At 68.5% G+C, this 224,626-nt stretch carries 214 protein-coding genes, 5 tRNA genes and 1 pseudogene (2 of these 220 only partly in view); 78 read left to right on the top strand and 142 right to left on the bottom strand.

Features of this window, described 5'->3' with window-relative positions:
* From murJ to METY_RS02985, 5 genes are all read right to left on the bottom strand, one after another.
* On the bottom strand, nt 1-1,055 hold the 5' portion of the coding sequence (gene murJ, locus METY_RS02965; protein WP_103119909.1) for a murein biosynthesis integral membrane protein MurJ. It extends 484 nt beyond the left edge of the window; the window shows 1,055 of its 1,539 coding nt (coding positions 1-1,055); its start codon is at nt 1,053-1,055; the stop codon falls past the left edge of the window.
* A 78-nt stretch (nt 1,056-1,133) separates the two neighbouring features.
* Nucleotides 1,134-2,201: a sulfate/molybdate ABC transporter ATP-binding protein gene (locus METY_RS02970; protein ID WP_103119910.1), complete on the bottom strand. Its 1,068-nt coding sequence runs from the start codon at nt 2,199-2,201 to the stop codon at nt 1,134-1,136.
* Between the two features lie 19 nt (nt 2,202-2,220).
* On the bottom strand, nt 2,221-3,108 hold the full coding sequence (gene cysW, locus METY_RS02975) for a sulfate ABC transporter permease subunit CysW (protein ID WP_103119911.1): 888 nt from the start codon (nt 3,106-3,108) through the stop codon (nt 2,221-2,223).
* A complete protein-coding gene (gene cysT / locus METY_RS02980; RefSeq protein ID WP_103119912.1) occupies nt 3,098-3,931 on the bottom strand; it encodes a sulfate ABC transporter permease subunit CysT in 834 nt (277 codons plus the stop codon). Before cysT ends, cysW begins: the two co-directional genes overlap by 11 nt.
* A 177-nt stretch (nt 3,932-4,108) precedes the next feature.
* Nucleotides 4,109-5,131 carry a sulfate ABC transporter substrate-binding protein gene (locus METY_RS02985; RefSeq protein WP_103119913.1) on the bottom strand — a complete coding sequence of 341 codons (1,023 nt, stop codon included), beginning with the start codon at nt 5,129-5,131 and terminating at the stop codon, nt 4,109-4,111.
* 151 nt (nt 5,132-5,282) lie between these two features.
* Here METY_RS02985 and METY_RS02990 point away from each other — a divergent pair, with 151 nt between their 5' ends.
* Both METY_RS02990 and METY_RS02995 read left to right on the top strand, forming a co-directional pair.
* Nucleotides 5,283-6,008: an adenosylcobinamide amidohydrolase gene (locus METY_RS02990; RefSeq protein WP_103120128.1), complete on the top strand. Its 726-nt coding sequence runs from the start codon at nt 5,283-5,285 to the stop codon at nt 6,006-6,008.
* A gap of 178 nt (nt 6,009-6,186) precedes the next feature.
* Nucleotides 6,187-8,682: a TonB-dependent receptor gene (locus tag METY_RS02995; protein ID WP_244593499.1), complete on the top strand. Its 2,496-nt coding sequence runs from the start codon at nt 6,187-6,189 to the stop codon at nt 8,680-8,682.
* A 123-nt stretch (nt 8,683-8,805) separates the two neighbouring features.
* Here the strand turns inward: METY_RS02995 and eutC are convergent, their stop codons facing one another.
* Both eutC and METY_RS03005 read right to left on the bottom strand, forming a co-directional pair.
* Nucleotides 8,806-9,582 (bottom strand): ethanolamine ammonia-lyase subunit EutC, encoded by a 777-nt coding sequence (gene eutC, locus METY_RS03000; RefSeq protein WP_103119915.1) that lies wholly within the window; start codon nt 9,580-9,582, stop codon nt 8,806-8,808.
* A gap of 26 nt (nt 9,583-9,608) precedes the next feature.
* Nucleotides 9,609-11,006, bottom strand: a complete 1,398-nt coding sequence (locus tag METY_RS03005) for an ethanolamine ammonia-lyase subunit EutB (RefSeq protein ID WP_103119916.1) — start codon at nt 11,004-11,006, stop codon at nt 9,609-9,611.
* 402 nt (nt 11,007-11,408) lie between these two features.
* Here METY_RS03005 and METY_RS03010 point away from each other — a divergent pair, with 402 nt between their 5' ends.
* From METY_RS03010 to METY_RS03020, 3 genes are all read left to right on the top strand, one after another.
* Nucleotides 11,409-12,908, top strand: coding sequence for a phosphomannomutase/phosphoglucomutase (locus tag METY_RS03010; protein WP_103120129.1), 1,500 nt, complete (start codon nt 11,409-11,411; stop codon nt 12,906-12,908).
* Nucleotides 12,909-13,143: 235 nt separating this feature from the next.
* Complete coding sequence (locus METY_RS03015) at nt 13,144-14,607, top strand: mannose-1-phosphate guanylyltransferase/mannose-6-phosphate isomerase (RefSeq protein ID WP_244593500.1); 1,464 nt, start codon at nt 13,144-13,146, stop codon at nt 14,605-14,607.
* A 230-nt stretch (nt 14,608-14,837) separates the two neighbouring features.
* Entirely contained in the window at nt 14,838-16,256 is a 1,419-nt protein-coding gene (locus tag METY_RS03020; protein ID WP_103119917.1) for a glycosyltransferase family 4 protein, read from the top strand.
* A gap of 81 nt (nt 16,257-16,337) precedes the next feature.
* Here the strand turns inward: METY_RS03020 and METY_RS03025 are convergent, their stop codons facing one another.
* On the bottom strand, nt 16,338-17,672 hold the full coding sequence (locus tag METY_RS03025) for a glycosyltransferase family 4 protein (RefSeq protein ID WP_244593501.1): 1,335 nt from the start codon (nt 17,670-17,672) through the stop codon (nt 16,338-16,340).
* A 355-nt stretch (nt 17,673-18,027) separates the two neighbouring features.
* Here METY_RS03025 and METY_RS03030 point away from each other — a divergent pair, with 355 nt between their 5' ends.
* The 8 genes from METY_RS03030 to METY_RS03065 all read left to right on the top strand — a co-directional run bounded on the left by METY_RS03030 (nt 18,028) and on the right by METY_RS03065 (nt 27,792).
* On the top strand, nt 18,028-19,008 hold the full coding sequence (locus tag METY_RS03030; RefSeq protein WP_103119918.1) for a polysaccharide pyruvyl transferase family protein: 981 nt from the start codon (nt 18,028-18,030) through the stop codon (nt 19,006-19,008).
* 176 nt (nt 19,009-19,184) lie between these two features.
* Complete coding sequence (locus METY_RS03035) at nt 19,185-20,291, top strand: polysaccharide pyruvyl transferase family protein (RefSeq protein ID WP_103119919.1); 1,107 nt, start codon at nt 19,185-19,187, stop codon at nt 20,289-20,291.
* Nucleotides 20,288-21,145 carry an ABC transporter permease gene (locus METY_RS03040; protein WP_103119920.1) on the top strand — a complete coding sequence of 286 codons (858 nt, stop codon included), beginning with the start codon at nt 20,288-20,290 and terminating at the stop codon, nt 21,143-21,145. Before METY_RS03035 ends, METY_RS03040 begins: the two co-directional genes overlap by 4 nt.
* Nucleotides 21,142-21,921, top strand: a complete 780-nt coding sequence (locus tag METY_RS03045) for an ATP-binding cassette domain-containing protein (protein WP_103119921.1) — start codon at nt 21,142-21,144, stop codon at nt 21,919-21,921. The genes METY_RS03040 and METY_RS03045 overlap by 4 nt, the downstream gene beginning before the upstream one ends.
* Before the next feature lie 13 nt (nt 21,922-21,934).
* Nucleotides 21,935-23,272, top strand: coding sequence for a hypothetical protein (locus METY_RS03050; protein WP_103119922.1), 1,338 nt, complete (start codon nt 21,935-21,937; stop codon nt 23,270-23,272).
* The gene (locus METY_RS03055) at nt 23,202-24,935 is read left to right on the top strand and encodes a glycosyltransferase family 61 protein (RefSeq protein WP_146035648.1); all 1,734 of its coding nucleotides are present in this window, start codon (nt 23,202-23,204) and stop codon (nt 24,933-24,935) included. Before METY_RS03050 ends, METY_RS03055 begins: the two co-directional genes overlap by 71 nt.
* Nucleotides 24,936-25,053: 118 nt before the next feature.
* Nucleotides 25,054-26,568, top strand: a complete 1,515-nt coding sequence (locus METY_RS03060) for a DUF1800 domain-containing protein (protein WP_103119924.1) — start codon at nt 25,054-25,056, stop codon at nt 26,566-26,568.
* A 3-nt stretch (nt 26,569-26,571) separates the two neighbouring features.
* Nucleotides 26,572-27,792, top strand: coding sequence for a DUF1501 domain-containing protein (locus tag METY_RS03065; RefSeq protein ID WP_103119925.1), 1,221 nt, complete (start codon nt 26,572-26,574; stop codon nt 27,790-27,792).
* Nucleotides 27,793-27,907: 115 nt separating this feature from the next.
* Here the strand turns inward: METY_RS03065 and METY_RS03070 are convergent, their stop codons facing one another.
* Nucleotides 27,908-28,939: a polysaccharide biosynthesis/export family protein gene (locus METY_RS03070; protein WP_160147295.1), complete on the bottom strand. Its 1,032-nt coding sequence runs from the start codon at nt 28,937-28,939 to the stop codon at nt 27,908-27,910.
* 736 nt (nt 28,940-29,675) lie between these two features.
* Here METY_RS03070 and METY_RS03075 point away from each other — a divergent pair.
* The gene (locus METY_RS03075; protein ID WP_103119927.1) at nt 29,676-30,761 is read left to right on the top strand and encodes a polysaccharide pyruvyl transferase family protein; all 1,086 of its coding nucleotides are present in this window, start codon (nt 29,676-29,678) and stop codon (nt 30,759-30,761) included.
* A 73-nt stretch (nt 30,762-30,834) separates the two neighbouring features.
* Here the strand turns inward: METY_RS03075 and htpG are convergent, their stop codons facing one another.
* The 3 genes from htpG to METY_RS03090 all read right to left on the bottom strand — a co-directional run bounded on the left by htpG (nt 30,835) and on the right by METY_RS03090 (nt 34,741).
* The gene (gene htpG, locus METY_RS03080) at nt 30,835-32,736 is read right to left on the bottom strand and encodes a molecular chaperone HtpG (protein WP_103119928.1); all 1,902 of its coding nucleotides are present in this window, start codon (nt 32,734-32,736) and stop codon (nt 30,835-30,837) included.
* A 94-nt stretch (nt 32,737-32,830) separates the two neighbouring features.
* Nucleotides 32,831-34,042 (bottom strand): DegT/DnrJ/EryC1/StrS family aminotransferase, encoded by a 1,212-nt coding sequence (locus METY_RS03085; RefSeq protein WP_103119929.1) that lies wholly within the window; start codon nt 34,040-34,042, stop codon nt 32,831-32,833.
* A 165-nt stretch (nt 34,043-34,207) separates the two neighbouring features.
* A complete protein-coding gene (locus tag METY_RS03090; RefSeq protein WP_160147296.1) occupies nt 34,208-34,741 on the bottom strand; it encodes an ureidoglycolate lyase in 534 nt (177 codons plus the stop codon).
* Between the two features lie 122 nt (nt 34,742-34,863).
* Between METY_RS03090 and METY_RS03095 the strand changes: the two genes are divergently transcribed.
* From METY_RS03095 to METY_RS03115, 5 genes are all read left to right on the top strand, one after another.
* The gene (locus METY_RS03095; RefSeq protein ID WP_103120132.1) at nt 34,864-36,477 is read left to right on the top strand and encodes an ABC transporter substrate-binding protein; all 1,614 of its coding nucleotides are present in this window, start codon (nt 34,864-34,866) and stop codon (nt 36,475-36,477) included.
* Nucleotides 36,478-36,561: 84 nt separating this feature from the next.
* A complete protein-coding gene (locus METY_RS03100; RefSeq protein ID WP_103119931.1) occupies nt 36,562-37,515 on the top strand; it encodes an ABC transporter permease in 954 nt (317 codons plus the stop codon).
* Between the two features lie 4 nt (nt 37,516-37,519).
* Nucleotides 37,520-38,410 carry an ABC transporter permease gene (locus METY_RS03105; RefSeq protein ID WP_103119932.1) on the top strand — a complete coding sequence of 297 codons (891 nt, stop codon included), beginning with the start codon at nt 37,520-37,522 and terminating at the stop codon, nt 38,408-38,410.
* Nucleotides 38,407-39,462 (top strand): ABC transporter ATP-binding protein, encoded by a 1,056-nt coding sequence (locus tag METY_RS03110; RefSeq protein WP_200819582.1) that lies wholly within the window; start codon nt 38,407-38,409, stop codon nt 39,460-39,462. Before METY_RS03105 ends, METY_RS03110 begins: the two co-directional genes overlap by 4 nt.
* Nucleotides 39,459-40,460: an ABC transporter ATP-binding protein gene (locus tag METY_RS03115; RefSeq protein WP_103119933.1), complete on the top strand. Its 1,002-nt coding sequence runs from the start codon at nt 39,459-39,461 to the stop codon at nt 40,458-40,460. Before METY_RS03110 ends, METY_RS03115 begins: the two co-directional genes overlap by 4 nt.
* Nucleotides 40,461-40,477: 17 nt before the next feature.
* On the opposite strand, the gene METY_RS03120 is transcribed toward METY_RS03115, so the two are convergent.
* Nucleotides 40,478-41,137, bottom strand: a complete 660-nt coding sequence (locus METY_RS03120) for an aspartate/glutamate racemase family protein (RefSeq protein WP_103119934.1) — start codon at nt 41,135-41,137, stop codon at nt 40,478-40,480.
* Nucleotides 41,138-41,159: 22 nt separating this feature from the next.
* Here METY_RS03120 and METY_RS03125 point away from each other — a divergent pair, with 22 nt between their 5' ends.
* The 7 genes from METY_RS03125 (at nt 41,160) to METY_RS03155 (ending at nt 49,983) form a co-directional block, all read left to right on the top strand.
* Nucleotides 41,160-42,434 (top strand): allantoate amidohydrolase, encoded by a 1,275-nt coding sequence (locus METY_RS03125; protein WP_244593503.1) that lies wholly within the window; start codon nt 41,160-41,162, stop codon nt 42,432-42,434.
* A 221-nt stretch (nt 42,435-42,655) separates the two neighbouring features.
* Nucleotides 42,656-44,251 carry an ABC transporter substrate-binding protein gene (locus tag METY_RS03130; protein ID WP_103119936.1) on the top strand — a complete coding sequence of 532 codons (1,596 nt, stop codon included), beginning with the start codon at nt 42,656-42,658 and terminating at the stop codon, nt 44,249-44,251.
* A gap of 133 nt (nt 44,252-44,384) precedes the next feature.
* On the top strand, nt 44,385-45,332 hold the full coding sequence (locus METY_RS03135; RefSeq protein ID WP_103119937.1) for an ABC transporter permease: 948 nt from the start codon (nt 44,385-44,387) through the stop codon (nt 45,330-45,332).
* Nucleotides 45,332-46,216: an ABC transporter permease gene (locus METY_RS03140; protein ID WP_103119938.1), complete on the top strand. Its 885-nt coding sequence runs from the start codon at nt 45,332-45,334 to the stop codon at nt 46,214-46,216. The genes METY_RS03135 and METY_RS03140 overlap by 1 nt, the downstream gene beginning before the upstream one ends.
* A gap of 2 nt (nt 46,217-46,218) precedes the next feature.
* A complete protein-coding gene (locus METY_RS03145) occupies nt 46,219-47,229 on the top strand; it encodes an ABC transporter ATP-binding protein (protein WP_103119939.1) in 1,011 nt (336 codons plus the stop codon).
* Complete coding sequence (locus METY_RS03150; protein ID WP_103119940.1) at nt 47,226-48,221, top strand: oligopeptide/dipeptide ABC transporter ATP-binding protein; 996 nt, start codon at nt 47,226-47,228, stop codon at nt 48,219-48,221. The genes METY_RS03145 and METY_RS03150 overlap by 4 nt, the downstream gene beginning before the upstream one ends.
* Nucleotides 48,222-48,393: 172 nt before the next feature.
* Nucleotides 48,394-49,983: a gamma-glutamyltransferase family protein gene (locus METY_RS03155; protein ID WP_103119941.1), complete on the top strand. Its 1,590-nt coding sequence runs from the start codon at nt 48,394-48,396 to the stop codon at nt 49,981-49,983.
* A gap of 69 nt (nt 49,984-50,052) precedes the next feature.
* Here the strand turns inward: METY_RS03155 and METY_RS03160 are convergent, their stop codons facing one another.
* From METY_RS03160 to METY_RS03180, 5 genes are all read right to left on the bottom strand, one after another.
* Nucleotides 50,053-50,838 (bottom strand): GGDEF domain-containing protein, encoded by a 786-nt coding sequence (locus tag METY_RS03160; protein WP_103119942.1) that lies wholly within the window; start codon nt 50,836-50,838, stop codon nt 50,053-50,055.
* Between the two features lie 111 nt (nt 50,839-50,949).
* Complete coding sequence (cynS, locus tag METY_RS03165) at nt 50,950-51,399, bottom strand: cyanase (RefSeq protein WP_020185678.1); 450 nt, start codon at nt 51,397-51,399, stop codon at nt 50,950-50,952.
* Nucleotides 51,400-51,445: 46 nt separating this feature from the next.
* Complete coding sequence (locus tag METY_RS03170; protein WP_103120134.1) at nt 51,446-52,336, bottom strand: ABC transporter ATP-binding protein; 891 nt, start codon at nt 52,334-52,336, stop codon at nt 51,446-51,448.
* 5 nt (nt 52,337-52,341) lie between these two features.
* Complete coding sequence (gene ntrB, locus METY_RS03175; RefSeq protein ID WP_103119943.1) at nt 52,342-53,190, bottom strand: nitrate ABC transporter permease; 849 nt, start codon at nt 53,188-53,190, stop codon at nt 52,342-52,344.
* A gap of 4 nt (nt 53,191-53,194) precedes the next feature.
* A complete protein-coding gene (locus METY_RS03180) occupies nt 53,195-54,553 on the bottom strand; it encodes a CmpA/NrtA family ABC transporter substrate-binding protein (protein ID WP_103119944.1) in 1,359 nt (452 codons plus the stop codon).
* Nucleotides 54,554-54,715: 162 nt separating this feature from the next.
* Here METY_RS03180 and METY_RS03185 point away from each other — a divergent pair, with 162 nt between their 5' ends.
* Nucleotides 54,716-56,578: a sigma 54-interacting transcriptional regulator gene (locus METY_RS03185; protein WP_103119945.1), complete on the top strand. Its 1,863-nt coding sequence runs from the start codon at nt 54,716-54,718 to the stop codon at nt 56,576-56,578.
* Between the two features lie 235 nt (nt 56,579-56,813).
* Here METY_RS03185 and METY_RS03190 read toward each other — a convergent pair whose 3' ends face one another.
* Nucleotides 56,814-57,617, bottom strand: coding sequence for a DUF4394 domain-containing protein (locus tag METY_RS03190; RefSeq protein WP_103119946.1), 804 nt, complete (start codon nt 57,615-57,617; stop codon nt 56,814-56,816).
* Nucleotides 57,618-57,821: 204 nt separating this feature from the next.
* On the opposite strand from METY_RS03190, the gene METY_RS03195 reads away from it, so the two are divergent.
* The 7 genes from METY_RS03195 (at nt 57,822) to METY_RS03225 (ending at nt 61,988) form a co-directional block, all read left to right on the top strand.
* Complete coding sequence (locus tag METY_RS03195) at nt 57,822-58,382, top strand: sigma-70 family RNA polymerase sigma factor (RefSeq protein ID WP_103119947.1); 561 nt, start codon at nt 57,822-57,824, stop codon at nt 58,380-58,382.
* Entirely contained in the window at nt 58,379-59,119 is a 741-nt protein-coding gene (locus tag METY_RS03200) for an anti-sigma factor (protein WP_103119948.1), read from the top strand. Before METY_RS03195 ends, METY_RS03200 begins: the two co-directional genes overlap by 4 nt.
* Before the next feature lie 54 nt (nt 59,120-59,173).
* Entirely contained in the window at nt 59,174-60,013 is an 840-nt protein-coding gene (locus METY_RS03205; RefSeq protein ID WP_103119949.1) for an aldo/keto reductase, read from the top strand.
* 133 nt (nt 60,014-60,146) lie between these two features.
* The gene (locus METY_RS03210; RefSeq protein ID WP_103119950.1) at nt 60,147-60,860 is read left to right on the top strand and encodes a glutathione S-transferase N-terminal domain-containing protein; all 714 of its coding nucleotides are present in this window, start codon (nt 60,147-60,149) and stop codon (nt 60,858-60,860) included.
* A 141-nt stretch (nt 60,861-61,001) separates the two neighbouring features.
* Nucleotides 61,002-61,280 carry a hypothetical protein gene (locus METY_RS03215; protein WP_103119951.1) on the top strand — a complete coding sequence of 93 codons (279 nt, stop codon included), beginning with the start codon at nt 61,002-61,004 and terminating at the stop codon, nt 61,278-61,280.
* Complete coding sequence (locus tag METY_RS03220; protein ID WP_103119952.1) at nt 61,280-61,714, top strand: phage holin family protein; 435 nt, start codon at nt 61,280-61,282, stop codon at nt 61,712-61,714. The genes METY_RS03215 and METY_RS03220 overlap by 1 nt, the downstream gene beginning before the upstream one ends.
* A gap of 82 nt (nt 61,715-61,796) precedes the next feature.
* The gene (locus METY_RS03225) at nt 61,797-61,988 is read left to right on the top strand and encodes a hypothetical protein (protein WP_200819583.1); all 192 of its coding nucleotides are present in this window, start codon (nt 61,797-61,799) and stop codon (nt 61,986-61,988) included.
* Between the two features lie 3 nt (nt 61,989-61,991).
* On the opposite strand, the gene METY_RS03230 is transcribed toward METY_RS03225, so the two are convergent.
* The gene (locus METY_RS03230) at nt 61,992-62,426 is read right to left on the bottom strand and encodes a DUF2147 domain-containing protein (protein WP_103120135.1); all 435 of its coding nucleotides are present in this window, start codon (nt 62,424-62,426) and stop codon (nt 61,992-61,994) included.
* A gap of 412 nt (nt 62,427-62,838) precedes the next feature.
* Between METY_RS03230 and METY_RS03235 the strand changes: the two genes are divergently transcribed.
* Nucleotides 62,839-63,105 carry a sel1 repeat family protein gene (locus METY_RS03235; protein ID WP_103119954.1) on the top strand — a complete coding sequence of 89 codons (267 nt, stop codon included), beginning with the start codon at nt 62,839-62,841 and terminating at the stop codon, nt 63,103-63,105.
* 121 nt (nt 63,106-63,226) lie between these two features.
* A tRNA-Ser gene (locus METY_RS03240) sits at nt 63,227-63,318 on the top strand.
* A 48-nt stretch (nt 63,319-63,366) separates the two neighbouring features.
* Here the strand turns inward: METY_RS03240 and METY_RS03245 are convergent.
* Nucleotides 63,367-63,663 (bottom strand): hypothetical protein, encoded by a 297-nt coding sequence (locus tag METY_RS03245; protein ID WP_146035649.1) that lies wholly within the window; start codon nt 63,661-63,663, stop codon nt 63,367-63,369.
* A gap of 180 nt (nt 63,664-63,843) precedes the next feature.
* Here METY_RS03245 and METY_RS03250 point away from each other — a divergent pair, with 180 nt between their 5' ends.
* Nucleotides 63,844-65,904, top strand: coding sequence for an NAD(+) synthase (locus tag METY_RS03250; RefSeq protein WP_103119956.1), 2,061 nt, complete (start codon nt 63,844-63,846; stop codon nt 65,902-65,904).
* 77 nt (nt 65,905-65,981) lie between these two features.
* Nucleotides 65,982-68,600 (top strand): hybrid sensor histidine kinase/response regulator, encoded by a 2,619-nt coding sequence (locus METY_RS03255; RefSeq protein WP_103119957.1) that lies wholly within the window; start codon nt 65,982-65,984, stop codon nt 68,598-68,600.
* 4 nt (nt 68,601-68,604) lie between these two features.
* Here METY_RS03255 and METY_RS03260 read toward each other — a convergent pair whose 3' ends face one another.
* A complete protein-coding gene (locus METY_RS03260) occupies nt 68,605-69,438 on the bottom strand; it encodes a L,D-transpeptidase family protein (protein ID WP_103119958.1) in 834 nt (277 codons plus the stop codon).
* Between the two features lie 263 nt (nt 69,439-69,701).
* Here METY_RS03260 and METY_RS03265 point away from each other — a divergent pair, with 263 nt between their 5' ends.
* Nucleotides 69,702-71,360: a sensor domain-containing diguanylate cyclase gene (locus tag METY_RS03265; RefSeq protein WP_103119959.1), complete on the top strand. Its 1,659-nt coding sequence runs from the start codon at nt 69,702-69,704 to the stop codon at nt 71,358-71,360.
* Between the two features lie 6 nt (nt 71,361-71,366).
* Here METY_RS03265 and METY_RS03270 read toward each other — a convergent pair whose 3' ends face one another.
* Nucleotides 71,367-73,061, bottom strand: coding sequence for a hypothetical protein (locus tag METY_RS03270; RefSeq protein ID WP_103119960.1), 1,695 nt, complete (start codon nt 73,059-73,061; stop codon nt 71,367-71,369).
* 177 nt (nt 73,062-73,238) lie between these two features.
* Between METY_RS03270 and METY_RS03275 the strand changes: the two genes are divergently transcribed.
* Together METY_RS03275 and METY_RS03280 are read left to right on the top strand one after the other, a co-directional pair.
* On the top strand, nt 73,239-74,390 hold the full coding sequence (locus METY_RS03275) for a YihY/virulence factor BrkB family protein (protein WP_103119961.1): 1,152 nt from the start codon (nt 73,239-73,241) through the stop codon (nt 74,388-74,390).
* Between the two features lie 82 nt (nt 74,391-74,472).
* Nucleotides 74,473-74,985 carry a DUF3280 domain-containing protein gene (locus METY_RS03280; protein ID WP_103119962.1) on the top strand — a complete coding sequence of 171 codons (513 nt, stop codon included), beginning with the start codon at nt 74,473-74,475 and terminating at the stop codon, nt 74,983-74,985.
* A gap of 55 nt (nt 74,986-75,040) precedes the next feature.
* Here METY_RS03280 and METY_RS03285 read toward each other — a convergent pair whose 3' ends face one another.
* On the bottom strand, nt 75,041-76,537 hold the full coding sequence (locus tag METY_RS03285; protein WP_103119963.1) for a CoA-acylating methylmalonate-semialdehyde dehydrogenase: 1,497 nt from the start codon (nt 76,535-76,537) through the stop codon (nt 75,041-75,043).
* A 238-nt stretch (nt 76,538-76,775) separates the two neighbouring features.
* Between METY_RS03285 and METY_RS03290 the strand changes: the two genes are divergently transcribed.
* From METY_RS03290 to METY_RS03335, 10 genes are all read left to right on the top strand, one after another.
* Nucleotides 76,776-77,144, top strand: a complete 369-nt coding sequence (locus tag METY_RS03290; RefSeq protein WP_103119964.1) for a DUF971 domain-containing protein — start codon at nt 76,776-76,778, stop codon at nt 77,142-77,144.
* A gap of 36 nt (nt 77,145-77,180) precedes the next feature.
* Complete coding sequence (locus METY_RS03295; protein WP_103119965.1) at nt 77,181-78,920, top strand: fumarate reductase/succinate dehydrogenase flavoprotein subunit; 1,740 nt, start codon at nt 77,181-77,183, stop codon at nt 78,918-78,920.
* A gap of 11 nt (nt 78,921-78,931) precedes the next feature.
* Nucleotides 78,932-79,165: a 4Fe-4S dicluster domain-containing protein gene (locus METY_RS03300; protein ID WP_103119966.1), complete on the top strand. Its 234-nt coding sequence runs from the start codon at nt 78,932-78,934 to the stop codon at nt 79,163-79,165.
* Between the two features lie 136 nt (nt 79,166-79,301).
* Nucleotides 79,302-80,261, top strand: a complete 960-nt coding sequence (locus METY_RS03305; protein WP_103120136.1) for a HEAT repeat domain-containing protein — start codon at nt 79,302-79,304, stop codon at nt 80,259-80,261.
* Between the two features lie 167 nt (nt 80,262-80,428).
* Nucleotides 80,429-81,214, top strand: coding sequence for a Crp/Fnr family transcriptional regulator (locus METY_RS03310; RefSeq protein WP_103119967.1), 786 nt, complete (start codon nt 80,429-80,431; stop codon nt 81,212-81,214).
* A gap of 316 nt (nt 81,215-81,530) precedes the next feature.
* Complete coding sequence (locus METY_RS03315) at nt 81,531-82,955, top strand: ABC transporter substrate-binding protein (protein WP_200819584.1); 1,425 nt, start codon at nt 81,531-81,533, stop codon at nt 82,953-82,955.
* Between the two features lie 5 nt (nt 82,956-82,960).
* A complete protein-coding gene (locus METY_RS03320; protein ID WP_103119968.1) occupies nt 82,961-83,851 on the top strand; it encodes an ABC transporter permease in 891 nt (296 codons plus the stop codon).
* The gene (locus METY_RS03325; RefSeq protein WP_103120138.1) at nt 83,848-84,759 is read left to right on the top strand and encodes an ABC transporter ATP-binding protein; all 912 of its coding nucleotides are present in this window, start codon (nt 83,848-83,850) and stop codon (nt 84,757-84,759) included. The genes METY_RS03320 and METY_RS03325 overlap by 4 nt, the downstream gene beginning before the upstream one ends.
* 43 nt (nt 84,760-84,802) lie before the next feature.
* Entirely contained in the window at nt 84,803-85,141 is a 339-nt protein-coding gene (gene fdxA, locus METY_RS03330; RefSeq protein ID WP_024816382.1) for a ferredoxin FdxA, read from the top strand.
* Between the two features lie 29 nt (nt 85,142-85,170).
* On the top strand, nt 85,171-85,944 hold the full coding sequence (locus METY_RS03335; RefSeq protein ID WP_103119969.1) for a ferredoxin--NADP reductase: 774 nt from the start codon (nt 85,171-85,173) through the stop codon (nt 85,942-85,944).
* A 140-nt stretch (nt 85,945-86,084) separates the two neighbouring features.
* Here the strand turns inward: METY_RS03335 and METY_RS03340 are convergent, their stop codons facing one another.
* On the bottom strand, nt 86,085-87,572 hold the full coding sequence (locus tag METY_RS03340; protein WP_103119970.1) for a methyl-accepting chemotaxis protein: 1,488 nt from the start codon (nt 87,570-87,572) through the stop codon (nt 86,085-86,087).
* Between the two features lie 321 nt (nt 87,573-87,893).
* Here METY_RS03340 and METY_RS03350 point away from each other — a divergent pair, with 321 nt between their 5' ends.
* Entirely contained in the window at nt 87,894-89,369 is a 1,476-nt protein-coding gene (locus METY_RS03350; RefSeq protein WP_103120139.1) for a cobyric acid synthase, read from the top strand.
* Here METY_RS03350 and cbiB read toward each other — a convergent pair.
* On the bottom strand, nt 89,362-90,333 hold the full coding sequence (gene cbiB / locus METY_RS03355; protein ID WP_103119972.1) for an adenosylcobinamide-phosphate synthase CbiB: 972 nt from the start codon (nt 90,331-90,333) through the stop codon (nt 89,362-89,364). The genes METY_RS03350 and cbiB overlap by 8 nt on opposite strands.
* A gap of 103 nt (nt 90,334-90,436) precedes the next feature.
* Between cbiB and METY_RS03360 the strand changes: the two genes are divergently transcribed.
* Complete coding sequence (locus METY_RS03360) at nt 90,437-90,868, top strand: DUF1636 family protein (protein ID WP_103119973.1); 432 nt, start codon at nt 90,437-90,439, stop codon at nt 90,866-90,868.
* On the opposite strand, the gene METY_RS03365 is transcribed toward METY_RS03360, so the two are convergent.
* Together METY_RS03365 and cobA are read right to left on the bottom strand one after the other, a co-directional pair.
* On the bottom strand, nt 90,833-92,131 hold the full coding sequence (locus METY_RS03365; RefSeq protein ID WP_103119974.1) for a cobyrinate a,c-diamide synthase: 1,299 nt from the start codon (nt 92,129-92,131) through the stop codon (nt 90,833-90,835). The genes METY_RS03360 and METY_RS03365 overlap by 36 nt on opposite strands.
* Nucleotides 92,128-92,985: a uroporphyrinogen-III C-methyltransferase gene (gene cobA / locus METY_RS03370; RefSeq protein WP_244593504.1), complete on the bottom strand. Its 858-nt coding sequence runs from the start codon at nt 92,983-92,985 to the stop codon at nt 92,128-92,130. Before cobA ends, METY_RS03365 begins: the two co-directional genes overlap by 4 nt.
* Nucleotides 92,986-93,062: 77 nt before the next feature.
* Here cobA and METY_RS03375 point away from each other — a divergent pair, with 77 nt between their 5' ends.
* The 3 genes from METY_RS03375 (at nt 93,063) to cobM (ending at nt 96,121) form a co-directional block, all read left to right on the top strand.
* On the top strand, nt 93,063-93,824 hold the full coding sequence (locus tag METY_RS03375; protein ID WP_103119976.1) for a cobalt-precorrin-6A reductase: 762 nt from the start codon (nt 93,063-93,065) through the stop codon (nt 93,822-93,824).
* 292 nt (nt 93,825-94,116) lie between these two features.
* On the top strand, nt 94,117-95,349 hold the full coding sequence (gene cbiE / locus METY_RS03380) for a precorrin-6y C5,15-methyltransferase (decarboxylating) subunit CbiE (protein ID WP_103119977.1): 1,233 nt from the start codon (nt 94,117-94,119) through the stop codon (nt 95,347-95,349).
* 10 nt (nt 95,350-95,359) lie between these two features.
* Entirely contained in the window at nt 95,360-96,121 is a 762-nt protein-coding gene (gene cobM / locus METY_RS03385) for a precorrin-4 C(11)-methyltransferase (RefSeq protein ID WP_103119978.1), read from the top strand.
* Between the two features lie 37 nt (nt 96,122-96,158).
* Here the strand turns inward: cobM and cobJ are convergent, their stop codons facing one another.
* The 4 genes from cobJ to cobG all read right to left on the bottom strand — a co-directional run bounded on the left by cobJ (nt 96,159) and on the right by cobG (nt 100,640).
* Nucleotides 96,159-97,832, bottom strand: a complete 1,674-nt coding sequence (gene cobJ / locus METY_RS03390; RefSeq protein ID WP_103119979.1) for a precorrin-3B C(17)-methyltransferase — start codon at nt 97,830-97,832, stop codon at nt 96,159-96,161.
* Nucleotides 97,829-98,557: a precorrin-2 C(20)-methyltransferase gene (locus METY_RS03395; RefSeq protein WP_103119980.1), complete on the bottom strand. Its 729-nt coding sequence runs from the start codon at nt 98,555-98,557 to the stop codon at nt 97,829-97,831. Before METY_RS03395 ends, cobJ begins: the two co-directional genes overlap by 4 nt.
* The gene (locus tag METY_RS03400) at nt 98,554-99,180 is read right to left on the bottom strand and encodes a precorrin-8X methylmutase (protein WP_200819592.1); all 627 of its coding nucleotides are present in this window, start codon (nt 99,178-99,180) and stop codon (nt 98,554-98,556) included. The genes METY_RS03395 and METY_RS03400 overlap by 4 nt, the downstream gene beginning before the upstream one ends.
* A 200-nt stretch (nt 99,181-99,380) precedes the next feature.
* Complete coding sequence (gene cobG, locus METY_RS03405; RefSeq protein WP_160147297.1) at nt 99,381-100,640, bottom strand: precorrin-3B synthase; 1,260 nt, start codon at nt 100,638-100,640, stop codon at nt 99,381-99,383.
* Nucleotides 100,641-100,733: 93 nt separating this feature from the next.
* On the opposite strand from cobG, the gene METY_RS21000 reads away from it, so the two are divergent.
* From METY_RS21000 to METY_RS03415, 3 genes are all read left to right on the top strand, one after another.
* Nucleotides 100,734-100,964: a hypothetical protein gene (locus METY_RS21000; RefSeq protein WP_160147298.1), complete on the top strand. Its 231-nt coding sequence runs from the start codon at nt 100,734-100,736 to the stop codon at nt 100,962-100,964.
* Complete coding sequence (locus METY_RS03410) at nt 100,957-102,375, top strand: amidase (RefSeq protein WP_103119983.1); 1,419 nt, start codon at nt 100,957-100,959, stop codon at nt 102,373-102,375. The genes METY_RS21000 and METY_RS03410 overlap by 8 nt, the downstream gene beginning before the upstream one ends.
* Nucleotides 102,376-102,466: 91 nt before the next feature.
* Nucleotides 102,467-102,856, top strand: coding sequence for a hypothetical protein (locus METY_RS03415; RefSeq protein WP_103119984.1), 390 nt, complete (start codon nt 102,467-102,469; stop codon nt 102,854-102,856).
* Between the two features lie 101 nt (nt 102,857-102,957).
* Here METY_RS03415 and METY_RS03420 read toward each other — a convergent pair whose 3' ends face one another.
* The 6 genes from METY_RS03420 to METY_RS03445 all read right to left on the bottom strand — a co-directional run bounded on the left by METY_RS03420 (nt 102,958) and on the right by METY_RS03445 (nt 108,726).
* Nucleotides 102,958-103,962, bottom strand: coding sequence for a Bug family tripartite tricarboxylate transporter substrate binding protein (locus METY_RS03420; RefSeq protein WP_200819585.1), 1,005 nt, complete (start codon nt 103,960-103,962; stop codon nt 102,958-102,960).
* A 163-nt stretch (nt 103,963-104,125) separates the two neighbouring features.
* A complete protein-coding gene (locus METY_RS03425; protein WP_103119985.1) occupies nt 104,126-105,337 on the bottom strand; it encodes a lytic murein transglycosylase in 1,212 nt (403 codons plus the stop codon).
* Nucleotides 105,338-105,501: 164 nt separating this feature from the next.
* Entirely contained in the window at nt 105,502-107,214 is a 1,713-nt protein-coding gene (gene ureC, locus METY_RS03430; RefSeq protein WP_103119986.1) for an urease subunit alpha, read from the bottom strand.
* A gap of 49 nt (nt 107,215-107,263) precedes the next feature.
* Nucleotides 107,264-107,569, bottom strand: a complete 306-nt coding sequence (locus tag METY_RS03435) for an urease subunit beta (RefSeq protein ID WP_103119987.1) — start codon at nt 107,567-107,569, stop codon at nt 107,264-107,266.
* A 10-nt stretch (nt 107,570-107,579) separates the two neighbouring features.
* On the bottom strand, nt 107,580-107,882 hold the full coding sequence (locus METY_RS03440; RefSeq protein WP_020185735.1) for an urease subunit gamma: 303 nt from the start codon (nt 107,880-107,882) through the stop codon (nt 107,580-107,582).
* A 10-nt stretch (nt 107,883-107,892) separates the two neighbouring features.
* Entirely contained in the window at nt 107,893-108,726 is an 834-nt protein-coding gene (locus tag METY_RS03445; RefSeq protein WP_146035650.1) for an urease accessory protein UreD, read from the bottom strand.
* 148 nt (nt 108,727-108,874) lie between these two features.
* Between METY_RS03445 and METY_RS03450 the strand changes: the two genes are divergently transcribed.
* The gene (locus tag METY_RS03450; RefSeq protein ID WP_103119989.1) at nt 108,875-109,069 is read left to right on the top strand and encodes a transferase; all 195 of its coding nucleotides are present in this window, start codon (nt 108,875-108,877) and stop codon (nt 109,067-109,069) included.
* A gap of 9 nt (nt 109,070-109,078) precedes the next feature.
* Here the strand turns inward: METY_RS03450 and METY_RS03455 are convergent, their stop codons facing one another.
* Entirely contained in the window at nt 109,079-109,906 is an 828-nt protein-coding gene (locus METY_RS03455) for a CDP-alcohol phosphatidyltransferase family protein (RefSeq protein ID WP_103119990.1), read from the bottom strand.
* 31 nt (nt 109,907-109,937) lie between these two features.
* On the bottom strand, nt 109,938-110,642 hold the full coding sequence (locus tag METY_RS03460; RefSeq protein ID WP_103119991.1) for a phosphatidylserine decarboxylase: 705 nt from the start codon (nt 110,640-110,642) through the stop codon (nt 109,938-109,940).
* Nucleotides 110,643-110,811: 169 nt separating this feature from the next.
* On the opposite strand from METY_RS03460, the gene METY_RS03465 reads away from it, so the two are divergent.
* From METY_RS03465 to mdoH, 3 genes are all read left to right on the top strand, one after another.
* On the top strand, nt 110,812-111,420 hold the full coding sequence (locus METY_RS03465) for an SPOR domain-containing protein (protein ID WP_103119992.1): 609 nt from the start codon (nt 110,812-110,814) through the stop codon (nt 111,418-111,420).
* A 141-nt stretch (nt 111,421-111,561) separates the two neighbouring features.
* The gene (locus tag METY_RS03470; protein ID WP_103119993.1) at nt 111,562-113,109 is read left to right on the top strand and encodes a glucan biosynthesis protein; all 1,548 of its coding nucleotides are present in this window, start codon (nt 111,562-111,564) and stop codon (nt 113,107-113,109) included.
* Complete coding sequence (gene mdoH / locus METY_RS03475) at nt 113,097-115,277, top strand: glucans biosynthesis glucosyltransferase MdoH (RefSeq protein WP_103119994.1); 2,181 nt, start codon at nt 113,097-113,099, stop codon at nt 115,275-115,277. Before METY_RS03470 ends, mdoH begins: the two co-directional genes overlap by 13 nt.
* A 28-nt stretch (nt 115,278-115,305) precedes the next feature.
* Here mdoH and METY_RS03480 read toward each other — a convergent pair whose 3' ends face one another.
* Nucleotides 115,306-116,223 (bottom strand): NAD(P)-dependent oxidoreductase, encoded by a 918-nt coding sequence (locus tag METY_RS03480; protein ID WP_103119995.1) that lies wholly within the window; start codon nt 116,221-116,223, stop codon nt 115,306-115,308.
* 170 nt (nt 116,224-116,393) lie between these two features.
* On the opposite strand from METY_RS03480, the gene bglX reads away from it, so the two are divergent.
* Nucleotides 116,394-118,625: a beta-glucosidase BglX gene (gene bglX, locus METY_RS03485; RefSeq protein WP_103119996.1), complete on the top strand. Its 2,232-nt coding sequence runs from the start codon at nt 116,394-116,396 to the stop codon at nt 118,623-118,625.
* A 156-nt stretch (nt 118,626-118,781) separates the two neighbouring features.
* Here bglX and METY_RS03490 read toward each other — a convergent pair whose 3' ends face one another.
* Nucleotides 118,782-119,111 carry an usg protein gene (locus tag METY_RS03490; RefSeq protein WP_244593505.1) on the bottom strand — a complete coding sequence of 110 codons (330 nt, stop codon included), beginning with the start codon at nt 119,109-119,111 and terminating at the stop codon, nt 118,782-118,784.
* Nucleotides 119,112-119,421: 310 nt separating this feature from the next.
* Here METY_RS03490 and METY_RS03495 point away from each other — a divergent pair, with 310 nt between their 5' ends.
* Together METY_RS03495 and METY_RS03500 are read left to right on the top strand one after the other, a co-directional pair.
* Nucleotides 119,422-119,934 carry a hypothetical protein gene (locus METY_RS03495; RefSeq protein ID WP_103119997.1) on the top strand — a complete coding sequence of 171 codons (513 nt, stop codon included), beginning with the start codon at nt 119,422-119,424 and terminating at the stop codon, nt 119,932-119,934.
* 35 nt (nt 119,935-119,969) lie between these two features.
* Nucleotides 119,970-120,440: a DUF488 domain-containing protein gene (locus tag METY_RS03500; protein WP_103119998.1), complete on the top strand. Its 471-nt coding sequence runs from the start codon at nt 119,970-119,972 to the stop codon at nt 120,438-120,440.
* Between the two features lie 10 nt (nt 120,441-120,450).
* On the opposite strand, the gene METY_RS03505 is transcribed toward METY_RS03500, so the two are convergent.
* From METY_RS03505 to METY_RS03530, 6 genes are all read right to left on the bottom strand, one after another.
* Nucleotides 120,451-120,732 carry a helix-turn-helix domain-containing protein gene (locus METY_RS03505; RefSeq protein ID WP_103119999.1) on the bottom strand — a complete coding sequence of 94 codons (282 nt, stop codon included), beginning with the start codon at nt 120,730-120,732 and terminating at the stop codon, nt 120,451-120,453.
* Nucleotides 120,722-121,069, bottom strand: coding sequence for a type II toxin-antitoxin system RelE/ParE family toxin (locus METY_RS03510; protein WP_103120000.1), 348 nt, complete (start codon nt 121,067-121,069; stop codon nt 120,722-120,724). The genes METY_RS03505 and METY_RS03510 overlap by 11 nt, the downstream gene beginning before the upstream one ends.
* Nucleotides 121,070-121,114: 45 nt before the next feature.
* A complete protein-coding gene (locus tag METY_RS03515; protein ID WP_103120001.1) occupies nt 121,115-122,665 on the bottom strand; it encodes a cryptochrome/photolyase family protein in 1,551 nt (516 codons plus the stop codon).
* 232 nt (nt 122,666-122,897) lie between these two features.
* On the bottom strand, nt 122,898-123,404 hold the full coding sequence (locus tag METY_RS03520; protein ID WP_103120002.1) for a DUF2059 domain-containing protein: 507 nt from the start codon (nt 123,402-123,404) through the stop codon (nt 122,898-122,900).
* Nucleotides 123,401-124,135: a ribose-5-phosphate isomerase RpiA gene (rpiA, locus tag METY_RS03525; protein ID WP_103120003.1), complete on the bottom strand. Its 735-nt coding sequence runs from the start codon at nt 124,133-124,135 to the stop codon at nt 123,401-123,403. Before rpiA ends, METY_RS03520 begins: the two co-directional genes overlap by 4 nt.
* Before the next feature lie 335 nt (nt 124,136-124,470).
* Nucleotides 124,471-124,851: a hypothetical protein gene (locus tag METY_RS03530; RefSeq protein ID WP_103120004.1), complete on the bottom strand. Its 381-nt coding sequence runs from the start codon at nt 124,849-124,851 to the stop codon at nt 124,471-124,473.
* Between the two features lie 133 nt (nt 124,852-124,984).
* Here METY_RS03530 and gph point away from each other — a divergent pair, with 133 nt between their 5' ends.
* Nucleotides 124,985-125,662, top strand: a complete 678-nt coding sequence (gene gph / locus METY_RS03535; protein ID WP_103120005.1) for a phosphoglycolate phosphatase — start codon at nt 124,985-124,987, stop codon at nt 125,660-125,662.
* A 2-nt stretch (nt 125,663-125,664) separates the two neighbouring features.
* Here the strand turns inward: gph and METY_RS03540 are convergent, their stop codons facing one another.
* From METY_RS03540 to METY_RS03555, 4 genes are all read right to left on the bottom strand, one after another.
* The gene (locus tag METY_RS03540; protein WP_103120006.1) at nt 125,665-126,609 is read right to left on the bottom strand and encodes a DMT family transporter; all 945 of its coding nucleotides are present in this window, start codon (nt 126,607-126,609) and stop codon (nt 125,665-125,667) included.
* 161 nt (nt 126,610-126,770) lie between these two features.
* Nucleotides 126,771-127,505: a phosphatase PAP2 family protein gene (locus METY_RS03545; RefSeq protein ID WP_244593506.1), complete on the bottom strand. Its 735-nt coding sequence runs from the start codon at nt 127,503-127,505 to the stop codon at nt 126,771-126,773.
* A 100-nt stretch (nt 127,506-127,605) separates the two neighbouring features.
* Entirely contained in the window at nt 127,606-128,337 is a 732-nt protein-coding gene (locus tag METY_RS03550) for an ATP12 family chaperone protein (protein ID WP_103120007.1), read from the bottom strand.
* Nucleotides 128,334-129,020 carry an HAD-IA family hydrolase gene (locus METY_RS03555; protein WP_103120008.1) on the bottom strand — a complete coding sequence of 229 codons (687 nt, stop codon included), beginning with the start codon at nt 129,018-129,020 and terminating at the stop codon, nt 128,334-128,336. The genes METY_RS03550 and METY_RS03555 overlap by 4 nt, the downstream gene beginning before the upstream one ends.
* 114 nt (nt 129,021-129,134) lie before the next feature.
* Between METY_RS03555 and METY_RS03560 the strand changes: the two genes are divergently transcribed.
* Together METY_RS03560 and METY_RS03565 are read left to right on the top strand one after the other, a co-directional pair.
* On the top strand, nt 129,135-130,301 hold the full coding sequence (locus METY_RS03560) for a DUF3616 domain-containing protein (protein WP_103120009.1): 1,167 nt from the start codon (nt 129,135-129,137) through the stop codon (nt 130,299-130,301).
* A 367-nt stretch (nt 130,302-130,668) separates the two neighbouring features.
* Entirely contained in the window at nt 130,669-131,052 is a 384-nt protein-coding gene (locus METY_RS03565) for a hypothetical protein (RefSeq protein ID WP_103120010.1), read from the top strand.
* A gap of 57 nt (nt 131,053-131,109) precedes the next feature.
* Here the strand turns inward: METY_RS03565 and METY_RS03570 are convergent, their stop codons facing one another.
* The 37 genes from METY_RS03570 to rpsL all read right to left on the bottom strand — a co-directional run bounded on the left by METY_RS03570 (nt 131,110) and on the right by rpsL (nt 154,923).
* Nucleotides 131,110-132,393 (bottom strand): RluA family pseudouridine synthase, encoded by a 1,284-nt coding sequence (locus tag METY_RS03570; protein WP_200819586.1) that lies wholly within the window; start codon nt 132,391-132,393, stop codon nt 131,110-131,112.
* A 67-nt stretch (nt 132,394-132,460) separates the two neighbouring features.
* Entirely contained in the window at nt 132,461-132,835 is a 375-nt protein-coding gene (gene crcB / locus METY_RS03575; protein WP_103120011.1) for a fluoride efflux transporter CrcB, read from the bottom strand.
* Nucleotides 132,832-133,122, bottom strand: a complete 291-nt coding sequence (locus tag METY_RS21005) for a type II toxin-antitoxin system RelE/ParE family toxin (protein WP_160147299.1) — start codon at nt 133,120-133,122, stop codon at nt 132,832-132,834. Before METY_RS21005 ends, crcB begins: the two co-directional genes overlap by 4 nt.
* Nucleotides 133,119-133,343, bottom strand: coding sequence for a hypothetical protein (locus tag METY_RS21010; protein WP_160147300.1), 225 nt, complete (start codon nt 133,341-133,343; stop codon nt 133,119-133,121). Before METY_RS21010 ends, METY_RS21005 begins: the two co-directional genes overlap by 4 nt.
* 103 nt (nt 133,344-133,446) lie before the next feature.
* The gene (locus METY_RS03585; protein WP_103120013.1) at nt 133,447-134,751 is read right to left on the bottom strand and encodes a replication-associated recombination protein A; all 1,305 of its coding nucleotides are present in this window, start codon (nt 134,749-134,751) and stop codon (nt 133,447-133,449) included.
* Between the two features lie 4 nt (nt 134,752-134,755).
* Nucleotides 134,756-136,156 (bottom strand): DegQ family serine endoprotease, encoded by a 1,401-nt coding sequence (locus METY_RS03590; RefSeq protein ID WP_103120014.1) that lies wholly within the window; start codon nt 136,154-136,156, stop codon nt 134,756-134,758.
* Nucleotides 136,157-136,310: 154 nt separating this feature from the next.
* The gene (gene rplQ / locus METY_RS03595) at nt 136,311-136,730 is read right to left on the bottom strand and encodes a 50S ribosomal protein L17 (protein WP_020185767.1); all 420 of its coding nucleotides are present in this window, start codon (nt 136,728-136,730) and stop codon (nt 136,311-136,313) included.
* Nucleotides 136,731-136,781: 51 nt separating this feature from the next.
* On the bottom strand, nt 136,782-137,816 hold the full coding sequence (locus METY_RS03600) for a DNA-directed RNA polymerase subunit alpha (protein WP_200819593.1): 1,035 nt from the start codon (nt 137,814-137,816) through the stop codon (nt 136,782-136,784).
* A 105-nt stretch (nt 137,817-137,921) separates the two neighbouring features.
* Nucleotides 137,922-138,311 (bottom strand): 30S ribosomal protein S11, encoded by a 390-nt coding sequence (gene rpsK, locus METY_RS03605; protein ID WP_020185769.1) that lies wholly within the window; start codon nt 138,309-138,311, stop codon nt 137,922-137,924.
* A 157-nt stretch (nt 138,312-138,468) separates the two neighbouring features.
* Nucleotides 138,469-138,837, bottom strand: coding sequence for a 30S ribosomal protein S13 (gene rpsM / locus METY_RS03610; RefSeq protein ID WP_103120016.1), 369 nt, complete (start codon nt 138,835-138,837; stop codon nt 138,469-138,471).
* A 194-nt stretch (nt 138,838-139,031) separates the two neighbouring features.
* Nucleotides 139,032-139,631 carry an adenylate kinase gene (locus METY_RS03615; RefSeq protein ID WP_103120017.1) on the bottom strand — a complete coding sequence of 200 codons (600 nt, stop codon included), beginning with the start codon at nt 139,629-139,631 and terminating at the stop codon, nt 139,032-139,034.
* Nucleotides 139,628-140,965, bottom strand: a complete 1,338-nt coding sequence (secY, locus tag METY_RS03620) for a preprotein translocase subunit SecY (RefSeq protein ID WP_103120018.1) — start codon at nt 140,963-140,965, stop codon at nt 139,628-139,630. The genes METY_RS03615 and secY overlap by 4 nt, the downstream gene beginning before the upstream one ends.
* Nucleotides 140,966-141,074: 109 nt before the next feature.
* Nucleotides 141,075-141,557 (bottom strand): 50S ribosomal protein L15, encoded by a 483-nt coding sequence (gene rplO / locus METY_RS03625; protein ID WP_103120019.1) that lies wholly within the window; start codon nt 141,555-141,557, stop codon nt 141,075-141,077.
* Nucleotides 141,558-141,573: 16 nt separating this feature from the next.
* The gene (rpmD, locus tag METY_RS03630) at nt 141,574-141,807 is read right to left on the bottom strand and encodes a 50S ribosomal protein L30 (RefSeq protein ID WP_020185774.1); all 234 of its coding nucleotides are present in this window, start codon (nt 141,805-141,807) and stop codon (nt 141,574-141,576) included.
* A gap of 27 nt (nt 141,808-141,834) precedes the next feature.
* On the bottom strand, nt 141,835-142,404 hold the full coding sequence (rpsE, locus tag METY_RS03635; protein ID WP_020185775.1) for a 30S ribosomal protein S5: 570 nt from the start codon (nt 142,402-142,404) through the stop codon (nt 141,835-141,837).
* A gap of 27 nt (nt 142,405-142,431) precedes the next feature.
* On the bottom strand, nt 142,432-142,791 hold the full coding sequence (rplR, locus tag METY_RS03640) for a 50S ribosomal protein L18 (RefSeq protein WP_103120020.1): 360 nt from the start codon (nt 142,789-142,791) through the stop codon (nt 142,432-142,434).
* A 12-nt stretch (nt 142,792-142,803) separates the two neighbouring features.
* A complete protein-coding gene (gene rplF, locus METY_RS03645; RefSeq protein WP_103120021.1) occupies nt 142,804-143,337 on the bottom strand; it encodes a 50S ribosomal protein L6 in 534 nt (177 codons plus the stop codon).
* 38 nt (nt 143,338-143,375) lie between these two features.
* Nucleotides 143,376-143,774, bottom strand: a complete 399-nt coding sequence (gene rpsH, locus METY_RS03650) for a 30S ribosomal protein S8 (protein ID WP_024816392.1) — start codon at nt 143,772-143,774, stop codon at nt 143,376-143,378.
* 10 nt (nt 143,775-143,784) lie between these two features.
* On the bottom strand, nt 143,785-144,090 hold the full coding sequence (gene rpsN / locus METY_RS03655) for a 30S ribosomal protein S14 (protein ID WP_020185779.1): 306 nt from the start codon (nt 144,088-144,090) through the stop codon (nt 143,785-143,787).
* 12 nt (nt 144,091-144,102) lie between these two features.
* Entirely contained in the window at nt 144,103-144,660 is a 558-nt protein-coding gene (rplE, locus tag METY_RS03660; protein WP_103120022.1) for a 50S ribosomal protein L5, read from the bottom strand.
* The gene (gene rplX / locus METY_RS03665; RefSeq protein WP_103120023.1) at nt 144,653-144,970 is read right to left on the bottom strand and encodes a 50S ribosomal protein L24; all 318 of its coding nucleotides are present in this window, start codon (nt 144,968-144,970) and stop codon (nt 144,653-144,655) included. Before rplX ends, rplE begins: the two co-directional genes overlap by 8 nt.
* Nucleotides 144,970-145,338: a 50S ribosomal protein L14 gene (gene rplN / locus METY_RS03670; protein WP_103120024.1), complete on the bottom strand. Its 369-nt coding sequence runs from the start codon at nt 145,336-145,338 to the stop codon at nt 144,970-144,972. Before rplN ends, rplX begins: the two co-directional genes overlap by 1 nt.
* Nucleotides 145,339-145,426: 88 nt before the next feature.
* Nucleotides 145,427-145,699, bottom strand: coding sequence for a 30S ribosomal protein S17 (rpsQ, locus tag METY_RS03675; protein ID WP_020185783.1), 273 nt, complete (start codon nt 145,697-145,699; stop codon nt 145,427-145,429).
* A 10-nt stretch (nt 145,700-145,709) separates the two neighbouring features.
* Nucleotides 145,710-145,919 carry a 50S ribosomal protein L29 gene (gene rpmC, locus METY_RS03680; RefSeq protein WP_103120025.1) on the bottom strand — a complete coding sequence of 70 codons (210 nt, stop codon included), beginning with the start codon at nt 145,917-145,919 and terminating at the stop codon, nt 145,710-145,712.
* Between the two features lie 11 nt (nt 145,920-145,930).
* Nucleotides 145,931-146,344 (bottom strand): 50S ribosomal protein L16, encoded by a 414-nt coding sequence (gene rplP / locus METY_RS03685; protein WP_103120026.1) that lies wholly within the window; start codon nt 146,342-146,344, stop codon nt 145,931-145,933.
* A gap of 23 nt (nt 146,345-146,367) precedes the next feature.
* Nucleotides 146,368-147,084, bottom strand: coding sequence for a 30S ribosomal protein S3 (gene rpsC, locus METY_RS03690; RefSeq protein WP_103120027.1), 717 nt, complete (start codon nt 147,082-147,084; stop codon nt 146,368-146,370).
* Nucleotides 147,085-147,094: 10 nt separating this feature from the next.
* Nucleotides 147,095-147,484 (bottom strand): 50S ribosomal protein L22, encoded by a 390-nt coding sequence (gene rplV, locus METY_RS03695; protein ID WP_020185787.1) that lies wholly within the window; start codon nt 147,482-147,484, stop codon nt 147,095-147,097.
* Between the two features lie 4 nt (nt 147,485-147,488).
* A complete protein-coding gene (gene rpsS / locus METY_RS03700; RefSeq protein ID WP_020185788.1) occupies nt 147,489-147,767 on the bottom strand; it encodes a 30S ribosomal protein S19 in 279 nt (92 codons plus the stop codon).
* Nucleotides 147,768-147,782: 15 nt separating this feature from the next.
* Nucleotides 147,783-148,619 carry a 50S ribosomal protein L2 gene (gene rplB / locus METY_RS03705; protein WP_020185789.1) on the bottom strand — a complete coding sequence of 279 codons (837 nt, stop codon included), beginning with the start codon at nt 148,617-148,619 and terminating at the stop codon, nt 147,783-147,785.
* Between the two features lie 24 nt (nt 148,620-148,643).
* A complete protein-coding gene (locus METY_RS03710; RefSeq protein ID WP_020185790.1) occupies nt 148,644-148,937 on the bottom strand; it encodes a 50S ribosomal protein L23 in 294 nt (97 codons plus the stop codon).
* The gene (rplD, locus tag METY_RS03715; protein WP_103120028.1) at nt 148,934-149,557 is read right to left on the bottom strand and encodes a 50S ribosomal protein L4; all 624 of its coding nucleotides are present in this window, start codon (nt 149,555-149,557) and stop codon (nt 148,934-148,936) included. The genes METY_RS03710 and rplD overlap by 4 nt, the downstream gene beginning before the upstream one ends.
* Nucleotides 149,557-150,291 (bottom strand): 50S ribosomal protein L3, encoded by a 735-nt coding sequence (rplC, locus tag METY_RS03720; RefSeq protein WP_103120029.1) that lies wholly within the window; start codon nt 150,289-150,291, stop codon nt 149,557-149,559. Before rplC ends, rplD begins: the two co-directional genes overlap by 1 nt.
* A 25-nt stretch (nt 150,292-150,316) precedes the next feature.
* Nucleotides 150,317-150,625, bottom strand: coding sequence for a 30S ribosomal protein S10 (gene rpsJ, locus METY_RS03725; RefSeq protein WP_020185793.1), 309 nt, complete (start codon nt 150,623-150,625; stop codon nt 150,317-150,319).
* 82 nt (nt 150,626-150,707) lie between these two features.
* The gene (gene tuf / locus METY_RS03730; RefSeq protein ID WP_103120030.1) at nt 150,708-151,898 is read right to left on the bottom strand and encodes an elongation factor Tu; all 1,191 of its coding nucleotides are present in this window, start codon (nt 151,896-151,898) and stop codon (nt 150,708-150,710) included.
* Nucleotides 151,899-151,966: 68 nt separating this feature from the next.
* Nucleotides 151,967-154,042, bottom strand: a complete 2,076-nt coding sequence (gene fusA / locus METY_RS03735) for an elongation factor G (protein ID WP_103120031.1) — start codon at nt 154,040-154,042, stop codon at nt 151,967-151,969.
* 27 nt (nt 154,043-154,069) lie between these two features.
* A complete protein-coding gene (gene rpsG, locus METY_RS03740; RefSeq protein WP_103120032.1) occupies nt 154,070-154,540 on the bottom strand; it encodes a 30S ribosomal protein S7 in 471 nt (156 codons plus the stop codon).
* Between the two features lie 11 nt (nt 154,541-154,551).
* Nucleotides 154,552-154,923 carry a 30S ribosomal protein S12 gene (rpsL, locus tag METY_RS03745; protein ID WP_020185797.1) on the bottom strand — a complete coding sequence of 124 codons (372 nt, stop codon included), beginning with the start codon at nt 154,921-154,923 and terminating at the stop codon, nt 154,552-154,554.
* Nucleotides 154,924-155,372: 449 nt separating this feature from the next.
* Here rpsL and METY_RS03750 point away from each other — a divergent pair, with 449 nt between their 5' ends.
* Nucleotides 155,373-155,726: a DUF1428 domain-containing protein gene (locus METY_RS03750; RefSeq protein WP_103120033.1), complete on the top strand. Its 354-nt coding sequence runs from the start codon at nt 155,373-155,375 to the stop codon at nt 155,724-155,726.
* Between the two features lie 50 nt (nt 155,727-155,776).
* Nucleotides 155,777-156,970, top strand: a complete 1,194-nt coding sequence (locus METY_RS03755) for an MFS transporter (protein WP_103120034.1) — start codon at nt 155,777-155,779, stop codon at nt 156,968-156,970.
* Between the two features lie 104 nt (nt 156,971-157,074).
* Here the strand turns inward: METY_RS03755 and rpoC are convergent, their stop codons facing one another.
* The 39 genes and pseudogenes from rpoC to METY_RS21740 form a co-directional block, all read right to left on the bottom strand.
* Nucleotides 157,075-161,274 (bottom strand): DNA-directed RNA polymerase subunit beta', encoded by a 4,200-nt coding sequence (rpoC, locus tag METY_RS03760; protein ID WP_103120035.1) that lies wholly within the window; start codon nt 161,272-161,274, stop codon nt 157,075-157,077.
* Nucleotides 161,275-161,410: 136 nt separating this feature from the next.
* Nucleotides 161,411-165,526 carry a DNA-directed RNA polymerase subunit beta gene (gene rpoB, locus METY_RS03765; RefSeq protein ID WP_103120036.1) on the bottom strand — a complete coding sequence of 1,372 codons (4,116 nt, stop codon included), beginning with the start codon at nt 165,524-165,526 and terminating at the stop codon, nt 161,411-161,413.
* 268 nt (nt 165,527-165,794) lie between these two features.
* The gene (gene rplL, locus METY_RS03770) at nt 165,795-166,172 is read right to left on the bottom strand and encodes a 50S ribosomal protein L7/L12 (RefSeq protein ID WP_103120037.1); all 378 of its coding nucleotides are present in this window, start codon (nt 166,170-166,172) and stop codon (nt 165,795-165,797) included.
* A gap of 48 nt (nt 166,173-166,220) precedes the next feature.
* Nucleotides 166,221-166,739 carry a 50S ribosomal protein L10 gene (gene rplJ, locus METY_RS03775; RefSeq protein ID WP_103120038.1) on the bottom strand — a complete coding sequence of 173 codons (519 nt, stop codon included), beginning with the start codon at nt 166,737-166,739 and terminating at the stop codon, nt 166,221-166,223.
* A 332-nt stretch (nt 166,740-167,071) separates the two neighbouring features.
* A complete protein-coding gene (rplA, locus tag METY_RS03780; RefSeq protein WP_103120039.1) occupies nt 167,072-167,773 on the bottom strand; it encodes a 50S ribosomal protein L1 in 702 nt (233 codons plus the stop codon).
* 2 nt (nt 167,774-167,775) lie between these two features.
* The gene (gene rplK / locus METY_RS03785; protein ID WP_020185805.1) at nt 167,776-168,207 is read right to left on the bottom strand and encodes a 50S ribosomal protein L11; all 432 of its coding nucleotides are present in this window, start codon (nt 168,205-168,207) and stop codon (nt 167,776-167,778) included.
* A 109-nt stretch (nt 168,208-168,316) separates the two neighbouring features.
* Nucleotides 168,317-168,877, bottom strand: coding sequence for a transcription termination/antitermination protein NusG (gene nusG / locus METY_RS03790; RefSeq protein ID WP_103120040.1), 561 nt, complete (start codon nt 168,875-168,877; stop codon nt 168,317-168,319).
* On the bottom strand, nt 168,874-169,071 hold the full coding sequence (gene secE / locus METY_RS03795) for a preprotein translocase subunit SecE (protein ID WP_103120041.1): 198 nt from the start codon (nt 169,069-169,071) through the stop codon (nt 168,874-168,876). Before secE ends, nusG begins: the two co-directional genes overlap by 4 nt.
* A 133-nt stretch (nt 169,072-169,204) precedes the next feature.
* Nucleotides 169,205-169,281 (bottom strand) — tRNA-Trp (locus METY_RS03800).
* Between the two features lie 252 nt (nt 169,282-169,533).
* Complete coding sequence (gene tuf, locus METY_RS03805) at nt 169,534-170,724, bottom strand: elongation factor Tu (protein WP_103120042.1); 1,191 nt, start codon at nt 170,722-170,724, stop codon at nt 169,534-169,536.
* A gap of 244 nt (nt 170,725-170,968) precedes the next feature.
* Nucleotides 170,969-171,042 (bottom strand) — tRNA-Gly (locus METY_RS03810).
* A gap of 19 nt (nt 171,043-171,061) precedes the next feature.
* Nucleotides 171,062-171,146: transfer RNA gene (locus METY_RS03815), tRNA-Tyr, on the bottom strand.
* Between the two features lie 172 nt (nt 171,147-171,318).
* On the bottom strand, nt 171,319-174,759 hold the full coding sequence (dnaE, locus tag METY_RS03820; protein WP_103120043.1) for a DNA polymerase III subunit alpha: 3,441 nt from the start codon (nt 174,757-174,759) through the stop codon (nt 171,319-171,321).
* Nucleotides 174,760-174,858: 99 nt separating this feature from the next.
* Nucleotides 174,859-174,981: a hypothetical protein gene (locus METY_RS21565; protein WP_255400812.1), complete on the bottom strand. Its 123-nt coding sequence runs from the start codon at nt 174,979-174,981 to the stop codon at nt 174,859-174,861.
* A gap of 486 nt (nt 174,982-175,467) precedes the next feature.
* Nucleotides 175,468-176,211, bottom strand: a complete 744-nt coding sequence (locus tag METY_RS03825) for an ABC transporter ATP-binding protein (protein WP_244593507.1) — start codon at nt 176,209-176,211, stop codon at nt 175,468-175,470.
* Nucleotides 176,208-177,503 (bottom strand): lipoprotein-releasing ABC transporter permease subunit, encoded by a 1,296-nt coding sequence (locus METY_RS03830; protein WP_103120044.1) that lies wholly within the window; start codon nt 177,501-177,503, stop codon nt 176,208-176,210. Before METY_RS03830 ends, METY_RS03825 begins: the two co-directional genes overlap by 4 nt.
* A gap of 8 nt (nt 177,504-177,511) precedes the next feature.
* A complete protein-coding gene (gene proS / locus METY_RS03835) occupies nt 177,512-178,837 on the bottom strand; it encodes a proline--tRNA ligase (RefSeq protein WP_103120045.1) in 1,326 nt (441 codons plus the stop codon).
* Between the two features lie 561 nt (nt 178,838-179,398).
* Entirely contained in the window at nt 179,399-179,677 is a 279-nt protein-coding gene (locus METY_RS03840) for a DUF1467 family protein (protein WP_103120046.1), read from the bottom strand.
* Complete coding sequence (gene mce, locus METY_RS03845; RefSeq protein WP_103120047.1) at nt 179,674-180,078, bottom strand: methylmalonyl-CoA epimerase; 405 nt, start codon at nt 180,076-180,078, stop codon at nt 179,674-179,676. Before mce ends, METY_RS03840 begins: the two co-directional genes overlap by 4 nt.
* 151 nt (nt 180,079-180,229) lie before the next feature.
* On the bottom strand, nt 180,230-181,894 hold the full coding sequence (locus METY_RS03850) for a ribonuclease J (RefSeq protein WP_103120048.1): 1,665 nt from the start codon (nt 181,892-181,894) through the stop codon (nt 180,230-180,232).
* 8 nt (nt 181,895-181,902) lie between these two features.
* Nucleotides 181,903-182,694: a biotin--[acetyl-CoA-carboxylase] ligase gene (locus tag METY_RS03855; RefSeq protein ID WP_103120049.1), complete on the bottom strand. Its 792-nt coding sequence runs from the start codon at nt 182,692-182,694 to the stop codon at nt 181,903-181,905.
* Nucleotides 182,695-183,148: 454 nt separating this feature from the next.
* The gene (nuoN, locus tag METY_RS03865; RefSeq protein ID WP_103120051.1) at nt 183,149-184,585 is read right to left on the bottom strand and encodes an NADH-quinone oxidoreductase subunit NuoN; all 1,437 of its coding nucleotides are present in this window, start codon (nt 184,583-184,585) and stop codon (nt 183,149-183,151) included.
* Nucleotides 184,586-184,763: 178 nt separating this feature from the next.
* Nucleotides 184,764-186,278 (bottom strand): NADH-quinone oxidoreductase subunit M, encoded by a 1,515-nt coding sequence (locus METY_RS03870; protein WP_103120052.1) that lies wholly within the window; start codon nt 186,276-186,278, stop codon nt 184,764-184,766.
* Between the two features lie 154 nt (nt 186,279-186,432).
* Complete coding sequence (gene nuoL / locus METY_RS03875) at nt 186,433-188,526, bottom strand: NADH-quinone oxidoreductase subunit L (protein ID WP_103120053.1); 2,094 nt, start codon at nt 188,524-188,526, stop codon at nt 186,433-186,435.
* 28 nt (nt 188,527-188,554) lie between these two features.
* Complete coding sequence (nuoK, locus tag METY_RS03880) at nt 188,555-188,863, bottom strand: NADH-quinone oxidoreductase subunit NuoK (RefSeq protein ID WP_103120054.1); 309 nt, start codon at nt 188,861-188,863, stop codon at nt 188,555-188,557.
* 1 nt (nt 188,864) lies between these two features.
* Nucleotides 188,865-189,494 (bottom strand): NADH-quinone oxidoreductase subunit J, encoded by a 630-nt coding sequence (locus METY_RS03885; protein WP_103120055.1) that lies wholly within the window; start codon nt 189,492-189,494, stop codon nt 188,865-188,867.
* Between the two features lie 52 nt (nt 189,495-189,546).
* Nucleotides 189,547-190,035, bottom strand: coding sequence for an NADH-quinone oxidoreductase subunit NuoI (gene nuoI, locus METY_RS03890; protein WP_020185822.1), 489 nt, complete (start codon nt 190,033-190,035; stop codon nt 189,547-189,549).
* Nucleotides 190,036-190,065: 30 nt separating this feature from the next.
* Nucleotides 190,066-190,299 carry a hypothetical protein gene (locus METY_RS03895; RefSeq protein ID WP_103120056.1) on the bottom strand — a complete coding sequence of 78 codons (234 nt, stop codon included), beginning with the start codon at nt 190,297-190,299 and terminating at the stop codon, nt 190,066-190,068.
* Entirely contained in the window at nt 190,296-190,529 is a 234-nt protein-coding gene (locus tag METY_RS03900) for a hypothetical protein (RefSeq protein ID WP_146035651.1), read from the bottom strand. Before METY_RS03900 ends, METY_RS03895 begins: the two co-directional genes overlap by 4 nt.
* Nucleotides 190,526-191,533 (bottom strand): NADH-quinone oxidoreductase subunit NuoH, encoded by a 1,008-nt coding sequence (gene nuoH, locus METY_RS03905; RefSeq protein WP_020185825.1) that lies wholly within the window; start codon nt 191,531-191,533, stop codon nt 190,526-190,528. Before nuoH ends, METY_RS03900 begins: the two co-directional genes overlap by 4 nt.
* Before the next feature lie 3 nt (nt 191,534-191,536).
* Nucleotides 191,537-193,609 (bottom strand): NADH-quinone oxidoreductase subunit NuoG, encoded by a 2,073-nt coding sequence (nuoG, locus tag METY_RS03910; protein ID WP_103120058.1) that lies wholly within the window; start codon nt 193,607-193,609, stop codon nt 191,537-191,539.
* 344 nt (nt 193,610-193,953) lie between these two features.
* Nucleotides 193,954-195,255: an NADH-quinone oxidoreductase subunit NuoF gene (gene nuoF / locus METY_RS03915; protein WP_103120059.1), complete on the bottom strand. Its 1,302-nt coding sequence runs from the start codon at nt 195,253-195,255 to the stop codon at nt 193,954-193,956.
* Nucleotides 195,256-195,259: 4 nt separating this feature from the next.
* Nucleotides 195,260-196,138 carry an NADH-quinone oxidoreductase subunit NuoE gene (gene nuoE / locus METY_RS03920; RefSeq protein WP_103120060.1) on the bottom strand — a complete coding sequence of 293 codons (879 nt, stop codon included), beginning with the start codon at nt 196,136-196,138 and terminating at the stop codon, nt 195,260-195,262.
* A 124-nt stretch (nt 196,139-196,262) separates the two neighbouring features.
* Entirely contained in the window at nt 196,263-197,447 is a 1,185-nt protein-coding gene (locus METY_RS03925; protein ID WP_103120061.1) for an NADH-quinone oxidoreductase subunit D, read from the bottom strand.
* A complete protein-coding gene (locus tag METY_RS03930) occupies nt 197,440-197,874 on the bottom strand; it encodes a GFA family protein (protein WP_103120062.1) in 435 nt (144 codons plus the stop codon). The genes METY_RS03925 and METY_RS03930 overlap by 8 nt, the downstream gene beginning before the upstream one ends.
* Before the next feature lie 10 nt (nt 197,875-197,884).
* Nucleotides 197,885-198,505 (bottom strand): NADH-quinone oxidoreductase subunit C, encoded by a 621-nt coding sequence (locus METY_RS03935; RefSeq protein ID WP_103120063.1) that lies wholly within the window; start codon nt 198,503-198,505, stop codon nt 197,885-197,887.
* Nucleotides 198,506-198,515: 10 nt separating this feature from the next.
* A complete protein-coding gene (locus tag METY_RS03940) occupies nt 198,516-199,085 on the bottom strand; it encodes a NuoB/complex I 20 kDa subunit family protein (RefSeq protein ID WP_103120064.1) in 570 nt (189 codons plus the stop codon).
* A gap of 4 nt (nt 199,086-199,089) precedes the next feature.
* The gene (locus METY_RS03945) at nt 199,090-199,455 is read right to left on the bottom strand and encodes an NADH-quinone oxidoreductase subunit A (protein ID WP_103120065.1); all 366 of its coding nucleotides are present in this window, start codon (nt 199,453-199,455) and stop codon (nt 199,090-199,092) included.
* A 728-nt stretch (nt 199,456-200,183) separates the two neighbouring features.
* Nucleotides 200,184-200,729: pseudogene (locus tag METY_RS21740) on the bottom strand (cell wall hydrolase); the annotation flags it as partial.
* A gap of 272 nt (nt 200,730-201,001) precedes the next feature.
* Here METY_RS21740 and METY_RS03955 point away from each other — a divergent pair.
* The gene (locus tag METY_RS03955; protein ID WP_103120067.1) at nt 201,002-201,982 is read left to right on the top strand and encodes an aldo/keto reductase; all 981 of its coding nucleotides are present in this window, start codon (nt 201,002-201,004) and stop codon (nt 201,980-201,982) included.
* 174 nt (nt 201,983-202,156) lie between these two features.
* Here the strand turns inward: METY_RS03955 and METY_RS03960 are convergent, their stop codons facing one another.
* The 7 genes from METY_RS03960 to urtA form a co-directional block, all read right to left on the bottom strand.
* Entirely contained in the window at nt 202,157-202,492 is a 336-nt protein-coding gene (locus METY_RS03960) for an FmdB family zinc ribbon protein (protein ID WP_103120068.1), read from the bottom strand.
* A gap of 165 nt (nt 202,493-202,657) precedes the next feature.
* A complete protein-coding gene (gene fmdA, locus METY_RS03965; protein ID WP_103120069.1) occupies nt 202,658-203,887 on the bottom strand; it encodes a formamidase in 1,230 nt (409 codons plus the stop codon).
* 58 nt (nt 203,888-203,945) lie between these two features.
* The gene (gene urtE / locus METY_RS03970) at nt 203,946-204,635 is read right to left on the bottom strand and encodes an urea ABC transporter ATP-binding subunit UrtE (protein ID WP_103120070.1); all 690 of its coding nucleotides are present in this window, start codon (nt 204,633-204,635) and stop codon (nt 203,946-203,948) included.
* Nucleotides 204,636-204,646: 11 nt separating this feature from the next.
* Nucleotides 204,647-205,405, bottom strand: a complete 759-nt coding sequence (urtD, locus tag METY_RS03975; protein WP_200819587.1) for an urea ABC transporter ATP-binding protein UrtD — start codon at nt 205,403-205,405, stop codon at nt 204,647-204,649.
* 10 nt (nt 205,406-205,415) lie between these two features.
* Nucleotides 205,416-206,567: an urea ABC transporter permease subunit UrtC gene (gene urtC / locus METY_RS03980; RefSeq protein WP_103120071.1), complete on the bottom strand. Its 1,152-nt coding sequence runs from the start codon at nt 206,565-206,567 to the stop codon at nt 205,416-205,418.
* A gap of 14 nt (nt 206,568-206,581) precedes the next feature.
* Nucleotides 206,582-207,508 (bottom strand): urea ABC transporter permease subunit UrtB, encoded by a 927-nt coding sequence (gene urtB, locus METY_RS03985; RefSeq protein ID WP_103120072.1) that lies wholly within the window; start codon nt 207,506-207,508, stop codon nt 206,582-206,584.
* A 172-nt stretch (nt 207,509-207,680) separates the two neighbouring features.
* Entirely contained in the window at nt 207,681-208,943 is a 1,263-nt protein-coding gene (gene urtA / locus METY_RS03990) for an urea ABC transporter substrate-binding protein (RefSeq protein ID WP_103120073.1), read from the bottom strand.
* 268 nt (nt 208,944-209,211) lie between these two features.
* Here urtA and METY_RS03995 point away from each other — a divergent pair, with 268 nt between their 5' ends.
* Both METY_RS03995 and METY_RS04000 read left to right on the top strand, forming a co-directional pair.
* Nucleotides 209,212-212,583, top strand: a complete 3,372-nt coding sequence (locus METY_RS03995; RefSeq protein ID WP_103120146.1) for an ATP-binding protein — start codon at nt 209,212-209,214, stop codon at nt 212,581-212,583.
* Nucleotides 212,576-213,487, top strand: coding sequence for a response regulator transcription factor (locus tag METY_RS04000; protein ID WP_103120074.1), 912 nt, complete (start codon nt 212,576-212,578; stop codon nt 213,485-213,487). Before METY_RS03995 ends, METY_RS04000 begins: the two co-directional genes overlap by 8 nt.
* A gap of 65 nt (nt 213,488-213,552) precedes the next feature.
* On the opposite strand, the gene METY_RS04005 is transcribed toward METY_RS04000, so the two are convergent.
* Nucleotides 213,553-214,401, bottom strand: coding sequence for a hypothetical protein (locus METY_RS04005; protein ID WP_103120075.1), 849 nt, complete (start codon nt 214,399-214,401; stop codon nt 213,553-213,555).
* A 165-nt stretch (nt 214,402-214,566) separates the two neighbouring features.
* On the opposite strand from METY_RS04005, the gene METY_RS04010 reads away from it, so the two are divergent.
* The gene (locus tag METY_RS04010; RefSeq protein ID WP_103120076.1) at nt 214,567-215,322 is read left to right on the top strand and encodes a hypothetical protein; all 756 of its coding nucleotides are present in this window, start codon (nt 214,567-214,569) and stop codon (nt 215,320-215,322) included.
* A gap of 120 nt (nt 215,323-215,442) precedes the next feature.
* Here the strand turns inward: METY_RS04010 and METY_RS04015 are convergent, their stop codons facing one another.
* The 5 genes from METY_RS04015 to gor all read right to left on the bottom strand — a co-directional run bounded on the left by METY_RS04015 (nt 215,443) and on the right by gor (nt 221,105).
* Nucleotides 215,443-216,153: a hypothetical protein gene (locus tag METY_RS04015; RefSeq protein WP_103120077.1), complete on the bottom strand. Its 711-nt coding sequence runs from the start codon at nt 216,151-216,153 to the stop codon at nt 215,443-215,445.
* Nucleotides 216,154-216,470: 317 nt separating this feature from the next.
* Nucleotides 216,471-216,547 (bottom strand) — tRNA-Asp (locus METY_RS04020).
* Nucleotides 216,548-216,725: 178 nt separating this feature from the next.
* Nucleotides 216,726-218,111, bottom strand: coding sequence for a class II 3-deoxy-7-phosphoheptulonate synthase (locus tag METY_RS04025; RefSeq protein WP_103120078.1), 1,386 nt, complete (start codon nt 218,109-218,111; stop codon nt 216,726-216,728).
* A gap of 137 nt (nt 218,112-218,248) precedes the next feature.
* A complete protein-coding gene (locus METY_RS04030; RefSeq protein WP_103120079.1) occupies nt 218,249-219,706 on the bottom strand; it encodes an MFS transporter in 1,458 nt (485 codons plus the stop codon).
* A gap of 37 nt (nt 219,707-219,743) precedes the next feature.
* On the bottom strand, nt 219,744-221,105 hold the full coding sequence (gene gor, locus METY_RS04035; RefSeq protein ID WP_103120080.1) for a glutathione-disulfide reductase: 1,362 nt from the start codon (nt 221,103-221,105) through the stop codon (nt 219,744-219,746).
* Between the two features lie 192 nt (nt 221,106-221,297).
* Here gor and METY_RS04040 point away from each other — a divergent pair, with 192 nt between their 5' ends.
* The 3 genes from METY_RS04040 to METY_RS04050 are packed head-to-tail and all read left to right on the top strand — an operon-like array spanning nt 221,298 to nt 224,252.
* Nucleotides 221,298-222,260 carry a Bug family tripartite tricarboxylate transporter substrate binding protein gene (locus tag METY_RS04040; RefSeq protein WP_103120081.1) on the top strand — a complete coding sequence of 321 codons (963 nt, stop codon included), beginning with the start codon at nt 221,298-221,300 and terminating at the stop codon, nt 222,258-222,260.
* On the top strand, nt 222,257-222,736 hold the full coding sequence (locus METY_RS04045; RefSeq protein WP_103120082.1) for a tripartite tricarboxylate transporter TctB family protein: 480 nt from the start codon (nt 222,257-222,259) through the stop codon (nt 222,734-222,736). Before METY_RS04040 ends, METY_RS04045 begins: the two co-directional genes overlap by 4 nt.
* Nucleotides 222,737-222,746: 10 nt before the next feature.
* Nucleotides 222,747-224,252, top strand: coding sequence for a tripartite tricarboxylate transporter permease (locus METY_RS04050; protein WP_103120083.1), 1,506 nt, complete (start codon nt 222,747-222,749; stop codon nt 224,250-224,252).
* Between the two features lie 4 nt (nt 224,253-224,256).
* On the opposite strand, the gene METY_RS04055 is transcribed toward METY_RS04050, so the two are convergent.
* Nucleotides 224,257-224,626, bottom strand: the 3' portion of a protein-coding gene (locus METY_RS04055) for an SDR family NAD(P)-dependent oxidoreductase (protein ID WP_103120084.1). 365 nt of this gene lie beyond the right edge of the window; the window shows 370 of its 735 coding nt (coding positions 366-735); its start codon lies beyond the right edge, outside the window — the gene reads right to left on this strand; its stop codon occupies nt 224,257-224,259.

Raw genomic sequence — 224,626 nt, forward strand, 5'->3', positions numbered from 1 at the left:
TCGAGCGCGGCGGCGGAGCCCGCCACCGCCTTCAGGTCGAAGGCGCCGCGGCCGAACAGCGCCGCGACCACGGGCGCGGCGGCCACCGCGAACAGCGCCACGAAGGGCAGCGTCATCAGCAGCGCGCCTTCGAGCGCACGGTTCAGCCGGTCACGCGCGCCGGGGACGTCGTTGCGCGCAAGGCGGCGCGACAGCTCCGGCAACAGCACGGTGCCGATCGCGATGCCGACCACCGCCAGCGGCAGCTGGTAGAGCCGGTCGGCGTAGTAGAGGTAGGACACGGAGCCGCTCGGCAGGAACGAGGCGAGGATCGTGTCGGCGAACATGGCGATCTGCACGCCCGCCGACCCAAGCACAGCCGGACCAAAGCCTTTGAGGAAGGTCTTCACGTGCGCTGTGAGGGCCGGAACGCGCAGCCTGAGCCAGAGGCCCGAGCGCCTGAGGTCCGCGAGGACCAGCGCAAGCTGCGCGAAGCCGGAGATCAGCACGCCCCAGGCCAGAGCGTGCGCGACGGTCGGGAATAGCCCCGAGGCCATCAGGGCGGCGATCATGCAGATGTTGAGCAGGATGGGCGTCGCGGCCGCGGCGGCGAAACGATCGTGCGCGTTCAGCACGCCGGAGACCAGCGTCATCATCGAGATCAGCAGCAGGTAGGGAAAGGTGATCCGGGTGAGCGAGGCGGTCAGCCCGAGCTGGGGGGGATCTTCAGCAAAGCCCGGCGCGAGAGCTGCGACGACGTAGGGCGCGAAGGCGATGGCGAGCGCCAGCAGGCCGAGGTGGACCACCACCGTGATCGCCAGCACGTCCTCGGCGAAGGCGCGCGCTGCGCCCTCTCCGTCCTGGGTCAGCGCGCGGGCGTAGCGCGGCACGAAGGCGGCGTTGAACGCCCCCTCCGCAAAGATCGCGCGAAAATGGTTCGGCAGCCGGAACGCGATCATGAAGGCGTCCGCGAGCGGTCCGGCGCCGAGCAGCGCCGCCATCATCACGTCGCGGACGAAGCCGAACAGGCGCGAGGCGAGCGTCAGTCCGCCGACGGAGGCCGCCTTACGCCACATGAATCATCGTCTCCGCCCCGCCGTTACGGCCGCGGACGATACAGGGGCGCGCGAGACGGGGTAAGTGCGCTCCGACGCTTACGCCGCGCGGGCGGCGCCCGGCGCTCCTTCCGCGGGGAACACCGCGAAGCGCTCGAACGCGAGGCCCACCTCCTCACCCTCGGCGAAGACGGCTTCGGGCGGCAGCCGCACCTCGATGCGGGACCGGCGAACGCCGACGTCGACGTCGGCGCGGCGGAACGCACCCAGCCGCCGCAGCGTGGCAACGCGGCCGAGGGCGACCCCCTCCCCCGGCGCCACGAAGGTCACGTCCTGCGGGCGCACGTGCAGCCGCGCGGGGCCGTCGGGCGCGTCGACGCGCCCGAGCGGAAGCGCTTTGCCGTCGAGCGCCGCCTGGCCGCCGCGCACCTCGATCGGCAGCGAACTCGAGTCGCCGATGAAGGCGTAGACGAACGGGGTCGCCGGCTGGTCGTAGATCGCGTCCGGCGTACCCACCTGCTGCAGGTCGCCCTTGTGAAGAATGGCGACCCGGTCGGCGAGCTCCAGCGCCTCCTCCTGGTCGTGGGTGACGAACACCGTGGTGTGGCCGGTCTCGTTGTGGATCTCGCGCAGCCAGCGGCGCAGCTCCTTGCGGACCTGGGCGTCGAGCGCGCCGAAGGGCTCGTCCAGCAGCAGCACCTGCGGCTCGATCGCGAGCGCGCGGGCGAGTGCCACGCGCTGGCGCTGGCCGCCGGAGAGCTGCGCGGGATACCGGTTCTCGAGGCCCTGGAGCTGCACGAGCTCAAGCAGCTCCAGCACCTTCCTGCGGATGTCGGCTTCCGCGGGCCGGCGCGCCCGGCCGCGCACGCGCAGGCCGAAGGCGATGTTGTCGAACACCTTCATGTGCCGGAACAGCGCGTAGTGCTGGAACACGAAGCCCACGTTGCGCTCCTGGACCGGCTTCGCCAGCGCGTCCTCGTCGCCGAAGAGGATCCGACCGGAGTCCGGGATCTCGAGCCCTGCGATGGCGCGCAGCAGCGTGGTCTTGCCGGAGCCCGAAGGCCCGAGCAGCGCCACCAGCTCGCCCGAGCGGATGTCGAGGCTGACGCCGTTCAGCGCAGGGAAGGAGCCGTATTCCTTGCGGACGTCGCGGATCTTGAGGTCCATGGGTCTATTCAGTCCGTTGTCAGTGGCGGCGGCCGGAGGCGAGCTGGTCGGCGTAGCGCCATTCCAAGGCGCTCTTCACCACCAGCGTCACCAGGCCGAGACCTGCGAGCAGCGAGGCGACGGCGAAGGCGGCGACGAAATTGTAGTCGTTGTAGAGGATCTCGACCTGGAGCGGGACCGTGTTGGTCTGGCCGCGCAGATGGCCGGAGACGACCGAGACGGCGCCGAACTCGCCCATGGCGCGGGCGTTGCAGAGCAGCACGCCGTAGAGCAGCGCCCAACGCACGTTCGGCAACGTGACCGACCAGAACGTGCGCCAGCCGCCGGCGCCGAGCGACAACGCGGCCTCCTCCTCGCTGACGCCCTGCTCCTGCATCAGCGGGATCAGCTCGCGCGCCACGAAGGGGAACGTGACGAAGATGGTGGCGAGCACCAGCCCGGGAACGGCGAAGATGATCTGGACGCCGACGCTCTGCAGGTAGTGGCCGAAGTAGCCCTGCGCGCCGAACAGCAGCACGTAGCACATGCCCGACACGACCGGAGAGACCGAGAACGGCAGGTCGATCAGCGTCACCAGCAGGCTCTTGCCGCGGAACTCGTGCTTCGCCACCGCCCAGGAGGCGGCGAGGCCGAAGACCACGTTGAGCGGGACCGCGATCGCCGCGACGCCGAGCGTCAGCCACACCGCCGACCAGGTGTCGGGATCGTCGAAGGACGCGAAGTACGCGTCGACGCCGTTGCGGAAGGCCTCGGCGAACACGGCGATCAGAGGCAGCACCAGGAACAGCGCCAGAAACGCCAAGGCGACCGTGATCAGCGCCAGGCGCACGGCGATCGGCTCGGTGGTCGGGCTGGCGCCCGCGGCGACGGGATGAGCGGGGAGAGTCTGGCGCGGATCAGCGGGCATGGCCGAGCCTCCGCCGCGACCAGGCTTCGATGAGATTCACCACCAGCAGAATCACGAAGGACATCGCCAGCATGATCGTCGCGATGGCCGTCGCGCCGGCGTAGTCGAAGCCTTCGAGCTTGGTGATGATCAGCAGCGGCGCGATCTCCGACACGTTCGGGATGTTGCCGGCGATGAAGATGATGGAGCCGTACTCGCCGACCGCGCGCGCGAAGGCGAGCGCGAAGCCCGTCAGAAGCGCAGGGACAAGCGTTGGAAACACCACCCGGAACACCGTGGTCAGCCGTCCCGCGCCGAGGGTGGCGGACGCCTCCTCCAACTCGCGGTCGACATCCGCCAGCACCGGCTGAACGGTGCGCACTACGAAGGGGAGGCCGATGAAGGTCATGGCGACGAAGATGCCGAGCGGCGTGTAGGCGACCTTGAACGGCAGCAGCGACCCAACCCAACCGTTCGGCGCGTAGATCGCGGCGAGCGCGATGCCGGCGACGGCGGTCGGCAGCGCGAACGGGAGGTCCACTGTGGCGTCCACGAGGCGTCGGCCGGGGAAGTCGTAACGTGTGAGCACCCAGGCCAACAGCAGGCCGAACACGGCGTTCACCGCCGCCGCCGCGAGCGAGATCCCAAAGCTGATCTTCAGCGCGTTCAGCGTCTGCGTCTGCGTCAGGATCGCCAGCAGCCTGGTCGGGCCGAGCGAGGCCGCCCAGGCCACCACCGCGCCGAGCGGGATCAGCACCAGCAGCGACATGTAGAGCACGGTGAACCCGAGCGCGAGCCCGAAGCCCGGCACTGCGCTTGGCGTCCTGAAAGGCGTGGCGCTCATGCGGACTTTCAGTCGAGAGGGCGGAGCGCCAGGGGCGGCCGGCGCCGCATAGGTCGCGTCTGGGCTGGACGTCACTCTAAGGCTCGATCGTCTTTGAGGGAACGGCGGACATGCCTGCGGCCGGACGTCGACGTCCGGCCGCAGAACAGATTACAGAGAGGGGGTGCAGGGGCGGGTTCAGTTCGGCTTGTAGATCTGGTCGAAGGTGCCGCCGTCGCCGAAGTGCTCGGACTGCGCCTTGCCCCAACCGCCGAAGTCCTTGTCGATCGTCACGAGCTTCAGCTTCTGGAAGCGGTCGACATCCGCCTTCTCGGCGAGGTCGGGCGACACCGGCCGGTAGAAGTTCTTCGCCGCGATTGTCTGGCCTTCCTTAGCGTAAAGCAGCTTAAGGTAGGCCTCGGCCGCCTTCCGGGTCCCGCTCTTGTCGACATTCGCATCGACGATCGCGACCGGCGGCTCCGCCAGGATCGAGATCGACGGGAACACGATGTCGAACTTGTCCTCGCCGAACTCCTTCAGCGAGAGATAGGCCTCGTTCTCCCAGGCCAGCAGGACGTCCCCGAGGCCGCGCTGGGCGAAGGTGGTGGTCGAGCCCCGGGCGCCCGTGTCGAGCACGGGCACGTGCTTGAACAACTCCGCCACAAAGGCCTTGGCCTTAGCGTCATCCCCGCCGTTCGCCTCGCGGCCGTAGGCCCAGGCGGCGAGATAGTTCCAGCGGGCCCCGCCCGAGGTCTTGGGGTTCGGCGTGATGACCTGGACGTCGGCCTTCACCAGATCCCCCCAGTCCTTGATCCCCTTCGGATTGCCCTTGCGGACCAGGAAAACGATGGTCGAGGTGTAGGGCGAGGAATTGTGCGGCAGCCGCTTCTGCCAATCCGCCGGCAGCTTGCCCGTGGCCTTAGCGATGGCGTCGATGTCGGCTGCGAGCGCGAGAGTCACGACGTCCGCGTTCAGACCGTCGATCACCGAGCGCGCCTGCTTGCCGGAGCCGCCATGGCTGACCTGAACTCGGATGTCCTCGCCGGTCTCGGCCTTCCAGCTCTTCGCGAAGGCGGCGTTGAACTCCTTGTAGAGCTCCCGCGTCGGGTCGTACGAGACGTTGGTCAGCGTCGTCTGAGCGAAGGCGGTCGGCGCGGCCGCAGACAGGGGGACGACCAGCGCAAGGGCGGTCAGCGCGCGGGTGAAAGTGCGACGATGCATCGGCGTCAGGCCTCCGGAAGCGATGCGCTCATTCCACTTTTCCGGCCGTCAATGTCAATACATAAAATCACTAGCTTTGTGGAATTAACGGCCGGGCCGGCTGCGCAAGGCAATGAACCACAGCCCTTTCTCGCAAGACGACGACCTTGAGATGAGCGCCGACGGAGGCTTTGACCACCCCGCGAGCGAGGCGGACGCGCTGTTCTTCGTCTCCTGCGCACGCCCTTGGCTGACGGCGCGCTTCGTCCGGCCGCAGCGCATGCTGAGCTGGGCGCTGGCGAGGCCGGGCTTCCAGACCGCCGATCAGGTCGTCTGGCTTGAGGTCGAGGACGACGACCTTCCCGTGACCGTCGATCCCGCCGCTCTGCTGGAAGCGCGGATGCAAGCGGCGGGGTTTGGCGACGCCGTCGGCATGATGACCTCCCGCGACGTGCGACGGCGTCGCGTCGCCGGGGCCGCGTCCGGCGGCGCAAGCGCGCGCTGCCTCGCGACGGTGGGCCTTGGGAACGCCTCCCGTGTCGGCGAGCCTTCCCCGCCTCCGCGCGAGGCCTGGGGCACGATCAACCTGCTGGTCGCCTGCTCCGTCCCGTTGACCGACGCCGCGCTGGTGGAGGCGCTGTCGATCGCCGTCGAGGCCCGCACCGCGGCGGTCATGGCGAGCGGCCGCGCCGTCGACGGCGGAGCGGCGACGGGCACCGGCACGGATTGCGTCGTCGTCGCGGCGCCGCTCGGCGACCCGGCCGCCAACTTCGCGGGGCTGCACACAGACGTGGGCGTCGCGATCGGCGCCGCTGTCTATGAAGCGGTGAAGAACGGCGCCTGCGACTGGATGGCTCATACGAAAGACCACAACAGCGCAGATGAAGGAAGGCCCTAAGGAGCCACGCCTCGTAAGAATTATTATATGAGGCTTATTATAATGTTGTTTTCCAACATCATGTCTTCGAATAGTTCCCGACTCTAGCCCGTTGCACTTGTCCCGCCGAGATTCGTCGGCCTAAAAATGCCGCAGTTCGGCCATGTTCGGCCGCAGACGCTGGGGACGGGACACCTCCATGAAATCCACAATAAGAAGAGCGGCGCTGGTGGGCGCCTCCGTCGCCGCCTTGGCGACCGCCTGCGCGCCCGCGATTGCGCAGGATGCGATCGCCCTGCCCGAGATCGACGTGATCGGCACGACCCCGCTCGGCGGCGACGGCCTCGATCGCGACAAGGTGCCGGCGAACGTCATCAGCGTGGGCGGGGACCAACTCCGGACGTCCGGCTCCGCGACTGTGCAGGAAGGGCTCTTCCAGAACGCGCCGAGCGTGAACATCTCGGACGTCACCGGCAACCCCTTCAATAAGGACGTCTTCTTCCGCGGCTTCCAGGCGTCGCAGCAGAACGGCGCCCCGCAGGGGCTGGCGGTCTACCAGAACGGCGTCCGCGTCAACGAGGCCTTCGGCGACACGGTGAACTTTGAGTTCATCCCGACCGTCGCCATCGACCGCCTCGACGTCTGGACCAACAACCCGCTTTTCGGCCTGAACGCGCTCGGCGGCGCGCTGAGCTTCCAGACGAAAAGCGGCTTCACCTTCCAAGGCGTTGAAATCGAGTCGCAGATCGGATCGTTCGGTCGCCGCGAGGGTTCCGCGCAGTGGGGCACGCAGATTGGAAATTGGGCGGGCTACCTCGCCATTGAAGGCGCGCGTGATGACGGCTGGCGCGACTTTTCGGCTTCACATCTGAAGCGCGTCTTCGGCGACGTCGGCTACAAGACCGACACCTCCGAAATCCACCTCAACTTCACCTATGCGGACTCGAAGCTTGGCGTGGTGGGCCCGACGCCGTTCGAACTGCTGGAGCAGCGCCGCCGCAACGTCTACACCGGCGACCAGATCAACGAAAACGAAATGGGCATGCTGAACTTGCAAGGCAAGTTCGAGGTGACCGACACGTGGTCGCTTCAGGCGAACGCCTACTACCGGCGCTACCGCTCCGACCGCGTCGACGGCAACGACACTGACGTTCGCCCCTGCCCCGACGACCCTACCCTACTCTGCCTCGAAGCGGATGACTTCGGCGCGGAGGAAGGCGACGATCGGTTGCTGGTCCGTGATCCAGTCACTGGCCGTCCGATCGCCAACACCTTCTATCCTCAGGATGGAGAGTACGGACCTGGCACGACGCCCGGCTCGATCGAGCGCTCGCACATCCGCACCACGTCTGCGGGCGGCACACTGCAGGCGACCAACGAGAGCGAGCTCTTCGGCCGCAAAAACCACTTCGTCATCGGCGCTGCTTACGACTTCGGCAAGACCGACTTCCGCGGCGAAAGCGAGCTCTGCATCATTCCCGAAGATCTGCAGTGTATCGGGACTGGACAGAAATACTACACTCTGATCCCCGGCGGCATCATTCCGGTCGATCTCGAGGCGAAGAACCACTATCTGGGCCTATACGCCACCAACACGCTCGACGTGACCGACAAACTGTCGGCAACGATAGGCGCGCGCTGGAACTACGCCCGGCTGATCTTGAACGACAAGGGCACGATCGTGCCCTTGAACGAGGATGGCCTGCCCGCGGGTCCGAACCTCGACGGCAAGCATAGCTTCGACCGCTTCAATCCGATGGCGGGCCTGACCTACAAGATTGCTCCGAACGTCACCGGCTTCGTCTCCTATTCGGAGTCGAACCGCGCCCCGACGGCGCTCGAACTTGGCTGTTCAAACCCCGACATCCCCTGCCCGCTTGAATCCACGCTGGTCTCCGATCCTCCGCTCGAGCAGGTCGTGACCCGCACGGGTGAACTCGGCTTCCGAGGCAGCTTCGACAGTTTCCTAGGCGGCGCACTCAACTGGAGCGCAAGCATCTACCGTGCGAACAACTCGAACGACATTCTGAACGTCCCGAGCGAGATCACGGGCCGCGGCTACTTCCTGAACGCTGGCGACACACGGCGCCAGGGTCTCGAACTCTCGGCGCAGTACATGGCTGAGAAGTGGGCAGTCTACGCCAACTACTCCTACATCGACGCCACGTTCCGCAAATCGATCCGTCTCGCATCGCCCAACAATCCGGCGTCCGAAGGCTACGGCGAGGATGATGACGACGATATCGCCGCGGCGGCCGACGACGATGACAACGCCGGGACGATCCACGTCCGCAAGGGCGATCGCTTGACGGGCATCCCCGATCACCAGTTCAAGTTTGGCGCCGCCTACCGCGTCACGCCGGCCTGGACGGTAGGAGGCGACGCCCAGATCATGAGCGGCCAGTACTATCTGGGCGACGAATCCAACCAGAACAAGAAGCTCCCGGGTTACGCGATCTTCAACGTCAACACCTCCTATCAGGTGACCGAGCAACTCCGGCTGTTCGGCGGCGTGAAGAACCTCTTTAACAAAAAGTACTCAAACAACGCGACGTTCTTCGAAACTGACGACATCGGCTTCCTCGGTCTGGAAGACCCGCGCTCGATCACGCCGGCGCGTCCGTTGCAGGTCTACGTCGGCCTGAACATGAAGTTCGGCGCCAAGGCCGACCCGGTGCTCGTCACCAAGTACTGAGCTTAGCTTCCGGCCCTTCCCTGGAGCCGACATAACGAAAAGGCCCGCGACGGCGACGTCGCGGGCCTTTTCCATTCAATCAACCACGCAGGCGAACTGGGCCGGCGCGACGAAGCCGAACTCTCAGGTTCCGGGAAGCGCCTCGCCCGCGCCCGCCGGCGGCGCGAGGGCGTCGACATCGTCCTTGAGCTTCACCCCGGTGAGCTTGAGCCGGGTCGCCTCGCGGATCAGCCACACGAGCTTGTCGGCGGCGAGGGCATAGGACAGGCCGCCCTTGCCATGGATGTTCGAGATGCAGTTGCGCTCGCTGTCGCGGCGACCGCGGCGGGGCTCGTAGGTGAGATAGACGCCGAGGCTCTCCGCCACCGATAGGCCCGGCCGCTCGCCGATCAGCACCGCGACCAGCGTCGCCCCGAGGCGCTCTCCGACGTCGTCGCCCAAAGCCACGCGGGCCTGGCTCGCCAGCACCACCGGGGCGATCTTAAGGCCTTGAAGCCGCTCGACGCAGGCGTGCACCAAGGGCGCCGCATGCATCTGCACCGCGGTGGCCGAAAGGCCGTCCGCGACGACGAAGACGACGTCCGGCCCCTTGTCCGCCGCCTCGAGGCCGGGGCTTGGTTCGTCGTCGAGCCGGCGGCCAAGGTCGGGGCGACGGAGATAGGTCGGCCTGTCGGGCGCGGAGCTCTTTATGCGCAGCGTCGTGAGCGGGTGCAGCGCAGCTTCCACGGCGTCGAGGTCGAGGGGCGTGTGGACCGCGTCCCGCGCCGTGGCGTGCGCCGCCTGGAACTCCAGCACCGCCTTGAGCGGCATGGCGTCGCCGCTGCGCCCGAGGCCGATGCGGGCGTTGGTCGAGGCGCGGAGCGCGCTCCAGGGGTCGGCGGGGCGAACGACGTCGTCCATGGGCGGGTTATCCTTCGGACCTTCGATCACGCGACCAACTGGGCCTGCGCGAGCATGTGCGAGATCCGCGGGTCCTTGAGCTCGAGCTCGCGGATGCGGCCGTCGGGCGCCACCATCCCCATACGGTCCAGCCAGGCCTCGAACTCGGGCGCGGCCTTCACGCCCAGGGTCGAGCGGAGATAGAGCACGTCGTGGAACGACAGGCTCTGGTAGTTCAGCATCACGTCGTCGGCGCCCGGCACGCAGATGAGGAAGGTGCAGCCCGCCGTCGTCAGCAGAGTCATCAGGCCGTCCATGTCGTCCTGGTCGGCCTCGGCGTGGTTAGTGTAGCAGACGTCGCAGCCCATCGGCAGGCCGAGCAGCTTGCCGCAGAAATGGTCCTCGAGCCCGGCGCGGATGATCTGCTTGCCGTCGTAGAGGTACTCCGGCCCGATGAAGCCGACGACGGTGTTCACGATCATCGGTTGATAAGCGCGCGCGACGGCGTAGGCGCGGGTCTCCATGGTCTGCTGGTCGACGCCATGGTGGGCGTCGGCGGAGAGCGCCGCGCCCTGCCCCGTCTCGAAATACATCACGTTCTGGCCGACGGTGCCCCGCTTCAGCGCCAGCGCGGCGTCATGAGCCTCCTTGAGGACGGCGAGATCAACGCCGAAGCCGCGGTTCGCGGCCTCCGAACCCGCGACCGACTGGAACACGAGGTCCACCGGCGCCTGGCGGTTCATGATCTCGATGGCGTTGGTGACGTGGGTGAGCACGCAGGTTTGCGCAGGGATGTCGTACTGCTGGCGAAGTCCGTCGAGCATCTCCATCAGCGCGATCGCGTTCGGCACGTTGTCGGTAGCCGGGTTGATGCCGATCACGGCGTCCCCGACGCCATAGAGCAGGCCGTCGAGCACGGAGACCGCGACGCCCCGGAGGTCGTCGGTCGGGTGGTTCGGCTGCAGCCGGGTGCCGAGCCGCCCCGGAAGGCCCAAGGTGGTGCGGAAGGCTGTAACGACCCTGCACTTCCGCGCGACCGCGATGAGATCCTGATTGCGCATGAGCTTGGAGACCGCGGCGACCATCTCGGGCGTCAGGCCGGGCGCGAGCTTCGAAAGCGCGTCGGAGTCCGCCTCGTGGGACAGTAGCCAGTCGCGGAAGCCGCCGACCGTGAGATGGGACACGGCCGCGAAGGCTTCCGCGTCGTGGCCGTCGACGATGAGGCGCGTCACCTCGTCGTCTTCGTAAGGCACGAGGGCTTCTCGGAGAAAGGTGTCCAGCGGCAGGTCGGCGAGAACGATCCGCGCCGCGACGCGCTCGGCGTCCGTGTCCGCGGCCAGCCCCGCGAGTTCGTCGCCGGACCGCCGCGGCGAGGCCGCCGCCATCAGCCGCTTCAGATCGGGGAACGCATAGCGTTGTCCGCCGAGATCACACCGCAGGATCATCCCGCTCTCCCTTCCACATCGCGCCCGTCGCGCTGCGGCGATCCCTCCGCAAGCGAGAAACGGACCATTTCTTTTACGCCGCGACGGCCACAGCGAAAGGGCCCCGTCGGCGTCTCGTCCGTGCGGGGCCTGACGCTTTCCGCGGCAGCAGGCGAGCGAGATTGCTGCAGCCCCCGGCAAACGTTGTCGGCGCCTCATCCCTCCGCGCGGCGCATCATCCGCCGCGCCGCAAGTCCGATCTCAGCGCGTGCGTCGAGGTGACGCCGCATTCCGCGCCCCGTTTCTCAGGCGCCGCGTCGCTACCGATTGCCGTGTCCGATCCTTCGTGCTCCATTGCGCCGCATCATGGCTGGAACGGCTCCTTTTGGACCGGTTTTGCCGACCACGGAGATCTTCGCGCGCATGTTCCCGACGCCCAAGCCTTACCTCAAGCCCAACACCTATGAGTTTGAATCGTCGCCGATGGTGAAGGCGACCGGCTTCCGGGAATACGACGCGCGCTGGCTGTTTCCCGACGAGATCAACCTCATGGGCGTGCAGGCGCTCGGAATGGGGCTCGGCACGCTGATCCACGAACTCGGCGTCCCGCCGGAGATCGTGGTCGGCCACGACTTCCGCAGCTACTCCGCCTCGATCAAGATCGCGCTTGCGAACGGGCTCATGGCCGCGGGGATCAAAGTGCGCGACATCGGGCTCGCGCTGTCGCCGATGGCTTACTTCGCCCAGTTCGAGCTGGACTGTCCGTGCGTCGCGATGGTGACCGCGTCGCACAACGATAATGGCTGGACAGGCGTGAAGATGGGCGTGCAGCGCCCGATGACCTTCGGCCCGGAAGAGATGACGCGGCTGAAGGAGATCGTGCTCGCCGCGGCGTTCAAGCTGCCGGGCGGCGGCGCGTACGTCTTCGAAGAGAACTTCCCAGAGCGCTACCTCGCCAAGCTGCTGGATCGCCCGAAGATCACCCGCAAGCTCAAGGTGGTCGCGGCCTGCGGCAACGGCACGGCCGGCGCTTTCGCGCCCCAGGCGCTGGAGAGGCTCGGCTGCGAGGTGATCCCGCTCGACGCAGAGCTCGACCACACCTTCCCGAAGTACAACCCCAACCCGGAAGACATGCAGATGCTGCATGCGATCCGCGACGCGGTGCTGGAGCACGGCGCGGACGTCGGTCTCGGCTTCGACGGCGACGGCGACCGCTGCGGCGTCGTGGACAACGAGGGCGACGAAATCTTCGCCGACAAGGTCGGCGTCATGCTCGCGCGCGACCTCTCGGCCATCCACCCCAACGCCCAGTTCGTCGTCGACGTGAAGTCGACCGGCCTGTTCATGACCGATCCGGTCCTGACCGCCCAGGGCGCGAAGACCGACTACTGGAAGACCGGCCACTCCTACATCAAGCGCCGCGTGAACGAGCTGAACGCGCTCGTCGGCTTCGAGAAGTCCGGCCATTACTTCTTCAACAAGCCGATCGGCTACGGCTATGACGACGGGCTAATCTCGGCGCTCGCGATCTGCGACATGCTGGACCGCAACCCCGACAAGTCGATGGCGGACCTCAAGCGCGCGCTGCCCAAGACCTGGGGCTCGCCCACCATGTCCCCGCACTGCGCCGACGACGTGAAGTACGACGTCGTAGCGGAAACGACGGCGACCTTCGAGCGGATGAAGGCCGAAGGCGAGCCAGTCGGCGGCCAGAAGATCGTTGATCTCGTCACCGTGAACGGCGTCCGCATCACCGCCGAGGACGGCACCTGGGGCCTCGTCCGCGCCTCGTCGAACAAGCCCGAACTTGTCGTGGTGGTGGAAAGCCCGGTGTCGGAAGCCCGGCTTCATGAGATGTTCAAGGCGGTCGACGGCATTCTCCGGCGCCGCTCCGAGGTGGGCGCGTACAACCAGACTATCTGAAGAAAACGCCTTCAATTTTCCGCCGGCTATCCCCCGCGCCGGCGGGCGCCACCGCAACGAAAGGTTGTGATCTGAAACTGGGCAATTGACAAAGCCGCCTCAGATCGCGCTATTTTGCACCTGCAAAGTCGTTTTGTTGCAGCGCACATATTTGGCCGTCAGGCGACGCTTCATGGCCGACCATTCTTTCGGCAATATAAAGTCAGCGGGGGAGTCCAAGACGATGAGTGGGGACGTGAGACGCACCGCCGGGCCGTCCAAGGTCACGCCAGTGATTCTGTCCGGAGGCACGGGCACGCGACTGTGGCCGCTGTCGCGCGAAGCCTATCCGAAGCAGCTTCTCGCGCTCGCCGGCGACCGCACGATGCTCCAGGACACGGCGAGCCGCGTCAGCGATCCGAAGCTCTTCACGAAGCCGATGGTCGTGGCCAACCACGAGCATCGCTTCATCATCGCCGAGCAGATGCGGGCCCTGGGCCTCGAGGACACCACGATCGTCCTCGAGCCGTTCGGCCGCAACACGGCGCCGGCCGCCGCGGTCGCCGCCCTGGTCGCGGTCGCGAGCGATCCCAACGCCATCCTTCTGCTGATGCCCGCCGACCATGTCGTGCGCGATCCTGCGGCCTTCCGCGCCGCAGTCGAGCGCGGCCTTGTCGCCGCGCACGAGGGCCGGCTGGTTCTGTTCGGTCTAAAGCCGACCGAGCCGGCGACCGGCTTCGGCTACATTGAACAGGGGGACGCCCACCCCACCGCCCCCGGCAGCTACTCCGTCAAGCGCTTCGTCGAGAAGCCCGACCGGGCGACCGCTGAGGGCTATGTCGCGGCGGGGACGTACCTCTGGAACAGCGGCATCTTCCTGCTGCCCGCGCAGGCGCTGATCGACGAGTTCCAGAAGTTGGACCCCGGCGTGCTTGCGGCGGCGAAGCGTTCGCTCGACAGCGCCGGACGCGACCTCGATTTCGTCCGCCTGGGCGAGGAGGCCTTCCGCGAAGCCCCGTCGATCTCGATCGACTACGCCGTCATGGAGAAGACCGACCGCGCCATCGTGGTCCCCGCCGACTTCGCCTGGACCGACGCCGGAAGCTGGTCGTCGCTGTGGGACATCGGCGCCAAGGACCGCAGCGGCAACGTCGTCGCCGGCGAAACCGTCATCGAGGACGCGAAGGGCTGCTACATCCGCGGCGAGGGCCAGCTGGTGGCGGCGCTCGGCGTGGAGGACCTCGTGATCGTGGCGACGCCCGACGTCGTGATGGTCACGACCAAGGGCCGCGACCAGGACGTAAAGACGCTGGTCAACCAGGTGCGCGCCGCGGGCCACGCTTCCGCCACCGAGACCCTGCGGAACCATCGCCCGTGGGGCTTCTTCCAGTCGATCCACACCGGCGACCGCTTCCAGGTGAAGCGCATCACCGTGAAGCCGGGGGCGAAGCTTTCGCTCCAGAAGCACTTCCACCGCGCCGAGCACTGGGTGGTGGTGAACGGCACCGCCCTGGTGACGCGCGACGGCGAGCAGGTTCTCCTGCGCGAGAACGAGTCCGTCTTCCTGCCGCTCGGCTGCGTCCACCGGCTCGAGAATCCCGGCAAGGTCCCGCTGAACCTGATCGAGGTTCAATCCGGGTCCTATCTCGGCGAGGACGACATCGTGCGCTACGAGGACATGTACGCGCGGGTGAAGGACGCGACCGACACGCAGGTCTGATCCTTCGGCGCCTGCCCGCTCCGACCCGGGCGACAGGTCGACTTCGAGGATTCTCGGCCGCCCAAAGGCGGCCGTCCGGGCTTGACGGAACAGACGTTCCGGGCGGAGTATCGACGAGCTTTGCCATGCACGCGACGGTCGTTTAGGCTGGCGCGTCAATCTCCCAATTTCAATCGCTGATTGACGACCTTTTTAAATACATCGCTGTCTGTGTAATAACGGGTTGAAGCTTGAACATCATCTTCGATATCACGCGGCTGTTGCGGCGGTCGTCGGCGTTCACGCCGACGGGAATCGACCGCGTCGAGTTGGCCTATGCGCGGCACCTGCGCGAGCACTACCCTGACGAGGCGCACTTCATCGGCCGTCTGCGCTCGCGGCCCTGGCGGCTCAATCCGGATGCCTGCCACAGCTTCATCGAGACGCTGACGACTCGCTGGGAGATGAGCAACGAGCTGGCCTCGCGCAGCGAGATCAGCAGGCTGGAGAACTTCCTCGAGATCCTGCCGAACGCGCTCGCCGCCGGCATGGAGCAGCCCGTCCGTCGCAGCTCGATCCCGGCGCTTGCGCCGTCTCTGCCGGTGCTGCTGTCCCCGCTCAGCCTATGGCCCGACCGCGCCTGCCGCCGCTTCAATAAGGGCGCGGTCTATCTCAACGTATCGCACGAAGGGCTGATCGCGCGGCGCGACGTCAGCCGGCTGGTCGAGGTTCGCAACCTCCTCCCGATCTATCTGGTCCACGACCTCATTCCGATCTCGCATCCGGAATACGCCCGGCCCGGCGACCGCGAGAAGCACGAAGCGCGGATGCGTACGGTGCTAAACTCGGCCGTCGCGACCCTGACGAATTCGGAGCACACCAGCCAGATGCTGTCCGAGTTCGCGACGCTGCACGGGCTCAATCTCGCGCCGACCGTGGTGAGCCCGCTCGGCGTCGAGCAGAAGTTCCACGAGCCGGTGGACCTCCCGCCGATCGACACGCCTTACTTCGTGATGATCGGCACGATCGAGCCGCGCAAGAACCACCTGACCATCTTGCACCTTTGGCGCCATCTCGCGGAGACGTCTCCGGTCGTTCCGAAGCTGATCGTGATCGGCCGGCGCGGGTGGGAGAACGAGAACGTCATCGACATCATGGAGCGCTGCGACGCGCTTTCGCCGCATGTCATCGAGTGCAACAGGCTGCCCGACCAGCTTCTCCGCCACCTCATGGCGAACGCCCGGGCGGTGCTCATGCCGTCCTTCGCCGAGGGCTACGGCCTGCCGCTCGCGGAAGCCCTCACCATGGGCGCCCCAGCCCTCTGTTCCGACCTTTCGGTGTTTCGCGAGATCGCGCAGGACGCGCCGGACTACATCAGCCCGATCGATGGCGCCGAATGGATGCGGTCGATCGTCGATTACGCCAAGCCGGACTCAAAGCGCCGGGCGGCTCAGATCGAGCGGCTGGCGCGGTTCAAGCCGCCGACCTGGGAGAAGCATTTCGCGGCGCTCGACCATCTGATCGAGCTCGTGCACAGCACCTCCCAGCGCTCCGCCACCGCGATCCGCCCGGGCAAGTACCGCACGCCGTCGCCGGTCCCCGGCAGCGCCGTTGCCGCGCGCATGCGAAAGAACATCGCGGACCTGATCGCGAGCGAAGACGCCGCCTGAGGCGTAGAAATGGGCGCTCGGTTCGCGCCGCCGCTTTTCGCGGGGCGGACCGAGCGCGTGCTTGGCGAGCCGTCCGAGCGGTCAGCCCGGCGCGCCCGCCACCTTGTCGTACATGCCCTGGAGGGCGCTGCGGTAGCGCTCGCGCGAGTACAGGGCCGCCTGCGCCCTGCCCTTCGCGGAAAGCTCCGCCCGCAGTTCGCCGTTCGTGCTGACCGTCCGGATCGCTTCGGCGATCGCGCGGGTGTCGTAGGGGTCGACCAATAGGGCGGCGTCGCCGGCGATCTCGGGGATCGAGGACTGATCGGAGCTGATGACCGGCGTGCCGCACAGCATGCTTTCCAGCACCGGCAGCCCGAAGCCCTCGTAGAGCGAGGGGAAGACGACCGCCTTCGCGCCGCGGATCAGGCTGACCAGGAGCGGGAACGGGGCGTAGTCGAAACGGCGCACGCGGTCCCGCTGGAAGGTGAAGTTTTCGATCTGCTCGAGGTAGCGGTTCGTGGACTCCGACAGGAAGCGGAGCTCCTCCTCCGACTTCCATGCGGGTTTGCCCAGAACCACCAGCGGCTCCTTCACGTCGCTCGCGAGATAGGACTCGATCAGGCGTCCAATGTTCTTCTTCGGCTCGACCGCGCCGAAGTAGAGGAAGTACCCCTTGTACTCCAAGCCAAACGCGCCCTCGACCTCGCGCTTCACCACGTCCTCGGGCTTGTCGAGGTACTTCTTCGGAATGTCGACGGATTGGTAGGTGTTGGTGATCTTGTCTTCGGGATAATCAAACAGATCGACGATGTCGCGCTTCGAGCACTCCGAGACGGTGCATATATGATCCGCATTCTTCAGCACGCGCCGGATCATGCGCATGTAGAACTTCTTGTTGTCGAGCGTCGTGTACGGCAGCTTGAGCGGCACGAGGTCGTGCAGCGTGTAGATGTTCTTCACCCCCGGAATGCGGATCGGGAGAGGATAGGTCCAGTGCATGATGTCCGGCTTCGTGATCGAGCTGACGCGGAGCATCGTCTTGTACGTGCGGAAATTTCGGTAGGACTTGTGGAACAGGTCCGGAACGTTCCAGATCTGGTCGAAGTAGGGCATGCGGGATTCGAAGTTGCGCGTGACGACCTTGCCGGTGATCGGAACCTTGTGCGCCTGAAGCCCGAGAGGCGCGACCGCCGACTCCCGTAACCATCGGACCGCCTGCAAAATGGGGTGCGGCTTGCCGGCGTGAGGGTCGAAGAACGCGATCTCCCGCATGAGCTTGTCCGCGCTCGGGGAGGCCCGGGAGCCGTAGAGAATTTCAGTGTTGTAGCCGAGCTCCTTGCATTCGAAGCTCAGATTTCGGGCGTAGGTCGCCACTCCGGTCCCTTTTTCCAGGGCCAGATTGTAGCCGTCGAGCATGATCGATCGGCGGTTCGCCATACGAGAACACCTCTTCTCCGCACCCAAAGGTCCGCGACGGAGCGACATTTTGCGACCCGCCGACGAACGCGCACGATCTGAACCACGCCGCCCGACGTAGGCAAGCGAAAGCGTGTCACGGGGGACAAAAGGCGCTACTGCAACGGGTAGACTTCCCAGTGCGGGTTCGGCGCCATAGGGTCGCCGCTTGCTTTGGACGATTCAATCCTCCGTTCCTCGCTACCGGGCCGATAAGAAGCCCCCGCATTCACCTCAAGGCTCCATGCTCCCCGAGACCGTCAGTTCGCCGCTTTCCAAGTCCTCTCCTGAGGATCGGCCGCAGCCCTCATCATCCCCCGCGGCCACTCTGGTGCGCATGAACCCCGGCGTCCTCTCGGTGCCCCTCTCATGGGTGGCGACGACGCGGGAGCATCCGCACGCCAATGTGGGCGACGCCCTGAGCGCCTTTGTGGTCGCGGTCATGGCCGGACTGCCCGTGAGGCGCGCCGGGTTCGACCAGCCCGCAGAGCGGATGGTCGCGGTTGGCACCATCGGCCACAACCAGCGCAACGGGGTGCTGCATTTCTGGGGAACCGGGGTCGACGCGGAGCGCAATCCAGTCGATCCGGCCCATCGCGGCTACATCCGGCCTCCGGACACCGAGTTCAACGTCTACGCCCTGCGCGGACCCCGGAGCGCCGCGACGTTCCGCAGCCAGGGGATCTCCGTTCCCGACATCTACGGCGACCCCGTGTGGGTTCTCCCGCGGATTTGGCCGATGACGGACGTGGAGAAGACGCACGATCTCGGCGTCATCCTGCACATCTCCGAACTCGAGAGCGCCGATCCGGAGGCGACCGCCAAGGCGATCCTCAAGCGCTACTACATCCCGCCGCATCTCCAGGATCGCATTCGCCTGATCAACACCTATTGCCCGGCCACGCCCGAGGCGATGCGCGCGAAGATCGCCGAGATCGTGTCGTGCCGGCGCGTGGTGTCGACCAGCCTGCATGGGCTCGTCATTTCCGAAACCTACGGCATCCCCTGCGCCTGGTTTGGGACCTATGGCGACAGCTACGGCGCCTTGCTGGATCTCAACGACCCCCAGGCGCACATCGACCACCGCATGCGCGACTTCTACACCGGCGCGGGGCGGGACCGTCTTTCGGCCTTCTTGCTCGACCGCGCGCGCATGACGGATTGGGACGCCGTCATGCGCTGGGTCGACGAAAGCTGGCGGCCGCTCTCCTACGACGACCGGCCGCTGATTGAGGCGTTTCCGCTGCCGCTCGCGGTCTCGCCGGACTCGCGCGTGTGGAGCGCGCCGGCTGCGACGATCGCCAAGATCCCGTTTTGACGCCACAACCTGCATCGCCACGTCGAAAGCTCTTGCTGCACCGCAGCGCGTGACCATAAAATGGTCACTTAACGAGGTGATGCTCCGTAAGCGACACCGCAATCCGGGCGCGCTGCTGGCGCCTGCCAAGCGGCGCGCTCGTTTGGCCAGGCGTCCGGGGGACAGTAGGAGACGTCATGCGGGGAAGTCTGGCCGACTACGCGCGAAGCAACGGCGTCGTCCCTCTCGGGTGGGCCGGCTCCACCATGCAGATGGATTATCTGAATTTCGGCGACGCGCTGAGCCCGGTCATGGTCGCCCTCGGCTGCGGGCTGCCCGTCCGTCGCGTGCCCTTCAAGTCCACCACGCTCCGCATGGCTGCGGTCGGGACCATCGGCCACGGATTTTCCGGCGGCGAGACCTGGTTCTGGGGCACCGGCAGTTCGAACTGGGCCAATCCTTCGGCTCCGGCTGCGGAACATGTGCCGTTTACGCCCTCGGCCGATTCCGTGTTCAAGGTCTCGGCGACCCGCGGGCCCGTCTCGGAGCGTCTGCTCAACGGCGGCGGCCGAGGCACGGGCGTCTATGGCGATCCCGTCTGGCTGCTCCCGCGATTCTACGCCCCGAAAATCGAGAAAAAGTGGAAGATCGGGGTCATCCTGCATCTCTCCGAGCTCGCCGACCGGACCTATGAGGCGCATCCCCGCGACCACATCGTTCGATGCGTGGTCGAACCGGAGCTCGCGGACGACGTTCGCCTGATCACCACGGTGACGCCGATCTCGATCAGGTCGCTTCAGGACAAGATCGACGAGATTCTCGCCTGCGAGCGGATCGTCTCGACCAGCCTGCACGGCATGGTGATCGCCGAGAGCTACGGCATTCCATGTCTCTACTTCTCGCCCAACGGCGCGGGGCCGCTCGACCTCGATCTCGATCCCGACGGCGCCACGGACCTGCGGATCGTCGACCTGTACACGGGTCTTGGTCTCAAGACGCGCCGGGCTTACGGGCAGAGCCGCGCCGCGCGAACGGACTGGGACGCGCTGATGCGCGCGGTCGACGCCAATTGGACGCCGGTCGACCTTCTTGACGGAGACGCCCTGCTCGAGGCCCTGCCGGTCGACGTGGCGCCGATCGCGGCCCGCGCAGGCGAGACCATTTGGGAGCACCCCGTACTCACCGGCTTGACGCTGCAGCATGACGTGACGGAACTGCGCCGCGCCGACAAGGCGGCGGCGAAGGCGGCGGCCGCGAAGACGACCGCTTCACCGCCGCGAGCGCCCGTTGGAGCGGCGAAATGACGATCTGGGCGAACGACCGCTCGGAAAGCTGGTTTGTCGCCGCGGCGCGGAACCAGGTCCGCACGGTGATCGCGCTGGTCGGCACCGAGGCTTCGGCGCGGTTCGCGCGGAAGACCTTCGGCGTGGTCGAGGAAGTCGGCGGCCTCGCCATCGTGGTCGCAGGCCTCGCCGCCCTGCGCTACTTCACCGGCTCCCGGACGCACCACGGCATGCCGATGGTGCCGTTCCTTACCTGCGGCGTGTTCATCTTCTGGACCTTCAAGACGACGCTGTCGCAATCGTCGACCTTCGCCTCCGCGAAGGCGCGCTACGAGTTCATGCCGCGCGTCACGCAGCTGGACGTGCTGATCGCGCGCTCCATCGTGAACACGTTGTTCTACGTGGGCCTCGCCTTGGGAGCCTTCACGGCGTTCTACTTCATCGGCATTTCCGACTGGATGGAGCAGCCGTTCCTCGTGATCGCGGTGCTGCTCGTTTCGTCGCTCCTTGGCTTCGGCGTGGGAATGATCTTCGGAGCGATCAACACCTTCGCGCCGTTCTTCCGCACGATCCAGCACGTCTTAATGCGGGTACTGATGTTCACGAGCGGCGTGCACTTCATCTGGCCCGAAGTGCCGTATATGTTCCGCTGGATCATCATCGAGAACCCGCTGTTCCACCTGTGCGAGTTCATTCGCAGCGGCTATTTCGTGGCCTATGAATCGCCGGTGGCGAGCAGCCTCTACCTCGGCGTCTGGATAACCTCGACGCTCGCCATCGGCTTGATGTGCGAGCGGCTTTGTCGTCCCTTCTACGAACGTGACCGTAGACGGGCCACCGAGAACGAAGATCCCTTCGCGCTGGACGGCCTATGATCGCGCGCTTGCTAAAAAAAGGCGGCGCGGCCGCGACGTTACAGGAGGACCCCGCGGGCTTCGCCGAGATTGGCGGCGGCGAGCGGGATACGATCCGCCTGCGGGGCGTGACGAAGGTCCTCGGCGCCGGGCGGAAGCAGACGCTGGTGTTCGACCGCGCGGACGCTGAGTTCCCCCGTGGCGTGTCGATCGGCGTTCTCGGGGGCGCGAGCTCGGGCAAGACGACGCTGGTCAACTTGCTGAACGGCAACCAGTCGCCGACCGAAGGGCGGATCGACTGCGGAATGTCGGTGTCCTGGCCGCTGGCGTCGCGCACGATTTTCACCAAACGCTTCAGCATCCGCCAGAACGTGCGGTTCGTGTCGGCGATCTACAACGCCTGGCCGCCTGATATGCTTGACGCAGTGACCGACCTCGGTAAGATCAAAAGGCAAGATCTGGACACCGCGCTCGACCTTTTGCCGGATGAATTGAACACCCGGGCGACGATCAGTCTGTGCTTGGCGCTTTCTTTTGATTGTTACGTTGTTGATGAGCGGGTTGCGTTGGGCAACAAGCCGTTTCGCGATCTGGTCCAGGAAAAGCTGCTCGAGATGAGGGGCGACCGCAGCCTCATCGTGGTCACCCGGACAGCGCAGACCATTCGTGAGATGTGCGACGAGTGCTATGTGATCATCGATCGTAAATTGCAGAAGTTCGGCAGTAAGGGGGAAGCGATCTTGGCGTTCCGCGGGGCGACCGGCGGACAAGATCTCTCCGACCCGCTCGGCGAGTGATGGCGGAGGTCCAATGAAGATCGCGAACATGAACCCCATCGGCGCGCGTCGTCGGGCTCCGCGTTCCGGCGCAACCGCCGACGCCCTCGCGCTGCGGACGCCCGCTGCGGCGGCCCCCGCGGCGCCGTCGACGGCGGTGGCGACGCCCGCCGAGGATTATGTCGACACCCGGCGTCCTTCGCCCCCGCCCCTCCGGCGCGGCCGCATCGAGGACGTGGAGAGCTTCGAGCGCCCCTCCTCGCGCGAGGCCTGGCGCAAGAAGATGCGCCTCTTCAACGCGCTCTTCCTTTCGGTGCCGCTCGTCGTCGCCTGCGTCTACCTGTTCGGGATCGCCTCGAACCGATACGTCGCGGAAAGCGTCATCGCCATCCGCAACCCGGCCAGCGGCGTTTCTGGCGTGCCCGGATCGATGGTCGGCCAGGTCGGGCAGCCGGTGCCAAGCCAGGTCGAGCGCGCGATCGACGAGTCCTACGCGGTCGTCAACTACATCAAATCGCGCGAGGCGTTCGACGAGCTGAACAAGCGGATCAACCTGACGCCACGGATGCAGGAGACCTCGATCGACTGGTTCGGACGGCTTTCCCCCGAAGCCCGCCACGAGCGGCAGTACCAACACTACCTCTCGCAGATCGAGGTCTCTTACGACGACCTTCAGGGCCAGATCAGCCTGACGAGCTACGGCTACGACGCGGACACCGCCTTCAAGATCGGCTCCGAGCTGTCGCGGATGAGCGAGCAGCTGGTCAACCAGTTCAACGAGCGCGCCCGCGCGGACATGATCAAGCTGGCGCAGGACCAGGTCGCGGAAGCGTCCAATGAGATGCGCCGCACGAACCAGGCGATCACGGACTTCCAGCTCGCGAACGGCATGATCGATCCGACGATGGAGACCACGTCGTACGGCACGATCATCCAGACCTTGCGTGATCAGATCGCGAGCAAGCGCGCCGAGATGACGGCGCTTTCGAAGACCTCGACGCCCAATTCGCCCCGAACGTCCGAAATCCGCAACATGCTCGAGGCGCTGGAGGCGCAGCTCGTCGTCGAGCAACAGCGCCTGACCGGCAAGACCGACGCCCTCGCGCCGCTGATCGGCTCGTACAAGACGCTGAGCGTCGATCAGGGCCTGGCGCAGCAGAAGTACTCTTCGGCGGTCGCGATGCTGCAAAGCTCGCTCGTGCAGGCCGAAATGAAGAAGCTTTATATCGTCAACATCGTCTCGCCCCGCCTTCCCGTGGATCCGATCCTGCCGAACAAGCCAAAGAGCCTGATGTGGGTCATTGCGGGCACGATCATCGCCTGGATCATCGCGCGGCTGGCGCTGGCGTCGATCCGCGACCACCGAGTCTAAAGCGCTCGAGCCCTGTCGGCGTCGCCGAGAGGGCTCGAGGAATGTCGGCCGTGGTCTCACGCGAAGCCTTGCTGTAACCTCGCGCCATAGTCCACGCGGCGGTCATAAGATGTTGAAATTCCTATTCTCCCGCCGAGTTTCGCGGCCGGAAGAAAGCGCTCCTGCGCTTTCCACGCCGCTTCGGCGTCGATCTCCTACTCTTGTGATAAAGCAGATGCTGTCGTTGAGAAAAGCGAAGGAAGCCGCCCTCGAAGGCGACTGGGAGAGCATTGTCAAGCTGGTCGATGCGGATCCGCCATTAGCCGAAAATGTCCGGTTACTTGAGCTTTACATCCTCGCCGGCCAAGAGATGAAGGACACGCGGGCGCTCGACGCGGCCGCGGCCATTGCGCTCGCAAACCCGTGGGCGGTCCGCCAGCGGTTTGGTCTCGTGCGCAAGTTCATGAAGGCTGGGCGGCCGGAAGACGCTTGGCGCCTCCTGGCGACCAATCCGGAAGCGTCGAAAGACGCGGGGTTTATCCGGCAGGCGAAGAGGCTCTATGGCGCCGTCAAGGACCCCGGCGTGAAGCGTGAGATCCACGGCCGGCTGACCGAGGCGACGGGCGGCGGCATGTCCGCGAAGCCGACGCTTTCGGCAATCGCGTTCGTCGGCGTCGGTCGTCCCTCCGCCCGGTTGGGCGCGACGCGCGCTGCGGCGAGCGCGGAGGTTCCCCCACGCCACCTGGCGGGCTTTGAAAGCGAGATGCTTCTCCTGCAATCCCGCCTTCGCTCGCCGACGCCGCCGAAGGTCGTGGAGTTCAACGACGTCTTCGTTGATCGGTTCGGGCAGATCTGGCGTGAGGGAGGCGAGATCATCCAGACAAACGGGCGCCCGATTCCGGATATGGCCGCGGCCGGCGCCGCGAGCGTCGAGGCCGCATGCCACGCCATCATGGGCACCCGCGGCATCTATCACTGGCTTGTCGACCAGACGCCGCGGTTCGGCATGTATCTCGATAAAGCCGCAAAGAATGTTCCTGTCGTCATCGCCGCGGGATCGCCGCGCTTCGAGCGCGAGACGTTGAACCTTCTTAAGCGTTCCCTCGGCGTCCGCTACGTTGAGGTCGACGAGCCGCTGTTCGTGCGCCGCCTGCTGATGCCGCGTGTGGGGTTCGCGGGCCTTATGTACCCCGACGCTACCAAAGGCGTCTTCGACGGCCTTCGATCCGAAGCGCTGAAGGCGGCGCGCGGAAAATCGTTCGGCGAGAAGATCTATATTTCCCGCCGCGACGCCAAGAGGCGGCCGATGGTCAACGAAGAGTTGGTCGAACAGGCGATGAGCGCGCGGGGCTTCAACGTGCTGCGGATGGCCGATCTGCCGATCGCGGATCAGATCGCTGCTGCGGCCGGCGCGAAGGTCATAGCGGGCCCGCACGGCGCCGGATTGGCGCACATCCTGTTCGCGGCCCGCGGATCAAAGATCGTCGAGATTCTTCCCATCATGGACGGCGCCTACGCCCTGCGCTTCAATTACGCTCGACTGTCCACCGCGCTTGGCCACGACTATCACGCGTGGCTGGAACCGCAGCTCGCGGGCGCTGACCGTTGGACCACGGAGTTGTCGGAATTCCTCCCGTTCCTGGACGAGGCTCTCGCCGCCCAATCCGGTATGCCGCTTCTGTGAAGAGCGGCTCGCCCGTGCGATCATAATTTCTCCATCCCCAGAGCGAAGGGTGCGCTGCAGCACGCCGTAGAAGGTGTGCTGACGGCCGCCGGCCGCGATCTTACGGGATGGAGGGTTCATGGAACCGACGCATCCGTCGCTTCTCGCGGTCGGACGGTTTGGCCTAGGCGTGTCGAAGGACGGCCCGCCGTCCGATCCGCGCGCCGATGTGGAGCGGCAGCTTGACGTGGCGCTGCCGTCGTATCGCGGCGAGCTGCGCGATACGCCCGGCCAGCTCCGCACCATGGTCGAGCGCCGGCAGTACCAGCGCGAGAAGATCAACGAGAAGGTCGCGGCGAACCGCGAGGCCCAACGTAAGGGCGGGGCCGACGTCGCCGCGGCGGGCACAGGCGGCGGAGAGATGGCCGGCGGCGAGATGGCGGCCGGCGGCGGCATGGCCGGCGACGGCGACATGGCGATGGACGGGGGCATGGACCGTCGCCAGAAGCGGGACAAACGCCGGGGCGAGTTCGACATCGATCTGTCCGGCGTGGCGAAGGCGAACAACCGCGCCGAGGACTTTCACGCCTGGCTGGAGGCGGTGCGCGACAGCCCCTGCCCCTACCAGGAGCGGCTGGCGCTCTATTGGGGCAATCATTTCACGGTCGCGGCGGTGAAGGGCAAGGTGGCGATCACTGTCGGCCCGTTCCAGCGCGAAGTGGTTCGGCCGAACGTGCTCGGCTCGTTCCACGACATGCTGGTCGCCTCCACCACGCACCCGTCGATGATCTTCTATCTCGACAACGAGCGCTCGATCGGCCCGAAGTCGAAGGTCGGCCAGCGCGGCAAGCGCGGGGTCAACGAGAACCTGGCGCGCGAGGTGCTCGAGCTGCATTCGCTCGGCGCCGACGGCGGCTACACGCAGGCCGACGTCACGTCGTTCGCCAAGGTCCTGAGCGGCTGGACGGTCGATCTCAACCCGGAGAGCGACGCCTGCGGCACGACGGTCTTCAAGGAGGCCTGGCACGAGCCGGGGGCCAAGACGATCCTGGGCAAGCGCTACGCCGACGATGGCGAGGGCCAGCTCCGCGCCGTCTTGAAAGATTTGGCGGAGCATCCCTCGACCGCGCGGCATGTGTCGCGCCGCTTCTCGCGCGCCTTCGTCGCCGACGACGCTTCGCCTGCGCTGCTCACGGCGCTCGAGCGCAGCTTCACGGACACGAACGGCGATCTGAAAGCGCTCGCCCGCACCTTGGTCCGCCACGACGAGGCCTGGAGCACGCCGCCGGCCAAGCTTCGGCCGCCGATCGAGTTCGTCGCCAGCGTCGCCCGCCTGCTCGACGCCACGCCGCGGCCGCCGGTCCCCTATGTCGCGCTCGTCGCCATGGGCCAGCCCTATCTCACGGCGCCCTCCCCCAAGGGCTGGTCCGACGACGACGACGCCTGGGCGACCTCGGACGGCATCAAGACCCGTCTGGACTGGGCGCAGGATCTGTCCGCCCGCCATGCCGACCGACTGAACATGAAGCAGCTGGTCGACACGCAGCTCGCCGGCCTGCTCTCCGACGAGACCCGCACCGCCGTGCTGCGCGGCGAGAGCCAGGAACAGGCGCTTACGCTTCTGCTGCTGAGCCCTGATTTCCAGAGGAGATAGGCGATGACCGGCACAACCCGCCGCCACTTCCTGGCGGCCACCAGCGCGGCGCTCTTTGCCTCGCCCTTCATTCCCAAAGCTTGGGCCGCAGGAAGCCGCGATCCGCGGCTGCTCGTCGTCATCCTGCGGGGCGGTCTCGACGGCCTCGGCGCGGTCATGCCGATTGGCGATCCGGATTTCGCGGCGTTGCGCGCGGATTTCCAGAGCCCGAGGCTCGGCGAGGCCCACAGGCTGGACGCCATGTTCGCGCTCAACCCGAGCATGCCGGCGCTCGCGAACCTCTACGACCGCAAGGAAGCGCTGATCTTCCACGCGGTCGCCACGCCTTACCGGGCGCGCTCGCACTTCGACGGGCAGGAGGTGCTGGAGAACGGCATGCCCAAGTCGGGCACCGGCGAGGACAGCGGTTGGCTCAACCGCGCGCTCGCCGCCATGCAGCCCCAGAAGGGCGTCCGTCTCGCCCCGAAGCGCGGTCTTGCCGTCGCGGCGACCACGCCGCTCATTCTCCGCGGGGCCGCGCCCGTCGAAAGCTGGCAGCCGCAGGCCATGAACTACGCGCGCGCCGACACGCTCCAGCGGTTGGAGGCGCTCTACGACGCGCGCGATCTCAAGCTGGCCGCCGCGCTGCGCGAGGGCGCCCGGGTCGACCTCTTCCTGGGCGACGAACCCTCGATGAAGCGGCTGCAGCAGGAGGCGCCGGCCTCGTCGAAGGGCTTCGCGCTCGCCGCCAACGCCGCCGCGCGGTTGATGGCGGCGCCGGACGGCCCCAGGATCGCGGTCATGAACTTCGACGGTTGGGACACCCACACGGCCGAGGGCCCTTACGACGGCCGGCTGGCGAAGAACCTCGTCGCGCTGGACGAAGGCGTGACCGCGCTTCGCACGGGCATGGGGCCGGTCTGGTCCGACACCAGCGTCCTGATCATCACGGAGTTTGGCCGGACGGCGCGGGTAAACGGCACGAAAGGCACCGACCACGGCAACGGCGGCGTCGCCTTCCTCGTCGGCGGCCGGGTGAACGGCGGCCGCGTCATCGCCGACTGGCCGGGGCTCAGCGAGAAGGCGCTGTTCGAGGACCGCGACCTGGCCCCCACGACCGACATGCGGGCCGTGCTCAAGGGGCTTCTGGCCGACCAGCTGGACATCGACGAGAAGACGCTCGGCAGCACGATCTTCCCGGGCAGCGAACAGGTTCGGCCGATGCGGGGCTTGATCCGCGCCTGACGCGCGGGCGTCCAGCCGCCGCTCGACGGGGCGGCATGGCTGGTCCGAGGCGTTCGAACCAAAAAAAGGGGCGCTGTGAAGCGCCCCTTTTTGCATGCGTGGATCTGGATCGGCTCTATTGGCCGAAGGTCTGGCCAGTCTTGGCGATCGTGGCGCCGGTCAACACCGGGCTCACCGTCATCCGGAACAGGTCGAGCATCTTCGACAGCTCCACCGAGCCGGCGTTCGAGAGATAGACGATGTCTTTCTGCCGCAGGTTGAAGCGGTCGGTCAGGAAGAAGCCGCCCGCGCTTCCCATGTCGAACTGGTAGACGACCGGCACGAAGGCGCCGCCTCCCGGGCCGCCCGGCGCAAGCTGGTCGGCGATCGCCCGCGGCTCGTAGCGCAGCACGAAGATGCCCTTCGCGTCTGCGCGCGCGTCGTTGAGGCCGCCTGCGCGCCCGAGCGCGCCGGCGAGGCTTAGAGGCTCTGCCGGCAGCGGGAACTCCGCGGAAGTGCCGGAAGCGCCGAGCATCAGATACGTGCGCGCCACGGTCGAGACGTTGATGAAGTCGCCCTTCTGGACGCGGATATCCGAACTGGGGTTCTGCAGCAGCGCGTGCAGACGCACGGAGCGCGTGGTCGAGCCGCGGGTCAGCGAGACCACCGTGTCGCTCGGCCTGGCGGCCGGGCCGCCGGCGCGCGTCACGAGCTGGAGAAGCGTCTCGCCGGCCGGCGTGATGTCGAACTCGCCCGGCGACTTCACGTCGCCGCCGACGACCACGCGATTGGCGAGGTTGGCCGACAGGCGCACGAGAACCTGCGGTTGAACCGCGTTCTCCTTGAGTTTTGATTCAATCTCGAGGCCGAGTTGGGTCGGCGTCTTCCCCGCCGCCTTCACGCGGCCGACGAACGGGAAGACGATCATTCCGCTGCCATCGATCTGGATGTCCGGCAGGGTCACGATTTTGGACCCTTCGCCGCCGGCGCTGGCGCTGCTGATGCCCGTGAAGAGGCCGCCCGAAGTCGGTTCGATCACCGTGACCGAGATCGCGTCGCCCGCCCCAAGCTTGCCGGCGCCCCCGCCGCCACGGAAAAACCCGTCGGTGGACATCCCGACTTCACCGTAGGCCGACAGGATGCTGCTGGCCTGGGCGGAATATTTCACGAGGCGGAAGGGCAGCGTTTTCGGGGACTGCGCTTCACGTTCGACCGCGCTCGCCTGCGGGCCGCTGGACGGCAGCGAGGTGCAGCCGGCGAGAGGAGCCGTCGCGAGAGCGACGCTAAGGCAGGCGACCGACGCCTGCCGAGAACTCGGACGCCAGTAAGCACGACGCTTGAACGCATACATTCAGTTCGCCTTCTCAGTTTCGCGCGCGCCCACATTGCTCATCCGCACGGCTGCGGCAAGAGCCACAAACGCAGGCGGTCGGCGAAACGCAAGGGAAGCTCCCAAGCCCTGTCCGAACGCCCCGACGACGGATCGACGTTCGAGCGCCCCCGCCACGACGACGTGGGGCGATCGAAGACCGGTCCGCTGGAGAGGCGTCCGACACGCCAAGGCCGCAAGCTTCCCCGCCAATCAATGCCCCGATAACGGTCTTGAACCCTTTAATTGAGCGTAAATGAGGCCTTACGAACCGTGCCAGCAAACGCCCGGTCGTCCACAAGTCTTTCTGGGGAGGTGTTGAGACGCGGCAACAGTTCTCGGAATCAGGCGACTTTGTGGCCGGACTAGCCGTCGAGTCCGTGTTTCACGGCGGCGATCTATTGCTGCGTTTCATCAAGGTGTTGAGCCTCGGCGCGAATTGGGCCATGCAGAGCGCATGTCAGTTGCGGGTCGGGCGACCACGCCACGCCCCCGGCGCCCGGCGGCGCCCGCTGGCGAGACGAGGAGTTCATTTTTGCATTCGACTGAGATCGCCGAAGTCGCGGCGTCCATCGGCGCAGCGCCCGTGAGCTGGGTGGCGGCGACTCAGGACCAGACCTATCTCAACCTTGGCGACGCACTGAGTCCCCTCATGGTTGCGATGCTGTCGGGCCTCCCGATCTTCCACGAGGCCCACCGCTCCGACCTGCCGCGGCTCGCGGCGGTCGGAACGATCGCTCACAGCTTCGAGAAGGGATCGGTCTCGGTTTGGGGAACGGGGACTTCCGCGAACCGGAATCCGCTGCACCACGGCGACAAAATCCCGTTCGTTCCCAGCGCGGACACCGCCTACAAGGTCTACGCCACCCGTGGGCCGGTGACCCGGGCGATCCTCAAGGAGGAGAACGCGGTCGGGCCGGCGGCGTTCGGCGATCCCGTGTGGGCGCTGCCGCGGTTCTATGCTTCCAAGACCGAGAAGAAGTATGATCTGGGAGTGATCGTCCACCTCTCCGACCTGGTCGACCGCAGCCTCGATGCGCAGCCGAAGCCCGAGATGCTGCGTTACGAGATCCCCGAGGAGTTCGAGGGTCGGATCAAGATCATCAACACGGTGACGGACGTCTCCCTCACGGCGATGAAGGACCGGCTCGACGAGATCCTGTCCTGCCGCCGCCTGGTGTCGACCAGCCTGCACGGCCTTGTCTTTGCGGAGAGCTACGGCATTCCCTGCCTCTACTTCGCGCCGCGCGGCGCGGAGGGGAAGGGGCTCCAGACGCGTCCGATGGATCCCAACGACGGCTATGATCTTCGGATCACCGACCTGTACCTGGGCGTCGGGCGGACGAGCATTCCGATCTACCATCAGCCGCGCCGCCAGAGGACCGACTGGGCCAAGCTGATGGCCGCGGTCGACACGGCATGGGAGCCGATCGACTTCGACCTCGACCCGCTGCTCGAGGCCTTCCCCCTGCCCTACGCTCCGATCTCCGCGGAGCCGGGCAAGACCGTCTTCGACCATCCCGCGATCAAGGCCGTCCCGCTGCGCCATGGCCAGCCGAGCCCGGCGCGCGACTTGCTGCGCACCCTGTGGCGCAAGAAAACGGCGGCCGCCGCGCGATAGGCCTTCGCCCCGAGACCGGCCTCAGGGAGTTAGAACGACGAAGGGCGCGGCCATGGCCGCGCCCTTTTTTCGTTCAGGACAGCGCCTTCTGCAGCACCCGCGCGAGCCGCGCAGAGAACCCCGCGGCGTCGTCCGGCCGCTCTCCATCGAGGATCCGCGCCTCGTCAAACAACAGGCCGACAGCGTCCTCCTTGAACGCCGCGTCGACGTCCGCGCGCTCCGCCAGAGCGGCGACGAGCGCGTGCGACGGGTTGATCTCGAGCACGGGCTTCGCGGCGGAGGCGGCCCGCCCCGCGCCCGCAAGGATCTTCTCGAGCTGGCGGTCGGGTCCGTGGTCCGGAGCGACCAGGCAGACGGGGCTTTCGGTCAGCCGATCCGAGGCGCGCACGTCCGAGACTTTCTCGCCGAGGGTCGCCTTCGCGAAGTCGATGAAGGCGGCGACGGCGGGCGTCGTCTCCGCGGCCGAGGCGTCGTCGGCGGACTCGGGCTTCGCGATCAGCGACAGATCCGCCGCGCCCTGCGTCACCGACTTGAAGGGCTTGCCTTCGAAGCCCTGGACGGAGGACGTCCAGAAGCTGTCGATCGCGTCCGACAGCAGCAGCACCTCGACGCCTCTCGCCCGGAAGCCTTCGAGGTGCGGCGAGGCCTTCAGCCGCTCGGGCTCGGCGCCCGCAAGGTAGTAGATCGCGGTCTGGTTGTCCTTGAGGTCGGCGAGATACTGCTTCAGCGTCCGGTAGCCGTCGCCGGAGGCTGTGGTCCGGAAGCGCGCCAGCGCAAGCAGCTGGTCGCGGCGCTCGAAATCCTCGTAGACGCCCTCCTTCACGACCGCGCCGAAAGCCTCCCAGACCTTCGCGAAGCTTTCGGCGTCATTGTCCGCCAGCTTCTCCAGATCGCTGAGGACGCGGTTGGTGACGCCCTTGCGGATGGCGGCGAGGACCGGGCTTTCCTGGATCATCTCGCGCGAGACGTTCAGCGGCAGGTCGGAGGAGTCGACTAGCCCACGCACGAACCGCAGGTAGCGAGGGAGCAGCTCCGCGTCGTCGGTGATGAACACGCGCTTGACGTAGAGCTTCATCCGGCCGGAGCGCTCGGCGTCGAACAGGTCGTACGGCGGGGCCGAGGGGGTGAAGGCGAGCGCGACGTACTCGTGGCGGCCCTCGGCGCGGAAATGGGTGGTCACGGCCGGCTCGTCGAAAGCGCCGAGGCCACGGTAGAACTCGGCGTAGTCTTCCTTCGAGATTTCCGCTTTCGGCTTAAGCCACAGGGCGGCGCCGTCGGAGAGCGCGCGGGGCTCCGCGCCGGGGCTTTCGACCAGATAGACGGGCGCGGGTACGTGGCCCGACTGCGTCTTCACCGCGCGCTCCAGCGTCCAGGCTTCGGCGTAGGAAGCGGCGTCCTCGAGCAGGTGGAGCGTCACGCGCGTGCCGCGGGCGGGAGCTTCGTTGAGATCGGCCGCCGCGATCGTGAACGCGCCCTGCCCGTCCGACGACCAAACCGAGGCCTCGTCGGCGCCGGCCCGGCGCGACACGACTTCGACCCGCTCCGCGACCATGAAGGCGGAATAGAACCCGACGCCGAACTGCCCGATGAGGTGCGCGCCCTCCTTGCCCTGGGCCGCCTCGACCCGCTCGATGAAGGCCTTGGTGCCCGAGCGCGCAATGGTGCCGAGCGCCTCGACCATCTCCTCGCCGCTCATGCCGACGCCGTTGTCCTCAATCGACAGGCGGCGGTTGGCGGCGTCCGCCGTCAGGGTGATCCGCGGCTTCGGATCGTCGGCGAGCAGTTCGGGTCGGGAGATCGCTTCGAAGCGGAGCTTCTCGCAGGCGTCGGCGGCGTTCGAGACCAGCTCGCGCAGGAAGACGTCCTTATCGGAGTAGACCGAATGCACCATCAGGTGCAGCAGCTTGGCGACATCCGCCTCGAAGGGGCGGCTCTCGGGGGTCGTCGGCTGCGAGGCGGGGGCGTCGACGGTCATGGGCGGTCTCCGGTTCGTCCAGCGCGTTTCGGCGGCTGAGATGGCTGGCGTCCCGGCGAAGATCAAGAGCCGCGGCGCAAGCCGCGCGCCGGGCTCAGGCGAAGCTGCGCTTCAGCACCGCGACGACCCGCGCGAAGCCGGCGTCGTCCAGCATCTCGCTGTTCGTCACCGTCAGCGCCCGCGCGGCCAGCGCCTGCGCGTTCGGCGCGTTCGCCGGCGGCACGATCGTCTTGAGGTAGTCATAGTCCGGCAGCGCGCAGCGATAGAGGCGGCTCACGCCGTAACCGCTCGGCCACAGACGGGCTAGCGCCGTCTCGCAGGCGGAAGCGTGCGGCGCGAGCACCAGGAAGAACGGCCAGACCCCCGCCTCCTGCGGACGGTCGTAGAACACCGTCGCGTTCGGGATGGCGGCCAGCGCGCTCAGGCGCACCCGCGCGCGCTCGGCGGCGTCCGCCTGGAACTTCGCCAGCCGCGAGATCGCGCGGGCGCCCACGCCACTCCGCCACCGGCCGACGCGGTGCATGGGGATGCGGAGCGGAAAGACGTCGCCAACCGCGGAAGCGACGTCCCCGGCCGCGAGCGCGCGGCGCCGGGGGGACCCGTAGACCCGCCCGAGCCCGCGCGGGTTGTAGAGCGCCCAGTAGAACAGCAGTTGCAGCGCGGCGCGCCGCTCGGCCTCGGCGTCCGGCGCGATCGTCTGCGCCGAGGTCAGCGCCAGTTCCTTGCGCAGGGCGTCGTCATGGGCCCAGAGCAGGCCGCCGTCGAAGATCGACAAACCATCGCCCACCCCGAGGCTGAAAAAGCCGAGATCGCCGATCGCCCCCACCGCGCCAGCGGCGGAGACCGCGCCGAAGGCGTGCGAGGCGTCCTCGATGACGAAGGCCCCGACGGAGCGGGCGACCGCGATGGTCGGCGCGACCGCCGTGACACGGCCCGCGAGATGGGTGGGCACCACCGCGAGCGTGTCGGAATCGCACAGGCTCGCGAGCTGCGTCAGGTCGAGGTCGAGACTGTCGGCCGCGAGATCGCAGACGCGCAGCTCCAGCCCGCACTGGGCCACGGCGATCGCGATCTGCGGCGAGGTGTAGGCGGGCACGACGACAGCCCGACGGCCGCTCAGCCGGTGCAGGGTCTTCAGCGCGACGACGAACGCGGCGGCGGCCGAGCTCTCCAGCTGCAGGCGCTGGACGCCGATGTGGCGCGCCGCCGCCGCCGCGAGGTCGCCCCATCCGAGCAGATCGCTTGCGACGAGAGGCAGGCCGGCGCTCGGCGCCGCTTCCTTCCGAAATGTTGGAAACAGTGACATTCAGACGCGCGCCGGCGCGCCGGCGCCTAAGCGACGCGAGGCGTCGGAGAAGGCCGCGAAATGGGAGCGCCGCGGGGACGGGGGAGCGAACATCAAAACCTCAGGCGCGTGAGCGCGCGGAACCTACGTAGTCCACCGGACTGACGCAAGCGACCGGCGCGCGCGTCACCACCCCTCCACTCGGAGCGCCACGGGAAGCCGGCGCTCCTCGGTGTCTCGGCCGCCGCCCGCCTCCCACATCCACATCGCGAACAGGGCGTCGCCGCCGAAAGCCGCCATCGGCATGTGCCAGACGCCCGGCGCGTAGTGCACGCCGACGTCCGGCGGCGCGACGAAGGCCTCGGCCCGGTCGGTCGCCGGCTCCCCATCTGCCCGCGACGGCGCCACGACGACGAGATAGGGCCCGGCGAGCCGCATCGGGACGAAGGTCTGCGACGCGAGCGGGTGGCGCTCGAGCAGATCGATCTCGAACGGCTTGGGCGACGCGGTCACGGCGTAGAGGGCGAGCACGGGTTCGGCGGCGTACGGGTCATGCGTAAGCCGCGCAACGCCGTCGTAGCGCAGTGCGCGGCCATCGTTGACCTGGCGGCTTATAGGTCCCGGCGCGACCACATTCCCAAAGGCGGCGAAAGCCTCTCCGGTAAGCGGACGCGCCTGGAGCGCGCCTCCTGTCGCGGCATTCGCCCAATCATTAGGCATTTCCTCGCTCCTTCGACTTTCGTCGTACATGTGAGCCTGCGCAGAACCACGGTTTGCCCCGATGGCACGACGCTTGCTGCGCCGCACTCAACGGCGCGATGGCGCCGGACCGCGGGGAGAGCATGATGTTTCGAACGACACTGACGCGCGCAGCCCTTGCGGCGTCCCTGATCGTCGGCGCGCACGGCGCGGCCTCGGCGCAAGGCACGCTGCGGATCGGCATGACCGCGTCCGACATTCCGCTGACGACAGGTCAGACGGACAACGGCGGCGAAGGCATGCGGTTCATGGGCTACACGGTCTATGACGGGCTCATCAACTGGGATCTGACCAGCGCCGACAAGCCCTCCGACATCGTACCCGGGCTCGCCACCGAGTGGGGCATCGCGCCCGGCGACGAGAGCAAGACGAAGTGGATCTTCAAGATCCGGCCTGGCGTGAAGTTCCACGACGGATCGGACTTCACGGCCGAGTCGGTGGTGTGGAACCTCGACAAGCTGATGAAGACGGACGCGCCGCAGTACGATCAGCGCCAGTCGGCGCAGGGCAAGTCGCGCATTCCGGCGGTCGCCTCCTACCGCGTCGTCGACCCGATGACCGTCGAGATCGTCACCAAGGCGCCCGACGCCACCCTGCCGTACCAGCTCGCCTGGATCATGATGTCGTCCCCCGGACAATGGGAGAAGCTCGGCAAGAGCTGGGAGGCCTTCGCCAAGACGCCGTCCGGCACGGGCCCGTGGAAGCTGACCGGCTTCGCGCCGCGCGAGCGCGCCGAGATGGTTCCGAACAAGGAGTACTGGGACAAGACCCGCGTCCCGAAGCTCGACAAGCTGATCCTGATGCCGCTGCCGGAGCCGAACGCCCGCGTCGCGGCGCTCCGCGCCGGCCAGGTCGACTGGATCGAGGCCCCGGCGCCGGACGCCGTGGAGTCGCTGAAGGGCGCCGGCTTCCAGATCGTCACCAACGCCTACCCGCACAACTGGACTTGGCATCTGTCGCGCGTCGAGGGATCGCCGTGGAACGACATCCGCGTGCGCAAGGCCGCGAACCTCGCCATCGACCGCGAGGGCATGAAGGAGCTGCTGTCGGGCATGATGATCCCGGCGCAGGGCTGGCTGCCGCCCGGGCACCAGTGGTTCGGCGAGCCGACCTTCAAGATCACCTATGACGTCGAGCAGGCCAAGAAGCTGCTCGCCGAGGCCGGTTACGGGCCGGACAAGCCGATCCGGACGAAGATTTTGATCTCCCCCTCGGGCTCCGGCCAGATGCTGCCGCTGCCGATGAACGAGTTCATTCAGCAAAGCCTCGCCGAGGTCGGCATCATGGTCGACTACGAAGTGGTCGAGTGGAACCAGATGATCAACATCTGGCGCGCCGGCGCGAAGGATCCTTCCGCCCGCGGCACGACGGCGATCAACTACTCCTATTTCATCCAGGATCCGTTCAGCGGCTTCATCCGGCAGACCCAGTGCAACCTCTCGGCGCCGGCGGGCGTGAACTGGGGATACTACTGCGACCCCGAGACCGACAAGCTGTTCGATCAGGTCCGCAACACCTTCGATCCGGCCGCCCAGACCGAGATCCTGAAGAAGGTGCACGAGAAGTTCGTCAACGACGCGCTGTTCCTGTTCGTCACCCACGACGTCGCCCCGCGCGCCATGAGCGCCAAGGTGAAGGGCTTCGTTCAGGCGCAGAACTGGTTCCAGAACTTCGGGACCATCACGGTCGAGCCGTAAGGGCCGACGACACGCAAGGCCCGCCCCCGGCCGTCTCGGCCGGGGGAAAGCTGAGCCGCTCGACCGCGTCGGAGAACAGGCCTCATGCTGCTCTACATCCTGAAGCGGATCGTCTACGTCGCGCCTGTCGCGCTCGGCGTCAGCCTCGTCTGCTTCATGCTGGTCCACCTCGCCCCGGGCGATCCGCTCACCGCGATCATGCCGGTGGACGCCACCGCCGAGCAGCAGGCGGAGATGCGGACGATCTACGGCTTCGACCGACCGCTCCCCGTGCAGTTCGGCATCTGGCTCGGCAAGGTGCTGACCGGCGACCTCGGCGTCTCGATCGCGACCGGGCGGCCCGTGCTGGGCGAGGTCGCGCGGGCGGTCAAGAACTCGCTGATCCTCGCCGCCGTCGCCACCCTCATCGGGTTCGCGCTTGGCTCGTTCTTCGGCTTCGTCGCCGGCTACTTCCGCAACAGCGTGATGGACCGCCTCGCCTCGGCGGTCTCGGTGCTCGGCGTCTCCGTGCCGCATTATTGGCTCGGCATGGTGATGGTGATCATCTTCTCGGCCCAGCTCAACTGGCTGCCGCCGACCGGCGCGGGGCCCGGCGGCTCCGCGGACTGGCGGCCGGATTTCGAGCATCTGCGCTACATCATCCTGCCCGCCATCACGATGTCGGTGATCCCGATGGGCATCATCGCCCGCACCGTGCGGGCGCTGGTCGCCGACATCCTTTCCCAGGAGTTCGTGCAGGCGCTGCGCGCCAAGGGACTCGGCGAATGGGGCGTGTTCAAGCACGTCGTCACCAACGCCGCCCCGACCGCGCTCGCCGTCATGGGCCTCCAGCTCGGCTACCTGCTCGGCGGCTCGATCCTGATCGAGACCGTGTTCGCCTGGCCCGGCGCGGGCTTCCTGCTCAACGCCGCGATCTTCCAGCGCGACCTGCCGCTGCTGCAGGGCACGATCCTCGTGCTGGCGATGTTCTTCGTGAGCCTCAACCTGATCGTGGACGTCGCCCAGACGGCGCTCGATCCGCGCATCCAGAGGGCCTGACGCCATGGCCGCCATCGCCGACAGCGTCGCCCTCGAACCGGCCCCCACGAAGCCGAGCCGAGGCTATTGGGGCAGCGTGCTCCAGCGCCTGCGGCGCGACCCCGTTGCGATGGTCGCTCTCGGCGTCATCCTGCTGATCGTGCTCGCCGCCGTGTTCGCGCCCTGGATCGCGCCGGCGGACCCGTTCAAGGGCTCCATGATCCGCCGGCTCCGCCCGATCGGGACGCCGGGCTACCCGCTCGGATCCGACGAGCTCGGCCGCGACATGCTAAGCCGCCTCCTCTACGGCGGCCGGCTGTCGCTGTTCCTCGGCGTCATGCCCGTCATCCTCGCCTTCGGCATCGGCTCCACCATCGGCATCGTCGCCGGCTACCTCGGCGGCTGGATCAACACGGTGACGATGCGCACCATCGACGTGTTCTTCGCCTTCCCCTCCGTGCTGCTGGCGATCGCGCTGTCGGGCGCCCTCGGCGCCGGCATCCTGAACTCGATCGTCTCGCTCACCGTGGTGTTCGTGCCGCAGATCGCTCGCGTGGCGGAGAGCGTGACGACCCAGATCCGCACCCGCGACTATGTGGAGGCGGCCCGAATCTCCGGGGCGGGCGGTTTCACGATCGTCCGGGTGCACGTGCTCGGCAACGTTCTGGGACCGATCTTCGTCTACGCGACCAGCCTCATCAGCGTGTCGATGATCCTGGCCTCAGGCCTCTCGTTCCTCGGCCTCGGCGTGCGTCCGCCAGAGCCGGAATGGGGCCTGATGCTGAACACGCTCCGGACCGCGATCTACAATCAGCCGCTCGTGGCCGCGCTCCCCGGCGCGATGATTTTCCTGACCTCGATCTCGTTCAACCTGTTCTCGGACGGCCTACGCTCGGCCATGGAGGTCCGCCAGTGATCATCGGCGAACCCGCTCCGCCGCCCGGCGGCCCGACCCGGGACCGCGGCGGCCCCGGCCAGCCCCTGCTGTCCGTGAAGGGCCTTATCAAGCACTTCGGCCAGAAGAAGGGCTTCCTCACCAAGGCCGGCCCCGTGGTTCGCGCCGTCGACGGCGTCGACTTCGACGTCGCGAAGGGCGAGACGCTCGGCATCGTCGGCGAGTCGGGCTGCGGCAAGTCCACCACGGCGCGTCTCGTCATGCAGATCATCAAGCCGGACGCCGGAGAGATCCTGTTCGACGGCGAGGCGGTGGGCTCGCGGGCGCTGGAGCTGAACGCCTTCCGCCGGCAGGTGCAGATGGTGTTTCAGGACAGCTACGCCTCGCTCAACCCGCGGCTGACCGTCGAGGACACCATCGCCTTCGGGCCGCGGGTGCACGGCGCGACGCGGCGCGCGGCGGCGACCCGCGCCCACGACCTGCTTCACCGCGTCGGCCTCGAGCCCGCCCGCTTCGCGGGGCGCTACCCGCACGAACTTTCCGGCGGCCAGCGCCAGCGCGTGAACATCGCCCGCGCGCTCGCGCTCGATCCGCGCCTGCTCATCCTCGACGAAGCGGTCTCCGCGCTCGACAAGTCGGTCGAGGCGCAGGTGCTGAACCTGCTGCTCGACCTGAAGGACGAGTTCGGCCTGACTTATATGTTCATCAGCCACGACCTCAACGTCGTGCGGTTCATGTCGAACCGGGTGATGGTGATGTACCTCGGCAAGGTCGCCGAGTTCGGGCCGTCCGAAGCGCTGTTCGAGACTCCGCGGCATCCCTACACCGGAGCGCTCCTCGCCTCGATGCCGTCGATGGACCCGGACGCGCGCACCGAGGTGGCGCCTCTGGCGGGCGACCCGCCGAACCCCATCAACCCGCCGCCCGGCTGCCGCTTCAACCCCCGCTGCGCTAAGAGCGCGGCGCTGTGCGCGCACGAGGAGCCGACGCTGCTGGCGGCCGGCGAGGGCGACCACCGCGCGGCGTGCTGGCTCGTCGACCCTTCCTCCGGCCATCCGAGGCTCGCGGCATGAGCGACGGGCTGATGGTCGACGTCGCCGGGCTCACCGTCGACTTCAAGGGTCCCAAGGGGCCGATCCGCGCGGTCGACGGCGTCGACCTGCACCTGAAGCGGGGCGAGACCGTCGCGTTGCTGGGCGAATCCGGCTCGGGCAAGAGCGTGACGCTGCGCTCGCTGATGCGGCTCCACCCTTCCTCCGCCAGGATCGGCGGCAAGGTGGAGGTCGACGGCCGCGACGTGCTCAAGCTGTCGTCGCGGGAGCTCGCTGGACTGCGCGGCCCGATCGTCTCCATGATCTTCCAGGATCCGGGGCTCGCCTTCGATCCGGTCTACCGCATCGGCGACCAGATCATGGAAGCCGTCCGCCGGCATGAGAAGCTGTCGAAAGCCGAGGCGCGCGCGCGGGCGCTCGCGCTGTTCGAGCGGGTGCGCATCCCCTCGCCCGACAAGCGCCTCGACAACTACCCGCACGAGATGTCCGGCGGCATGCGGCAGCGCGCGATGATCGCGCTCGCCCTCGCCTGCCGCCCCAAGGTGCTGCTGGCCGACGAGCCGACCACCGCGCTCGACGCCACCGTGCAGATCCAGGTGCTGCTGCTCCTGCGCGAGTTGCAGCGGGAGCTCGGCCTGGCGGTGGTGTTCGTCACCCACGACATCGGCGTCGCGGTCGAGGTCGCCGACCGGATCGCGGTGATGTACGCGGGCCGCATCGTCGAGATGGGCCCGGCGCGGGACGTCATCCGCGAGCCGCGCCACCCTTACACGCAGGGGCTCCTGCTCTCGCGCGCAAGCCATGCGCCGACCCCCGGCGCACGGTTGGCCGCGATCCCCGGCGCGCCGCCCGACCTCGCCGATCTGCCGCCGGGCTGTTCCTTCCGCCCGCGCTGCGGCCACGCCATCGACGACTGCGCGGAGCTCCAGCCCGAAGCGGTCTCGGTCGGCGCCGCCCACTTCGCGCGCTGCATCCGCACCCGGACGACGGCAGAGGCTTACGAAGCCGTGGGCGCATGACCCGGGCGGCGCGGCGTTCAGCTCATGCGTCGCGCCGCGAGCGCCGCCTCGACCGCAGCCGCCACGCCGTCGAGCACGGGCGCGCCGGCCTCCGCCGCGATCTCCGCCGCGAAGCCCGCGAAGGGCGCGCCGCCGAGCAGCACCGCTTCGGCGCCGTCCTGCTCCACGCAGGCTCGGACGGCCGCCAGAACCTCCGCGCGATGGCCCGCGCGGTCGGCGATCAGATCCCGCACCCCGGCGCGCACGAGGCGAAGGCCCGCAAGCTGCGGCGTCAGGCCGAGGTCGTCGATGCGCGCGCGCACCGCGTCCTCCATCGCCGCGCCGGCGGTGACCAGCGCGAAGCGCCTTCCCCCGGCGCCTGCGGCGCGGAGGCCCGCGCGGCCGAAGCCGACCACGGGCATGACCTCCAGCGCGGTCGCCTCCTCAAATCCTGGATCGAGGAACGCGGCCGTGATAGCCGCGTCGCATCCGGCGTTCGCGCGCAGGGCGTCGAGCACGGCGCGGACGGCGGTTCTCGCCTCCTCGACCGTCTGGATGCCGGGCGCGCCGAAGGCCGCCGTCACGGCGACGATCTCCGCGCGGGGCCCCGCCACGCGGCGCGCTTCGGCCGCGAGCAGGGCCGTAACGGATTCTGCAGTGTTGGGATTGATCAGTAAGATGCGCGTTTCGCCCGCCACGACGTCTGCCTTCGATCCTCAGATGCTCACGCCTCCTAGCACGACTTCGACCTCGCCCGGCACCTCGGCCTCTATGGGCGCCCGCATCTGCGAGCGGGTGGACGCCCTCGCGGCGATCTCCGCCGAAAAAGGCGCGATCACGCGCGTCTTCATGAGCCCCGAGCAGAAGCGCGCCAGCGACCTCGTTCTCGGCTGGATGACGGAGGCGGGCATGGACGCTCGCGTCGACGCGATCGGCAACGTCGTCGGCCGTTACGAAGGCGCGACGCCGGGCGCCCCGGCGATCCTCTTGGCCTCGCACCTCGACACGGTGCGCAACGCCGGCCGGTGGGACGGGGTCCTCGGCGTGGTGACGGGCATCGAGTGCGTCGCCGCGCTGGCGCGCGACGGCATCCGCCTGCCCCATGCGATCGAGGTCGTCGGCTTCTCCGACGAGGAGGGCGCGCGGTTCGGCGCCACGATGCTCGGCAGCAAAGCGCTCGCCGGTGCCTTCGACCCGAGCCTGCTGAAGCTGCGCGACGGGAACGGCGTCACCATGGCCGACGCGATCCGGGCCTACGGGCTCGACCCGGAGCGGATCGGCGCGGCGCGGCGCGATCCGTCCGAGATCGCGGCCTATCTCGAACTTCACATCGAACAGGGGCCGGTGCTGGAGAACTGCAAGCTGCCCATCGGCTGCGTCAGCGCCATCTGCGGCGCGACGCGGCTCGCGGTGACGCTGACCGGCGCCGCGGGCCATGCCGGCACCGTGCCCATGAACCAGCGCGCCGACGCGCTCGTCGGCGCCGCTGCGGCCGTTCTCGCCGTCGAGCAGGCAGCGACCGCGACCCGCGGGCTGGTGGCGACCGTCGGCCGGCTGATGGTTGAGCCCGGCGGCGCGAACGTCATTCCGGGGCATGTCGCCTTCACCGTCGACGTCCGGGCGCCGCAGGACAACCAGCGCTTCTCGACGCTGAAGCGCATCGAGGAGTCGATCGTCGCGATCGCCTCGACGCGCGGCCTCGGGGTGTCGATCGAACGCATCCACGACGAATCGGCGGCGCTCTGCGACCGCGCCCTGCAGGACCGCATCGACGCCGCGATCGAGGCCCAGCGCTACGAGCCGCTGCGGCTTGCGAGCGGCGCCGGCCACGACGCCATGGTGATGAGCCGGATCGCGCCGATCGGCATGATCTTCGTCCGCTGCCGCGCCGGGCTCAGCCACCATCCTGACGAGCACGCCGAGCCGCGCGACGTGGACGCGGGAGCGCGCGCGCTCCTCCACGTTCTCAAGAGCTTCGAGAACGCGCCCCTCTGAGCCCGCGTCTCACGGGTACGTGAACTCGAACTGCTCAACAATGCGCCGGATTGCCCAAAAGTCGTAGGCACTTCGCCGTCCAAGCTTCCAGCCGCCGCCTCGTTTTCGGGCGACTGGCGTTTGGCATACCGCTTGCCTCTCCGATCCCGAAACGCGGGGCTTACCCCGTATTTTTGGCGCCCGCCTCCAAGGCCGCGCAGGACAGCGGAGACGTTTCTCTCATGACGGACCACAAGGCGATCCTGGCCGAACGTTTTCTCGGAGGCCTCAACCGCCGCGATCTCATGAAAGGCCTTGCGGCCGGCGGCGTGGTGATGGCGGCCGGCGGCCTCGCCCGGCCCGCCCATGCGGCCGGCAACGAGATCAAGCTCGCCTGGGTCGACCACATCGACACGCTGGACCCGCACTTCACCGGCTTCCTCGGCGCCGTGAAGGTCCACAACAACATCTACAACGGCCTGCTCAAGGTCACCTACGACGGGAAGAAGGTCGGCTTCGTCCCCGACCTCGCCGAGAGCTGGGACATCACGGACGGCGTGATCCACACCTTCAAGCTGCGCCCGAACGTCAAGTTCCACGACGGCACCCCCTGCGACGCGGAAGCGGTGAAGTGGAACGTCGAGCGGGTGTGGAAGGGCGAGCCGAAGTCGCCCCACGGCTGGAAGTTCAAGTCGCTCGAGAAGGTCGAGGTGGTCGATCCCCTCACCGTCAAGCTGACCTTCAAGCAGCCCTACGCCTTCCTGCCCGTGGCGCTGACCGGCTCGACGGGACGCGCGGGCACGATCGTCTCCCCGGCCGCGGTGCAGAAGTTCGGCGCCAGCTTCGGCCGCAACCCGGTCGGCACCGGACCGTTCAAGTTCGTCTCGTGGAAGGAGAACGATTCGATCCTCCTCGAGAAGAACCCGGACTACTTTGAGGCCGGCCTGCCGAAGCTCGACAAGGTCACCATCCTGATCATGAAGGAGGCCTCCTCCGCGATCGCCGCCGTAATGTCCGGTCAGGTCGACGGCATGAGCGACAGCCCGGTGCAGTTCATTCCTCAGCTGAAGGCCAACCCGAACCTTCAGGTCTTCGGCGAGATCGAAGGCAACTACGTCTACATCGCCATGAACTGCCGCAAGGCGCCGTTCGACGACATCAACCTCCGCCGCGCCGTGGCTTTCGCGCTCAACCGCGAGCAGATCATCAAGCAGGCGTTCTTCGGCCAAGGCATCCCGGCCTACACGCCCATCTCGCCCCCGATGACCGACTTCTACGATCCGAACGTGGCGAAGACCGGCCGGGGCCAGCGCTTCGACCTCGCCAAGGCCAAGGAGTTCCGCGCCAAGGCCAAGGTGCAGGACGTGATCGAGCCGAAGTTCATGGTGACGGAGGAAGGCACCTACGGCTCGCGCCTCGCGCAGACCGTGCTGCCGATGCTGGCCGAGATCGGGATCAAGCCGAAGCTGGAGCTCGTCGAGCGCGCGGCCTGGGTCAGCCGCCGCAACGCCGGCGACTTCGAGATGCTGGACTTCAACTGGTGGGCGGATCTCGACCCCGACGAGACGCTGTTCCCGGAGTTCCACACCGGCGCGGCCTGGAACTATCCGGGCTGGTCGAACAAGCGCTTCGACGAATGCGTCGAGCAGGCGCAGGTCATCCTCGACGTCGCCCAGCGCAAGGCGCTTTACGAGGAAGCCAGCGACATCATCATGGACGAGGCCCCGATCGCCATCACGTCGCACATGCCCGTGTTCAAGATCTTCGCCAAGAAGGTGAAGGGCTTCAACTACATTCCGGTCGACAGCCTGAACCTGCACACCGTCACGGTGTCGTAACCGACGCTCGTCTCGATGCGCCCGGACCCAAGGGTCCGGGCGGCCGCCGACTTCACCGACGCTCTCCGCCCGCCTGTTCGGCCCCGCCGGACGTGGCGATCGGCGCGTCGCCGCATGAGGGCCGCTTCGCCTGATGGCCTGGTTCGTCTCCAAGAAAATCCTGCAGACCCTGATGGTTCTGCTGATCGTCTCGATCGCGAGTTTCGCGCTTCTGAAGTTCGCGCCGGGCGATCCGGTGCAGCTGATGCTGGGGTCGGAGTACTCCGCCGAAGCGCATGCTTCGCTGGTGAAGCAGCTCGGCCTCGACCGCCCGATCCCCGAGCAGTACGCGCGCTGGCTCGCGGGCTTCCTCAGCGGCGACTGGGGGACCTCCTTCGTCAGCAAGGCGCCGATCTTCCGCTACGCCTTCCTCGAGGCGCTGCCGGTCACGCTGACGCTGGCCGCCTCCGCGCTCGGCCTCGCGATCGTCATAGGCGTGCCGCTCGGCGTGCTCTCCGCCACCCGCAAGGACACCGGCTGGGACGCGGCGGTCGCGACCCTGACGCTGACCGGCACCTCGTTTCCGAGCTTCTATCTCGGCATCCTGCTGATCTGGCTTTTCGGCGTGCAGCTCGGCTGGTTCCCGACGCTCGGCTTCGTCGCGCCCTGGGACGACCTGTGGGGCGGGATCGTGCACATGACGCTGCCCGCGATCACGCTCTCCACCTACTTCCTCGCCATGATCGTGCGCCTCACCCGCGCGAACCTGATCGAGCAGCTGGAGCAGCCCTACGTCGCCGCCGCCCGCGCCCGCGGCGAGCCGCGCTGGCGCGTGGTTTGGGTGCATGGCCTGCGCAACGTCATGCTGCCGCTCGTCACCATCCTCGGCCTTCAGCTCGGCGCGCTGCTCCAGGGCGCGGTGCTGACCGAAACCGTGTTCTCGCTGCCCGGCGTCGGCCAGATGATGACGAGCGCTGTGCTGAACCGGGAGTACGGCGTGGTCCAGGCCGGCGTGATGATGACCGCCTGCCTGTTCGTGCTGACCAACCTTCTGGTCGACCTCGCCTATCCCTTCCTCGATCCACGCCTGAGGCCACGCTGATGGCGGACGTCGCTCTCTCGTCGCCCCGCGCGGCGCCCTCCCGCGCCGCCAACGTCTGGACCTACGTCCGCGGCCACGTCTGGTTCGTGATCGCGGCCGTCGTCGTCGCGGCCTACGTGTTCGCCGCGGCCTTCGCGCCCTTCGTCGCCCCCTTCGCCCCGACCGAGCAGGACATGATGAGCTTCATGGCCCCGCCGGCCTGGGGGCCGCACCTCCTCGGCACCGACAGCTTCGGGCAGGACCTGCTGTCGCGCACCATCTACGGCGCCCGCTACGCGCTGCTGATCGGTCTCGGAGCCGTATTGATAGGCGCCGGCGGCGGGCTGGTGGTCGGCCTCGCCGCGGGGTTGATCGGGGGCCGCGTGGAGTGGGCGCTGATGCGCCTCGTGGATTCGCTGCTGGCCCTGCCGTCGCTGATCATGGCGATCGCCTTCATCTCGATCCTCGGTCAGGGCGTCGACAAGGTGGTGCTCGCGGTCGGCGTGGCGCTGATCGGGCCGTTCTCGCGCACCGTGCGCGGCGACGTGCTGCAGGTGAAGGCGCAGCCTTTCGTGGAGGCCGCGCGCCTGATGGGCGTCGGCACGCTCGCCATCGTCTGGCGGCACATCATCCCCAACGTGATCTTCCCGCTCGCGGTACAGGCGACGATCCGCGTGAGCTACGCGATTCTCGTCTCCTCCGGCCTGTCGTTCATCGGCATCGGCGTGACCCCGCCGACGCCCGACTGGGGCCTGATGATCGCGGAGGGCCGCAGCTTCGTCAGCTTCGCGCCGTGGATCGCCGGCGTGCCGGGCGCCGCGCTCGCCGTGCTTCTGATCGCGCTCAGCGTCGTCGGCGACGGCGTGCGCGAGCAGTTCGACCCCAAGCTCAAGAAGGAGGGGTGACCATGGCGCTCGCTCTCGCCCGCCCCGCCTCCGCCCCGCCCGAAACGCCGTCGTCGACGCCCGCGCCCGCGCCGCTTCTGACGGTCGAGCGCCTCTCGCTCAGCCGCGGCGAGAAGCTGATCCTCGACGAAGTCTCGTTCACGCTGAAGCGCGGCGCCACGCTTGGCCTCGTCGGCGAGTCCGGCGCCGGCAAATCCACGATCGCGTTGGCTCTCATAGGCTTGCTGCAGAAGCCTCAGGTCGGGCTTGAGGGCACGATGGCGCTCGACGGCTCCGCCAATCTGGTCGACGCGACCGAGAAGGACTGGCTGAAGCTGCGAGGCCGCCGCGTCTCGATGATCTTCCAGGACGCCTCCTCGGCGCTGAACCCCTGCTTCACGGTCGGCAGCCAGCTGACGTCGCCGCTCCGCCGGCTTCTCGGCATGGGCGCGAAGGAGGCACGGGGGCGGGCGATCGATCTGCTCGAGAGCGTCGGCCTTAACGACGCGGCCTCGCGCCTCGACGCCTACCCGCACCAGCTCTCCGGCGGCATGCAGCAGCGCGTGATGATCGCCATCGCGCTCGCCACCAACCCGGAGCTGCTGCTCGCTGACGAGCCCACCAGCGCGCTCGACGTCACCATCCAGGCGCAGATCGTCCGGCTCATCCTCGACGAGACCCGCAAGCGCGGCGCGAGCTGCATCTTCGTGCTGCATGACCTCGCGCTCGCCAGCCAGGCCTGCGACGAGATCGTGGTGCTCTATGGCGGGCAGGTGATGGAGGCCGGCCCGAGCGACGTGTTGCTGGCCGAGCCGCTTCACCCCTACACGCGGGGCCTCAAGGCCTGCGTGCTGGAACTCGACACCGACGAGCTCGTTCCCTTGCCGAGCGGGGCGCCGTCTTTCGCCTCGAAGACGCCCGGCTGCCGCTTCGCGCCCCGGTGCGGCAACGCCTTGCCGAAGTGCGTCGACGAGAAGCCGCCGCTCGAAACCGTGCGCGGCCGCAAGCTCGCCTGCTGGAACCCCGCCGCATGAGCATGCCCTCGGAACTGTTTCGCCTGCTCGACGTCGAGAAGGCCTACGACGTCGGCCGCAAGGGCGGTCTGTTCGCGTCCGGCCCGAGGCGGCGGCTCGCCGCGCTCGACGGCGTGCGTCTGTCGCTGAAGGCGGGGGAGAGCGTCGCGATCGTCGGCGAAAGCGGCTCGGGCAAGACTACGCTGCTGCGGGTGCTGCTCGGCCTCACCTCGCCCTCGGACGGGCGCGCGCTCTATCGGGAGAAGGACATCACCCTGCTGCAGGGCGAGGACCGCGACCGCTTCTGCCGCGAAGTCGCGATGATCTACCAGGACGCCCGCGGCTCGCTCAATCCGCGGATGAGCATCCTCGATCTCGTCGCCGAGCCCTTGGATCACCACGGTCTGTGCAAACCCTCGGAGCGGCGCGACCGGGTGGCGGCCCTGCTGTCGCGAGTCGGCCTGCCTCCGGAAATGATGGAGCGCTACACCTCGGCCCTCTCCGGCGGGCAGGTGCGGCGCGTCGCGATCGCCCGCGCGCTCGCCTCCTCGCCCGCCGTCCTGGTCGCGGACGAAGCCGTATCCGGCCTCGACGTCTCGACCCAAGCCCAGCTCCTCAAGCTGCTGCGCGACCTGCAGCGCGAAATGGGGGTGAGCCTGCTGTTCATCACCCACGACCTCGGCGTCGCGGCCTATCTCTGCGAGCGGATCGCAGTGATGTACCTCGGTCGCATCGTCGAGACCGGCCTGACCAAGGACGTGCTCTCGGCCCCGGCGCACCCCTACACCCGCGCCCTGCTCAACGCCGCCCCGAAGTTCTTCGAGCCGATCGCGGAGCCGCTCGGCGGCGAGATCCCGAGCCCAATCGACCTGCCGCCCGGGTGCCGTTTCGCCGGCCGCTGCCCCGAGGCGCGCGACGATTGCCGGGCCAGTGACCCGGAGCTTGTGGCCGGCGCGCCGAACCGCGAATTCGCCTGCCTCCACCCGCTGATCGGCGAACCCGCATTCGCCTGATAGACAGGGCGGCCGCGTGCGTGCTTCGCGACGCCTGCCTCTGGCAGGCGCCTCGGCATGAGGAGTTCGGAGCTTGCTCCAACATCCTCAATGCTGAAGAGCGACCTGTAAGGTCGCGTCTCGAGCACGCGCCGCGCCGCCGCCACGCTGACCGACGTTCAAGGACTTCGAAATGAGAGACCTGTTCCGCCCCGGCCGCAGCACGCTGCTCGCCCCGAACGCCGCGATCGCGACGTCCCACCCGCTCTCGACCGCGGCGGGGCTCGCCGTGCTGCGCGAGGGCGGCAACGCCGTGGACGCGGCGCTCGCGGCGGTCTCGGTCCAGTGCGTGGTCGAGCCCCACATGACCGGAATCGCGGGCGATTGCTTCGTGCTCTACGCGCCAGCCGGCGGCGAGGTGATCGCCCTCAACGGCAGCGGCCGCGCCCCGGCGGCGGCGACCGTCGAAGCCCTGAAGGCGCTCGGGCTCTCCGACATCCCGCCGACGAGCGCCCACGCCGTCACCGTCCCCGGCGCGATCTCGGCCTGGATGAAGCTGCACGGCGACCACGGTTCGCTGCCGCTCGAGCGCCTGTTCCGTGACGCGATCGCCTACGCCGAGAACGGCTACCCCGTGACCCAGCGCGTTGCCTTCGACTGGGCCCGCGCGGTTCCGCTGCTGGCGCTGGACGAAGGCGCGGCCCAAGTGATGCTGGTCGACGGCGGCCGCGCGCCGCGCGCCGGCGAGCGCCACGCCCAGCCGAAGATCGGCGCGCGCCTGCGTGAGATCGCGAAGAACGGCGCCGCGGCGTTCTACACGGGCGCGGTGGCCGAGAGCCTCGTGAAGCGGCTGAACGCCCTCGGCGGTCTGCACACGATGGATGACTTCGCCGCCGGCATGACCGTCGCGGACTACGTCACGCCGATCCGCTCCAACTACCGCGGCTACGACGTCTACGAGTGCCCGCCGAACGGCCAGGGCGTCGCCGCGCTGATGATCCTGAACGTGCTCGGCGGCTTCGACCTCGGCCCGGACCTGCCGATGGCGGAGCGCATCCACCTGCACGCCGAAGCGACGAAGCTCGCCTATCACCACCGCGACCACCTGATCGCGGACCACGACCACCTGCCCCACCCGACCGAGACGCTGCTCTCGGACGAGACCACCGCGGCGCTGCGCAAGCGCGTCTCGCGCGAGACGGCGCGCCCGGCGACGCTCTGGACCGAGCCCGAGCACAAGGACACCGTCTACCTCTCGGTGGTCGACCGCGACGGCAACGCGATCTCCTTCATCAACTCGATCTTCAACTCGTTCGGCTCGACGCGCCTCGACCCGGAGACCGGCATCCTGCTGCACAACCGCGGGGCGTCGTTCCGCCTGATCGAGGGCCATCCCAACGCGATCGGCCCGCGCAAGCGCCCGATGCACACCATCATCCCCGGCATGCTGCGCAAGGACGGCCAGACCGTCGCGCCCTTCGGCGTCATGGGAGGGCACTATCAGGCGGCGGGTCAGGCGGCGTTGCTGTCGGGCCTGCTCGACCGCGGGCTGGGCGTGCAGGAGGCGATCGACGCCCCGCGCTCCTTCGCCTTCGACGGCGTGCTGGAGGTCGAGCCGACGATCGATCCGATCGTGCTGGAGCGCCTTGGCGCGCTCGGTCATCGCATCCAGGTGGCGGACTCGCCGATCGGCGGCGCCCAAGCGATCTGGATCGACCGCGCCAATGGTCTGCTGCTCGCGGGCTCCGACCCTCGCAAGGATGGCTGCGCGCTGGGGTTCTGAAGACGCTCGTCGCTTCCAACGTCACGCGGGCGTAGCCAGCGTGGCGTCGGACACGCCGTCGGGAGCGCGTCACGACGACGTCGCGAGCGCCTCGACCTCCGGGGCGGCCGACACGACGACGCGGTCGCGCCCCGCCCTCTTCGCCTCGTAAAGCCGCGCGTCGGCGCGGGTGTAGGCCTCGCGGACCGGGAGCGCCGGATCGATCGCCGCCCCGCCGACGCTGATCGTCACGGTCAATCGGACGTCGCCCTCGACCAGGATCGGCGTTCGTGCGACCGCGGCGCGCAGACGTTCGGCCGCGTCCGCGGCGTGGCGTTCGTCCGCCGCGATCAAGAGCACCGCAAACTCTTCGCCGCCGAGCCGCCCGACCGCGTCGCCCTCGCCGAGCGTGGACGAGAGCCGGGAGGCCACCTGCGTCAACACATCGTCGCCGACGGCGTGGCCGTAACGATCGTTGATCGCCTTGAAGTGGTCGAGGTCGGCGACGAGCAGCCACGCCCCCGCCGACGACGAGCGCGCCTGCTCCACGACGGCGAGCAGGCTCTCGCGGTTGAGCAAGCCAGTAAGGCCGTCGCGGCGCGCGGTCTCGGCCAGCGCGTCATGCGCTCGCTGGAGCTCCTCGTGCGCCGCCACGAGCGCGGCGCGCGCCACACGCAGCTGCTCATGCTGCCAGAGCTGCCACGCGCTGGCGGGCCAGGCGATCAGGAGCGGGCAGAGGACGCACATCAGCCAAGCGTTGCCGTCGACGACGCCGCCGACCGCCGGAACGACGGTGACGGCAAGGCCGAGCGAGAGGGCGACCGACAGGAACGCGACGCCGGTCGACCGCAACAGCACCCGCCGCATCACGGACATGGTTCACCCCGCCCGAATCGGCGATGCGCCGATGGGTCAGCCCTGTCTTAGCGCGTCAGCCCGCAGTTGTGGAGCGGCGGAAGGCCGGCGCGCGCCGCCGCTCCATGGCTGTCAGTAGCGCTTGTAGCTCAGGAACTTGCCGGACATCCCGATCTTGACGCGGTCGCCCTTCTGGTCGGGCTGGCGCTCCAGCGTCATGTCGAAGTCGATCGCCGACATGATGCCGTCGCCGAATTCCTCGTGGATCAGCTCCTTCCACGTCGTGCCGTACACCTGGATGAGCTCATAGAACCGGTAGATCACCGGATCCGTCGGCGGCACCTCGGGCAGCGACCCGCGATACGGGATCTCCGTCAGCAGGATCTCGGCCTCCTTCGGCAGATCGAGCAGCTCGGCGGCCTTGGCGGCCTCGTTCGGCTCGAGCCGCATCTGCCCGAGCATCGCGGCGGTGATGACGATCTGCGACGTCGAGATCGAGACCTTCTCGTGGATCTGCTTCCAGGTCAGGCCCTTCATCCGCTTGGCGGACAGCACAAGTTCGGTCACTTCGGCGCGGGTCATAGCGCTTCCTCCTTCAGGGATGGCGTTGGGGTCGAGCGCTGCCGCCTCAGATGGAGGCCGCAGCCGGCAGCGGGTCTTCGGCTGTGGCGCGCGGACGCACCACAGCGGGCTTGCGAGGATCGTAGGGTCGGCCCTCGATCTCGCTCGCAAAGCTCTTCGAGCGGGTCACCAGGAACTCCAGCAGGTGGTTCCGCAGCGGGTAGTAGTCGGCGTGCCTATGCATTGAGGCCGCCAGGCGGTCGCGCGGCAGCGGGTTCTCGACGATCTCGGCGATCTTCGCCTGCGGCCCGTTCGTCATGAGCACGATCCGGTCGGCCAGCAGCATGGCCTCGTCGATGTCGTGGGTGATCATGAACACGGTCTGCCCGGTCTCCCGGCAGATGCGGCGCGCCTCCTCCTGCAACGAACCGCGGGTCAGCGCGTCGAGCGCCGAGAACGGCTCGTCCATCAGCAGCATCTTGGGCTCGATCGCGAGCGCCCGGGCGATGCCCACGCGCTGCTTCATGCCGCCGGACAGCTCCGCGGGCTTCTTGTGCTCCGAGCCCGAGAGGTGGACGAGGTCGACGTAGCGCTGGCAATGCGCCCGGACCGTCTCCCGCGACCACTCCGGGCGGCGGGACGACACCGCGAGGGCGATGTTGCCCAACACGGTCATCCAGGGCAGCAGCGAATGACCTTGGAAGATCACCGCACGGTCGAGGCTGGGGCCGGAAATCTCGCGGCCGTCGACGATGACGGAGCCGGAGGACGGCTGGTCGAGACCGGCGAGCACATTGAGGATGGTGGTCTTGCCGCAGCCCGAATGGCCGATCAGACAGACGAACTCGCCCTTCTGGATTGGCAGCCACAGGTCCTCGAACACCGTGGTCTCGCCGCCGCCGCGCTTGGGATAGCGCCGGGCGAGCGCTTCGATGGAGATGAGGGGCTTGTCCGTCATCGCCATCACTCCCGGTAGGCCACGAGACGCGCGGCGCGGGCGAGCGCGAGGTCGAGCGCCATGCCCACAAGCCCGATCAGCAGGATCGCCGTGATGATGTTGCCGATCGAGAGGTTGTTCCACTCGTTCCAGACGAAGTAGCCGATGCCGGTGCCGCCCACGAGCATCTCGGCCGCCACGATGACGAGCCAGGCGATGCCGATCGAGATCCGCATGCCCGTCATGATCGTGGGGGCCGCGGCCGGGAGGATCACGAGGAACGCCTTTCGAAAGGCGCCCACCTCGAGCGTGGCGGCGACGTTCAGCCACTCCTTCCGGACGCTCGCGACGCCAAAGGCGGTGTTGATCAGCATCGGCCAGAGCGAGCAGATGAAGATTACGAAGATCGCCGAGACGCCCGAATCCTTGATCGTGTAGAGCGCGAGCGGCATCCAGGCCAAAGGCGAGATCGGCTTCAGGATCTGGATGAACGGGTCCAGCGCCTTGTAGGTCAGCGGCGACATGCCGATCAGGAAGCCGAGCGGGATGGCGACGGCGGCCGCGAGCAGATAGCCGACGAGCACCCGGCCGAGCGAATAGGCGAGTTGGATCCCGACGCCCTGGTCGTTGGCGCCGCGGACATAGAACGGGTCCTTCAGGTGCCCCCACAGCGTGGCGGCGACGTCCGCGGGCGTCGGGAACGCGCTCTTGGCCCCCTGCGCCGCAGCGCCCGAGACGAGCGCCGCGTACTCCGGGTCGACGGCGCCGCCGCCCGGGCCGGCGCCCGGCAGCGTCGCCCACTGCCAGGCCCCGACGAACGCGGCGAAAATCAGCACCGACAGCAGCCCTGCGCGCAGGGAAAGAGACGACGCCACCCTCTCAGCTCCGCTTGATCGCAAAGGAGGCGACGTACTCGTCCGGCTTCGTCGGGTCGAAGGGCTTGCCCATGACGGAGAAGGTCTTGGTGGTCGTCTCTGGCGGCATGAGCCCTGCTTCCGCCATCAACCTCTTGGCGTCCGTCGCGAGGAACACGTCGTTCGCGACCTTGGCGTAGTCGACGTCGCCCTTGATCTGACCCCAGCGCTTCATCTGGGTGAGGATCCAGACCGCGAAGCTCTCCCACGGGAAGGGATCGAAGGCGATGCGGTTCGGGTCCTTCTTGACGCCGCCGAGGCCGTCCGCGTAGGTGCCGGTCAGCACTTGCTCCACCACCGTCTGCGGCTGGTTGAGATAGTTCGTGGGCGCGATCGCCGCGGCGATCTCCTTCCGGTTCTCGGCCTTTTGCGCGAAGGCGGTGGCCTCGATGATCGCCTTCAGCAGCGCCTGGTAGGTCCCGGGCATTTCGGTCACGAACTGCTTCGAGGCCGAGAACGCGCAGCAGGGGTGGCCGTCCCAGATCTCCTTGGACAGGATGTGGATGAAGCCGACGCCGTCGTAGACCGCGCGCTGGTTGACCGGGTCCGGCGCCAGGAAGCCGTCGATGTTGTCGGCGCGCAGGTTCGCGACCATCTCGGGCGGCGGCACGGCGCGGATCTGCACGTCGCGGTCGGGGTCGATCCCTGCTTCCGCCAGGTAGTAGCGCAGCAGGTAGTTGTGCATGGAGTAGTCGAAGGGCACGGCGAACTTCATGCCCTTCCAATCCTTCGGGTCGCGCTTGTCCTTGTGCTTGACCGCGAGCGTGATCGCCTGGCCGTTGACGTTCTCGACCGCCGGCATGGTCCACGGGATCGGGTTCGAGCCGACCCCCATGGAGATCGCCAGCGGCATCGGCGAGAGCATGTGGGCGGCGTCGTATTCCTTGTTGATCGCCTTATCGCGGATCACGGCCCAGCCGGCGGTCTTCACCACTTCGACGTTCAGACCCTGCTTCTCGTAGAAGCCCATCGGCTTCGCCATGATGATCGGCGTCGCGCAGGTGATCGGAATGAAGCCGACCTTGAGGTCCGTCTTCTCAGGCTTCGCCGCTTGCGCGAAGGCTTCGGTGGCGGAGGCCAGCGGGAACAGCGCGTTCACCGCCGCGAAAGCTGTCCCGGCCCCGACCGCGCTGAGGAAAGCGCGTCGCGTGGCGTCGTGCGGAAACAGCGCGCGCATGACTGCGCCCTCGACGACGCGGGTCGTCCGCGCGTCTTCGGAGGCCTGCGCCTGCACATGCTCGGCCTCGCTGCCGTGTTGGCCGCAGGAGCAGCCGCGGCTGTTGAGGCGATAGCGGGCGTCGAACGGGTCTTTGAAGGTGGTCATCGGCGCGGGCTCCGGGTGAACGGTCGTGCCGGATCCGTTGCAGGGGCCGTGCCAAGCGCGTGGCTTCGGGCAAGAGCGTGAGATCCGAACGAACTTGCGCCCTCGGCGGATTCACGAAATATCGTCGGCCACGACTTTTCGTGCGGGGAGGGACGAAATCTCGTGACTTCGCCCAGCGCGCTCGCCTTCGAGACAACCCCCGACGCGGCTCTGATCGTGGACCCGCACCAAGACGCGATCGTCGCCGCGAACGCCGTCGCACGACGGCTGTTCGGGAGCGACGACGGGCCGTTGGAGGGGCATTCCTTCGCCGCGCTTCACCCAGGGCAGCGCCCCGCCCTTGTCGTCTTCACAGAGGCCGTGCTCACGCTCGGCCGGCATTGGACGCGCTCGCTCAAGCCGAGGCTCGCGTCCGACGGGCCTCGCGACGTCGAATATGTCGGCGTCCGGCTTCCCGAAGGCGACCAGATCCTCGTCACCCTCTCGGATCTCGACGAACGCCGCCGCCGCGACGCGAACGCCGAAGCCGACCGCTACATTCGCGACGGCATCGCCGAATGGCGGCGGGTGGAACGCTTCTTCCAGGACGTGGAGCGGGAGAACCAGCTCATACTCCGCGCGGCCGGCGAAGGCGTCTATGGCGTCAACGCCGACGGGATCACCACCTTCCTCAACCCGGCGGCCGAGCGGATGCTGGGGTGGACGGCGGAGGAGCTGGTCGGGCGCAACATGCACGCGACCGTGCATCACAAGCACCCCGACGGCGCGCATTACCCCCACCACGACTGCCCGATCTACGCCGCCTTCCGGGACGGCGCGGTGCATCAGGTCGCGGACGAGGTGTTCTGGCGGAAGGACGGCGCGCCGCTCTGGGTCGAGTACACCTCGACGCCGATCCGAGACCGGGGGGCGGTGGTCGGCGCGGTCGTGGTGTTCCGCGACATCGGCCAGCGCCGCGAGGCCGAGGCGAAGCTGAAGGCCGCCCTCGCCGAGGTCGAGAGCCTGCGCGAGCGGCTGGAGTTGGAGAACGCCTACCTGCAGGAGGAGATCCGTCTGGAAGGCCGCCACCACGGCATCATCGGCACCAGCGCCGCGATCGAGACCGTGCTGCGGCAGGTCGAGCTCGTGGCGCCGACCGACGCCTCGGTCCTCGTCACCGGAGAGAGCGGCACGGGCAAGGAGCTGATCGCCCGCGCGATCCATGAAGCCAGCGGTCGGCGCGAGCGGCCGCTGATCCGCGTGAACTGCGCGGCGATTCCGCGCGAGCTGTTCGAAAGCGAGTTCTTCGGCCACGTGAAGGGCGCCTTTACCGGCGCCTTCCGCGACCGCGTCGGCCGGTTCGAACTCGCGAACGGCGGGACGCTGTTTCTGGACGAGGTCGGCGAGATTCCGCTGGAGCTGCAGAGCAAGCTGCTGCGCGTGCTGCAGGAGGGCCAGATCGAGCGCGTGGGCGAGGAGCGGACGCGAAAGGTCGACGTTCGCGTCATCGCCGCCACAAACCGCGACCTCGACGCCGAAGTGCGGAAGGGCGCGTTCCGCCGCGATCTCTATTTCCGGCTGAACGTGTTCCCGCTGCACTCGGCCCCGTTGCGCGAAAGACCCGAGGACATCCCGCTGCTGGCGCTCAACATCCTGCGCCGGCCGGGTCGCGCCGCCGCCGGCGCGCCGCTGGCGCTCACCGAAGGCGACGTGCGCCGGCTCACCGCCTACGACTGGCCGGGCAACGTGCGGGAGCTTGAGAACGTCATGGAGCGCGCGATCATCCTGGCGCGCGACGGCAAACTCAGGATCGACCTGCCCGCCGCGTCCGCCGGCCGGGTCGCGGCTCCGGCGCCGTCGAAGGCGGCGGGCCATGAGATTCTTACGGCGCAGGAGCTCCGCGCCCGCGACGCCGCCAACATCCGCGCGGCGCTCGCTGCGGCGGGCGGCAAGGTCTCGGGCCCCGGCGGGGCGGCGGAACGGCTCGGCCTAAAGCCCACCACCCTCGCCTCCCGCATGAAGGCGTTGGGGGTGGGACGGGGCTGAAGCTGGACAGGGATTAAGGCTGCGCGCGTTGACGCAGTGCGTGCTTCGAGACGCCTCGCCAACGCTAGGCTCCTCATCATGAGGAGGTCACCCTATCGAAGAGCTCGGACCGTCCCCAGGCTGAGAAGCAGCCGCCAGGCTGCCTCTCGACGCATGCAGTTGGCCGCGGCGTCGTCATGCCCGCGCTTTCGTCGGGCATGACGACCGGGCCGTGAGAGGCGTTTGAGCCTCTGGCTCAGCTCTTCGGCCACCAGGCGATGTCGGTGACGTCCTTGCCGCCCGCGACGTCGCCGGCCTTGGTGGTCTTGCCCGAGGCGAGGTCGATCGAATAGAGCGCGCCGCCCGTCATGAGCCAGCCCGTGTTCTTGCCGTCCGCCGAGGCGGCGATCTCGAAGCCCACAGGGCCGGAGAGCTTCACATCGATCTTGCCGATGGCGGAGAGGACGCCGTCGTTCGGCGGGGCCTGCTTCACCAGCGCCGGAATGGTGGCGTCGATGTCGAATAGCTCGGTCTTCTCGGCCTTCTTGCCGTTCACGGAGTTCGTGTAGGCGCCCGCCACGATGTTGGGCTTTTCGCCCTTGTGCATGTCGGTCTCGGCGTACTTCAGCGACCCGTCGACCGTCGCCTTGCCGTCGTCGACGTTGACGCGCAGGCTCATGCCGCCGTCGGTCAGGATGCGCAGGCGATCCGCCATGGGGTTGAAGTCCACGGTCACCTTGGCGCCCGCCGGAATCTTCTCGCTCAGCGCGCTCTTCTTCGTCGCCGCGCCTGACTTCGGATCGATCGTGACGATGTCGCCCGCGGCGGTGACGCCGTAGAGCATGCCGTCGGCGGGACGGACGTCGATGCCGACGAGGTCGCTTGCGCCGGTCAACTCGACCGTGCCGGAGACCTTGAGCGTCGCGGCGTCGACCAGCGCGAGCGCCTTGCCGCCGACCAGCGCGATTACGGTGTCGGCGGAGGCGGGGGCCGCGGCGGCGAGGCTAAGGGCGCCGACGGCGGCGGCGAGGCGGAGCTTGGACGAAAGGGCGAAGGACATCGGGTGCGTCTCCTGTCGTGTCGTGGCGCGCCGCGGAACGCGACCCGCGCTGGCCCTACCCGCGGGACGCCGGCGGCGGATGCAGCGGATGCGATGTCTTTTTCGTGAGCGGGGATTTTTTTGACGGCCCCCGCATCCGCGAGGCGGTCGCTCGGGTATGAGTTTGGACCCGCCCGCCGACCGCGGCTCCGGAGATCGACGAGCATGACGGCCGACGTTTTCGCCACCGACCGGGCCGACCCCTGCGCCGCGGACCTCGCCGCCTGCGCGCGCGGCGACCGGGCGGCGCTGCGCGCGATCTACGAACGCGAGGCCGGGACGCTGATCGCGGTCGCGGCGCGCATCGTGCGCCGGCGCGAGGTCGCCGAGGAGGTGGTGCAGGAGGCCTTCGTGCAGATCTGGCGGCGCGCGGGAAGCTTCGATCCCGCGCTCGGCTCTGGCCGAGGTTGGGTGTTCTCGATCGTCCGCAACCGCGCCCTCAACGCCGTCCGCGACGAGCGCCACGTGCCGGTGGAGGATGATGCGCTCGCGGCCTATGCGGAGGCGGCGACCGACGTCGACGACGCCTTCGGCCGGCTCGCCGCTTCCAGCGCGCTCCGCCGCTGCCTCGGCGGGCTGGAGCCCCGGCGGCGCGCGAGCCTGCTGCTCGCTTATGTGGCGGGCCTCAGCCATGGCGAGATCGCCGAGCGCCTCAACGTGCCGCTTGGCACCGCCAAGGCCTGGGTGCGGCGCTCGCTGCTCGCCCTGAAGGAGTGCATGGCGTGAGCGACCCGCGCGCCCACCCCGATCTCGCGGGCGAATACGTCCTCGGCTTGCTGCCGCCCGCCGAGCACGAGGCGTTCGAGCTGCGGCTCGCGACCGACCGGCCCTTGGCGCTCGCCGTCGCCGCATGGCGCGACCGCCTCCACGAGCTCGACGCCGCGGCGGCGCCGATCCCGCCCTCGCCCGACCTCTGGGCGAAGATCGAAGGCGCAGTCGCAGCACCCCAGGGCGCCGCGACCGCCCCCGCAGCTTCCGTCTACCCGCGGGCGGAGGCTCAAGGTCGCCCGTCGTTCTTCCGCGGCCTCTGGGAGAGCCTTACGCTCTGGCGCGGCGTGGGTTTCGCCGGCGCGGCCGCGAGCGTCGCGCTCGGCCTCGTGCTGGTCGCGGCGCCCAAACCCCGCGCGCCGATCGCGATCGCGGTCCTGCTGACATCAGACGGCGTCCCCGGCGCGGTCGTCGACATCTACGCCGACGGCGAGTCGCTGGTCGCGCCGCTGCAGGACGTCTCCGTGCCGGACGGGCGGACCCTGCAGGTGTGGACCCTGCCGGACGTCCAGCGCGGCCCGGTCTCCATCGGGCTGATGCCACGGGCGGCGCGGACGCGGCTCGCCTCCATGGAGCTGCCGGCCCCGAAGCCGCGCCAGCTTTACGAGATCACCCTCGAGCCCGCCGGCGGATCGCCGACCGCGCGGCCGACCGGGCCGATCCTTTACAAGGGCTACGCTGAACCCCCGCGTTGACGCGCCCTTGCGGGTGTCCGAGGGTCCGCGCCCCGACTGTTGAAGGAGACACGCATGCGCGCAGCGCCGTTCGGCCCCACCGGCCGCGAGGTCTCCGCCATCGGTCAGGGCACCTGGCTGATCGACGAGGAGGACCGCGTCGGGCCCGTGGAGGCGCTGCGCGCCGGCCTCGACGCCGGCATGACGCATATCGACACTGCGGAGATGTACGGCGACGCCGAAGTCATGGTGGCGGAGGCGATCGCCGGCCGCCGCGACGAGGTCTTCCTGGTCTCGAAGGTCCTTCCGGAGAACGCCTCTGCGCGCGGGACGATCGCCGCCTGCGAGCGCTCGCTGAAGCGGCTCAAGACCGACCGGCTCGACTGCTACCTGCTGCACTGGCGCGGCTCCTATCCGCTCGCCGACACCGTCGAGGCCTTCGAGCGCCTGGTCGAGGCCGGCAAGATCGCCTCGTGGGGCGTCAGCAACTTCGACGCCAAGGACCTCGACGAGTTGCTCGCCGTCACCGAGCCCGGCCGCATCGCCTGCAATCAGGTGCTCTACCATCTGGGGGAGCGCGCCATCGAGCACCGCGTGCTTCCGTGGTGCGAGGCCAACGGGGTCGCGCTCGTCGCCTACAGCCCCTTCGGCCACGACGATTTCCCGCCGCCGAACTCGCCCGGAGGGCGCGCCCTGGGGGAAATCGGCGCCGCCCACGGCGCCACGGCTCGGCAAGTGGCGCTCGCCGCCCTCTCTCGGCGGCCGTCTGTGTTCGTCATCCCGAAGGCGTCCAGCGTCGCCCACGCCCGCGACAACGCCGCCGCCGCCGACCTCGATCTGACGCCCGCCGAACTCACCCGGATCGACGCCGTGTTTCCCCGCGGCCGGGAGCCGCGTCGCCTGCCGATGATCTGACGTCGGCGGCCATGCGCGGCCGCAAAGTGGCGCCCGCGGCGCGAGCGCTTGCCCCAGCCGCCGCGCCGGCTAGCTTTGGCCTCACGACGAGGCCCGCGCCGCAGGCGGGCCGCTCTCAGCCAAGGAGGCCGCAATGGCCGAAGTGACGACCCCGCCGATCGACCTGTTCTACTGGCCTACGCCCAACGGCTGGAAGATCACCATCATGCTCGAGGAGTGCGGCCTGCCCTACGCCGTTCATCCCGTGAATATCGGCAAGGGGGACCAGTTCAAGCCCGAGTTCCTGAGCATCTCCCCGAACAACAAGATGCCGGCGATCGTCGACCCCGACGGCCCCGGCGGCCAGCCGATCTCGGTCTTCGAGTCGGGCGCGATCCTGCAGTACCTCGGCCGCAAGACCGGCAAGTTCTATCCGTCCGACGAGCGCGGCCGCGTCGAGGTCGACGAGTGGCTGTTCTGGCAGATGGGCGGCTTCGGTCCCATGCTCGGCCAGACGCATCACTTCCGCCAGTACGCGCCGGAGAAGGTGCCCTACGCGATCGAGCGCTACACCAATGAGACCCACCGGCTTTATGGCGTGCTGAACGAGCGCCTGAAGGACCGCGAGTTCGTCTGCGGCGACTATTCGATCGCCGATATGGCGATCGTAGGATGGGCGAAGCTTTGGGAGCGCCAGGGCCAGGACATCGCCGAGTTCCCGCATGTGAAGCGCTGGCTCGACGTCATGCTGGCCCGGCCTGCGGTCGCGCGCGGTCTTGAGGTGAAGGTGGACCAGCCGCCGATGGACCTCGCGACCGACAAGGACGCGCAGAAGATGCTGTTCGGACAGCGCGCCCGCGCGGGTTGAAGCTTCGCCGACCGTTTCGACCTTTCTCCGCGTGCGGGGGCGTTTTTCCGGGCGCCCCCGCTCGACGGGAAGACCGCGCGATCCAGTTATGCGCTCGGGCGCTCACGCGCGAACCGTTTACGCTTCCCAGGAGTAGACTTGATGTCTGAAACCACCGGAACCGGCGCCGCCACTCTCGAAAACGATTTGGCGACGCTTCGCGAAGACGTCTCGCGTCTCGCCGACACGATCTCGATCCTCGTCTCCGACAGCGCGGCGACCGCAAAGGTGGCCGCCGCCGACGCCGCGACCGCCGCGCGGGACAAGGCGGTCTCCGCCGTCGACGAGGTCAGCGCCTCCATCGAGCAGAACCCGCTCACCGCCGTCCTGATTGCGCTTGGCGTGGGCTACGTGGTCGGCGCTCTCGGGCGTCGCCGCTGATGTGGCGCTTCCTGCTTCAGGCCGGCATGGGGGCGGCGACGCTGAACGTCGCCGGCCGCATTGCGCGGCTGAAGCGCATGGCGGTCTATTTCGCGATCGCCGGGGTGCTGGGGCTTCTCGCCCTCGGCGCGCTGCTGTTCGCCTTGGGCGCGCTGCTTGAGCCCCGCTTCGGCGCCGCGGGCGCGGCGGCGATCGTCGGCGGCCTAACGCTCGTCGTCGCGGCGTTCGTTGCTTGGGCCGCCACCTGGACTCCGAGACCGGCGCGCCCGACCGTGGCGCCGATCGCCGATCGCGTGCGGTCGGAGCTCAGCGCGGTGGGATCGGCCTTCTCCGGCTCGGACCGCCCGCGTCTGCCGGGCGAACGGCGCACCCGCGGGGTCAACATGATCCTGATCGCGGCGCTGGCCGGGATCGTGCTGGGCCGCCGGCTGTGACCGAGGTTTCGTCCGCGGCTCACCGGGCTCGGACGGAACCTCGCCCCGGCCCCACCGTTGCGTCGCCATGAAAAACCCGTGGATGAGCTTCTGGCTGACCGCGGCGAACGCTCAGATGTCCGTCGCCCGCGGCGTGTTCGCCGCCAATCTGGCGCGCGCGCAGAAAGCGGCGGTCGAGGACATGACACGCCAGACCGTCGCCTTCTGGACGGGCGGCGCGGCGCCGGCGCCGTCGAAGACCCCCCGAAAGGCGCGCCGGCGCGCTCGCGCCTGACGCTCAGTTCGCCGGCGTCCAAACCTGCGTCTTGCAGACCAGGCCGGCCAGCGCGCATCCCTCGATCTTGAGCCCGCCGTCGGCCTGCGGGGTCATGTAGGCTTTGTACGTCTTGCCGTCCTCGGGGTTGTAGATCTGGCCCGCCCAGCGATCGCCGTCCGGAATCATGCCGCTGAGCAGCGACAGGCCGACGATCGGGCGGCCCCGCTTCGCCGCGTCGGCGTTGTTGATGTCAAGCTTGGGCTTGCCGGTCTCGTCCGTCGGCTCGCGCAGAGAGACGATCGCGCCGCAGAGCGCGGCTCCGCAGGCGCTGATTTTGACTTTCGCCTTGCCTCCGGGCGTGCTCCAGAGGCCAAGCGGATCCGCGCGCGCCGGCGCGGCCCCGAGCGTCGCGAGGACGGCGACGGCTGTCGCGAAGCGGCGGAACAGGGCGGACATGCGACTCTCCCGGAAGCCGAACGCGTCGGCGCAGCGTTCTTCGTGAGGCTGCGCGATCGCGCGTTCAACCAATCTTCAATCGCGCGCCGCGCCAACCCCGCCTTTTGCCGACAAGAGCCGGCCTGCGTCATCGTCCGGCGTGGTTCACGATCCCTGAAGACGTCGCCTTGCGTCGCGGCCGCCGGACGGCCGAAATTGCTCGATCCTCAGCATCGTTCACGGTGAATGACTCTCTAATTTAACGTCCGGTTTTCACTTTATTGAACTCTCATTTACGTCGACTTTTAATAGCATTGTAGAAATCTGCTGCGATCCTTCGATCAAGCCGGACGCTGCAAAGCAAACCGGAGATCAACGCCCGAGGCGACGGCTGAAAGCTTGGCGCCCGCCGACAGGACGAAGGTTCGCAGAGATGGCCCGTTATGAAATCTCCTCGGTGGACTGCGGCGCGCTCGGCGCCGTCGCGACCGGCACCGTGCTCTTCCAGCTCGGCCTGATGTACGCGGTCGGACGTTCGGTCCCGACCGACCGCGTCGCCGCGCACAAGTGGTTCAACCTCGCGGCCCGCGAGGGCGTCGCCGAGGCCGCACGGCTGCGCAAGGAGCTCGCGCTCGAGATGACCTCCGACGAGGTCGCCGAAGCCCAGCGCGCGGCCCGCGCATGGCTCGCGCAGGGCTGACGCGGACCCGCGCGCACGCCTCGCGGCGCGCCGCCCGACGACACCCCCCGCCCGTCTCCGTCTCTTCGGCGCCGCAGGCCCGTTGACCCGCCCATCCGACGCGTGTACCCCTCCCTGCGCCGGAGACGTGGCCGAGAGGCTGAAGGCACTCGTTTGCTAAATGAGCAGACCTGGAAACGGGTCTCGAGGGTTCGAATCCCTCCGTCTCCGCCACCTGCCCGCTAGCCTGGCGCGGATTCGCTCCGGGGCTTCGACATCCGCTCACACGCCGATCGCAAGATGCGCCGCATAGAGCGCGGGCGAAAGAGCGACGGGCGCCAGCAGCCAAATGGGCCAGGCCCGCATGCCGAACCTGGCCGTCGCCATGACCAGCACGGTCAGGAACGCCAACGGCAAACCAAACGCGAGCAGGTGGAGGGCTCCGCCGATGGCGCGACGCAGCGCCAGCGTCGGGCCGCCGCTTCCGGCAGTCAACATCAGCGTCCACCACAGCACGGACGTCGCGGCGAGAAGACTCGCCGCCGTGAAGGCCGGCCAGCGCCTTGCAGGTGCGGTCACAGCGCTACGCCTCGTTTGATGGTCCGAGTTTGCGATCTAGAGAACACCGCGCGCCTCGACGCCATCGAAAACGTCGCCCTCAATGCGCGAGTTCGCCGCCGCTTTGACGGCGTCGGGTCGGCGACCTAGGGTCCGGCGCGACCGTTCCCCAGACCGGGCGAGCGCCGAAGAGGTCGCCTCATGCCGTCCCATCGTCCGGATTTCTTCGCGCTTCACCGGCATGGCTTCGTCAGGGTCGGCGTCGCGACGCCCGCGGTCGCGGTGGCGGACCCGGAGCGCAACGCCGCGGCGATCCTGCAAGCGATGACGCGGGCGGCGGGCGACGGCGTCGACCTGCTGATCTTCCCCGAGCTCGCGCTGTCGAGCTACGCGATCGACGACCTGCTGCTGCAGGACGCTTTGCTCGAGGGCGTGGAGCGGGCGATCGAGACCCTCGCCGCGCAGACGCAGGCGCTCGGCGTCGTGGCGCTGATCGGCGCGCCAATCCGGCGCAACGGGCGCGTCTACAACTGCGCGGTGGCGCTCGCGCGCGGCAAGATCCTCGGCGTCGTGCCGAAAACCTTCCTCCCGAACTACCGGGAGTATTACGAGAAGCGGTGGTTCGCCTCCGGGGCGGGCCTCGCCGGGCTCACGGTCGAGGTCGCCGGGCAGACCGCGCCGTTCGGGGCGGACCTCATTTTCGCCGCGGAAGACCTGGCCGACTTCACGTTTCACGTCGAGATCTGCGAGGACTATTGGGCGCCGACCCCGCCCTCGACGCGCGGCGCTCTCGCCGGCGCGCTGATCCTGTGCAACCTCTCGGCCTCCAACATCGTGATCGGCAAGGCCGACGATCGGTCGCTGCTGTCGGCCGCCCAATCCATGCGCTGCGTGGCGGCCTACGCCTATTCGGCCGCGGGCGCCGGCGAGAGCACGACCGACCTCGCCTGGGACGGACAGGGCTCGATCCACGAGCTCGGCGAGCTCCTCGCGCAGTCCGAGCGCTTCGCGCGCGAGCCGCAGCTGATCGTGGCCGACGTGGACGTGCAGCGGCTGCGGCTGGAGCGCGCGCGGTTCGGCACCTTCAACGACGCCGCCGCCTTCGCCGGCCATCCGGAGACCGGCTTTCGCACCGTGCGGTTTCGCCACCAGCCAAGCTTCGCCGACCTGGGGCTGAAGCGCCCGCTCCGGCGGTTCCCCTACGTGCCGGACACGCCCGCCCGGCTCGATCAGGACTGCTACGAGGCCTTTAACATCCAGGTCCACGGGCTCGTCCGCCGGTTCGAAGCGACCAAGGGACGGACGATGGTGATCGGCGTCTCCGGCGGGCTCGATTCCACGCAAGCGTTGATCGTGGCGGCCAAGGCCTGCGACCTGATGGGCCTGCCGCGGACGACCATTCTCGGCTTCACCATGCCGGGCTTCGCCACCGGCGAGGACACCCGCGCCAACGCCTGGAGCCTGATGCGCGCGCTCGGCGTCGTCGCGGAGGAGATCGACATCCGCCCGGCGGCGAAGCAGATGCTGGCCGACATGGACCATCCCTTCGCCCGCGGCGAACCGGTCTACGACATCGCGTTCGAGAACGTGCAGGCGGGCCTGCGCACCGACTACCTGTTCCGCCTGGCGAACCAGCGCAACGGCTTCGTGGTGGGCACCGGCGACCTGTCGGAGCTCGCGCTGGGGTGGTGCACCTACGGCGTCGGCGATCACATGAGCCACTACGCGATCAACGCCGGGCTGCCGAAGACGCTGATCCAGCACCTGATCCGCTGGACGGTCCGCGCCGGCGAGTTTCGCGGCGCGACGGCCGAGGTGCTCCAAGCGATCCTCGGCACCGAGATCTCGCCGGAGCTCGTGCCGGCGGACGCCTCGGGCGCGATCCAGAGCACCCAGTCCAAGATCGGCCCCTACGAGCTGCACGACTTCTTCCTGTTCCACATCCTGCGCTACGGCCTGCCGCCGTCGAAGGTCGCGTTCCTCGCCTGGCGCGCCTGGGCCGAGGTCGAGGGCGGGGCGTGGCCGGCGGGCTTTCCGGAGGAGGAGCGGCACGCCTACGATCTCCCGACGATCGTTCGGTGGCTGGAAGCCTTCATCACGCGTTTCTTCGCCACCAGCCAGTTCAAGCGCAGCGCGATCCCGAACGGCCCGAAGATCTCGTCCGGCGGGGCGCTCTCGCCGCGGGGCGATTGGCGCGCCCCCTCCGACGGCCTGCCCGACGCTTGGCTGAAGGAGCTGCGCGACGCATTGCCCCCGCGGTAAAGCTCAGCCCGTGACTTCCGGGCCTGCTCCCCTAGTTTGCGGTCGCTGTTCCCTCCGCGTTGAAGATCGCGTCGCCGATGACTGATGGCTCGTTCGCTTCCGATCCTCTCCGCGGTTTTGGCGGCGAGGTCGCGACCATGCTCAGGGGCATGGATCTCGCGGCGACGCCGTTGGGCGATCAGCGGGGATGGCCCCAGAGCCTCCGGACGACCGTCGGACTCATGCTGTCGGCCCGGGCGCAGATCGTGCTGTTCTGGGGCCCCGACTACCTGGCGCTGTACAACGACGCTTACGCCCCGACGATCGGCGACAAGCACCCGCGCGCCCTCACCCGGCCGGCGCGCGAGAACTGGAGCGAGCTCTGGGACGATCTCGAGCCCCTGCTGCGGAACGTGCGGGAAACCGGCGAGACCTTCCACGCGGAGGACCGCCCGTTCTACATCGAGCGCGGCAAGCGCCCCGAGACCGTCTGGTTCGACATCTCCTACCAGGCGGTGCGCGACGAGGCCGGGGCCGTCGCGGGCATCCTCTGCATCGTCAGCGAGCAGACCAGGCGCGTGCTCACCGAGATGCGTCTCAACTTCTTGGTCGAGCTGTCGGATCGTCTGCGCGCCCACTCCGACCCGATCAGCGTCAAGCGCGCCGCGGCCGAGCTGGTGGGCCGGAAGCTGGGCGGCGGCCGCGCCGGCTACGCCGAGATCGTTGACGAGGCGCGGGGCTTCGTCATCGACGAGGATTGGACCGACGGCGTCATGCCGAGCCTCGCTGGCCGCCACGACCTTTCGGCCTTCGGCCAGCCGCTGCTTGAGAGGCTGCGGTCGGGCGCCGTCCTGCGCATCGACGACGTCGCTGGGGACGCGGTCGCGCAGAGCGGCCAGCAGGCCTTTGACCGCCTCGGCGCGCCGGGGATGATCGCCGTGCCGCTGGTCAAGGACGGCGCCCCCCGCGCCGTGTTCTATCTCCACGCCGCGGCGCCGCGGTTCTGGAGCGACGAGGAGGTCGAGATCGTCGCGGGCGCCGCGGAGCGCACCTGGGCGGCGGTCGAGCAGGCGCGCGCGGAGCAGCTCGTCGTCGCGAGCGAGGCGCGCTTCCAGGCGATCGCCAACTCGATCGACCAAATGATCTGGTCGACCCAGGCCGACGGCTATCACGACTACTTCAACGACCGCTGGTACGAGTTCACCGGCGCGCCGTACGGCTCCACTGACGGCGCGGCGTGGACCGGCATGTTTCATCACGAGGACCAGGAGCGCACTTGGTCCACTTGGCGACATTCGCTCGAGACGGGCGCGCCCTATTACATCGAGTACCGGCTGCGGCACCGGTCCGGGCAGTACCGCTGGGTCATCGGCCGCGCGCAGTGCGTGCGCGACGCGACGGGCGCGATTGTCCGCTGGTACGGCACCTGCACCGACATTCACGATCTCAAGACCGCCGAGGCGGCTCTGCGCGAGCTGAACGAGACGCTCGAAGCGCGCGTCGCGTCCGCGATCGCCGAGCGCCGGACCGCGGAGGACGCGCTGCGGCAGGCGCAGAAGATGGAGTCGCTCGGCCAGCTCACGGGCGGCGTCGCCCACGACTTCAACAACCTGCTGCAGGTCGTGGTGGGCAACCTCGAGATCCTCAGGCGCAACCTGCCGGAGGAGTTTGGCCGCCTGCGCCGCGCGGCGGAGAACGCCACCACAGGCGCGAACCGCGCCGCGATGCTGACGCAGCGGCTCCTCGCCTTTTCGCGCCGGCAGCCGCTCGCGCCTCAGCCGATCGACGCCAACCGGCTGGTCACCGGAATGGCGGAGCTGCTCGCGCGAACGCTCGGCGAGACGATCCATCTCGAGACCGTCCAAGGCGCGGGCGCGTGGCGGGTCGAGGCCGACCCCAACCAGCTCGAAGCGGCGATCCTCAACCTGGCGGTCAACGCCCGTGACGCGATGCCGAACGGCGGCAAGCTGACCATCGAGACCTCGAACACCCATCTCGACAAGGCCTACACCGCCGAACACCTCGAAGTGCCGGTGGGCCAGTACGTCGCGCTCAGCGTGTCCGACAACGGGTCGGGCATGACGAAGGAGACCCTCGCCAAGGCCTTCGAGCCTTTCTTCACCACCAAGGAGGTGGGCAAGGGCACGGGGCTCGGGCTGTCGATGGTCTACGGCTTCGTGAAGCAGTCCGGCGGACACGTGAAGATCTATTCCGAGGTCGGCGAAGGCACGACCGTGAAGATCTATCTTCCTCGCCTCGTGGGCGAGACGCTGGAAGAGGCGGCGGTCGCCGAGACCATCGTGCCTGAAGGCTCGCGCTCGGAGACGGTCCTCGTGGTGGAGGACGACGACGACGTGCGGATGTATTCGGTCGAGGTGCTCCGCGAACTCGGCTACCGCGTGCTCGAGGCCTACGACGGATCGTCGGCGCTGCGGCTCTTGGCCCGCCCGGAGAGCCGCGTCGACCTGCTGTTCACCGACGTCGTGCTGCCCGGCGACATGAACGGCGAACAGATCGCGAAGCAGGCCCGTGCGCTGAGGCCCGACCTGAAGGTGCTGTTCACCACCGGCTACGCCCGCAACGCGATCGTGCACCACGGGCGGCTGGACGTCGGCGTGGAGCTGATCACCAAGCCGTTCACCTACGCCGATCTCGCCGCCCGGATCCGCGACGTCCTGGACGCGCCGCCGCCGAAGCCGCAGCCGCCGAGGGGGTAAGGCTTTAGCGCGGCTCGTAGTACGCCGGCTCCGCCGCATAGGAGCGGTCGGCGGCGGCGAACCGGTCGGCGGCGAGGCTCGCCTGGGCCTCGCAGGCGTAGGGGTCGAGGGCGCGGCCGGCGGGCGCGAACACGTAGCGGCCGGGACAGGCGCCGACCCGCGGCGGGCGACCGGTCGCCGCGAACATGTCGTGGCCCTCCTTCAGCATGACCCAGAACGGCATGTTCGGGTTGTCCGCGTGCCGGAGCATGTTGCTCTCGGTCATGCGAAACGGAAACGCCTGGATCGGCACGCTGGTCTGGCCGCTCAGCAGCGCCTCGCGCACGAGCCCGTAGATCTCCTCCATGTTCTTGTGGGTCATGGCGTAGCAGCCGACCGACTTGCAGCCGCCGTGCACCATCAGATGGCTGCCGGTGCGGCCGAGGGAGCGATCGAAGGCGTTGGGGAAGCCGACGTCGAAGGCGAGATGGTTGCGCGAGAAGGGGTTCAGGCTCTTCGCGGAGATCTCGTAGAAGCCCTCGGGCGCCTGGCGGTCGCCTTCGCGGATCTTGGGACCGAGCTTACCCGAGAACTTGCAGATCTCGTAGGAGCGCAGAAGGCCGTAGTGCCCCGCCCTCTCCTGCTTCCAGACCTCGAGGACCCCCTCTTCCTTGAACACGCGGATCAGGATCGGAGCCTGCCGCGGCATGTCGCGCTCCTTCATCAGGCTGACCGTCGCGTAGGACACCGACCCGGTCTTCACGCGCCGCGCGCGATCGGAGGAGCAGCCCGCGATCGCGAGGGCGAGGCCTGCAAGCATCAGGACGACAAGCGGATTGCGGCGCGACGAGGCGGCCATGACAAGCTCCGTGCTACGCGGCCGCACAGCGCGGCCAACGGAGAGACGCGAGCCGCGGACACAACACGCCCACGGCCGGCTCCAGTCCCAACCGGGGCTGAGAACCAAGCCCGAAGTTTTCCTAGAATCTTTAACGAACGGTGAAGCTTGTCCGCGCTGCGCCGCCCGGAGCGCTGCGGCGCGCCGCGTCGGTTTGCGCCCAAGCCCGTTAAGAAAACGGCGAACGGTCCCGGTCTATATCGAAACGTCACGAGAGATCGCCGGTGCGCCTGCAGCACATCCTGTCCGTTTTCGGCATTCGCTCCAGACTGATCGTTCTGGTCACTGGCGCGGTCCTGCCTCTGCTGGCCCTGCTCATCGCAGGGGCGATCGACGATCGCCGGCTCGCCATCGAGCGCGCCGCGGACGATGTGCGCGCCACCGCGCGTCTCGTCGCCGAACGACAGTCCCAGGTTTTCGACGACGCCGTCGTGCTGCTCTCGACGCTGTCCACGCTCGCCGGCATCGACGCCGCCGGTCCGGCCGAATGCGGCGGACTTGTCGCCAGAGCCGCCGACCGCAACAAGCAGTTCATGACGATCGGCGTGGTCGACCGGAGCGGCGACGTCGTTTGCCACAGCAGGCTGGACAAACGTGTCCGCTTTACGGATGTCGAACTGCTCGCTCGGGCGTTGAGCGGACGCCCGGGCGACACGCTGATCGGCCGCTTGGTGGTGGGCCGCGTCACCGGACGCCCGACGATCGCCGTGGCGACGCCCACGGCCAAGGACGGCGCGGCCGTGGACGGGATGCTGTTCGCGTCGATCGATCTCGGCGCGATGAGCGATCTTGCGGACCAGTCGGATCAGGGCGGCGCCCGCAGCGTGTCCGTCATCGACGCGCGCGACGGGAAGGTCGTCGCCGGCTCCGGCGCGCTTCGTCGCCTCATCAACGCGTCGGTCGAGGGCCATCCTTTGCTCACGGCCCTCGTCGGGGCGCGCTACGAAGGATCGGCCGAGGTTCGCGGGCTCAACGGCGTCGACGAGATCGTCGGCTTCGCGCCTCTCCGCATCCAGGGGCTGTCCCGGCCAGTCGTCGTCGTCGGCGCGCCTTTGGACGCCGTCCTGAAAGACGCCGCGGCGATCGCAGCGAAGCGTCTTGCGATCGCGCTCTTCGTCGCGCTTGTCGCCCTGCTCGCCGCATGGGGGCTGGGATACTGGACGCTCGCCCGTCCGATCCGCATGTTGACGGGCGCGGCCGAGCAGATCGGCGCGGGCGATCTCACCGCCCGGACGCGCATCGGAGCCGTCCAGCCGGCCGAGATCCGCGTGCTCGGAGCGACGCTTAACGAGACCGCCGAACGGCTGTCCGCCGCGCAAGGGCGTCTCCAGTCACTTGCGGACGAGGACGGGCTGACGGGCCTCGCGAACCGCCGGCGGTTCGACGATGAGATGAAGGCCGCCTGCGCCCGGGCGGAACGTGACGGCGCTCCGCTGTCCACGCTGCTGATCGACGTGGATCACTTCAAATCGTTCAACGACAACTTCGGCCATTTGGCGGGCGACGACGCGCTGCGTCGGATCGGCGCCGCGATCCGCGCCTGCGCCAACAGGCCGGGCGACGTCGCCGCGCGCTACGGTGGCGAGGAGTTCGCCGTGATCCTGCCGAACACCGGCGCGGACGGCGCGGCGTCGGTCGCCGCCCGCATCCTGTCGAGCGTGCGGGACCTCAGGATCGCGCACGGCGGGGCGCCGGGCGGCGTGGCGACCGTCAGCATCGGCAGCGCCTCGTCGTCGCCGACGCGGCGCGGCGCGCTCACCCCCGAGATGTTCGTGCGGACCGCCGACGAGGCGCTCTATGCGGCTAAGGCCGGCGGCCGCAACCGCCACGCCGCCGGTCAGGGCCCGGGACTGGCCTTGGTTCCTCGGGCCGAGGGCGCCTGAGAGCGCCTATCGGACGTCGGACGTGGCATCGATCCGGGCCGCGGCGGTCTGGGTGCTGAGCGCCGCGATCAGCGCCTCCATGAAAGGCCTCGGCTTCCGGTCGAGGTCGAGCACCCCTGACGGATTGTGCACGGCGGCGGCCCTCGGCTGCGACAGCCCCATCTCCCAGCCCCAGGTGTCCAAGAGGGGATAGAGCGTGTAGCCGAGCAGCGGCACGCCCTGCTCCATCGCGGCCGCGCATTCGAGCAGCATCTGCTGATGCCAGCGCGCGCCGTAGCTGTAATAGGGCGTGCCCGTCTCGCCGATCATCATCGGCAGCCGGTAGCGGTCGTAGTAGGCCATCAGCAGGGGATAGAGCCCGACCCGTTCGCCGGATTGCACCTGCGCGGCGTAGAGCTGCGGCTCGGGCGACAGCCAGGCGCCGCTCGCAGCCCCAGCGTCCTCGTTGTGCGCGTAGTAGTCCGCCGCGAACACCGTCTCCGACGTCATCGTCTTGCCGAACGCGCGCCGCAAGTCATCGTGAAGCTCGCGGAGAAGGCGCAGCCGCTCGACGAGACGGTCCCGCGCGCGGGCCTGCGCGACCGGGTCTTCCTCCGCTCCGACGTAGTGAAGCGCCAGCCAATCGAGCGCGGTGTGCGACGTCTCGGGTTTCAGCCGCGCGACCGCGATGAGCCGTGACGGAGCCGCCGCGGCGAAGCGGACGAGATCGGCCTCCATCAGCCAGCGGTGACCGAGTATGAGGTCGCTCGGGAAAAAGCGGACGACGCGGTCGAAGGCCACCCGGCTGGGCTTCGTCACCACCGCCTCTGTGTGCATGAACACCACGTCCTGCGGCCGGCGGCGGCGTTCGGCCTCGATGGCGATCCGCGCCTTGACGGCGCCGATGGCCACCTGGAACGCGCGCTCGACATAGATCACGTCATGCTCGGCCGATCCCCAGCCAGGAAAGCCGCCGTGCCACATCTCGCTGTTGAAGCCGATGGTGGTCTCCGGTTCGTTCACCAGCGTCACCGCCTTGATCGCGCCGCCGTAGCGCGCGAAGGCGGCGCCGGCGAACCGGGCGAAGTAATCCGGCCATTCGGGATGCAGGTAATAGCTCGCGCGCGGATCTGTGCGGCCGTCGGGTCCCAGCGTGCGGAAGCGGTCCTCGACCCCGAAATGATGCATGTCCAGGCTGACGTTGATCCCGGCGCCAACGAAGTCGCCGATGAGCGCGTCGTGCTCCGCCCAACTCTCCGGGCGGTCGAGGTCGATGTCGTGGTTGGCCAGGCCGAGGCGCACGTTCGTCAGCCCGAGCGCCTGCAATTCGTCGGTCACCGCGCGGCGGACCGTCGCCTCGAACAGATTCTGATCCTGCAGGGCGTTCCAGCGATAGTCCTCGGACCTCGTCAGCGGGTTCGCGGTCTCAACGCCGGTCCAGAGCAGGCTGCGCGACGTGTTCGCCCCGATCAGACGCTCATAGGCTCGGGTCGTGGCGTCCTGGAGCGCGCGCTCCGACCGGGACGATCGGCGAAGCTCGATCCTGGAGAAGGACAGCGGGGTCGGATCCACGAAGGGATTCGTCTCGGCCGGCGCGGCGATGGCGTCCTGCTTTTGCGACGCCCAGTCGGCGAGCCAGCTGTGCTGAGCCGCGGCGGGCGAGCTCGCGGCGACGGCGCACGCGAGCACGACCGCCGGAAAGGTCGAGTGTCCGGACGTCAAATGGCTTTTCCAAACGCGCTGATGATGATCGGGCGACCAACCTGTCATCCCGGCCAGGGGCGCGAAACCCTCCGACGGCCGCTTTCACGGCATTGCGAAGCGCCTTCGCTGCGGCGCAGCGTCGCGAAACCGAAAGCCCTCGCGCGCGTTTGGAGATCGTGACGAAAAGAGGGCGATATGGCGAAAACGGGCGGACGCGGCGCAGGCGCCGACATGGTGGCGGCGGGGGCTGCGCTGGTGGCGATCGGGGCCGTCGCGCGCGCGGCAATGGCGCAATGGCCGCACCTCGCCCCGCCCCTCGCTCGCCGCGCAACGGTCCCCGCCCACTCCGGGCGGCTGCCGCTGGAGGAGCCCGCGAACGCGCCGGCCGGGCGGACTGAAACGCGCGGCTCGGCCGATCCGCGCGGCAAGACGGCCGACGCGCCGACCCGCATCCCGCCCCAGGGCTGGAAGGAAATCGCTCTTCGGGTCTACCAGCAGATGACCGAGGACCGGCTCCTCGCGGTCGCCGCGGGCGTGACGTTCTACGCTCTGCTCGCCCTTTTCCCCGCGATCGTGGCGCTGGTGTCGCTCTACGGCCTGACCGCCGATCTCGCGACGCTGGACGGTCATCTCGACGCCTTCGCCGGCGTGGTGCCGGCGTCCTCGCTCGGCTTCGTGCGCGAACAGGTGGCGCGGATCGTGACGAAGAGCGACGGCGCGCTGGGCTTCGCCTTCGCCTTCGGTCTGGTCGTGGCGTTGTGGAGCGCGAACGCCGGCATGAAGGCCATGTTCGACGCTCTCAACGTTGTCTACGACGAGCGCGAGAAGCGCTCCTTCGTGATGCTCAACCTGCTGTCGCTGCTGTTTACTGCCGGCGCGCTGGTGTTCGTCCTGCTGGCCTTCAACGCCGTCGTGGTGCTCCCGATCGTGCTGTCCTACGTCGGCCTCGGCGGCGTGGAGCCGCTGCTCTCGCTCGGCCGGTGGCCCGCTCTGCTACTGGTGGTGATCCTCGGTTTGTCGGCGCTCTACCGCTTCGGGCCCAGCCGCAGTCCCGCGAAATGGCGTTGGATCACGCCGGGCTCCCTGCTCGCCTCAGCGCTCTGGATCGCCGGTTCGCTCGCCTTCTCCTGGTACGCGGAGAACATCGCGACCTACAACGAGACCTACGGTTCGCTCGGCGCCGCCATCGGCTTCATGACCTGGATCTGGATGTCGGCCATCGTGGTGTTGCTCGGCGGCGAGCTCAACGCCGAGATCGAGCACCAGACCGCGGTGGACAGCACGACGGGGCGACCGCGCCCCCTTGGCGCCCGCGGTGCCCAGATGGCGGACACCGTCGCGCCCTGAGCGGCGGAGGGAACAGAACGCCGCAGGCGCGGGTTCTCCAATCGAGGGTGCGGAAGACGCCCCTTGAACCCGGGAGATCCACATGCGCACGAGCGCCCTGCTCGCCGCGGTCTTGCTCGCCAGCTCAACCGCGGCCGCCACAGCTGGCCCGCCGAAGGTCGCCGCCTTCGACTTCGAACTCTACGACACCAGCACCGAAGGCGACCTCAACGGCCCGCGCGCCGACGAGGCCCAGCGAATCGCGGAGGTGACGGACCAAATCCGAGCCTTTCTTAAGGCCCAGAAGCTGGAGGTGGTGGACACGGCGCCCGCCAAGGCCCAGGTCGAGGCGCAGGTGCTGCGGACCTGCGGCGACTGCCCGGCCGAGATCGCCAAGTCGCTCGGCGCGGACTACGCGCTGATGGGCTACGTCCAGAAGGTCTCGAACCTCATCCTGAACATCAACGTCGAGATCCGCGACGTGAAGACCGGCGCGGTCGTGCGCAAGGGCAGCGTCGACATCCGCGGCAACAACCACGAGTCCTGGCGCCACGGCGCGAGCTACCTCATGCGCAACCAAATCTTCAAGACGCCGCTGGCGCCTGCGGCGGGTTAGCCGCCGCAGGAAAGAAGACACGGCTCGCCATACGACGAGCCGGCTACGGCACCGCTCACTTCATCGTCGGGATCGAGAACTCCGCGCCGGTCTTGATGCCGCTCGGCCAGCGCGACGTGACGGTCTTGGTCTTGGTGTAGAACCGGAACGCGTCCGGGCCGTGCTGGTTGAGGTCGCCCATCCCCGAGCGCTTCCAGCCGCCGAAGGTGTGATAGGCGATCGGCACCGGGATCGGCACATTGACGCCGACCATGCCGACCTCGACCCGCGCCGCGAAGTCGCGGGCGGCGTCGCCGTCGCGGGTGAAGATCGCAACGCCGTTGCCGTAGGAGTGCGTGGTCGGCAGCGCCAGCGCCTCCTCGTAGTCCTTGGCGCGGACCACCGAGAGCACGGGACCGAAGATCTCCTCCTTGTAGATCGTCATCTCCGGCGTCACGCGGTCGAACAGGCAACCACCGAGATAGAAGCCGTTCTCGTAGCCTTGCAGCTTGAAGCCGCGGCCGTCGACGGCGAGTTCGGCGCCTTCCGCCACGCCCTTCTCCACATAGGCCGTGACGCGCTCAACCGCCTCGCGGGTCACGAGCGGGCCGTAGTCGGCCGATCCGTCCGTCGAGGGGCCGATCTTGAGCGACTCCACCCGCGGAACCAGCCGCTCCATAAGCGCATCAGCGGTCTTCTCGCCCACCGGCACCGCGACCGAGATCGCCATGCAGCGCTCGCCGGCCGAGCCGTAGCCGGCGCCGATCAGCGCGTCGACCGCCTGGTCGAGGTCGGCGTCCGGCATGACGATCATGTGGTTCTTGGCGCCGCCGAAGCACTGCGCGCGCTTCCCCGTCTGCGCGGCGCGGACATAGATGTACTCCGCGATCGCCGACGAGCCGACGAAGCCCACCGCCTTGATGTCGTGATCGTCCAGAATGGCGTCGACCGCCGCCTTGTCGCCGTTGACGACGTTCAGCACGCCGGCCGGCAGCCCGGCCTCGACGAACAGCTCCGCGATCCGCATGGGGACGGAGGGATCGCGTTCGGAGGGCTTCAGGATGAAGGCGTTGCCGCATGCGAGCGCGGGCGCGGCTTTCCACAGCGGGATCATCGCCGGGAAGTTGAACGGCGTGATGCCGGCGACGACGCCGAGCGGCTGGCGCAGGGAGTAGACGTCAATCCCCGTGCCGGCGCTGTCGGTGAACTCGCCCTTGAGCAGGTGCGGCGCGCCGATCGCGAACTCCACGACCTCGAGGCCGCGTTGGATGTCGCCCTTGGCGTCCGGCACGGTCTTGCCATGCTCGCTCGCGAGCAGCTCGGCCAGAGCGTCGTACTCGTCGCGCACGAGCTCCAGGAACCTCATCATCACCCGCGCGCGCTTCTGCGGGTTCTGGGCGGCCCATCCGCGTTGGGCCTCCTTGGCGTTCTCGACCGCCGCGCGCACCTCGGCGGCGCTCGCCAACGCCACCTGGGCCTGCACGTCGCCGGTGCTGGGATGAAAGACGTCGGCGAAGCACCCGCTCGTCCCCTCGACGCGACGGCCTCCGATGAAATGACCGATCTGACGCATGCCGTTCTCCCTTGGCGGTTCTTGACGCGTTGGGGCGGACCTTAGCCCGCCCTGTGCGCCGGCTGAACAGCCGTTCGTGGCGATCGGCCATGACAGACGGCGCGACGGGAAGGCCCTCCCGGCGCCTCTCCGCCCGCGCCCCCTGCCAAACGGGCCGATGCGGCAACTAATTGCTGTCGCGCGATCACCCCCTCCTGTCTCCTGACATCAAGGACATCGCGTTCAGGAGCGAACTCCCATGGATCACGGCCTCGCCGCGCTGGTCGCGCCGCCGCCCTTCGACCCGGCCGATGCGCCGGAGGCCGTGACCGTCGCGCGTGGCGGGCTCGATCTGCGGCTGACCTTCCGCGACGGCGCGGAGGCGATCGTCGCCGCCGAGACGCTGCGCCTGAACTGCCGTTGCGCCTGGTGCACCCGCGCCCGGATCGAGGATCGCTTCCCCGCGCGCTTCGAAGCCGTCGCCGCGACCGACGTGAAGCTGATCGGCGGCTACGCCGCGCATCTCAGCTTCTCCGACGGTCACGACCGCGGGATCTACCCTTGGACCTACATCCGTCGGCTGGCCGCCGGCGACGCCGCGGCGCCTGCGCCCGCCCGCGCCGCCTGAGACCGCCACGCCCTCACCAGACAGACGAGACGCCCCATGACCGACACCAAGACCGAGATCATCGAGGCCGACATTCTGGTCATCGGCGGCGGCACCGGCGGGCCCATGGCCGCCATCAAGGCCAAGGAGGCGAACCCCGGCCTCAAGGTCGTGCTGATGGAGAAGGCCAACGTGAAGCGCTCCGGCGCGATCTCCATGGGCATGGACGGCCTGAACAACGCGGTCGTCCCGGGCTACGCCACCCCCGAGCAGTACGTGAAGGAGATCACCGTCGCGAACGACGGCATCGTCAACCAGAAGGCGGTGATGGCCTACGCCACCGGCTCCTTCCCGATGATCCAGTACCTCGACAAGCTCGGGGTGAAGTTCGAGAAGGACGGCTCCGGCGAATACAACATGCGCAAGGTCCACCACATGGGGACCTATGTGCTGCCCATGCCGGAAGGCCACAACGTCAAGAAGGTGCTGTACCGCCAGCTCCGCCGCCTGCAGGTGGCGGTGACCAACCGCTACATGGCGACCCGGCTCCTCAAGGCTCCGGACGGCCGCATCGCCGGCGCGGTCGGCGTCAACACCCGCACCTCCGAGTTCCTGGTGGTGAAGGCCAAAGCGGTGGTGCTCGCCTGCGGCGCCGCCGGCCGCCTCGGCCTCCCGGCCTCCGGCTACATGTTCGGCACCTACGAGAACGCCGCCAACTGCGGCGACGGCTACGCCATGGCCTATCACGCCGGCGCCCAGCTCGCGAACCTCGAGTGCTACCAGATCAACCCGCTGATCAAAGACTACAACGGCCCGTCCTGCGCCTACGTCACGGGTCCGTTCGGTGGCTACACCGCCAACAACAAGGGCGACCGCTTCATCGAGTGCGACTACTGGTCGGGCCAGATGATGCTGGAGTTCTGGCGCGAGCTGCAGAGCGGCAACGGCCCGGTCTACCTTAAGATGGACCACCTCGCCGAGGAGACCATCTCCGAGATCGAGACCATCCTCCACACCAACGAGCGGCCCTCGCGCGGCCGCTTCCATGAGCGTCGCGGGAACGACTACCGCAAGCGGCCTGTGGAGATGCACATCTCCGAGATCGGCTTCTGCTCGGGCCACTCAGCCTCGGGCGTTTGGGTCGACGAAAACGCCCGCACCACCATCCCCGGCCTCTACGCCGTCGGCGACATGGCGAGCGTCCCCCACAACTACATGCTCGGCGCCTTCGTGAACGGCGGCATCGCGGGCCGCGACGCCGCCGAGTACTGCGCGAACGTCCAGCTCGCCGACTACGACGAGGGCTATCTCGCCGCCGAGCGGGAGCGCGTGCTGGCGCCGACCCGACGCGAAGACGGGCTGACGCCGCACGAGATGGAGTTCAAGACCCGCCGGCTCGTGAACGACTACCTTGAGCCGCCGAAGGTCACGGCGAAGATGGAGATCGCGCAGCGCCGTTTCGCGGAGATCCGCGACGACCTGTCCGAGCTCTGCGCCCGCGACCCGCATGAGCTGCTGCGCGCGCTCGAGATGCAGACGATCCTGGACTGCGCCGATATGGCCGCCGCGGCCTCGCTCTACCGCACCGAAAGCCGCTGGGGCTTCTACCACCTCCGCGTCGACCATCCCGAGACCAACGACGAGGAGTGGTTCTGCCACACCGTCCTCTACAAGGACGATGCGGGCCGGATGGCCCACGCCAAGCGCGAGGTCGACCCCTACGTCGTCGCCGTCGAGGCCGACGAGATGGCCGCCTACCACCAGCTCCGCGTCAAGACGCCGGCCGCGGCCGAGTAAGGACGAGACCCATGCCGATCATCACCCAGGCCAAAAGCGCCGCAGTCGTCATCGACGACGCCCTGTGCATCGCCGAGAAGGGCTGCACCGTCTGCGTGGACGTGTGCCCGCTCGACATCCTCGCGATCGACGAGGGTCGGAAGAAGGCGTTCATGAAGTACGACGAGTGCTGGTACTGCATGCCCTGCGAAGCCGACTGCCCGACCGGCGCAGTCAAGGTCAACATCCCCTACCTGCTGCGCTGAAGCGTTTCGTCATACCCGCCCGCAAGGCGGGTATCCACGACTTGGCCGGCGCGGCGTTCGGCGTCGCAGTCGTGGATACCCGGCTTCGGCGGGCATGACGGCCGAGAGCTTCGCGGAACCACCGGAGTTCCAATCCATGCCCGTGTTCGACGCCTTCGACGACGATCTCGACGACCTCCGGGAGCGCTGCTCCGATCCCGACGCCGGCGTCCGGCGGGTCGCCATGATGGAGCTCGCCGAGCAGGTGGGCCCGGAAGCGACCGTGCTGTTGCTGAAGGGTCTCGGCGACCCCGACGCGCAGGTGCGCGCCGCCGCGGCCAAGGCGCTCGACGAACACGACGGTCCCGAGGTCGTCGAGGGCCTCGTGGGCTCGCTCGAAGACCCCGACGACGCGGTGCGCCACGCGGCGGCCGAGACGCTCGCCGACAAGAAGGAGCCCGCCTGCGGCCCTCTGCTGATCGAGCGCGCGGAGCACTCCGACCCCTTCGTGCAGGCGGCGGCGCTTCGGGCCCTCCGCGAGCTCACCCTGCCGGACGCGCTGGCCGCGGCGCTCAAGGCGATACGCAACCCCTCCCCCGAGGTCCGCCGCGAAGGGCTCGGCGTCATCGGCTGGCTGAAGGCCGAGGAGGCCATGCCCGCGCTGATCGCGACCGCCTCCGACCCAGACCCGTCGGTGCGCCGGGCGACCATGGCCGCGTTGGTGTTCGTGCGGCCGGGCGGACCGGGCGCGACGACGCTGGTGGCGGGGCTCGCCGATCCGCACTGGCAGGTGCGCGAGGAGGCGGCGATCGTCTCCGCCAAGATCCGGCTGCCGGAAGCGACGACCGCGCTCATCGGCGCCCTCTCCGACGAGGCCTGGCAGGTCCGCGTAAAGGCGGCGAACGCGCTCGGACGGCTGCGGGCGGAGAGCGCGGTCGAGCCGCTGGCCAGGGGCCTCGACAGCGAGATCCCCAACCTGCGCAAGGAATCCGCCGCGGCCCTCGGCGAGATCGCCGCTCCCGCCGCGCTGCCCTGGCTGGAGCGCGCGATGGACGATCCGGATCCGGATGTCCGCAAGCTGATCCGCTGGGCGATCACGCGCTGCCAGGCGGCCTGATCCCACGCGAAGCGACGCTTGGAATGAGACAGCCGTCGGAGCGCCCCTCCGGCGGCTTTTTCGCGTCGGGACGGTCACGAAGCCGCGCCTCGCGCCGCAGCTGATTGGAATCAAAACAATCCTATGCTCTGCTGCATCGCACCACCTGCGATGTCGGGAGATCCGCGATGCAGCAGACAGCCCCTCTGGCCTGGCCGCCCCAGCTCCGCCCGCAGGCGGCTGCTGAGCAGGCGCGCGCGTCCGCGCTTCTGCTCGCCGACAGCGAGGCCCCGGAGCGCGGCCCCAAGCCGATGCTCCATGGGCTGACGGAGCGCGAGACCGCGCTGGTGATGGAGCGCGCCCGTCGCAGGGTGCTCTACCGCGGCGCGACGCTGTTCACCCAGGAAACGCCGCACGACGGCATTTGGCTGATCGAGACCGGACGCATCCGCGTGTTCTACGCTGCCCCCACGGGTCGCGAGATTACTTTGGCCTACTGGTACCCCGGCAATTTCGTCGGCGGTCCCGAGGTGTTCGGCGCCGGCCAGCACTGCTGGTCCGGCATGGCCGCCAGCAACAGCTCCGTGCTGCACCTGCCCGGCCGCACGCTGAAAGAGCTCGTCACGCAGATCCCGACGCTCGCCGTCAACGTCATCGAGGGCGTCGCGTTCAAGGGCAAGTGCTACTCCGCGCTGGCGCAGATGCTCGGCACCCGCTCGATCACCGAACGTCTGGCGCACCTCCTGCTGCACCTCGCCGACCTCTATGGCGTCGAGGAGGAGGGCGGCGGCGTCACGATCGCGGCCGCCTTCACCCACGCCGACCTCGCCCACATGGTCGGGGCCACGCGGCAGTGGATCACGATCAGCCTGAAGCGCATGAGCGCTCAAGGCGTGCTGGAGGTCCGTCGCTCGCAGATCGTGCTGCGCAAGCCCGACGTCCTGGCGCAGATGAAGAGCGGCGGCGACGCCTGATCTCGCCGGAGATCGCAGGGGCGGAGCGCTTCGACGCCGCGCCGCTGTCCCGTCGGGCCGCGACAAGCGGTCCTGTCTTCGTCCTGGAACGCCTCGCCCGCCCCGGCGACGACTGCCGGGCTACAGACGCGCCAGCGCCCTGCCCCACCGGCGCGCCCCGATCTTGCAAGGCGCCACGTTTTTAGGCTGGCCCTCTTTCTTGGCAACTAATCAACCGCGATCGGCCATCTCCGTTTGATCCTTGGCGGCCTCGGGCTGGATCATCCCTGTGTCGGGACGCCCCGGCGGATGACCCCAGCTTCCAACGAGGTGAGCCATGGCCTTCCCGACCCACTCCCGCCCGGCGGCCTCGCTCGCCGCGCTGCTCGCGGCGAGCGTCAGCCTCGCCGCGCCCGCCTCCGCCGAAACGCTCGTCGTCGGCATCGGCACGCAGGACACCACGACCAACACCGTCACCACCGGCGTCGTGCTTCGCCAGCTCAAGCTGATCGAGAAGCATCTGCCGAAGGACGGCAAGTACGCCGGCCTCGACATCAAGCTCGACTGGCAGAACTTCACCTCCGGACCGCCGGTCACCAACGGCATGATGGCCGGCAAGCTGCAGTTCGGCGCCATGGGCGACTACCCGCTCGTCGTGAACGGCTACACCTTCCAATCCAATCCCGAGAGCAAGACCCAGCTCATCTCGGTCGCGGCCTACAACCTCGACGGCTCCGGCAACGGGGTCGTGGTCCACAAGGACTCGCCCTACTTCGCGCTGCAGGACCTCAAGGGGAAGGTCGTCAGCGTCCCCTTCGGCTCCGCCGCCCACGGCATGCTGCTGAAGGCGATGCAGGACGCCAAGATGCCGAAGGACTTCTTCACGCTGGTGAGCCAGAGCCCCGAGGTCGGCTCCACCAATCTGAAGGAGCAGAAGATCGACGCGCACGCCGACTTCGTGCCCTTCGCCGAGTTGCTGCCGTTCCGCGGCTTCGCCCGCAAGGTGTTCGACGGCGTGCAGACCAATCTGCCGACCTGGCACGGCGTGGTCGCCCGCACCGACTTCGCCGAGAAGTACCCGGAGATCGTCAACGCCTATCTGCAGGCGGTGCTCGACGCCAACGAGTGGGTGAAGAGCGATCCGAAGCGCGCCGCTGAGAAGATCTCTGAGTGGACCGGGACCGACAAGGAGGTCGTCTACATCTTCCTCGGCCCGGGCGGCATCATGACGCTCGACCCCACGCTCAAGGCGCCGCTGATCGCGGCCGCCAAGGAGGACGTGAAGGTCCTGCAAAGCCTCGACCGCATCAAGACGCCGTTCGACGTCGACCCCTGGGTCAATGACGGCTACCTCCGCGCCGCCTTCAAGGCCCGCGGCCTCGACTACGACGCGGCCGTTGCGAGCACCGCGAACTACGAGGTGACCGGCGAAGACGCCTTCTGCAAGAAGCCGATCACGGAGCCGCGGAAAGCCGGAGAGATCTGGGTGAAGGACGGCGACATTCTCGCCTTCTCCAGCGCCTCCTGCACCCTCGCGGCCTACCGCGACATGCAGACCAAGGGCACGGCGATGAACGTCGCCTACGTGTTCGACGCCGCCCGGGGCATCAAGCTGTTCGCCGACAAGGCGTTCTACGTGATCGACCCGAAGGCGGGCGTCACCCCGTTCATGCTGAAGCAGGACGCCGAGGCCTTCGCCACGACGTCCGGCGGCAAAGTCGCGCCGTTCGAAGACGCGCTGACCGCCGCGACCGCGGGTTGAGGCGCATGCAGACCGCCGCGCTCCCATCGTCCCGCGAGACGCCTCCCCCGGCGGCTCGCGTGACGGCCGCCCCGGCCCCGGCCACCACGACGCCGCGGCCGGCCCCCCTCCTTCGCATGGTCCGCCGCCACCGCGGCGAGATTCGCGCCGTGCTCGTCGGCGCGCTCTCGGTCGCGGCCTTCGTGCTGGCCTGGCACCTGCTCACCACCTACCGGGTGAACCTCTACGTCCGCTTCATGAACGTGCCGTCCCCAGCCGACGTGCTGGAGAGCGCGCGGACCGCCTTCGCGACGTCCACCTTCTTCCAGCACGTCGCCATCAGCTGCCGGCGCATCCTCTACGGCTTCCTCTTGGCGGCGGCCATCGCCGTGCCGCTCGGCCTGATGATGGGACGCTTCAAGCTTCTCAGCGAGATCGTCTTCCCGGTGACCGAGGTGCTGCGGCCGATCCCCGCCATCGCCTGGGTGCCGATGGCGATCATGCTGTGGCCGACCAACGAGCAGTCGATCGTGTTCATCACCTTCCTCGGTTCGTTCTTCCCCATCCTGCTCAACACCCTGCACGGCATGGCGACCGTCGATCCCGTGCTGGTGCGCGCCGCCCGCTGCCTGGGCGCGACCGAAGCCGCCACCTTCCGGGAGGTCTACCTGCCGGCGACCCTGCCCCAGATCTTCACCGGCCTCACCGTCGGCATGGGCGTCGCCTGGGTGTCGCTGATCGCGGCGGAGATGATCTCCGGCCAGTTCGGCATCGGGTACTTCACGTGGGAGGCCTACAGCCTGGTTCAGTACTCCGACATCGCGCTCGGCATGCTCGCGATCGGCGTGCTCGGCCTCGCCTCGAGCTGGGCGATCCGGCTGGTCGGCCGCCTCCTGATGCCATGGAGCGCGCGATGACCGCCGCAGCCTTCCTGCCGAGCGCGGACGCGGCGCCCGCCTACGCGCCGCCGAAGACCACCAAGGGACGCGTGGAGGTCCGCGGCTTCGGCCTGACCTACGACACCGCCGACGGCGCGACCGACGCCGTCTCCAGCGTCGACCTTACGGTGGAGCCCGGCGAGTTCGTCTCGATCATCGGCCCGTCCGGCTGCGGCAAGTCCACGCTGCTGAACGCCCTCGCCGGCTTCCTCAAGCCCACGCGCGGGATCGTCACGGTCGACGGCGAGCCCATCACGGGCCCCAGCGCCGATCGCGGCATGATCTTCCAGCAGTACTCGCTGTTCCCGTGGAAGACCGTGCGGGAGAACGTCGAGTTCGGGCTGAAGATGAAGGGCATGGGCCGCGCGGAACGCTCGCGGGCGGCGCGCACGCTGCTGGGGCTCGCGGGGCTCACCCCCTTCGAAAACCACTACCCAGACCGGCTGTCGGGCGGCATGAAGCAGCGCGTCGGCATCGTCCGGGCGCTCGCCACCGGCCCACGCATCCTGCTGCTCGACGAGCCCTTCGGCGCGCTCGACGCCCAGACCCGGCTGATCATGCAGCAGATCCTCACCAACATGTGGCAGCGGCTGAAGATCTCGGTGCTGTTCGTGACCCACGATCTCGACGAGGCGATCTTCCTGTCGGACCGCATCTACGTGATGACCGCGCGGCCGGGCGAGATCAAAGCCGAGATCACGGTGCCGCTGCCCCGCCCGCGCCTGCCGGCCATGACCATGTCGTCGGAGTTCCTGGCCCTGCGCCGGGGCCTGATGTCGCTCATCCGCGAGGAGAGCCTGAAGGCCATGGGCGGCGAACTTTCGGCCGACGGCCTGCAGGGCCTCGCCATCAACCTGGAGGGCCAGGACGTGTTCCGCGCGCTGTGAGCGGAACCGATCTGCGTTCATCCCCATTGGAAAGCGGCGCGCGATGACGTATGTCGTCACCGAAAATTGCATTCGGTGTAAGTATATGGATTGTGTGGAGGTGTGTCCTGTGGACTGCTTCTACATGGGCGAGACCATGCTGGTGATCGCGCCCGACGAATGCATCGACTGCGGCGTGTGCGAACCCGAATGCCCGGCGGAGGCCATCAAGGCCGACACCGAGCCGAACCTGCAAGGCTGGATCGCGCTCAACGCGAAATACGCGGCCGTCTGGCCGAACGTGACCGAGAAAGGCGAGCCGCCCGCGGACGCCGCCGTCTGGGACGGGGCGTCGGGCAAGCTCGAAGCCGTGTTCGGGGCGTCCGACCCGGCGGCGGCCTGACGACGCGAGCTTGAGAGACCGAGAGACCGATGAGCAAGTATCTTGAAGAGCGCGTGACCCACGTGAAGCATTGGACGGACACCCTGTTCAGCTTCCGCACCACGCGCGATCCGTCGTTCCGCTTCCGCAACGGCGAGTTCACGATGATCGGCATCGAGGTCGAGGGCCGGCCGCTGGTGCGCGCCTACTCGGTGGTCTCCGCCAACTATGACGACGAGCTCGAGTTCTTCTCGATCAAGGTTCAGAACGGCCCGCTCACCTCGCGCCTCCAGCACCTCAAGGTCGGCGATCCGATCCTCGTCGGCAAGAAGCCGACCGGCACGCTGGTGCTCGACAATCTGCTGCCGGGCAAGAACCTCTACCTGCTCGGCACGGGCACCGGCCTTGCGCCGTTCCTGTCGATCATCAAGGACCCCGAGACCTACGAGCGCTTCGAAAAGGTGGTGCTGGTCCACGGCTGCCGCCAAGTGAGCGAACTCGCCTATGGCGAGCTGATCACCGAAGGCCTGCCGAAGGACGAGCTGATCGGCGAGCTCGTGAGCGAAGGCCTGATCTACTATCCGACCGTCACCCGCGAGCCCTTCCGCAACCGCGGCCGCATCACCGACCTGATGGCCTCCGGCAAGCTGTTCGAGGACGTCGGCCTCCCGATGATGTCGAAGGAGAACGACCGCTTCATGCTGTGCGGCAGCCCGGACATGATCCGCGACACCCGCCAGCTGCTGGTCGACGGCGGCTACGAAGAGGGCAACCACGGCGAAGCCGGGCACTTCGTGATCGAGAAGGCCTTCGTCGAGAAGTGAGCTTCGAGGCTCGACAGGAAGGGCCGCGCGAGCGATCGCGCGGCCCTTCTTGTTTGGAGGGCGATCCCGGCCGTCATTCCGAGCGACGGGGAACGTCCACTGACGGCGCGCTTCGACCAAACGCAGCGCTGACGTTGACGTCAGGCGATCGAGCGCGAGGCCGCACGCACCTGCTGCGTCGCGACGTCGATGTCGGCGGCCGAGCGCGCGATCGAGTTGAGGCTTTCCGTCACCGTCTCCACGGCGCGCGCCGCCTCGTGCATGTTCAACGACATGTCCTGCGTCACCGCGGACTGCTCCTCCACCGCCGAGGCGATGCTGCTGGAGGCGTTGTGGATCTGCTGGATCGTCGCCACCACGAGCCGGATCGCCTCAACGACGCCGGAGGTGGAGCTCTGGACGGTCGCGACGTTCCGGGAGATTTCGTCGGTGGCCTGGGAGGTCTGGGCCGCGAGGTTCTTCACCTCCGCCGCGACGACCGCAAAGCCGCGGCCCGCCTCGCCGGCGCGCGCCGCCTCGATCGTCGCGTTGAGCGCGAGGAGGTTGGTCTGCGCTGCGATATCGCGGATCAGCTCCGTCACCGAGCCGATCTCGGTCGCCGAGCTCGCAAGGCCGCCCGCGGTGTCGGAGGCGCGGTTCGCCGCCTCGACGGCCTCGACGGTGGTCTTCAGCGCGTAATCGAGCTGCCGGCTGATCTCGGACACGGACGCCGCAAGCTCCTCGGCGCCTGCGGCGACGTTCTGCACGTTGGCGGTGGACTGGGTCGCGGCGGCGGCCGCGCTCGAGGCCTCGCCGTTCGTCACCGCGATGCGGTCGCCGATCTGGTTCAGGTCGCCGTCGATCGCGACCTGAACGGCCGCGCGCCGGGCTCGCTCCGCGACCTCCTTGGTGACGTCCATGGCGAACTTCACCACGCTCAGCGGCCGGCCGTCCGGATCCATCACCGGGTTGTAGCTCGCCTGCAGCCAGACCTCCCGGCCGCCCTTGCCCAGGCGGCGGAACTCGCCCGCCTGGTATTCCCCCCGCGCCAAAGCGTCCCAGAACAGCTTGTAGCTTTGGCTGGCCTTGCCCTCCGCGCTCATGAACAGGCTGTGGTGACGCCCGACCACTTCCTCCGATCGGTAGCCGGTGACGGCGAGGAAATTCTCGTTCGCCTCGATGATGGTGCCGTCGAGGTTGAAGCGGATGACCGCTTGAGAGCGCCGGATCGCCGCGAGCTGGGCCGCGTCCTCGGCCGCCTTGATCTTCGCCGCCGTGACGTCGGAGGCGTACTTGATCACGCCGATCGGCTTGCCGTCGCGCCCGATCAGCGGGTTGTAGGAGCCGTTGATCCAGACCTCGCGGCCCCCCTTTGCGATGCGGCGGAACTCGCCGGCCTGAAATTCGCCTCTGGCGAGGGCGTCCCAGAAGGCCCGGTAGGCCGGCTTCGCGGCCTCGGCCGGGTCGACGAACAGGCTGTGGTGCTTGCCGCGAACCTCCTCAAGTCCGTAGCCGACCACCGCCAGGAAGTTGGCGTTCGCCGCCTTGATGATCCCGTCGAGCCCGAACTCGATGGTGGCCTGGGACCGGTCGAGCGCCGCGAGCTTCGCGGAGGCGGACGCGCTGGATGCAGTCTGAAAGATCGACATGGACCTGCCCTTGGCCGGCGACGTCGTCGCGGCGCGGTTGATCTTGGGGGGAATGCGATCCGCATCGCGTCGTTCAAGGCGCGCGACGGGGAAGTGGGAAGCGCACGACGAAGCTGAGGCGTCTTTCGACGTCCCGGTCTTCGTCCGCGAGGGTGTGGAGCACTCGCCGCTCCACCGGCTCTCGGCGGTAGAGTGATTGGCGGTGATTAACCTGGGGTTGATTTCGGGCGGGTACGTAGTTTCACGCGGGCTTGACCGCGGATGCGGATGACGCGAGGTCTGCGCCTCCCCGCCTCGAGCGCCGTTCCCCGGATCCGTACCATGCGCCGCACCCCCGCCGTCATGCTGCAGGGCACCGGCTCGAACGTCGGCAAGTCGCTGATTGTGGCCGGGCTTTGTCGACTCTTCACGCGACGCGGCCTGAGAGTCGCGCCGTTCAAGCCGCAGAACATGTCGAACAATGCGGCCGTGACTGTCGACGGCGGCGAGATCGGCCGCGCGCAGGCGCTGCAGGCGCGCGCCGCGGGGCTGCAACCCCTGATCGACATGAACCCCGTTCTGCTGAAGCCCGAGAGCGAGACCGGCAGCCAGGTGGTGGTGCAGGGCCGACGGCTCGGAAGCTACCGCGGCAAGGCCTACGGCGCGCTCAAACCCAGCCTGATGCCGGCGGTGCTCGACAGCTACAACCGGCTCGCGGCGGGCGTGGACCTCATGGTGGTCGAAGGCGCCGGGAGCGCGGCGGAGGTGAACCTCCGCGCCGGGGACATCGCTAACATGGGCTTCGCCGAGGCCGCGGACGTGCCGGTCGTGCTGGTGGGCGACATCGACCGCGGCGGCGTCATCGCGACGCTGGTGGGCACGCACGCGCTGTTGCCACCGGCCGATCTCGCCCGCGTAAAGGGCTTCCTGATCAATCGCTTCCGCGGCGACGTCACCATGTTCGACGAAGGCCTCCGGGTGATCGCGGGCCGCACCGGCTGGACGTCGCTGGGGATCGCGCCGTGGTTCGCGGACGCCGCAAAGCTGCCGGCGGAGGACTCCGTCGACCTCGCCTCCCGCGCCGGCCGGCCCCACGGCGCGATCCGCGTCGTCGCGCTCGCGCTGCCGCGGATCGCGAACTTCGACGATCTCGATCCGCTCCGGCTTGACCCCTCCGTCTCGCTGACCCTTCTGACCGACGGCGCCCCGCTCCCCCCGGACACGGACCTCGTGCTGCTCCCCGGCTCGAAGGCGACCATCGCCGACCTCGCGGCCCTCAGAGCCTGGGGCTGGGACGCGGACCTGCGGGCGCATGTCCGCCGCGGCGGGCGCGTGCTCGGCCTCTGCGGCGGCTTCCAGATGCTCGGGCGCACCATCGCCGATCCGGACGGCGTCGAAGGCCCGCCGGCAACCGTTCAGGGGCTCGGCCTGCTCACAGTCGACACCGTGCTGGGCTCCGAGAAGCGGCTCGCGCTCGTCACGGGCCGCCATGTCGCGAGCGGCGAGGAGGTCGAGGCCTACGAAATCCACATGGGCCGCACCGACGGGCCGGACACGGCGCGCGCCCCGTTCGAGGTGGCGGGGAGGCTCGAGGGCGCGCTTTCGGCCGACGGCCGGGTTGCGGGGTCCTACCTGCATGGCGTCTTCGCCCGCGACGGTTTCCGCCGCGCCTATCTCCAGGCGCTCGGCGGGACCGGCGAGGCCTATGGCTACGACGCGACGGTGGACGCGACGCTCGACGCGCTTGCCGACCACCTTGAAGCGCATCTCGACGTCGAGGCGCTTATTGCGATCGCCCGCCGCGAAAGCCTCAGATGAAGATCGCGAGCGCGATCGCCCAGAGCGCGGCGTGCACCGCGCAGGCCGCCAGGTAGAGCCGGAGGGCCCGCGCGATGTCCTGCGGGGTCGCCTGCGAATCGCCGTCCCGGTTCATGTAGGGATCGTCGACCAGACGTCCGCCGTAGCTGCGCGGGCCCCCGAGCGCGAGGCCCAGCGCCCCGCCGGTCGCGGCTTCCGGCCAGCCCGCGTTGGGCGAGGCGTGCAGCGGCGCGTCGCGGCGCATCGCCGTCCAAGCCTGCCGCCAGGGTCGCCGCGTCAGCAGCGCCGCCACGACCACGATCGCGCCCGACAGCCGCGCGGGCGCGAGATTGACGTAGTCGTCCAGCCGCGCCGCCGCGCGGCCGAAGGCGAGATGCCGCTCGGTCTTGTGGCCGATCATGCTGTCGGCGGTGTTGATGGCCTTGTAGGCGATGATCCCCGGCAGGCCGAGGACCACGCCCCAGAGCGCCGGCGCCACCACGCCGTCCGCGAAGTTCTCGGCGAGCGATTCGATCGCGGCGCGCGACACGCCGGCCTCGTCCAGACGCTTCGGATCGCGACCGACGATCATCGAGACCGCCTTGCGGGCGGCCTCGAGCCCGCCGGCGGCGAAGGCCTCGCGCACCGCGGCGACGTGGAGGTAGAGGCTCTTCTGCGCCAGGAACACGCTCGCCACGGCCCCCTCCGCGAACACGCCGAAGGGAATGCCCGTGAGGGTCCAGGCGATGACGGCGCCCGTCGCCAGCGCGGCCAGCGCCACGATTGTGATCGCGACCACGCCCCGCCTGCGGCGCTCGCTCTCGTCGAGGTCCAGCCGGTTGAGCCTCCGGTCGAGCGCCGCCACGCCGCGTCCAATCAGCACGACGGGATGGGCGATCCGCCGCCACACCGTGTCGGGGTCGCCGACCAGCGCGTCGATCGCGAGCGCGATCAACACCACCAGCGCATTGTGCGCGAGATCCATTCGCTTGGCGTCCCCCGTCCCCGCCGACGACGACCGCAAACGGCACGGGCGGCGTCGCCTGGTCAAGTGGTCGGACGGCTAGGTTTGATGCTAGGAGCGGGCCATGAGCGCGCCTGTGACCCTTACGATCTGCCGCACCTGCCGCCCCGAGGGCGCGCCCGAGGACGCCGAACGGCCCGGCGCCGTCCTGCTGCGCGACGTCGTCGCCGCGGTCGCCCAGCGCGAGGCGGGCGCCACCGTTGAGGTGAAGACGATCGCCTGCCTCTCCGCCTGTTCGCGCGCCTGCTCCGCCACGGTCTCAGGCGAGGCCAAGTTTGGCTACGTGGTGGGCAACCTCTCGCCGCTCGACGCGGACGACCTCGTCGGCTTCGCGCTTGCGCACGCCGCAAGCGCGGACGGCGTCCCGCCGTGGCGCGCGCGCCCGCAAGTGGTGCGCAAGAACACCATCGCCCGCCTGCCGCCGTATGGCGTGTCTCACCCGTTGGTGGAGGAGCCGGCGTCAGCCGCCGTCGATGAGGTGCAGGAAGGAACCTGACACGGAGCCTGCGGTCAGGCCGCAGCGCGTCCCGTCCGGGAGCTGGAACAGCGGGTCTCCGGTCTCGCTGACCACAGAGGCGTAGTGGAACTCGTGCGCCCGGTAGGCGGCCCCGTGGGCGCCGAGCGCGCCGTCCGCGACGAGCGTCGCGTGCCGGTAGCCCAGATGCAGCTTCCGGGTCGCGAATGAGGTCTCGAGCCGGAGCAGGCCGAGCATGGCGTGGCGGACGCCGTCCGCGTCCACGAGTCCGTCGCCCAAGGCCATGTAGCCGCCGCATTCGCCGAACACCGCCGCCCCGCGATCGATCGCGTCGCCCATCCCTGTCCGGAACCGCCCTGCCGCCGCCAGCCGACCAGCGTGGAGCTCGGGATAGCCGCCGGGCAGGTAGACCGCGTCGGCGTCCGCGTCCGGCGCCTCGTCGGCCAGCGGCGAGAACGGCATGAGCTCGGCGCCGCTCTCCCGCCAAGTCTCCAGCAGGTGCGGATAGGCGAAGCGGAACGCGACGTCGGAGGCGACGGCGATGCGCGAGCCCAGCGGCGGAACCGCGGGGCGGCCGACGTGGGAGACGGCGCGCGGCAGCGGCCGGGCGAGCGCCCGGAGCGCGCCGAGGTCCACATGGCTCGTGACCAGCGCCGCGGCGCGGTCGAGGAAGCCCTCGAGGTCCGACATCTCCTCGGCCTGGACTAGGCCCAGATGCCGCGACGGCGTCTTGAGCTCCGCACGACGCGGCAGCGCGCCGAAGACCGCGACCCCCGCCTCCGTGCAGCCCTCGCGCAGCAGCGCCTCGTGGCGTGGGCTCGCGACCCGGTTCAGCACGACGCCCGCCACCTCGGGCCCGCCGCGCCGGCGGAACCCGTCGACCAGCGCGCCGACCGATTGGGCCATGCCGCCCGTGTCGACGACCATCACGACCGGCGCTTCCAGCATGGCGGCGACCTCCGCCGTGCCGCCGCGCCCCTCCACGCCGGTCTCGGCCGCGCGGTCGAACAGGCCCATGACGCCTTCGACGACGAGCAGGTCGGCCCCCTCGCCCGCCTCGGTGGCGAGCGTCAGCACGCGGTTGCGCCGCATCGCCCAGCCGTCAAGGTTCAGGCAGGGCCGCCCGGTCGCGGCTGCGTGGAAGCGCGGATCGATGTAGTCCGGACCGATCTTGGCGGAGCCGACGCTCACGCCGACCGAGCGGAACGCCCGCAGCAGCCCAAGCGTCAGCGTGGTCTTGCCCGAACCGCTGGCCGGCGCGGCGACGACCAGCGCGGGCGTCATCCGCCCGCCTCGTCCGAAGGCGCGGCGTAGCCGCCAACCCCAAGCACGGGAGCCAGCGCCACGACCCCGCCGACCACGACCAGCACCGGCGGCTCGAGCCCGCCCGCGTCCTCGCCGGCGGCGAGCCGACCGAGCGTGGTGCGAACGACCTTCTGCCGCGGGGTGGTGGCCTGCGCCACGATCGCGGCGGGCTCTGAGGCGGGTCGTCCCGCCTCCATCAGCTTTTCGGCGATCACCCGCATGAGGCGGAACCCCATGTAGACCACGAGCACGGGCGAGCCCGCGGACAGCGCCGCCCAGTCGAGCCGCGCGGACAAGCCGCCCGAAGCGTCGTGAGCGGTGAGGAAGGTGACGGACTGGTTGACGTCGCGGTGGGTCACGGGGATGCCGGCCGCGGCCAGCCCGCCGACGCCGGCGGTCACACCCGGGGCGACCCGGAACGGCACGCCGGCCGCGACGAGCCCCTGGGCCTCCTCGGCCCCGCGCCCGAAGACGTAGGGGTCGCCGCCCTTCAGCCGCAGCACGCGCTTGCCCGCGCGGGCGGCGTCGATGAGCCGAGCGTTGATCTCGGACTGCTTCGGCGAGGGGCACCCGGCGCGCTTGCCGACGAAGGCGAGCTCGGCGGCAGGCGCGGCGAAGTTCAGCACGGCGTCGTTGACGAGCGCGTCGAAGAAGACGACATCGGCCTGCGACAGTCCCCAAGCGGCCTGCAGCGTCAGCAGACCGGGATCTCCGGGCCCGGCGCCGACCAGCCAGACGGAGCCGGGGGCGAACACGGGCAGCGCGCGCGCGAAAGCGGGATCGAAGGCGACGGGGGCGGAATGAACGCGCGCAGGATCAGGGGCAGTCGACATGCGCGGGACCATGGCGGTTCGGACCGCGCCGCACAATCCCGCTCCGCCACGTCGTTTCGGATAAAGGCGGCGTTGTGATGGCGGCCGGCCCGCGCGTTCTGGTGCTCGGCGGCTCGTCCGAGGGCTTCGCCGCAGCCGAACGCTTTTCGGCGCTCGGTTGCGACGTCACGACCTCATTCGCCGGCCGCACCGGCGTCCGGCGCCAGCCGATAGGAGCCGCGCGCGTCGGCGGATTCGGCGGCGCGGAGGGGCTCGCGGCTTATCTCGAGGCCGAACGCTTGGCGCTGGTGGTCGACGCCACGCACCCTTTCGCCGCCCGCATGAAAGCCAACGCCGCGGCGGCCTGCGCGGCGACCGGGACCCCGCTGATCCATGTGGAGCGGCCGCCGTGGCGGCCTCAAGCGGGCGACGACTGGCGGATGGCGGCCGACGTGACGGCCGCCGCGGCGCTGGCTCCAGTTACTCGCGGGCCCTGCTTCGTGACCGTCGGCCGGCAGGAGATCGCGCCCTTCGCCGCCCGCCGGGACCTGACGCTTCTGCTCCGCGTGATCGATCCGCCCGACGCGCCCTTCGACCATCCGGCCGCGACCTTCCTCTGCGACCGCGGCCCCTTCGCGCTGGAGGCCGAGCGCCGACTGTTCGCGACACGGGGGATCGCGTCCGTCGTCTCGAAGAACAGCGGCGGCGCGGCGGCGGCCGCCAAACTCGTCGTCGCGCGGGAACTGGGACTGCCGGTCGTCATGGTGGAGCGACCGCCCCGCCCCGAAGGTGTGACCACGGGAAGCGTCGCAGAAGCGGCGCGGGTGGCGGCGGAGATGCTCGGGTTGACAGCCTCTTGAGCCATCCGGGTCGTCCTGCCCGTCGCCCCATCGGGCCACCCTCCGCGTCGTCCTCCGGCTTGACCGGAGGACCCATCGCGAGCGTGGAGATCGACGTCTGAGATGGATGGTTCGGTCAAGCCGGACCATGACGGCGAGCCTGACTAGGCGGCAGTGGGCGTACACAACGGCGGCAGGTGGCCGCGGCGGTCCGCGCGCGCCTCATAACCCTATCTCTCCCCTCCTCATGCTGAGGAGCATGCCGTAAGGCATGCGTCTCGAAGCACGCACTCCGCCCGGCAGACACCCGACCATGATCAAATCCCCCTCCCGCTGGCTCACCGTGGTCGGCCTCAGTGAGGACGGCCTTGGCAGTCTCGGCCCCGCGGCCCACGCCGCGCTGGGGGCTGCGGAGAAGGTCGTCGGCGGCGCGCGGCACCTCGAGCTGATCCCGGCCGAGGCGTCCCCAAAGGCAGAGCGCCACGCCTGGCCATCGCCCATGCTGCCGTTCCTCGACGTGCTCGTCTCCTGGCGCGGCCTGCCGACGGTGGCGCTGGCGAGCGGCGACCCGCTGCTCCACGGCGTCGCCGCGACGCTGCTCGGGCGGATCGGGCCTGAGGAGATGACGGTGCTGCCGGCCCCCTCCGCCTTCCAGCTCGCCTGCGCGGCGATGCTGTGGCCGGTCGCCTCCACCGCACTCGTCACCGCCTGCGGCCGGCCGGTGGAGGCGCTCGCCGCCGAGCTCCACGACGGCGCTCGCATCGTGCTGTTCTCCGCCGACGGCGCGACGCCTGCGGCGGCGGCGGCGCTGCTCCTCGCCCATGGCTACGGCGACAGCGCGGTCACGGTGCTCGAGCGGCTCGGCGGCCCTCACGCCACGGCGACCACCTTTTCCGCCCGCGATCTCGAAGACCGCGTGTTCGACGCGCTCAACACGGTCGCGATCGCCTGCGTCGCGGGACCGGACGCGCGCCTGCTGCCGCGCGTGCCCGGCCTGCCCGACGACGCCTTCGCCAACGACGGCCAGATCACCCGGCGCGAGGTGCGCGCGCTCACGCTGGCGCGTCTCGCTCCCCTGCCCGGCGCGCTGCTGTGGGACGTCGGCGCAGGCTCCGGCTCGATCGGCATCGAATGGATGCGCGCCGCCCGCGGCGCGCGCGCCATCGCGCTGGAGCCGCGGTCGGACCGCGCGGCCCGCGCCCGCGCCAACGCCGCCACCCTGGGCGTTCCCGGGCTTGACGTGCGCGAGGCCGCGGCGCCGGAGGGCCTCGCGGGGCTGCCCCGCGCCGACGCGGTATTCCTCGGCGGCGGCGCGACCGCGCCCGGCGCGCTGGAGATCTGCTGGGCCGCGCTGAAGCCCGGCGGGCGGCTCGTCGCCAACGCCGTGACGCTGGAAACCGAGACGAAGCTGCTCGCCGCCCGCGAAACCCTTGGCGGCGACCTCGTGCGGCTGCAGATCGCAAACGCGGAACCCGTGGGCCGCATGACCGGTTGGCGGCCCGCGATGCCGATCACCCAGTTCGTCGCCACCAAGCCGCGGACCTGAGGAGGCTGGCGTGACCGTCCATTTCATTGGCGCCGGCCCCGGCGACCCGGACCTCATCACGGTGCGCGGGCGCGACCTGATCGCGCGCTGTCCGGTCTGCCTCTACGCCGGCTCGCTGGTGCCGAAGGCGGTGGTGGCCTATGCGCCGGAGGGCGCGCGCGTGCGGGACACCGCCAGCATGACGCTGGAGGAGATCGTCGCCGAGTTCGAGGCGGCGCATGCGGCGGACCTCGACGTCGCGCGCGTGCACTCGGGCGACCCCTCGCTCTACGGCGCGACGGCCGAGCAGTTCTCGGCGCTCGCCGCCCGCGGCATCCCCTACGAGATCACCCCCGGCGTGCCGGCCTTCGCCGCCGCCGCCGCGCGTCTCGGGGTCGAGCTGACGGTCCCCGAAGTCGCACAGACGGTCGTGCTGTCCCGGCTTTCAGGCCGCGCCTCGCCGATGCCGGCCGCCGAGACGCTGGCGAACGTCGCGGCCTCCCGCGGCACGCTGGCCCTTCACCTCGCCGCGAAGCAGCTTCCGCGCATCGCTGCCGAACTCACCCCGCTCTACGGCGCGGACTGCCCTGTCGCGCTGGTCGCGCGCGCGACCTGGCCGGACGAGATCATCGTGCGGGGGACGCTGGCCGACATCGTCGCGAAGGCGGCGCCCTACGGCGTGGAGCGCACCGCCCTGGTGCTGGTCGGCTGGGCGCTCCTGGGCGCTGGAGACACGACGAGCGCGCTTTACGACGCCGCGCACGACCGGCATCTGAAGCCCGCGACGGAGTGAGGCGCATCCAGCCGGCCGCGTCGGCCAAAGCCACCTCTCAGCTCGCCTCGTCCTCGAGATAACTGCGGGGCGTGTAGATCCACGTCTTGCCGTCGGCGCGGGCGAAGGCGCGAGTTTTGGACGATCCGATCAGCACCAGCGTGCGCATGTCGACAAGGTCAGGGTCGAGGTCGCCCAGCGTCGTCAGGGTGAAGCCTTCGCCCGTCCGACCGACGCTGCGGGCCAACGCCACCAGCGTCTCCGGCGCGCGCCGGGCCCGAAGGATATCGAGCGCTCGGACGAGCTGCTCACGGCGGGTTTTGGAGGCCGGGTTGTAAAGCGCGATGACGAAATCGCCCTCGGCGGCGGCGGCGAGCCGCTGGGCGATGATCTCCCACGGCTTCAGGTAGTCCGACAGCGAGATGGTCGCGAAATCGTGGCCGAGCGGCGCGCCGAGGCGGGCGGCGGCGGCCTGCATGGCGGAGACGCCGGGCGTCACCTCGACCGCGACCGAGGGCCAGCCCGCGGGCGCCGCCTCCAGCGCCTCCATCACGGCCGCCGCCATACCGAACACGCCGGCGTCGCCGGAGGAGACCACCGCCACCTCGCGCCCTTGAGCTGCGAGCGTCAGCGCAGCCTGCGCGCGCTCGACCTCGACGCGGTTGTCGGAGCCGTGGCGGCGCTGGCCGGCGCGCTCCGGCGCCATGGCGAGATAGGGCTCGTAGCCCACGAGATCGGAGGCGCGGTCGAGCGCCGCCGCTGCGTCCGGGGTCAGCCAGCCGCGCGGGCCGGGGCCGAGGCCGACCACCGTCACGCGACCGGGCGCGCGCCCGAAACCCTCGGGCGCGACCGGCGCTGAAAAGCGATGGATATGCAGGCCGGGCTCGGCGTGGATCGTCTCACCGTCCTCCAGCCGCTGCTCGACGATCCGGAGCGGAACGCCGCGCGCGGCGAGCGCCTCGGCGAAGAGGTGGTGCAGCGGCGCGCCTTCGGGCGCTAGCGCCGCGCCCAGCGCGGCCGGCGCCAGCGCGAGCCGCGCCAGCGCGGCGTCAAAGGCCTCGAGCGTCGCCATGTCGGGCCGGTCGAAGGCCGCGACCAGCACGCGAGGGTGAAACAGCAGGCCGTCCCTCGGGGCGGGAACGTCCTCCGCGGTCACCCGCAACAGCACCGCGCCGTCGTCGCCCTGCGGCAGGTCGGAGGCGCGGAGCCAGGGTGCCTCCCCTTCGATCCGGGCGCGGGCGCCGGCCAGCAGGTCGGAGGTGACGCGCTTGGCGTCCTGCGGGTTGACCAGCACGTAGCCCTGCGGCGGGTTTTCGAGCACGAGACCGAAGCGGCGGGCGCCGGCGCCGGTGATGGCCGCCGCGCCGCACAGCGCCGCGGCCACCTTTCGAGCCAGAGCATCCGCGCCGGCGAGGCCGCCGAGCAGCGGGACCACCGCCGCGCCGTCGTCGGACACCGCCAGCACCGGCGGCTCCGCGTGCTTGTCCCTGAGGAGTGGCGCGATCAGGCGGATCAGGATGCCAGCGGCGCAGACGCCGAAGATCGGCCGCCCGGCGCGGAACGCCTCGGCGACCGCGCCGGCGGCGTCCTCGAAGACGCCGTCGAGGTCGGCGACGCGGCCTGCGAGCCCCGCCGTCTCCCCGCTCACGGTCGCGGCAGTCCGCCGAGCGGTCTCGGCGCCGGCGGGGTTGAACGCGAAGACGATCGGCCGGGGCGCGGCGTCGCGCGTCACGGCGTCTCCAGACCCGGCAGCACGATGATGGAGAAGTACGGGACGGAGGCCGGGTCGACCTCGGCCGCCGGCAGCACCCGCTCGCGTTCCTGGCTCGCGCGCTCCACGTAGAACGCGCGCTCCAGCACGCCGGCGGCGTCCAGCGCCGCGCGGACCTTGGCGAAGGTCCGGCCGAGCTTCATGACGACGGCGGCGTCGGCCGCGGCGAGCCGCCGCGTCAGCTCCTCCGCTGGCAGGGTGCCGGGAATCACGGTGACGGTGTCGCGCCGGAGCACGAGCGGGCGGCCGAGGGCCGCGGGCCCCGCCATCACCGAGGAGACGCCGGGCGTCACCGTGGTCTCGTAGCGGTCCTTCAGGCGGTGGTGCCAGTAGATGAAGGAGCCGTAGAAGAACGGATCGCCCTCGCACAGCACGCAGACGTCGAGGCCGCGGTCCAGGCGGGACGCGATGTCCTCGGCGCTGGAGTCGTAGAAGTCGCGCATCACCTGCGGATACGACGGCAAGTCCGCCTCGGGGCTCGCCGTCACGGGGTAGACCAGCGGCAGCAGCTCCTGCTCGGGGCGGAGGTGCGGTCGGGCGGCGGCGAGCGCCACGCCGTTGCCGGCCTTCGCGGCGGGATAGGCGATGACCTGCGCCTCCTGAATCAGGCGCAGCGCCTTCAACGTCAGGAGCTCCGGATCGCCGGGCCCCACGCCGACGCCCGACAGTCGTCCGGGGGCGGTCATTCCTTCGGGTCCGCGACGGCGTTGATCGCGGCGACCGTCATCGCGCTGCCGCCGCGCCGGCCGAGCAGCGTGAGGAACGGAACGCCGCGGGGGTTCGCCGCGAGCTCGGCCTTGGACTCCGCCGCGCCGATAAAGCCCACGGGCAGGCCGAGGATCGCCGCCGGTTTCGGCCAGCCAGCGTCGAGCCGTTCCAGCAGGTGAAATAGCGTGGTCGGCGCGTTGCCGATCGCGACCACCGCTCCCTCGAGCCGGTCGCGCCACAGCTCGACCGCGGCGGCGGAGCGCGTGGTGCCGAGCTCCGCCGCAAGCCCCGGCGTACGCGGGTCGTCGAGGAAGCAGAGCACCTCGTTGTCGGCGGGGAGCCGTGAACGCGTGACGCCGGAGGCGACCATCTTCGCGTCCGCGATGATGGGCGCGCCGTCGCGGAGCGCCGCGCGGCCGGCCGCGACCACGGCGGGGTCGAACCGGACGTCGGCGGGAAGGTCGGTCATGCCGCAGGCGTGGATCATCCGCACCACGGCTCCGGCGACGTCGTCGGGCAGTCCCCCAAGATTGGCCTCCGCCCTGATCGTCGCGAACGAGCGGCGATAGATCTCCGCCCCGTCCTTCACATAGTCCATCACGCCCGCCCTGAAGCCTCGCGACAGCCTTGTGACGGGGGCGGCGCCGGCTGGCAAGGCGTCTCTTGGCTTAAGAGACGGAGAGGGCTTCCTGCCAAGGCCGCCTGAGCTTCGAAACGGCCGCTCGGACTGCTGAAGCCAACAGGAAGCTTTCGCTCAACGTCCTCATGCCGGGGAGCCGCCCGCGTTCCGAAGCGCTCAGGTCATCCCCGCCGCTGCAGCCAGTCCAGTATCGCGTCGGCGTCCGCCGCCGGAAGCCGGCCCAAGACGGGTCCCGGCCGGCGAGGCGCGGCGCGGGCGTGGAGGGTCCAGCCGGGAGCGTCGCTCGCGCCGAGCAGCAGCAGGTCAGCGTCCGCGGGGCCTGCGCAGCCCTTGCCGCAGGCGGAGAGGTGCACGCGCGCGAGGGGCGCGAGGCCGCTGGCCGCGGCGCGGGCGAGCAGAGCCAGGCCGACGGCTTTCGCGGGCTCCCGGGCGCGAACGCAGGAGGGCGCGCCCGCGCAGGCGACGACGGTGAGGCGCTCCACGACGGCGACGGGCGGAAACCCCGCGGCCTCCGACTGTCGCAGCAGATCGGCGGTCCTCCCAGGCGCGACGCCCGGCAGCACCACGGCCGACCAGGGCGCCAGCACGAGCGCCCCATCCCCGTCCTGGTCCGCGCGGTCGGCCAGCCAGCGCAGCTGACGGGCGTCCAGCCGCCCCACCGCGACCGGAATGGCGACGGCCGCGCGGCTCCGCGACCGCGAGGGCGGCAGCGCGCCGAAAATCGGACGGACCTCCGACGGCCAAGCGACGTCGGCGCCCGTCGCGGCGAGGCCGGACGCGACGAGATCCGCGGCGACGACATGCGGAGCGAGATCCCGCGCCCGGGTGTCCGGACCAAGCGCCGCGGCGGCGCCGGCGACGGCGAGAATCGCGGCGACTGCGGCCTCCGGCCGTGTCGCGACCCCAAGAGGCCGGCTGGCGAGAGCGAGCGCCAGGGCGACCCGCCCTTCCCCGTCACGGAAGGCCAACAGCGTCAGGTCGGAGGCCGTGGCGGCGAGCCCTGCGCGGCCGCCGCCATCGAGCGCGACGGAGAACTTCGGCGAGAGATCGGCGGCGAAGTCCGAGGAGCCCAGCGCATCCGCCACCGCCGAGGCAAGCGGCCGGAGATCGACGACTTCCATCGGGTCCAGCCCCGCCAGCGGGTCGAGCAGCACGTTGCGCCGTCGATCGGCCTCGCCGCCCGTGTAGAGGCCGACGGCGGCGAGCCGCTCGCCGAGCCCGGGCCCGGCGTCGAGCGGCAGGCCGCGAATCTGCAGGTTGGCGCGGTTGGTGAGGTCGATGACGCCGGAGCCGAGCGTCTCGGCGGCGTTCGCCACGGCGCGCGCCTGATCTGCGCTCAGGCGACCGCCCGGCGTACGGACGCGCGCGAGGCCGCCATCGGCCATGTCAGCGAGATGCGCTATGCCAGGACATTCGGCCATGGCGCTGTCGTCGCGCTCTGGCACGGAAAACGCAAGGGCGGCGGGATCGCGCGGATCGTCCGCACGCCGAACATCATTGGGACACGAGACCGCATGCCGCACGAACCGCTGACGCCAGAGACCGCTCGCGCCATCGCCGCGCTCGGAGGCCTCGCCATCGACGCGGAGAGCGGCCGCCGCGTCGCCCTTTCGGTGAGCGCCGTGACCGCCGCGGCGGCGGGCTTCCAGGACGTGCTCGGCTTCGAGGATCAGCCGTCCGACTTCGCCCGGCTCCGCCGGACGATCGCTGCAGCCGCACGCAGCGCCGGCGGTTTCCATGACTGAGGCGGCCGAGACTCACGCGACCATGACCGACCCGAACGACCTCGCCTATCTCGACCTGGTCGACGCCGCGGCGGCGGTGGCGGCGCGCCGCGTCTCATCGCGCGAGCTGACCGAGGCGCTGATCGCCCGGATCGAGCGCTGGCAGCCCCGCGTCAACGCCTTCACGTCGTTCGAGCCCGAGGCCGCGCTGCTCGCCGCCGACAGGGCCGACGCCTCGGAGCCGGCCGGCCCGCTCCACGGCGTGCCGCTCGCTCACAAGGACATGTTCTACGCCGCGGGCAAGGTGGTGAGCTGCGGCTCGGCGCTCCGGGCCGACTGGATCGCGACCGAAACCGCGACCGTGCTGGAGCGGCTGGAGTCCGCCGGCCAGATCCGGCTCGGCGCGCTCGGCATGGCGGAGTTCGCCTATGGCGTCACCGGCCACAACAGCCATTTCGGGCACGCCCGAAACCCGTGGAACCCGGAGCGCATCACCGGCGGATCGTCCTCCGGCTCCGGCGTCGCGGTGGCGGCGGGCCTCACCTACGCGGCGCTGGGCTCCGACACCGGCGGCTCCGTGCGGCTGCCCTCGCACTTCTGCGGCGTGACGGGACTGAAGACGACGCTCGGCCTCGTCAGCCGCGCGAACGCCATGCCGCTGTCGTCCACCCTCGACACCGTCGGCCCGCTCGCCCGTTCCGCCCGCGACCTGCGGCTGATCATGCGGCTGATCGCAGGGCCCGATCCGCTGGACGGCGAGACCGGCGAGACCTGGCGCGAGGACGACCGGCCGGCCGCCGCCATGACGCTCGGCGTGCCGACGAACTTCTATGTGGAGGACCTCGACGCCGACGTGGCGAACGCCTTCCAGCAGGCGATCGAGACCTTCCGGTCGCTCGGCTGCCGCATCGTCCCGGTCGACCTGCCCGACGAGGCGCGCCTCAGCAGCGCGGCGCTGATCGCGCTCGGCGCGGAGGCCGCGGCCCTGCATCGGCGCAATCTTGCGGAGCGTCCGGAGCTCTACGGCGAGCAGACGCGCGCCCGGCTCATCAACGGCTTCGGCTACTCCGGGGTGCAGTACGTCGACGCGCTGCGCGGACGTGGGCCGGCGCTGGCGCGGCGGATCGAGCACATGGGCGCCTGCGATGCGGTGATCGCCCCCGTCGCGCGCTTCCCCGCCCCGCCGATCGCCGAGACTGACGTCGGCGCCCGGTTTGACGGCGTTGTCGCCGCGGTCTCCGCCTTGATGCGGCCCGTGAACTATCTCGGCCTGCCCGCGATCGCGCTGCCGGCCGGCTTTTCGCGCGAGGGGCTCCCGATCGGCGTCCAGGTGATGGGGCGCCCGTTCAACGATTCCGCGCTCCTCACCCTTGGAGAAGCGTTCCAGCGCGCGACCGACCACCACCGCCAGCGGCCGGAGGACCGTCCCTGAGCCCCCCGGAACCTCTTGGGCTTTCGCGCGTTATACGGAGCGACGACGGGTTTTTCCGTCCAGCTTTCCCGAAAACTGAAGGGGTTTCACCATGGTCGATCGTAAAGTCAGCGGCCTTGCAGGCGACGCCGGCGACCAGCTCGCGCACCTCCGCGCCACCGTCTCCGAGCTGGGGGAGCGCGTGTCGACCCTTGCGGGCGAGCGCGCCCGCGACGCCCGCAAGCGCGCCCGTTCGGCGGCGAAGTCGTTTGGCCCCGGCGCGAGCGCGCTTTACGACGACGGCGTCGACGCGTTGCAGACGGCCGCCGATAACGCCGTCTACTACGGCCGTCGCGCCAGCCACGTCGTGCAGCGCAATCCCGGCCTCTCGCTGCTCGGCCTCGCGGTCGGCGTCGGCATCGTCGCGGCGCTCGTCTATGCGAGCCAGGAGGACGATCGCCGTTGGTACGAGCGCGGTAGCCGCCGCGGCGGCTGGTTCTGAGCCTCGTCTCGAAGTCTGTGAAATGAAAAAGCGGCGTCGCGAGACGCCGCTTTTTTTGCTCTGAGAACCGGGAGCGCGCAGCTCCCCGTCCCTCGGCCGCCTCAATCGATCTGCGCGCCCGAGTCCTTCACGATCGGCGCCCATTTGGCGAGCTCGCTCTTCACGAGCGTCGCGAGTTCGTCCGGGGTCGAGCCCACGATTACGGCGCTGAAGTCGGAGAGTTTCGCCTTCACGGTCGGATCGTTCACGGCCTTGACAGCGACCTCGTTCAGCTTGGCGATCGCCTCCGGCGGCGTGCCCTTCGGGGCGAACAGCGCGTTCCACGAGTAGGTGTCGTAGCCCGGCAGCGTTTCGCCGATCGCCGGCAGATCCGGGAAGGTCGGCACGCGCTTCGCGGTCGTCACGCCCAGCGCGCGCAGGCGGCCGGCTTTGATGTGCTCGGTCGAGGACGGCATGTTGTCGAACTGGATCGGCACCTGGCCCGCGATCACGTCCACCAGCGCCGGGCCAGAGCCCTTGTAGGGGATGTGGATCAGGTCGATGCCGGCCATCTTCTTGAACAGCTCGCCCGAGAGATGCAGCGGCGATCCGTTGCCCGACGAGGCGTAGGAGTACTTGCCGGGGTCCTTCTTCGCCATGTCGATCAGCTCCTGCACCGTCTTGGCGCCGAAGTTCGGATTGACGGTCAGGACGTTGGGCACGTTCACGAGCAGCGAAATCGGCGCGAAGTCGGTCTCGGCGTTGTAGGAGATCTTCTTATAGAGCGCGGGGTTCAACGCATGGGTCGCGACCGTGCCCATCAGGATGGTGTAGCCGTCCGGCTCCGCCTTCGCGACGGTGCCCGCGCCGAGATTGCCGCCGGCGCCGCCGCGGTTGTCCACAATCACTTGCTGGCCGAGCATCTCGCCCATCTTCGCCGCCACAAGGCGCGCGACGAGATCGGTCGATCCTCCCGGCGCAAACGGCACGATCAGCGTGACGGGCCGGCCTGGGAACCCTTGAGCGAGGGCGGGCGCCGCGAGAGGGCCAAGCGCCGCCGCGCCCGCCGCGGCCCCGATCAGGCCGCCGAAGCGCCGGCGCGTGAGGGTGAGATTCTCGTTCGACATCGACGTTCCCTTTTTCGTTTCTTGCGGGCCTAACGAAGACCTGAGCGCCCTCTGGGCGCACGACTGTGGCATGCCGCCGCGGCTCGGTCGACAGGATCTCGGCCTCGTTCGGGCCGGCTGACGCGCTCGCGATCACAACCGGGCGTCAAGGCGAGCGACCGGATTACCTTCCGACGGTCTTCACCAGCCCGGCGTCGGGGTAACAGGTCGGCGCCTGCCCCTTCCCCGCCTGCCACCGGCCGATGGCGACGCGGGTGCGGAAGCCGACGAGCCCGTCAGCCGTGCCGACGTCGTGCCCCTGGGCCTCCAGCCGCCGCTGCATGGCGGCGACGTCGGTCCGGTCGAAGCCCTTCGGCGCCGTCCAGGAGCCGGCGATCGGCCGCCCGGCGCGGAACCGGTCCGCGAGGTGGCCCACGAACAGCGCGTAGAGGTCGCTCTCGTTGTACTCCTTCAGCACATAGAAGTTCTCGGAGACGAGGAACGCCGGCCCCGAACGCCCGGCGGGATTCAGCAGGAACAGCTTTCGTCCCGCCTCCTTCGGCAAGACGCCGCCGGGCTTCGGCGCGACGCCCGCCGCGGTCCATTGCGCGACAGTGAGGCCTTGGTCCGGCCCCTCAAGCGTGCAGGCGACCTCCGGGGGAAGCTCCACCTCGACGCCCCACGCCCGCCCCGGAACCCAGCCGTGCTTGCGCAGATAGTTCGCGATCGAGCCGAGGCTGTCGGGCACGGAGGCCCAGATGTCGCGGCGGCCGTCGCCGTCCATGTCGACCGCGTTCTCAAGATACTTCGACGGCAGGAACTGAGGCTGGCCCATCGCCCCCGCCCAAGAGCTCTTCATGGCGGCGAGGCTGACGTGGTCGCCCTCGAGGATCTTCAGCGCCGCCACGAGCTCGGGGAAGAACTGCTCCTTGCGCGCGCCCATGAAGGCTTCGGTCGCGAGGGCCCGCACCGCCGAGTACGGGATCGCCGCCCGCCCGAAGCGCGATTCGCGCGCCCAGATCGCCGCCACGATCTCGCGCGGCACGCCGAAGCGCTGTTCGACCTGGTCGAACGCGGTCTTCCATTTGGCGAGCTCGGCGCGGCCCTCCTTCACGAGCGCCGCGAAGTTGCCCTCGGCGACATAGCGGGCGGGATCGGAGAATTCGGGCTGCCGCTGCGCGCGCGCCGGCGGCGCCCCGGGCGGCGCCAGGTCTGGCAGGCTCCAGTCCAGCGCGATGTTCCTCGTGGCGGCCTCGAACGTCTGCGGGGAGACGCCCGCCTTCAGCGCCGCCGGACGAACGGCGGAGCCGAGCCAGGCCCTGAACGCCGCCTCGACGGGCGGGCGCTGCGCTTCGGGGAGGGTGTCGGCATGGGCGGGCGCGCTGAAGCCGATCACCAGCGCCGTAGCGAAAAGGCGTAAGCCGCGATTGACCAGTCTGACGAGTGACGCCCGCCCGTCATGCCCGCCTCCGCAGGCATCCACGACGTCGGCGTAACGCTCGACGATCCCAGGAAGTCGCGGATGCCCGGCTGCCGCCGGCACTGACGGCGATACAAGTCTCAGAACAGGAAATACCGCTGCGCCATGGGCAGCACGTCGGCCGGCTCGCACGTCAGAAGCTCCCCGTCGGCGCGCACGTCGTAGGTCTCGGGGTCGACCTCGATGACCGGCGTGGCGTCGTTCAGAATCATGCTGGCCTTGGATATCCCGCCACGCACGTTCGTCACAGCCACGAGTTCGCGCGTCAGGCCGAGCCGCTGGCTGAGGCCGTCCTCGATCGCCGCCTTCGACGTGAAGATCACCGACGAGTTTTGCAGCGCGCGTCCGAACGAACCGAACATCGGGCGATAGTGCATCGGCTGCGGCGTCGGGATCGAGGCGTTGGGGTCGCCCATCGGGGCGGCGGCGATCATGCCCATCTTCAGCACCAGGTCCGGCTTCACCCCAAAGAAAGCCGGCGACCACAGCACGAGGTCCGCGAGCTTGCCGACCTCGACCGAGCCGACGTGGGCCGAGACGCCGTGCGCGATCGCCGGGTTGATCGTCACCTTCGCGATGTAGCGACGGACCCGCAGGTTGTCGTTGTCGCCGGTCTCGTCCTTCAGCCGCCCGCGCTGAACCTTCATCTTGTGCGCGGTCTGGAAGGTGCGGATGCCCACCTCGCCGACGCGGCCCATGGCCTGGCTGTCGGACGAGATGATCGAGAGCGCGCCCATGTCGTGGAGGATGTCCTCGGCGGCGATCGTCTCCTTGCGGATTCGGCTTTCAGCGAAGGCCACGTCCTCGGAAATCGAGGGATCGAGGTGGTGGCACACCATGAGCATGTCGAGATGCTCGTCGAGCGTGTTCACCGTGTAGGGCCGCGTCGGGTTGGTCGACGACGGGATGACGTTCGGAAGGCCCGCCACCTTGATGATGTCGGGCGCGTGGCCGCCGCCGGCCCCTTCGGTGTGGAAGGCGTGGATCGTGCGGCCCTTGAAGGCGGCGATCGTGTCCTCGACGAAGCCGCTCTCGTTCAGCGTGTCGGAATGCAGCATGGCCTGGACGTCGAAGGCGTCGCAGACGGTGAGGCAGCAGTCGATCGCGGCCGGCGTCGTGCCCCAGTCCTCGTGCAGCTTCAGCGCCGCCGCCCCGCCGCGGATCTGCTCCTCGAGGGCCGCAGGCAGCGAGGCGTTGCCTTTGCCGGAGAACAGCAGGTTCACGGGGAACGCCTCGGCGGACTCGATCATCCGCGCCAGATGCCAGGGGCCGGGCGTGCACGTCGTGGCGGTGGTGCCGGTCGCGGGGCCCGTGCCGCCCCCAATCATGGTGGTGACGCCCGAGGCGATCGCGTCGTCGACCTGCTGCGGGCAGATGAAGTGGATGTGGGCGTCGATCAGCCCCGCGGTCAGGATCTTGCCCTCGCCCGCGATGACCTCGGTGCCCGGCCCGACGACGATCGTCACGCCCGGCTGCACGTCCGGATTCCCGGCCTTGCCGATGGCGGCGATGCGGCCGTCCCTGAGGCCCACGTCCGCCTTGATGATCCCGCCGTGGTCGATGATCAGCGCGTTGGTGATGACGGTGTCGACCGCCCCTTGCGCGCGGCTCGCCTGACTCTGGCCCATGCCGTCGCGGATCACCTTGCCGCCGCCGAACTTCACCTCCTCGCCATAGGTGGTGAAGTCCTTTTCCACTTCGACGATGAGGTCCGTGTCCGCGAGCCGCAGGCGGTCGCCGACGGTCGGGCCGAACATGTCGGCGTAGGCCGAGCGGGAGATCTTTGCGGGCATGGATGAGGATCTCTTGAAAATGGCGCTGCGTGATCAGGCTCGGTCGCGTCTAGAGCGACCCCATGACGTCCGCCCGGAAGCCGAACACCCTCCGGTCGCCGCCGAACGGCACCAGCGTCACGGTCCGCGTCTGACCCGGCTCGAAGCGCACGGCCGTGCCGGCGGCGATGTCGAGCCGCATCCCGCGGGCCTGCGTTCGGTCGAAGGCCAGGCCGGCGTTGGTCTCCGCAAAATGATAGTGGCTGCCGACCTGGACCGGCCTGTCGCCCGTGTTCGCGACGTCGAGCGTCACAGTCGGCGCGCCGGCGTTGAGCTCGATGTCGCCGGGAGCGGGGAAGAGTTCGCCAGGGATCATGACGGTCTCCTCACCGGATCGGTTCGTGGACGGTGACGAGCTTGGTCCCGTCCGGGAACGTCGCCTCCACCTGCACGTCGTGGATCATCTCTGGCACGCCCTCCATCACCTGCTCGCGCGTGAGCACCTTGGCGCCAGCGGCCATCAGCTCCGCGACCGTGCGGCCGTCGCGGGCGCCTTCCACCACGAAGTCCGCGATCAGCGCGATCGCCTCGGGATGGTTCAACTTGACGCCGCGCTCCAGGCGGCGGCGGGCGACGACGGCCGCCATGCTGATGAGGAGCTTGTCCTTCTCGCGGGGGGTGAGGTTCATCGGAGCTCCTTCAGAACGCGAAGACGCGGGGCAGCGGGCGCCCCGTCAGATGTTCGAGGCACAGGGCGAGGTCGCGCCGCAGGGCCGGCGCCTCGCGGGCGACGAAGCGGGCGACGAGGCAGCCGTCGAAGGCGCTGACGCCGGCCTCCGACCGAGCCGTCTCCAGCACCGCGCGGACGCCGTCGAGCCGGGCGTCGGCCTCTGGCGCTATCATGACGAGAGTCGCGACCGCCGTCGCGCCGCCCCCGAGCGCGGGCCGCGCCAGCGTGTCGGCCACCGCTCCGTCGAGGGCGAGCGTGTCTGCGAAGACCAGCTTTCCGCCACGGCGGAGCCGCCAGCGGTCGACGAGCCGCCCGCGGGCGACCGTCTCGTTTCGCGCGGTGCGGCCGAAGACGACGCTCTCGCAGGCGATCAGCGTGGCGTCCGGGGCGACCTCGGCCTCGAGCCGGCGCTCCAGCGACACGCCGTCGAACAGGATGGTCTCCTGCGGCAGCCAGCAGGCGCGCGCCCCCGGCTCCACGTAAAGCCTCGTCTCGACCTCGGCCGCGACGTCGAGGGCGCGATAAACCTTCTCGGCGGCCTGGGTGGTCGCGACCGCCTCGCAGCCCGCGCCCCAGCGCGCCTCGACCGCGAGCCGATCGCCGCCGGCGATCCCGCCGCCGATGTTCGCGAGCACCGCCGTCGGCGGCGCTCCCGGCTCTGGCCGCGGAAACAGCACCCCCAGCGCCCCGGAGTGCGCGAGGTCGACGAGGCGCGTCGCGTCGAAGCGGCGCGCGAAGGCGACCGTCGCCGCGCCCCTGGCGCGCTGCCGCATGCCGTCCCGCCGCTGAAGCGCTGTGGTCACGTCTCGTCCGTCCGCGTGTCGTCCGCGGGGATGATGCGTTGCGGCGAAGCGGTTTGCCAAGCGTCGACCGGGCGTTAACCCGGGTTAACGCGCCGTTAACCGTTCGAAATGTACCGTCGTACCATCGCGTGCCGATGAGGATTCGACCATGCCGTCCGCTTATGCGTCCGGCTCCGTCTCCGGAGCCGCTAATCCCGCCGTCGTCGCGGCGCTCGACCTCGACGCCATGCGCGCCTTCCTCCAGCGAACTCGCCCGGCGACCACCGCGGAAGCGCTCCGGCTGCTGCGGGGCGCCTTCCCCGCCGCCCCGCTCCGTCTGCGCGTCGCCGCCTGCGAAGGCTGAGAGCCGGCGTTAGCTGGGATCGGCGTCGGACCTCGCGGCCGCCGCCGCGGCTCGGTCCGCCCGCACCAACCGCTGCTGGTGCAGGAAGGCGAACGGCAGCGTCGCGAGATAGGCGAGCGTGATGCCGGCGAGCACGAACCACGGGTAGCTGACGAGCAGCGTCACCGCGAGCGCCGCCGAGATCAGCACGGGGGCGACCCAGGTGCGGTCGATCCGGGAGCCGAGCTGCTTGCCCGACCAGGTGGGCAGCGGGCTCACCATCAGGAACGCCACCGCGAGGATGTAGACCTCGACCGCCGGCAGCGCGACCGGCACGCGGGGGAACCCCAAAAACTCCAGATAGATCGGCAGCAGGGCGGCGATCGCGCCGGCGGGCGCGGGCACGCCCACGAAGAACTGCCCGGCCCAGGCCGGCTTGTTCGGATCGTCCAGCGCCACGTTGAAGCGCGCGAGCCGGAGCGCGCAGGCGATGGCGAGGATCAGGCAGGCGATCCAGCCGACATGGCCGAGCCCGTTCAGGCCCCAGACATAGAGAATGAGCGCCGGGGCGACGCCGAAATTGACGAAGTCGATCAGGCTGTCGAGCTCGGCGCCGAAGCGCGACGCGCCCTTCAGCAGACGCGCGAGCCGGCCGTCGACGCCGTCGAGCGCGGCCGCGAGCACCACGAGGTAGACTGCGAGTTCCAGCCGGCCCTCGATCGCCATGCGCACGCCGGTCAGGCCGGCGCAGAGCGCGAGCAGCGTCACGAGATTGGGGATCAGCAGGCGGACCGGCACGCGCCGGAGCCGCGTGAAGGGCGAACGGCGGACGGGGTGGGGAGCGTCCGGATCGATCATCGCGCGTCTCTCGGGTTGGCGGGCGTGCGGCTCAACTCTTGCGGAAGGTCCGCGCGGGCGCGGCGCCCGTTAGGTCGGCGATCACGGTCTCGCCGGCCACCGTCCGCTGCCCGACGCCGACCAGCGGCTCGACGCCCTCCGGCAGGTAGTGGTCGACGCGGCTGCCGAAGCGGATGAGGCCGAAGCGCTCGCCGGCGCCGATGGTCTCGCCTTCGCGCACGAAGCACACGATGCGACGCGCGACGAGGCCCGCTATCTGCACCACGCCGAGGGGCCCGTAGGCGCTCTGGATGACGAGCCCGTTGCGCTCGTTGTCCTCGCTCGCTTTGTCGAGGTCGGCGTTGAAGAACTTGCCCGCGGTGTAGGCGACGCGCGTCACGGTTCCGGCGACTGGCGCGCGGTTCACGTGCACGTCGAAGACGTTCATGAACACGGCGACCCGCGGCAGCGGCGAGGCGCCGAGGCCGAGCTCCGGCGGCGGCACCGCGCGCTTCACGTCGCAGACGACGCCGTCCGCCCCGCTCACCACGAGGCCGTCGCGCATCGGCGTGACGCGGTTCGGGTCGCGGAAGAACAGCGCGCACCAGATGGTCGCGCCGACGCCGAGCCACCCCAGCGGCTGCCAGATGAAGAACAGCACAAGGGCGATGGCAGCGAAGATCGCGATGAACGGCCGGCCTTCCCGATGGATCGGGGGCACGGCCTTGCGGATGGAGGCTGAGATGTCGTCGATCATGGTCGCGAGGTCTTTAAGCCATCCGGCCGGCCGAACCAAGTGACGCAGGCGTCATCCGGCGCGGCGCGGCGGCCACACACGCGGCGCGCGATCGCCGCGGCGCCGCATAATCGACTGAGGCGCCTGGCGACTCAGCTATCCTCCGCCCGCCGCCCGCGGGAGCCGCTTCGTGCATTACGATCAGGACTACGACGCTCGACGACAGGATACGCCGACGCCCGCGATCGTCTGGGGTCTGCTGATGATCGCGGCCCTCGGCGGAGCGGGGGCGGTGATGATTGTCTCACCCTCAGGATCCAGCCCAACGCGCCTGATCACAGCTGAAGCCACGGAGTCGGTCGGCCGGCTCGACCGCGAGGTGAAGCGCCTTACCGACGAGCGCTCCGCGCTCGCCGAGCGGCTGGCGCGGCTCGAACGCGGCGTGGGCGAAATGAAGCTTGCGGCGGCGCGGGCCGCTCTCACGCCCGAGACCACGGGCTCCGTGACGCGCCCCGCGCCTGTCGCCGGCCATCCTCCGGCCTTCGCCATCGGCCTTGGACCCGAGACCTCGGTCGAGGCCGTACGCCGCCGCTGGACCGCGTTGTCCGGCCGCTACCCGACGCTCGCGCGTCTCACGCCGCGCGCGGTGCGCAGCGGCCCGGGCCGCAACGTGGTGGACCTCGTCGCGGGCCCCTTCCCCACGGCGGCGGAGGCCGTTCGCGCCTGCGGCGACCTTGCGGCCGAAGGCGTGCCTTGCGATACGACGCCCTATGACGGCGAACCGCTCGACCGCTCCTGACGACCGCCGCCGATGTGGCGGCGCCGCAAAATTCCGTCGCCGCCACATTGGACATTGTTCCAAAGTGCAGCATTCTTTAGCCCTCGATCTCGGGTTCGTCGGCTTTTCGGCGGCCGATCAGGCTCGTCAAACGCATCGTCCATGAACCGACGTAGTTTCGTCACCGGCGCGCTCGCCGCCCATCTCCTCGCCACGACTGCGCTTGCGCAGCAGCCGGGGCAGACTCCCCCTCCGCCCCCGCCTCCGAATCTCGGCGCCGACGGCGCGCCCTTTAGCCGCGACGCGCTGGACGAACAGGCCCGCCTGCTGGCGACCAAGGCGTTCGAACCGCCGCGCAATCTGCTGCCGGACGGCTTCGCCGACCTGCCGCAGGACGTGTTCCGCTCGATCAAGATGCGGCCCGACCGTTCGCTCTGGCAGGGCGAGAACCGCGGCTTCGGCATCGACCTGCTGCCCGGCGGGTTCATCTACCGCTCGCCGGTCGCTGTCGGCCTCGTCGAGGACGGCAAGGTCCGCATGCTGCCGAACGAGCCGAGTTGGTTCGACTTCGGCCGCGCCCCCCAGGCGCCGGCGGACAAACCCTTTCCGTTCTCCGGCGTCAGCGCCCGCGCGCCGATCGACCGGCCCGAGGAGCTTCGCGAGTTCGCGCTGTTCCAGGGCGCGACGCTGTTCCGGGCGCTCGCCCGCGGCCAGATCTTCGGCACCTCCGCCCGCGGCCTCGCCATCGACACCGGCGAGCCGGACGGCGAGGAGTTTCCGCTGTTCCGCAATTTCTGGATTGAGCGGCCGGGCCCGGTGGCGAACAGCCTGGTGGTCTACGCGCTGCTCGACAGCCGCCGCGTGACGGGCTCCTACCGCTTCACGCTGCGCCCGGGCGAGATCACCGTCGTCGACGTCGAGTTCACGCTGTTCCCGCGCGAGGAGCTGCGGCACATCGGCGTCGCGCCGATGACGTCGATGTTCTTCTTCGGCCCGAACGACCGCGTCGGCGTCGATGACATCCGCGGCCAGGTGCATCGCGCCGACGGCCTGCAGATCTGGAACGGCGCCGGCGAGTGGGTGTGGCGCCCACTGTCGAACCCGGCGGACCTGCAGATCAGCGTGTTCGTTGACAAGAACCCGCGCGGCTTCGGCCTGCTGCAGCGGCAGCGCGCCTTCGCCGCCTACAACGACCTCGGCCGCCGCTACGACCGCATGCCGAGCGTTTGGGTGGAGCCGATCGGGGACTGGAACGACGGCCAGTTCCAGCTCACCGAAATCCCGTCCGACGCCGACGTTAACGAGAACATCGTCGTCTACTGGCGGCCGAAGGAGGCGCTGAAGCCCGGCTCCCGCGTCTCCATGGCCTACCGTCTGCACTGGTGCTGGACTCCGCCGGACCGGCCGGGCGGCGCGACCACGGTCGCGACCGTGGTCGGGGCGGCCGGCGGCCGCCGACGTCGGTTCGTGGTCGACTTCGCCGGCGACTCCGTCGCCGATCCCAGCCGCGCCGGCGCGATACGGCCCATGGTCTCCACGTCCGTCGGCGCCATCCGGGACGTGGTCGGCCGCCCCAACCCCGAGATCAAGGGCTACCGCGTCACCTTCGACCTCGATCCCGGCAACGAGGAGCTTTGCGAGCTCCGGATGGTGCTGGAGACCGACGGCAAGCCGATCAGCGAGACCTGGCTTTACCGATGGACAGCATGAGTTCCGACGACGAACGCGGCCTGCCCGACGCGGCCGTGAACGAGCCGCCGGCCCTGCCCCCCGAGCGTCCGATCGAGATGCCGACGCAGCCGCTCAAGTCCTGCTCGAAGAGAGACGCGCGGCCGCTGGCGAACCCCGCCGGCTGGCGCACGCCGGTCGTCAGCCGCCTGTTCGTCGCGACCGCCGCGATCGCCGTCACCGGCCTCGGCGTCTACCAGATGTACAAGGTGGTCGAGGTCGGCGGCGTCACGCTGCTCGAGTGGGCGCTGCTGATCCTGTTCGTCGTGAACTTCGCCTGGATCGCCCTCGCCTTCGCGAGCTCGGTCGTCGGCCTCGTCGCCCTGTTCGGCCGCCCCGCGCTGAAGCAGCCGGCCCTGCCCGAGCGCCTGACCGCGCGCACCGCCGTGCTGATGCCGATCTACAACGAACAGCCGAGCCGCGTGTTCGGCGCCGTCGAGGCGGTGTTCGAGGACGTGAAGCGCCTCGGCTTCGGCGACCACTTCGACTTCTTCCTGCTGTCCGACACCACCGATCCTGACGTATGGATCGCGGAGGAGCGCGCCTTCCTGCTGCTGCGCGAGGCCCTTGGGTCCGAGGCTCGGGTCTACTACCGCCACCGCGCCAAGAACCACCGCCGCAAGGCCGGAAACATCGAGGATTTCGTCACCCGCTGGGGCGGCGGGTACGAGCACATGCTGATCTTCGACGCGGACAGCCTGATGACCGGCCACGCGGTGGTCGCGCTCGCGGCGGCCATGGAGACCGATCCCGACGCGGGGATCATCCAGACCCTGCCGCTGGTCATCAACCGCAACACGCTGTTCGCGCGGCTCCAGCAGTTTGCGAGCCGGGTCTACGGACCGATCATCGCCTCCGGCATCGCGGTCTGGTACGGCCGGGACGGCAACTACTGGGGCCACAACGCGATCATCCGCATGGAGGCCTTCGCCGGCGGCGCGGGCCTGCCCGACCTGCCGGGCAAGCCGCCGTTCGGCGGGCTGATCATGTCGCACGATTTCGTCGAGGCGGCGCTGATCCGGCGGAAGGGCTGGGCGGTCTACATGCTGCCGCAGCTCGAGGGCTCGTACGAGGAAAGCCCGCCGTCGCTGATCGACGTCAGCCAGCGCGACCGGCGCTGGTGCCAGGGCAATCTGCAGCACACTGCTCTGCTTGGGACTCGCGGCCTGCACCCGCTGTCGCGGCACCATTTCCTCAACGGCATCTTCTCCTACCTCGCCTCGCCGTTCTGGATGTTCATGCTGCTCTGCGGCATCGCGCTCGCCCTGCAGGCGAACTTCATCCGGCCCGAGTACTTCACCGACGAGTTCTCGCTGTTCCCGGCATGGCCGCGGTTCGACGCCGAGCGCGCCCTCCAGCTGTTCGGCGCGACGATGGCGATCCTGATCGCTCCGAAGCTCTTCGGGCTCGTCATCCACCTGATGGACGGCCCCGCCCGGCGCGCCGGCGGCGGCTTCTTCCGCATCGTCGTCTCGTCGCTGATCGAGATCGTGATGTCGTCCCTGTTCGCGCCGATCATGATGCTGGTCCAGTCCGGCTCGGTGTTCCAGATCCTGCTCGGCCGCGCCACGGGCTGGAACCCGCAACGCCGCGACGACGGCTCGATCCCCTTCGTCGACATCGTTCGCCGCCACCGCTGGCACACGGCGCTCGGCGTGGTGACCCTGGTGACGGGCGCCGCGATCGCGCCCTCGCTGGTGGCCTGGATGTCGCCGACGATCGCCGGCCTGCTGCTGGCGATCCCCCTGTCCTGGGCGTCTGGCCACCTCGGGGCCGGCCTCGCGCTAAAGCGGCTCGGGCTCATGCTGATCCCGGAAGAGACCAACGTGCCGCCGATCGCGACCGCAGCGAAGGCGAGCGCCAAGCGCCTCGCCGACGCCGGCGCCGACGAAGGCGACGGGCTGGTCGCGCTCCATGACGATCCCGACTTCTTCCGCGCCCACGAGCGCATGCTGCCGCCCGCGCCCCGCCGCGCCCGGGGCGTGATCGAGCCGGACCGGGTGATGGCCGCCGCCAAGCTCTCCGAGGCCGACCACCTCGCCGAGGCGATCAGCTGGCTTTCGACGAGAGAGCGCAGCGTCGTGATGCAGGATCGCGCGCTGCTGGACCTCCTCGTGCGCCTCCCGGTCGAAGCGCCCGCCAAGGCCTGAGCCGTCGCGCGACGGCGCCGACGGCGCCTTATCCCGGAAGTTTGTCGGGGCCGGTCCCGACGCGCTTGCCGCTCAGGGCCTCGAGCTGCAGCAGCAGAGCGGAGTGGTCGTAGTTCGAGCCGCCGAGCCCGTCGCGCAGCTCCACGAAGCGGTCGCGGACGTCCTGCAGCAGCGGCAGCGTCACGCCCGCCTCCGCCGCAGCGTCGAGCGCGGTTTCGAGGTCCTTCACCTGCAGCCGCACCGGCCCGCCGGGCACGAAGTTGCGCTCGACCATCCTGAGGCCGTGCTCCTGCAGGATGCGGCTTTCGGCGAAGCCGCCGCGGATCGCCTCGCGCACGGCGGCGGCGTCGGCGCCTCCGGCGGAGGCCAGCAGCAACGCCTCGGACACCGCGCCGATGGTCACCGCCACGATCACCTGGTTCGCGAGCTTCGACAGCTGGCCGGCGCCGGACGGCCCAACGCGGATGGCGCGCCCCATGGGCTCGAACACCGGCTTGACGTCGTCGAAGGTCTCGGCCGCGCCGCCGGCCATGATCGCGAGCGTCCCCTCGGCCGCGCCGCGCGTGCCGCCGGAGACCGGCGCGTCGATGTGCCGAAGGCCCATCTCAGCGAGCTTCAGCGCGTGCTCGCGGGCGACCGCCGGCGGGATCGAGCTCATGTCGATCACGACGCCGCCCGGCTTCAGCGCGGCCGCCGCGCCGTCCGGCCCGAACAGCACCTCGCCGACGATCGCGCCGTTCTCCAGCATGGTCACGACGACATCCGCCTGCGCAGCCGCTGCGGCGGCGGTGGGCGCCACCGTCGCGCCGTCGGCCGTTAAAGCTTCAGCTTTGGCGAGCGTGCGGTTCCACGCGGTCACCGCGAAACCAGCGCCCAGCAGGCGGCGCGCCATCCACGCCCCCATGAGCCCGGTCCCAAGGAAGGCGATCGTCGGAACAGTTGTCATGGCGTCGATCTTTCGTCGCGAGGATGCCGGCCGCGCGGTTATCGCCCTGCGGCCGCCCGGCGCGCAAGAGCGACCTGCGGCCCGTCGCCGCCCCCCGGTTCGCCATCGCAGCGGGATCGGCGATAGTGCCGGCCGCCCGCCCTTCCCTTTCCCGACCACGGATCGGAACCATGGACGCCCTAGCCCTGCTCCGCCCGCTCGGCGCCGCAGCCCTCGTCGCCTTCGCCCCTCTGGCCGCCTCCGCGCAGACCAGAGCCGCCGAGCCCAGCGGGCGCGTCGAGGAGTTGCTCTCGAAGATGACGCTCGAGGAGAAGATCGGGCAGCTCAACATGGTCTCGATCGTGCCCAACGTGGAGCCGGGCTACGACCGGATCGTGAAGGGCATCGCCGCCGGATCGGTCGGCAGCGTCTACAACGTGCACGGCGCGGACGACACGCGCGCGCTCCAGCGGGAGGCGGTGGAGAACTCCCGGCTCAAGATCCCGCTGTTCCTCGCGCTGGACGTCATCCACGGCTACCGCACGATCTTCCCGACGCCCCTTGCGCAGGCCGCGAGTTGGGACCTCGCCGCCATGGAGAAGGCCGAGCGCGTCGCGGCGCGGGAAGCCTCCGCCTCGGGGATCAACATGATCTTCGCGCCGATGCTCGACGTCAGCCGCGATCCGCGCTGGGGACGGGGCGTGGAGGGCATCGGCGAGAGCGCCTGGCTCGGCGCTCGCATCGCAGAGGCCCGGGTGCGCGGGCTCCAGGGGTCGGACCTCAAGGAACGCGGGAACGTGGTCTCCTGCGCGAAGCATTTCGGCGCCAACGGCGCGGCCGCCGGCGGGCGCGACTACACCGCCTCCGACCTCTCCGACCGGGCGGTGCGCGAGATCTACATGCCGCCGTTCGAGGCCGCCACCAAGGCCGGCGCGCGCTGCTTCATGGCGGCGCTGAACGCCAATGACGGCGTGCCGAGCGCCGCGAACAGCCACCTGATCGAGGAGGTTCTGCGGAAGGACTGGCGCTTCGACGGGATCGTCACCAGCGACTTCCTCGCCGTGAACGAGATCGTCAACCACGGCGTCGCCGCGGACCAGGCTGACGCGTCGCGGATCGCGATCAACGCCGGCACCGACGTCGACATGGAGAGCCAGGCCTATGTGAACCGCCTGCCTGAGCTCGTGCGCTCCGGGGCGGTCTCGCCCGCGCGGCTCGACGCTGCGGTGCGCCGGGTGCTGACGCTTAAGGAGGACCTCGGCCTGTTCGACGACCCCTACCGCGGCGCGACGCCCGAGGGCGAGAAGGCCGCGCTGCTGACCCAGGCCAATCGCGACGCGGCGCAGGACATCGCCGAAAAATCGTTGGTGCTGCTCAAGAACGAGGGCGGGGTGCTGCCCTTCGCGAGAGACGTGAAGCGCGTCGGACTGGTGGGGCCGCTGGCCGAAGGCCAGGCCGACACGCTCGGCCCCTGGGCCGCGCGGGGCGTGCCGCCCGAGACCTCGACGCTCGCCAAAGGCCTCGCCGAGCGGCTCGGATCGTCCGCCGAGCTGACCGTCACGGCCGGAGGCTCGACCTTCGGCTCCAGCGACGACGAGATCGCCGCCGCGGTCGAGACCGCCCGCCGCTCCGACGTCGTCGTGCTGGCGGTCGGCGAGCGCTTCAACCAGTCGGGCGAGGCCGCAAGCCGCGCGGACCTCGGCCTGCCCGGCGACCAAGAGCGGCTGGTCCGCGCCGTGCTCGCCGTCGGCAAGCCGACCGCCGTCGTGGTGTTCGCCGGGCGTCCGCTCGTGCTGACCGACATCGCCGTGCGGGCCAAGGCGCTGCTCTACGCCTGGCAGCCGGGCACAATGGGCGGCCTCGCCATCGCACGCACGCTGATGGGCGACGTGGCGCCGGTCGGGCGGCTGCCGATGACCTTCCCGCGCGCCGTCGGCCAAATCCCCACCACGCACGACCAGCGGCCGGGCGGGCGGCCGCCCGAGACGCCGGAGAAGCCCTACACCTCGAGCTACTCCGACGAGGGCCACGCCCCGCTCTTCGCCTTCGGTTACGGGCTGACCTACACCTCGTTCCATTACGGCCCGCCGAAGCTCGACCGCGACGCGATCAAAGACGGCGAAACCGCGAAGGTCTCGGTGTCGATCCGCAACGTCGGCGAACGGCCGGGCGTCGCCATGGCGCAGCTCTACCTGCGCCCGGAGGTCGCCGCCGTCTCGCAGCCCGCAAAGGTCCTGCGCGGCTTCGGCCGGGTGGAGCTCGCGCCGGGCGAGACCAAGACCGTCACGCTCCCGGTCTCCGTGGCCGATTTCTCCTACTGGCGCACCGCCTCGGACTTCGTCGCGACGCCCGGCCCGATCAGGATCATGACCGGTCCGAACGCCGGCGACACCCAGGACGCGACGCTCGTCTACAAGCCGTAGGGCGCTCGCGACCGCCGGTCCGTTCCCCGCCGTCATCTCGCCGGCTCGTCCGGGGGAGATCCCCTTGCTCGTGCGTGTTGGACCGCTGGATGCCCCGCACGAGTCGGCGCGCGACGCGGAAGGCTTAGCGTGGCCTGAGGTTCGCCCGGCCGCTCCTCAGTGCAGCCGGAACTCGGCTCGCACCGGCTTGAGCTCCGCCGGGCCGATCAGCGCCTTGTGGCCGACGCGGACGGAGTGGAGCATCCCCTCCAGCTCCTTCCGCCACCATTCCAGAAACCGGCGCAACACGGGGTAGTTTGGCGCGTGGTCGTACTCCTGCCAGACATAAGACTGGAGCAGCCCCGGGTGGTCCGGCAGCCGGTAGAGGATTTCGGCCGTCGTCAGGCCGTAGCCTTCGAGCTGGCGCGCGAAATCGCTCTTGGTCGTCAGGGGTGAGGCGTTCGCGGCCGGCGCAATCCCAGCCGCTCTGTCGTCGTATCCGATCATGTCGAACTCCATCGCCGAACGGCGCGGTTTGCCGACGCGCCGTCTCCCACGGGAGAGATTTTGCAAGACGTTACATCTCCATGACAATATCCAGAGGTTAACAATTTGCTAAAACATAGATATTAGCAGCAAGCGATGGTGAGTGCTAAGCGCGAATGCTTGCGGCCTACCCGGGACGACCTGCGCGCGATCCGAGACGAGGTGCGGTTCGTAACAGGCCCAGCCGCGCCGGGCCGCCAACAAAGGGCGCGCCGGCGTTCGACCCAGCCCGAAGCGCCGCCGAGAGGCGCCCAACGGAGACGCCGCTGAGATGCGCACCGCCAGTCTCGTCGCCGCAGCGCTGCTGTGCCTCGTCGCCGCTCCCGCCCGAAGCGCTTGTTTCGACGCGTGTTTCGGCTCGAAGGTCGCCGCCGACTCCGACGACATCGCCGTCAAGGACGCAGCGACCGCCTGCCGACAGAGCTGCGACGCGGAGGCCCAGACGGCGCTGGACCGGCAAGGTTTTGGCGCGCAGCTGAAGTCCTGCCGCGCCCATCCGATCAGCCTCGAGGAGTTCCGCAAGGTGCGCGGCGCGAGTCCCTCCTACCGGGTCCAGTCCAACATCTTCCTGTGGGACGTGAAAAACCCGTTCCCCGACAAAGTGCTCACCAAGATCGAAGTCTCGACCCAGACCATGGAGTTGAACGACCTTGCTTTCGTCGGGACGGGCCTTGTGCCGCCCTCCTCCACCGCCACCTTCGTGATCCCCGCCTTCTACGAGGGCTACCCCGCCGTGCGGTTTTCGGCGAAGGTCAGCGCCATATGGGCCTGCGACCTGAAGTGACCTGACCTCCGAATGACCGGCCGACGGACGTTTTGATGACCGAGCTTTTCACCGTCGGATACGAAAGCGCGACGCCCTCCTCGCTCGCGGACGCCTTGGTCGAAGCCGGCGTGGAGACGCTGGTCGACGTCCGGGCGGTCGCGAACTCCCGCCGGCCCGGGTTTTCGAAGCGCGCGCTCGCGGCCGAGGTCGAGGAGCGCGGCCTGAGCTATCTGCACCTGCGCGCGCTCGGCACTCCGGCGGATGGCCGCGCCGCCGCCCGCTCCGGCCGCCATGCCGAGATGCGTCGCATCTTCGAGGCCCATCTCGTCACCGAACCCGCGCAGGAGGAACTCGCCGCCCTCACGGCGCTCGCCGCGACGGGCCGGAAACTCTGCCTGCTCTGCTTCGAACGCGAGCCCGAGCATTGCCATCGCCTGATGATCGCCGAGCGCGTGGAAGAGCGTCTGCCCGACGTGGAGATCAGCCACATCCACCCGCTGACGGCGGCGTTCCTGGGCAAGTGACGCGAGGAGCTTAGGCCGCCTCGCCGATGCGCAGTTCCGTCCGCAGTCCGATCACGTTCGCCATCGTGTAGAGCTTGTCGAGACTGAACAGATCGATCTTTCCACGCATCAGGTCGGAGACGCGGGGCTGCGTGACGCCGAGGCGCTTGGCCGCTTCGGCCTGGGTCCAGCGCTTGCGCCGAATGTGCGCCTCGATCGCCCTCATCAGTTCGGCCCGGACCTTCAGCGTCGCCGCCTCCGCGGGGTCGCTCTCGATCGCATCCCATACGCTGGGGAACCTTTCAGCGGCCATCTTCAAGCTCCTGAGTCAGCTCGCGATATCGCTTGGCGGCCAAGTCGAGATCGTTTCGAGAGGTCTTCTGCGTCTTCTTCTGGAAGCAATGGAGGACGTACACGACGCCCGCCAAGGCCGCGACGTAGATCACTCGGAAGGCGCCGCTCTGGTCGCGGATGCGTATCTCGCGGACGCCTGCTCCGACCGTCGTCATCGGCTTCCAGTCCGAAGGCTCTTCGCCGTGCTGAACCTTGTCCAGCTGATAGCCTACGTCGCGTCGGGCCTCGTCCGGAAAAGCCTTGAGGTCGTCGAGCGACCGCCCTCGAAACTCCAACGGCTTTAGGTCTAGCCCCATTAGCCGATTATACGAGAACTTATATAATCAGCAACGCTGCGCCCCTTAGCCGTCATACGTGGCCGGCAGCCCGTCGAGGAACCGCGCGGCGTCGGCGCGGATCTCGGCGACGCGCTCGGTCGTCATCCGGGCCAAGTTGCGGTAGGGCATCGCCAGCCGATGGTTGTTCCCGAGCGTTCCTTCGTTCCGGATGAGAAAGTCCCAATACAAATAATTGAACGGACAGGCGTTCTCGCCCGTCTTCGCCTTCACGTCGTAGCGGCAGCCTTTGCAGTAGTCCGACATTCGGTCGATGTAGGCGCCGGACGCCGCGTAGGGTTTTGACGCCAACATCCCGCCGTCGGCGAACAGGGCCATGCCCTGCACGTTCGGCAGTTCCACCCACTCGTAGGCGTCGGCGTAGACCAGCAGATACCAATCCTGCACCTCCCGCGGGCGGAAACCGCCAAGCAGCGCGAAGTTGCCGAGCACCATCAGGCGCTGGATGTGATGGGCGTAGGCGTGGTCGCGGGTCTCGCCGACGCAGTGCGCGAGGCAGTTAAGGTCGGTCTCGGCGGTCCAGTAGAGGTCGGGAAGCTTCCGCTCGGCGCCGAGCGCGTTGGTGTCGCGGTACTCAGGCATCTTCAGCCAGTAGACGCCGCGAACATACTCCCGCCAACCAAGGATCTGCCTGACAAAGCCCTCAACTGCGTTCAGCGGCGCCGCGCCCGCCTTATAGGCCGCGACGGCGGCGTCGCAGACCTCGCGCGCCGTCAGCAGGCCGGCGTTGAGGTAGGGCGAGACGACGCCGTGGAACAGGAAGGGCTCGCCGGCCTTCATCGCGTCCTGATAGTCGCCGAAGCGCGGCAGGGCTTGGCGCACGAAGGCGTCCAGCGCCTCCAGCGCCTGCGTCCGGGTCCAGCCCCAGCCGTAGTGGTCGAGCGTCCCGAAGTTGTCGGGAAAGCGCGCCTCCACCAGCGCCATGACATCGCGGACCGCGGCGTCCGGCTCGAAGCGGGCGCGGGCGGGCGGCGTCACGCCCTTCGGGAGGCTCTTGCGGTTGTCAGGGTCGTAGTTCCACTGGCCGCCTTCCGGCGCCGCGCCGTCCATCAGCAGGCCGGTCTCCTTCCGCATCTCGCGGTAGAAGAACTCCATGCGCAGCCCTTTGCGGCCATGCGCCCAGGCCTCGAAGCGGGCGCGCGAGCACAGGAAGCGATCGTCCTCGCGAATGACGACGTCGACGTCGAGCTCCTCGCGCCAGTCCTGCATCATCTCGAGCACGCGCCATTCGCCGGGCTCCGTCAGCGTGAGCCGATCGCAGCCGTGGCGAGCGAGAGCGCGTCTCACTTCCCCGCCGAGCGAGCCGGCGTTCTCGGGGTCGTCGAGGGCGACGTAGTCCACGGTCACGCCTTCGTCGCGCAGCGCGCGGGCGAAGGCGCGCATCGCGGCGAACAGGAAGACGAGCTTCTGCTTGTGATGGCCGACGTAGGTCGCCTCCTCCATCACCTCCGCCAGCAGCACGACGTCCGCGGCGAGGTCGAGGTCCTTCAGCGAGGCGATCCCGCGGGTGAGCTGGTCGGCGAGGAGGAGGCGGAGGGTTCTGGCCACCGGCGACATACGCGCCAATCGCCGCCGCGGTTCGCTTCCCGGCGTTCCGCTGCCTCAACGCGGCTCGGTGAACGCGACACGCCTCCCACGCTCCGCCGTCGCCGCTGGGCTCGTCCCGATATGACGGGGTGGATCATGGCGTCACCGGAGGCGCCCCGAACGCAAAGCGGCGGCCCCGCGTCCCCGCGAAACCGCCGCTTTCAAATTCGGGCGCGCCGCTGAGTCGCGGCGCGGGCTCCGTTCAGATGTCGTGGCCGCGCTTCTTCATTTCCTGCCGCATGCGGCTCACCACGTCCTGGCTCATCTGGCGGCTCCAGGCGTTGGTCTTCTCGTAGCTGGCCTGCAGCACCGCGGGCAGGACCTGCACCAGCTTCTTGCCCGAAGGGGTGGTATAGAAGGTCTTGATGTCGGTCAGCTCCTGGTCCGTGAACCGCTCGGCGTAGACCGCCGCGACGTCGTTGAGCAGTTGCTCGCGGCGCGCTTCGAACTCGGGCTGCAGCGTCTTGATGACCTCGTCGAAGTCCTTCGACAGCTCGGGCCGCGTACGGACGAAGGTGCGCTTCGCCTCGTCGAGAAAGATCGGCACGATGCCGTCGAAGGTCTCGGCGGCGCCGGAGACGTCGATCACCTCCCGCGCGGTCTTGAGTTTCGCCTCCTGCGTTTCGTCGGCCCAGGCCGGCGCGACGGAGACGGCGAGGGCGAGCCCGGCCGCGGCGCCGATCCGGCGCAGGGCGATGCGAAACGTCATGCGAATCTCCTTGAGGCTTCCGGGACCGAGCGGCCCTGCGGCTCGATCGTGACGACGCCGTTCGCGCTCGCGACGAGCGCGAGGTCGGCGAGGCCGATGAACAGTCCGTGCTCCACGACGCCGGGGATGGCCGCGAGCGCCGCGGCGAGTTCCTCCGGCCGATCGATGCGGCCGAACTTGCCGTCGACGATGTAGTGGCCGCCGTCCGTCACGATCGGGCAGGCGTCCTCCGCTCGGCGCATGTCGATCTCGCCGGAGAGGCCGAGGTCGCGCGCGACGCGCTCGACGGCGCGGCGGGTGGTCTCCTTGCCGAACGGCACGACCTCGATCGGAAGCGGGAAGCGGCCGAGCGTGTCGACGAGCTTGGAGTCGTCGGCGATGACGATCATGCGCTTTGAGGCGAAGGCCACGATCTTCTCGCGCAGCAACGCCGCGCCGCCGCCCTTGATCAGGCGCAGCTGGGGGTCGATCTCGTCCGCGCCGTCCACCGTCAGGTCGAGCTCAGGCTCTTCCTTCAGCGTCGTCAGCGGCACGCCGTAGCGCTCGGCGAGCTCCCGGGTCGACTCGGAGGTCGGCACGCCGACCACGTCGAGGCCCTGGCTCACCTTCTCGCCCAGCAGCTCCACGAACAGCGCGGCCGTGGAGCCGGTGCCGAGGCCGAGCTTCATGCCCGGCCGCACATGCGCAAGCGCGGCCTCCGCCGCGGCGCGTTTGAAATCGTCGATGCTCAAGGGGTCCCTGTCCTTTTCAGCCGGCGAGGCCGGCGACGAGCGAGGTGGCGTCTGCGCGGACGCCGCGCCGCGGACCGCCGCGGCGCCGGCCTGCGTGCGCGGCGCCGAGGCGCGGCCGCATGGCCAAGATTACCCTAGAAGTGATGCCGCCTGAGGCGGATTCAATGACGTCGCGCATGCCGTATAGCCGCTCATCGTCCCGCGCATGAAAAGCAGACGGCGGCCGTTCGACTGGCCACGTCGGCGTATTCGTCCGCCCGGAATGACGTCTTCGTCCCCGGAATGACGGCGACATACCACACCCGGACGCGGACCGGCCAGACCCGTCGCGGCCCTCATCGCGAAAGCGGCGTGCAGACCACCTGTTCGCCGAGCACGTAACACGAGCTCATGCGACCGGAGCGACGGTCGACCCGGAACACGCCGCCCTCGCGGCTGTGGTTCGAAGCGACGAGGTCGTAGACGCCCGGCTGCTGCGGCCCGGCCCCCTCGCCGGCGGGAAAGCAGAGCGTCACGCCCACCGTGCCGTCCTTCACCGCGTATTGGCAGGAGCCCATCTCGCCCGTCGCCCGGTCGACGCGGTACATGCGGTTGAGATCGACCTGCGGCGCGGCGAGGAAGGCGTGGTCGGGCTGAGCGTCGGGGGCTTGCGCCAGCGCCGCGCCTCCCAGCAGGACGGCCGCCGCCAGCGCGGCGCTCAGACGGGCGATCGGCATGGGGCCACCTCGGGGTTCGCGATTCGACCCGGCCGAGGGTAGCAGGACAGGCGCCCGCGCGCGCCGGCTTGCGCCGCTGGCCGCGCGCCCTGTAGAGGCTGACGCGACCTCCCCCCGCATCGGGAATCCGCTCATGTCCGCAGCGCCGCTCACCGTCGTCTTCGACCTCGACGGCACCCTCGTCGAATCCGCGCCTGACCTCGTCGAGGCGCTGAACGTCGTGATGGCCGCGGAGGGCTGCCCGCCGATCCCGATCGCGGAGGTGCGCGGCATGATGGGCGCCGGCGCCCGCGCGCTCGTCGAGCGCGGCCTGGCCGCCGCCGAACGCACGCCGGCGAAGGAGCGCATCGGCGAGCTCTACGCGCTGTTCCTGGAGCACTACGAGGCGCACATCGCCGACAAGAGCCACGTCTTCCCCGGCGTCGACGCCGCGCTCGACCGGCTCGACGCCTCGGGCGCGAAGCTCGCCGTCTGCACCAACAAGCTCGAGCGCTTCGCCGTGAAGCTGATGGGCGAACTCGGGATCGCGAACCGGTTCGGCGCGATCGTGGGCGGCGACACCTACGGCGTCGCCAAGCCCGACGCCGCGCCGCTGCTCGGGGCGATCACGCAGGTCGGCGGCGACCCGGCCCGCGCGGTCATGATCGGCGACAGCGGCACGGACGTCGCCGCCGCTAAGGCCGCGGGCGTGCCCTGCGTGGTGCTGAGCTTCGGCTACACCTCCGTCCCCCCGCGCGAACTCGGCGGCGACGTGGTGATCGACCACTTCGACGAGCTGGGCGGCGCGCTGGCGCGGCTCGGCCTCGCCTGAGGTCAGACGCCGGGCGACGGCGGGCTCGCCTTGCGGACCCGCGCGCGCTTGATGCCGAGCTTACGCTCCCGCAGCACCACCGCGACGCCGGAGCCGACCACGATCGCCCCGCCGATCACCATCGACGTGGACGGCAGGTCTCCGAACGCCAGAAAGCCGATCGCGAGCGCCCAGAGGATGGTGGTGTACTCGAACGGCGCGATCAGCGACGCGTCGGCGTGGCGGTAGCTTTCGGTGAGCAGGATCTGCGCGACGCCGCCGACGAGGCCGGTGCCGACCAGCAGCAGCGCCGTCCGCGCGTCGGGCCACACCCAGCCGAAGGTCAGCGAAACCGTCAGGCCGATCACCGTCGACCAGACGGTGAAGTAGAACACGATCGCGCCGGTGCCCTCGCTCTGGGTCAAGCGGCGGATCTGGATCATCGCCGCCGCGGTCAGCACCGTGGCGCAGATGGCGAAGGCGGCGCCCACCGCGGTCTCGCTCGCCGGCGCGCCGCCCGTCACCACCGAGGCCAGCGCCCCTGATTCCAGCTGCGGCCAGAGCATGATCACGACGCCGGCCAGCCCGATCGCGACGGCCGTCCAGCGGTGCGCCATCACGCGCTCGCGCAGCAGCACGGCGGCGAAGATGATGGTCATCAGCGGCGAGGCGTAGCCGAGAACGGTCGCGTCGGGCAGCGGCAGCCGCGCAAGGCCCCCGAACATGCAGAACATCGAGCCGACGCCGATCGCGCTGCGCAGCATGTGCCCGAGCGGCCGCTTGGTCTTCAGCGTGCTGACCACGTTTCCGCGCCACATCAGCCAGATCATCAGCGGAGCCAACGCGAACAGCGAACGCGCGAACACCACCTGGCCGGTCGGGACCTCCGTGCCGATGGCGCGGACCATCGACGCCATCACCGTGAACAGGAAGGCGGAGAGAAGCTTGAAGCTGACGCCAAGGAGCATGGAACCGCGGGGCCTTGCGCGACGCGCGCAGTGTGGCGCGTCGCCGCGGGCGGCATACCACGGCCCGCCGGGGCGGCCGGCGATCAAGCGATGACTTTTGCGCAGAGCTGCCTTGCGGCTGGCGGCGGGCTCAACGCCCGCGCTCCTGCCGACACCGGCGGCTAGTCCGACGTCACGTCCTCGTCGCGCTCGGCGCCCTTCGGACGCAGCCAGCGGGCGACCAGCCAGCAGACCAGCGCCCAGGACGCGCCCATGCACCAGCCGGCGAGCACGTCGGTCGGATAATGCACGCCGAGATAGACCCGGCTCATGCCGATCACGAGCGTCAGGGCCACCGCCACGCCGAAAATGAAGCCCCGCACGCTCCGGCGCTTCTCCGTGCGTGCGAGCAGAACGCCGAGCGTGAGGTAGGTCGCGGCCGACAGCATGGCGTGGCCGCTGGGAAAGCTCGCGGAGGAGACGTTGACGAGGTGGTCGACGAGCTCCGGCCGTGGGCGGGCGAAGCCCATCTTGAGCACGGAGCTGAGCACGGAGCCGCCGGCGACGGAGGCGAGCACGAGCCACGCCGCGCCGGTCCGCGCGGTGATGAAGAGGTAGACCACGACGAGCGTGGTCAGCAGCGCGAGCACCGTCCAGCCGCCAAGGCTGGTGACGTCGATCATCGCCGCCTCGAGCCACCACGGGCCGATCGGCCGCGCGGGGTCGTCCGATCGCCGCAGGGCGAGCAGGATCGACTCGTCGAAGGCGCGGGTTTCCCCCTCGGCCATCTCGTCCGCGATCCGCGTGAACGCGAAGGCCATACCCGACGCCACGAGGAAGGCGATGAGCGTGTTGAACTCCGGCATGCGCCAGGCGGGGGTGTAGCGGCGAAGGGCGGAGAAAGACTTGAGGTCCAAGGGAGATCCCGGCGGCTGGGTGCGGACGTCGAGCGAGATAGAGCGGCCGCGCCGGATTCCGAGCGGACTCGGCTCCCGGGCGCTTCACGCCGGAGCGAGGCTACCGCCCGGCCCGTGCCATCCGCACGGCGGCGTCCATGTCGCGGCGGCGCGCGGCGCGGCGGGCGAGCGCTTCGGCGTCGGAGCCCCAGAGTTCGACGTTCCAGTCCTCGTCCACATGCGCCGCCGCCCAGGCGTCGTCGACCGACAGCCGTCCGCGGTGCATCGCGAGCGCGATCAGGGCGGAGCCCGTGAGCGTGGTGATCACGCTGAGCCCCGCCAGCACGAAGACGTCGTCGCGCGGCACGGCACGGTCCACGGCTTCAAGCGCTTCGCCGCTCTGCTCCACGAACATGACGCCCTCCGCCAGCGCGAAGCGGGCGCCGAGCTCGTCGCGGGCGAAGGCCAGCACGGGATCCCAATGCGCGCCCTGCCTGGCCACGAGCCGGTCCGGCGCGTCCGCGCGGTAGCACACGAGATCGCTGCCGGCGTATTTGACGATTTCCGCGGCGACGGCCTCACGCTCGCCAGCGACGCCGTCGATGGCCGCGTTCGCGAGCCGGGTGAGCGGCATGGTGGCGGGGTTGATCGTCTCGCCCTGCCCCGCCCATTCCGCGGCGACGTCCTCCGCGAGCCCGCGATCCGCGAAGGCGAGCGGCGCCCGGCCGGGCGTGCGCGTGGTCTTGCCGTCGAGCGCGACCACCCAAAGCCCTTCGCGCTCGACCGCTTCGGCAGTCGTGTAGAACCGCTTCGGCAGAGCCGGTCGGCCCAGGGCGTCGACGCCGGCGCTCATTCCGCGGCCTCCGGGGCGCGAACCTCCGGCGGACCGAAGCCCAGCGCCGCGTCCAGCTCGTCGAAGCTCGATATCACCCGCTCGGCGCCGGAGGCGAGCAGACGGTCCGCGGGGTGATAGCCCCAGGCGACGCCGATCGCCCGCGCTCCCGCCGAGCGCGCCATCATCATGTCGAAGGTGGTGTCGCCGATCATCACCATGTCCTCGGCCGGCACGCCCGCCTCGGCCGCGGCCTGGAGCAACATGGCCGGGTGCGGCTTCGAGGGCGCGTCGTCCGCGCACTGGGTCGCCGCGAACAGATCGCGCACCCCGAAGGTGTCGAGGAAGCGGTTGACCCCGCGGCGGGAATTGCCCGTGGCGATCCCGAGCAGCACGCCGTCGCGCGCGGCCAGGGATCTCAGGATCTCGAGCGCGCCGTCGTAGAGCGGATCGGCCTCCGGAGCGGCCCTCCGCCGTGCGTTGAAACTCTGCTTGAAGGCGAGGCCGATGGCGTCGATGGGATGGTCCGGTCGGTCGAGGCTGATCGCCTCCACCGCCTCGCGCACCGACAGCCCTACGACCGCCAGCACCTGCTCACGCGACGGCGGCTCCAGACCGTTGAGCTGGTAGGCCTCGGCCATGGACGCGACGATGGCGTGCTGGCTGTCGAGCAGCGTGCCGTCCACGTCGAATACGACGAGCATGAGCGAACTCCCTTGATCGACGTGGACTAAGACGCGCGCGCGGGCCGCGCAAGAGCGCCCCTCCCTGCCGCTCCGCCGCGCGCTATCTCGCGTTCACGATTCCGGGAGATCCGAATGGCCGAGACTTCGCCGACCGCCTCCGCGCAGGCGCGCGCCGCCAAGCTCGTGGGGCGCCTGCCGCTGGCGTTCCATGACGACGACCCGAACGCCGAGAAGGCGCTACACGAGGACATTTCGGCGATCGTGGCCATGGGCGACGGCGAAAGCCTGTGGGTCGGCGTCGACGAGGGCGCCTCGCTTGAACGGCTCGTCGCGCGGCGCGATCCGGACGGCGCGGTGATCGGCTATGGCGGCCACGTGCGGTTCGACCTTCACGACTTCTTCGACTTCCCTTCGGACGCGAGCGAAGAGGCGGACGTGGAGGGCTTGTCGATCGCGGACGGCTATCTCTGGGTCGTCGGCTCCCACAGCCTGAAGCGCAAGAAGCCGAAGCACGGCGATCACCCCGACGAGGCGCTGGAGCAGCTCACGAAGGTGCAGCGCGAGGCGAACCGCTTCCTGATCGGGCGCATTCCGATCGCCGCAGGCGACCGGCCGGGCGCGCCAACGCTGGCGGCCAAGGCGCCCGCGCTCGACGGCGGGAAGCGCAAGCGCCGCTCCGGCGCGCTGCGGATGGGTCGCAAGCACAGCCCGCTGTCGAAGCTGCTCGCGAAGGACGTGCACCTCGGCCCGTTCCTCTCGATCCCGTCGAAGGACAACGGCTTCGACGTCGAGGGCCTCGCGGTGCAGGGCGAGCGGGTCTTCCTGGGTCTGCGCGGACCCGTGCTGCGCGGATGGGCGATCGTGCTCGAGCTCCGGATCGTCGCGACCAGCAAGCGACGGCTGACGCTGAAGCCCGTCGACGACGACGGCGCGCTCTACCGCAAGCACTTCCTCGACCTCGACGGCCTCGGCGTGCGGTCGCTGCTGGTGCAGGGGAACGACATGCTGCTGCTGACGGGCCCGACGATGGACCTCGACGGACCGGTGCGGCTGCACCGCTGGCGGAACGCGCTGCTCGCCCACGACAGCTCGGTCATCCCGCGCGAGGAGGTCGCGCCGATCCTCGACCTGCCGTTCGGCGAGGGCGTGGACCACGCCGAGGGCGCGACGATCTTCGCTCTTAGGCCGGGAGCGAAGCCGACGCTGGTCGTCGCCTACGACAGCCCCTCCCCCGCGCGCGTGCTGCCGAGCGGCCAGGGCGCGCTGGCCGACGTGTTCGAGCTGCCGGATCTGACCTGAACCTCAGCGAGCCGGCCGCCGGGGCGACGCAGACGGCGGACCCTTCGCCGGCGCATGCGTCCCCGGGGCCAAGGAACGCTGTGAGGCCGGCGACGTCGCGCCCTTCATCGAGGCCGCGAGTACGGGATGCAACAGTCACTGAGGGTGAAGCTCGGCGCCATGGATACGCGGCGCGCCCCGATCGATTGAAACGCCTTGTCGCCAATGGAAATCGATCTGCCTTGCGGCGTTGCTCGGTCGCGGGGGAGATAATCGCCTACTGGATCGCAGGATCAATTCTCTGGCGCGGCTTGAAATCCAGTTTGAACTGCGGCATGTCACATATCGTCTATCGACAACATATGAGTTTTTCATAAGGAGACGATCGATGCTGCATGACGACGGTTTGCCCATTACGTCCTACGGCGCGGAAGGTCACTGGGGCTTCATGGGTCCCGACGCCGGCTATCCCGTCGTGACCGAGCCGGGCGGGTTCGACTGGCAGGTGTTCGTCGAAGGCGTCAACGCGACCGGCCGCGAGCAGGCCTACGATCCGCTGCACGCCGAGGACATGATCCCGGGGATGGTCTCTTCTGTGATCTTCGCGATCGATCTCCCGGACGTCTCGTACGAGGCCCCGAGTGGGTCGTTCGACTTCGGCGGCGGGGCCGGCGGCTTCTCAGGCGGCGGCTCGTCCGGCGGCGGCGGCTCGGTCGGCGTCGTGACGGTCGGCCCGATCGAGACCGTGTCGGTCGAGACGGAAGCCGAGTAACCCGCAGCCTCGCATTCTCCACGGCCGCCCCGAGGGGCGGCCGTTTTCATGAAGGCCTCAGTCTTCCGGCGCGTCGATGATCGGGTCGTACTCGCTGGCGTCGAAGCCCAGCAGGTTCCAGGACTGCTGCATGTGCGGCGGCAGCGGCGCCGAGACGTCCAGCATGTCGCCGCTCGGCAGCGGGATCACCAGCCGGCGAGCCAGCAGGTGCAGCCGGTTCTGGATGCCGCCCGGAAGCTCCCAGTTCTCGATGTTGAAATACTTCGGGTCGCCGACGATCGGATGCCCGATGTGGGCGCAGTGCGCGCGGAGCTGGTGCGTGCGGCCGGTGACCGGCTTCAGCGACAGCCAGGACATCTTCTGCCCCACCTGGTCGACGACGGCGTAGTAGGTCAGCGCGTGGCTGGCGCCGGCGTCGCCGTGGGAGGCCACCTGCATGCGCTCGCCCTCGGGGCCATCGCCTTCGCCCTTCGCGAGATAGGTCGAGATGCGGCCCTGCTTCACCCGCGGAACGCCGGGGGCGAGCGCCCAGTAGACCTTGCGCGCCGCGCGGGAGCGGAAGGTGCGCGCGAGCTCGGAAGCCGCGAGCCGGGTCTTGGCCGTCACCAGCACGCCCGCGGTGTCCTTGTCGATGCGGTGGACGAGGCGCGGCTTCTGGCCGGAGCGGTCGGTGAGCGCCGCCAGCATCCCGTCGACGTGCCGCACCGTGCCCGAGCCGCCCTGGACCGCGAGGCCGAAGGGCTTGTTCAGGACGAGAACCTCTCGATCCTCGTAGAGCGTGATCGACCGCAGGAACTCGGCGTCCTTGTCGCTGGCGCTGGGCCTGCGGACGGCGGGCGCGGCGACGACGCCGTCCTCGTCTTCGGCGCCTTCGCTCTCGTCCTTCAGCGGGGGGACGCGAACCACCATGCCGGCGGAGAGCCTCGTCGCCGTCTTGGCGCGCGCGCCGTCGACTCGGATCTGACCGGTGCGGCAAAGCTTCTGGAGATGGCCGAAGGCGAGCGCCGGGAAACGCTCCTTGAACCAACGGTCGAGCCTCAGCCCCTCCTCGGCCTCGCGCACCGGGATCGCCTGCACGCCCGCCGCCTTCCCCGGCAGCGCCGGCAGCGCCCGCGCCGCGAGCTCGACGCTCTTCTCGACGAGCGTGCGATGCCCGGCCGGCTTCGCCGCGGCCTTCGCCGCCGGCTTTCCGGCGGAGGCGGACCCCGGCTTGCGGAAGGCCGCGCTCGCGGCGCTCCGCTGCGCCGCCCGGGTCGGCTTGCCGTCAGGCCGCTTCCCCGGCGCCGCGGGACGGCGGGAGCCTGAGGTGGATTTCGGCCCCCGGGGGGTGCGTTGCGCCATGGGATCAGCTTTCAGTGTCGGATCAACCGGAATGGAAACCCCGGGTTAACCCAGCGTTGCGCCTGGATTAACCCAGCGCGCGCCCGAGCGCGAGGCCCCCGACGAGGGCGGCGATCGAAACGGCGACCGAGGCGATCACGTAGACCGCCGCCGCGCTCCCCTCGCCGCGCTCCCAGAGCGACACCGCGTCGAGCGAGAAGGCTGAGAAGGTGGTGAACCCGCCGAGTACGCCGGTCATCAGGAACAGCCTGGCCTCGCTCGATCCGCCGCGGAGCGTCAGCAGCGCGGCAAGCAGCCCCATCACGAAGCCGCCCACGACGTTGACCGTCAACGTGCCCCAAGGAAAGCCGGGACCGAAAGATCTGAGAGTCCACAGGTTTACGCCGTAGCGCGCAAGGGAGCCGATAGCCCCGCCGAGGGCGACGAGAAGGGCCGGGATCATGGTTTGGTCCGTGTCGATGGATGGCGGGCCGCATGGAAGACGCCGAGGATGTCGACGTAGTCCTCTCGCATACGATAGACGACGATGTAAGGCAGACGCGGAACCAGAAGCTCGTAGGAGCCCCGCCGCCGGCCGCGCCGTCCGCTGAGCGGAAACGCCTCAAGCCGCGAGACGGCCTGTCCGATGCGGTCGAGGACGCGGCCGGCCGCAATCGGATCGTCTTGACCGATGTGATCGCCGATCGCCCGAAGATGATCACGAGCGCGCGCCGTGTAGCGGACGATCACCGCCGATAGCGCGCGAAAAACGCCTCCATCTCGTCGGCGGAGACGTAAGGCCCATCTTCCGCAAGCGCCTGATCTACTTCCGTAAGCTGCTGCTCGGTCAGTTGCGGCTCGCCGGAAAGCTCGGCGTCCGCCGCGTCGATTAGCATGCGTGCGATCTCGTTCTGCCGATCCTCGGGCAGGTCTGCGAGCCGCCTTACGGCGTCGGCCATCAACCTGGTCACCGGCCTCTCCGCCATCTTTCCCGGCTCGACGCCCATCTTCCCGATCCTGCCGACGTGAGAACCTCGCCAATCTACCACATCGGCGTGCGCGCTTCGAAGGGCGTCAGCTGCGCTCCGCTCGCAGCTTCGCCCAGTAGTCGAGCCGCTTCCTGAGCTCGCGCTCGAAACCGCGGTCCGGCGGCTCGTAGAACGTGCGGCGGCCCATCGCCTCGGGGAAGTAGTCCTGGCCGGAAAACGCCTCCGGCGCGTCATGGTCGTAGGCGTAACCGGAGCCGTAGCCCTCGGATTTCATGAGCTTCGTCGGCGCGTTCAGGATGTGCTTCGGCGGGACGAGAGAGCCATGCTCCTTCGCCGCCGCCCGGGCCCGCTTGTAGGCGACATAGACTGCGTTCGACTTTGGAGCGGTCGCGAGATGCACCACGCATTCGGCCAGCGCCAGCTCTCCCTCCGGCGTGCCGAGCTGCTCGTAGGCGTCGCGGGCGGCGATGGCGACCACCAAGGCCTGAGGGTCGGCCAGGCCAATGTCCTCGGACGCCATCCGGATCAGCCGTCGGGCGAGGTAGAGCGGGTCTTCGCCCGCGTCGAGCATCCGCGCCAGCCAGTAGAGGGACGCGTCCGCATCGGACCCGCGAACCGATTTGTGCAGCGCGGAGATGAGGTTGTAGTGGCCGTCCGAGGACTTGTCGTAGATCGGCGCCCGGCGCTGGACGACGTCCTGCACCCGTGTCGAGTCGAAGACCTCGCCGGGGCGGGCCGCGCGCCAGATTTCCTCCGCGAGCGTCAGCGACGCGCGGCCGTCGCCGTCCGCCATCCGGATCAGCGCCGCGCGGGCCTCCGCGTCCAACGGCAGGGGGCGCTCCTCGATCGCTTCAGCGCGGGCGAGCAGCCCCTCGATCGCCTCGGCGTCGAGCGATTTGAACACCAGCACCCGCGCGCGCGACAGCAGCGCGGCGTTCAACGCGAAGGAGGGGTTCTCGGTGGTCGCTCCGACGAGCGTGACCGTCCCGTCCTCCATCACGGGAAGAAAGCTGTCCTGCTGCGCCTTGTTGAAGCGGTGAATCTCGTCGACGAAGAGGAGCGTCCCCTGCCCCATCGCGCGCCGGCCGCGGGCGGCGTCGAACACCTTCTTCAGGTCCGCGACCCCGGTGAAGATCGCCGAGATCGGCTCGAAGGCGAGGTTGGTGGCGTTGGCGAGCAGCCTGCCGACCGTGGTCTTGCCCGTGCCCGGCGGCCCCCAGAAAATCAGGCTGCCGAGCGACCCCGCGGCGACCAGACGGCCGAGAGCCCCGTCGGGTCCGAGAAGGTGATCCTGCCCGATGACCTCCCCAAGCGCCTGCGGCCGCAGACGGTCCGCAAGAGGCCGCGGCGCTTCGCGCTCGAGACCCGCCGCCTCGAACAGGTTCGCCACGCGTTCAGCCTCCGAACACGCTAGTGAAGGTCCGGCCGCCGCGTTCGATGGTCACCTTCCAGTAGCGGGGATTGGAACCGGAGAGTTTGGCGAGATCGGCCGAAGACCCGACCTTCTGGTCGTTGATCTCACGGACGACGTCCCCCTTCTGAAAGCCGAGCTGCTGCGCGGCCGAGCCCTCCGCGGCCTCCATCACGACGACCCCGCGCAGGCCATCATCCAAGGACAGCTCCTCGGTGAGCGCGGGCGAGAGGTTCGCGACCGTTGCGCCGGCGAAGGGCGAGTAGCCGCGGATCGTGCGCGCGTCCCGGGCGGGCGTCTCAGGCGCTGCGGCGAGCGCGATCTTGACCGTCCGCTCCTTCGCGGCGCGCGCGAGCGTGATCTCCGCTTCGCCGCCGAGCGGCCGGGTGGCGAAGCGATAGGTGAAGCCCTCGACGTCGTCGATAGGCCGGCCATCGACCGCCGTGACGAGATCGCCGGACTCGACGCCGGCCTTCGCCGCGGGCGAACCGGGCGAGACGTTCGCCACCAGCGCCCCGGCCGGCCTCTTGAGGCCCAGGCTCTCCGCGATGTCGGGCGTCACGGTCTGGAGCGAGGCGCCGAACCACGGCCGGGCGACCGCCTTCGCGCCGGACCGGGCCGACGCCAGCACCACGCGGACCATGTTCGACGGGATCGCGAAGCCGATGCCGACCGATCCGCCGGACTGCGAGAAGATCGCCGTGTTGATGCCGATTAGCGCGCCGTCCATGTCCACGAGTGCGCCGCCGGAGTTGCCGGGGTTGATGGCGGCGTCGGTCTGAACGAAGGACTGGTACGCCCCGTCGCCCACTTGGCTGCGGGCCAGCGCCGACACGATCCCGGACGTAACAGTCTGGCCCACGCCGAAGGGATTGCCCACGGCAAGCGTCAGGTCGCCCACCTGGAGGGCGTCGGAATCCGCGAGCGATAGCGTCGGGAACTTCTCCGAGCCGTCGCCGATCTTCAGCACCACGAGGTCCGTCCGCTGATCCTTGAGCAGGATCTTGGCCTCGAACTCCCGCTTGTCGGACAAGGCGACCCGCACCTCCGTCATGCCCTCGACGACGTGGTTGTTCGTGACCACCAGCCCGTCCGCGCCCACTATCACCCCGGAGCCGAGCGATCGGGCTACCCGTTCCCGCGGCACGCCCCGGCCGCCGCCGAAGAATTGCCGGAAGAAGGGATCGTCGAACAGCGCGTTCCGCCGCTGCTCCGTCCGGGAGGCGTAGATGTTGACGACGGCCGGCGTGACGTGCGCGACGACCGGCGCATAGGACAGCTTGATCTCGCTCCGGTTCTCCGGCGCGCGGCGATCCTGGGCGCCCGCCGGCCCGAGGCAGGCGAACACGAGCGCAGGAACAAGAAGCAGGCGCGTCAGCGACATGGGCGGCTCGATCGGTCGTTGGAGACGAGGCTTCACATAGTGCGCCTGCGCCGAGGACGGAAGTTGGGGCGCTCGCTCCGTCAGCCGCTTGCGCGAACGCGAAAAGGGCGACCGTCGCCGGCCGCCCTTCTCAGATCCGCGATCGCCCGCCTGATCAGGCTGCGGCGCTCTCCGCCTCGGCGCGCGCCCGGTCGGACTTGCCCTTGGCGTCCACGTCGCGGTCGACGAACTCGATCACGGCGACCGGCGCGTTGTCGCCGTGGCGGAAACCCGCCTTCAGGATGCGCAGGTAGCCGCCGTTGCGGGCGCTGTAACGCGGGCCGATCGTCTCGAACAGTTTGCGCACCGTCGGGATGTGGCGCAGCTCGGCGATCGCCTGGCGACGGGCGTGCAGGTCGCCGCGCTTGGCGAGCGTCACCAGCTTCTCGACGACCGGACGCAGGTCCTTCGCCTTCGGCAGGGTGGTGACGATCTGCTCGTGCTCGATCAGCGACAGCGCAAGGTTGGCGAACATCGCCTTGCGGTGGCTCTGCAGCCGGTTGAAGCGGCGACCCCGCTTGCCGTGCATGGACATGACTTCTTCTCCTTCAGGCCCGCGCCTCTAGAGGCTGACGAGGCCGAACCCTCAGTAGTGTTCTTCGAAACGCTTGGCGAGCTCGTCGATGTTGTCCGGCGGCCAGCCGCCGACTTCCATGCCGAGATGGAGACCCATCTGCGCCAGCACTTCCTTGATCTCGTTCAACGACTTGCGGCCGAAGTTCGGAGTCCGGAGCATCTCGGCCTCGGTCTTCTGGATCAGGTCGCCGATGTAGACGATGTTGTCGTTCTTCAGGCAGTTCGCCGAACGGACCGACAGCTCCAGCTCGTCGACCTTCTTGAGCAGCGCCGGGTTGAAGGCGAGCTCCGGGATCGCGGACTGGACGCTCTCCTTCTTCGGCTCCTCGAAGTTGACGAAGACCTCGAGCTGGTCCTGCAGGATGCGGGCGGCGTAGGCCACCGCGTCGTCCGGCGTGATCGAGCCGTTGGTCTCGACCGTCAGCGTGAGCTTGTCGAAATCGAGGTTCTGGCCCTCGCGCGTGCTCTCGACGCGGTAGGAGACCTTCTTCACCGGCGAGTACAGGCTGTCGACCGGGATCAGGCCGATCGGCGCGTCCTCGGGGCGGTTGCGGTCCGCCGGGACGTAGCCCTTGCCGGTGTCGACGGTGAACTCCATCCGGATCTCGGCGCCCTCGTCCAGGGTGCAGAGCGCCAGCTCGGGGTTCAGGATCTGGACGTCGCCGACGACCTGGATATCGCCCGCAACGACCTGGCCCGGGCCCTGCTTGCGCAGAACCATGCGCTTCGGACCCTCGCCCTGCATCTTGATGGCGATGTCCTTGATGTTCAGGACGATGTCGGTCACGTCCTCGCGGACGCCGGGAATCGACGAGAACTCGTGAAGCACGCCGTCGATGTGAACCGAGGTCACCGCCGCGCCCTGAAGCGACGACAGCAGGATTCGGCGCAGCGCGTTGCCGAGCGTCAGGCCGAAGCCGCGCTCGAGCGGCCCGGCCACCATGGTCGCCGTACGCTTGCCGTCGCCGCCTGGAGCGACCTCAAGCTTGTTCGGCTTGATCAGGTCTTGCCAATTTTTCTGGATCACGACTGCACCCTTCGTCAGTCAAACGCGGAGATCCGCTAGTCACCGCGCCGGCCGGCCCCGATGGGCCAAGCCTCGAAACGAACATGCGCCCCGCGGAACGGGGCGCAGGCGACGACAAGCGCGTCAGACGCGACGGCGCTTCCGCGGCCGGCAACCGTTGTGCGGGATCGGCGTCACGTCGCGGATCGAGGTCACCATGAAGCCCGCGGCCTGAAGCGCGCGGAGAGCCGATTCGCGCCCGGACCCCGGACCCGAGACTTCGACTTCGAGCGTCCGCATGCCGTGCTCGGCGGCCTTCTTCGCCGCGTCCTCGGCCGCAACCTGCGCGGCGTAGGGGGTCGACTTGCGCGAGCCCTTGAAGCCCTGCGCGCCGGCCGACGACCAGGACACGGTGTTGCCCTGCGCGTCGGTGATCGTGATCATCGTGTTGTTGAACGTCGCGTTCACGTGGGCGACGCCCGACGCGATGTTCTTGCGCTCGCGACGGCGAATGCGCTGGGCTTCCTTGGCCATGTGGCTCTCTGTCCTTCAAGCGCGCCCGTCGTTCCAGGCGCTCGGGAGATATTCGTCAACCCGGAACGACCGGGATCGTGCGTTGAGCGTCCTCTCGCGAGGACGATCCCGGACGCAGCGCGCCCGGGACCTTCGCGGCGAAACCGCCGCGCGAAAATTACTTCTTCTTGCCGGCGATCGGCTTCGCCTTGCCCTTGCGGGTGCGGGCGTTGGTGTGCGTGCGCTGGCCGTGGACCGGCAGGCCGCGACGGTGGCGCAGGCCGCGGTAGCAACCGAGATCCATCAGGCGCTTGATGTTCATCGCGACTTCGCGGCGCAGGTCGCCTTCCACGATGTAGTCGCGATCGATGGTCTCGCGAATCTGGATGACCTCGGCGTCGGTCAACTGGTTGACGCGACGCTCGGCCGGGATGGCGACCTTCTCGCAGATCTCGGTCGCCTTCTGAGCGCCGATGCCGTGAATGTACTGAAGCGCGATGATCACGCGCTTGTTCGTCGGAATGTTGACGCCGGCAATACGTGCCACGTGTACTCTCCATATGGCCGGCTATGACGCCGGTGATGAGCGCGCGTCCGGTGGAGGCCGGCCCATGCGCGCGAACGACAGCAGGACGAAACGGCGAGGCTCGAAAGCCCCGCGACCTCTCCTGTTATCGGTGAGGGGTTGCGCGTAGCGCCTCGCGGCGCTCGCGTCAAGTTTTTTCCAAATGATAACGGGTCTTACGACGCCGTCGCCCGGGCATCCGCGAGCAGGCTGTCGATTTCTCGGGTCACGGTCCCGATCGGGGCCATCCCGTCCACCGACGCGTAAACGCCCCGCTCCTTGTAGAACGGCTTCAGCTGCGCGGTTACGTTCCGGTAGTCGGCGATGCGCTTCCGCACGACCTCGGGCGCGTCGTCGCTCCGCGTCGGCTTGCCGGCGGCCGCGGCCTCGCGGGCCCGGCGCTCGACGCGCTCCAGCAGCGCCTCCTCGTCGACGGAGAGTTCAATGACCTGGTCCAGCTTCAGGCCTTTCGCCTTGAGCATGGCTTCAAGCGCCTCCGCCTGAGTCAGCGTGCGCGGGAAGCCGTCCAGGATGAAGCCGTTCCGCGCGTCCGGCTCATCGATCCGGTCCGCTACGATCTGAACCACCACTTGGTCGGGCACCAATTCGCCGCGGGCCATGAGGTCCTTCGCCTTGAGACCGACCGGCGTGCCGGCGGCGACGGCCGCGCGCAGCATGTCGCCGGTGGAAAGCTGCACGATGTTGTGCGCTTCGACCAGACGCTCGGACTGCGTGCCTTTACCGGCGCCGGGGGGGCCGAGCAGAATCAGTCTCATCGACGCTTTCCTTTGAGCCGTGCCTTCTTGATGAGGCCCTCGTACTGCGCAGCGTACAGATGACCCTGCACCTGCGCCACCGTGTCCATCGTGACCGAAACCACGATCAGGAGCGATGTGCCGCCGAAGTAGAACGGCACCGCCGCGTAGGAAATCAGGATCTCGGGGATCAGGCAAACCGCCGCGATGTAGGCCGCGCCGACGACCGTGATGCGGGTCAGCACATAGTCTATGTATTCGGCCGTGCGCTCGCCCGGGCGGATGCCGGGGATGAAACCGCCATACTTCTTCAGGTTGTCGGCGGTCTCGTTCGGATTGAACACGATCGCCGTGTAGAAGAAGCAGAAGAACACGATCAGGCCGACGTACATGACCATGTAGAGCGGCCGGCCATGCGCCAGGTAGGTCGTCATGGTCGTCAGCCAGCCCGACCCGCCGCCCGCGGCGGAGAAGTTCGCGATCGTCGTCGGCAGCAGCAGCAGCGACGAGGCGAAGATCGGCGGGATGACGCCGGCCGTGTTGAGCTTCAGCGGAAGATGCGAGCTTTCGCCGCCGGTCATCCGGTTCTGCGACACCTGCCGCTTCGGGTACTGGATCAGCAGGCGCCGCTGGGCGCGCTCCATGTAGACGATCAGCGCGATGACGGCGATCGCCATGACCACGACGCCGAGGATCAGCGCGGTCGAGATCGCGCCCTGCCGGCTGAGCTCGAGCGTGCCCGCAATCGCGGCCGGCAGCTCCGCCACGATCCCGGCGAAGATGATGAGCGAAATGCCGTTGCCGATGCCGCGCGCGGTGATCTGCTCGCCGAGCCACATCAGGAACATGGTGCCCCCGGTCAGGGTGATGACCGTCGAGATGCGGAAGAAAAGGCCCGGATCCACCACGACGTTCGCCTGCCCCTCGAGGCCGACGGCGATGCCGTAGGCCTGGACGGTGGCGAGCAGCACGGTGCCGTAACGGGTGTACTGGTTGATGATCTTGCGGCCGGCCTCGCCCTCCTTCTTGAGGGCTTCAAGGTGCGGCGAGACCGAGGTCATCAGCTGCACGATGATGGAGGCCGAGATGTAGGGCATGATGGCGAGCGCGAAGATCGCCATACGGCCGACGGCGCCGCCCGAGAACATGTTGAACAGGCCGATGATGCCCGTCGACTGCTGGCGGAACACTTCGGCGAGGGCCGCGGGGTTGATGCCCGGCAGCGGGATGTAGGTGCCGAGGCGATAGATCAAAAGCGCGCCAAGCGTGAACCAGATGCGCTTTTTAAGCTCGCCCGCCTTCGAGAAAGCGGAGAAGTTCAGGTTCGCAGCAAGCTGCTCTGCCGCCGACGCCATCGATCGCCTCGTCTTTCCGATACGCTTCGCGTGACCAGCCCCCTCGACGACGACGCCCCCCGGGGACCGGGAGGCGTTCGAAAGGTCGGCCGGCCGTCAGATGGGGACGTCAGGCGGCGTCCGCATCCTTCACGGGCGCAAGCAGCGTCACCTTGCCGCCGAGCTTCTCGATCACGTCCGCGACCGATTTGGACACGGCGTAGACCTCGAGATCGACCTTGGTGGTCAGCTCGCCGCGGCCGAGCACCTTCACGCCGTCCTTCTTCTTGGACAGCACGCCGGCCTCGATCAGAGCGGCCTCGGTCACGGGCTTGCCCGCATCCAGCTTGCCCGCGTCCAGCGCCTGCTGAAGGCGCGCAAGGTTGACCTCGTTGAGGTCCGTCGCGAACAGGTTGGTGAAGCCGCGCTTGGGCAGACGCCGGTAGAGCGGCATCTGACCGCCCTCGAACGCCTTGATGCGGACGCCGGTGCGGGACTTCTGTCCCTTCACGCCGCGACCGCCGGTCTTGCCCTTGCCGGAGCCGATGCCGCGACCGACGCGGATACGGTCCTTGGTGGCGCCCGGGTTGTCCCGGAGATCAGTCAGTTTCATCACGTCTCTCCAGCGCTCAGCGGGCGTCGTCTTCGACGCGCACGAGGTGAGCGACCTTCGCGATCATTCCGCGCACGGCCGGGGTGTCGGCGAGTTCGCGGCGCTTGCCGATCCGGCCGAGGCCGAGGCCGACGAGGGTCGCATGCTGGTCCGCGGGACGGCGGGTCGAGGAGCCGGTCTGGACGACCACGACCTGACCGCCCTTCGCGGCTTTCGCCGCGCGGCCCTTCTTGTTTTCAGTGACGGCCATGATCAGCCTCCTTCAACGAACGGGTGATCAGCCTTCGGCCACGGCGTCGGCGTCGACGTCGCGACGACGAGACTGCAGCGTCGAGACCTTCAGGCCGCGGCGGGCGGCGACGGAGCGCGGGCTGTCCTCGTTCTTCAGCGCGTCGAACGTGGCCCGCACCATGTTGTACGGGTTCGACGAGCCAAGCGACTTGGCGACGACGTCGTGGACGCCGAGCGTCTCGAAGACGGCGCGCATCGGACCACCGGCGATGATGCCCGTGCCCGCCGGAGCGGCGCGCAGGACCACCCGACCGGCGCCGTGGCGACCGTCGACGTCGTGATGCAGCGTACGGCCTTCGCGCAGCGGCACGCGGATGAGGCCGCGCTTGGCGCTCTCCGTGGCCTTGCGGATCGCCTCAGGCACCTCGCGGGCCTTGCCGTGACCGAAGCCGACGCGGCCCTTCTGGTCGCCGACGACGACGAGCGCGGCGAAGCCGAACCGGCGTCCGCCCTTCACGACCTTCGCGACGCGGTTGATGTGGACCAGCTTGTCGACGAACTCGCTGTCGCGCTCTTCGCGGTCGTTCCGGCGGTTGTCTCTGGGCTCACGAGCCATGTCTTATCCTCTCGCCTCGAGCGGGCTTCAGAAGTTGAGCCCGCCCTCACGGGCGGCCTCGGCCAGGGCCTTGACCCGGCCGTGATAGATGTACGAGCCGCGGTCGAACACCACGTCCTTCACGCCGACGGCGGCGGCGCGCTCCGCCACCAGCTTCCCGACCGCAGTCGCGGCCGCGGTGTCGGCGCCGGTCTTCTCGCCGCGCAGCGTCTTGTCCAGGGTCGACGCGGCCGCGAGGGTCACGCCCTTCGCGTCGTCGATGACCTGAGCATAGATGTGCTTCGAGGAGCGGAACACCGACAGACGGGGACGCCCATTGGCGGCCGTAAGAAGGCTCCGGCGCACGCGCGCCTTCCGGCGCGCTTCAGTCGCGAGATTTTTCGCCATGGTTCCGGGCCCTTACTTCTTCTTGCCTTCCTTGCGGAAGATGAACTCGCCCGCGTACTTGACGCCCTTGCCCTTGTAGGGCTCAGGACCGCGGAACTCGCGGATCTCGGCCGCCACTTGGCCGACGCGCTGCTTGTCAATGCCGGAGACCAGAATCTCCGTCGGCTTGGCGCACTTGATGTCGATCCCTTCCGGGATCGGGTACTTGATGTCGTGGCTGTAGCCGAGAGCGAGAACGAGGTCCTTGCCCTGAACCGCGGCGCGATAACCCACGCCGTTGATCTCCAGCTTCTTTTCGAAGCCCTTGGTGACGCCCTCGACGAGGTTCGACACCATGGTGCGCGACATGCCCCACTTGGAGCGCGCGCCCTTGGTCTCGTCGCGCGGCTGGACGGACACCTTGCCGTCCTTGAACTCCACCACGACCTCGTCATGGACCCGGAAGGCGAGCTCGCCCTTCGGACCCTTCACCTTGACATCCTGCCCGTCCACGGCCGCGGTCACGCCCGACGGCACGTCGACCGGCTTCTTGCCGATGCGCGACATAACGCTCTCCTAATCCTGCGGGAAACCCTTCGCCAGCGTCAGAAGACGCGGCAAAGGATCTCCCCGCCCACGTTGTTGTCGCGGGCGTCGTGATCCGCCATCACGCCCTTCGGCGTGGAGAGGATCGAGATGCCGAGGCCGTTGGCCACGCGCGGAAGGTTTTTGACCGAGGCGTAGACCCGACGGCCCGGCTTCGACACCCGCTGGATTTCGCGGATGACCGGCGCGCCGTCGTAGTACTTCAGCTCGATCTCAAACTCCGTGCGGCCGTTGGCCATCTCGGTCTGGGTGTAGCCGCGGATGTAGCCTTCCGCCTGCAGCACGTCCAGCACATGCTGGCGCAGGCGCGAGCCGGGCGTCGAGCACGAGGTCTTGTTCCGCATGTGCGCGTTGCGGATGCGCGTCAGCATATCGCCGAGGGGATCAATCATTGACATGGATCCCTCCTCACCAGCTCGACTTCAGGAGACCCGGAACCAGGCCCTTCGAGCCCAGATCGCGGATCGCGATGCGCGAGATGCCCAGCTTGCGGTAGTACGCACGCGGACGACCCGTCACTTCGCAGCGATTGCGAACGCGGGTCTTGGACCCGTTCCGCGGAAGCTCGGCGAGCTTGAGGCGCGCGGCGAAGCGCTCCTCGAGGTCCAGGCTCTCATCCTTGGCGATAGCCTTCAGCTCCGCCCGCTTCGCAGCGAAACGGTCCACGAGCTGACGACGCCGGTTGTTCTTCTCGATCGCGCTCTTCTTAGCCATGCGATCCTCCCGTCACTGCCTGAAGGGGAAGTTGAAGGCGCGCAGCAGGGCGCGCGCCTCGTCGTCAGACTTCGCCGTCGTGCAGACGATGACGTCCATGCCCCACACCTGATCGATCTTGTCGTACTCGATCTCGGGGAACACGATGTGCTCCTTGATGCCCATGGCGAAGTTGCCACGGCCGTCGAAGCTCTTCGGGTTCAGGCCGCGGAAGTCGCGAACGCGCGGAAGCGCGATCGTGACCAGGCGATCCATGAACTCGTACATGCGGGCCCGGCGCAGCGTGACCTTCGCGCCGACCGACTGGCCTTCGCGCAGCTTGAAGGTCGCGATCGAGGTGCGGGCCTTCGTCACGACCGGCTTCTGGCCGGCGATCTTGGTCAGCTCGCCGACCGCGTTCGTCACCTTCTTGGAGTCGGCGACGCCTTCGCCGATGCCCATGTTGATGACGATCTTGTCGATCGTCGGAACCTCGAACGGGTTCTTGTACCCGAACTCCTCGATCAGCTTCGGCCGAACGACGTCGGCGTAAAGCTTCTTGAGGCGCGGCTCGTAAGCGGTCTCAGCCATCGATCTGATCTCCCGAACGCGCCGCGACGCGAACCTTGCGGCCGTCGTCCAGGACCTTGAAGCTGACGCGCGTCGCCTTGCCGTCCTTCGGGTCGGCGAGCGCGATGTTGGACAGGTGGATGGCGGCCTCCTTGGAGATGATCCCGCCTTCCGTCGTCTGGGTCTGGCGCGTATGGCGCTTCACCACATTGACGCCGCGCACCACGGCGCGCTCGTCCTTGGGGAGCACCTGCAGCACTTCGCCGGTCTTGCCCTTGTCCCGGCCTGCGAGAACGACGACCTTGTCGCCCTTCTTGATCTTCGCGGCCATCACAGCACCTCCGGCGCGAGCGAAATGATCTTCATGTGGTTCTTGGCGCGGAGTTCGCGCGGAACCGGTCCGAAGATGCGGGTGCCGACGGGCTCTTTCTGGTTGTTGATCAGCACGGCCGCGTTGCGGTCGAAGCGGATCACGGAACCGTCGACGCGGCGCACGGCCTTCGCGGTGCGAACGACGACGGCCTTCATGACGTCGCCCTTCTTCACGCGGCCCCGCGGAATCGCCTCCTTGACCGACACCACGATGATGTCGCCCACACCGGCGTACCGACGGCCTGCGCCGCCGAGAACCTTGATGCACATCACTCGCTTGGCGCCGGAATTGTCGGCGACGTCGAGGTTGCTCTGCATCTGAATCATGGCCTTAAGCCTTTCTCATTCGCCCGGACCGGTATCCCCGAAGTTCGGTGGGGACCTCGCCCGGCGGGCCTTGGATTTCAGATGATCGTCACTCGGTCGGGGCCGGCGCCGAGGCGTCCGCATCGACCGACGCGTCGGGTCGGACGACCCAGCGCTTCAGCTTCGAGATCGGCCGGCTCTCCTCGATCCACACGAGGTCGCCGACCTTGAACAGGCCCTGCTCGTCGTGGGCGTGGTAGTGCTTCGACCGCCGCACCGTCTTCTTCAGAAGCGGGTGCGTGAACCGACGCTCCACTTTGACCACGACGGTCTTGGCGTTCTTGTCGGAAATGACCGTCCCGAGAAGGACTCTCTTCGGCATGATGTCCTCCTCAGGCCTTTGCTTCCGCCTCCGCACGCTTCGCCGAAGCGACGGTGCGGATGCGGGCGATATCACGGCGCACCTGGCGCACGCGAGCGGTATTCTCGAGCTGGCCCGTGGCGCGCTGGAAACGGAGGTTGAACTGCTCCTTTTTCAGCTTCACGAGCTCGTCGTCGAGCTGGTCGACCGACAGGGTCTTAAGGTCTTGAGCCTTCGCCATGACGTCCTCCCTCACTCGGCGATGCGTTGAACGAAGCGCGTGCGAATCGGCAGCTTCGCAGCCGCGAGCGCGAGCGCTTCCTTGGCGATCTCGATGGACACGCCGTCGATCTCGAACATGATGCGGCCCGGCTTCACCTTGGCGGCCCAGTAGTCCGTCGCGCCCTTGCCCTTGCCCATGCGGACTTCGGTCGGCTTCGACGTCACCGGAACGTCGGGATACACGCGGATCCAGACGCGGCCGGCGCGCTTCATGTGACGGGTCAGCGCGCGACGGGCGGCCTCGATCTGGCGCGCGGTGATGCGCTCCGGCTCGAGCGCCTTCAGGCCAAACGCGCCGAAGTCGAGGTTGAATCCGCCCTTCGCAGCGCCGCTGATGCGACCCTTGAACTGCTTGCGGAACTTGGTCTTCTTCGGTTGCAGCATGACTTAGACTCCGAGGCTCCCGATCACGCCGCGTCGCGGCGGTTCGGACGGCCACCGCCGCCGCCGCCAGCCGACTCTTCGGACAGACGACGATCCTGGGCCATGGGATCGTGCTCCATGACCTCGCCCTTGAAGATCCACACCTTCACGCCGCAGGTGCCCATCGCGGTCTTCGCGGTGGCGACGCCATAGTCGACGTCGGCGCGCAGCGTGTGGAGCGGCACGCGACCTTCGCGGTACCACTCGGTGCGGGCGATCTCAGCGCCGCCGAGACGGCCGGCGCAGTTGATGCGGATGCCTTCCGCGCCGAGGCGCATCGCGGACTGAACCGCGCGCTTCATGGCGCGACGGAACGCGACGCGGCGCTCGAGCTGCTGCGCGATCGACTCGGCGACCAGCGTCGAGTCGATCTCGGGCTTGCGCACCTCGACGATGTTGATGTGCACCTCGGACGAGGTCATCGAGCCGACCTTCTTGCGAAGCTTCTCGATGTCCGCGCCCTTCTTGCCGATCACGATGCCCGGGCGGGCGGAATAGATCGACACGCGGCACTTCTTGTGGGGGCGCTCGATGACGATCTTCGAGACGGCCGCCTGCTTCAGATCCTTCAGCAGGGCGTCGCGGATCTTGATGTCCTCGTGCAGAAGCTTGCCGTACTCACCCTTGCCGGCGAACCAGCGCGAGTCCCACGTGCGGTTGATGCCGAGCCGAAGCCCGATCGGGTTGACCTTGTGACCCATCGTCTTCTCCTCAGGCCTTCGCCGCGTCGCGCTCGACCTGACGAACGACGATCGTCAGGTGCGAGAACGGCTTCTGGATGGTGCCGACGCGGCCACGGGCGCGGGGGCTGAAGCGCTTCATGACGATCGACTTGCCGACAAACGCCTGGGAAACGACGAGATCATCCACGTCGAGGTCGTGGTTGTTCTCGGCGTTGGCGATCGCGCTCTCGAGCGTCTTCTTCACCTGTCCCGCGATCCGCTTGCGGGAGAAAGTTAGGTCGGCCAGAGCCGTCTCGACCTTCTTGCCACGGATCAGCTGCGCGACGAGGTTCAGCTTCTGCGGCGAGATGCGAACCATCCGCAGCACAGCCTTCGCCTCGTTCTCGGGAAGCGCGCGCTCGCGTGCCTGCTTGCCCATGACCTTACTTCCTCTTCGACTTCTTGTCCGCCGCGTGACCGTAGAAGGTACGGGTCGGGGCGAACTCGCCGAACTTGTGGCCGATCATCTCTTCCGAGATCGCGACCGGGATGTGCTTCTGGCCGTTGTAGACCCCAAAGGTGAGGCCCACGAACTGCGGCAGGATCGTGGAGCGACGGCTCCAGATCTTGATGACCTCGTTACGGGTCGACGACCGGGCGTTTTCCGCCTTGCGCAGCAGATAGCCGTCGACGAACGGGCCCTTCCAAACTGAACGCGCCATTTGTCCGCTCTCCGCTTACTTCTTCTTACGGGCGTGGCGGCTCGACACGATGAACTTGTCGGTCGCCTTGTTCGAACGGGTCCGCTTGCCCTTGGTCGGCTTGCCCCACGGGGTGACCGGATGACGGCCGCCCGAGGTGCGGCCTTCACCGCCGCCGTGCGGATGGTCGACCGGGTTCATGGTTACGCCGCGGTTGTGCGGCTTGCGACCGAGCCACCGCGAACGACCCGCCTTGCCCAGGCTGATGTTCGAATGATCCGGGTTCGACACCGCGCCCACGGTCGCGAAGCAGTGACCGTGCACGAGGCGCTGCTCGCCCGAGTTCAGGCGCAGCGTCACGTAGCCCTGATCGCGGCCCACGATCTGCGCGTAGGTGCCCGCCGAGCGCGCGATCTGGCCGCCACGGCCGATCTTGATCTCGACGTTGTGGACGATCGTGCCGACAGGCGCGACGCCGAGCGGCATCGCGTTGCCGGGCTTCACGTCGACCTGCGCGCCGGCCACGACCTGGTCGCCGACAGCAAGACGCTGGGGCGCGAGGATGTAGCTCAGCTCGCCGTCCTGGTAGCGGATCAGCGCGATGAACGCCGAGCGGTTCGGATCATACTCGATCCGCTCCACCGTCGCCGGCACGTCCAGCTTCCGACGCTTGAAGTCGATCAGCCGGTAGGTCCGCTTGTGGCCGCCGCCGCGGAAGCGGACGGTGATGCGGCCGTAGTTGTTGCGGCCACCGGAGGACGACAGGCCCTCGGTCAGCTGCTTCACCGGCTTGCCCTTGTACAGGGCGGACCGGTCGACGATCACGAGCTGGCGAAGGCTCGGCGTGATCGGATTGTAATGCTTGAGCGCCATCTGTTCGGCTCCCTATCCCGCGCCTCAGAGGCCGGTCGTGACGTCGATCGAGTGGCCCTCGGCGAGGGTCACGATCGCGCGCTTGACGTCGCCCTGACGGCCGAGACGGCCGCGGAAACGCTTTTCCTTGCCCTTGCGGACAAGCGTGTTGACGCTCAGGACCTTCACGTCGAACAGCTTCTCGACGGCGGCCTTGATCTGCGGCTTGGTGGCGGTGTCCGCGACGCGGAAAACCACCTTGTTCAGCTCGGACGCGATCGTCGCCTTTTCGGTGATGATCGGCGACCGGATGACGTCGTAATGGCGCACGTCGGTCATTTGAAGCGCGCCTCCAGCGCATCGATCGCAGCCTTCGTCAGCACGAGCGTGTCGCGACGAAGGATGTCGTAGACGTTGATGCCCTGGACCGGCAGCACGTCCACATACGGCACGCTGCGGGCGGCGAGCTTGACGTTGGCCTCCACCTCGGCGCCGTCGACGATGAGCGCGTTCGCGAAGCCGAGCTTCTCGATCTGCTCCTTGAACGCCTTGGTCTTGGCCTCGCCCAGCGAGAACGCGTCGACGACGACGATCTGCTGGTCCTTGGCCTTGGCCGAAAGCGCGAGCTTCAGGCCGAGGGCGCGCACCTTCTTCGGCAGGTCATGCGCATGGGAGCGCACGACCGGACCGAAGGCGCGGCCGCCGCCGCGAAACTGCGGAGCGGAAGCCTGGGCGTGACGGGCGCGGCCCGTGCCCTTCTGCTTGTACATCTTCTTGCCGGTCCGGGCGATGTCCGAACGGCCGAGGGTCTGATGCGTGCCGGCCTGGCGCTTGGCGAGCTGCCAGCGCACGACGCGGTGCAGGATGTCCGCACGCGGCTCGAGACCGAAGATCTCGTCCGAGAGCGTCACCTTCTCGCCGGCCGCGCCGTCAAGGGTGGTGATTGCGATGTCGACCATCACGCGTTCTCCGTCTCAGCCGAAGCGGTGTCGACCGGGGCCTCGGCCTTCGCCGCGCCGCGTTCGCGGAACGCGCCCGGCAGCGGAAGCCCGTCAGGCAGCTTCGTCTTCACGGCGTCGCGAACCAGGATCCAGCCGCCCTTGGCGCCGGGAACGGCGCCCTCGACCAGGATCAGGCCGCGCTCGACGTCCGTCGAAACGACCTTCAAATTCTGAGTGGTGACGCGCTCGTCGCCCATATGACCGGCCATCTTCTTGTTCTTGAAGACCTTGCCGGGATCCTGGCGGCCGCCCGTCGAACCGTGCGAACGGTGCGAGATCGACACGCCGTGGGTGGCGCGCAGACCGCCGAAGTTGTGGCGCTTCATCGCGCCGGCGAAGCCCTTGCCGATCGAGGTGCCGGTCACGTCGACCCGCTGCCCGACCAGGAAGTGGTCAGCCGTGATTTCGGCGCCGACGGGGATCACCGCGTCCGGGGTCACCCGGAACTCGACGATCTTCCGCTTCGGCTCGACTTCGGCCTTCGCGAAGTGGCCGCGCTCGGCGCGCGTCACGTTCTTCGGCTTACGAGCGCCGGCGCCAAGCTGCATGGCGACGTAGCCGTTGCCCTCGAGGGTGCGATGCGCCACGACCTGGCACTGCTCCACCTTGAGGACCGTGACCGGGACATGTTCGCCGGCATCCGTGAAGATGCGGGTCATGCCCAGCTTCTGTGCGATTACTCCGGACCGCATGAGAGTCGTCCTTCCCTTGCGCCGATCAGAGCTTGATCTCGACGTCGACGCCGGCGGCCAGGTCGAGCTTCATCAGCGCGTCCACGGTCTGCGGCGTCGGGTCGACGATGTCGAGGAGACGCTTGTGCGTCCGAATCTCGAACTGCTCGCGGCTCTTCTTGTCGACGTGCGGCGAGCGGTTCACGGTGAACTTCTCGATGCGGGTCGGCAGGGGGATCGGACCGCGAACCTGCGCGCCCGTCCGCTTGGCCGTCGACACGATTTCTCGAGTCGACGAGTCCAGGATGCGGTGGTCGAACGCCTTGAGGCGGATCCGGATGTTCTGACCGTTCATTTTACTCGGTCTCCACGAGGTAGGGCGGCGCCCTTGAAGTCAGGGCGCGCCCGCCCCGGCAGTTTCTCTGAAAGGTTTCAGATCACTCGATGATGGAAGCGACGACGCCGGCGCCGACGGTGCGGCCGCCTTCGCGGATGGCGAAGCGCAGCTTCTCCTCCATCGCGATCGGCACGATCAGGTGCACCTCCATCGCGATGTTGTCGCCCGGCATCACCATCTCGGTGCCCTCGGGGAGGTGCACCACGCCCGTCACGTCCGTCGTCCGGAAGTAGAACTGCGGACGGTAGTTCGTGAAGAACGGCGTGTGACGACCGCCCTCCTCCTTGGTGAGGATGTAAGCCTCAGCCTTGAACTTCGTGTGCGGCTTCACCGAGCCCGGCTTGCACAGCACCTGACCGCGCTCGACATCCTCGCGCTTCGTGCCGCGCAGCAGCGCGCCGATGTTGTCGCCCGCCTGGCCCTGGTCCAGAAGCTTGCGGAACATCTCGACGCCCGTCACCGTCGTCTTCACCGTCGCCTTGATGCCGACGATCTCGACTTCCTCGCCGACCTTCACGATCCCGCGCTCAACGCGGCCCGTCACCACCGTGCCGCGGCCCGAGATCGAGAACACGTCCTCGACCGGCATCAGGAACGGCTGGTCGATTGGGCGCTCCGGCTGCGGGATGTAGGCGTCGACGGCCTTCATCAGCTCGAGCACCGCGTCATGGCCGAGCTTCGGGTCGCCGCCCTGCAGCGCCACAACCGCCGAGCCCTTGATGATCGGGATGTCGTCGCCCGGGAAGTCGTACTTCGACAGAAGCTCGCGCACCTCGAGCTCGACGAGCTCCAGAAGCTCCTCGTCGTCGACCAGGTCGCACTTGTTCAGGAACACCACCAGAGCCGGAACGCCGACCTGGCGCGCGAGCAGGATGTGCTCGCGGGTCTGCGGCATCGGGCCGTCCGCCGCCGACACAACCAGGATCGCGCCGTCCATCTGCGCCGCGCCCGTGATCATGTTCTTCACGTAGTCAGCGTGACCGGGGCAGTCCACGTGCGCGTAATGCCGGTTCTGCGTCTCGTACTCGACGTGCGCCGTCGAGATCGTGATGCCGCGCGCCTTCTCCTCAGGAGCCTTGTCGATCTGGTCGTACGCCGTAAACGTCGCGCCGCCCGTCTCAGCAAGAACCTTCGTGATCGCCGCCGTCAGAGACGTCTTGCCATGGTCAACATGACCAATCGTCCCAATGTTGCAGTGCGGCTTCGTCCGCGCGAACTTTTCCTTGGCCATGGCGAAGGCTCCGTTCTTTTCTCTAAATCGTCTCTAAGGGGCTACGTCTTGAACTCGCTGCTGGAAGATCAGGCGTACTTCGCCTGAACCTCCTGCGCGACGTTGGACGGAACCTGCTCGTAGTGGTCGAATTCCATGCTGTAGTTCGCCCGGCCCTGGCTGAACGAACGCAGCGTGTTGATGTAGCCGAACATGTTGGCGAGCGGGACCATGGCGTTCACCACGTTCGCGTTGCCGCGCATGTCCTGACCCTGGATCTGGCCGCGGCGGGAGTTGAGGTCGCCGATGACCGAGCCCGTGTAGTCCTCAGGCGTGACGACCTCGACCTTCATGATCGGCTCGAGCAGGACCGCGCCGCCCTTCTGCAGGGCCTCGCGGAACGCCGCGCGGGACGCGATTTCGAAGGCGAGCGCCGACGAGTCGACCTCGTGATAGGCGCCGTCGATCAGCTCGACCTTGACGTCGACCACGGGGAAGCCCGCGACCACGCCCGAACCGAGGACCGACTCCAGGCCCTTCTGCACGCCCGGGATGTACTCCTTCGGCACCGCGCCGCCGACGATCTTCGACTCGAAGACGAAACCGCCGCCGACTTCGTTCGGCGAGATGTGGAACTTCACGCGGGCGAACTGACCCGTACCGCCGGTCTGCTTCTTGTGCGTGTAGTCGACGTCGACCGGCTTGGTCAGCGTCTCGCGGTAGGCGACCTGCGGAGCGCCGATGTTGGCGTCGACCTTGTAGGTCCGCTTCAGGATGTCGACCTTGATGTCGAGGTGGAGCTCGCCCATCCCCTTGAGGATGGTCTGGCCGGATTCCTGGTCGGTGGACACGCGGAAGGACGGATCCTCGGCCGCGAGCTTCGACAGGGCGATGCCCAGCTTCTCCTGGTCGGCCTTGGTCTTCGGCTCGATCGCGATCTCGATGACCGGCTCCGGGAACACCATCTGCTCCAGGATCACGGGCTTCAGCGGATCGCACAGCGTGTCGCCGGTGCGGACGTCCTTGAGGCCGGCCAGGGCGACGATGTCGCCGGCGTAGGCTTCCTTGATGTCTTCGCGGTTGTTCGCATGCATCAGGAGCATGCGGCCGACGCGCTCCTTCTTGTCGCGGGTCGAGTTCAGCAGGGTCGAGCCCGACTCCAGCTTGCCCGAGTAGACGCGGCAGAAGGTGATGGTGCCGACGAACGGGTCGTCCATGATCTTAAAGGCCAGAACCGAAAGCCCCTCGTCGTCGGACGGGCGCCGGACAACCGGCTCTTCGGTCTTGAAGTCGACGCCGTCCACGGCGCCGCGGTCAAGCGGCGACGGGAGGTAGTCCACGACGGCGTCGAGCAGCGGCTGGACGCCCTTGTTCTTGAAGGCCGAGCCGCAGAGCACCGGCGTGAAGGCGCGGGTGATCACAGCCTTCCGCAGCAGCGCCTTGAGCGTCGCCTCGTCGGGCTCCTCGCCTTCGAGGAACTTCTCGAGGGCGGCGTCGTCGAGCTCGACGGCCCGCTCGATCATCGTGTTGCGGTACTCGACCGCCTGGTCGAGCAACTCAGCCGGGATCTCGGCGTCGCTGTAGTTCGCGCCGAGGTTCTCGTTCTCCCACACGACCGCCTTCATGCGGACGAGGTCGATGATTCCGAGGAAGTTCGACTCCGAACCGATCGGAAGCTGGATGCACACAGGCTTGCCGGCGACGCGGCTGTCGATCTCGCTCACGCAGCGGAAGAAGTCCGCGCCGATCTTGTCCATCTTGTTGACGAACACGATCCGCGGCACTTCGTACTTGTCCGCCTGACGCCACACCGTCTCAGTCTGCGGCTCGACGCCCTGGTTGCCGTCGAGCACGCATACGGCGCCGTCAAGCACGCGGAGCGAACGCTCGACTTCGATCGTGAAGTCGACGTGGCCCGGCGTGTCGATGATGTTGAGGCGGTGGTCTTTCCAGAAGGTCGTCGTCGCGGCGGACGTGATCGTGATGCCGCGCTCCTGCTCCTGCTCCATCCAGTCCATGGTCGCGGCGCCGTCGTGGACTTCGCCGATCTTATGGGACTTGCCGGAATAGAACAGGACGCGCTCGGTCGTCGTCGTCTTGCCGGCATCGATGTGGGCCATGATGCCGAAGTTACGATAGTCTTCGATCGCGTGGGAACGGGCCATGATCTTAGTCCTTCAATCTCTGCTCGATTACCAGCGGTAGTGCGAGAAGGCGCGGTTCGCTTCCGCCATGCGGTGCGTATCCTCGCGCTTCTTCACGGCGGAGCCGCGGTTGTTCGAAGCGTCGATCAGTTCGGCCGACAGACGGTCGACCATGGTCTTCTCGTTGCGGGCGCGGGCCGAAGCCAGCAGCCAGCGAAGCGCAAGCGCCTGTCGGCGCTCCGGGCGAACCTCGACCGGGACCTGATAGGTCGCGCCGCCGACGCGGCGGGAGCGGACCTCGAGGGCCGGCGCAATGTTGTCGAGCGCCTGATGGAACACGGCGACCGGGCTCTGCTTGAGCTTGCTCTCGACGGTGTCGAAAGCGCCGTAGACGATCGTTTCAGCAGCGGACTTCTTGCCGTGCTTCATGACCGTGTTCATGAACTTCGTGACCACGACATCCCCGAACTTCGGATCGGGATGGACTTCGCGGCGTTCGGCGGAGTGACGACGGGACATATCTCAGAACCTCACTTCGGCCGCTTGGCGCCGTACTTGGACCGGCGCTGCTTGCGGTTCTTGACGCCCTGCGTGTCGAGCACGCCGCGAAGAATGTGGTAGCGCACGCCCGGAAGGTCCTTCACGCGGCCGCCGCGGATCATGACGACCGAGTGCTCCTGGAGGTTGTGACCCTCGCCAGGAATGTAGCCGATGACCTCGAAGCCATTGGTGAGACGGACCTTGGCGACCTTACGAAGCGCGGAGTTCGGCTTCTTCGGCGTGGTGGTGTAGACGCGCGTGCAGACGCCGCGCTTCTGCGGGCACGCCTGAAGCGCCGGAACCTTGTTGCGCGCCGTCGGCGCCTGCCGCGGCTTGCGGATCAACTGGCTGATGGTGGGCATCGTTGGCCTAACCGCTTCCCTTATAAACCGGCGTTCCGGCCGGCCCAGGATGAGGACCGAACAGAACGAAATGACGCCTCCCTTCGGAAAACCGAAGGGGAGCGTCGCTCCCTGCAGAGGACCAACGACGACGAAGCGCCGGGGTCATGAACCGCAACTGACCGTGTGGTCGCGACAGCGTCTAATTCCGAAGGGTCGCTGCGTAGGCCGCATGCGACAGCGTGGAATTACCGCCTGCCGAAGAGTGAGCGGCTTCTACCGCGCGAGTCGGACATAGTCAACAGCGCGACCGGACTTTCAGTCCCGCGAAGCGAAAACGGCCGGGCCAGACCTTAACGGCGCGCAAACGTCGGCGCCTGCGAGGCCCATTTCGCCCCGGATGTCGGATCCGGCGCCGCTCGCCCGTCTTTTGAACGGAGCGCTTGAAGACAGCAAGAGGAGATTCGCCCGTGAGCTATGTGGATGGATTCGTCGTCGCCGTTCCTCTGGACAAGCTCGACGCCTACAGGGAGCTCGCCGAAACGGCGGCGGCCGTCTGGATGGAGCACGGGGCTCTATCCTTCGTGGAATGCGTCGCCGACGACGTGCCTTTCGGGGAGTTGACCTCCTTCCCTCGGGCCGTCCAGCAAAAGGAGGACGAGACAGTGGTCTTCTCCTGGATCGAGTATCCGTCCCGCGAGGCGCGCGACGCGACGATGACGAAGGTCATGGCGGATCCGCGGCTAGAGGCCTCGATGAAAGACGCCCCGTTCGACGGCAAGCGCATGATCTTCGGCGGGTTCAAGATCTTCGTCAGGCGTTGAGGCTAAGGTACGGGGCGGGCCCCGTCGCCCGCCCCTCCCGAGGATCCGTCTTGCCGCCGCTCAGTTCCTCCCGACGCGCCGTAGCCTTCGTCAACGTCGCCCACGCGCTCGATCATTATGTCCTGCTGATCTATCCGACCGCCGTGATCGCCATGGCGGCCGATCTCGGCCGCGACTATGGACCGATGATCGCGCTCTCCACCGGAGCCTTCGTCGCGTTCGGCCTGTTCGCTCTGCCGATGGGCTGGCTCGCGGAGCGGGTGGGACGCCGGAACCTGCTCGCGGCGTTCTTCCTCGGCTGCGCAGCCTCCCTCGCCGGGCTCAGCGCGAGTTCGACGCCGACCTCGATCGCCGCATGGCTGTTCGCGCTTGGCGTCTTCACGGCGATCTACCATCCGGTCGGCGCTTCGCTCCTGGTCAGCCACGCATCGTCGCTCGGGCGGGCGCTCGGCTGGAACGGCGTGTTCGGAAATCTGGGGTCCGCTTTCGCCTCAGGCGGCACCGCGATGCTGGCGAGCACGCTTGGCTGGCGGGCCGCGTTTCTCGCGCCGGCGGCGCTCTGCCTGGCGGTCGGCCTCGCCTATCTCACGTTCGCGCCGAAGGACGGGGAAGCCCGGGGCGGCGCGCCGAGGGCGGCCCCAGCCTCGAACGGCGGAATGAGGGTCCCCGCCCTGCTCGCGCTATTCGCCGTCGCGCTGATCGCCGGCGGCATGACCTTTAACATCACCAGCATCGCGCTGCCGAAAGCGATCGATGAGCGGCTGGGCCTCGACGTGCCGCTCGCCGTCACCGGCGCGCTTGCGACCGGCGTCTTTCTCTTCGGCGCGGTGACTCAGCTGATCGTCGGGAGGCTCGTCGACCGCGTTCCGCTCCCCACGATCTTCGTCGGCCTTTCCGTTCTGCAACCCGCCGGCCTCTTGCTCGCCGCGACGACGGGGGGCGCGCCGATGCTGATCGGCCTGGCGCTGGCGATCGCGGCGATTTACGGCCAGGTCGTGGTGAACGACGCCATGGTCGCGCGCTACACGCCGCCGCATCTTCGCACCAAGGCCTACAGCGTTCGCTACTTTCTCGGCTTCACCGCGAGCGGGTTCGCCGCCCCCCTGATCGCGGTCGCTCACGCCGCCGGCGGGTTCGGCATGGTGTTCACGCTAGCCGCCGCGTTCGGCGCCGTCATCTTCGGAGCCGCGGTCTTCTTCTTCGTCGCCTCCAAGCCGGCTGCGGCCCAGGCGCCCTCCGGCTGACCGATAAGGCGCCTCGCTCGCCGCCCCGCCTCCCGCAAAGAAAAAGGGCCGCCGGTCAACCCGGCGGCCCTTTCAGTCTCCTAGAAGGGGCGCTGCCCCTCCCCTTACTCCGCGGCGTCAGAGGCCGGAAGCAGGCCGGCGTTCGCCGGCGCCACGCCCGACTCCTGCGCCTTTTGGGCGAGGATCAGTTCGTCGCGGTGGGTCGCGATCTCGCGAACCTTGCTCATGACCGAGCCGGTGCCCGCCGGGATCAGGCGGCCGACGATCACGTTCTCCTTCAGCCCTTCCAGGTCGTCCACCTTACCGTTGACCGCCGCCTCGGTGAGGACGCGGGTCGTCTCCTGGAAAGAGGCGGCCGAGATGAACGAACGCGTCTGCAGGCTGGCCTTGGTGATGCCGAGCAGCACAGGGTGGCCGACCGCAGGCTTCTTGCCCTCGGCGATCGTCTTGGCGTTGATCTCGTCGAACTCCATCCGATCGACCTGCTCATTGGTGAGCAGCTCGGTGTCGCCGGCGTCGGAGACCTCGACCTTCTGCAGCATCTGGCGAACGATCACCTCGATGTGCTTGTCGTTGATCTGCACGCCCTGGAGCCGGTAGACCTCCTGGATCTCGTTGACGAGGTAAGCCGCAAGCTCCTCCACGCCCTTGATCGCCAGAATGTCGTGCGGCGCAGGGTTGCCGTCGACGATGTAGTCGCCCTTCTCCACGACGTCGCCGTCCTGCAGATGGACGTGCTTGCCCTTCGGGATCAGGTACTCGACCGGCTCGTCGCCGTCGCTCGGCACCAGCGTCAGACGACGCTTGTTCTTGTAGTCCTTGCCGAACTGCACCGTGCCGGAGATCTCGGCGATGACCGCCGCGTCCTTCGGACGACGCGCCTCGAACAGCTCCGCCACCCGCGGCAGACCGCCGGTGATGTCGCGCGTCTTGGCGCTCTCCAACGGGATACGCGCAAGCACGTCGCCCGCCTGGACCTCGGAGCCGGGCGACACCGAGAGGATGGCGTCGGCCGCGAGCAGGTAGCGGGCCTCACCGCCCTTTGCGGGCTTCGCGATCTTGCCGTCGGGACCGTTGATCACGATCGCCGGCTTCAGGTCCGCGTTGCGCGTGGACGTCCGCCAGTCGGTGACCACGCGCTTGGTGATGCCCGTCGCTTCGTCCGAGCTCTCCTTCAACGAAGCGCCCTCGACCAGGTCCTCGAACCCGACCTTGCCGTCAACCTCGGTGAGGATCGGGCGGGTGTACGGATCCCACTCCGCGATGCGCTGGCCGCGCTTGATCTTGTCGCCGTCGTCGACCCGAAGCTTCGAGCCGTAAAGGAGCCGGTGGGTCGACCGCTCCGTCACGCCGTCGGCGTCGAGGATGATGACGGCCACGTTGCGGCCCATGACGATCAGGTCGCCGTCCGAATTCCGGGCGACGTTGCGGTTGCGAAGCTTGATCGTGCCCTCGAACGTGCTTTCGAGGAAGGACGAGTCCGCAAGCTGCGCCGTGCCGCCGATGTGGAACGTGCGCATCGTGAGCTGCGTGCCCGGCTCGCCGATCGACTGCGCCGCGATGACGCCGACGGCCTCGCCATGGTTGACCGGAGTTCCGCGCGCCAGATCGCGGCCGTAGCAGGCCACGCAGACGCCGATCTTGGTCTCGCAGGTCAGCACCGAACGGATGCGGACTTCCTGCACGCCGGCGGCCTGCACGAGGTCCACGTCCTTCTCGGTCACCAGCGTGTTCTTCGGAACGACCACTTCGCCCGTCGCCGGGTGGAAGACGTCCTCCGCGACGGTGCGGCCGAGAATGCGCATGCCGAGCGTGGCCACGATCTGGCCCGCGTCGATGACGGCGCGAACGCGGATGCCCGCCTCGGTGCCGCAATCGTCCTCGGTAATGATGCAGTCCTGCGCCACGTCCACGAGCCGGCGGGTCAGATAGCCCGAGTTCGCGGTCTTCAGCGCCGTGTCCGCGAGGCCCTTACGAGCGCCGTGGGTGGAGTTGAAGTACTCGAGAACCGAGAGACCTTCCTTGAAGTTCGAGATGATCGGGCTCTCGATGATTTCGCCGGAGGGCTTGGCCATCAGGCCGCGCATGCCGGCGAGCTGCTTCATCTGCGCCGGCGAACCGCGGGCGCCCGAGTGGCTCATCATGTAGATCGAATTGATCTGCTTGGTGCGCCCGGTCTCCTTGTCCACCTGGACCGCGGAGATCCGCGCCATCATCTCGTCGGCGATCTTGTCCGTGCACTTCGCCCAGGCGTCGACGACCTTGTTGTACTTCTCGCCCTGGGTGATCAGACCGTCCTGATACTGCTGCTCGTATTCCTTCGCCAGCGTCCGGGTGTCGTCGACGATCTTCGTCTTCGTCTCCGGCACGACCATGTCGTCCTTGCCGAACGAGATGCCGGCGCGGAACGCGTTAGTGAAGCCGAGCGTCATGATCCGGTCGCAGAAAATGACCGTGTCCTTCTGACCGCAATTTCGGTAGACGGTGTCGATCATGTTCGAGATTTCCTTCTTCGTCATCAGCTTGTTGACGACGTCGAAGGTCAGCTTCGGGGTCTTCGGCAGCAGCTGGCCGAGCATCATGCGGCCAGGCGTGGTCTCGTAGATCTTGGAGGTCTTGTTGCCGTCGGCGTCGACGCCGACGTGGCGACCCTTGATCTTGGTGTGAAGCGTCACCGCCTTGGTGAACAGCGCCTGCTCAAGCTCGCCCATGTTGGCGAAGGCCATGCCCTCGCCGGGCTCGTTGTCGCGCATCAGCGTCAGGTAGTAGAGGCCGAGCACGATGTCCTGGCTCGGCACGATGATCGGCTGGCCGTTCGCAGGATGCAGGATGTTGTTCGTCGACATCATGAGGACGCGCGCCTCCAGCTGGGCCTCGAGGCTCAGCGGAACGTGCACGGCCATCTGGTCGCCGTCGAAGTCGGCGTTGAACGCCGCGCAGACCAGCGGGTGAAGCTGGATCGCCTTGCCCTCGATCAGCACCGGCTCGAAGGCCTGGATGCCGAGGCGGTGGAGCGTCGGCGCGCGGTTCAGCATCACCGGGTGTTCGCGGATCACCTCGTCAAGGATGTCCCAAACCTCGGGCTTCTCCTTCTCGACGAGCTTCTTCGCCTGCTTCACGGTCGCCGACAGGCCCTTAGCGTCAAGCCGCGAGTAGATGAACGGCTTGAACAGCTCGAGCGCCATCTTCTTCGGCAGGCCGCACTGGTGCAGCTTGAGCTCCGGGCCGACCACGATGACCGAGCGGCCGGAATAGTCGACGCGCTTGCCGAGCAGGTTCTGGCGGAAGCGGCCCTGCTTGCCCTTCAGCATGTCGGACAGCGACTTCAGCGGGCGCTTGTTGACGCCCGTGATGACGCGGCCGCGGCGGCCGTTGTCGAACAGAGCGTCGACGGCCTCCTGCAGCATCCGCTTCTCGTTGCGGATGATGATGTCCGGCGCGCGCAGCTCGATCAGACGCTTCAGACGGTTGTTGCGGTTGATGACGCGACGATAGAGATCGTTCAGGTCCGACGTCGCGAAGCGGCCGCCGTCGAGCGGGACGAGCGGACGCAAATCCGGCGGGATCACCGGGACGATCGTCATGATCATCCAGTCCGGCTTGTTGCCCGACTCGATGAAGGCCTCGACGATCTTCAGGCGCTTGGCGAGCTTCTTCGGCTTGAGCTCGGTCGTGGCTTCCGCGATCTCGACGCGGATGTCGGCCGCCATCTTCTCGAGGTCGAGCGTGCGCAGCATCGACTGGATCGCCTCCGCGCCGATCTGCGCGGTGAAGGCGTCCTCGCCGTACTCGTCCTGAGCGCGGATGTACTCGTCTTCGGTGAGGAGCTGGCGGTCCTTGAGCGGCGTCAGGCCGGTCTCAAGCACCACGTACTTCTCGAAGTACAGGATCGCCTCAAGATCCTTGAGTGTCATGTCCATCAGGAGGCCGATGCGCGAGGGCAGCGACTTCAGGAACCAGATGTGGGCGACCGGCGCGGCCAGCTCGATGTGGCCCATGCGCTCGCGGCGCACGCGCGAGAGGGTGACCTCCACGCCGCACTTCTCGCAGATGACGCCCTTGTACTTCATGCGCTTGTACTTTCCGCACAAGCACTCGTAGTCCTTGATCGGACCGAAGATCCGGGCGCAGAACAGGCCGTCGCGCTCCGGCTTGAAGGTCCGGTAGTTGATCGTTTCAGGCTTCTTGATCTCGCCGAACGACCACGAGAGGATCTTCTCGGGGCTCGCGATCGAGATCCGGATCTGGTCAAACGTCTGGGCCGGAACCTGCGTGTTGAAGAGATTCATCACTTCCTGGTTCATCGCCGTCTCCTTCCGCGTGACCCTGAGGCGCCGCCGCTCAACGCCGGCAAGGTCCGCTTAAAAATCCCAATGCAGCCCAGCGGGCGGCCCCTCAGGTCCGTCCGCCGCACGATCGCTCCCCCGGAAGGAGCGACCGTCACTCCGCCGCGTCGGCGGGAGGAAGCTCGCCTGCGACGCGCTTCGACGTGTGCAGATCGACGTTCAGGCCAAGCGACCGCATTTCCTTCACGAGCACGTTGAAGCTCTCCGGAATGCCGGCCTCGAAGGCGTCGTCGCCGCGGACGATGGACTCGTAGACCTTGGTGCGGCCTGCGACGTCGTCCGACTTCACCGTCAGCATCTCCTGCAGCGTGTAGGCGGCGCCGTAAGCCTCGAGCGCCCAGACCTCCATCTCGCCGAAGCGCTGTCCGCCGAACTGCGCCTTGCCGCCCAGGGGCTGCTGGGTGACGAGCGAGTACGGTCCGATCGAACGGGCGTGGATCTTGTCGTCCACGAGATGGTGAAGCTTGAGCATATATATGTAGCCCACCGTCACCTGTCGATCGAACGTCTCGCCGGTCCGCCCGTCGAAGAGCGTCACCTGCCCCGACGTCGCCACGCCTGCGAGCTCGAGCATCCGCTCGATGTCCGCTTCCTTGGCGCCGTCGAACACCGGCGTGGCGATCGGAACGCCGCGACGAAGGTTCTCCGACATCTCGACGAGCTCCTTGTCGTCGAGCTCCTTCACCTTCGGGTCGTCGCCATAGACGGTGTCGAGCGTCGACTTGAGGCCGCCGATGTCGGCGCCAGCGCGGTAAGCGTCGATCGCCTCGCCGATCTTCCGACCAAGCCCCGCGCAAGCCCACCCGAGATGGGTCTCGAGGATCTGCCCGACGTTCATCCGGCTCGGCACGCCCAGCGGATTCAGCACGATGTCGGCGTGAGTCCCGTCCGCGAGGAACGGCATGTCCTCAACCGGCACGATCCGCGACACGACGCCCTTGTTGCCGTGCCGGCCGGCCATCTTGTCGCCCGGCTGGATCTTGCGCTTCACCGCGATGAAGACCTTGACCATCTTCATCACGCCGGGGGGCATCTCGTCTCCGCGCTGCAGCTTCTCGACCTTGTCGAGGAACCGCTGCTCGAGCCGCTTCTTCTGCTCGTCGTACTGGGCGCGCATGGCTTCCAGCTCGGACATCATCTTGTCGTCCGAGACGGCGATCTGCCACCACTGGGAGCGCGGGGCCTCGCTGAGGCTCTCGCGGGTCAGCTCGGCGTCCTTCCTGATCGTCTTCGGACCCGAAATGACGGTCTTGCCGACCAGCATCTCGCCCAGGCGGGCGTAGGTGTTGCGGTCGAGGATCGCGAGCTCGTCGTCGCGGTCCTTCGCGAGCCGCTCGATCTCCTCGCGCTCGATCGCCTGGGCGCGCTCGTCCTTGTCGACGCCGTGCCGGTTGAACACGCGCACCTCGACGATCGTGCCCGTCACGCCGGGCGGAACCCGGAGCGAGGTGTCGCGCACGTCCGACGCCTTCTCGCCGAAGATGGCGCGGAGCAGCTTCTCCTCCGGCGTCATCGGGCTCTCGCCCTTCGGCGTGATCTTGCCGACGAGGATGTCGCCCGCCTGCACTTCCGCGCCGATGTACGTGATGCCAGCTTCGTCGAGGTTCTTCAGCGCTTCTTCCGAAACGTTCGGAATGTCGCGCGTGATCTCCTCCGGCCCGAGCTTCGTGTCGCGGGCCATCACCTCGAACTCCTCGATGTGGATCGAGGTGAAGACGTCGTCGGAGACGATCTTCTCGCTGAGGAGGATGGAGTCCTCGAAGTTGTAGCCGTTCCACGGCATGAACGCGACGAGCACGTTCCGACCGAGCGCCAGCTCGCCGAGCTCGGTCGACGGACCGTCGGCGATGATCTCGCCCTTCTTGACGATGTCGCCGACGCGCACCAGCGGCTTCTGCGTGATGCAGGTCGACTGGTTGGAGCGCTGGAACTTCATCAGGCGGTAGATGTCGACGCCCGGCTTCGAGGCGTCGCTCTCCTCCGTCGCGCGGATGACGATACGGGTCGCGTCGACCTGGTCGATGATGCCCGAACGGCGGGCGGCGATCGCGGCGCCGGAGTCACGGGCGACCACGGCCTCCATGCCAGTGCCGACGAACGGGGCGTCCGCCTTCACGAGCGGGACGGCCTGCCGCTGCATGTTCGAGCCCATGAGAGCGCGGTTCGCGTCGTCGTTCTCGAGGAACGGGATGAGCGCGGCCGCGACCGAGACGAGCTGCTTCGGCGACACGTCCATGTAGTCGACGCGGTCGATCGAAACGAACACCACTTCGCCCATGTGGCGGCAGACCACGAGGTCGTCGGTGAACTTGCCCGAGGCGTCGAGCACGGCGTTCGCCTGCGCCACGTGATGCTTCGACTCCTCGACCGCCGAGAGGTAGTGCACCTCGTCGGTGACCGCGCCGTCGCGCACCTTGCGATACGGGGCTTCGATGAAGCCGTACTTGTTCACGCGCGCAAAAGTGGCGAGCGAGTTGATCAGGCCGATGTTCGGGCCTTCCGGCGTCTCAATCGGGCAGATGCGGCCGTAATGGGTCGGATGAACGTCGCGGACTTCGAAGCCCGCGCGCTCTCGCGTCAGACCGCCGGGCCCGAGCGCCGAGAGACGCCGCTTGTGCGTGATCTCGGAGAGCGGGTTGGTCTGGTCCATAAACTGCGACAGCTGCGACGAGCCGAAGAACTCGCGCACGGCGGCGGCCGCGGGCTTCGCGTTGATCAGGTCCTGCGGCATGACGGTGTCGATCTCGACCGACGACATGCGCTCCTTGATGGCGCGCTCCATGCGGAGCAAGCCGACGCGATACTGGTTCTCCATCAGCTCGCCGACCGAGCGCACCCGGCGGTTGCCGAGGTGGTCGATGTCGTCGATCTCGCCCTTGCCGTCGCGCAGATCCACCAGCGTCTTGATGACCGCGAGGATGTCCGCCTTGCGGAGCGTCCGCACCGTGTCCTCGGCGTCGAGGTCAAGACGCATGTTCATCTTCACGCGGCCGACGGCCGAGAGGTCATAGCGCTCGGGGTCGAAGAACAGCGACTGGAACATGTTCTCGGCGGTGTCGAGCGTCGGCGGCTCGCCCGGACGCATGACGCGATAGATGTCGAACAGGGCCTCCTCGCGGGAGCTGTTCTTGTCCACCATCAGCGTGTTGCGGATGTAGCCGCCCGTGTTGACGTGGTCGATGTCGAGCAGGTCAAGCTCGTCGATCCCCGCGTCCTGCAGCGTCTCGAGCAGCTTGGCGGTGATCTCCTCGCCGGCTTCCGCCCAGATCTCGCCCGTCTCGACGTTGACGATGTCCTCGGCGATGTACTGGCCTACGAGCTCCTCGTTGGCGATCCGGAGGTCCTTCACGCCCTTTTCGGCGATCAGACGGGCCTGACGGACGGTGAGCTTCTTGCCCGCCTCGAGCGCGACCTCGCCCGTGTCGGCGTCGATCAGGTCGACCGTGACGTTCATGCCCTTCATGCGCGCGCCGTCGAACGGCGTGCGCCAGGCCTCGCCGTCACGGACGTACCGCACCTTGTTGTAGAAGGTGTCGAGGATCTCCTCGCCGTCCATGCCGAGGGCGAACATCAGCGACGTCACCGGAATCTTCCGGCGACGGTCGATGCGCGCGTGCACGATGTCCTTGGCGTCGAACTCGATGTCGAGCCAGGAGCCGCGGTAGGGGATGATGCGGGCCGCGAACAGCAGCTTGCCCGACGAGTGCGTCTTGCCCTTGTCGTGGTCGAAGAACACGCCCGGCGAGCGATGCATCTGCGAGACGATGACGCGCTCGGTGCCGTTGACGATGAAGGTGCCGTTGTCCGTCATCAGGGGCATGTCGCCCATGTAGACGTCCTGCTCCTTGATGTCCTTGACGGACTTCGCGCCGGTCTCCTCGTCCACGTCGAACACGATGAGGCGCAGCGTCACCTTAAGCGGGGCGGCGAAGGTCATCCCGCGCTGGCGGCACTCGTCGACGTCGTACTTCGGCTGCTCGAACTCGTACTTCACGAACTCCAGCATCGAGCTGTTCGAAAAGTCCGAGATCGGAAACACCGACTTGAACACGGTCTGAAGACCTTCATCCGGCCGTGCGCTCTGACCAAACAGAAGGAACTGGTCGTAAGACGCCTTCTGGATTTCGATCAGATTCGGCATCGCCGCGACTTCGCGGATCTTGCCGAAGAACTTGCGGACACGCTTGCGGCCGGTGATCGTATGAGCCATCGTCTTCCTCATCCATGCCGGAGGGGCACGCCTGATCCAAAGACCGCCGAAACCGTAAGGCGGTCCTTGGGTCAGGCGTGGCGGAGCCGGACGGTCCCGGATCTCCGCTTGCAGGTCACGCCGCCGGGAGAGCGTCCCGGAAGGCGCTTAAGCCGCGGGGACGGCGCGCTCTAAGAGCGCCCTTCCCCGCGGCTTTCGCGTGCCGCAAAAGCTCCCGAGGGGGCTCCCGCGACGACGGATCAGGCGCAGGCTAAAAGCCTGCGACGGATCACTTAAGCTCGACCTTGGCGCCGGCCTTCTCGAGCTGGGCCTTGAGCTTCTCGGCCTCGTCCTTGGCGACGCCTTCCTTGACGGGCTTCGGAGCGCCTTCGACGAGGTCCTTGGCTTCCTTGAGGCCGAGGCCGGTGATCGCGCGGACCTCCTTGATGACCTCGATCTTCTTCTCGCCAGCGGCGACGAGCACGACGTTGAACTCCGTCTGCTCCTCGACCGGGGCCGCAGCGGCGCCGCCGGCCGCAGGACCAGCGACCGCGACCGCCGCAGCGGCCGAGACGCCCCACTTCTCTTCCAGGAGCTTCGCGAGCTCCGCAGCCTCGAGAACCGTCAGGTTGGACAGTTCGTCGACGATCTTCGTCAGATCAGCCATTGTTTTACGTCCTTGAGTTCGAACCAGTTTTTGAAATGAAGAACGGCGTCACGCCGCCTCGTCTCGCTTGGCGTAAGCCCCGAACACGCGCGCAAGCTTTGCCGCCGGCGCGGTGGAGAGCTGCGCGAGCTTGGTCGCGGGCGCCTGAATGAGGCCCACGAGCTTGCCGCGCAGTTCGTCCAGCGACGGCAGCGTGGCAAGAGCCTTCACGCCGTCGGGGTTCAGGGAGGTCGCGCCCATGGCGCCGCCCAGGATCACGAATTTCTCGTGGCCCTTGGCGAATTCCACTGCGACCTTGGGCGCCGCCACCGGATCCTCGCTGTAGGCGAGGATGGTCGGACCCGTAAGAAGGGATCCGATGTGGGCGACGTCCGTGCCATCGAGAGCGATCTTGGCGAGCCGGTTCTTCGCGACCTTCACGCTCGCGCCTGCGGCGCGCATCTGCCGACGAAGCGTCTGCATCTGGGCGACGGTCAGACCCGAGTAATGAGCGACGACGATGGCCCCGGAGTTCGAAAACACCGAGTTCAGCGTCGTGACCATTTCACGCTTTTCCGCGCGGTCCACGTGCTCTCTCCGGTTGACGATCCGACCTTGTGGGCCGAACCGCCGGGTTGCGACGACCGTTCGTCATGCGGGCCTTCAGGACCCGCCGGCGAACGGCGGCTTCAAGCCTGTCCGCGCGCGGCGCAGGAAACGCCGCGGCGATGGTTCGAACCGGCAGGACGGGCCGCTCGCGCGGGCCGAAATCCGGTCGTCCCCGTCTCAGCAGGTCCCGGTGCTCCGGGCTTAAGCGGCCTCCCCGTGGAGGCGCGCCTGCTTTCTCGGACAGGTTCGGAGGGGCGGACGGATCCGACCCTCCTATTCTCCCGGAGCGAACTCCGGGCGAAATCAAATGTTCAGGCGCCGCCGACGACGGTGGACGGCTCGACGTGCACGCCCGGGCCCATGGTCGAGGACACGGAAATCTTCTGCACGTACTGGCCCTTGGCACCGGTCGGCTTGGCCTTCACCACGGCGTCCGCGAACGCCTTGATGTTCTGCACCAGCTTCTCGGAGTCGAACGAGGCCTTGCCCACGCCGCCGTGAATGATGCCGGCCTTCTCGACGCGGAACTCGACCGCGCCGCCCTTGGCGGCCTTGACCGCGCCGGCGACGTCCATGGTCACCGTGCCGACCTTCGGGTTCGGCATCAGGCCGCGCGGGCCCAGCACCTTACCGAGGCGGCCGACGAGCGGCATCATGTCCGGGGTCGCGATGCAGCGATCGAAGTCGATCGTGCCGCCCTGAACGATCTCGAGCAGGTCTTCGGCCCCGACGATATCGGCGCCAGCCGCCCGGGCCTCGTCCGCCTTCGGCCCGCGGGCGAAGACGCCCACGCGTACGGTGCGGCCAGAGCCGTTCGGCAGCTGACACACGCCGCGAACCATCTGGTCGGCATGGCGCGGGTCGACGCCGAGGTTGATCGAGACTTCGATCGTCTCGTCGAACTTCGCCGTGGCACGCTCTTTGACCAAGCCGATAGCTTCGTCGATGCCATACAGCTTAAGACGGTCGATCCCCTCGCGGGACTTCGCGACGCGCTTTGCAAGCTTCGCCATGATCAGGCCTCCACCGTCAGACCCATGGAGCGGGCGGAGCCCGCGATCATTGCGACCGCCGAATCGACGGTGGCGCAGTTCAGATCAGCCATCTTCTTCTCCGCGATCTCGCGGAGCTGGGCCTGGGTCACCTTGCCGACGGGAGCCGCCTTGCCGGTGGTCTTCGAGCCCGACTTGATGCCGGCCGCCTGCTTCAGGAAGTAGCTGACCGGGGGCGTCTTGAGCTGGAACGTGAAGGAGCGGTCCGCATAGGCCGTGATCACGACCGGGATCGGCATGCCCTTCTCGAGCTGGCCGGTCTGGGCGTTGAACGCCTTGCAGAACTCCATGATGTTCAGGCCGCGCTGACCCAGCGCCGGGCCGATCGGCGGCGAAGGGTTCGCGGAGCCGGCCGGCACCTGCAGCTTGATGTAGCCTGTAATCTTCTTCGCCATTTAGATGCTCCTTGGACGGCGCTCGCATTCCGCCGTCGTTGTCCGTGGTGCGACCGGCGGCCCGGGCGAGCGAAGAGCCCGGCACCTTTCTCCCACGGCGGGAAACGGATCAGACCTTCTCGACCTGCCCGTATTCGAGATCGACGGTCGTCGCGCGACCGAAGATCGAAACGTCGATCTTGAGGCGCGCCCGCGCCTCGTCGACGTCCTGCACCACGCCCGAGAACGAGGCGAACGGACCGTCCGAAACCCGGACGTTCTCGCCGACCTCGAACGACACGGAGGGCTTGGGCCGCTCGATGCCTTCCTGGACCTGCTGAATGATCCGGCCGGCCTCGGCGTCCGAGATCGGCGACGGCTTGTTGTCCGCGCCGAGGAAGCCGGTCACCTTCGGCGTGTTGCGGATCAGGTGGTAGGCCTGGTCCGTCAGGTCCATCTTCACCAGGACGTAGCCGGGGAAAAACTTGCGCTCGGCGTCGACCTTCCGGCCGCGACGCACCTCTACGACCTTCTCGGTCGGAACCAGGATTTCCTCGAATAGATCCGAAAGCCCGGTCTGCTCCGCCTTCTCGCGGATCGACTCGGCGACCTTCTTCTCGAAGTTCGAGTAAGCGTGGACGATGTACCAGCGCTTGCGCCGGCCGCTCACGGCAGCGTCGGTCGCGCTCATTGTCCAATCCCCAGGATCAAGGTGACGGCGGTCCGAAGGATCATGTCGGCGAAAAAGAAGAAGACGCTCGCCACGAACACGAAGACGAACACCATGATGGTGGTGATCGTCGTCTCGCGCCGGGTCGGCCACACGACCTTCGAGGTCTCGGCGCCCACCTCTTGGAGGAACTCGACAGGACTGGTTTTCGCCATAGCCTCAATTCACGTCGAAAAGGGGCGCAGCCGACAGGTCCGCACCCCAGTATGTCGTTTCAGGTCGCTTCGCCCGCAAGCAGGCTCCCCAATTGGTCCGCGTCTGGGCGAACCTTAAACCTTGATCCCACGCTGGCAGGAGTGGAGGGACTCGAACCCGCAACCTCCGGTTTTGGAGACCGGCGCTCTGACCAGTTGAGCTACACTCCTAAGCGCAGGGGTCTTGGGCGGGGGCTTCATATGCCACGCCCAAGAGCCGTTCGCAACCACTAGGGCGCGGACGGATCACGAAAAGCGCCGACGTCAACGCTTTCGAGAGCTTTGCGCCGGCCGTCTGGTCGAACGGCCGGCGATAGATACGTTCTTCAAGCCCGGAGGCCGAGAATCACTCGATGATGGAAGCGACGACGCCGGCGCCGCATCCGGACGCGCTTGTCGCGGACGGGCTGTCCGCAACGATCATCACTCGATGATCGTTGCGACCACCCCTGCTCCAACCGTGCGGCCGCCTTCGCGGATGGCGAAGCGCAGCTTCTCCTCCATCGCGATCGGCACGATCAGGTGCACCTCCATCGCGATGTTGTCGCCCGGCATCACCATCTCGGTACCCTCGGGGAGGTGCACCACGCCCGTCACGTCCGTCGTCCGGAAGTAGAACTGCGGACGGTAGTTCGTGAAGAACGGCGTGTGACGACCGCCCTCCTCCTTGGTGAGGATGTAAGCCTCAGCCTTGAACTTCGTGTGCGGCTTCACCGAGCCCGGCTTGCACAGCACCTGACCGCGCTCGACGTCCTCGCGCTTCGTGCCGCGCAGCAGCGCGCCGATGTTGTCGCCCGCCTGGCCCTGGTCCAGAAGCTTGCGGAACATCTCGACGCCGGTCACCGTCGTCTTCACCGTCGCCTTGATGCCGACGATCTCGACTTCCTCGCCGACCTTCACGATCCCGCGCTCAACGCGGCCCGTCACCACCGTGCCGCGCCCCGAGATCGAGAACACGTCCTCGACCGGCATCAGGAACGGCTGGTCGATCGGGCGCTCCGGCTGCGGGATGTAGGCGTCGACCGCCTTCATCAGCTCGAGCACCGCGTCATGGCCGAGCTTCGGGTCGCCGCCCTGAAGCGCCACAACCGCCGAGCCCTTGATGATCGGAATGTCGTCGCCCGGGAAGTCGTACTTCGACAGAAGCTCGCGAACCTCGAGCTCGACGAGCTCCAGAAGCTCCTCGTCGTCGACCAGGTCGCACTTGTTCAGGAACACCACCAGAGCCGGAACGCCGACCTGGCGCGCGAGCAGGATGTGCTCGCGGGTCTGCGGCATCGGGCCGTCCGCCGCCGACACAACCAGGATCGCGCCGTCCATCTGCGCCGCGCCCGTGATCATGTTCTTCACGTAGTCGGCGTGGCCGGGGCAGTCCACGTGCGCGTAATGCCGGTTCTGCGTCTCGTACTCGACGTGCGCCGTCGAGATCGTGATGCCGCGCGCCTTCTCCTCAGGAGCCTTGTCGATCTGGTCGTACGCCGTAAACGTCGCGCCGCCCGTCTCAGCAAGAACCTTCGTGATCGCCGCCGTCAGAGACGTCTTGCCATGGTCAACATGACCAATCGTCCCAATGTTGCAGTGCGGCTTCGTCCGCGCGAACTTTTCCTTGGCCATCAGCGGTATCCTGCGTGAAGTCTCTGTTTGGCGAGAAGCGACGCTCCTCTAGGCGGGTTTCGCTTGTTTCACAAGCGGGAAAAACGCGGCCGCTCCGACGACAACCCGCGGCCGGCCGCTTCGCCCTCCAAAATGGGTCTTCACCGCCCCCTCCGCGTCGAAGTCGTGGACGGCCGTCGCCGGCGCGCCAGGCTCTCGGAGCCGGCCTCCCGCATTCGATCCGGACGCGTCAGACTGAGAGGACTGGAGCGGGTGAAGGGAATCGAACCCTCGTATTCAGCTTGGAAGGCTGCTGCTCTACCATTGAGCTACACCCGCGCGCGAGAGGGCCGGTGGATGGTGGAGGGGGTTGGATTTGAACCAACGTAGGCTGAGCCAACGGATTTACAGTCCGTCCCCTTTAACCACTCGGGCACCCCTCCACAGTCCGGCCCGGAGGCTTGCCGCCTGCGGGACGATGCGAGCCGCGGCGCGTCCCAGGACGCAGCGCGTTTCGCGGCGCTGCTTTTGCGGGGCGCAGGCCGCGGTGTCAACCGGAAAACATGTTCCAATCCCCAACCCACCGACGCAGAGTGTCGATACGCCCTCGCGGGGTCAGGCGGCCTCGACCGCCACAACGCCCGGCACCGTCCGCAATGCGCCCGCGATCTGGGGCGACACGCGGTAGCGGCCGGGAAGCCGGATCTCGACCTCCGTTTCGCCCTCATCTAGCATCAGCACCACCGCGACCTCCCCGTCCCCGCCAGGCTCGAGCCGCTTCGCCAGCGCGTCCATCGGCTCGGGGGCCCGCATGAAGACCCGCACCGAGCGCTGCAGCTTCTCGGCCGCGCGGTCGAGCGGTTCGACGCTTTCCAGCCGCAACCGGACCTCGTCGCCCTCCACCGCGGCGCTGACCGAAACGATCACCGGCGTGTTGGGCTCCAGCAGGTCCCTATGCTTGGCCAGCCCCTCGGAGAAGATCACAGCCTCGTAGTGCCCCGTCGGGTCGGACAGCATGATCACGCCCATGCGATTGCCGGACTTGGTCTTACGCTCCTGCCGGGCAAGCACCGTGGCGGCGAGCCTCCCCGCCGTCGCGCCCTGCTTCGCCGCCGCGACGAAGTCCGCATAGCTGCGCACCCGCAGCTTCGCGAGCAGCGGCTTGTAGTCGTCGAGCGGATGGCCGGACAGGAAGAAGCCGACGGAATCGTATTCGCGCTTGAGCCGTTCGCCGGTCGACCAACTCTCATGCGCCAAGGGACGGATCGGATCCGCCGACCCGCCGAACATGTCGTGCTGGCCGACCGCCGCCGAATCGCGGGTGCGCGAGGCCACGCCCATGATCCCCTCCACGCAGGCGAGCGCCCGCGCTCGGTCCGGCTCCAGCGCGTCGAGCGCGCCGGCCTGAATCAAGCTCTCCAGCGCGCGTTTGGGCAGCGCCTTGGCGTCGAGCCGCCGCGCGAAGTCTAGCAGGTCGGCGAAACGCTTGGCGCGGCTGGCGGCCACCAAGCCTTCCACCGCCTGGCCGCCGACGCCCTTCAACGCCGCCAGCGCATAGAGAATCGCGCCGTCGTCCACGTCGAAGGCGACGGCGGAGCGGTTGACGCAAGGCGGCTTCACCGGGATGCCGAGGCGGATGGCTTCTTGGCGGAACTCGGCCAGCTTGTCCGTCGACCCCATGTCGAGAGTCATCGAGGCCGCCAGGAACTCAACGGGGTGGTTCGCCTTGAGATAGGCGGTCTGGTAGGCGACGAGCGCATAGGCCGCCGCGTGGCTCTTGTTGAAGCCGTAGTCCGCGAACTTCGCGAGCAGATCGAAGATCGTCGAAGAATCCGCTTTGCCGATGCCGTTCTCGACGCAGCCCGTGACGAACCGCTCGCGCTGGGCGTCCATCTCGGCTCGAATCTTCTTGCCCATCGCGCGGCGCAACAGGTCGGCCTCGCCCAGCGAGTAGCCGGCGAGCGACTGCGCCGTCTGCATCACCTGCTCCTGGTAGATGATGACGCCGAATGTCTCTCCGAGGATCGGCTCGAGCTTGGGATGCGGGTACTCCGGCTTCTCCTGGCCGTGCTTGCGGGCGCAGTACACCGGGATGTTCGCCATCGGGCCCGGCCGGTACAGCGCGACCAGCGCGATGATGTCTTCGAATCGGTCCGGCTTCATGTCGGCGAGCGCGCGCCGCATTCCCGCGCTTTCCAGCTGGAACACGCCGACCGTCTCGCCACGCGCCAGCATGGCGTAGGTGGCGGCGTCGTCCAGCGGGATCTTGTCGAGCTCCACGATCACCCCACGCCGCTTCAGCAGGTTCACGGCGGTGGTGAGGGTCGTCAGCGTCTTGAGGCCGAGGAAGTCGAACTTCACGAGGCCCGCCGGCTCCACCCATTTCATGTTGAACTGGGTGACCGGCATGTCGGAGCGCGGATCGCGGTAGAGCGGCACCAGCTCCGACAGCGGGCGGTCGCCGATCACGATGCCGGCGGCGTGGGTCGACGCGTGGCGGTAGAGCCCCTCGAGCTTGAGCGCGATGTCGAGCATGCGCCCGACCTTCTCGTCCTCCTCGCGCGCCTCCGACAGCTTGGGCTCGTCGGCGACCGCCTGCTTCAAGGTCACGGGGTTAGCCGGGTTCTGCGGCACCAGCTTGCAGAGTTTGTCGACCTGGCCGTACGGCATCTCGAGCACGCGCCCGACGTCGCGCATCACGCCGCGCGCCTGCAGCGTGCCGAAGGTGATGATCTGCGCGACGCGGTCGAGGCCGTAGCGGGCCTGAACGTAGCGGATCACCTCCTCGCGCCGGTCCTGGCAGAAGTCGATGTCGAAGTCCGGCATCGACACGCGCTCTGGGTTCAGGAAGCGCTCGAACAGCAGGCCGAACCTCAGCGGGTCGAGATCGGTGATGGTGAGCGAATAGGCGACGAGCGAGCCTGCGCCCGACCCGCGGCCGGGGCCGACCGGGATGCCCTGGTCCTTCGCCCACTTGATGAAGTCCGCGACGATCAGGAAGTAGCCTGGGAACTTCATCCGCTCGATGACGCCGAGCTCGAACGCGAGCCGCCGCTCGTAGGTCGCGACGTCGAGGTCCGGCGCCGGCCCATGGGCCGCGAGCCGCGCGGCGAGACCGTTCTCCGCCTGTCGGCGAAGCTCCGCCGCCTCGTCCACGACGCCGTCACCGACGGTGAAACGCGGCAAGATCGGCTTCATCGTGCGCGGGCGATAGGCGCAGCGGCGCGCGATCTCGACGGTGTTGGCGGTCGCCTCGGGCAGATCGGCGAACAGCCGCACCATCTCCGCGCGGGACTTCAGATTGTGGTCGGCCGTGAACTGGCGACGCTCGCTTTCGGCCAGCACGCGACCTTCGGCCAGGCAGATCAGCGCGTCATGGGCCTCGTGATCGCTCCGTTCCGCGAAGCGTGCGCCGTTGGTCGCGACGAGCGGGATCCCTTGGGCGTAGGCGAGATCGACGAGGGCCCCCTCCACCGACCGCTCGTTCGCCGTGCCGTGGCGCTGGAGTTCGACGTAGAGACCGTCGCCATAGAGCGCCGCCAGGGTCTGCAGCCGGGCGGCTGCGACGTCGTCGGCGCCCTCCAGCAGCATGCGGTCGACCGGGCCCTCCGGGCCGCCGGTCAACGCGATCAGCCCGTCGCGGTGCGCCTCCAGCATCGCGAGGGTCGCGTGCGGACCTTCGTTGACGTCGCTTTCGAGGAAGGCGCGGCTGCCGAGCGCCATCAGGTTGCGGTAGCCGGTCTCGGAGCGCGCAAGCAGCACGATGAGCGGCCGGCCGGCGTCCTTCATCGGGCGGCCGGAGCGCTCTTCGCGGTCGGCGAACTCGACGTCGAGCGCCATGCCGATGATCGGCTGCACGCCGGCCGAGGCCATCTTCTCGGAGAACTCGAGCGCTCCGAACAGGTTGTCGTCGGTGAGCGCGATCGCCGGCATGTGGTCGGCCTTCGCCGCCGCGGCGATCTTCGCGACGGTCAGCGCGCCCTCGAGCAGCGAGAAGGACGAGCGCACGTGGAGATGGACGAAGCCGAGATCGCCCTTCAATCCGCCATCGCCCATCACGCGCTCCCTGGTGCCGTTGCGCTCACCCTACTCCGCCGCAAGCGCCGGCGCGCCCCGGGAGGCGCGGGTCTCCACAGGCGCTGACGGAGCCCTCGTTCACACCGACCCGAAGGCGTCCGCCCAGAGCACCAGCGCGCCAAAGAAGGTTATGACGGAGCCGAGCTCGATCGCCCCGCCTACTACCCCGAGCACCAAGTTCCAACCGCCGGTCCGGTCCATGACGCACTCCCGTTCTGGACTTGTTATGTTCCTATTTTGTTTCTTCTCCACAGGAGGTCAAGCGGTTTCGCCCAGGCGCGGAAACCGGGCGCGCGAGGTGGTTAAGGAAAAGGACGGTACGGGCGTTCGCAGGTTAACGCGAGGAGTCGGCATCCCGTCGAACTCGACAAAAACGGCGAGCCTTGCTTCCGATGGGCATCGATGCTCGTGGCGCCGGCCGCCGAGGCCGGCCCGCGACATGGGGAGGCCCCGCGTTCTTCGGGAGGCGCGACGCGCGCGGCCTCTCGGAGAAGGCCTTCGCCCAGAGCGCAGCCGCCTCTGACAAAAAACTTCGTCACGCGCGGCGGTGGCCGGGCAACCCAGGCTCATGTCGAACTGCGCCCGGAGGCGTCGTGGATGACCGCGCGGAGGGGCGCACATGACGGCGTGATGTTCTGAACCGCTCAGGGCCCCGCCAAAGGCCCAACAAGCCCCGGGCCTTGCGCTTCAGACTTCGACCAGCACCCCATCGCGCAGGGTCACGCGGCGGTCGAGCGTCGCGGCGAGGTCGAGGTTGTGGGTCGCGACCATAGCGGAGAGGCCCGAGGCGCGGGCGAGCGCTGTGAGCGTCTGGAACACGTGCGCCGAGGTGGTGGGGTCGAGGTTGCCGGTCGGCTCGTCCGCAAACAGCAGGCGCGGCGCGTTGGCGACGGCGCGGGCGATGGCCACGCGCTGCTGCTCGCCGCCGGAGAGCTCCGCCGGGCGATGCGTCAGGCGTTTGCCCAGGCCGAGATAACCGAGCAGGTCCTTCGCACGGCTCTCCGCCTCTTTCGGCGCAAGGCCTCGGATCAGCTGCGGCATCACCACGTTCTCCAGCGCGGAGAACTCCGGCAGCAGGTGGTGAAACTGGTAGACGAAACCGATCTGATTGCGGCGGATCGCGGTGCGCGCGTCGTCGGACAGGCCAGAGGTCGGCTCGCCGTCGAGGAACACCTCGCCGCCGTCCGGACGCTCCAGCAGGCCCGCGACGTGGAGGAGCGTCGACTTGCCCGTGCCCGAAGGCGCGATCAGCGCGATCGATTCGCCCGCGTTCATCACCATCGAGGCTCCGGCCAGCACCTCGAGGGTCGCCTCGCCCTGGCGGTAGCGCCGCACGACGCCGTCGAGCACCAGCAGCGGCGGCCGCTCCTCGTAGGACCCCCCGGGGGCGTCGTCGTGATCGAGATCGGTGTGGGTGTCGACGTCGCTCATTCGTAGCGCAGCGCCTCCACGGGATCGAGCTTCGCCGCGCGCCACGAGGGGTAGAGCGTGGCGAGCACGGAAAGCGCCAAGGCCATCAGCACCACGGTCGCGGTCTCCCGCAGGTTGGGGTCCGCCGGCAGCTGGCTGAGGAAATAGACCTCGGGCGAGAACAGCTCGGTCCCGGTGAGATAGGCCATGAAGGCGCGGATCGCCTCGATGTTCACGCACACGATCATGCCGAGGGCGAAGCCCGCCAGCGTGCCGACCACGCCGATGCTGGCCCCGGTGATCAGGAAGATGCGCATCACCGCCCCGCTGGTCGCGCCCATGGTGCGCAGGATCGCGATGTCGCGCCCCTTGTCCTTCACCAGCATGATCAGGCCCGAGATGATGTTGAGCGCCGCCACCAGCACGATCAGCGTGAGAATCAGAAACATCACGTTCCGCTCCACCTCCAGCGCCGAGAAGAAGGTCTTGTTGCGGTCGCGCCAATCCAGCAGGTAGACGGCGCGGCCGGCGGCGGCCTGCAGCTCCGGTTTGACCCTGTCGATGGCGTCGGGGTCGTCGAGGTAGATCTCCATCGAGGAGACGTCGTCCTCGCGGTTGAAATAGGCCTGCGCCTCGCCGAGCGGCATGAAGACGATCGCCGCGTCGTACTCCGACATGCCGATCTCGAAGATCGCCGCCACCCGGTAGCCCTTGATGCGCGGCGTCACTCCCATGGGCGTCACCGCGCCGCGCGGGGTGACGAGCGAGATGGTGTCGCCGGCGCGCACGCCGAGCTGGTCGGCGAGGCGGCGGCCGATCAGCAACCCTTCCCCGTCATCGAAGCCTTCGAGCGTGCCTTCGCGGATGGTCCGCGAGACCAGCGGCAACTTGCCGAGCTCCTGCGCGCGCACGCCCCGCACGAGCACGCCGCCCGACGCGGAGGGCGAGGACACCAGCGCCTGCCCCTCCACCTGCGGAATGACGTACTTCACGCCGTCGACCTTCCCCAGCCGGTCGGCCAGCGCGAGGTAATCCGTCAGCGGCCCGTCGATGGGCTGCACCACGGCGTGGCCGTTGATGCCGAGGATTTTGGAGAGCAGCTCGGTGCGGAAGCCGTTCATCACCGCCATCACAATGATGAGCGTGGCGACGCCAAGCGTGATGCCGAGGAACGAGAAGCCCGCGATAACCGAAATGAACCCCTCGCGGCGGCGGGCGCGGAGGTAGCGCCCCGCGATCAGCCACTCAAAACGGGCGAAGGGCCGCGTCGCGCCGGGCGCGGCTCCGTCGGCTACGTCGCGGGCGTCGGTCATTCGGGGCGTCAGCTCGCGGTCAGCGCGTTGAGGGCCGCGTCGACGCTCAGCTGCTCGGGCGCGCCCGGCCCGCGGCGCTTCAGCTCCACCACGCCGTTCGCAAGGCCCTTCGGCCCGACGACGAGGCGCCAGGGCAGGCCGATGAGGTCCATGGTCGCGAACTTCGCGCCGGCCCGGTCGTCGGTGTCGTCATAGAGCACGTCGATGCCCTGCCCTTTGAGCTTGGCGTAGAGGTCTTCGCAGGCCGCGTCGCAGGCCGAATCCCCAGGCTTCAAGTTCACGAGCCCGACCTTGAACGGCGCGACCGCATCCGGCCAGATGATTCCGGCGTCGTCATGGCCGGCTTCGATGATCGCGGCGGCGAGCCGCGACGGACCGATGCCGTAGGAGCCCATGTGAACGGCGACGTCCTTGCCGTCGGGTCCCGTCACCTTGGCGCCCATCGCCTCGGAGTACTTCGTGCCGAAATAGAAGATGTGTCCGACCTCGATGCCGCGGGCCGAAAGGCGACTCGCCTCCGGCGTCTCCGCGAACTTCGCCTCGTCGTGCATCTCCTCGGTCGCAGCGTAGAGGCTCGTCCACTTATCCACGATCGCCTGCAGGCCGGCGGCGTCGTCGAAGTCGACGTCGAGGCCCGGCGTGTCGAAGTTCAGGTAATCCTCATGACAGAACACGGCGCTCTCGCCGGTCTTCGCCAGGATGATGAACTCGTGGGACAGGTCGCCGCCGATCGGGCCGGTGTCGGCCGCCATCGGAATCGCCTTCAGCCCGAGCCGCGCGAAGGTGCGGAGGTAGGCCGTGAACATGCGGTTGTAGGAGGTGCGGGCGGCCTCCTTGTCGAGATCGAAGGAGTAGGCGTCCTTCATCAGGAACTCCCGTGAGCGCATCACGCCGAAGCGCGGCCGCACCTCGTCCCGGAACTTCCACTGGATGTGGTAGAGGTTCTTCGGCAGGTCCTTGTAGGAGCGGACGCTCGACCGGAAGATCTCGGTGATCATCTCCTCGTTGGTCGGGCCGTAGAGCATCTCCCGGTCGTGCCGGTCCTTGATGCGCAGCATCTCCTTGCCGTAGGCGTCGTAGCGCCCGCTTTCGCGCCACAGGTCGGCCAGCTGGATGGTGGGCATCAGCAGCTCGATCGCGCCGGCGCGATCCTGCTCCTCCCGGATCACGCGGCAGATGTTGTTCAGCACCTTCAGCCCGAGCGGCAGCCAGGCGTAGATCCCGGCGGCCTCCTGCCGGATCATTCCCGCCCGCAGCATCAGACGGTGGGAGACGATCTCCGCCTCCTTGGGCGCGTCGCGCAGGATGGGCATGAAGTAACGGCTGAGGCGCATGACGTCCGACGGCTCCGGGAGAGGGCGCGGGCGAAGCGACAAATCGCGCGCCCGCGCGACGGCCGGAACGAAACCCGATGCCCCCGGAAAACACAAGCCGCGACGTCGCCGCGTGGCCCATCTCGCAAATTTCGTTGAATTTAGAGCGGCCGAGCTCAGGATTTCAGGCCCCGAACTTTTGGCTCTTTTTTTTGGCGCCGGATGCACAAATAGGTGACAACCCGCCGCAGGCGCGCTACGGTCTCGACATAACAAAGGGCCGCCCGGCGACGTTGCCACGCTGGGCCAAACAGCGGTCCAAGTCTTGGGAGGATGTCCGTTCATCGCGTCTTCGACGCGTTAGACGGTCGAAATGCGCCGAAGTCCCGCACCGCTCGCGGCGCGTCGACCAAGAACGGACTCGGAAAAAGAAACTCCAAAAAAGCAGGGCGTAGGCTCTGCTTTTTTTATTTGCGCGGGCGGCTCTGCGAGGGCGGCGCTCGTCGCCGACGTCCCCCCGACGCCCAAGTCCCGAGCCGACCTAAATGTGGCGGCTGAAGCTTCGGTCGCGAAACCCGCGTCCTAAACCTGCTCGAACTTCGGGAAGAACGGCACGTCGTCGAGCGTGAAGTGGCTCTGGGTCAGCAGCCAGAACACGAACAGGAAGACGCCGGTCGCGGCGAGCGTGGTTAGTCCCACGATGCGCCAGCCGCGCAGGCGGACCGGGGCGCTGGGCTCGGTGCCGGGGATCACCTCGCCGGCGTCGAACTGCGAGCGCATGCCGAAAGGCAGAATGGCGAACAGCGTGATCCACCAGATCACGAAGTAGATCGCCGCCCAGCTGACCAGCGGGAAGATCACGCCTGCTCGAGCTCCACCAGGGTCCCCAGCATGTCCTTGGGGTGCAGGAACAGAACGGGCTTGCCGTGGGCGCCGATCTTGGGCTCGCCGGAGCCGAGCACGCGCGCGCCCTTCGCCTTCAGCTGGTCGCGCGCAACCAGGATGTCGTCCACCTCGTAGCAGACGTGGTGGATGCCGCCGGCGGGCGCGCGGTCGAGAAAGGCCTGGATCGGCGAGTTCGCGCCGAGCGGGGCGAGGAGCTCGATCTTCGTGTTCGGCAGTTCGATGAACACCACAGTCACGCCGTGGTCGGGCTCGTCGGTCGCGGGGGTGACCGTCGCGCCGAGCGTGTCGCGATAGACCGCGGTCGCGGCCTCGAGGTCCGGCACGGCGATGGCGACGTGGTTCAGGCGGCCGATCATCTGCTTCGCTCCGTCATCCCGGCGGAGCGGCTGAGCCGCGAACAGCCGGGATCGTGATCAGGATCAAGCGCCTGCCGACGGCGATCCCGGCTCTCCGCTCATCGCTTCGGCCGGGATGACGCGCTGGGCGGCGGGCGCTCCTAGCGCTCGCTCATACCCCCACCACGCTGACGTGGCATATTGGCTTTTTGCCCCATACCGTCTGCAGTTCGCCGCGGACGGCGCGCTCGATCGCCTTCTCGACCAGGCCGGCGTCGCGCCGCTTCTGGCGCGACAGGCCGTCGAGGCAATCCAAAACCGTGTCGCGCAGCACCTCGGGCATCAAGGTGCCCTCGTCGTCGCGCGGCGGCAGGCCGGTGAAGCGGATCGAGACCTCCCCCGCCACGTCGCCGCGCTCGTTGAAGGCGATCGCGATCGACACGACGCCGGCGAAGGCGAGCTTGCGGCGTTCGGGAATGGTCTGCTCGGTCGCGTAGATCATCACGCGGCCGTCCTTGAGCATCCGCCCGGTGGGGACGTTGTCCACGATCTCGACCGGCCCGCCCGCAAGGCGCACGATGTCGCCGTTGCGGACCCGCACGACCTTGGGAACGCCGATGGCCTTGGCGAACTCGGCGTGGCCGTCGAGGTGCACCTCTTCGCCGTGGACCGGCACCAGCGCCTGCGGCTTGATCCAGCCGTAGAGCATGGCCAGCTCCTCCTGCCGCGGATGGCCGGAGACGTGGACGAAGTGGGTGCGGTCGGTGATGACGTCCGCGCCGCCCTCGACGAGCTTGTTGATGATGCGGCCGACCGCCTTCTCGTTGCCCGGGATGGCGCGCGAGGAGAAGATCACCCGGTCGCCCTTGGCGAGGGTCACTTCCGGGTGGTCGCCCTCGGCCACGCGGGCGAGAGCGGCGCGCGGCTCGCCCTGGCTGCCGGTCATGAGGGCGACGACCTTGTTGCGCGGCAGGTAGCCGAAGGCGTCGGGGCTGAGGAAGTCCGGAACGCCTTCGAGATAGCCGAGTTCGCGGGCGACCTCCGTGGCGCGCGCCATCGCGCGGCCGACGAGGACCACCTGCCGGTCGGCGGCGAGCGCCGCGTCCGCCACCGCGCGCAGGCGGCCGACGTTCGAGGCGAAGGTGGTGACGGCGACGCGGCCCGGCGCCGACTTGATGAGGGCGGCGAGGCTCTCCGCGACCTCGGACTCGGACCGCGAGATGCCTTCGCGAAGCGCGTTGGTCGAATCGCCGACGATGGCCGCGACGCCCTCCTCGCCGATCGCGCGGAAGCGCGCCTCGTCGGTGGGCCGGCCGAGCACAGGCGTGCGATCGATCTTCCAGTCGCCGGTGTGGACCACGATGCCCGCCGGGGTGCGGATCGCGAGCGCGGTCGATTCCGGGATCGAGTGCGCGACGGAGATCAGCTCGACGTCGAACGGCCCGACGGGGAAGCGCGAGCCTTCGGCCACCACGCGCACGTCGATCTTCGGGGCGTCGCGCTCGGCGGAGCGCTTTGCGGCGAGAAGGCCCGCGGCGAAGGGCGTGGCGTAGACCGGGCACTTCAGCTGCGGCCAGAGGTCGAGCAGCGCGCCGTAGTGGTCCTCGTGGGCATGGGTGAGGATGATCGCTTCGAGCGCGCCGCCCTGGGCCTTGGCGAAGCGGATGTCCGGCATGATCAGGTCGACGCCGGGCGTCGTGACCTGATCGCCGAAGGTGACGCCGCAGTCGACCATCAGCCAACGCCGCTTGCGACCCTCGCCGAAGCCGTAGAGGCCGGCGTTCATGCCGATCTCCCCGACGCCGCCGAGGGGAACGAAAACCAGATCCTGCGCCATTCCCGCCCTTATTCCCGGACCGTCGCTGCGGTTCCGAAGCAAACCTCGCCAGCACTTACTGTGACAAGCGTTCCATCTGCGCCTCGTAGCACGAGGCGGCCGTCGTCATCGATCTTTTCGAACACGCCCTGCGCAATGCGGGCGCCCAGATCGACCGTGACCGTCGATCCCAGGCCCGCCGCGCGCGCCATCCAGCCTTTGCGCACCTTTGCGAAGCCGCGCCCGTCGTCCCATGTGTCGAACCACGCGGCGAAGGCGTCCGTCAACGCGACGAAAAGCTGTTCCGCCGTCGTGTCGTCGCCGCGGGAGGCGAGCGAGGCCGCCGGATAGGGCAATCCTTCGGGCGCCGAGGCCACGTTGACGCCGATCCCGACGGCGATCGCCACCTGCCCGGGCGCCGAGGCGTCGGCCTCGAGCAGGATGCCTGCGAGCTTCGCGCCGTCGACGACCACGTCGTTCGGCCATTTCAGCTCCGGCCGCGTGGTGGGCTGGCTCAGCGAGGGCGCGACGGCCCGCAGCGCCTGCTCCAGCGCAAGGCCCGCCACGAACCCGAGCGTCGCCGCGGTCGCGGCCGGGACGCCGAGCGTCGCGCCGAAGCTCGCGGCGAGATTGCCGCGTCCCGTCGACCACGGTCTGCCCCGCCTCCCCCGCCCCGCCGTCTGCGCCCGCGCGACGACCCACGCCGGGCCGCGGCCTTCGCGGGCGAGCGCCAGCGCCTCGGCGTTGGTGGAACCGACCGTGTCGTAGGCGTGAAGCGCATGGCCGGCGGCGACCGCCGTGGGGCCCAGGGCAAAGGTCACCTAATTCGCCGCCTCGACCCAACCGGGAACCAGTAAGGCGTTACCGGCGAACAAGACCGCGGCGAAAATCAGGAGTAGCGCTCGCGACCGGCCAGCGGCACGTTTGCGAAGAGCGATACCGACGCACGCTATCGCTAGAACGCCTAGCCCAAAAACGAACGCGCTCCAGAGAAAATCGGATGACCCCGGCGCGGTCACTTCAAAGCCCGTGATTGGATTGAAAAGCGAAAGTGACAGAAACGCCGCGATGAAGAGAGCTCTCGCAGCGACCCCAAACCTCGGCCCGGTGAAGACCAATCCCGATACGCTAAGGGCGGCCTGAAGACTAAGGATGCCCTGCACCAAGGCGACATGCTGCCAAAGTCGCGCTTGGCCGTCGTGAGCCAGCGCGACCAGTTCTATCGCCAACTCGCCGGCTCCCAGCGGGACAGTCGAGGCCCCGGCCGCCCTCACCTCAGAACAGAGACTGCGCCGCCGCCCCAGCGGCGGCGGTGAGCGGGCCCGGGTACACGAAGTACAGCAGCGTGAAGCCGCCTGCGAGCGTCAGCACGGCCTTGGCGCCGAAGCTCATGGGCTCGAAGGCCACCGTCGGTTCGTCGAAGTAGATGATCTTGACGATGCGCAGGTAGTAGAACGCGCCAACCACCGACAGCACGAAGCCGGCGACCGCAAGCGGGTAAAGCCCGGCGTTCACCGCGGCGTAGAACACGTAGAACTTCGCGAAGAAGCCGGCGAGCGGCGGGATGCCCGCGAGCGAGAACAGGATCATCGCCAGCACGAAGGCCATCGCTGGCTTGGTGCGCGACAAGCCCGCAAGGTCGGAGATGCTCTCGACGTAGGAGCCGTCCCTGAGCCGCATGGAGAGGATGCAGGCGAAGGCGCCGAGCGTCATGGCGATGTAGATCGCGAGATAGATCATGACGCCGCGAACGCCCTCGGGCGTGCCGGCGGCGAGGCCGACCAGCGCGTAACCCATGTGGCCAATCGAGGAGTAGGCCATCAGGCGCTTCAGGTTCTTCTGGCCGATCGCCGCGAACGAGCCGAGCGCCATGGAGGCCAGCGCCACGAACACCACCACCTGCCGCCACTCGGTCGTGACCGAAGGGAAGGCCTCCATGATCACGCGCACGAACATCGCCATGCCGGCGACCTTGGTGGCGGAGGCGAAGAAGGCGGTGATCGGCGTCGGCGCGCCTTCGTAGACGTCCGGGGTCCACATATGGAACGGCACCGCCGAGACCTTGAACGCGAAGCCCGAGATCAAGAACACCACGCCGAAGATAAGCCCCAGCGATGCCTCGCCGGACTTTAGCGCCTCCGCGATGTCGGCGAAGCCGACGGCGCCGGTGTAGCCGTAGACCAGCGACGCGCCGTAGAGCAGCATGCCGGACGACAGCGCGCCGAGCACGAAGTACTTGAGGCCGGCTTCGGTCGAGCGCTCGTCGTCGCGGTTGATGGCGGCGATGACGTAGAGCGCGAGGCTCTGCAGCTCGAGGCCGAGGTAGAGCGCGATCAGGTCGTGCGCCGAGATCATCAGCGACATGCCGAGGGTCGAGAGCACCACCAAGATGGCGTATTCGAAGCGGGCGAACTTGAGCCGCTCCATGTAGTCGAACGACAGCAGCAGGGCCGCGTAGGCGCCGATGAAGGCGACGATCTTCATGAAGCGCGCGAAGCCGTCCAGCACGAAGCTGCCGCCGAACGTGACCGCGTCCGGCGCAACGACCACGGCGACGCCGGCCGCCGCCAGCAAGGCCAGCGCCAGGCCGTTGATCAGCTGCGTCGAGCGCTCGCCCATGACGGCGCCGAGGAGGACGAGCGCGAGCGACCCGACCGCCAGGATGATCTCCGGCAGCGCAGGCGCAAGGGCGGGGAAAGCTGTGGCGTCCATGGTCAGCAGCCCTGATCGAAGTTTCGCTGGCGCGCGGAAGCGCACGCGTCGTCATGCCCGGCGCAGCGGGGCGTCCACGACTGGGTCGTCGAGCGCCGCCCAAAGTCGTGGATGCCCGCGCGTAGGCGCGGGCATGACGTGGAGGAGATGACCGCGCCTTTGCGCATCCGACGCCGCATCACTGGCCCACCAAGGCGGCGGCCTTGCCGGCGCTTTCGATGGCGGCGGTGGTCTGCTGGAGCAGTCCGTCGATGGACGCGGCGGAGAAGTCGATCACCGGCGCCGGCCATACGCCGAACAGGATGGTCAGAACCACCAGCGGAGCGAGTAGCGCGACCTCTCGGCGCGAGAGGTCCGGGATGCCCGCCAGCTCCGGCTTCTCGAGCGCGCCGAGCACCACGCGGCGATAGAGCCAGAGGGCGTAGCCGGCCGACAGGATCACGCCGGTGGTCGCGAACAGCGCGACCCAGGTGTTGGCCCGGAACGACCCCATGAGCGTGAGGAACTCGCCGACGAAGCCGGAGGTGCCGGGCAGGCCGACATTCGCCATGGTGAAGACGAGGAAGGCCGCCGCGTACCACGGCATACGGTTCACGAGGCCGCCGAAGGCCTTGATCTCGCGGGTGTGCAGCCGGTCGTAGACCACGCCGACGCAGAGGAACAGCGCCCCGGACACCACGCCGTGGCTGATCATCTGGAAGACGGCGCCCTGCACGCCCTGCTCGTTCAGCGCGAAGATGCCCATGGTCACGAAGCCCATGTGCGCGACCGAGGAGTAGGCGATCAGCTTCTTCACGTCCTCCTGCATCAGCGCGACCAGCGAGGTGTAGACGATCGCGACGACGGAGAGCGTGAACACGAAGGGGGCGAAGTACTCGCTCGCCAGCGGGAACATCGGCAGCGAGAACCGCAGGAAGCCGTAGCCGCCCATCTTCAGCAGAATGCCCGCCAGAATGACCGAGCCTGCGGTCGGCGCCTCCACGTGCGCGTCGGGCAGCCAGGTGTGGACCGGCCACATCGGCATCTTCACCGCGAAGGAGGCGAAGAAGCCGAGCCACAGCCAGGTCTGCATCTCCGGCGAGAACTTGTAGGCGAGCAGCGCCACGATGTCGGTGGTGCCGGCGGCGCCGTACATCGCGAGGATGCCGACGAGCATCAGCAGCGAGCCGAGCAGCGTGTAGAGGAAGAACTTGAAGCTGGCGTAGACCCGGCGCTTGCCGCCCCAGATGCCGATGATCAGGAACATCGGAATCAGGCCGGCCTCGAAGAACAGGTAGAACAGCACGAGGTCGAGCGCGCAGAACACGCCGATCATCAGCGTTTCAAGCACCAGGAACGCGATCATGTACTCCTTCACCCGGTGGGTGATGGAGGTCCAGGACGCCAGGATGCAGAACGGCATGAGGAAGGCGGTCAGCACCACGAAGGGCGCCGAGATGCCGTCCACGCCGAGCTTGTAGTTGATCGAGGCGCCGAGCCATTCGGCCTGCTCGACGAACTGGAAGCCAGGCTCGGCGAGATCGAACTTCGCCCACAGCACGAGCGAGACGACGAAGTTCACCACCGTCGTCCAGAGCGCGACGTGCTTGACGTTGCGGAGGCTCGCCTCGTCCGTGCCGCGGATCATCAGCAGGAAGAAGACGCCGACCAGCGGCAGGAACGTCAGCAGCGAAAGGATGGGCCAGCCGGTCATTGGGGAGTTCCTGCAACTTCGCGGCCGTCATGCCCGCGCGTAGCGCGGGTATCCACGACTTTGAGCGTCGCCCGCCTGAAGGTAAGCCGTAAATGCCCGGCGAAGAGCCGGGCATGACGGCCCGTGTTCATCGCCGTCCGAAGATCGCGGTCCATCACAGCCCCCGCATCAGGAACCAGGTGAAGAGGGCCGCGACGCCGATGAGCATCGCGAAGGCGTAGTGGTAGACGTAACCGGTCTGCAGGCGGACGGCGCGGTTGGTGACGTCGATCACGCGGGCCGAGATCCCGTCCGGACCGAGGCCGTCGATGATCCGCCCGTCGCCGGTCTTCCAAAGAAAGCGGCCGACCCACTTCGCCGGGCGCACGAAGATCAGGTCGTAGAGTTCGTCGAAGTACCACTTGTTGAGCAGGAACTGGTAGATCAGGTCGTGCCGGCGAGCGAGCGCCGCCGGGATGCCCGGGCTCTTCACGTAGAACAGCCAGGCCACAGCGAAGCCGATCACCATCATCACGAACGGCGAGTACACCACCCAGGCCGGGACCTCGTGCATGTGGTGCAGGATCTCGTTGTGCTCGCCCGTGAACAGCGCGCCGTTCCAGAAGTCGTCGTACTTCTCGCCGATGAAGCGCGACTTGAACACGAGGCCGGCGAACAGCGCGCCGAGGGCGAGCACCAGCAGCGGCACCGTCATGACGCGCGGGCTCTCGTGCACGTGGCTCATGGTCTCGAGCGACGCCCGCGGCTCGCCGTGGAACGTCAGGAAGATCAGGCGCCAGGAGTAGAACGAGGTCAGCAGGGCCGCGAGGACGGTGAGCGCGAAGGCGTACATGCCGGCGCTGGTGTGCGCGGCGTAGGCCGCCTCGATCACCGCGTCCTTGGAAAAGTAGCCGGCGGTCAGCGGGAAGCCGGTCAGCGCCAGCGTGCCGATCACCATCATCCAGTAGGTCAGCGGGATGAGGCGACGAAGCCCGCCCATCTTCCGCATGTCCTGCTCGTGGTGCATCGCGTGGATGACGGAGCCGGAGCCGAGGAACAGCAGCGCCTTGAAGAAGGCGTGGGTGAAGAGGTGGAACACGGCGACGCCGTAGGCCCCGACCCCGAGCGCGACGAACATGTAGCCGAGCTGCGAGCAGGTCGAATAGGCGATCACGCGCTTGATGTCGTTCTGCACGAGGCCGACGGTCGCCGCGAAGATCGCGGTGGTCGCGCCTACGATCGTCACGACCGTCAGCGCGTCGGGCGCGTGCTCGAACAGCGGCGACATGCGCGCGACCAGCACCACGCCCGCCGTCACCATGGTGGCGGCGTGGATCAGCGCGGAGACCGGCGTCGGGCCCTCCATCGCATCCGGCAGCCAGGTGTGCAGGCCGAGCTGGGCCGACTTGCCCATCGCGCCCATGAACAGCAGCAGGCAGATGACGGTGAGCGCGTGCCAGTCGTGCCCGAGGAAGTTGATCGTCTTCTCGGCGGCGCCGGGCGCGTCCGCGAAGATGGTCGCGAACTGCACGCTGTCGAAGACGACGTAGGTCGCGAAGATGCCGAGCAGGAAGCCGAAGTCGCCGACGCGGTTGACGACGAAGGCCTTGATGGCGGCGGCGTTGGCGGAGGGCTTCTGGTACCAGAAGCCGATCAGCAGGTAGCTCGCGAGGCCGACGCCCTCCCAGCCGAAGAACAGCTGCACGAGATTGTCCGCCGTCACCAGCATGAGCATCATGAAGGTGAAGAGCGAGAGATAGCCGAAGAACCGCGGACGGTGCGGATCCTCGTGCATGTAGCCGATCGAATAGAGGTGCACGAGCGCCGACACCGAGGTGACGACCACGAGCATGACGGCCGTCAGCGTGTCGACTCGGAAGGCCCAATCGATCGCAAGGCTGCCCGAGGTGATCCAGCGCAGCACCGTGACGTGCGCGTCGTTGCCCGACAGGCCGACGTCGATGAAGGCGATCCACGACAGCAGCGCCGAGACCATCAGCAGGCCGGTGGTGATCAGCTCGGCGAGCCGGGACCCCTGCGCCGCCGGTTCGACGGGCCCGTGGCCGTGGTCGTCGTGGCCATGATCGTCGTGGGCATGCGGGTCATGCGCATGCGCTGAGTGATGGCCGGCGTGGCCATGGTCGTGCGCGTGGTGGAACGCGTCGACGGGACCGACGGCGCCGGGATGGCGCTTGCGGGCGCCGGCGAGCGCGATGACGCCGGCGAGGATTGCGCCGAGAAGGGGGAGAAAGACGATCAGATGGTACATCAGCGGTCCGTCGGGGCTGAGACGCCCCTCACCCCTTCATCCGGTTGATGTCTTCGACCGCGATCGTGCCGCGGTTGCGGAAGTAGACGACGAGGATCGCGAGGCCGATGGCGGCCTCGGCGGCCGCGACGGTCAGCACGAACAGCGCGAACACCTGGCCCTTGAGATCGCCGATGTGCGTCGAGAACGCCACCAGGTTGATGTTGACCGCGAGCAGGATCAGCTCGACCGACATCAGGATGACGATGACGTTCTTGCGGTTGAGGAAGATGCCGAGCACGCCGAGCGTGAACAGGATCGCCGCAACCGTCAGGTAATGTCCGAGCGCGATCGCCATATCAGGCCCCCGTCTCCGAAAGGCCCTGGCCCGGGCGCACCTTGACGACCTCGATCGCGGTCGCGGGACCGCGCGCGACCTGGGCCGCGATGTCCTGCCGCTTCACGCCGACCCGGCGCTCGCGCAGCGTCAGCACGATCGCGCCGATCATCGCGGTCAGCAGCACGAGGCCGGCGGCCTGGAACAGCAGCAGGTGGTCGGTGTAGAGCACGCGGCCGAGCGCCTCGGCGTTGGTGACGTCGGTCGGGATCGGCGCCTGCGCGACCACCGTGCGAGGCGTCCCGCCGACGCCCCAGGTCCCGACCACCAGCACCAGCTCGACCAGCACGATCAGCCCCACCAGCGCGCCGATCGGCAGGTACTGCAGGAAGCCGTCGCGCAGTTCGGCGAAGTCCACGTCGAGCATCATGGTCACGAACATGAACAGCACCGCGACGGCGCCGACGTAGACCACCACCAGGATCATCGCGAGGAACTCGGCGCCCATCAGCACGAAGAGGCCGGCGGCGTTCACGAAGGCGAGGATGAGGAAAAGCACCGAGTGCACGGGATTCTTTGACGAAATCACCATGAACGCCGACGCGACGGTGACGCCCGCGAACAGGTAAAAGAACAGCGGGGCCATACTCATGCGCGGCGTTCCTTGCGCGGAAGATCAGAGCGACGGGTCGGCATCGTTCGCCTCACCGGTACGGCGCGTCGAGGGCGATGCGGCGCGCGATCTCGCGCTCCCAGCGGTCGCCGTTCGCGAGCAGACGCTCCTTGTCGTAGTAGAGCTCCTCGCGGGTCTCGGTCGCGAACTCGAAGTTCGGCCCCTCGACGATGGCGTCCACAGGACACGCCTCCTGGCAGAAGCCGCAGTAGATGCACTTCACCATGTCGATGTCGTAGCGGGTGGTGCGCCGCGTGCCGTCGTTGCGGCGCGGGCCGGCCTCGATGGTGATGGCCTGCGCAGGGCAGATCGCCTCGCACAGCTTGCACGCGATGCAGCGCTCCTCGCCGTTGGGATAGCGGCGCAGGACATGCTCGCCCCGGAAGCGCGGCGAGATCGCGCCCTTCTCGAAGGGGTAGTTGATGGTCGCCTTGGGCCGGAAGAAGTAGCGCATCGACAGAAAGAACGCCGACACGAACTCCTTCAGGAACAGCGAGCGGGCCGCTTGATCGAGCCGCATCTCAACCCTCGTTTCGTTTGCGAGCCGTCATCAGCCCGCCAGCAATTCCGCCGCCACGTAGCCCACGACCGCGATCTCCACGATCGTCGTGACGATGACGATCGGACCGGCGAGCCGGCGGACCGTCGTGAACTTCCTCGCGTCCTCGGGGGACGCCTTCTCGATCTGCCGGTCGAGCCCGGCGTTGATCGCCTTCGCGCCGAGCCAGCCCAGCACGGCGCCGAGCGCCGCTCCCAGAACGGCCCCGACGAGTCCCGGCGTCATCCGCCGAGATACCCGCCGAGCGCTGCGCCGCCGACGGCGCCTCCGACCGCGAACAGCCCAGGAAACACGATGGCGTAGACCCGCCGGGTCGGACCCTCGAGCAGGTCCGGCCGCCGGATTCCTCCGCGGCGGCGCTGCTGCTCCAGCACGCGCGGCAGAGCCACGCGCCCGAACAGCATGCCGAGCGCAAGCCCGAGCATGAGGCCGACGAGGCCCCCGGCGAAAGTCACGGCGCCCACCCCGTGAACTGCAGCACCGCCGCCACGATCACGACCATTGCGAGCGAGATCGGAAGGAACACCTTCCAGCCGAGTCGCATCAGCTGGTCGTAGCGGTAGCGCGGGACGAAGGCCTTCACCATCGCGAACATGAAGAAGACGAGGCACATCTTCCCCACGAACCAGAACACGCCGGGGATCCAGGTGAAGGGCGCGAAGGGGATCGGCGACAGCCAGCCGCCGAGAAACAGGATCGTCGTCAGCGCGCACATGGTCATGATGGCCACGTACTCGCCGAGCATGAACAGCAGGTACGGCGTCGAGGCGTACTCGGTCATGAAGCCGGCCACCAGCTCCGACTCCGCTTCCGGCAGGTCGAACGGCGGGCGGTTGGTTTCGGCCAGCGCGGAGATGAAGAACACCACGAACATCGGAAACAGCGGCAGCCAGTACCAGCCGAACACGCCGGCGGCGGTGTCCTGGGCGCGCACGATGTCGGAGAGGTTCAAAGATCCCACGCAGAGCAGCACGCAGATGATCACGAAGCCGATCGAGACCTCGTAGGACACCATCTGCGCGGCCGAGCGCAGCGCGCCGAGGAAGGGGTATTTCGAGTTCGACGCCCAACCGCCCATGATGACGCCGTAGACGCCGAGCGAGGAGATCGCGAACACGTAGAGGATGCCGACGTTGAGGTCGGCGATCGCCCAGCCCTCCGCGAGCGGGATGACCGCCCAGGCGCCGAGCGCGAGGAAGCAGGTCACCAGCGGCGCGAGCAGGAACACGCCCTTGTTCGCGCTGGACGGGATCACCGGCTCCTTCAGCACGAACTTGAGCAGGTCGGCGAAGGACTGGAACAGACCGAAGGGCCCGACCACGTTGGGGCCGCGGCGGAGCTGCACCGCCGCCCAGACCTTGCGGTCCGCCAGCAGGATGTAGGCGATGAACACGAGGAGCGCGACGAGCAGCGCCACGCTCTGGAGCAGGATCAGCAGGATCTGAAGAACGGTGTCCACGACTTACTCCGCCGCCTGCGCGAGCGACCCGCGCTTGAGCGCGCTCATCTCGGCCATGATGGCCGAGGCGCGCGCGATCGGGTTCGTCAGGTGGAAGTCCGAGACGGCGTTGACGAAGGCGTCGCCCGAGAGCGAGCCGCCCGCGCGGCCCGACAGGTCCGCGGGCTCGCCGGCTGCGATCTCGTCGACCTCAGCGAAATGCGGGTGGGCGGCGTAGAGCGCGGCCCGCAGCTGCGGCAGCGAGTCGTAGGGCAGCCGCGCGCCGACCGCGTCGGACAGCGCCCGCAGGATCGCCCAGTCCTCGCGGCCTTCGCCGGGCGGGAAGGTCGCCCGGTTCGCCACCTGCACGCGGCCCTCGGTGTTCACGTAGGTGCCGGACTTCTCCACATAGGCCGCGCCCGGCAGGATGACGTCGGCGCGGTGCGCGCCACGGTCGCCGTGGGTGCCGAGGTAGACGACGAAGGCGCCGGGAGCGATTTCGATCTCGTCCGCGCCAAGCAGGAAGGCCACGTCGAGCGCGCCGGGCGCCGCCATCTCGACGGCGGTCTTGCCCCCCTGCCCCGGCGTGAAGCCGAGGTCGAGCGCGCCTACGCGGGACGCCGCCGTGTGCAGCACCGACAGGCCGTTCCAGCCAGCGGCGACGTTCTCGCCGGACGCGAGCTTGGAGGCCGCGGCGAGCACGGCGAGGCCGTCGGCCCGCGCCAACGCGCCGGCGCCGACGATGACGAGCGGCCGCTGGGCCTTGGCGAGGACTTCGGCGAAGCCGCTCTTGCCCTCGACGATCTCGGTCAGCGAGCCCGTTCCGGCGCCAAGATGCTCGGCGCCGTAGGTGAGGTCCGCGCGCTCGCCCACGAGGCCGACGCGGACGTCGCCGAGCCGCCAACGCTTGCGGATGCGGGCGTTAAGCACCGGCGCTTCGAGGCGCGGGTTGGTCCCGATCAGGAGGATCGCGTCGGCCTGGTCAACGCCGGCGATGGTGGCGTTGAAGAGGTAGCTCGCGCGGCCGAGCGCGGGATCGAGCGCCGAGCCGTCCTGGCGGCAGTCGAGGTTGGTCACCCCAAGCCGGCCGAACAGATCCTTGAGCGCGAAGACTTCCTCGACCGCCGCGAGGTCGCCGACGATCGCGCCCACGCGCGACTTGTCCGCGCCCTTGATCTTCTCCGCGACCTTCGCCAGCGCCTCCGGCCAGGAAGCGGGCCGCAGGCGTCCGTTCTCACGCACGTAAGGCTTGTCGAGCCTCTGGGTGCGGAGGCCGTCCCAGATGAAGCGGGTCTTGTCGGAGATCCACTCCTCGTTCACGTCCTCATTCGTGCGCGGCAGGATGCGCATGACCTCACGCCCGCGGGCGTCGACCCGGATCGCGGAGCCGAGCGCGTCCATCACGTCGATCGACTCGGTCTTGCTCAGCTCCCATGGCCGCGCCTGGAAGGCATAGGGCTTGGAGGTCAGCGCGCCGACCGGGCAGAGATCGATGACGTTGCCCTGGAGCTCCGACGACATGGCGGATTCCAGATACGTCGTGATCTCCATGTCCTCGCCGCGGCCGATGGCGCCGATCTCGGCGCAGCCGGCGACTTCCGCCACGAAGCGGACGCAGCGCGTGCAGTGGATGCAGCGCGTCATCGTCGTCTTGACGAGCGGGCCGATGTATTTGTCCTCGACCGCGCGCTTGTTCTCGTGGAAGCGCGAGCCCGAGACGCCGTAGGCCATGGCCTGGTCCTGCAGGTCGCACTCGCCGCCCTGGTCGCAAATCGGGCAATCCAGCGGATGGTTGATGAGCAGGAACTCCATCACCCCCTCGCGCGCCTTCTTCACCATCGGCGAGCGGGTGGAGACGACCGGCGGCTCGCCGTTCGGGCCGGGGCGCAGGTCGCGCACGCCCATGGCGCAGGAGGCCACCGGCTTCGGCGGCCCTCCCTTCACCTCGACGAGGCACATCCGGCAATTGCCGGCGATCGACAGCCGCTCATGGAAGCAGAAGCGCGGGATCTCGGCCCCCGCGGCCTCGCAGGCCTGCAGGATGGTGTATTCGGCCGGGACATCGACCTCGGCGCCGTCGACGATGAGTTTGGTCATAAGCCCGTCCCCCTTCGCGACGCTCGCATTACCATGCAATCTCGAAATGGAGCAGGATTTAGCCCGGCACCATCTTTTACTAGAATAGTATCTACGTCTAAAAATTTCACAATGAGCGTCAACCGCATTCGATCACACTTAATAACTACATTTCCCTCAATCGAAGCCGGTACTTCTCGGTAACAGTAGCCGCCATTGTACTGGGCGTGAGGTATAGCATCAGAGATTACAAGGCGTGAATTTCCGCTTTCCGCGCAATACTCTCGCGGAAGCGCAAACGCTGGCGACGAAAGCCAAGCTTGAAAGAGGCATCCCACAAGAGCGGCGTACCGAAACATCGCCCCTCACTCCGCCGCCACGGCGAAGTCCCCCGGGGCGGGGTTCGCAGCGTAGTCGTCGATGCGCTTTTCAATCTCGTGGCGGAAGTGCCGGATCAGGCCCTGCACCGGCCATGCCGCGGCGTCGCCGAGAGCGCAGATCGTGTGGCCTTCGACCTGCGTGGACACTTCCAGCAGCATGTCGATCTCACGCTTCTCGGCGCGGCCGACCGCCATGCGCTCCAGCACGCGCCACATCCAGCCGGTGCCCTCGCGGCAGGGCGTGCACTGGCCGCAGCTCTCGTGCTTGTAGAAGTGCGAGATGCGGGCGATGGCGCGGACGATGTCGGTGGACTTGTCCATCACGATCACGGCCGCGGTGCCAAGGCCCGACCGCAGGTTGCGCAGGGTGTCGAAGTCCATCGACAGATCCTGGCACTGGTGCTCGGGAAGCAGCGGGACGGAGGAGCCGCCGGGGATGATGGCGTAGAGGTTCTCCCAGCCGCCGCGGATGCCGCCGCAGTGCTTCTCGACCAGTTCGCGGAAGGAGATGCCCATCTCCTCCTCGACGTTGCACGGCCGCTCGACGTGGCCGGAGATCGAGAACAGCTTGGTGCCGGTGTTGTTGGGCTTGCCGATGCCGGCGAACCACGCGCCGCCGCGGCGCAGGATCGTGCCGGCGACTGCGATCGACTCGACGTTGTTCACCGTCGTCGGGCAGCCGTAGAGGCCCATGTTCGCCGGGAACGGGGGCTTCAGCCGCGGCATGCCCTTCTTGCCCTCGAGGCTCTCCAGAAGGGCCGTCTCCTCGCCGCAGATGTAGGCGCCGGCGCCGTGGTGGACGTAGATGTCGAAGGGATAGCCGTGCTTGTTGTTCGGTCCGACGAGATTGGCCGCATAGGCCTCATCGACCGCGCGCTGAAGCGCCTCGCGCTCGCGCACATACTCGCCGCGGATGTAGACGTAGCAGGCGTTGGCGTGCATCGCGAAGGACGCGATCAGGCAGCCTTCGATCAGGAGATGCGGGTCGTTCCGCATGATCTCCCGGTCCTTGCAGGTGCCGGGCTCGGACTCGTCGGCGTTGACCACAAGATAGTGCGGGCGGCCCTCCTGCGGCTTCGGCATGAAGGACCACTTGAGGCCCGTCGGGAAGCCCGCGCCGCCGCGGCCGCGAAGGCCCGACGCCTTCATCTCCGCGACGATCCAGTCCCGGCCCTTTTCGAGCAGGAACTTGGTCTCGTCCCAGGCGCCCCGCTTGAGCGCGCTCTCGAGGTCGGCGCCGCGGCGGCCGTTGAGGTTCGTGAAGATGCGGTCGCGATCGGTCAGCATGGCGTCACGCTCCCTTCTCGGACGGCGCCGCGCCGGGCGACGCCGGCGTCTTCGGCGAGGTTCCGACCGTGGTCGAGCCGGAGGCTGTGTCCTCGGTCACGGCCGGCGCCGACTTGGCTTTGTCGCTCGGCTGGCCTTCGGCGTCCTTGCCGCTCTTCGCGACGGTGGCTTCGGGACGGCTGTTCTGCTCCGGACGGCCGGCCGTCTCCGTCACGGTCGCGTCGCCCTTGCCGTGCTCGTCGCTGAAGCGGCTCTTCCACGAGCCGACCACCGAGCCGTCATAGAGCGTCTCGTCGGTGAGCGAGGTGTCGCCGCCGAAGGGCGCCGAGCAGGAGCGGCCGGTCTGCGAGCCGGTCTTCACCGGCCGGCCGGCGCGCAGGTCCTCGAGCAGAGCCTCGAAGGTCTCCGGCGTGAGGTCCTCGTAGTAGTCGAAATTGATCTGCACCATCGGGGCGTTGGAGCAGGCGCCGAGGCACTCGACCTCGAGCCAGCTCAGCTTGCCGTCCGCCGTCACGTGGTTCTGGTCGCCTATGTGCTTCTTGCAGACGTCCTTCAGCGCGTTCGCGCCGCGCAGCGCGCACGGGGTCGTGCCGCAGAGCTGGACGAAGTGCTCCCCAACCGGCTTCAGGTTGAACATCGTGTAGAAGGTCGCGACCTCCATCACGCGGATGGTCGGCATGCCGAGCATCTCGGCGATGCGCCGGATCGCGGGCTCCGGCAGCCAGCCGCCGTGCTGCTCCTGCGCGCGCCACAGCAGCGGGATCACGGCCGAGGCCTGCCGGCCTTCCGGATACTTGGCGATCTGGCCCTCGGCCCACTGCAGGTTGTCCTGCGTGAAGGCGAAATCGGCGGGCTGGACCTCGGCGAGGCGGCGGACGGACATCAGGCCATTCCCTCAACGTCATGCCCGGACGCAGTCCGGGTATCCACGACTTCCCGAAGCCGCAGCGTGTCCAAGTCGTGGATGCCCGCAAGTGCGGGCATGACGGCGCGCACGTGACAGAGCCTCACCGGTCCACCTCGCCGAACACGATGTCGAGCGAGCCAAGGATCGCGGAGACGTCGGCCAGCATGTTGCCGCGGCACAGATGGTCCATGGCGGAGAGATGCGCGAAGCCGGGCGCCCGGATCTTGCAGCGGTACGGCTTGTTGGTGCCGTCCGAGACCAGGTAGACGCCGAACTCTCCCTTGGGCGCCTCGACGGCGGCGTAGACCTCGCCCTCGGGCACTCGGTAGCCCTCGGTGTAGAGCTTGAAGTGGTGGATGAGCGCCTCCATCGAGCGCTTCATCTCAGCCCGCTTCGGCGGCGCGACCTTGCCGTCGAGGGTCGCGATCGGCCCGCGTTCGGTCTTCAGACGCGCGCAGCACTGCTGCATGATGTGGGCCGACTGACGCATCTCCTCCATGCGGATGAGATAGCGGTCGTAGCAATCGCCGTTCTTGCCGACCGGGATGTCGAAGTCGAGGTCGGCGTAGCACTCGTAGGGCTGCGACTTACGCAGGTCCCACGCGGCGCCAGAGCCGCGCACCATCACGCCGGAGAAGCCCCATTCCCACGCCTCGTTCAGCGGCACCACGCCGATGTCGACGTTGCGCTGCTTGAAGATGCGGTTCTCGGTCAGGAGCTGGTCGATGTCGTCCAACGCCTTGTAGAAGCTCACGCACCAGCGGTCGATGTCCTCCACGAGCTGGTCGGGCAGGTCCTGATGCACGCCGCCCGGCCGGAAGTAGGCCGCGTGCATGCGCGAGCCCGACGCCCGCTCGTAGAACACCATCAGCTTCTCGCGCTCCTCGAAGCCCCACAGCGGCGGCGTCAGCGCGCCGACGTCCATCGCCTGCGTGGTGACGTTGAGGAGGTGGGAGAGGATGCGGCCGATCTCGCTGTAAAGCACGCGGATGAGCTGCGCGCGCATCGGGATCTCGACGCCGAGCAGGCGCTCGGTGGCGAGGCAGAAGGCGTGCTCCTGATTCATCGGCGCGACGTAGTCGAGCCGGTCGAAATAGGGCATCGCCTGCAGGTAGGTCTTGGCCTCGATCAGCTTCTCGGTGCCGCGGTGGAGCAGGCCGATGTGCGGATCGACGCGCTCGACCACCTCGCCGTCGAGCTCCAGCACCAGACGCAGCACGCCGTGCGCCGCCGGATGCTGCGGGCCGAAGTTGATCGTGAAGTTGCGGATGTCCTGCTCAGCCACCGGCGTGAGACTCCTGGGCCTTGGCCATGAACTCTTCGCCGGTGACCTTGCGGGTCTCGTTGGCGAAGGCGTAGTTGCCGGGCTTATCGTCGATGAAGATCTCGCTCGCGAACGGGAACCGGCCGGAGTCGTCGACCGCCTGGGCGGAGACGTCGGCCGACGAGCCGTCCGCGGCGCGCCAGAACAGCGACGAGCCGCAGCGGGCGCAGAACCCCCGCTCGCCCCACTCCGACGAGCGGTAGACCGAAAGCGCATCGCCGCGGAGGTCGAGCGACCCCACGTCGACGGACAGGTAGGTCAGCATGCCGCCCGTCCACCGCCGGCACATTGAGCAATGACAAACGTGCATCGCGCCGTCTGTCAGCGTGGCCTCGAAGGTCACGGCCTCGCAGAGGCACTTGCCGGAGATGCGTTCGCCCGCCGCCATTGCCCGTCCCTCAGTTCGGCTGCTTCGCCTTCTCGTCGCCGGGCAGCACGTAGTCCGTGCCTTCCCAGGGCGAGAGGAAGTCGAAGTTGCGGAACTCCTGGTTCAGGCGGACCGGCTCGTAGACCACCCGCTTGGCCTCGTCGTCCCAGCGGACCTCGACGAAGCCGGTGAGCGGGAAGTCCTTGCGCAGGGGGTAGCCGTCGAAGCCGTAGTCCGTCAGGAGCCGGCGGAGGTCGGGGTGGTTGGAGAACAACACGCCATAGAGGTCGTAAGCCTCGCGCTCGAACCACAGCGCGCCGGGGAAGACCCCCGTGATGGACGGCACCGGCGTCTCGTCGTCGGCTTCGAGCTTCACGCGGACGCGCAGGTTCTTCGCCGGCGACAGCAGATGGTAGACGACGTCGAACCGCTTTTCGCGCGAGGGGTAGTCCGCCCCGCAGACGTCGACGAAGCAGATGAACCGGCACGCGGGATCGTCCCGCAGGAAGGTCGCGACCTCGACGATCCGGGCGGCTTCGGTCGTCAGCGTCAGCTCGCCGAAGGCGACCGACGTGGAGACGATCGCGGAGCCCAGGCCTTGCGCGATATGGGCGGCCAGCGTCTCGAGGACGTCGTGGGAAGAGGCGCTCATGGCTCCGTCCTCACCGCTCGATCGTGCCGATGCGGCGGATCTTCTTCTGGAGAAGCAGCACGCCGTAAAGCAGAGCCTCCGCGGTCGGCGGGCAGCCCGGCACGTAGATGTCCACCGGCACCACGCGGTCGCAGCCGCGCACCACGGCGTAGGAGTAGTGGTAGTAGCCGCCGCCGTTGGCGCAGGAGCCCATGGAGATGACGTAGCGCGGCTCCGGCATCTGGTCGTAGACCTTGCGGAGCGCGGGGGCCATCTTGTTGGTCAGCGTGCCGGCGACGATCATCACGTCCGACTGCCGCGGACTGGCACGCGGAGCGAACCCGAAGCGCTCCACGTCGTAGCGCGGCATCGAGACCTGCATCATCTCCACGGCGCAGCACGCCAGGCCGAAGGTCATCCACATCAGCGAGCCGGTGCGGGCCCATGTGATGAGGTCTTCGGCCGAGGTGACGAGGAAGCCCTTGTCAGAGAGCTCGGCGTTCACCTCGCGGAAGAAGCGGTCTTCGTGGCCGATCGGGCGGCCGGAGGCGTCGACGAGGCCCTTGGGGGCGTCGGCGACCAGGGTCTGGTTCGCGGTCATCGGGTCAATCCCACTCGAGGGCGCCCTTGCGCCACTCGTAGACGAAGCCGATCGTCAGAACGCCGAGGAAGGCCATCATCGACCAGAAGCCGAACAGCCCCACCTCCTTGAACGCGACCGCCCAGGGGAACAGGAACGCGACCTCGAGGTCGAAGATGATGAAGAGGATCGCCACGAGATAGAACCGCACGTCGAACTTCATGCGGGCGTCGTCGAAGGCGTTGAAGCCGCACTCGTAGGCCGAGAGTTTCTCGGGATCGGGGTTCTGGTAGGCGATCAGGAACGGCGAGGCCAAAAGCGCGAGGCCGACCACGAGCGCCACAGCGAGAAAAATGACGAGAGGCAGGTAGTCGGCCAGCAGGTTCGTCATCGCGCGCCTGAACCTTCCATCTGTGTCGAAGACCGGGCGAGACAGCGCCGCGGCCCCTGATCCAACCTCGAACATGCGCCAAATCGGCGCGCGTCGCTCCGCACATCGGGAGCCTTAGACCCGTGCCACTTTAGGCGCAAGACGTCCGCGGGTCCGAAACGTAACAATTCCAAACTCGCGGCCGCGCGCGCTACCCTGGCAGAGCAAAACCTCTTGTTTGTTGTGGGCCTTACGCAAAAAAAGGCGCGCCGGATCGGCGCGCCTTTTCAACATGTCGACGATAGAGATCGCCTATCGATTGATCAGCGCAGGCCTTCCGAGGCCGCGATCAAATCCTCAATCGAGCGAGCCTTCTGCCGGGGCGCGGGCCGCGGCTCAGGGGCGAGCGACACAGGGCCGGCCGAGGCCATGACGGGAGCCTCGTCGAGTCGGACGGTCCGGCGGGGCGCTTCGTAGGACGGCTCCGGCCTCGCCTCGTACACGGGCTCGCGGCTGGTCTCGACGACGGGCACCTCACGCGGATCGTAGATCGCCTGCGGCCGCACCGCCGGTTCGCGGCGAGGCTCCAGCCTGGCTTCGCGCCAGGTCGGCTCCGGCGGCGCCCGGCGGGCCGCCGGCGGCTGATAGCCGAAGGTCTCCACGTCGTGGACGGGGGCGCGGGCCGAGCGGGCCGGCCGGGCGTCGGCGACGACGATGGGTCGCTCGCGAACGGCGTTGGACGACGACCAGACGGTCGAAGCCGTCAGACTGCCGGCGGCCGCCATCTGCTGGCGCATCACGTCGTCCTGCGAGGCCATGACCAGTTCCGGCTTGCGCTTCTCGTAGAACGAGTTGCCGCCCGCCACGGCGACGTAGTGCATGTTCCGGTAGGGGAACCGGTAGCCGGCGGTGTGGAAGAACATCGACTTGCGGCCGACGCGCGGGTGCCTGGCGCCGGACAGCACGGCCTCCGCCATGCGGAAGGCGCGCGGGCGGCCGCTGTCGGTCATCGGTTTGGTGAGCACGCCGGGGGCGAACTGGTTGGGCTGGCCGACGACGCCGCAGACCGTGCGGGGATAGCGCCCCGACTCCTTGCGGTTCATGACGACGGTGCCGACGGCGAGCATGCCGTCGTCGCTCGACCGGTTCGACTCGAAGTACATGACGCGCGCCATGCACTCGCGGTCGCTGAGGCTCACGCGCCGCACCTTCGAGGCGGAGCCGCAGCCTGCGAGAAACAGGGGAAGGAGGACGAGCGCGAAAACCTTCGCCCGTCGTTCGAAAACGCTACGCATACGTTCACTCACACGCTTCGAAGCCGTTCGGGCCCCCGTGACCGCTCGGCAACGCTCCTCGACTGTCTCTAAAAGGCCTGCGGGGAGTCATCAAAGGCTTAACGACTCGCCGGAATCCGCAGCCTTCCACCGATAACTGCGCGTGGACGCCCGCCGGGCCGGCGGGCGGGGATGGCTGGACAGCGCCGGCGGCGGTTTCCCCGGCTTAGGCCACGCCCTATCGTGCCGCCGCCCGCCCCGACTTGGCGGGGCGATGGATCGGGAGACCCGCCATGGACTATGTGAAGCTCGGCCGCACCGGCCTCGAGGTCTCGCGGATCGTGCTCGGCTGCATGACCTATGGCGTTCCGGACCGCGGCAACCACGCCTGGACCCTGCCCGAAGACGAGAGCCGCCCCTTCCTCGCCAAGGCGCTCGATCTCGGCATCACCACCTTCGACACCGCGAACAGCTACTCCGACGGCACCTCCGAGGAGATCCTCGGTCGCGCCCTGAAGGATTACGTCGCCCGCGACGAGGTGGTGATCGCCACCAAGGTCTACTTCCCCATGAGCAAGGGGCCGAACGGCGGCGGGCTGTCGCGAAAGGCGATTTTCGCCTCGATCGACGCGAGCCTAAAGCGGCTCGGGACCGATTTCGTCGACCTCTACCAGATCCACCGCTGGGACTACGGCACGCCGATCGAAGAGACGATGGAGGCGCTGCACGACGTGGTGAAGGCCGGCAAGGTCCGCTACCTCGGCGCCTCGTCGATGTACGCGTGGCAGTTCGCCAAGGCGCTGTCGACCTCGCGCCTTAACGGCTGGACCGAATTCGTGTCCATGCAGAACCAGCTGAACCTGCTCTACCGCGAGGAGGAGCGCGAGATGCTGCCGCTCTGCGCGGACGAAGGAATCGGCGTGCTGCCGTGGAGCCCCCTCGCCCGCGGCCGGCTGACCCGGGAGGCCGGCGCGTCGAGCGGTCGGCAGGAGACCGACGTGGTGGGCAAGACGCTGTTCGAGGCCACCGAGGCGGCGGACGCGAAGGTGATTGACGCGGTAGGCCAGGTCGCGAAGGCGCGCGGCGTGCCGCGGGCCCAGGTCGCGCTGGCTTGGGTGCTCGAAAAGGAGGAGGTCACGGCCCCGATCATCGGCGCCTCGAAGCCGCATCATCTCGAGGACGCGGTGGCCGCGCTGACGCTGGACCTCACCTCCGAGGAGATCGAGGCGCTGGAGGCGCCCTACACGCCGCACGCGGTGGCGGGGTTTTCCTGAAGGCCCGCCTGAGAACGTCCGGGCGTCATCCGATCGCTCGTCACGCGCCGTTTATCCGGGGCGTCCACCGCCCCGCGCCGCCGCTCGATCGTCCATCCTGAATTCCCCGGATAAGCCGGGAATGACGGCTCGGGGCGCCATGGCCGCCGGAGCTGCAGATGAGCAGACAGACCGTCAGTGGCTGATCATCCAGGGCCGGGCGTTGGGGAAGCTCTTGACGGCGGGCGGCTGGGCGGCGGCGCTCGCCGGCGTCTTCAAGCCGCGGCCGGAGCAGCATCCGCAGCCGGGCGCATGGCTTTTCGAGCTTTTCGGCGCATGCGACGAGCGCTCGTTGGTCGCCATGGCGATGCGGCGGGAAGGATCCATTCCGGCCAACGCCGGCGCGGTCAGCATGACCCGCGGCGCCTCGTCGCCGCAGAGCGGACAGGCGTGCGGATCCTGGAAGGCCGCCATCGGGCGCAGCGCCGTGAAGGGTCCGCAGTCGTCGCAGGCGTATTCGTAGACGGGCATCTTATCAACTCCACGGCGAAACAAGCACTCCGAAAGGTCCGCCGTCATTCCGGCCGAGCGAAGCCAGAACCGGGATCGTCGTCAGAAAGAGACCGTCTTTCCGTATGACGATCCCGGCTCGCAGCTGACGCTTCGGCCGGGATGCGCGTGGCTCTCTTCCGCCGTTCAGAGGTCCGGCGCGATCGGCATCTGGATCGAGCCGTCGATGAACTTCACCGGGCCGGCCGCGGTCGGGTTGATGTCGAACTCGAAGATCTTCGTCGGGAGCCACAGCGTGGCGCAGGCGTTCGGGATGTCGACGACGCCCGAGATGTGGCCCTGAACCGGGGCGGTGCCGAGGATCGAGTAGGCCTGGGCGCCGGAGTAGCCGAACTTCTTCAGATACTCGATGGCGTTGAGGCAGGCCTGTCGGTAGGCGACGCCGACGTCGAGGTAGTGCTGCTCGCCGTGCTCGTCGACCGAGATGCCCTCAAAGATCAGGTAGTCGTCGTACTTCGGGGTGATCACCGACGGCTTGAAGATCGGGTTCTTGATCCCGTACTTCGACATGCCGTCCTTGATGACGTCGACCTTGAGATGCAGCCAGCCGGCCATCTCGATCGCGCCGCAGAAGGTGATCTCGCCGTCGCCTTGGCTGAAGTGCAGGTCGCCCATCGAGAGGCCGCCGCCCGGCACGTAGACGGGGAAGTAGATTTTGGAGCCGCGCGACAGATCCTTGATGTCGCAGTTGCCGCCGTGCTCGCGCGGGGGAACGGTGCGCACGGCTTCCGCCGCGGCGGCGTCCTTGGCCTCGCCGGTCAGCCGGCCCATGTGCGCGGTCGGCGCGAACGGCACGGTGCCGACGGCCGGCACGCGGTCCTTGTGCTTCTCGACGAAGGGGATCTCGCGGTCGTTCCAGGTCTTCAGCAGCTTCGGGTCCGGCAGGCAGCCGATCAGGCCCGGATGGATCAGGCCGGGGAAGCGCACGCCGGGGACGTGGCGCGACTTGGTGAACATGCCCTCGAAGTCCCAGATCGACTTCTGCGCCGAGGGGTAGTGGTCGGTCAGGAAGCCGCCGCCGTTGTTCTTAGAGAAGAAGCCGTTGAAGCCCCACTGGCTCTCGGCCTTCGCGCCGATGTCGAGCAGGTCGACCACCAGAAGGTCGCCCGGCTCCGCGCCTTCGACGCCGATCGGGCCCGACAGGAAGTGGACGATCGAGAGGTCGATGTCGCGGACGTCGGACGCGTCGTCGTTGTTTTTGACGAAGCCGCCGGTCCAGTCGTAGGTCTCGATGATGAAGTCGTCGCCGGGCTTCACCCAGGCCACGATCGGGATGTCCGGGTGCCAGCGGTTGTGCACCATGTCGTTGTCGTAGGCCGACTGGGTCAGGTCGACCTTGATCAGCGTTTCGGTCATATGGCAGCTCCCCTTTTCAGTTTGTGCGTGACGTGGGCGACGCGTGGTCTGGCGCGGCTCACACCGACAGGTACTTGGACACCTGAGCCTCATCGACGTCCGCGCGCTGGGCGTCGTGGACGATCTCGCCGTTCTCGACGACCAGCACCCGGTCCGCGACGTCGAGGGCGAAGCTCAGCACCTGTTCGGAGACCACGATCGACAGGCCGCGGTCGTCGCGGATGCGCCGGAGCGTGCGGGCCATCTCGCGGATGATCGACGGCTGGATGCCCTCGGTCGGCTCGTCGAGCAGCAGGACCTTCGGCTTTGTGGCGAGCGCGCGGGCGATGGCGAGCTGCTGCTGCTGGCCGCCGGAGAGGTTGCCGGCGCGGCGCCCCTTCATCTCCAGCAGCACCGGGAACAGCTCGTAGATGTCGTCCGGCACCTTGCGGTCGCCCGAGGCCGTCAGCCCGGTCTCGATGTTCTCCTTCACCGTCATCGTGGAGAACACCATGCGGCCCTGCGGCACGTAGGCGACGCCCTTCTTCACCCGCTGGTGGCTCTTGAGGCCGTTGATGTCCTCGCCGCCCAGCCTGATGGAGCCCGCCGTGGTCGGGAGGATGCCCATCATGGCCTTCATCAGCGTGGTCTTGCCCATGCCGTTGCGGCCCATGATCGCGACGATCTCGTTCGGCGCGACCGAGAAGTTCATGCCGTGGAGCACTTCGCTCTGGCCGTAGGCGACGCGCAGGGAATCGACGTCCAGCATCGCTTCGCTCCTCAATGGCCGAGATAGACTTCGACGACCTTGGGGTCGGTCTTCACCTTCTGCATCGACCCTTCAGAAAGGATCTTGCCCTGGTGGAGCACCGTCACCTTGTGCGCGATGTCTTCGACGAACTTCATGTCGTGCTCGATGACGAGCACCGAGCGGTTCTTGATGATGGTGTTGAGCAGTTCGGCGGTCTTCACGCGCTCGCTCACGCTCATGCCGGCGACCGGCTCGTCCAGCATCAGGAGCTCAGGGTCCTGGATCAGGAGCATGCCGATCTCGAGCCACTGCTTCTGCCCGTGGCTCAGGAACGCCGCGCGTTCGTGCAGCTTGTCCTTGAGGAAGATGATCTCGGCGACTTCCTCCACCCGGTCCTTCACCGCCTGGTCGCGCTTGAAGGTCAGCGCCCCCCAGACCGAGCGGCCCTTCGGGTAGGAGATCTCGAGGTTCTCGAAGATGGTCAGGTCGTCGTAGATCGACGGCGTCTGGAACTTGCGGCCGACGCCCGAGAGCACGATCTGGCTCTCGCTCATCTTGGTGAGCTCGGCGCCGCGGAAGCGGATCGAGCCGTTGGTCGCCTTGGTCTTCCCGCAGATCAGGTCGAGCACCGTGGTCTTGCCGGCCCCGTTCGGGCCGATGATCACGCGGATCTCGTTCTCGTCCACGTAGAACGACAGGTCGTTCACCGCCTTGAAGCCGTCGAAGGAGACGGTGAGGGCCTCGACCGCGAGCAGGTAGTCCTTGGCGGGGGTTCCGATGGTGGTCACGGGACGGTCCTCACTCGGCGGGAAGGGTCGACGCCTGCTTGGCGACGTCGTGGCCAGGGTCGGCGGGGTCCTTCGACCGCAGCTTGAAGGCGCGATCGATCGAGGGCTGGACGTAGTCGCGCCAGATGCCCGCAAGTCCGTTGGGGAACACCAGCACCACCGCGATGAACAGGCCGCCGAGGCCGAGCAGCCAGAGCTCGGGGAAACTTTCCGACAGGCTGGTCTTGGCGAAGTTGACCGCGAGCGCGCCGTAGATCGCGCCGAAGATCGAGAGCCGGCCGCCGACGGCGGTGAAGATCACCATCTCAATCGAGGGCACGATGCCGACCAGCGAGGGCGACATGAAGCCGACCTGCAGGGTGAACATCGCGCCGCCGATCGCGGAGAACACGCCGGCGAGGCAGAAGACGAAGATCTGGAAGTTCGCGACCGAGTAGCCGGAGAACCGCACGCGGTCCTCCTTCTCCCGCATCGCCACCAGAATGCGGCCGAGCTTCGAGTCGCGCACGAACATCGCGAAGCACACCACCGCGAGCAGCAGCGCCACGTTCACGAAGTAAAGGATGAACTTCGCGCTGTCGGTGCGGATGTCCCAGCCGTGCAGCGTGCGCAGGTCGGTGATGCCGTTGACGCCGCCGGTGTAGCCCTGCTGGCCGATGATCAGGATGGTCGCAATCGCCGCGATCGCCTGGGTGATGATCGCGAAGTACACGCCCGACACGCGGCGCTTGAACATCGCCGAGCCGATCACGAAGGCGAAGAACGCCGGAACCAGAAGGATCAGCAGGATCGTCAGGGGCAGCGAGTGGAACGGCTGCCAGAACCACGGAAGCTCGGTGAGCTGGTTCCAGTCCATGAAGTCGGGAATGCCGGGCGTGGACTGGATCTTGGTGTTCTCGACCGACGAGGCCTCGAGCTTGAGGTACATCGCCATGCCGTAGCCGCCGAGGGCGAAGAACACGCCCTGGCCGAGCGAGAGGATGCCGCCGTAGCCCCAGCAGAGCACGAGGCCGACCGCGACGAAGGCGTAGGTCAGGTACTTGCCGACGAGGTTCAGCCGAAAGCCGTCGAGCAGGACGGGAAACGCGATGAGCAGGATGGCGGCGAGAACGGCGAGGGCCAGCAGGTCCTTGCGGTCCATGAAGGAGGGCGCGGTCTTCATTGGGGCTTCGCTCCTCAGCGCCGGACTTTAAGGGTGAAGAGGCCCTGAGGCCGCAGCATCAGGATCCCGACGACGGTCAGCAGCGTGATGACCTTGGCCATCGAGCCGGACAGGAAGAACTCCAACGTCGACTGGGCCTGCGAGATCGAAAAGGCGGAGGCGATGGTGCCGAAAAGGCTCGCCGCGCCGCCGAAGACCACGATCAGGAAGGTGTCCACGATGTAGAGCTGGCCGGCCGTCGGGCCCGTCGAGCCGATCATCGTGAAGGCGGAGCCCGCGACGCCGGCGATGCCGCAGCCGAGGCCGAAGGTGAGGCGGTCCACCTTCTCGGTGTCGATGCCGACCGCGCCCGCCATCTGGCGGTTCTGCACGACCGCCCTAACCTGCTGACCGAAGCGCGAACGGAAGATCATGATGAAGACCGCCGTGGTGATGAGCACGGTGAGGCCCATCACGAACAGGCCGTTGATCTGCACCTCGATCACGTCCGTGACCGGCAGCGATCCCATCATCCAGTCGGGCAGCGTGACGCCGACCTCGCGCGGGCCGAACACCGACCGATAGGTCTGCTGGAGAATAAGGCTGAGGCCCCAGGTCGCGAGCAGCGTGTCGAGCGGACGCTTGTAGAGCCGCCGTATCAGGGTCCACTCGATGAGCATGCCCAAGGCCCCGGACGCGCAAAACGCGAGCGCCATCGCGACGAAGAAGTAGATCCCAAACAGCGAGGGCAGATGCTCTGAGAAGAACACCGAGGTGAGCCAGGTGACGTAGGCCCCGAGGATCATGAACTCGCCATGGGCCATATTGATCACGCCCATCTGGCCGAAGATGATTGCGAGGCCGAGCGCCATCAGCAGGTAGACGGAGAACAGGATCAGGCCGGCGAAGCCCTGCATCGCAAAGATCGCGCCGAGATCCCCGAGGGAGTAATCGCCGAACATGCCTAGGCCTCCAGGTGCCGATAGAAAGAAAGGCGTCATCCCGGACGGCCGAAGGCCGAGCCGGGATCGTCGTCCCCAGAGCCCCTCTCCGAGGGGCGACATGGTCGGAGAACGATCCCGGCTCTGCGCTGCGCTTTAGCCGAGATGACGCTCGTCGGTCGGCGTCAGCCGATCACTGGTAGCCCTTCGGGAAGGGGTTCGGCTCGATGAGCTGGGGGCTCTCGTAGACCACCTTGAACTGACCGTCCTTCTGGGCGAGGCCGATGCGGGTCTTGGACCAGAGGTGGTGGTTCGGATGGATCTTGACGTAGCCTTCCGGCGCCTTGGTGAACTCGATGTCGGCGGAGGCCGCCGCGATCTTGTCCACGTCGAACGAGCCGGCCTTCTCGACGGTGAGTTTCCAGAGCCAGGGGCCCAGATAGGCCGCCTGGGTGACGTCGCCGATGACCGTCTTCTCGCCCCACATCTTCTTGAACGCGGCGACGAACTCCTTGTTGTTCGGGTTGTCGAGCGACTGGAAGTACTTCATGCAGGAGTAGGCACCGGCGATGTTCTCGCCGCCGATGCCGTCGATCTCGTCCTCGGTGACCGAGATCGTGATCAGGGTCTGCTTCTCAAGGTTGATGCCGGCGGCCTTCAGCTGCTTGTAGAACGCCACGTTCGACCCGCCGACCACGTCGGTGAAGATCACGTCCGGCTTGGTCAGCTTGAGCTTGTTGATGACCGAGTTGAACTGGGTGTGGCCGAGCGGGAAGTACTCCTCGCCGACGACCTTCGTCCCCTTCAGGAAGTTCTCGATGTGCTTGCGCGCGATCTTGTTCGACGTGCGCGGCCAGATGTAGTCCGAGCCGATGAAGTAGAAGGTCTTGGCGCCCTTCTCCTTCACGACCCAGTTGATCGACTCGAGGATCTGCTGGGTGGCTTCCTGGCCGGTGTAGATGACGTTCTTCGACTGCTCGAGGCCTTCGTAGAAGGTCGGGTAGTACAGCATGCCGTTGTACTGCTCGATCACCGGCAGCACGGCCTTGCGGGAGGCCGAGGTCCAGCAGCCCATGATGGCCGCGACCTTGTCCTGCACGAGCAGCTTCTTCGCCTTCTCGGCGAAGGTCGGCCAGTCGGACGCGCCGTCTTCCTGGATGAACTTGATCTTGCGGCCGAGCACGCCGCCCATCTCGTTGATCTGGGCGATCGCGAGCTTCTCGGCCTGGATCGAGCCGGTCTCCGAGATCGCCATCGTGCCCGTGGCGGAGTGCAGGATGCCGACCGTGACTTCGGTGTCCGTCACCGCGAGGCCGGTGGTGTTGACCGTCGCCGTCGCCGGGGTCTGCGCGAACGCCGTCTTCGGCATCATCCCGGCGAAAGGCGCCGCCGCCATGCCCATCAAGAGCTTGCGGCGGAGCGGCGAATGAAATCCCGTCTTGTCGTCCCGCGACATCAGCGTCTCCGTCAGTCACCCGGCTCGTCGGCGAGCCCCCGAATGCCTGAGAGACTGCGGTTTGTTTCGCAGCGCAGCATATACGTCGGTTGACGTATGTCGGTCCCGCGGCGGCCCGCCCTAGGCTGCGCGAGGCTTGTCCGCCGCCCCCGACGATTGGGGCTTGATCAGGACGGCCAAATTCTTGCATGCCACGTTCGGACGTCGGCCCGGGTCCGGCGACGAGGGGATGCACAAGCGAGATGGCCATCGGCCCCAGGCGGACGGCATGACCGGGCGGCAGCGCATCGTGCCTGCGCGGCGCCAGTACAATCAGTGGGTCGCCGACGAGACGCTCGAGGACTACGCGCTACGCTTCACGGCGAAGAGCGCGCGTCGCTGGTCGGCGGTCCGGGTCGGCAACACCGCGCTCGGCGCGGTGTCGTTCCTCGCGCTCGAGGCGATCGGCGGCGCCATCACGCTGAGCTACGGCTTCGACAACGCCGTCGCCGCGACGCTGGTCGTCAGCCTGCTGCTGCTCCTGACCGGGCTGCCCATCGCCTATTACGCCGCCCGCGACGGCGTCGACATCGACCTCCTCACCCGCGGCGCCGGCTTCGGCTACGTCGGCTCGACCGTGACGTCGTTGATCTACGCCTCCTTCACCTTCCTGCTGTTCGCGATCGAGGCCGTGATCATGGCTCTCGCGCTTGAGCTTTGCCTCGGGGTGCCGCTTGCGCTGGGCTATGTGATCAGCGCCCTCGTGGTGCTGCCGATCGTCACCCACGGCATCAACTGGATCAGCCGCTTCCAGCTCTGGACCCAGCCGATCTGGCTCGTGCTTCACCTGACGCCGATCGTGTTCATCGCCTTCCAGGACACCTCGGCCTTCGCCGACTGGACCGCGTTTCGGGGGACGAGCCCGAACGGCGGGGCGCTGAACCTGATCGCCTTCGGCGCCGCGAGCTCCGTGGTGTTCGCGCTGATCGCCCAGATCGGCGAGCAGGTTGACATTCTGCGGTTCATGCCTGCGAAGACGCCCGAGAATCGGCTGGCCTGGTGGTCGTCCCTGCTCGCCTCCGGCGCCGGCTGGATCCTGCCCGGCGCCCTCAAGCTGCTGCTGGGCTCGTTCCTCGCCGTGCTCGCGCTCAACCATGGCGTGCCGGTCGAGCGGGCGAGCGAACCAACGCAGATGTACGACGTCGCGTTCGGCTACGTGACCTCGTCGCCGCAGCTCGCGCTGGCGCTCACCGGCGTCTTCGTCGTGCTGTCGCAGCTCAAGATCAACGTGACCAACGCCTACGCCGGCTCTATCGCCTGGTCGAACTTCTTCTCGCGGCTGACGCACGCCCATCCCGGACGGATCGTCTGGCTGGTGTTCAACGTCGCCATCGCCCTCATCCTCATGGAGGCGGGCATCTACAAGACGCTCGAGCACACGCTCGGGCTCTACTCGATCGTCGCCGTCGCCTGGGTCGGCGCCCTGGTCGCCGATCTCGCCGTGAACAAGCCGCTCGGCCTGTCGCCGCCGCGAATCGAGTTCAAGCGCGCTCACCTCTATGACGTGAACCCGGTCGGCGTCGGCGCCATGGCGCTCGCGACCCTCGCCGCCTTCCTCGCCTACTCCGGCGTCTGCGGGCCCACCGCCAAGGCGCTCGCGCCCTTTGTCGCGCTCGGCGTCGCCTTCCTGGCGGCCCCCGCGATCGCGATCGCCACCCGGGGCAAGTTCTATCTCGCCCGCAAGCCGCGGGCGCGCTGGCGCCTCAAGCCGACGCTGCGCTGCTCGATCTGCGAGCACGGCTTCGAGTCCGAGGACATGGCGCACTGCCCGGTCTACTCCGGCCCGATCTGCTCGCTCTGCTGTTCGCTCGACGCCCGCTGCCGCGACGGCTGCAAGCCCCACGCCCGCCTCTCCAGCCAGGTGGTGGGCGCCTTGACCGCGGTCCTCCCCGCCTGGGCGGTCGGGGGCCTCAACTCACGCGCCGGGCACTACGTCGGGGTGATGACGCTGCTCGGCGGGGCGCTCACGCTGGTGCTGCTCGTCGTCTACGTGCAGGCGGCGGCCGAGGCGCCCGAGCAGACCACGGTGATCGCCGGCGCGCTCTCGGCCGTCTTCCTGATCCTGATGATGATCGCCGGCATCGCGGCCTGGCTGTTCGTGCTGGCGCACGAGAGCCGGGAGATCGCGCAGGACGAGTCCGGGCGCCAGACCGCGCTCCTGATGAAGGAGATCGAGGCGCACAAGCGCACCGACGCCGCGCTCCAGCGGGCGAAGGAGGTGGCGGAGGCCGCGAACGTCGCCAAGAGCCGCTATGTGGTGGGCATCAGCCACGAGCTTCGCACCCCGCTGAACGCCGTCATGGGCTACGCCCAGCTGCTCGACTCCGACGAGACGCTGCCGCCCCGCGGCCAGAAGGGCGTGCGGGTGATCCGCCGCTCGGCCGAGCACCTCTCCGGCCTGATCGACGGCCTGCTCGACATCTCGAAGGTCGAAGCGGGCCGGCTGGAGCTCGCCCGCAACGAGGTGCGCACGCGGGACTTCCTCGACCAGCTCGCCGACATGTTTCGCCTGCAAGCCAACGCCAAGGGCCTGGAGTTCCGGTTCGACGGCGCCGAGCGCTTGCCGGCGGTGGTGCGCTGCGACGAAAAGCGCGTCCGGCAGATCCTGATCAACCTGCTGTCGAACGCCGTGAAGTTCACCGACGCCGGCCATGTGGCGCTCCACGTCTCCTACCGTAGCCAGATCGCGGAATTCGCCGTCACCGACACGGGCGCCGGCATCCGCGAATCGGACCGCCAGCGGATCTTCGAGCCGTTCGAGCGGGGCGAGGCGACGCGCGCCAAGCTGCAGCCGGGGATGGGGCTGGGGCTCACGATCACGAAGCTGCTGGTCGAGATCATGGGCGGCGACCTCGTGCTGGAAAGCGTCGAGGGCGTCGGCAGCACCTTCCGGGTGAAGCTGATGCTCTCCCAGGTCGCCGCGCCGCGCCCCTCCCCCGCGCCGCTCGCGCGCGTTGTCGGCTACGAAGGTCCGCGCAAGCTGGTGCTGGTGATCGACGACGACGGCGACCACCGCGAGCTGATGCGCGAGGCGCTGGAGCCGCTCGGCTTCAACGTCATCGCGGCCCCCGACGGCGTGGCGGCCCTGACGCTGGTCGACGAATGCCGGCCGGACCTGTTCCTGCTCGACGTCTCGATGCCTGGAATGTCGGGCTGGGACGTCGCCCGCAGGCTTCGGGAAACCGGACAGCTGGCGCCGATCCTGATGATGTCGGCGAACATCGGGGACTTCGCGTCGAAGGCGGTCGAAACGCCGGACCACGACGGCGCCCTGCCGAAGCCCTGCGACCTCGGCGCCCTGCTCCGTCAGATCGAGACGCTGCTCGGCCTCGTCTTCGTCTACGACGCGCCGCCTCCGGCCGCGCCCTCGGTCCGGACGAAGCCCGAGCTGCCCGCTCCCCGCCATGTGGGCGACCTGCGCAGGCTCGGCGAGATGGGCTACGTCCGCGGGATCGAGGCGAAGCTCACGGAGCTCGAGGGCGCCGAACCCGAGGCGGCGCCCTTCGTCGCCGAGGCGCGGGAGCGGCTCCGGGCGTTCGACATGAACGGCTACATGGCGCTGCTCGGCGCCCGCGCGCCGGAGGAGACCGCCGATGGCTGAGGGCGCGCCCGTCGTCGTGCTGGTCGTCGACGACAGCCCGGAGACGCTCGGGATGCTCACCGAAGCGCTCGAGCGAGCCTCGTGGACGGTCTTGGTCGCGCCCGGCGGCGCGGAGGCCCTGCGCGTGGTCGACCGCGTGACGCCCGACGTCGTGCTGATGGACGCGGTGATGCCGGAGATGGACGGCTTCGAGGCCTGCCGCCGCCTGAAGCGCCGGGCGGACATGGCGCATGTCCCGGTGATCTTCATGACCGGCCTGCGCGAGACCGGCCACATCGTCCAAGGGCTCGAGGCGGGCGGCGTGGACTATGTCGCCAAGCCCGTGGCCCTGGACGAGATGATGGCGCGCATCCGCGTCCACATCGGCAACGCGAGGCTGTCCAGCAGCGCCCGGGCGGCCCTCGACACCACGGGACGCTATCTGCTGGCGGCGGGCGAGGATGGCCGCCTGCGTTGGGCCACGCCCCAGGCCGGGCGGCTGCTCGCCCGCGCCTTTTCGGGGTTCGACCAGGATTCCTTTGATCTGCCGGAGCCCGTGCGGGCCTGGCTCGCCGCGCGCGTGGCCGGACGGACGGAGCTGCCCTCGACGCCGTTGTCCGGCGACGGCCCGGCGCAGCTCACCCTCGCGTTCGTCGGGCGCACCGAGCGCGGCGAGACCCTGCTGCGGGTGACGGAGGAGGCGCCCTCGGGCGAATGGCCGACCCTGCGCGAAAAGCTCGGGCTCACCGCCCGCGAGGCCGAGGTGCTGCTCTGGATCGCGCGCGGGAAAGCCAACCGGGACATCGCTGAGATCCTGGGCATGAGCCCTCGCACGGTGAACAAGCACCTCGAGCAGATCTACGTGAAGCTTGGCGTAGAGAACCGCGCGGGCGCCGCCGCGATCGCCGTCCGCACATTGGGGTGACGACAAGGCGAGGGCAGCCGAGCGAAGCGGCCCGATCGTCGGGCGACGGAGGTCGAGGTGACAGTTCAGCCCCGCAAGGCCCTCTTCTCCGCCCGACGCTGCGCGCGCTTCGCCAACCGCTTCTCCGATCGCCCCGCCGCCGCCGCGGGCGCGGCTCCGGCGGCGCCCTCCTTGGAGACGTCGTCGCTCTCTTCCACCTCCACCGAAGCGCCGGGAAAGAAGCGCGCGTAAAAGTCGGGAAAGGCTGCGAGGATGGCCTCCTGATCGGCCGCGCTCATCTCACGCCGGTGACGGTTCGGCTGGGCCACGTTCATCTTGACGTTCGGCGAGCCGCGGGCCGCTGCCATGATCGCTTCAAAGCCCTCGGGATCGACGGAGATCTGCATATGAGCGCAGATGGCCGCGAGCCATGAATGGGTGTTGAAGGCGATCTCCTCGTAGGGGACGATCAGCGCGCCGGGAATTTCCGCCCATGAGGTCATCGCCGTGGCGTTGCGGGTCAGTTCGACGAAGGTGCTCGATATGTCGCCGATCCGTATGCTTCGGCCCCTGTCGATGCCACGCGCGGAAAGGCGCGCCATCACGTCGGTCAGCGAAAGCGCGATGTCGCGCAAGTCCCGGATCCCGACGTGATGCCGGGCCCTGCCCCTCGCGATCAGGCCCGCGATCGCCGGCGTGGCGGGGACATGCGTGCGCAGCGTCGCGATCGTCTCCCGGGGAACGAAACCGTCCAGTCTGGCGACGATCTCGGGGCTCCAGTCCCGCACCGTATTCACGTCCGACCGGCGCTCGTTACCCCGCGCCGCCGCCGGAATGAGAGGATCTGAATAGCCGGCTGCGCGGCACAGGTCGCGCGTCATGAGGTAAGTGAAGGTCGACCCGGATTTCTTCGCGCCGTAGCTGATGTAAAGCACGTATGCGCCTGCCGTCGTCGAAAGGGACCGCGCTCGTAAGTGCGCAGTCGATTACATATGGTAGCTCGGGCTTCAGCGGCCCGTCCACGCCCCCTCGTAGGCCGCCCGGCCGGGCGCCCTGCTCTCGCAAAGACGCTGTCCACTGCCGCGAAAGGCCATCACACCGTGCTCTACGTCTCGTTCGGGGTCGAAAAGGGCGGCTCCACCTACACGTACATTCTGATCCGCACGGCGCTCGAGGCGGCCGGCCACGCCCACGTACAGGTCGATCTCGAAGGACGGCCGGTCAATGACGACAGCCTGCGGTCGGAGCGCGTGCGGCGGCGGGCCGTGAACAACATCAACGTCTGGAACGAGGACGTGCTCGCCGCGGTGAGCGCCGCCGTTCCGCAGGAGGCCCTCGTGGCGCTGCGGACCCATGGCGAGCCCGACCCCGCTGTGCTCGAAGCGATCGACTCCGGGCGCGCCTACCTAGGCGTCGGGGTACGGGACCCGCGCGACCTCGCCCTCTCCATGCTGGACGTGGCGACGCAACGCATCGGCCTCGCGCATCGGCCGCACTGGCTGCGAATCGAGCCTGGCGACCTTGCGAGCGCCCTGCCCGCCGTCCAGCGCACCGTCGACCGGGCGCTCAAGTGGGTGCGGCCCGGCGCCACGGTCTTCTACTACGAGGAGACCGCGTTCCGCCCGCGCCTGACGCTGGATCGGTTCTGCCGCCAGACGGGCCTGCCGCTCTTCACAGACGAGGCGGCGGAGAAAATCGTGGCGACCGCTTCGGCCAGCCCCCACGGCAAGCGCAACGTCGCCGCGCCGCTCCGCCATACCCGCGAGATGAACGCCGACGACCAGAAGCGCGTGCTCGACCATTTCTCGAGCTTCTACGACCGCTTCTTTCCAGGCGCGGACGTCGCGCTGGCCTAGAACCGACGCGGCGCCGCCTCAAGTCGTCGCCGCGTTTCACGCTTGATCGAGCGTCAAGATCTCGGCGGACGCCTCTCGGCCTTCGCAGGCCGCCCCGGCTTCTGCGTCGGGCGGTCCTCGCTAGTCCGCCAAGGCTTCGGGATAGAAGCGCTCGAGGATCGTCCGGTAGTGGGCGCGGACGTACGTGATGATGGGTCTTGGAAGCTCATGTCGCCACGCCTCCGGATCGCCGGATCGGTAGGCCGAATGATCATCCACCATCCCCGGCTCTCGACCGCCCGACATGGCCCGGAAGGTGTAGGGCTCGGGCTCCGGCCAATCGTACCGCGCGGCGTCCTTCCCCAGGCCGCGCCTGAGCGCGACATCGACCCGATCCTTGAAGTCCTCCATTCGGATCGTCGTGAACTGCTCGTCGTCGTAGTCCCACTGCCTGAGGGCGCAGAGCGGTCCGGGGGTCGCTTTGAAAAAATCGTTGCGTTCGCAGAACGCGACGGTGAGCGCGATGCCCTCGTCCGCCGAGCATTGCTCCAGTACGCTCCGCTGCTTCGCAAGCTCGGGAAGATTGGAGATCTTATGGGTCCGGAGATGTGAGTAATACGCCGACAGGACGACGTTGAGCGGATTGCGGATGATGTGGACGCCGCCCGTCGTCACCCGCTTGGCGAGATAAGGGTAGGACGCATTTCCAAGAAAGCTGACGTCGTGCGCCGGCGAGGGAACCTTGTTGCCGTGAGACGTGCCGTAAAAGGTCAGGTCGTTGAGCTTGCAGAGCGCGATGACATAGCGGCTCGCGAGCGAGGACGCGCACTTGTGATGCGTCACGAACAGCATGGCCTGAATCCCTTCCCGCTCTGGTCGTCGCGATCAGATCACACGCACCGGTAGCGCGGAACCGGAAGCCGACGCCCATTCAGGTCAATATGCCAGGCGCGCGGCGCAGAGCAGAGGCTCCGCCACCCGCGTGCGCTTCAACGGCCGCAGACCTATGCGCGGGGCCGCATGGAGCGGACGCTTGCGGTTCGAGATGGAGCGCGACCGCCGTCGCACGAGCGGCGGCCGAACGGAGCGAGGCCCGCGGCCAATCCCAACTAAAGATTTGAGATGTCGAAACTCTCGGCCGCCTGTCACGCGGCATCTCGAGAAATACTTGGCGGGAGTGACGGGACTCGAACCCGCGGCCTCCGGCGTGACAGGCCGGCGCTCTAACCGACTGAGCTACACCCCCAAATCGGGGCGCGCCCCGATCAAGTGAGGCGGTTGGTACGGGACCCCGCCGGGGCTGTCAAGCAGCGCCGGAACGGTTTCGCGTCGGGGCTGGGGAAAAGGTCGACGCGGTTTCCGAAGCCGCCCGTCGGAGCTGCGCTCGACGAAAAAGGGCCCGGCGTCGGCCGGGCCCTTTGATCTCATTCCGCCGCGACCACCTGCCGTGGGCCGCGGGCGAGACGCTCTGTCTTGAGCTGCTCCGCCACAAGGAAGGCCAGCTCGATCGCCTGCTCGGCGTTAAGCCGCGGGTCGCAGTGGGTGTGGTAGCGCGAGTGCAGGTCCGCGTCGGAGATCGCGCGGGCGCCGCCCGTGCACTCCGTCACGTTCTTGCCGGTCATCTCGATGTGGATGCCGCCGGCGTAGGAGCCCTCGGCCCGGTGCACGTCGAAGAACGCCTTGACCTCCGCCAGGATGCGGTCGAACGGCCGGGTCTTGTAGCCGGAGGCGGCCTTGATGGTGTTGCCGTGCATGGGATCGCACGACCACACCACGTTGCGGCCTTCCGTCTTCGTCGCGCGCACCAGTCCCGGCAGATGGTCAAAGACCTTGTCGTGGCCGAAGCGGGCGATCAGCGTCAGGCGGCCGGGCTCGTTGTCCGGATCCAGCGCCTCGATAAGGCGCATCAGTTCGTCCGGCTTCAGCGACGGGCCGCACTTCAGGCCGATCGGGTTCTTGATCCCGCGGAAGTACTCCACATGCGCATGGTCGAGCTGGCGCGTGCGGTCGCCGATCCAGATCATGTGGCCGGAGGTCGCGTACCAGTCCCCGGTGGTTGAATCGACGCGCGTCAGCGCCTGCTCGTAGCCGAGCAGCAGCGCCTCGTGGCTCGTGAAGAAATCGGTGGTGCGCAGCTCCGGATGCTGCTCCGGGTCGATGCCGCAGGCGCGCATGAAGTCGAGCGACTCCGCGATCCGGTCCGCCACCTCGCGGTAGCGGCTGGACTGGGGACTCTCCTTGACGAAGCCCAGCATCCACTGGTGCACGAAGTCGAGATTGGCGTAGCCGCCGTTCGCGAAGGCGCGCAGCAGGTTCAGCGTCGCGGCCGACTGGCGGTAGGCCTCGAGCTGGCGGCGCGGGTCCGGAATGCGAGCCTCCGGGGTCGCGTCCGTCCCGTTGATGATGTCGCCGCGGTAGATCGGCAGCTCGACGCCGTCCACGACCTCGGTCGGCGACGAGCGGGGCTTCGCGAACTGGCCCGCGATCCGACCCACCTTCACCACCGGCGAGGCCGCGGCGTAGGTCAGCACCACCGCCATCTGCAGCAGCACGCGGAAAAAGTCGCGGATGTTGTCGGCCGAATGCTCGGCGAAGCTCTCGGCGCAGTCGCCGCCCTGCAGCAGGAAGGCTTCGCCTTTCGCCACCTTGGCGAGCTGTCGCTTCAGCTTGCGCGCCTCGCCGGCGAACACGAGCGGAGGAAAGGTCGCGAGCTGGCTCTCCACCGCCGTCAGAGCGGCGGCGTCGGGATAGGTCGGGGCCTGGACGATGGGCATGTCGCGCCAGGTCGAGGGGGTCCAACGCTCGGACATTGTCTTCACTCCACGTGCCGGAAACGGCCTGGCCGGCGACCGACTTCGGTCGTCCGCGCGTCATATGGCCGCTCGTGCGGCGGGCTTCTAGCACCCCCCCGGCGTTTAGACCACCTGCGGGACGCGCAGGCCGGCCTTCAGCTTTCGACGGAGACCGGGTCCAGCGTGTCGCGCAGCGGCCGCCGGGGCATGGCGACGAGACAGGCCAGCGCCACCGCGGTCGTGCCGATCGCGATCAGGAACGCGATGCGGAAGTTCGCGGGATCGATCGCGACGGCCCGCGCGGACTGGCCGCCTTCCGGGCCGAGCCCTGCGCCCAGCACCGCCGCGCCAAGGATCGCGACGCCCGCCGCCGAGCCGAGCGAGCGCATGAAGGCGAGCAGCGCGGTCGCTGCGCCCAGGTCGTGGCGGCCGACCGCGTTTTGCACGCTGACGGTCGTGGTCGGGAACATGGTGCCGATCCCGAAGCCGTAGACGCAGAGCAGCGCCTCCGCCAGCCAGAACGAGCGCAGGTCGAGGGTGGCGGCGAGCGCCGCCAGCATGACGATCGCGAGCGACAGGCCGGCCAGCGCGGGGGCCTTGTAGCGCCGCGCCCTCACGAGGACGCGGGCGGCCGTGATGGCGCCGAGCACGGTGCCGATCGCGAGGCCCACAAGGCCCAGCGCCGCCACGTCCGGGCGGAAGCCGGCGATGGTCTCGAAGTAGATCGGGACCAGCGTCGAGAGGCCGAGGTGGCCGAGCACGCCGAAGAACACGGTCGCCACGCCGAAGGCCACCACCGGATCCTTCAGCACGCCGAGCGGGATCAGCGGCTCGGCGAAGGTCCACAGCCGTACGGCGAACAGCACGGCGCCGACGGCGGCCGCGGCGGCCAGTCCGAGCACGGCGGGCGACGACCACTCGCCGCTGGTGCGCCCGATGGAGAGCGCGAGCATGGCGAGCGAGGTGGCGGCCACCACGAGACCCGCGCCCGCCACGTCGAGCCGGTGCGACTTCGGCCGGAACGGCAGGTCGCGCAACGGCGCGTTCATGACGAACAGCGCCACGAGACCGAGCGGAATGTTGACCCAGAAGATCAGCGACCAGTGCAGATGCTCCGCGAAGGCCCCTCCGATGATAGGCCCCGCGACGCCGGACACCGCCCACATGCCGGAGATATAGGCGGCGTAGTTGCCGCGCTGCTTGGGCGGCACGATGTCGCCGATCACCGTCTGGGCGAGCGCCATCAGCCCGCCGCCGCCCAAGCCCTGAAGAGCGCGGCCGACGATCAGCACCGGGAGATTGGGCGCGAGCGCGCAGACGACGGACGCCGCCATGAAGATTGAGACGGCGGCGATGATGACAGGATGCCGGCCGTAGACGTCGGCGAGCTTGCCGTAGAGCGGCGTGACGGCCGTCGCGGTGACGAGATAGGCCGAGACGATCCAGGGCAGATACTCGGCATGGCCGAGCGTCTCGCCGATGGTCGTCATGGCCGGCGCGACGATGGTCTGGTCGAGGGCCGCGAGCAGCATCGCCGTCAGCACGCCGACGATGATCTGCCGGCGGCGACGGTCGTCGATCGGGACGTCGGCCGGAGGACGCGAGCCGTCCATCAGATGCGACCGGGGACAGAAATCGACGTCGGACCGCTCACGACGGCGTCCACTTGGTGCGCAGCGTCACGAGCTCCTCGGCGGCGCTCGGATGCAGCGCGACGGTGTCGTCGAAGTCGGCCTTGGTCGCGCCCATCTTCACGGCGACCGCCGCGAGCTGGATCATCTCGGCGGCGGCCTCGCCCACCACGTGAACGCCGACCACGCGGTCGGTGGCCGCGTCCACCACGATCTTCATCAGCACCTTGTCGTCGCGGCCCGACAGCGTCGCCTTCATGGGGCGGAAGCGCGCCTTGTAGACGTCGACGGCTCCGAACGTCGCGCGCGCCTGCGCTTCGGTCAGGCCGACCACTCCGACCTCCGGGGTCGCAAACACCGCCGTCGCCACGTTGGTGTAGTCCACTGCGGTTGGCTTCTGTCCGAACACCGTGTCCGCGAAGGCGTGGCCCTCCCGGATCGCGATGGGCGTCAGGTTGAGACGATCGGTGACGTCGCCGACGGCGTAGATCGACGGCACGTTGGTGCGCGACGAGGCGTCGACCATGATCGCGCCGCGGTGGTCGCGCATCACGCTGGTGGCGTCGAGACCGAGATCCGCCGTCAGAGGCGCGCGGCCAACGGCGAGCATGACCTGGTCGACGTCGAGCGTCACTCCGGCCTTGGTGGTGACGCGCCGCGCGCCCTCGACGGCGGCGACCTCGGCGATCTCGTCGCCGAGCAGCAACGTCACGCCGCGCTTCTTCAAGCCCTCGGCGACTTCGTCACGCACATCCTCATCAAACCCGCGCAACACCTTGTCGCCGCGGTGAATAAGCGTCACGTCGGCGCCGAGACCGGCGAAAATCCCGGCGAACTCGATTGCGATGTAGCCGCCGCCGTTAACCACAATTCGCTTAGGGAACTCAGGGAGATCGAAGGCTTCGCTGGACGAGATGGTTAACTCCGCGCCGGGGAAGTCGCCACGGGTCGCGCCGCCGCCGGCGGCGATCAGGATGACGCCGGCGGTGACATCCGTTCCATCCGCCAGCCGCACGGCGTGGTCGCCCGTGACCACGGCGCGCTGCTTGTGGATCGCGACGCCCGCCTTGCGAAGATTCGTCTCGTAGATTCCCGACAGCCGGGTGATCTCGACCTCCTTGGCCGCGACCAGCCGCTCCCATGAGAAGGTGGGCTCGGGCACGGTCCAGCCAAAGCCGGCGGCGTCCACGAACTCGTCAGCGTAGCGGCTGGCGTAGACATACAGCTTCTTCGGCACGCAGCCGCGGACCACGCAGGTGCCGCCGATGCGGTACTCCTCGGCGATCGCGACCCTGGCGCCGTAGCCGGCCGCGATCCGCGCGGCCCGGACGCCGCCTGAGCCGGCTCCGATCACGAAGAGATCGACGTCGTAGTCCGCCATCGGAGTGCTCCCTGCCCGCTCGTCGCCGCCCCGCCGCAATAGGCGGATGCTCGGGACCGGGCAAGATGGGAAGCCGGCGGACGAGCGACAACTTCGGGCTCGACATCACAGGTCCGCGATTGCAACGTTCGCGACGAACGGTCGCGGCGAAGCCCGTCGGCCGAAGCAAGACGCCTCGCCCCGGAGACGCAGATGCCTGTTCCGCTCCGCCGCCTGCTCGCCGCCGCCGCGATCCTCGCCACGGCGGCGGCCGGCGGACCGGCCCTCGCCGCGAACCTCAAGATCATTGCGCCCGCCTCCCCCGGCGGCGGATGGGACCAGACCGCCCGCTCCATGCAGCAGGCGATGCAGAGCGAGAAGATCGCGGGCTCCGTCCAGGTGGAGAACGTGCCGGGCGCCGGCGGCACCATCGGCCTCGCCCAGTTCGCGAACCGCGCCAAGGGCGACCCGCACCAGCTCATCGTCGGCGGCTACGTGATGGTGGGCGCGATCATCATGAACGACGCGCCGGTGACGCTCGACGCCGTCACCCCGCTCGCGCGGCTCACCGGCGAGTACGAGGCGATCGTGGTGGCGACCGACTCGCCCATCAAGACGATCGGCGAGGTGATTGACAAGCTGAAGGCAAATCCGGGCTCGGTGTCCTGGGGCGGCGGATCGGCCGGCGGGACCGACCACATCGCGGCCGGGCTCATCGCCAAAGCGGTGGGGGTCGACCCCACCAAGGTCAACTACATCCCGTTCTCCGGCGGCGGCGAGTCGCTCGCGGCCGTGCTCGGCGGCCAGACAACGGTCGGCGTCTCGAGCTACGGCGAGTTCGACGCGCAGGTGAAGTCCGGCAAGCTCCGCGTGCTCGCCATCACCGCGCCGGAGCGCGTGCCCGGCATAGACGCGCCGACCATGAAGGAGAGCGGCGTCGACGTGGAGGTGCAGAACTGGCGCATGGTCGCCGGCCCGCCCGGGCTGACGCCCGAAGGCAAGGCCGAGATCCTCAAGACGATCGACGACATGGCGAAGACCAAGACCTGGCGGGACACGTTGAAGACCAAGGGCTGGACCGACACCTATCTCGCGGGCGACGCCTTCACGGCCCAGCTCAAGGAGGACATCGCCAAGGCGCACACGATCCTGCGCGACATCGGGCTCGCGGAATGAGCGCGTCGCGGGAGGGCTCCGGGCGCAAGCTCGGAGCGATCGTCGTCGCGCTCGCGCTGATCGCGGTGGCGGGGATAGTGGCGGCGGACGCGATCCGGCTGGGCGCCGTGCGCACCTTCGGTCCCGGCATCGGGCCGCGGGCCTTTCCCTGGGCGATCGCGATCGGCCTCGCGCTGCTCGGGCTCGCAAACCTCGTCGTCGCGCTCAGGGGCAAGGCCGTCGAGGCGGCGCCGGTGGAGATGGGGCCGGCGCTCTGGGTGATCGGCGGGCTCGTGGGGCAGATCGTGCTGCTCTCGTTCGCGGGCTTCTCGATCGCCACCGGCGTGCTGTTCGGCATGACGGCCCGCGGCTTCGGGCGCGGCCCGCTGTGGCTGACGATTCCGATCGGGGCCGCGCTGTCGTTCGTGCTCTACGTCATCTTCACAAAGGCCCTGGCGCTGACGCTGCCGGCCGGCCCGCTCGAAAAGCTGGTCTGAGGAGCGACCGATGGACGCCTTCGTCTCGCTCGCCGGCGGCCTCGCGGTCGCGCTGCAGCCCACGAACCTGCTGTTCTGCCTGATCGGCGTGACGCTCGGCACCGCCGTCGGCGTGCTGCCGGGAATCGGGCCGGCGCTCACCGTCGCGCTGCTGCTGCCGGTCACCTTCAAACTCGATCCGGCGGGCTCGCTCATCATGTTCGCGGGCATCTACTACGGCGGCATGTACGGCGGCTCGACCTCGTCGATCCTGCTGAACACGCCCGGCGAAAGCTCCTCGATCGTCACGGCGCTCGAAGGTAACCTGATGGCCCGCGCGGGCCGCGGGGGACCTGCGCTCGCGACCGCCGCCATCGGCTCCTTCGTCGCGGGGGCGATCGCGACGCTCGGCCTCGCGCTGCTCGCGCCTTACGTCGTCAGCGTGGCGCTGGCGTTCTGGCCGGCGGACTACTTCTCGCTGATGATCCTCGCCTTCGCGACGGTGTCCGCCGCCTTCGGCGACTCGGCGCTGCGCGGCCTCACCAGCCTGTTCCTCGGCCTCGCGCTCGGCCTGGTCGGCATCGACCTGATGTCCGGCCAAGCGCGGCTCGACTTCGGCGTGCCGGACCTGCTCGACGGCGTCGAGGTGACCACCGCGGCCGTCGCGCTGTTCGCCATTGGCGAGACGCTGTTCGTGGTCTCCCGCAAGGGCGCGGCGGACGAGACCATCGAGCCGATCAAGGGCTCGCTCTGGATGACGCGCGAGGACTGGAAGCGCTCGTGGAAGCCGTGGCTGCGCGGGACCGCCTTCGGCTTTCCGATCGGCGCGATGCCGGCCGGCGGCGCCGAGATCCCGACCTTCCTCAGCTACGCCACCGAGCGGCGGCTGACCAAGCACCCGGAGGAGTTCGGCAAGGGCGCGATCGAGGGCGTGGCGGGGCCGGAGGCCGCAAACAACGCCTCCGCCGCCGGCACGCTCGTGCCGCTGCTGACTCTTGGCCTGCCGACCTCCGCTACCGCCGCGATCATGCTCGCGGGCTTCCAGCAGTACGGCCTGAACCCCGGACCTCTGCTCTTCGCGGCCAAGCCCAACCTAGTCTGGGGCCTGATCGCCAGCCTGTTCGTGGCGAACGCGCTGCTGCTGATCCTCAACCTGCCGCTGATCGGGCTGTGGGTTCGCCTGCTCTCGATCCCGCGGCCGTGGCTCTACGGCGGCATTCTGGTGTTCGCTACGCTCGGCACGCTGGGAGCGAACCCCTCGCTGTTCGAGCTGGGCTCCCTGCTCGCCCTCGGCCTGCTCGGTTTCGGGCTGCGGGTGTTCGGCTATCCCATCGCCCCGGTCGTGATCGGCCTGATCCTCGGGCCGATGGCGGAGGTGCAGCTCCGCCGCGCGCTCGCCATCAGCCAGAACGACTGGACCGTGCTGATAACCTCGCCGATCTCCGCCGTGCTGCTGACGATCGCGGCGCTCGCTGTGATCCTGCCGATCGTGCTGAAGACCCGCGAGAAGGGGATCGTCTTCGGCGAGGACGACTGACGCCTCACCCCTTGGTGCGCAGCGTCGAGCGGCCGCCGTCGACGCCGAACACTTGGCCGGTGATCCACGACGCTTCCTCAGACAGCAGGAAGGCGCCGAGCGCCGCGACGTCCTCCGGCCGCCCAAGCCGCGGCAGGGCGTGCATCGCGGCGATGGCGGCGGACATTTGCTCCGACCTGGTCAGGGGCGCGGCGAGCGGCGTCTCAGTGAGCGAGGGCGCCACCGCGTTGACCCGAATCTTCGGCGCAAGCTCGGCGCCGAGCGCCCGGACGAGACCCTCGACCGCCCCTTTCGCCATTGCGACCGAGGCGTGGTTGGCGAAGCCCTGCTGGACCGCGACGGTGGAGAACAGCAGCACGGCCGGCGCCCCCGCC

It is taken from the genome of Methylopila sp. Yamaguchi (assembly GCF_002897035.1).
In the GTDB taxonomy this organism is placed as follows: Bacteria; Pseudomonadota; Alphaproteobacteria; order Rhizobiales; family Methylopilaceae; genus Methylopila.

What these genes read in the sequence shown, in the direction of transcription:
- METY_RS02970 (WP_103119910.1), bottom strand. Translation starts at nt 2,201, where the DNA reads ATGGACCTCAAGATCCGCGACGTCCGCAAGGAATACGGCTCCTTCCCT.
- cysW (WP_103119911.1), bottom strand. Translation starts at nt 3,108, where the DNA reads ATGCCCGCTGATCCGCGCCAGACTCTCCCCGCTCATCCCGTCGCCGCG.
- cysT (WP_103119912.1), bottom strand. Translation starts at nt 3,931, where the DNA reads ATGAGCGCCACGCCTTTCAGGACGCCAAGCGCAGTGCCGGGCTTCGGG.
- METY_RS02985 (WP_103119913.1), bottom strand. Translation starts at nt 5,131, where the DNA reads ATGCATCGTCGCACTTTCACCCGCGCGCTGACCGCCCTTGCGCTGGTC.
- METY_RS02990 (WP_103120128.1), top strand. Translation starts at nt 5,283, where the DNA reads ATGAGCGCCGACGGAGGCTTTGACCACCCCGCGAGCGAGGCGGACGCG.
- METY_RS02995 (WP_244593499.1), top strand. Translation starts at nt 6,187, where the DNA reads ATGAAATCCACAATAAGAAGAGCGGCGCTGGTGGGCGCCTCCGTCGCC.
- eutC (WP_103119915.1), bottom strand. Translation starts at nt 9,582, where the DNA reads ATGGACGACGTCGTTCGCCCCGCCGACCCCTGGAGCGCGCTCCGCGCC.
- METY_RS03005 (WP_103119916.1), bottom strand. Translation starts at nt 11,006, where the DNA reads ATGATCCTGCGGTGTGATCTCGGCGGACAACGCTATGCGTTCCCCGAT.
- METY_RS03010 (WP_103120129.1), top strand. Translation starts at nt 11,409, where the DNA reads ATGTTCCCGACGCCCAAGCCTTACCTCAAGCCCAACACCTATGAGTTT.
- METY_RS03025 (WP_244593501.1), bottom strand. Translation starts at nt 17,672, where the DNA reads ATGGCGAACCGCCGATCGATCATGCTCGACGGCTACAATCTGGCCCTG.
- METY_RS03030 (WP_103119918.1), top strand. Translation starts at nt 18,028, where the DNA reads ATGAACCCCGGCGTCCTCTCGGTGCCCCTCTCATGGGTGGCGACGACG.
- METY_RS03035 (WP_103119919.1), top strand. Translation starts at nt 19,185, where the DNA reads ATGCGGGGAAGTCTGGCCGACTACGCGCGAAGCAACGGCGTCGTCCCT.
- METY_RS03040 (WP_103119920.1), top strand. Translation starts at nt 20,288, where the DNA reads ATGACGATCTGGGCGAACGACCGCTCGGAAAGCTGGTTTGTCGCCGCG.
- METY_RS03045 (WP_103119921.1), top strand. Translation starts at nt 21,142, where the DNA reads ATGATCGCGCGCTTGCTAAAAAAAGGCGGCGCGGCCGCGACGTTACAG.
- METY_RS03050 (WP_103119922.1), top strand. Translation starts at nt 21,935, where the DNA reads ATGAAGATCGCGAACATGAACCCCATCGGCGCGCGTCGTCGGGCTCCG.
- METY_RS03060 (WP_103119924.1), top strand. Translation starts at nt 25,054, where the DNA reads ATGGAACCGACGCATCCGTCGCTTCTCGCGGTCGGACGGTTTGGCCTA.
- METY_RS03065 (WP_103119925.1), top strand. Translation starts at nt 26,572, where the DNA reads ATGACCGGCACAACCCGCCGCCACTTCCTGGCGGCCACCAGCGCGGCG.
- htpG (WP_103119928.1), bottom strand. Translation starts at nt 32,736, where the DNA reads ATGACCGTCGACGCCCCCGCCTCGCAGCCGACGACCCCCGAGAGCCGC.
- METY_RS03085 (WP_103119929.1), bottom strand. Translation starts at nt 34,042, where the DNA reads ATGTCACTGTTTCCAACATTTCGGAAGGAAGCGGCGCCGAGCGCCGGC.
- METY_RS03090 (WP_160147296.1), bottom strand. Translation starts at nt 34,741, where the DNA reads ATGCCTAATGATTGGGCGAATGCCGCGACAGGAGGCGCGCTCCAGGCG.
- METY_RS03095 (WP_103120132.1), top strand. Translation starts at nt 34,864, where the DNA reads ATGATGTTTCGAACGACACTGACGCGCGCAGCCCTTGCGGCGTCCCTG.
- METY_RS03100 (WP_103119931.1), top strand. Translation starts at nt 36,562, where the DNA reads ATGCTGCTCTACATCCTGAAGCGGATCGTCTACGTCGCGCCTGTCGCG.
- METY_RS03105 (WP_103119932.1), top strand. Translation starts at nt 37,520, where the DNA reads ATGGCCGCCATCGCCGACAGCGTCGCCCTCGAACCGGCCCCCACGAAG.
- METY_RS03115 (WP_103119933.1), top strand. Translation starts at nt 39,459, where the DNA reads ATGAGCGACGGGCTGATGGTCGACGTCGCCGGGCTCACCGTCGACTTC.
- METY_RS03125 (WP_244593503.1), top strand. Translation starts at nt 41,160, where the DNA reads ATGCTCACGCCTCCTAGCACGACTTCGACCTCGCCCGGCACCTCGGCC.
- METY_RS03130 (WP_103119936.1), top strand. Translation starts at nt 42,656, where the DNA reads ATGACGGACCACAAGGCGATCCTGGCCGAACGTTTTCTCGGAGGCCTC.
- METY_RS03135 (WP_103119937.1), top strand. Translation starts at nt 44,385, where the DNA reads ATGGCCTGGTTCGTCTCCAAGAAAATCCTGCAGACCCTGATGGTTCTG.
- METY_RS03140 (WP_103119938.1), top strand. Translation starts at nt 45,332, where the DNA reads ATGGCGGACGTCGCTCTCTCGTCGCCCCGCGCGGCGCCCTCCCGCGCC.
- METY_RS03145 (WP_103119939.1), top strand. Translation starts at nt 46,219, where the DNA reads ATGGCGCTCGCTCTCGCCCGCCCCGCCTCCGCCCCGCCCGAAACGCCG.
- METY_RS03150 (WP_103119940.1), top strand. Translation starts at nt 47,226, where the DNA reads ATGAGCATGCCCTCGGAACTGTTTCGCCTGCTCGACGTCGAGAAGGCC.
- METY_RS03155 (WP_103119941.1), top strand. Translation starts at nt 48,394, where the DNA reads ATGAGAGACCTGTTCCGCCCCGGCCGCAGCACGCTGCTCGCCCCGAAC.
- METY_RS03160 (WP_103119942.1), bottom strand. Translation starts at nt 50,838, where the DNA reads ATGTCCGTGATGCGGCGGGTGCTGTTGCGGTCGACCGGCGTCGCGTTC.
- cynS (WP_020185678.1), bottom strand. Translation starts at nt 51,399, where the DNA reads ATGACCCGCGCCGAAGTGACCGAACTTGTGCTGTCCGCCAAGCGGATG.
- METY_RS03170 (WP_103120134.1), bottom strand. Translation starts at nt 52,336, where the DNA reads ATGACGGACAAGCCCCTCATCTCCATCGAAGCGCTCGCCCGGCGCTAT.
- METY_RS03180 (WP_103119944.1), bottom strand. Translation starts at nt 54,553, where the DNA reads ATGACCACCTTCAAAGACCCGTTCGACGCCCGCTATCGCCTCAACAGC.
- METY_RS03190 (WP_103119946.1), bottom strand. Translation starts at nt 57,617, where the DNA reads ATGTCCTTCGCCCTTTCGTCCAAGCTCCGCCTCGCCGCCGCCGTCGGC.
- METY_RS03195 (WP_103119947.1), top strand. Translation starts at nt 57,822, where the DNA reads ATGACGGCCGACGTTTTCGCCACCGACCGGGCCGACCCCTGCGCCGCG.
- METY_RS03205 (WP_103119949.1), top strand. Translation starts at nt 59,174, where the DNA reads ATGCGCGCAGCGCCGTTCGGCCCCACCGGCCGCGAGGTCTCCGCCATC.
- METY_RS03210 (WP_103119950.1), top strand. Translation starts at nt 60,147, where the DNA reads ATGGCCGAAGTGACGACCCCGCCGATCGACCTGTTCTACTGGCCTACG.
- METY_RS03215 (WP_103119951.1), top strand. Translation starts at nt 61,002, where the DNA reads ATGTCTGAAACCACCGGAACCGGCGCCGCCACTCTCGAAAACGATTTG.
- METY_RS03220 (WP_103119952.1), top strand. Translation starts at nt 61,280, where the DNA reads ATGTGGCGCTTCCTGCTTCAGGCCGGCATGGGGGCGGCGACGCTGAAC.
- METY_RS03225 (WP_200819583.1), top strand. Translation starts at nt 61,797, where the DNA reads ATGAGCTTCTGGCTGACCGCGGCGAACGCTCAGATGTCCGTCGCCCGC.
- METY_RS03230 (WP_103120135.1), bottom strand. Translation starts at nt 62,426, where the DNA reads ATGTCCGCCCTGTTCCGCCGCTTCGCGACAGCCGTCGCCGTCCTCGCG.
- METY_RS03235 (WP_103119954.1), top strand. Translation starts at nt 62,839, where the DNA reads ATGGCCCGTTATGAAATCTCCTCGGTGGACTGCGGCGCGCTCGGCGCC.
- METY_RS03250 (WP_103119956.1), top strand. Translation starts at nt 63,844, where the DNA reads ATGCCGTCCCATCGTCCGGATTTCTTCGCGCTTCACCGGCATGGCTTC.
- METY_RS03255 (WP_103119957.1), top strand. Translation starts at nt 65,982, where the DNA reads ATGACTGATGGCTCGTTCGCTTCCGATCCTCTCCGCGGTTTTGGCGGC.
- METY_RS03260 (WP_103119958.1), bottom strand. Translation starts at nt 69,438, where the DNA reads ATGGCCGCCTCGTCGCGCCGCAATCCGCTTGTCGTCCTGATGCTTGCA.
- METY_RS03275 (WP_103119961.1), top strand. Translation starts at nt 73,239, where the DNA reads ATGGCGAAAACGGGCGGACGCGGCGCAGGCGCCGACATGGTGGCGGCG.
- METY_RS03280 (WP_103119962.1), top strand. Translation starts at nt 74,473, where the DNA reads ATGCGCACGAGCGCCCTGCTCGCCGCGGTCTTGCTCGCCAGCTCAACC.
- METY_RS03285 (WP_103119963.1), bottom strand. Translation starts at nt 76,537, where the DNA reads ATGCGTCAGATCGGTCATTTCATCGGAGGCCGTCGCGTCGAGGGGACG.
- METY_RS03290 (WP_103119964.1), top strand. Translation starts at nt 76,776, where the DNA reads ATGGATCACGGCCTCGCCGCGCTGGTCGCGCCGCCGCCCTTCGACCCG.
- METY_RS03295 (WP_103119965.1), top strand. Translation starts at nt 77,181, where the DNA reads ATGACCGACACCAAGACCGAGATCATCGAGGCCGACATTCTGGTCATC.
- METY_RS03300 (WP_103119966.1), top strand. Translation starts at nt 78,932, where the DNA reads ATGCCGATCATCACCCAGGCCAAAAGCGCCGCAGTCGTCATCGACGAC.
- METY_RS03305 (WP_103120136.1), top strand. Translation starts at nt 79,302, where the DNA reads ATGCCCGTGTTCGACGCCTTCGACGACGATCTCGACGACCTCCGGGAG.
- METY_RS03310 (WP_103119967.1), top strand. Translation starts at nt 80,429, where the DNA reads ATGCAGCAGACAGCCCCTCTGGCCTGGCCGCCCCAGCTCCGCCCGCAG.
- METY_RS03315 (WP_200819584.1), top strand. Translation starts at nt 81,531, where the DNA reads ATGGCCTTCCCGACCCACTCCCGCCCGGCGGCCTCGCTCGCCGCGCTG.
- METY_RS03320 (WP_103119968.1), top strand. Translation starts at nt 82,961, where the DNA reads ATGCAGACCGCCGCGCTCCCATCGTCCCGCGAGACGCCTCCCCCGGCG.
- METY_RS03325 (WP_103120138.1), top strand. Translation starts at nt 83,848, where the DNA reads ATGACCGCCGCAGCCTTCCTGCCGAGCGCGGACGCGGCGCCCGCCTAC.
- fdxA (WP_024816382.1), top strand. Translation starts at nt 84,803, where the DNA reads ATGACGTATGTCGTCACCGAAAATTGCATTCGGTGTAAGTATATGGAT.
- METY_RS03335 (WP_103119969.1), top strand. Translation starts at nt 85,171, where the DNA reads ATGAGCAAGTATCTTGAAGAGCGCGTGACCCACGTGAAGCATTGGACG.
- METY_RS03340 (WP_103119970.1), bottom strand. Translation starts at nt 87,572, where the DNA reads ATGTCGATCTTTCAGACTGCATCCAGCGCGTCCGCCTCCGCGAAGCTC.
- METY_RS03350 (WP_103120139.1), top strand. Translation starts at nt 87,894, where the DNA reads ATGCGCCGCACCCCCGCCGTCATGCTGCAGGGCACCGGCTCGAACGTC.
- cbiB (WP_103119972.1), bottom strand. Translation starts at nt 90,333, where the DNA reads ATGGATCTCGCGCACAATGCGCTGGTGGTGTTGATCGCGCTCGCGATC.
- METY_RS03360 (WP_103119973.1), top strand. Translation starts at nt 90,437, where the DNA reads ATGAGCGCGCCTGTGACCCTTACGATCTGCCGCACCTGCCGCCCCGAG.
- METY_RS03365 (WP_103119974.1), bottom strand. Translation starts at nt 92,131, where the DNA reads ATGACGCCCGCGCTGGTCGTCGCCGCGCCGGCCAGCGGTTCGGGCAAG.
- cobA (WP_244593504.1), bottom strand. Translation starts at nt 92,985, where the DNA reads ATGTCGACTGCCCCTGATCCTGCGCGCGTTCATTCCGCCCCCGTCGCC.
- METY_RS03375 (WP_103119976.1), top strand. Translation starts at nt 93,063, where the DNA reads ATGGCGGCCGGCCCGCGCGTTCTGGTGCTCGGCGGCTCGTCCGAGGGC.
- cbiE (WP_103119977.1), top strand. Translation starts at nt 94,117, where the DNA reads ATGATCAAATCCCCCTCCCGCTGGCTCACCGTGGTCGGCCTCAGTGAG.
- METY_RS03395 (WP_103119980.1), bottom strand. Translation starts at nt 98,557, where the DNA reads ATGACCGCCCCCGGACGACTGTCGGGCGTCGGCGTGGGGCCCGGCGAT.
- cobG (WP_160147297.1), bottom strand. Translation starts at nt 100,640, where the DNA reads ATGGCCGAATGTCCTGGCATAGCGCATCTCGCTGACATGGCCGATGGC.
- METY_RS21000 (WP_160147298.1), top strand. Translation starts at nt 100,734, where the DNA reads ATGCCGCACGAACCGCTGACGCCAGAGACCGCTCGCGCCATCGCCGCG.
- METY_RS03410 (WP_103119983.1), top strand. Translation starts at nt 100,957, where the DNA reads ATGACTGAGGCGGCCGAGACTCACGCGACCATGACCGACCCGAACGAC.
- METY_RS03415 (WP_103119984.1), top strand. Translation starts at nt 102,467, where the DNA reads ATGGTCGATCGTAAAGTCAGCGGCCTTGCAGGCGACGCCGGCGACCAG.
- METY_RS03420 (WP_200819585.1), bottom strand. Translation starts at nt 103,962, where the DNA reads ATGTCGAACGAGAATCTCACCCTCACGCGCCGGCGCTTCGGCGGCCTG.
- ureC (WP_103119986.1), bottom strand. Translation starts at nt 107,214, where the DNA reads ATGCCCGCAAAGATCTCCCGCTCGGCCTACGCCGACATGTTCGGCCCG.
- METY_RS03435 (WP_103119987.1), bottom strand. Translation starts at nt 107,569, where the DNA reads ATGATCCCTGGCGAACTCTTCCCCGCTCCCGGCGACATCGAGCTCAAC.
- METY_RS03440 (WP_020185735.1), bottom strand. Translation starts at nt 107,882, where the DNA reads ATGAACCTCACCCCCCGCGAGAAGGACAAGCTCCTCATCAGCATGGCG.
- METY_RS03450 (WP_103119989.1), top strand. Translation starts at nt 108,875, where the DNA reads ATGCCGTCCGCTTATGCGTCCGGCTCCGTCTCCGGAGCCGCTAATCCC.
- METY_RS03455 (WP_103119990.1), bottom strand. Translation starts at nt 109,906, where the DNA reads ATGATCGATCCGGACGCTCCCCACCCCGTCCGCCGTTCGCCCTTCACG.
- METY_RS03460 (WP_103119991.1), bottom strand. Translation starts at nt 110,642, where the DNA reads ATGATCGACGACATCTCAGCCTCCATCCGCAAGGCCGTGCCCCCGATC.
- METY_RS03470 (WP_103119993.1), top strand. Translation starts at nt 111,562, where the DNA reads ATGAACCGACGTAGTTTCGTCACCGGCGCGCTCGCCGCCCATCTCCTC.
- mdoH (WP_103119994.1), top strand. Translation starts at nt 113,097, where the DNA reads ATGGACAGCATGAGTTCCGACGACGAACGCGGCCTGCCCGACGCGGCC.
- METY_RS03480 (WP_103119995.1), bottom strand. Translation starts at nt 116,223, where the DNA reads ATGACAACTGTTCCGACGATCGCCTTCCTTGGGACCGGGCTCATGGGG.
- bglX (WP_103119996.1), top strand. Translation starts at nt 116,394, where the DNA reads ATGGACGCCCTAGCCCTGCTCCGCCCGCTCGGCGCCGCAGCCCTCGTC.
- METY_RS03490 (WP_244593505.1), bottom strand. Translation starts at nt 119,111, where the DNA reads ATGATCGGATACGACGACAGAGCGGCTGGGATTGCGCCGGCCGCGAAC.
- METY_RS03495 (WP_103119997.1), top strand. Translation starts at nt 119,422, where the DNA reads ATGCGCACCGCCAGTCTCGTCGCCGCAGCGCTGCTGTGCCTCGTCGCC.
- METY_RS03500 (WP_103119998.1), top strand. Translation starts at nt 119,970, where the DNA reads ATGACCGAGCTTTTCACCGTCGGATACGAAAGCGCGACGCCCTCCTCG.
- METY_RS03505 (WP_103119999.1), bottom strand. Translation starts at nt 120,732, where the DNA reads ATGGCCGCTGAAAGGTTCCCCAGCGTATGGGATGCGATCGAGAGCGAC.
- METY_RS03510 (WP_103120000.1), bottom strand. Translation starts at nt 121,069, where the DNA reads ATGGGGCTAGACCTAAAGCCGTTGGAGTTTCGAGGGCGGTCGCTCGAC.
- METY_RS03515 (WP_103120001.1), bottom strand. Translation starts at nt 122,665, where the DNA reads ATGTCGCCGGTGGCCAGAACCCTCCGCCTCCTCCTCGCCGACCAGCTC.
- METY_RS03520 (WP_103120002.1), bottom strand. Translation starts at nt 123,404, where the DNA reads ATGACGTTTCGCATCGCCCTGCGCCGGATCGGCGCCGCGGCCGGGCTC.
- METY_RS03530 (WP_103120004.1), bottom strand. Translation starts at nt 124,851, where the DNA reads ATGCCGATCGCCCGTCTGAGCGCCGCGCTGGCGGCGGCCGTCCTGCTG.
- gph (WP_103120005.1), top strand. Translation starts at nt 124,985, where the DNA reads ATGTCCGCAGCGCCGCTCACCGTCGTCTTCGACCTCGACGGCACCCTC.
- METY_RS03540 (WP_103120006.1), bottom strand. Translation starts at nt 126,609, where the DNA reads ATGCTCCTTGGCGTCAGCTTCAAGCTTCTCTCCGCCTTCCTGTTCACG.
- METY_RS03550 (WP_103120007.1), bottom strand. Translation starts at nt 128,337, where the DNA reads ATGAGCGCCGGCGTCGACGCCCTGGGCCGACCGGCTCTGCCGAAGCGG.
- METY_RS03555 (WP_103120008.1), bottom strand. Translation starts at nt 129,020, where the DNA reads ATGCTCGTCGTATTCGACGTGGACGGCACGCTGCTCGACAGCCAGCAC.
- METY_RS03560 (WP_103120009.1), top strand. Translation starts at nt 129,135, where the DNA reads ATGGCCGAGACTTCGCCGACCGCCTCCGCGCAGGCGCGCGCCGCCAAG.
- METY_RS03565 (WP_103120010.1), top strand. Translation starts at nt 130,669, where the DNA reads ATGCTGCATGACGACGGTTTGCCCATTACGTCCTACGGCGCGGAAGGT.
- METY_RS03570 (WP_200819586.1), bottom strand. Translation starts at nt 132,393, where the DNA reads ATGGCGCAACGCACCCCCCGGGGGCCGAAATCCACCTCAGGCTCCCGC.
- crcB (WP_103120011.1), bottom strand. Translation starts at nt 132,835, where the DNA reads ATGATCCCGGCCCTTCTCGTCGCCCTCGGCGGGGCTATCGGCTCCCTT.
- METY_RS03590 (WP_103120014.1), bottom strand. Translation starts at nt 136,156, where the DNA reads ATGTCGCTGACGCGCCTGCTTCTTGTTCCTGCGCTCGTGTTCGCCTGC.
- rplQ (WP_020185767.1), bottom strand. Translation starts at nt 136,730, where the DNA reads ATGTCCATGCACGGCAAGCGGGGTCGCCGCTTCAACCGGCTGCAGAGC.
- rpsK (WP_020185769.1), bottom strand. Translation starts at nt 138,311, where the DNA reads ATGGCCAAGGAAGCCCAGCGCATTCGCCGTCGCGAGCGCAAGAACATC.
- METY_RS03615 (WP_103120017.1), bottom strand. Translation starts at nt 139,631, where the DNA reads ATGAGACTGATTCTGCTCGGCCCCCCCGGCGCCGGTAAAGGCACGCAG.
- secY (WP_103120018.1), bottom strand. Translation starts at nt 140,965, where the DNA reads ATGGCGTCGGCGGCAGAGCAGCTTGCTGCGAACCTGAACTTCTCCGCT.
- rplO (WP_103120019.1), bottom strand. Translation starts at nt 141,557, where the DNA reads ATGAAACTGACTGATCTCCGGGACAACCCGGGCGCCACCAAGGACCGT.
- rpmD (WP_020185774.1), bottom strand. Translation starts at nt 141,807, where the DNA reads ATGGCCGTCACTGAAAACAAGAAGGGCCGCGCGGCGAAAGCCGCGAAG.
- rpsE (WP_020185775.1), bottom strand. Translation starts at nt 142,404, where the DNA reads ATGGCTCGTGAGCCCAGAGACAACCGCCGGAACGACCGCGAAGAGCGC.
- rplR (WP_103120020.1), bottom strand. Translation starts at nt 142,791, where the DNA reads ATGGCGAAAAATCTCGCGACTGAAGCGCGCCGGAAGGCGCGCGTGCGC.
- rplF (WP_103120021.1), bottom strand. Translation starts at nt 143,337, where the DNA reads ATGTCGCGCATCGGCAAGAAGCCGGTCGACGTGCCGTCGGGCGTGACC.
- rpsH (WP_024816392.1), bottom strand. Translation starts at nt 143,774, where the DNA reads ATGTCAATGATTGATCCCCTCGGCGATATGCTGACGCGCATCCGCAAC.
- rpsN (WP_020185779.1), bottom strand. Translation starts at nt 144,090, where the DNA reads ATGGCTAAGAAGAGCGCGATCGAGAAGAACAACCGGCGTCGTCAGCTC.
- rplE (WP_103120022.1), bottom strand. Translation starts at nt 144,660, where the DNA reads ATGGCTGAGACCGCTTACGAGCCGCGCCTCAAGAAGCTTTACGCCGAC.
- rplX (WP_103120023.1), bottom strand. Translation starts at nt 144,970, where the DNA reads ATGGCCGCGAAGATCAAGAAGGGCGACAAGGTCGTCGTTCTCGCAGGC.
- rplN (WP_103120024.1), bottom strand. Translation starts at nt 145,338, where the DNA reads ATGATTCAGATGCAGAGCAACCTCGACGTCGCCGACAATTCCGGCGCC.
- rpsQ (WP_020185783.1), bottom strand. Translation starts at nt 145,699, where the DNA reads ATGCCGAAGAGAGTCCTTCTCGGGACGGTCATTTCCGACAAGAACGCC.
- rpmC (WP_103120025.1), bottom strand. Translation starts at nt 145,919, where the DNA reads ATGGCGAAGGCTCAAGACCTTAAGACCCTGTCGGTCGACCAGCTCGAC.
- rplP (WP_103120026.1), bottom strand. Translation starts at nt 146,344, where the DNA reads ATGCTGCAACCGAAGAAGACCAAGTTCCGCAAGCAGTTCAAGGGTCGC.
- rpsC (WP_103120027.1), bottom strand. Translation starts at nt 147,084, where the DNA reads ATGGGTCACAAGGTCAACCCGATCGGGCTTCGGCTCGGCATCAACCGC.
- rplV (WP_020185787.1), bottom strand. Translation starts at nt 147,484, where the DNA reads ATGGGCAAGCAGGCACGCGAGCGCGCGCTTCCCGAGAACGAGGCGAAG.
- rpsS (WP_020185788.1), bottom strand. Translation starts at nt 147,767, where the DNA reads ATGGCGCGTTCAGTTTGGAAGGGCCCGTTCGTCGACGGCTATCTGCTG.
- rplB (WP_020185789.1), bottom strand. Translation starts at nt 148,619, where the DNA reads ATGGCGCTCAAGCATTACAATCCGATCACGCCGAGCCTTCGCCAGCTC.
- METY_RS03710 (WP_020185790.1), bottom strand. Translation starts at nt 148,937, where the DNA reads ATGACCGACGTGCGCCATTACGACGTCATCCGGTCGCCGATCATCACC.
- rplD (WP_103120028.1), bottom strand. Translation starts at nt 149,557, where the DNA reads ATGGTCGACATCGCAATCACCACCCTTGACGGCGCGGCCGGCGAGAAG.
- rplC (WP_103120029.1), bottom strand. Translation starts at nt 150,291, where the DNA reads ATGCGGTCCGGAGTAATCGCACAGAAGCTGGGCATGACCCGCATCTTC.
- rpsJ (WP_020185793.1), bottom strand. Translation starts at nt 150,625, where the DNA reads ATGAACGGTCAGAACATCCGGATCCGCCTCAAGGCGTTCGACCACCGC.
- tuf (WP_103120030.1), bottom strand. Translation starts at nt 151,898, where the DNA reads ATGGCCAAGGAAAAGTTCGCGCGGACGAAGCCGCACTGCAACATTGGG.
- fusA (WP_103120031.1), bottom strand. Translation starts at nt 154,042, where the DNA reads ATGGCCCGTTCCCACGCGATCGAAGACTATCGTAACTTCGGCATCATG.
- rpsG (WP_103120032.1), bottom strand. Translation starts at nt 154,540, where the DNA reads ATGTCCCGTCGTCACTCCGCCGAACGCCGCGAAGTCCATCCCGATCCG.
- rpsL (WP_020185797.1), bottom strand. Translation starts at nt 154,923, where the DNA reads ATGCCCACCATCAGCCAGTTGATCCGCAAGCCGCGGCAGGCGCCGACG.
- rpoC (WP_103120035.1), bottom strand. Translation starts at nt 161,274, where the DNA reads ATGAACCAGGAAGTGATGAATCTCTTCAACACGCAGGTTCCGGCCCAG.
- rpoB (WP_103120036.1), bottom strand. Translation starts at nt 165,526, where the DNA reads ATGGCTCATACGATCACCGGCCGCAAGCGTGTCCGCAAGTTCTTCGGC.
- rplL (WP_103120037.1), bottom strand. Translation starts at nt 166,172, where the DNA reads ATGGCTGATCTGACGAAGATCGTCGACGAACTGTCCAACCTGACGGTT.
- rplA (WP_103120039.1), bottom strand. Translation starts at nt 167,773, where the DNA reads ATGGCGAAGCTTGCAAAGCGCGTCGCGAAGTCCCGCGAGGGGATCGAC.
- rplK (WP_020185805.1), bottom strand. Translation starts at nt 168,207, where the DNA reads ATGGCGAAGAAGATTACAGGCTACATCAAGCTGCAGGTGCCGGCCGGC.
- nusG (WP_103120040.1), bottom strand. Translation starts at nt 168,877, where the DNA reads ATGAGCGCGACCGACGCTGCCGTGAGCGGCCGGCGCAAGCGCTGGTAC.
- secE (WP_103120041.1), bottom strand. Translation starts at nt 169,071, where the DNA reads ATGGCGAAAACCAGTCCTGTCGAGTTCCTCCAAGAGGTGGGCGCCGAG.
- tuf (WP_103120042.1), bottom strand. Translation starts at nt 170,724, where the DNA reads ATGGCCAAGGAAAAGTTCGCGCGGACGAAGCCGCACTGCAACATTGGG.
- dnaE (WP_103120043.1), bottom strand. Translation starts at nt 174,759, where the DNA reads ATGGGCGATGGCGGATTGAAGGGCGATCTCGGCTTCGTCCATCTCCAC.
- METY_RS21565 (WP_255400812.1), bottom strand. Translation starts at nt 174,981, where the DNA reads ATGGACCGGACCGGCGGTTGGAACTTGGTGCTCGGGGTAGTAGGCGGG.
- METY_RS03825 (WP_244593507.1), bottom strand. Translation starts at nt 176,211, where the DNA reads ATGAGCGACGTCGACACCCACACCGATCTCGATCACGACGACGCCCCC.
- METY_RS03830 (WP_103120044.1), bottom strand. Translation starts at nt 177,503, where the DNA reads ATGACCGACGCCCGCGACGTAGCCGACGGAGCCGCGCCCGGCGCGACG.
- proS (WP_103120045.1), bottom strand. Translation starts at nt 178,837, where the DNA reads ATGCGCCTCAGCCGTTACTTCATGCCCATCCTGCGCGACGCGCCCAAG.
- mce (WP_103120047.1), bottom strand. Translation starts at nt 180,078, where the DNA reads ATGATCGGCCGCCTGAACCACGTCGCCATCGCCGTGCCGGACCTCGAG.
- METY_RS03850 (WP_103120048.1), bottom strand. Translation starts at nt 181,894, where the DNA reads ATGGCGCAGGATCTGGTTTTCGTTCCCCTCGGCGGCGTCGGGGAGATC.
- nuoN (WP_103120051.1), bottom strand. Translation starts at nt 184,585, where the DNA reads ATGGACGCCACAGCTTTCCCCGCCCTTGCGCCTGCGCTGCCGGAGATC.
- METY_RS03870 (WP_103120052.1), bottom strand. Translation starts at nt 186,278, where the DNA reads ATGACCGGCTGGCCCATCCTTTCGCTGCTGACGTTCCTGCCGCTGGTC.
- nuoL (WP_103120053.1), bottom strand. Translation starts at nt 188,526, where the DNA reads ATGTACCATCTGATCGTCTTTCTCCCCCTTCTCGGCGCAATCCTCGCC.
- nuoK (WP_103120054.1), bottom strand. Translation starts at nt 188,863, where the DNA reads ATGGCGATCGCGCTCGGACATTACCTGACGGTTGCGGCGATCCTGTTC.
- METY_RS03885 (WP_103120055.1), bottom strand. Translation starts at nt 189,494, where the DNA reads ATGAGTATGGCCCCGCTGTTCTTTTACCTGTTCGCGGGCGTCACCGTC.
- nuoI (WP_020185822.1), bottom strand. Translation starts at nt 190,035, where the DNA reads ATGCGGCTCGATCAAGCGGCCCGCTCGCTGTTCCTGAAGGAGTTCGTG.
- METY_RS03895 (WP_103120056.1), bottom strand. Translation starts at nt 190,299, where the DNA reads ATGACGCCGGGACTCGTCGGGGCCGTTCTGGGAGCGGCGCTCGGCGCC.
- nuoG (WP_103120058.1), bottom strand. Translation starts at nt 193,609, where the DNA reads ATGACCAAACTCATCGTCGACGGCGCCGAGGTCGATGTCCCGGCCGAA.
- nuoF (WP_103120059.1), bottom strand. Translation starts at nt 195,255, where the DNA reads ATGCTGACCGATCGCGACCGCATCTTCACGAACCTCAACGGCCGCCGC.
- nuoE (WP_103120060.1), bottom strand. Translation starts at nt 196,138, where the DNA reads ATGTCCGTCCGCCGCCTCGCCGAGGTCCAGCCCGCCGATTTCGCCTTC.
- METY_RS03930 (WP_103120062.1), bottom strand. Translation starts at nt 197,874, where the DNA reads ATGGCGGCGGGCGAACGCATCTCCGGCAAGTGCCTCTGCGAGGCCGTG.
- METY_RS03935 (WP_103120063.1), bottom strand. Translation starts at nt 198,505, where the DNA reads ATGAGCGCCTCTTCCCACGACGTCCTCGAGACGCTGGCCGCCCATATC.
- METY_RS03940 (WP_103120064.1), bottom strand. Translation starts at nt 199,085, where the DNA reads ATGACCGCGAACCAGACCCTGGTCGCCGACGCCCCCAAGGGCCTCGTC.
- METY_RS03945 (WP_103120065.1), bottom strand. Translation starts at nt 199,455, where the DNA reads ATGACGAACCTGCTGGCCGACTACCTGCCTCTCGTCATTTTTCTCGCT.
- METY_RS03955 (WP_103120067.1), top strand. Translation starts at nt 201,002, where the DNA reads ATGGACTATGTGAAGCTCGGCCGCACCGGCCTCGAGGTCTCGCGGATC.
- METY_RS03960 (WP_103120068.1), bottom strand. Translation starts at nt 202,492, where the DNA reads ATGCCCGTCTACGAATACGCCTGCGACGACTGCGGACCCTTCACGGCG.
- fmdA (WP_103120069.1), bottom strand. Translation starts at nt 203,887, where the DNA reads ATGACCGAAACGCTGATCAAGGTCGACCTGACCCAGTCGGCCTACGAC.
- urtE (WP_103120070.1), bottom strand. Translation starts at nt 204,635, where the DNA reads ATGCTGGACGTCGATTCCCTGCGCGTCGCCTACGGCCAGAGCGAAGTG.
- urtC (WP_103120071.1), bottom strand. Translation starts at nt 206,567, where the DNA reads ATGAAGACCGCGCCCTCCTTCATGGACCGCAAGGACCTGCTGGCCCTC.
- urtB (WP_103120072.1), bottom strand. Translation starts at nt 207,508, where the DNA reads ATGTTCGGCGATTACTCCCTCGGGGATCTCGGCGCGATCTTTGCGATG.
- urtA (WP_103120073.1), bottom strand. Translation starts at nt 208,943, where the DNA reads ATGTCGCGGGACGACAAGACGGGATTTCATTCGCCGCTCCGCCGCAAG.
- METY_RS03995 (WP_103120146.1), top strand. Translation starts at nt 209,212, where the DNA reads ATGACCGGGCGGCAGCGCATCGTGCCTGCGCGGCGCCAGTACAATCAG.
- METY_RS04000 (WP_103120074.1), top strand. Translation starts at nt 212,576, where the DNA reads ATGGCTGAGGGCGCGCCCGTCGTCGTGCTGGTCGTCGACGACAGCCCG.
- METY_RS04015 (WP_103120077.1), bottom strand. Translation starts at nt 216,153, where the DNA reads ATGCTGTTCGTGACGCATCACAAGTGCGCGTCCTCGCTCGCGAGCCGC.
- METY_RS04025 (WP_103120078.1), bottom strand. Translation starts at nt 218,111, where the DNA reads ATGTCCGAGCGTTGGACCCCCTCGACCTGGCGCGACATGCCCATCGTC.
- METY_RS04030 (WP_103120079.1), bottom strand. Translation starts at nt 219,706, where the DNA reads ATGGACGGCTCGCGTCCTCCGGCCGACGTCCCGATCGACGACCGTCGC.
- gor (WP_103120080.1), bottom strand. Translation starts at nt 221,105, where the DNA reads ATGGCGGACTACGACGTCGATCTCTTCGTGATCGGAGCCGGCTCAGGC.
- METY_RS04040 (WP_103120081.1), top strand. Translation starts at nt 221,298, where the DNA reads ATGCCTGTTCCGCTCCGCCGCCTGCTCGCCGCCGCCGCGATCCTCGCC.
- METY_RS04045 (WP_103120082.1), top strand. Translation starts at nt 222,257, where the DNA reads ATGAGCGCGTCGCGGGAGGGCTCCGGGCGCAAGCTCGGAGCGATCGTC.
- METY_RS04050 (WP_103120083.1), top strand. Translation starts at nt 222,747, where the DNA reads ATGGACGCCTTCGTCTCGCTCGCCGGCGGCCTCGCGGTCGCGCTGCAG.